The 227,421-nt window shown below is 64.4% G+C and carries 212 protein-coding genes, 3 tRNA genes and 5 pseudogenes (2 of these 220 only partly in view); 143 read left to right on the top strand and 77 right to left on the bottom strand.

Translation table 11 applies throughout. From position 1 onward, the window contains the following. The 4 genes from IVB24_RS19220 to IVB24_RS19235 form a co-directional block, all read left to right on the top strand. Positions 1–746, top strand: partial view of an AMP-binding protein gene (locus IVB24_RS19220; RefSeq protein WP_247768094.1) — the end only. Its footprint begins 970 nt before the window's first position; only the last 746 of its 1,716 coding nucleotides appear in the window; its start codon lies beyond the left edge, outside the window; the stop codon is at positions 744–746. Then, positions 747–1,223, top strand: coding sequence for a MaoC family dehydratase (locus IVB24_RS19225; RefSeq protein WP_166469638.1), 477 nt, complete (start codon positions 747–749; stop codon positions 1,221–1,223). It begins immediately after the preceding gene. 116 nt (positions 1,224–1,339) lie between these two features. Beyond that, positions 1,340–2,257, top strand: coding sequence for an SDR family NAD(P)-dependent oxidoreductase (locus IVB24_RS19230; RefSeq protein WP_094974608.1), 918 nt, complete (start codon positions 1,340–1,342; stop codon positions 2,255–2,257). A gap of 38 nt (positions 2,258–2,295) precedes the next feature. Beyond that, positions 2,296–3,474: a TIGR03862 family flavoprotein gene (locus tag IVB24_RS19235; protein WP_247768095.1), complete on the top strand. Its 1,179-nt coding sequence runs from the start codon at positions 2,296–2,298 to the stop codon at positions 3,472–3,474. A 96-nt stretch (positions 3,475–3,570) separates the two neighbouring features. On the opposite strand, the gene IVB24_RS19240 is transcribed toward IVB24_RS19235, so the two are convergent. From IVB24_RS19240 to IVB24_RS19250, 3 genes are read right to left on the bottom strand one after another with little or no spacing between them, the layout of a single operon-like run. After that, complete coding sequence (locus IVB24_RS19240) at positions 3,571–4,650, bottom strand: D-TA family PLP-dependent enzyme (protein WP_247768096.1); 1,080 nt, start codon at positions 4,648–4,650, stop codon at positions 3,571–3,573. 3 nt (positions 4,651–4,653) lie between these two features. After that, positions 4,654–6,465: an ATP-binding cassette domain-containing protein gene (locus tag IVB24_RS19245; RefSeq protein ID WP_247768097.1), complete on the bottom strand. Its 1,812-nt coding sequence runs from the start codon at positions 6,463–6,465 to the stop codon at positions 4,654–4,656. 2 nt (positions 6,466–6,467) lie between these two features. Beyond that, positions 6,468–6,959: a YaiI/YqxD family protein gene (locus tag IVB24_RS19250; RefSeq protein WP_247768098.1), complete on the bottom strand. Its 492-nt coding sequence runs from the start codon at positions 6,957–6,959 to the stop codon at positions 6,468–6,470. Positions 6,960–7,065: 106 nt separating this feature from the next. Here IVB24_RS19250 and IVB24_RS19255 point away from each other — a divergent pair, with 106 nt between their 5' ends. Next, on the top strand, positions 7,066–7,866 hold the full coding sequence (locus IVB24_RS19255; RefSeq protein ID WP_247768099.1) for a hypothetical protein: 801 nt from the start codon (positions 7,066–7,068) through the stop codon (positions 7,864–7,866). A 139-nt stretch (positions 7,867–8,005) separates the two neighbouring features. Here IVB24_RS19255 and IVB24_RS19260 read toward each other — a convergent pair whose 3' ends face one another. Then, positions 8,006–10,378 carry a xanthine dehydrogenase family protein molybdopterin-binding subunit gene (locus IVB24_RS19260; protein ID WP_247768100.1) on the bottom strand — a complete coding sequence of 791 codons (2,373 nt, stop codon included), beginning with the start codon at positions 10,376–10,378 and terminating at the stop codon, positions 8,006–8,008. A 209-nt stretch (positions 10,379–10,587) separates the two neighbouring features. On the opposite strand from IVB24_RS19260, the gene IVB24_RS19265 reads away from it, so the two are divergent. Then, the gene (locus IVB24_RS19265; protein WP_247768101.1) at positions 10,588–11,661 is read left to right on the top strand and encodes a Ppx/GppA phosphatase family protein; all 1,074 of its coding nucleotides are present in this window, start codon (positions 10,588–10,590) and stop codon (positions 11,659–11,661) included. A gap of 1 nt (position 11,662) precedes the next feature. Next, the gene (locus IVB24_RS19270) at positions 11,663–12,349 is read left to right on the top strand and encodes an RlmE family RNA methyltransferase (protein WP_247768102.1); all 687 of its coding nucleotides are present in this window, start codon (positions 11,663–11,665) and stop codon (positions 12,347–12,349) included. Between the two features lie 126 nt (positions 12,350–12,475). Here the strand turns inward: IVB24_RS19270 and IVB24_RS19275 are convergent, their stop codons facing one another. Then, on the bottom strand, positions 12,476–13,966 hold the full coding sequence (locus tag IVB24_RS19275; RefSeq protein ID WP_094974601.1) for an MFS transporter: 1,491 nt from the start codon (positions 13,964–13,966) through the stop codon (positions 12,476–12,478). Between the two features lie 434 nt (positions 13,967–14,400). Between IVB24_RS19275 and guaB the strand changes: the two genes are divergently transcribed. From guaB to IVB24_RS19290, 3 genes are all read left to right on the top strand, one after another. Next, positions 14,401–15,891: an IMP dehydrogenase gene (guaB, locus tag IVB24_RS19280; protein WP_247768103.1), complete on the top strand. Its 1,491-nt coding sequence runs from the start codon at positions 14,401–14,403 to the stop codon at positions 15,889–15,891. Between the two features lie 266 nt (positions 15,892–16,157). Further along, positions 16,158–17,180: an NADP-dependent oxidoreductase gene (locus IVB24_RS19285; protein WP_247768104.1), complete on the top strand. Its 1,023-nt coding sequence runs from the start codon at positions 16,158–16,160 to the stop codon at positions 17,178–17,180. A 170-nt stretch (positions 17,181–17,350) separates the two neighbouring features. Beyond that, positions 17,351–17,650, top strand: coding sequence for a hypothetical protein (locus IVB24_RS19290; RefSeq protein ID WP_094974598.1), 300 nt, complete (start codon positions 17,351–17,353; stop codon positions 17,648–17,650). A gap of 15 nt (positions 17,651–17,665) precedes the next feature. On the opposite strand, the gene IVB24_RS19295 is transcribed toward IVB24_RS19290, so the two are convergent. Both IVB24_RS19295 and IVB24_RS40225 read right to left on the bottom strand, forming a co-directional pair. Beyond that, positions 17,666–18,508, bottom strand: a complete 843-nt coding sequence (locus tag IVB24_RS19295; protein ID WP_247768105.1) for a metallophosphoesterase — start codon at positions 18,506–18,508, stop codon at positions 17,666–17,668. Positions 18,509–18,577: 69 nt separating this feature from the next. Then, positions 18,578–18,715 (bottom strand): annotated as a pseudogene (locus IVB24_RS40225) (acriflavin resistance protein); the annotation flags it as partial. Between the two features lie 145 nt (positions 18,716–18,860). Here IVB24_RS40225 and IVB24_RS19300 point away from each other — a divergent pair. Both IVB24_RS19300 and IVB24_RS19305 read left to right on the top strand, forming a co-directional pair. Continuing rightward, positions 18,861–19,283, top strand: coding sequence for an MAPEG family protein (locus IVB24_RS19300; RefSeq protein ID WP_166474866.1), 423 nt, complete (start codon positions 18,861–18,863; stop codon positions 19,281–19,283). A gap of 34 nt (positions 19,284–19,317) precedes the next feature. Next, a complete protein-coding gene (locus IVB24_RS19305) occupies positions 19,318–20,619 on the top strand; it encodes an RsmB/NOP family class I SAM-dependent RNA methyltransferase (protein ID WP_247768106.1) in 1,302 nt (433 codons plus the stop codon). A gap of 199 nt (positions 20,620–20,818) precedes the next feature. On the opposite strand, the gene IVB24_RS19310 is transcribed toward IVB24_RS19305, so the two are convergent. The 3 genes from IVB24_RS19310 to IVB24_RS19320 all read right to left on the bottom strand — a co-directional run bounded on the left by IVB24_RS19310 (position 20,819) and on the right by IVB24_RS19320 (position 22,955). Continuing rightward, positions 20,819–21,028, bottom strand: a complete 210-nt coding sequence (locus IVB24_RS19310) for a cold-shock protein (RefSeq protein ID WP_008141931.1) — start codon at positions 21,026–21,028, stop codon at positions 20,819–20,821. A gap of 265 nt (positions 21,029–21,293) precedes the next feature. Beyond that, positions 21,294–21,626, bottom strand: coding sequence for a DHCW motif cupin fold protein (locus IVB24_RS19315; protein ID WP_247768107.1), 333 nt, complete (start codon positions 21,624–21,626; stop codon positions 21,294–21,296). 60 nt (positions 21,627–21,686) lie between these two features. Next, entirely contained in the window at positions 21,687–22,955 is a 1,269-nt protein-coding gene (locus IVB24_RS19320; protein ID WP_247768108.1) for an MFS transporter, read from the bottom strand. Positions 22,956–23,052: 97 nt separating this feature from the next. On the opposite strand from IVB24_RS19320, the gene IVB24_RS19325 reads away from it, so the two are divergent. Continuing rightward, positions 23,053–23,505 carry a helix-turn-helix domain-containing protein gene (locus IVB24_RS19325; RefSeq protein WP_247768109.1) on the top strand — a complete coding sequence of 151 codons (453 nt, stop codon included), beginning with the start codon at positions 23,053–23,055 and terminating at the stop codon, positions 23,503–23,505. 34 nt (positions 23,506–23,539) lie between these two features. Here the strand turns inward: IVB24_RS19325 and IVB24_RS19330 are convergent, their stop codons facing one another. After that, on the bottom strand, positions 23,540–23,911 hold the full coding sequence (locus IVB24_RS19330) for a nuclear transport factor 2 family protein (protein ID WP_247768110.1): 372 nt from the start codon (positions 23,909–23,911) through the stop codon (positions 23,540–23,542). Positions 23,912–24,060: 149 nt separating this feature from the next. Between IVB24_RS19330 and guaA the strand changes: the two genes are divergently transcribed. Next, the gene (gene guaA / locus IVB24_RS19335; protein ID WP_247768111.1) at positions 24,061–25,659 is read left to right on the top strand and encodes a glutamine-hydrolyzing GMP synthase; all 1,599 of its coding nucleotides are present in this window, start codon (positions 24,061–24,063) and stop codon (positions 25,657–25,659) included. Positions 25,660–25,717: 58 nt separating this feature from the next. On the opposite strand, the gene IVB24_RS19340 is transcribed toward guaA, so the two are convergent. The 4 genes from IVB24_RS19340 to IVB24_RS19355 are packed head-to-tail and all read right to left on the bottom strand — an operon-like array spanning position 25,718 to position 28,570. Continuing rightward, complete coding sequence (locus tag IVB24_RS19340; RefSeq protein WP_247768112.1) at positions 25,718–26,773, bottom strand: DNA cytosine methyltransferase; 1,056 nt, start codon at positions 26,771–26,773, stop codon at positions 25,718–25,720. Beyond that, a complete protein-coding gene (locus IVB24_RS19345; RefSeq protein WP_247768113.1) occupies positions 26,770–27,486 on the bottom strand; it encodes an MAE_28990/MAE_18760 family HEPN-like nuclease in 717 nt (238 codons plus the stop codon). The genes IVB24_RS19340 and IVB24_RS19345 overlap by 4 nt, the downstream gene beginning before the upstream one ends. Further along, positions 27,483–27,962: a hypothetical protein gene (locus IVB24_RS19350; protein ID WP_247768114.1), complete on the bottom strand. Its 480-nt coding sequence runs from the start codon at positions 27,960–27,962 to the stop codon at positions 27,483–27,485. The genes IVB24_RS19345 and IVB24_RS19350 overlap by 4 nt, the downstream gene beginning before the upstream one ends. After that, positions 27,917–28,570, bottom strand: a complete 654-nt coding sequence (locus IVB24_RS19355; protein ID WP_247768115.1) for a DUF262 domain-containing protein — start codon at positions 28,568–28,570, stop codon at positions 27,917–27,919. The genes IVB24_RS19350 and IVB24_RS19355 overlap by 46 nt, the downstream gene beginning before the upstream one ends. A gap of 272 nt (positions 28,571–28,842) precedes the next feature. On the opposite strand from IVB24_RS19355, the gene vsr (IVB24_RS19360) reads away from it, so the two are divergent. The 3 genes from vsr (IVB24_RS19360) (at position 28,843) to IVB24_RS19370 (ending at position 31,118) form a co-directional block, all read left to right on the top strand. Continuing rightward, the gene (vsr, locus tag IVB24_RS19360; RefSeq protein WP_247768116.1) at positions 28,843–29,235 is read left to right on the top strand and encodes a DNA mismatch endonuclease Vsr; all 393 of its coding nucleotides are present in this window, start codon (positions 28,843–28,845) and stop codon (positions 29,233–29,235) included. Positions 29,236–29,343: 108 nt separating this feature from the next. After that, positions 29,344–30,600 (top strand): serine hydrolase, encoded by a 1,257-nt coding sequence (locus tag IVB24_RS19365; protein WP_247768117.1) that lies wholly within the window; start codon positions 29,344–29,346, stop codon positions 30,598–30,600. Between the two features lie 122 nt (positions 30,601–30,722). Next, the gene (locus IVB24_RS19370) at positions 30,723–31,118 is read left to right on the top strand and encodes a hypothetical protein (protein WP_247768118.1); all 396 of its coding nucleotides are present in this window, start codon (positions 30,723–30,725) and stop codon (positions 31,116–31,118) included. Positions 31,119–31,188: 70 nt separating this feature from the next. Here IVB24_RS19370 and istB (IVB24_RS19375) read toward each other — a convergent pair whose 3' ends face one another. Further along, positions 31,189–32,052, bottom strand: coding sequence for an IS21-like element helper ATPase IstB (istB, locus tag IVB24_RS19375; protein WP_346771335.1), 864 nt, complete (start codon positions 32,050–32,052; stop codon positions 31,189–31,191). A gap of 8 nt (positions 32,053–32,060) precedes the next feature. Then, a pseudogene (gene istA, locus IVB24_RS19380) lies at positions 32,061–33,551 on the bottom strand (IS21 family transposase); the annotation flags it as partial. 112 nt (positions 33,552–33,663) lie between these two features. Here istA (IVB24_RS19380) and IVB24_RS19385 point away from each other — a divergent pair. Beyond that, positions 33,664–34,158: pseudogene (locus tag IVB24_RS19385) on the top strand (IS630 family transposase); the annotation flags it as partial. A 12-nt stretch (positions 34,159–34,170) separates the two neighbouring features. Here IVB24_RS19385 and IVB24_RS19390 read toward each other — a convergent pair. Continuing rightward, positions 34,171–34,530, bottom strand: coding sequence for a cupin domain-containing protein (locus IVB24_RS19390; protein ID WP_247768119.1), 360 nt, complete (start codon positions 34,528–34,530; stop codon positions 34,171–34,173). Between the two features lie 175 nt (positions 34,531–34,705). On the opposite strand from IVB24_RS19390, the gene IVB24_RS19395 reads away from it, so the two are divergent. Both IVB24_RS19395 and IVB24_RS19400 read left to right on the top strand, forming a co-directional pair. Beyond that, entirely contained in the window at positions 34,706–35,368 is a 663-nt protein-coding gene (locus IVB24_RS19395; RefSeq protein WP_247768120.1) for an SRPBCC family protein, read from the top strand. Further along, positions 35,368–35,730: a metalloregulator ArsR/SmtB family transcription factor gene (locus IVB24_RS19400; protein ID WP_094974586.1), complete on the top strand. Its 363-nt coding sequence runs from the start codon at positions 35,368–35,370 to the stop codon at positions 35,728–35,730. The genes IVB24_RS19395 and IVB24_RS19400 overlap by 1 nt, the downstream gene beginning before the upstream one ends. Before the next feature lie 60 nt (positions 35,731–35,790). Here the strand turns inward: IVB24_RS19400 and IVB24_RS19405 are convergent, their stop codons facing one another. The 5 genes and pseudogenes from IVB24_RS19405 to IVB24_RS19425 form a co-directional block, all read right to left on the bottom strand. After that, positions 35,791–36,027, bottom strand: coding sequence for a thioredoxin family protein (locus tag IVB24_RS19405; RefSeq protein WP_247768121.1), 237 nt, complete (start codon positions 36,025–36,027; stop codon positions 35,791–35,793). A 12-nt stretch (positions 36,028–36,039) separates the two neighbouring features. Beyond that, positions 36,040–37,086 carry a permease gene (locus IVB24_RS19410; protein ID WP_247768122.1) on the bottom strand — a complete coding sequence of 349 codons (1,047 nt, stop codon included), beginning with the start codon at positions 37,084–37,086 and terminating at the stop codon, positions 36,040–36,042. 278 nt (positions 37,087–37,364) lie between these two features. Continuing rightward, entirely contained in the window at positions 37,365–37,865 is a 501-nt protein-coding gene (locus IVB24_RS19415; RefSeq protein WP_247768123.1) for a peptide deformylase, read from the bottom strand. Positions 37,866–37,884: 19 nt separating this feature from the next. Continuing rightward, positions 37,885–38,580, bottom strand: coding sequence for a substrate binding domain-containing protein (locus tag IVB24_RS19420; RefSeq protein ID WP_247774129.1), 696 nt, complete (start codon positions 38,578–38,580; stop codon positions 37,885–37,887). A gap of 84 nt (positions 38,581–38,664) precedes the next feature. After that, positions 38,665–38,802: pseudogene (locus tag IVB24_RS19425) on the bottom strand (LysR family transcriptional regulator); the annotation flags it as partial. 123 nt (positions 38,803–38,925) lie between these two features. On the opposite strand from IVB24_RS19425, the gene IVB24_RS19430 reads away from it, so the two are divergent. The 4 genes from IVB24_RS19430 (at position 38,926) to IVB24_RS19445 (ending at position 41,839) form a co-directional block, all read left to right on the top strand. Next, positions 38,926–39,465, top strand: coding sequence for a hypothetical protein (locus IVB24_RS19430; RefSeq protein ID WP_247774130.1), 540 nt, complete (start codon positions 38,926–38,928; stop codon positions 39,463–39,465). Next, complete coding sequence (locus IVB24_RS19435; RefSeq protein ID WP_247768124.1) at positions 39,462–40,445, top strand: NAD(P)H-quinone oxidoreductase; 984 nt, start codon at positions 39,462–39,464, stop codon at positions 40,443–40,445. Before IVB24_RS19430 ends, IVB24_RS19435 begins: the two co-directional genes overlap by 4 nt. 143 nt (positions 40,446–40,588) lie before the next feature. After that, positions 40,589–41,173 carry a TetR/AcrR family transcriptional regulator gene (locus IVB24_RS19440; protein ID WP_247768125.1) on the top strand — a complete coding sequence of 195 codons (585 nt, stop codon included), beginning with the start codon at positions 40,589–40,591 and terminating at the stop codon, positions 41,171–41,173. 87 nt (positions 41,174–41,260) lie between these two features. Continuing rightward, a complete protein-coding gene (locus IVB24_RS19445) occupies positions 41,261–41,839 on the top strand; it encodes a DUF308 domain-containing protein (RefSeq protein WP_247768126.1) in 579 nt (192 codons plus the stop codon). 97 nt (positions 41,840–41,936) lie between these two features. Here IVB24_RS19445 and IVB24_RS19450 read toward each other — a convergent pair whose 3' ends face one another. Further along, a complete protein-coding gene (locus IVB24_RS19450) occupies positions 41,937–43,541 on the bottom strand; it encodes an IS1182 family transposase (protein WP_247768127.1) in 1,605 nt (534 codons plus the stop codon). A 258-nt stretch (positions 43,542–43,799) separates the two neighbouring features. Between IVB24_RS19450 and IVB24_RS19455 the strand changes: the two genes are divergently transcribed. Beyond that, positions 43,800–45,020 carry an MFS transporter gene (locus IVB24_RS19455; protein ID WP_247768128.1) on the top strand — a complete coding sequence of 407 codons (1,221 nt, stop codon included), beginning with the start codon at positions 43,800–43,802 and terminating at the stop codon, positions 45,018–45,020. Between the two features lie 65 nt (positions 45,021–45,085). Here IVB24_RS19455 and IVB24_RS19460 read toward each other — a convergent pair whose 3' ends face one another. The 3 genes from IVB24_RS19460 to IVB24_RS19470 all read right to left on the bottom strand — a co-directional run bounded on the left by IVB24_RS19460 (position 45,086) and on the right by IVB24_RS19470 (position 46,576). Next, positions 45,086–45,427: an ester cyclase gene (locus IVB24_RS19460; protein ID WP_247768129.1), complete on the bottom strand. Its 342-nt coding sequence runs from the start codon at positions 45,425–45,427 to the stop codon at positions 45,086–45,088. A gap of 57 nt (positions 45,428–45,484) precedes the next feature. After that, on the bottom strand, positions 45,485–46,357 hold the full coding sequence (locus tag IVB24_RS19465) for a bifunctional helix-turn-helix transcriptional regulator/GNAT family N-acetyltransferase (RefSeq protein ID WP_094974575.1): 873 nt from the start codon (positions 46,355–46,357) through the stop codon (positions 45,485–45,487). 63 nt (positions 46,358–46,420) lie between these two features. Continuing rightward, positions 46,421–46,576, bottom strand: a complete 156-nt coding sequence (locus IVB24_RS19470; protein WP_094974574.1) for a hypothetical protein — start codon at positions 46,574–46,576, stop codon at positions 46,421–46,423. 1,114 nt (positions 46,577–47,690) lie between these two features. Here IVB24_RS19470 and IVB24_RS19475 point away from each other — a divergent pair. The 7 genes from IVB24_RS19475 (at position 47,691) to IVB24_RS19505 (ending at position 53,590) form a co-directional block, all read left to right on the top strand. Further along, positions 47,691–49,355 (top strand): acetolactate synthase large subunit, encoded by a 1,665-nt coding sequence (locus IVB24_RS19475; RefSeq protein WP_247768130.1) that lies wholly within the window; start codon positions 47,691–47,693, stop codon positions 49,353–49,355. A gap of 205 nt (positions 49,356–49,560) precedes the next feature. Beyond that, complete coding sequence (locus IVB24_RS19480; RefSeq protein ID WP_247768131.1) at positions 49,561–49,908, top strand: Lin0512 family protein; 348 nt, start codon at positions 49,561–49,563, stop codon at positions 49,906–49,908. After that, entirely contained in the window at positions 49,874–50,605 is a 732-nt protein-coding gene (locus IVB24_RS19485; RefSeq protein WP_247768132.1) for a GNAT family N-acetyltransferase, read from the top strand. The genes IVB24_RS19480 and IVB24_RS19485 overlap by 35 nt, the downstream gene beginning before the upstream one ends. A gap of 61 nt (positions 50,606–50,666) precedes the next feature. Continuing rightward, positions 50,667–51,851 carry a serine hydrolase domain-containing protein gene (locus tag IVB24_RS19490; protein ID WP_247768133.1) on the top strand — a complete coding sequence of 395 codons (1,185 nt, stop codon included), beginning with the start codon at positions 50,667–50,669 and terminating at the stop codon, positions 51,849–51,851. 21 nt (positions 51,852–51,872) lie between these two features. After that, a complete protein-coding gene (locus IVB24_RS19495; protein WP_247768134.1) occupies positions 51,873–52,538 on the top strand; it encodes a DUF429 domain-containing protein in 666 nt (221 codons plus the stop codon). A gap of 111 nt (positions 52,539–52,649) precedes the next feature. After that, positions 52,650–52,793, top strand: coding sequence for a hypothetical protein (locus tag IVB24_RS19500; RefSeq protein WP_162848643.1), 144 nt, complete (start codon positions 52,650–52,652; stop codon positions 52,791–52,793). A 92-nt stretch (positions 52,794–52,885) separates the two neighbouring features. After that, positions 52,886–53,590, top strand: coding sequence for a glutathione S-transferase N-terminal domain-containing protein (locus IVB24_RS19505; RefSeq protein WP_247768135.1), 705 nt, complete (start codon positions 52,886–52,888; stop codon positions 53,588–53,590). Between the two features lie 4 nt (positions 53,591–53,594). Here IVB24_RS19505 and IVB24_RS19510 read toward each other — a convergent pair whose 3' ends face one another. Then, positions 53,595–53,966 carry a tRNA-binding protein gene (locus IVB24_RS19510; protein WP_247768136.1) on the bottom strand — a complete coding sequence of 124 codons (372 nt, stop codon included), beginning with the start codon at positions 53,964–53,966 and terminating at the stop codon, positions 53,595–53,597. Between the two features lie 102 nt (positions 53,967–54,068). Here IVB24_RS19510 and IVB24_RS19515 point away from each other — a divergent pair, with 102 nt between their 5' ends. Next, positions 54,069–54,428, top strand: coding sequence for an ArsC family reductase (locus IVB24_RS19515; protein WP_247768137.1), 360 nt, complete (start codon positions 54,069–54,071; stop codon positions 54,426–54,428). A 2-nt stretch (positions 54,429–54,430) separates the two neighbouring features. Here the strand turns inward: IVB24_RS19515 and IVB24_RS19520 are convergent, their stop codons facing one another. Further along, a complete protein-coding gene (locus tag IVB24_RS19520) occupies positions 54,431–55,111 on the bottom strand; it encodes a hypothetical protein (RefSeq protein WP_247768139.1) in 681 nt (226 codons plus the stop codon). A 320-nt stretch (positions 55,112–55,431) separates the two neighbouring features. Between IVB24_RS19520 and IVB24_RS19525 the strand changes: the two genes are divergently transcribed. The 7 genes from IVB24_RS19525 to IVB24_RS19555 all read left to right on the top strand — a co-directional run bounded on the left by IVB24_RS19525 (position 55,432) and on the right by IVB24_RS19555 (position 61,912). Continuing rightward, positions 55,432–56,187 (top strand): ABC transporter ATP-binding protein, encoded by a 756-nt coding sequence (locus tag IVB24_RS19525; protein ID WP_094974563.1) that lies wholly within the window; start codon positions 55,432–55,434, stop codon positions 56,185–56,187. Further along, positions 56,180–56,926 (top strand): ABC transporter ATP-binding protein, encoded by a 747-nt coding sequence (locus IVB24_RS19530; protein WP_094974562.1) that lies wholly within the window; start codon positions 56,180–56,182, stop codon positions 56,924–56,926. Before IVB24_RS19525 ends, IVB24_RS19530 begins: the two co-directional genes overlap by 8 nt. Before the next feature lie 35 nt (positions 56,927–56,961). After that, positions 56,962–58,185: an ABC transporter substrate-binding protein gene (locus IVB24_RS19535; protein ID WP_094974561.1), complete on the top strand. Its 1,224-nt coding sequence runs from the start codon at positions 56,962–56,964 to the stop codon at positions 58,183–58,185. A gap of 73 nt (positions 58,186–58,258) precedes the next feature. Next, the gene (locus tag IVB24_RS19540) at positions 58,259–59,122 is read left to right on the top strand and encodes a branched-chain amino acid ABC transporter permease (RefSeq protein WP_094974560.1); all 864 of its coding nucleotides are present in this window, start codon (positions 58,259–58,261) and stop codon (positions 59,120–59,122) included. A 1-nt stretch (position 59,123) separates the two neighbouring features. Further along, complete coding sequence (locus IVB24_RS19545) at positions 59,124–60,092, top strand: branched-chain amino acid ABC transporter permease (protein WP_247768141.1); 969 nt, start codon at positions 59,124–59,126, stop codon at positions 60,090–60,092. A 155-nt stretch (positions 60,093–60,247) separates the two neighbouring features. Next, positions 60,248–60,892 (top strand): DUF47 domain-containing protein, encoded by a 645-nt coding sequence (locus IVB24_RS19550; protein WP_028136881.1) that lies wholly within the window; start codon positions 60,248–60,250, stop codon positions 60,890–60,892. A gap of 12 nt (positions 60,893–60,904) precedes the next feature. Beyond that, positions 60,905–61,912 (top strand): inorganic phosphate transporter, encoded by a 1,008-nt coding sequence (locus IVB24_RS19555; protein WP_247768143.1) that lies wholly within the window; start codon positions 60,905–60,907, stop codon positions 61,910–61,912. Here IVB24_RS19555 and sugE read toward each other — a convergent pair. Further along, positions 61,905–62,219, bottom strand: a complete 315-nt coding sequence (gene sugE / locus IVB24_RS19560; protein WP_166469599.1) for a quaternary ammonium compound efflux SMR transporter SugE — start codon at positions 62,217–62,219, stop codon at positions 61,905–61,907. The two genes, IVB24_RS19555 and sugE, sit on opposite strands and share 8 nt — an antisense overlap. A gap of 174 nt (positions 62,220–62,393) precedes the next feature. On the opposite strand from sugE, the gene IVB24_RS19565 reads away from it, so the two are divergent. The 8 genes from IVB24_RS19565 to IVB24_RS19600 all read left to right on the top strand — a co-directional run bounded on the left by IVB24_RS19565 (position 62,394) and on the right by IVB24_RS19600 (position 71,263). Further along, the gene (locus tag IVB24_RS19565; protein WP_094974556.1) at positions 62,394–64,016 is read left to right on the top strand and encodes a peptide chain release factor 3; all 1,623 of its coding nucleotides are present in this window, start codon (positions 62,394–62,396) and stop codon (positions 64,014–64,016) included. Positions 64,017–64,094: 78 nt separating this feature from the next. Next, on the top strand, positions 64,095–64,670 hold the full coding sequence (locus IVB24_RS19570) for a hypothetical protein (protein WP_247768145.1): 576 nt from the start codon (positions 64,095–64,097) through the stop codon (positions 64,668–64,670). A 154-nt stretch (positions 64,671–64,824) separates the two neighbouring features. Continuing rightward, on the top strand, positions 64,825–65,409 hold the full coding sequence (locus tag IVB24_RS19575; protein ID WP_247768147.1) for an NnrU family protein: 585 nt from the start codon (positions 64,825–64,827) through the stop codon (positions 65,407–65,409). Positions 65,410–65,482: 73 nt separating this feature from the next. Next, a complete protein-coding gene (locus tag IVB24_RS19580; RefSeq protein ID WP_247768149.1) occupies positions 65,483–67,075 on the top strand; it encodes a class I adenylate-forming enzyme family protein in 1,593 nt (530 codons plus the stop codon). A 167-nt stretch (positions 67,076–67,242) separates the two neighbouring features. Continuing rightward, the gene (locus tag IVB24_RS19585; RefSeq protein WP_247768151.1) at positions 67,243–67,896 is read left to right on the top strand and encodes a tetratricopeptide repeat protein; all 654 of its coding nucleotides are present in this window, start codon (positions 67,243–67,245) and stop codon (positions 67,894–67,896) included. 59 nt (positions 67,897–67,955) lie between these two features. Continuing rightward, positions 67,956–68,507 carry a hypothetical protein gene (locus tag IVB24_RS19590; protein WP_094974552.1) on the top strand — a complete coding sequence of 184 codons (552 nt, stop codon included), beginning with the start codon at positions 67,956–67,958 and terminating at the stop codon, positions 68,505–68,507. A 48-nt stretch (positions 68,508–68,555) separates the two neighbouring features. Continuing rightward, complete coding sequence (der, locus tag IVB24_RS19595) at positions 68,556–69,938, top strand: ribosome biogenesis GTPase Der (RefSeq protein WP_247768153.1); 1,383 nt, start codon at positions 68,556–68,558, stop codon at positions 69,936–69,938. Continuing rightward, complete coding sequence (locus tag IVB24_RS19600; RefSeq protein WP_247768155.1) at positions 69,935–71,263, top strand: TCR/Tet family MFS transporter; 1,329 nt, start codon at positions 69,935–69,937, stop codon at positions 71,261–71,263. The genes der and IVB24_RS19600 overlap by 4 nt, the downstream gene beginning before the upstream one ends. 13 nt (positions 71,264–71,276) lie before the next feature. Here IVB24_RS19600 and istB (IVB24_RS19605) read toward each other — a convergent pair whose 3' ends face one another. The 8 genes from istB (IVB24_RS19605) to radA all read right to left on the bottom strand — a co-directional run bounded on the left by istB (IVB24_RS19605) (position 71,277) and on the right by radA (position 81,365). After that, entirely contained in the window at positions 71,277–72,089 is an 813-nt protein-coding gene (istB, locus tag IVB24_RS19605) for an IS21-like element ISBj11 family helper ATPase IstB (RefSeq protein ID WP_247300139.1), read from the bottom strand. Continuing rightward, positions 72,086–73,570 (bottom strand): IS21 family transposase, encoded by a 1,485-nt coding sequence (istA, locus tag IVB24_RS19610; RefSeq protein WP_247768157.1) that lies wholly within the window; start codon positions 73,568–73,570, stop codon positions 72,086–72,088. The genes istB (IVB24_RS19605) and istA (IVB24_RS19610) overlap by 4 nt, the downstream gene beginning before the upstream one ends. Before the next feature lie 495 nt (positions 73,571–74,065). Then, positions 74,066–75,292 (bottom strand): ABC transporter substrate-binding protein, encoded by a 1,227-nt coding sequence (locus IVB24_RS19615; RefSeq protein WP_247768159.1) that lies wholly within the window; start codon positions 75,290–75,292, stop codon positions 74,066–74,068. Between the two features lie 168 nt (positions 75,293–75,460). Continuing rightward, the gene (locus IVB24_RS19620; RefSeq protein WP_247768161.1) at positions 75,461–76,603 is read right to left on the bottom strand and encodes a hypothetical protein; all 1,143 of its coding nucleotides are present in this window, start codon (positions 76,601–76,603) and stop codon (positions 75,461–75,463) included. A gap of 91 nt (positions 76,604–76,694) precedes the next feature. Next, positions 76,695–77,435: an SDR family NAD(P)-dependent oxidoreductase gene (locus IVB24_RS19625; RefSeq protein ID WP_094974547.1), complete on the bottom strand. Its 741-nt coding sequence runs from the start codon at positions 77,433–77,435 to the stop codon at positions 76,695–76,697. 134 nt (positions 77,436–77,569) lie between these two features. After that, positions 77,570–79,093 carry an amidophosphoribosyltransferase gene (purF, locus tag IVB24_RS19630; protein WP_247768163.1) on the bottom strand — a complete coding sequence of 508 codons (1,524 nt, stop codon included), beginning with the start codon at positions 79,091–79,093 and terminating at the stop codon, positions 77,570–77,572. A 28-nt stretch (positions 79,094–79,121) separates the two neighbouring features. Continuing rightward, positions 79,122–79,751, bottom strand: a complete 630-nt coding sequence (locus IVB24_RS19635; protein WP_247768165.1) for a CvpA family protein — start codon at positions 79,749–79,751, stop codon at positions 79,122–79,124. Positions 79,752–79,919: 168 nt separating this feature from the next. Beyond that, on the bottom strand, positions 79,920–81,365 hold the full coding sequence (gene radA, locus IVB24_RS19640; protein WP_247768167.1) for a DNA repair protein RadA: 1,446 nt from the start codon (positions 81,363–81,365) through the stop codon (positions 79,920–79,922). 202 nt (positions 81,366–81,567) lie between these two features. Here radA and IVB24_RS19645 point away from each other — a divergent pair, with 202 nt between their 5' ends. Together IVB24_RS19645 and IVB24_RS19650 are read left to right on the top strand one after the other, a co-directional pair. Continuing rightward, positions 81,568–82,725: an ABC transporter substrate-binding protein gene (locus IVB24_RS19645; protein ID WP_247768169.1), complete on the top strand. Its 1,158-nt coding sequence runs from the start codon at positions 81,568–81,570 to the stop codon at positions 82,723–82,725. Then, positions 82,725–84,791, top strand: coding sequence for a GGDEF domain-containing phosphodiesterase (locus IVB24_RS19650; protein ID WP_247768171.1), 2,067 nt, complete (start codon positions 82,725–82,727; stop codon positions 84,789–84,791). Before IVB24_RS19645 ends, IVB24_RS19650 begins: the two co-directional genes overlap by 1 nt. A gap of 10 nt (positions 84,792–84,801) precedes the next feature. Here the strand turns inward: IVB24_RS19650 and IVB24_RS19655 are convergent, their stop codons facing one another. From IVB24_RS19655 to glgA, 4 genes are all read right to left on the bottom strand, one after another. Next, positions 84,802–85,527, bottom strand: a complete 726-nt coding sequence (locus IVB24_RS19655; RefSeq protein WP_094974542.1) for a sulfite exporter TauE/SafE family protein — start codon at positions 85,525–85,527, stop codon at positions 84,802–84,804. Positions 85,528–85,622: 95 nt separating this feature from the next. Next, positions 85,623–87,860: a glycogen debranching protein GlgX gene (gene glgX, locus IVB24_RS19660; protein WP_247768173.1), complete on the bottom strand. Its 2,238-nt coding sequence runs from the start codon at positions 87,858–87,860 to the stop codon at positions 85,623–85,625. A gap of 38 nt (positions 87,861–87,898) precedes the next feature. Further along, positions 87,899–88,180 carry a DUF3606 domain-containing protein gene (locus IVB24_RS19665; RefSeq protein ID WP_094974540.1) on the bottom strand — a complete coding sequence of 94 codons (282 nt, stop codon included), beginning with the start codon at positions 88,178–88,180 and terminating at the stop codon, positions 87,899–87,901. 188 nt (positions 88,181–88,368) lie between these two features. Further along, positions 88,369–89,778 (bottom strand): glycogen synthase GlgA, encoded by a 1,410-nt coding sequence (gene glgA / locus IVB24_RS19670; RefSeq protein WP_247768175.1) that lies wholly within the window; start codon positions 89,776–89,778, stop codon positions 88,369–88,371. 483 nt (positions 89,779–90,261) lie between these two features. On the opposite strand from glgA, the gene treZ reads away from it, so the two are divergent. Together treZ and IVB24_RS19680 are read left to right on the top strand one after the other, a co-directional pair. Beyond that, positions 90,262–91,986 (top strand): malto-oligosyltrehalose trehalohydrolase, encoded by a 1,725-nt coding sequence (gene treZ / locus IVB24_RS19675; RefSeq protein WP_247774131.1) that lies wholly within the window; start codon positions 90,262–90,264, stop codon positions 91,984–91,986. Positions 91,987–92,085: 99 nt separating this feature from the next. Continuing rightward, positions 92,086–92,862, top strand: coding sequence for a potassium channel family protein (locus IVB24_RS19680; RefSeq protein ID WP_094974538.1), 777 nt, complete (start codon positions 92,086–92,088; stop codon positions 92,860–92,862). A 211-nt stretch (positions 92,863–93,073) separates the two neighbouring features. Here the strand turns inward: IVB24_RS19680 and IVB24_RS19685 are convergent, their stop codons facing one another. After that, positions 93,074–93,844 carry an exodeoxyribonuclease III gene (locus IVB24_RS19685; RefSeq protein ID WP_247768176.1) on the bottom strand — a complete coding sequence of 257 codons (771 nt, stop codon included), beginning with the start codon at positions 93,842–93,844 and terminating at the stop codon, positions 93,074–93,076. A 39-nt stretch (positions 93,845–93,883) separates the two neighbouring features. Between IVB24_RS19685 and IVB24_RS19690 the strand changes: the two genes are divergently transcribed. Next, on the top strand, positions 93,884–94,105 hold the full coding sequence (locus tag IVB24_RS19690) for a cysteine rich repeat-containing protein (RefSeq protein ID WP_094896666.1): 222 nt from the start codon (positions 93,884–93,886) through the stop codon (positions 94,103–94,105). 11 nt (positions 94,106–94,116) lie between these two features. On the opposite strand, the gene alr is transcribed toward IVB24_RS19690, so the two are convergent. From alr to IVB24_RS19705, 3 genes are all read right to left on the bottom strand, one after another. Further along, positions 94,117–95,394: an alanine racemase gene (gene alr / locus IVB24_RS19695; protein WP_162407093.1), complete on the bottom strand. Its 1,278-nt coding sequence runs from the start codon at positions 95,392–95,394 to the stop codon at positions 94,117–94,119. Between the two features lie 46 nt (positions 95,395–95,440). After that, complete coding sequence (locus tag IVB24_RS19700) at positions 95,441–96,949, bottom strand: replicative DNA helicase (protein WP_247768179.1); 1,509 nt, start codon at positions 96,947–96,949, stop codon at positions 95,441–95,443. Positions 96,950–97,736: 787 nt separating this feature from the next. After that, positions 97,737–98,987, bottom strand: a complete 1,251-nt coding sequence (locus tag IVB24_RS19705; protein ID WP_247768181.1) for a cyclopropane-fatty-acyl-phospholipid synthase family protein — start codon at positions 98,985–98,987, stop codon at positions 97,737–97,739. A gap of 279 nt (positions 98,988–99,266) precedes the next feature. Here IVB24_RS19705 and IVB24_RS19710 point away from each other — a divergent pair, with 279 nt between their 5' ends. The 3 genes from IVB24_RS19710 (at position 99,267) to IVB24_RS19720 (ending at position 101,419) form a co-directional block, all read left to right on the top strand. After that, complete coding sequence (locus IVB24_RS19710; RefSeq protein ID WP_247768183.1) at positions 99,267–100,238, top strand: hypothetical protein; 972 nt, start codon at positions 99,267–99,269, stop codon at positions 100,236–100,238. A 108-nt stretch (positions 100,239–100,346) separates the two neighbouring features. Then, complete coding sequence (locus IVB24_RS19715; protein WP_094974746.1) at positions 100,347–100,943, top strand: TetR/AcrR family transcriptional regulator; 597 nt, start codon at positions 100,347–100,349, stop codon at positions 100,941–100,943. An 11-nt stretch (positions 100,944–100,954) separates the two neighbouring features. Then, positions 100,955–101,419, top strand: coding sequence for a PaaI family thioesterase (locus tag IVB24_RS19720; RefSeq protein WP_094974532.1), 465 nt, complete (start codon positions 100,955–100,957; stop codon positions 101,417–101,419). 36 nt (positions 101,420–101,455) lie between these two features. On the opposite strand, the gene rplI is transcribed toward IVB24_RS19720, so the two are convergent. The 4 genes from rplI to rpsF form a co-directional block, all read right to left on the bottom strand. Then, positions 101,456–102,055 carry a 50S ribosomal protein L9 gene (rplI, locus tag IVB24_RS19725; protein WP_094974531.1) on the bottom strand — a complete coding sequence of 200 codons (600 nt, stop codon included), beginning with the start codon at positions 102,053–102,055 and terminating at the stop codon, positions 101,456–101,458. Between the two features lie 46 nt (positions 102,056–102,101). After that, a complete protein-coding gene (locus IVB24_RS19730; protein ID WP_094974530.1) occupies positions 102,102–103,103 on the bottom strand; it encodes a DUF2232 domain-containing protein in 1,002 nt (333 codons plus the stop codon). A gap of 127 nt (positions 103,104–103,230) precedes the next feature. Further along, positions 103,231–103,470, bottom strand: a complete 240-nt coding sequence (rpsR, locus tag IVB24_RS19735; protein WP_007592020.1) for a 30S ribosomal protein S18 — start codon at positions 103,468–103,470, stop codon at positions 103,231–103,233. Between the two features lie 5 nt (positions 103,471–103,475). Further along, positions 103,476–103,958 (bottom strand): 30S ribosomal protein S6, encoded by a 483-nt coding sequence (rpsF, locus tag IVB24_RS19740; RefSeq protein WP_247768185.1) that lies wholly within the window; start codon positions 103,956–103,958, stop codon positions 103,476–103,478. Between the two features lie 333 nt (positions 103,959–104,291). On the opposite strand from rpsF, the gene IVB24_RS19745 reads away from it, so the two are divergent. From IVB24_RS19745 to gmk, 9 genes are all read left to right on the top strand, one after another. After that, entirely contained in the window at positions 104,292–104,993 is a 702-nt protein-coding gene (locus IVB24_RS19745) for a TetR/AcrR family transcriptional regulator C-terminal domain-containing protein (protein ID WP_247768187.1), read from the top strand. A 3-nt stretch (positions 104,994–104,996) separates the two neighbouring features. Next, entirely contained in the window at positions 104,997–106,022 is a 1,026-nt protein-coding gene (locus IVB24_RS19750) for a fatty acid desaturase family protein (RefSeq protein ID WP_247768189.1), read from the top strand. Between the two features lie 186 nt (positions 106,023–106,208). Next, positions 106,209–107,168, top strand: a complete 960-nt coding sequence (gene fabD, locus IVB24_RS19755; RefSeq protein ID WP_247768191.1) for an ACP S-malonyltransferase — start codon at positions 106,209–106,211, stop codon at positions 107,166–107,168. Between the two features lie 11 nt (positions 107,169–107,179). Then, positions 107,180–107,917 (top strand): 3-oxoacyl-[acyl-carrier-protein] reductase, encoded by a 738-nt coding sequence (fabG, locus tag IVB24_RS19760; RefSeq protein ID WP_247768193.1) that lies wholly within the window; start codon positions 107,180–107,182, stop codon positions 107,915–107,917. Between the two features lie 314 nt (positions 107,918–108,231). Beyond that, positions 108,232–108,471, top strand: coding sequence for an acyl carrier protein (locus IVB24_RS19765; protein WP_008130699.1), 240 nt, complete (start codon positions 108,232–108,234; stop codon positions 108,469–108,471). 108 nt (positions 108,472–108,579) lie between these two features. Beyond that, on the top strand, positions 108,580–109,845 hold the full coding sequence (fabF, locus tag IVB24_RS19770; protein ID WP_166469579.1) for a beta-ketoacyl-ACP synthase II: 1,266 nt from the start codon (positions 108,580–108,582) through the stop codon (positions 109,843–109,845). A 125-nt stretch (positions 109,846–109,970) separates the two neighbouring features. Beyond that, positions 109,971–111,236, top strand: coding sequence for an endolytic transglycosylase MltG (gene mltG, locus IVB24_RS19775; RefSeq protein WP_247768195.1), 1,266 nt, complete (start codon positions 109,971–109,973; stop codon positions 111,234–111,236). A 114-nt stretch (positions 111,237–111,350) separates the two neighbouring features. Then, the gene (locus IVB24_RS19780) at positions 111,351–112,238 is read left to right on the top strand and encodes a YicC/YloC family endoribonuclease (protein ID WP_094974523.1); all 888 of its coding nucleotides are present in this window, start codon (positions 111,351–111,353) and stop codon (positions 112,236–112,238) included. Positions 112,239–112,241: 3 nt separating this feature from the next. Further along, a complete protein-coding gene (gmk, locus tag IVB24_RS19785; RefSeq protein WP_094974522.1) occupies positions 112,242–112,901 on the top strand; it encodes a guanylate kinase in 660 nt (219 codons plus the stop codon). Here the strand turns inward: gmk and IVB24_RS19790 are convergent. From IVB24_RS19790 to IVB24_RS19800, 3 genes are all read right to left on the bottom strand, one after another. After that, the gene (locus IVB24_RS19790; protein ID WP_247768197.1) at positions 112,834–114,045 is read right to left on the bottom strand and encodes a hypothetical protein; all 1,212 of its coding nucleotides are present in this window, start codon (positions 114,043–114,045) and stop codon (positions 112,834–112,836) included. The genes gmk and IVB24_RS19790 overlap by 68 nt on opposite strands. Positions 114,046–114,176: 131 nt before the next feature. Next, complete coding sequence (locus IVB24_RS19795; protein ID WP_094974520.1) at positions 114,177–114,674, bottom strand: hypothetical protein; 498 nt, start codon at positions 114,672–114,674, stop codon at positions 114,177–114,179. Positions 114,675–114,701: 27 nt separating this feature from the next. Then, positions 114,702–116,042 (bottom strand): caspase family protein, encoded by a 1,341-nt coding sequence (locus IVB24_RS19800; protein WP_094974519.1) that lies wholly within the window; start codon positions 116,040–116,042, stop codon positions 114,702–114,704. Between the two features lie 390 nt (positions 116,043–116,432). On the opposite strand from IVB24_RS19800, the gene IVB24_RS19805 reads away from it, so the two are divergent. From IVB24_RS19805 to IVB24_RS19815, 3 genes are all read left to right on the top strand, one after another. Further along, positions 116,433–117,586 (top strand): IS3 family transposase gene (locus tag IVB24_RS19805; RefSeq protein WP_247768201.1). Its coding sequence is split into 2 segments (ribosomal slippage): positions 116,433–116,682 and positions 116,682–117,586, totalling 1,155 coding nucleotides; the frame shifts between segments, so codons are not numbered across the junction. A gap of 666 nt (positions 117,587–118,252) precedes the next feature. Further along, positions 118,253–119,857, top strand: a complete 1,605-nt coding sequence (locus tag IVB24_RS19810) for an IS1182 family transposase (protein ID WP_247768203.1) — start codon at positions 118,253–118,255, stop codon at positions 119,855–119,857. Positions 119,858–120,018: 161 nt separating this feature from the next. After that, a complete protein-coding gene (locus IVB24_RS19815; protein ID WP_247768205.1) occupies positions 120,019–120,630 on the top strand; it encodes a hypothetical protein in 612 nt (203 codons plus the stop codon). A gap of 204 nt (positions 120,631–120,834) precedes the next feature. Here the strand turns inward: IVB24_RS19815 and IVB24_RS19820 are convergent, their stop codons facing one another. Then, positions 120,835–121,812 carry a helix-turn-helix domain-containing protein gene (locus IVB24_RS19820; protein ID WP_247768207.1) on the bottom strand — a complete coding sequence of 326 codons (978 nt, stop codon included), beginning with the start codon at positions 121,810–121,812 and terminating at the stop codon, positions 120,835–120,837. 153 nt (positions 121,813–121,965) lie between these two features. On the opposite strand from IVB24_RS19820, the gene IVB24_RS19825 reads away from it, so the two are divergent. Beyond that, complete coding sequence (locus IVB24_RS19825; RefSeq protein WP_094891782.1) at positions 121,966–122,229, top strand: 4-oxalocrotonate tautomerase family protein; 264 nt, start codon at positions 121,966–121,968, stop codon at positions 122,227–122,229. Between the two features lie 77 nt (positions 122,230–122,306). Here IVB24_RS19825 and glnA read toward each other — a convergent pair whose 3' ends face one another. Together glnA and IVB24_RS19835 are read right to left on the bottom strand one after the other, a co-directional pair. Beyond that, positions 122,307–123,716 carry a type I glutamate--ammonia ligase gene (gene glnA, locus IVB24_RS19830; RefSeq protein ID WP_094891781.1) on the bottom strand — a complete coding sequence of 470 codons (1,410 nt, stop codon included), beginning with the start codon at positions 123,714–123,716 and terminating at the stop codon, positions 122,307–122,309. Between the two features lie 151 nt (positions 123,717–123,867). Further along, positions 123,868–124,206, bottom strand: a complete 339-nt coding sequence (locus tag IVB24_RS19835) for a P-II family nitrogen regulator (RefSeq protein ID WP_007603495.1) — start codon at positions 124,204–124,206, stop codon at positions 123,868–123,870. 382 nt (positions 124,207–124,588) lie between these two features. Here IVB24_RS19835 and IVB24_RS19840 point away from each other — a divergent pair, with 382 nt between their 5' ends. Then, positions 124,589–126,088 carry an NAD(P)H-hydrate dehydratase gene (locus IVB24_RS19840; protein WP_247768209.1) on the top strand — a complete coding sequence of 500 codons (1,500 nt, stop codon included), beginning with the start codon at positions 124,589–124,591 and terminating at the stop codon, positions 126,086–126,088. 7 nt (positions 126,089–126,095) lie between these two features. Here IVB24_RS19840 and IVB24_RS19845 read toward each other — a convergent pair whose 3' ends face one another. After that, positions 126,096–127,412 (bottom strand): multicopper oxidase domain-containing protein, encoded by a 1,317-nt coding sequence (locus IVB24_RS19845; RefSeq protein WP_247768211.1) that lies wholly within the window; start codon positions 127,410–127,412, stop codon positions 126,096–126,098. A 154-nt stretch (positions 127,413–127,566) separates the two neighbouring features. Between IVB24_RS19845 and IVB24_RS19850 the strand changes: the two genes are divergently transcribed. The 3 genes from IVB24_RS19850 to IVB24_RS19860 all read left to right on the top strand — a co-directional run bounded on the left by IVB24_RS19850 (position 127,567) and on the right by IVB24_RS19860 (position 130,099). Then, positions 127,567–127,651 (top strand) — tRNA-Leu (locus IVB24_RS19850). Between the two features lie 173 nt (positions 127,652–127,824). Then, positions 127,825–129,186 carry a trigger factor gene (gene tig, locus IVB24_RS19855; protein WP_094977646.1) on the top strand — a complete coding sequence of 454 codons (1,362 nt, stop codon included), beginning with the start codon at positions 127,825–127,827 and terminating at the stop codon, positions 129,184–129,186. A 280-nt stretch (positions 129,187–129,466) separates the two neighbouring features. After that, positions 129,467–130,099, top strand: coding sequence for an ATP-dependent Clp protease proteolytic subunit (locus IVB24_RS19860; protein ID WP_094891777.1), 633 nt, complete (start codon positions 129,467–129,469; stop codon positions 130,097–130,099). Positions 130,100–130,154: 55 nt separating this feature from the next. On the opposite strand, the gene IVB24_RS19865 is transcribed toward IVB24_RS19860, so the two are convergent. Then, a complete protein-coding gene (locus IVB24_RS19865) occupies positions 130,155–130,376 on the bottom strand; it encodes a hypothetical protein (protein ID WP_247768213.1) in 222 nt (73 codons plus the stop codon). 178 nt (positions 130,377–130,554) lie between these two features. Here IVB24_RS19865 and clpX point away from each other — a divergent pair, with 178 nt between their 5' ends. From clpX to IVB24_RS19895, 6 genes are all read left to right on the top strand, one after another. Then, entirely contained in the window at positions 130,555–131,826 is a 1,272-nt protein-coding gene (gene clpX, locus IVB24_RS19870; protein ID WP_094977648.1) for an ATP-dependent Clp protease ATP-binding subunit ClpX, read from the top strand. A 327-nt stretch (positions 131,827–132,153) separates the two neighbouring features. Beyond that, entirely contained in the window at positions 132,154–134,577 is a 2,424-nt protein-coding gene (gene lon / locus IVB24_RS19875) for an endopeptidase La (protein ID WP_094977649.1), read from the top strand. A 70-nt stretch (positions 134,578–134,647) separates the two neighbouring features. Beyond that, positions 134,648–135,052: a GFA family protein gene (locus IVB24_RS19880; RefSeq protein ID WP_247774132.1), complete on the top strand. Its 405-nt coding sequence runs from the start codon at positions 134,648–134,650 to the stop codon at positions 135,050–135,052. A 47-nt stretch (positions 135,053–135,099) separates the two neighbouring features. Then, positions 135,100–135,176: transfer RNA gene (locus IVB24_RS19885), tRNA-Val, on the top strand. A gap of 201 nt (positions 135,177–135,377) precedes the next feature. Next, positions 135,378–136,238: a methyltransferase domain-containing protein gene (locus IVB24_RS19890; RefSeq protein ID WP_247774133.1), complete on the top strand. Its 861-nt coding sequence runs from the start codon at positions 135,378–135,380 to the stop codon at positions 136,236–136,238. A gap of 30 nt (positions 136,239–136,268) precedes the next feature. Further along, positions 136,269–137,915 carry a hypothetical protein gene (locus IVB24_RS19895; protein WP_247768215.1) on the top strand — a complete coding sequence of 549 codons (1,647 nt, stop codon included), beginning with the start codon at positions 136,269–136,271 and terminating at the stop codon, positions 137,913–137,915. Between the two features lie 6 nt (positions 137,916–137,921). On the opposite strand, the gene IVB24_RS19900 is transcribed toward IVB24_RS19895, so the two are convergent. From IVB24_RS19900 to IVB24_RS19920, 5 genes are read right to left on the bottom strand one after another with little or no spacing between them, the layout of a single operon-like run. Continuing rightward, a complete protein-coding gene (locus IVB24_RS19900) occupies positions 137,922–138,884 on the bottom strand; it encodes a cation diffusion facilitator family transporter (protein ID WP_162308583.1) in 963 nt (320 codons plus the stop codon). A gap of 2 nt (positions 138,885–138,886) precedes the next feature. Next, positions 138,887–142,117 carry a CusA/CzcA family heavy metal efflux RND transporter gene (locus IVB24_RS19905; protein ID WP_247768216.1) on the bottom strand — a complete coding sequence of 1,077 codons (3,231 nt, stop codon included), beginning with the start codon at positions 142,115–142,117 and terminating at the stop codon, positions 138,887–138,889. Beyond that, positions 142,110–143,084, bottom strand: a complete 975-nt coding sequence (gene ihpB / locus IVB24_RS19910; RefSeq protein WP_247768217.1) for a divalent metal ion exporter adaptor subunit IhpB — start codon at positions 143,082–143,084, stop codon at positions 142,110–142,112. Before ihpB ends, IVB24_RS19905 begins: the two co-directional genes overlap by 8 nt. After that, positions 143,081–144,355, bottom strand: coding sequence for a divalent metal ion exporter subunit IhpA (gene ihpA, locus IVB24_RS19915; protein WP_140479975.1), 1,275 nt, complete (start codon positions 144,353–144,355; stop codon positions 143,081–143,083). Before ihpA ends, ihpB begins: the two co-directional genes overlap by 4 nt. 55 nt (positions 144,356–144,410) lie before the next feature. Then, positions 144,411–144,773 carry a hypothetical protein gene (locus tag IVB24_RS19920; protein ID WP_247768218.1) on the bottom strand — a complete coding sequence of 121 codons (363 nt, stop codon included), beginning with the start codon at positions 144,771–144,773 and terminating at the stop codon, positions 144,411–144,413. 460 nt (positions 144,774–145,233) lie between these two features. Between IVB24_RS19920 and IVB24_RS19925 the strand changes: the two genes are divergently transcribed. Further along, on the top strand, positions 145,234–146,124 hold the full coding sequence (locus tag IVB24_RS19925) for a hypothetical protein (RefSeq protein WP_247768219.1): 891 nt from the start codon (positions 145,234–145,236) through the stop codon (positions 146,122–146,124). A 72-nt stretch (positions 146,125–146,196) separates the two neighbouring features. Here IVB24_RS19925 and pepT read toward each other — a convergent pair whose 3' ends face one another. The 4 genes from pepT to IVB24_RS19945 form a co-directional block, all read right to left on the bottom strand. Further along, the gene (gene pepT, locus IVB24_RS19930; protein ID WP_247768221.1) at positions 146,197–147,447 is read right to left on the bottom strand and encodes a peptidase T; all 1,251 of its coding nucleotides are present in this window, start codon (positions 147,445–147,447) and stop codon (positions 146,197–146,199) included. Positions 147,448–147,549: 102 nt separating this feature from the next. Next, entirely contained in the window at positions 147,550–147,879 is a 330-nt protein-coding gene (locus IVB24_RS19935) for an HU family DNA-binding protein (RefSeq protein WP_140479971.1), read from the bottom strand. 208 nt (positions 147,880–148,087) lie between these two features. Beyond that, positions 148,088–148,164: transfer RNA gene (locus IVB24_RS19940), tRNA-Asp, on the bottom strand. 160 nt (positions 148,165–148,324) lie between these two features. Further along, on the bottom strand, positions 148,325–148,528 hold the full coding sequence (locus tag IVB24_RS19945) for a hypothetical protein (RefSeq protein ID WP_094977659.1): 204 nt from the start codon (positions 148,526–148,528) through the stop codon (positions 148,325–148,327). Between the two features lie 345 nt (positions 148,529–148,873). On the opposite strand from IVB24_RS19945, the gene IVB24_RS19950 reads away from it, so the two are divergent. The 23 genes from IVB24_RS19950 to mtnK all read left to right on the top strand — a co-directional run bounded on the left by IVB24_RS19950 (position 148,874) and on the right by mtnK (position 172,140). Then, positions 148,874–151,129, top strand: coding sequence for a TonB-dependent siderophore receptor (locus tag IVB24_RS19950; protein WP_247774134.1), 2,256 nt, complete (start codon positions 148,874–148,876; stop codon positions 151,127–151,129). A 563-nt stretch (positions 151,130–151,692) separates the two neighbouring features. Then, positions 151,693–152,058 carry an NADH-quinone oxidoreductase subunit A gene (locus IVB24_RS19955; protein WP_094977661.1) on the top strand — a complete coding sequence of 122 codons (366 nt, stop codon included), beginning with the start codon at positions 151,693–151,695 and terminating at the stop codon, positions 152,056–152,058. After that, positions 152,049–152,636: an NADH-quinone oxidoreductase subunit B gene (locus IVB24_RS19960; protein WP_247768223.1), complete on the top strand. Its 588-nt coding sequence runs from the start codon at positions 152,049–152,051 to the stop codon at positions 152,634–152,636. Before IVB24_RS19955 ends, IVB24_RS19960 begins: the two co-directional genes overlap by 10 nt. Positions 152,637–152,647: 11 nt before the next feature. After that, positions 152,648–153,262 (top strand): NADH-quinone oxidoreductase subunit C, encoded by a 615-nt coding sequence (locus tag IVB24_RS19965; RefSeq protein ID WP_094977663.1) that lies wholly within the window; start codon positions 152,648–152,650, stop codon positions 153,260–153,262. Positions 153,263–153,264: 2 nt separating this feature from the next. Next, positions 153,265–154,461 (top strand): NADH-quinone oxidoreductase subunit D, encoded by a 1,197-nt coding sequence (locus IVB24_RS19970; RefSeq protein ID WP_094977664.1) that lies wholly within the window; start codon positions 153,265–153,267, stop codon positions 154,459–154,461. Next, a complete protein-coding gene (locus IVB24_RS19975; RefSeq protein ID WP_166477120.1) occupies positions 154,461–155,426 on the top strand; it encodes an FkbM family methyltransferase in 966 nt (321 codons plus the stop codon). The genes IVB24_RS19970 and IVB24_RS19975 overlap by 1 nt, the downstream gene beginning before the upstream one ends. A 12-nt stretch (positions 155,427–155,438) precedes the next feature. Then, positions 155,439–156,050 (top strand): NADH-quinone oxidoreductase subunit NuoE, encoded by a 612-nt coding sequence (gene nuoE / locus IVB24_RS19980; RefSeq protein ID WP_247768225.1) that lies wholly within the window; start codon positions 155,439–155,441, stop codon positions 156,048–156,050. Next, on the top strand, positions 156,050–156,250 hold the full coding sequence (locus tag IVB24_RS19985; RefSeq protein WP_094977667.1) for a hypothetical protein: 201 nt from the start codon (positions 156,050–156,052) through the stop codon (positions 156,248–156,250). The genes nuoE and IVB24_RS19985 overlap by 1 nt, the downstream gene beginning before the upstream one ends. Before the next feature lie 15 nt (positions 156,251–156,265). Beyond that, the gene (gene nuoF / locus IVB24_RS19990) at positions 156,266–157,591 is read left to right on the top strand and encodes an NADH-quinone oxidoreductase subunit NuoF (RefSeq protein ID WP_106952734.1); all 1,326 of its coding nucleotides are present in this window, start codon (positions 156,266–156,268) and stop codon (positions 157,589–157,591) included. 5 nt (positions 157,592–157,596) lie between these two features. After that, on the top strand, positions 157,597–159,672 hold the full coding sequence (nuoG, locus tag IVB24_RS19995; RefSeq protein ID WP_247768227.1) for an NADH-quinone oxidoreductase subunit NuoG: 2,076 nt from the start codon (positions 157,597–157,599) through the stop codon (positions 159,670–159,672). A 4-nt stretch (positions 159,673–159,676) separates the two neighbouring features. Beyond that, a complete protein-coding gene (nuoH, locus tag IVB24_RS20000) occupies positions 159,677–160,744 on the top strand; it encodes an NADH-quinone oxidoreductase subunit NuoH (RefSeq protein WP_094891751.1) in 1,068 nt (355 codons plus the stop codon). Between the two features lie 14 nt (positions 160,745–160,758). Further along, positions 160,759–161,247: an NADH-quinone oxidoreductase subunit NuoI gene (gene nuoI, locus IVB24_RS20005; protein WP_026202312.1), complete on the top strand. Its 489-nt coding sequence runs from the start codon at positions 160,759–160,761 to the stop codon at positions 161,245–161,247. Between the two features lie 9 nt (positions 161,248–161,256). Further along, positions 161,257–161,895 carry an NADH-quinone oxidoreductase subunit J gene (locus IVB24_RS20010; RefSeq protein WP_094977671.1) on the top strand — a complete coding sequence of 213 codons (639 nt, stop codon included), beginning with the start codon at positions 161,257–161,259 and terminating at the stop codon, positions 161,893–161,895. Then, positions 161,892–162,200 carry an NADH-quinone oxidoreductase subunit NuoK gene (nuoK, locus tag IVB24_RS20015; RefSeq protein ID WP_008547737.1) on the top strand — a complete coding sequence of 103 codons (309 nt, stop codon included), beginning with the start codon at positions 161,892–161,894 and terminating at the stop codon, positions 162,198–162,200. The genes IVB24_RS20010 and nuoK overlap by 4 nt, the downstream gene beginning before the upstream one ends. 8 nt (positions 162,201–162,208) lie before the next feature. Then, positions 162,209–164,296: an NADH-quinone oxidoreductase subunit L gene (nuoL, locus tag IVB24_RS20020; RefSeq protein WP_247768229.1), complete on the top strand. Its 2,088-nt coding sequence runs from the start codon at positions 162,209–162,211 to the stop codon at positions 164,294–164,296. Beyond that, positions 164,297–165,805 carry an NADH-quinone oxidoreductase subunit M gene (locus tag IVB24_RS20025; protein ID WP_094977673.1) on the top strand — a complete coding sequence of 503 codons (1,509 nt, stop codon included), beginning with the start codon at positions 164,297–164,299 and terminating at the stop codon, positions 165,803–165,805. A gap of 22 nt (positions 165,806–165,827) precedes the next feature. Beyond that, positions 165,828–167,264, top strand: a complete 1,437-nt coding sequence (gene nuoN, locus IVB24_RS20030; protein ID WP_094977674.1) for an NADH-quinone oxidoreductase subunit NuoN — start codon at positions 165,828–165,830, stop codon at positions 167,262–167,264. A 1-nt stretch (position 167,265) separates the two neighbouring features. Beyond that, positions 167,266–168,072 (top strand): biotin--[acetyl-CoA-carboxylase] ligase, encoded by an 807-nt coding sequence (locus IVB24_RS20035; RefSeq protein WP_094977675.1) that lies wholly within the window; start codon positions 167,266–167,268, stop codon positions 168,070–168,072. Beyond that, a complete protein-coding gene (locus IVB24_RS20040) occupies positions 168,072–169,742 on the top strand; it encodes a ribonuclease J (protein ID WP_166469199.1) in 1,671 nt (556 codons plus the stop codon). Before IVB24_RS20035 ends, IVB24_RS20040 begins: the two co-directional genes overlap by 1 nt. 12 nt (positions 169,743–169,754) lie before the next feature. Continuing rightward, the gene (gene mce, locus IVB24_RS20045; protein ID WP_247768231.1) at positions 169,755–170,159 is read left to right on the top strand and encodes a methylmalonyl-CoA epimerase; all 405 of its coding nucleotides are present in this window, start codon (positions 169,755–169,757) and stop codon (positions 170,157–170,159) included. Between the two features lie 8 nt (positions 170,160–170,167). Continuing rightward, positions 170,168–170,443 carry a DUF1467 family protein gene (locus IVB24_RS20050; RefSeq protein ID WP_094977678.1) on the top strand — a complete coding sequence of 92 codons (276 nt, stop codon included), beginning with the start codon at positions 170,168–170,170 and terminating at the stop codon, positions 170,441–170,443. 30 nt (positions 170,444–170,473) lie between these two features. After that, a complete protein-coding gene (locus IVB24_RS20055) occupies positions 170,474–170,821 on the top strand; it encodes a hypothetical protein (RefSeq protein WP_247768233.1) in 348 nt (115 codons plus the stop codon). Between the two features lie 32 nt (positions 170,822–170,853). Continuing rightward, positions 170,854–172,140 (top strand): S-methyl-5-thioribose kinase, encoded by a 1,287-nt coding sequence (gene mtnK / locus IVB24_RS20060; protein ID WP_247768235.1) that lies wholly within the window; start codon positions 170,854–170,856, stop codon positions 172,138–172,140. 112 nt (positions 172,141–172,252) lie between these two features. Here mtnK and IVB24_RS20065 read toward each other — a convergent pair whose 3' ends face one another. The 4 genes from IVB24_RS20065 to IVB24_RS20080 all read right to left on the bottom strand — a co-directional run bounded on the left by IVB24_RS20065 (position 172,253) and on the right by IVB24_RS20080 (position 176,382). Next, positions 172,253–173,278, bottom strand: coding sequence for an ABC transporter permease (locus IVB24_RS20065; RefSeq protein ID WP_166469202.1), 1,026 nt, complete (start codon positions 173,276–173,278; stop codon positions 172,253–172,255). An 11-nt stretch (positions 173,279–173,289) separates the two neighbouring features. Beyond that, entirely contained in the window at positions 173,290–174,792 is a 1,503-nt protein-coding gene (locus IVB24_RS20070) for a sugar ABC transporter ATP-binding protein (RefSeq protein WP_247768237.1), read from the bottom strand. Between the two features lie 21 nt (positions 174,793–174,813). Continuing rightward, a complete protein-coding gene (locus IVB24_RS20075) occupies positions 174,814–175,836 on the bottom strand; it encodes a sugar ABC transporter substrate-binding protein (protein WP_140479962.1) in 1,023 nt (340 codons plus the stop codon). 141 nt (positions 175,837–175,977) lie between these two features. Next, positions 175,978–176,382: a globin gene (locus IVB24_RS20080; RefSeq protein ID WP_247768239.1), complete on the bottom strand. Its 405-nt coding sequence runs from the start codon at positions 176,380–176,382 to the stop codon at positions 175,978–175,980. A gap of 479 nt (positions 176,383–176,861) precedes the next feature. On the opposite strand from IVB24_RS20080, the gene IVB24_RS20085 reads away from it, so the two are divergent. The 17 genes from IVB24_RS20085 (at position 176,862) to IVB24_RS20165 (ending at position 195,597) form a co-directional block, all read left to right on the top strand. Then, positions 176,862–177,236, top strand: coding sequence for a DUF2946 family protein (locus tag IVB24_RS20085; protein WP_247768240.1), 375 nt, complete (start codon positions 176,862–176,864; stop codon positions 177,234–177,236). 94 nt (positions 177,237–177,330) lie between these two features. Then, positions 177,331–179,718 carry a TonB-dependent receptor gene (locus tag IVB24_RS20090; protein ID WP_247768242.1) on the top strand — a complete coding sequence of 796 codons (2,388 nt, stop codon included), beginning with the start codon at positions 177,331–177,333 and terminating at the stop codon, positions 179,716–179,718. A gap of 26 nt (positions 179,719–179,744) precedes the next feature. Next, positions 179,745–180,956 (top strand): sialidase family protein, encoded by a 1,212-nt coding sequence (locus IVB24_RS20095; protein WP_247768244.1) that lies wholly within the window; start codon positions 179,745–179,747, stop codon positions 180,954–180,956. Next, entirely contained in the window at positions 180,953–181,450 is a 498-nt protein-coding gene (locus IVB24_RS20100; protein ID WP_247774135.1) for a TlpA disulfide reductase family protein, read from the top strand. Before IVB24_RS20095 ends, IVB24_RS20100 begins: the two co-directional genes overlap by 4 nt. Positions 181,451–181,478: 28 nt before the next feature. Beyond that, complete coding sequence (locus tag IVB24_RS20105) at positions 181,479–182,009, top strand: copper chaperone PCu(A)C (RefSeq protein WP_247768247.1); 531 nt, start codon at positions 181,479–181,481, stop codon at positions 182,007–182,009. Positions 182,010–182,038: 29 nt separating this feature from the next. Beyond that, the gene (locus IVB24_RS20110; RefSeq protein ID WP_247768249.1) at positions 182,039–182,569 is read left to right on the top strand and encodes a YcnI family protein; all 531 of its coding nucleotides are present in this window, start codon (positions 182,039–182,041) and stop codon (positions 182,567–182,569) included. After that, positions 182,569–184,131 (top strand): CopD family protein, encoded by a 1,563-nt coding sequence (locus IVB24_RS20115; RefSeq protein WP_247768250.1) that lies wholly within the window; start codon positions 182,569–182,571, stop codon positions 184,129–184,131. The genes IVB24_RS20110 and IVB24_RS20115 overlap by 1 nt, the downstream gene beginning before the upstream one ends. Positions 184,132–184,275: 144 nt before the next feature. Further along, the gene (proS, locus tag IVB24_RS20120) at positions 184,276–185,595 is read left to right on the top strand and encodes a proline--tRNA ligase (protein ID WP_247768252.1); all 1,320 of its coding nucleotides are present in this window, start codon (positions 184,276–184,278) and stop codon (positions 185,593–185,595) included. A gap of 72 nt (positions 185,596–185,667) precedes the next feature. Further along, complete coding sequence (locus tag IVB24_RS20125; RefSeq protein ID WP_094977690.1) at positions 185,668–186,948, top strand: lipoprotein-releasing ABC transporter permease subunit; 1,281 nt, start codon at positions 185,668–185,670, stop codon at positions 186,946–186,948. A gap of 7 nt (positions 186,949–186,955) precedes the next feature. Continuing rightward, on the top strand, positions 186,956–187,660 hold the full coding sequence (locus tag IVB24_RS20130; RefSeq protein ID WP_094977691.1) for an ABC transporter ATP-binding protein: 705 nt from the start codon (positions 186,956–186,958) through the stop codon (positions 187,658–187,660). 221 nt (positions 187,661–187,881) lie between these two features. After that, positions 187,882–189,156, top strand: a complete 1,275-nt coding sequence (gene dcm / locus IVB24_RS20135) for a DNA (cytosine-5-)-methyltransferase (protein ID WP_247768254.1) — start codon at positions 187,882–187,884, stop codon at positions 189,154–189,156. Next, entirely contained in the window at positions 189,149–189,601 is a 453-nt protein-coding gene (vsr, locus tag IVB24_RS20140; RefSeq protein WP_247768256.1) for a DNA mismatch endonuclease Vsr, read from the top strand. Before dcm ends, vsr (IVB24_RS20140) begins: the two co-directional genes overlap by 8 nt. Then, the gene (locus tag IVB24_RS20145; protein ID WP_247768258.1) at positions 189,601–190,824 is read left to right on the top strand and encodes a type II restriction endonuclease; all 1,224 of its coding nucleotides are present in this window, start codon (positions 189,601–189,603) and stop codon (positions 190,822–190,824) included. The genes vsr (IVB24_RS20140) and IVB24_RS20145 overlap by 1 nt, the downstream gene beginning before the upstream one ends. Before the next feature lie 12 nt (positions 190,825–190,836). Further along, complete coding sequence (locus IVB24_RS20150) at positions 190,837–192,720, top strand: DEAD/DEAH box helicase (protein WP_247768260.1); 1,884 nt, start codon at positions 190,837–190,839, stop codon at positions 192,718–192,720. Further along, positions 192,717–193,142 carry an EcoRII N-terminal effector-binding domain-containing protein gene (locus IVB24_RS20155; RefSeq protein ID WP_247768262.1) on the top strand — a complete coding sequence of 142 codons (426 nt, stop codon included), beginning with the start codon at positions 192,717–192,719 and terminating at the stop codon, positions 193,140–193,142. Before IVB24_RS20150 ends, IVB24_RS20155 begins: the two co-directional genes overlap by 4 nt. A 15-nt stretch (positions 193,143–193,157) precedes the next feature. Next, the gene (locus IVB24_RS20160; RefSeq protein ID WP_247768264.1) at positions 193,158–194,777 is read left to right on the top strand and encodes an ATP-binding protein; all 1,620 of its coding nucleotides are present in this window, start codon (positions 193,158–193,160) and stop codon (positions 194,775–194,777) included. Continuing rightward, positions 194,767–195,597 (top strand): hypothetical protein, encoded by an 831-nt coding sequence (locus IVB24_RS20165; protein WP_247768266.1) that lies wholly within the window; start codon positions 194,767–194,769, stop codon positions 195,595–195,597. The genes IVB24_RS20160 and IVB24_RS20165 overlap by 11 nt, the downstream gene beginning before the upstream one ends. Positions 195,598–195,636: 39 nt before the next feature. Here the strand turns inward: IVB24_RS20165 and IVB24_RS20170 are convergent, their stop codons facing one another. Next, positions 195,637–196,722: a zinc-binding alcohol dehydrogenase family protein gene (locus IVB24_RS20170; protein WP_247768267.1), complete on the bottom strand. Its 1,086-nt coding sequence runs from the start codon at positions 196,720–196,722 to the stop codon at positions 195,637–195,639. Between the two features lie 108 nt (positions 196,723–196,830). On the opposite strand from IVB24_RS20170, the gene IVB24_RS20175 reads away from it, so the two are divergent. Continuing rightward, positions 196,831–197,616 carry a helix-turn-helix transcriptional regulator gene (locus IVB24_RS20175; RefSeq protein WP_247768269.1) on the top strand — a complete coding sequence of 262 codons (786 nt, stop codon included), beginning with the start codon at positions 196,831–196,833 and terminating at the stop codon, positions 197,614–197,616. A 306-nt stretch (positions 197,617–197,922) separates the two neighbouring features. After that, a complete protein-coding gene (map, locus tag IVB24_RS20180) occupies positions 197,923–198,672 on the top strand; it encodes a type I methionyl aminopeptidase (protein ID WP_247768271.1) in 750 nt (249 codons plus the stop codon). Positions 198,673–198,694: 22 nt separating this feature from the next. Here the strand turns inward: map and IVB24_RS20185 are convergent. After that, positions 198,695–200,102 (bottom strand): annotated as a pseudogene (locus IVB24_RS20185) (PLP-dependent aminotransferase family protein). A gap of 116 nt (positions 200,103–200,218) precedes the next feature. Between IVB24_RS20185 and IVB24_RS20190 the strand changes: the two are divergent. Both IVB24_RS20190 and IVB24_RS20195 read left to right on the top strand, forming a co-directional pair. After that, positions 200,219–200,680 (top strand): carboxymuconolactone decarboxylase family protein, encoded by a 462-nt coding sequence (locus tag IVB24_RS20190; RefSeq protein WP_094977696.1) that lies wholly within the window; start codon positions 200,219–200,221, stop codon positions 200,678–200,680. 43 nt (positions 200,681–200,723) lie between these two features. Next, the gene (locus IVB24_RS20195; protein ID WP_094977697.1) at positions 200,724–201,362 is read left to right on the top strand and encodes an HD domain-containing protein; all 639 of its coding nucleotides are present in this window, start codon (positions 200,724–200,726) and stop codon (positions 201,360–201,362) included. A gap of 23 nt (positions 201,363–201,385) precedes the next feature. Here the strand turns inward: IVB24_RS20195 and IVB24_RS20200 are convergent, their stop codons facing one another. The 3 genes from IVB24_RS20200 to IVB24_RS20210 all read right to left on the bottom strand — a co-directional run bounded on the left by IVB24_RS20200 (position 201,386) and on the right by IVB24_RS20210 (position 203,413). Continuing rightward, positions 201,386–202,693, bottom strand: coding sequence for an MFS transporter (locus tag IVB24_RS20200; RefSeq protein WP_247768273.1), 1,308 nt, complete (start codon positions 202,691–202,693; stop codon positions 201,386–201,388). A 155-nt stretch (positions 202,694–202,848) separates the two neighbouring features. Next, the gene (locus tag IVB24_RS20205) at positions 202,849–203,091 is read right to left on the bottom strand and encodes a DUF3551 domain-containing protein (protein WP_140479949.1); all 243 of its coding nucleotides are present in this window, start codon (positions 203,089–203,091) and stop codon (positions 202,849–202,851) included. A 1-nt stretch (position 203,092) separates the two neighbouring features. Then, a complete protein-coding gene (locus tag IVB24_RS20210; protein WP_094977700.1) occupies positions 203,093–203,413 on the bottom strand; it encodes a DUF3551 domain-containing protein in 321 nt (106 codons plus the stop codon). A gap of 253 nt (positions 203,414–203,666) precedes the next feature. Here IVB24_RS20210 and IVB24_RS20215 point away from each other — a divergent pair, with 253 nt between their 5' ends. From IVB24_RS20215 to fabZ, 16 genes are all read left to right on the top strand, one after another. Continuing rightward, complete coding sequence (locus IVB24_RS20215; protein WP_094977701.1) at positions 203,667–204,389, top strand: outer membrane beta-barrel protein; 723 nt, start codon at positions 203,667–203,669, stop codon at positions 204,387–204,389. A gap of 500 nt (positions 204,390–204,889) precedes the next feature. Beyond that, a complete protein-coding gene (gene dnaE / locus IVB24_RS20220) occupies positions 204,890–208,393 on the top strand; it encodes a DNA polymerase III subunit alpha (protein ID WP_247768275.1) in 3,504 nt (1,167 codons plus the stop codon). A 130-nt stretch (positions 208,394–208,523) separates the two neighbouring features. After that, positions 208,524–209,267 carry a carbonic anhydrase gene (locus IVB24_RS20225; RefSeq protein WP_247768277.1) on the top strand — a complete coding sequence of 248 codons (744 nt, stop codon included), beginning with the start codon at positions 208,524–208,526 and terminating at the stop codon, positions 209,265–209,267. Between the two features lie 309 nt (positions 209,268–209,576). Continuing rightward, on the top strand, positions 209,577–209,939 hold the full coding sequence (locus IVB24_RS20230) for a DUF2846 domain-containing protein (protein ID WP_244607607.1): 363 nt from the start codon (positions 209,577–209,579) through the stop codon (positions 209,937–209,939). A gap of 229 nt (positions 209,940–210,168) precedes the next feature. Further along, a complete protein-coding gene (locus IVB24_RS20235) occupies positions 210,169–212,715 on the top strand; it encodes a caspase domain-containing protein (RefSeq protein WP_247768279.1) in 2,547 nt (848 codons plus the stop codon). Between the two features lie 222 nt (positions 212,716–212,937). Further along, a complete protein-coding gene (locus IVB24_RS20240; RefSeq protein ID WP_094977705.1) occupies positions 212,938–213,933 on the top strand; it encodes a 30S ribosomal protein S2 in 996 nt (331 codons plus the stop codon). Positions 213,934–214,069: 136 nt separating this feature from the next. Further along, the gene (gene tsf / locus IVB24_RS20245) at positions 214,070–214,993 is read left to right on the top strand and encodes a translation elongation factor Ts (protein ID WP_094977706.1); all 924 of its coding nucleotides are present in this window, start codon (positions 214,070–214,072) and stop codon (positions 214,991–214,993) included. Positions 214,994–215,053: 60 nt separating this feature from the next. Beyond that, complete coding sequence (gene pyrH, locus IVB24_RS20250; RefSeq protein WP_038949770.1) at positions 215,054–215,770, top strand: UMP kinase; 717 nt, start codon at positions 215,054–215,056, stop codon at positions 215,768–215,770. A 70-nt stretch (positions 215,771–215,840) separates the two neighbouring features. Then, positions 215,841–216,404, top strand: coding sequence for a ribosome recycling factor (gene frr / locus IVB24_RS20255; RefSeq protein ID WP_094977707.1), 564 nt, complete (start codon positions 215,841–215,843; stop codon positions 216,402–216,404). A gap of 122 nt (positions 216,405–216,526) precedes the next feature. Continuing rightward, positions 216,527–217,285, top strand: coding sequence for an isoprenyl transferase (locus IVB24_RS20260; RefSeq protein WP_140479946.1), 759 nt, complete (start codon positions 216,527–216,529; stop codon positions 217,283–217,285). Further along, complete coding sequence (locus IVB24_RS20265) at positions 217,282–218,124, top strand: phosphatidate cytidylyltransferase (protein WP_094977709.1); 843 nt, start codon at positions 217,282–217,284, stop codon at positions 218,122–218,124. The genes IVB24_RS20260 and IVB24_RS20265 overlap by 4 nt, the downstream gene beginning before the upstream one ends. A 4-nt stretch (positions 218,125–218,128) precedes the next feature. Further along, positions 218,129–219,352 (top strand): 1-deoxy-D-xylulose-5-phosphate reductoisomerase, encoded by a 1,224-nt coding sequence (dxr, locus tag IVB24_RS20270; RefSeq protein WP_140479945.1) that lies wholly within the window; start codon positions 218,129–218,131, stop codon positions 219,350–219,352. 44 nt (positions 219,353–219,396) lie between these two features. Continuing rightward, positions 219,397–220,548, top strand: a complete 1,152-nt coding sequence (gene rseP / locus IVB24_RS20275; protein WP_094890509.1) for an RIP metalloprotease RseP — start codon at positions 219,397–219,399, stop codon at positions 220,546–220,548. A gap of 177 nt (positions 220,549–220,725) precedes the next feature. Further along, positions 220,726–223,251, top strand: a complete 2,526-nt coding sequence (gene bamA, locus IVB24_RS20280) for an outer membrane protein assembly factor BamA (RefSeq protein ID WP_247768281.1) — start codon at positions 220,726–220,728, stop codon at positions 223,249–223,251. 128 nt (positions 223,252–223,379) lie between these two features. Then, positions 223,380–224,447 (top strand): UDP-3-O-(3-hydroxymyristoyl)glucosamine N-acyltransferase, encoded by a 1,068-nt coding sequence (gene lpxD, locus IVB24_RS20285; RefSeq protein WP_247768282.1) that lies wholly within the window; start codon positions 223,380–223,382, stop codon positions 224,445–224,447. Beyond that, entirely contained in the window at positions 224,444–224,905 is a 462-nt protein-coding gene (gene fabZ, locus IVB24_RS20290; RefSeq protein ID WP_140479942.1) for a 3-hydroxyacyl-ACP dehydratase FabZ, read from the top strand. Before lpxD ends, fabZ begins: the two co-directional genes overlap by 4 nt. 32 nt (positions 224,906–224,937) lie before the next feature. Here fabZ and IVB24_RS20295 read toward each other — a convergent pair whose 3' ends face one another. Beyond that, the gene (locus tag IVB24_RS20295) at positions 224,938–225,300 is read right to left on the bottom strand and encodes a KTSC domain-containing protein (protein ID WP_247774136.1); all 363 of its coding nucleotides are present in this window, start codon (positions 225,298–225,300) and stop codon (positions 224,938–224,940) included. A gap of 176 nt (positions 225,301–225,476) precedes the next feature. Between IVB24_RS20295 and lpxA the strand changes: the two genes are divergently transcribed. The 3 genes in view from lpxA to lpxB are tightly spaced (at most 19 nt apart) and all read left to right on the top strand, a layout consistent with a single transcriptional unit that may run on beyond the window. Further along, the gene (lpxA, locus tag IVB24_RS20300; protein ID WP_247768283.1) at positions 225,477–226,268 is read left to right on the top strand and encodes an acyl-ACP--UDP-N-acetylglucosamine O-acyltransferase; all 792 of its coding nucleotides are present in this window, start codon (positions 225,477–225,479) and stop codon (positions 226,266–226,268) included. A gap of 19 nt (positions 226,269–226,287) precedes the next feature. Beyond that, complete coding sequence (gene lpxI / locus IVB24_RS20305) at positions 226,288–227,145, top strand: UDP-2,3-diacylglucosamine diphosphatase LpxI (RefSeq protein WP_247774137.1); 858 nt, start codon at positions 226,288–226,290, stop codon at positions 227,143–227,145. Further along, positions 227,142–227,421, top strand: partial view of a lipid-A-disaccharide synthase gene (gene lpxB, locus IVB24_RS20310; RefSeq protein WP_247768284.1) — the 5' end (the start) only. It continues 896 nt past the right edge of the window; 280 of the gene's 1,176 nt are visible here — the first part of the coding sequence; the start codon lies at positions 227,142–227,144; its stop codon lies beyond the right edge, outside the window. Before lpxI ends, lpxB begins: the two co-directional genes overlap by 4 nt.

The raw sequence follows: 227,421 nt of genomic DNA on the forward strand, positions 1-227,421 counted from the left end.
CTGAGGTGATCGACCAGGTGCGGGCGGCCTGGGGGCTCACCATCCGCGACGGCTACGGCCAGACCGAAACCACGGCACTGGCCGGCAACTCGCCGGGCCAGAAGATCAAGGTCGGCTCGATGGGCCGGCCACTGCCGGGCTATCGCGTGCAGATCAGCGACGCCGACGGCAACAAGGCGAGGGAAGGTGAGGTCACGCTGATGCTCGGCACCGAGCGGCCCGCCGGCCTGATGCAGGGCTACCAAAGCGACGACGGCAAGCTCTCCGGCGCCGAAGGCGAGCTCTATCGCAGCGGCGATGTCGTGTTCGAAGATGACGAGGGCTATCTTACCTTCGTCGGCCGTTCCGACGACGTGTTCAAGTCGTCGGATTACCGCATCAGCCCGTTCGAGCTGGAGAGTGTGCTGCTGGAGCACGAACTGGTTGCGGAAGCCGCGGTGGTGCCGAGCCCGGATCCGATCCGGCTCGCGATCCCCAAGGCGTTCGTGCTGCTGACCTCGGGCGCGGAGCGGACGCCGGAGACCGCGCTGTCGATTTTCCAGCATCTGCATGCGCGCCTTGCGCCGTTCAAGCGCATCCGCCGCCTTGAGATCGTCACTGAGCTGCCGAAGACGATCTCAGGAAAGATCCGGCGCGTTCAGCTGCGGCGGCTCGAGCGCGACGGCGACCGCGAGGATCCCCTGCGCGGCCGCGAATTCCGGGAAGAGGATTTTCCCGAACTGCCGAAAACACGGAGTGAGACCTAAGTGAACGAAATCTGGAAGAAGCCGCCGATCACGCTTCAAGCCTATCAGGCGATGGTCGGCAAGGAGATCGGCGTGTCGTCGTGGCACCTGATCGATCAGCCCCGCATCGACACCTATGCCGACGTGACCGAGGATCACCAGTTCATCCACGTCGATCCCGAGAGGGCGAAGGAGACGGCGTTCGGCACCACCATCGCGCACGGTTTCCTGACGATGTCGATGCTGTCGGTGATGTCCTACGAAGTGATGCCGACGATTGCGGGTACCACGATGGGCGTCAATTACGGCTTCGACAAGCTGCGCTTCGTCTCGCCGGTCCGCTCGGGCAAGCGCGTCCGCGGCCGTTTCGTGCTGGCCGAAGCCAAGCTGCGCAAGCCGAACGAGTTGCAGTCCCGCACCAACGTCACGGTGGAGATCGAAGGCGAGGACAAGCCGGCGCTGGTCGCGGACTGGCTCGGGTTGATCTATTTCGCCTGATACCGCCTGTCGTTGCCGGGCTTGACCCGGCAACCCATCGCTGCTCAAAAGCAGTCGATTGATGGATGGCCGGGTCAAGCCCGGCCACGACGAAATAGCATCCAGGAAGCACACTCATGGCAATCAGGTTCGACGGACGCGTCGCCATCGTCACCGGCGCGGGCAATGGTCTGGGCAAGGCGCATGCGCTGGGATTGGCCAGCCGCGGCGCGAAGGTCGTCGTCAACGATTTCGGTGGCGCGCGCGACGGCACCGGCGGCTCGCTGTCGCCGGCGGAGACCGTGGTCGAGGAAATCCGCAAAGCCGGCGGCACCGCGATGGCCGACGGCGCCGACGTCTCGAATTTCGAGCAGGTCACTGCCATGGTCGAGCGCGCCACGAAGGAGTGGGGCAGCGTCGATTTGATGTGCGCCAATGCCGGCATCCTGCGCGACAAGTCGTTCGGCAAGATGGAAGCGGCCGATTTCCAGAAGGTGCTCGACGTGCATCTCGTCGGCACCTTCTATTGCTGCAAGGCGGCCTGGGCCGGCATGCGCGACCGCAATTACGGCCGCATCGTGCTGACGACGTCGTCCTCCGGCCTCTACGGCAATTTTGGCCAGGCCAATTACGGCGCGGCGAAATCCGGCATGGTCGGCCTGATGAACGTGCTCGCGGAAGAGGGCCGCAAGAACGATATCCGCGTCAACATCATCTCGCCGACGGCGGCGACCCGCATGACGGAAGAGCTGCTGCCGCCGCAGGCGCTGCAACTGATGAAGCCGAACGCGATCACGCCGGCGGTCGAGTACATGCTGAGCGAGGACGCGCCGACCCGCACCATCATGGGCGCCGGCGCCGGCTCCTTCGCCGTGATCAAGATCCTGGAGAGCGAAGGCATCAACCTGCCGGAATCCGAATGGACGCCGGATGCGGTCGCCGCGCATTTCGCCGAGATCAGCGACATGTCCAACGCCAAGGCATTGCAGGGCGCGTTCGAGCAGACGCAGAAATACGTGGCCCAGGCCGCGGCGAGGGCGGGGATCAAGCTCTGACTGACGTCGCCGTCATCGGTGCCGGTCCCGCCGGGCTGATGGCGGCGGAGGTGGTGGCGCAGGGCGGTGCTCGCGTTACCGTCTATGACGCGATGCCGTCGGCCGGCCGCAAATTCCTGATGGCGGGCCGGGGCGGGCTCAATCTCACCCACAGCGAGCAGCTCGCCCAATTCATGGCGCGCTATCGCGAGGGGGCGCCCAAGCTGCAGGCGGCGATCGAGGCGTTTTCGCCCGACGCGCTGCGCGCGTGGAGCGAAGCGTTGGGTGAGCCGACCTTCGTCGGCACCAGCGGGCGGGTGTTTCCAAAAGCGTTCAAGGCTTCGCCCCTGCTGCGCGCCTGGCTGCGGCGGCTCGATGCGAGCGGCGTGCGGTTTGCATTTCGCCATCGCTGGACCGGGTGGGACGGTGAGGGACGGCTGCTGTTTCGAACGCCTGAAGGCGTGGCGCCCGTTGTTGCCAATGCGACCGTGCTGGCGCTTGGCGGTGCAAGCTGGCCGCGGCTCGGATCGGATGGCGGCTGGGCCGACATCCTTGCCGCGAAGGGGGCGACCATCTCAAAGCTTCGGCCGGCCAATTCCGGCTTTACGGTCGCGTGGTCCGACGTGTTCCGCGACCGCTTCGAAGGCCAGCCGCTCAAGGGCGTTGCGCTGACGATCGGCGCGCACACGGTGCGGGGCGAAGTCATGATCACCCGCAGCGGCATCGAAGGCGGCGCGATCTACGCGCTGTCGGCGGAGCTGCGCGAGGCAGTGCTGGGTCTTGGGCAGGCGACGCTGATGATCGCATTGCGGCCCGATCTCGGCGCCGCCGCACTGACCACGCGACTATCAGGCACGCGCGGCAAGCAATCGCTCGCGAACTTTCTGCGCAAGGCTGCGCAATTGTCACCGGTTGGCATCGGCCTGATGCAGGAGGCCGCGCTTGCGTCCGGCCGGCCGCTGGCCGCGTTCTCGCCGGCGGAGCTTGCGCATCTGGTGAATGCAATCCCGGTCCAGCTCGCCGGCGTCGCGCCGATCGAGCGTGCGATCTCGACTGCGGGCGGAATTGCCTTCGACGAACTCGACGAGCACTTCATGTTGCGCAAGCTGCCCGGCGTTTTCGTCGCCGGCGAGATGCTGGACTGGGAAGCGCCGACCGGCGGCTATCTGCTGCAGGCGTCGTTCGCGACGGGCGTCGCTGCGGCGAGGGGCGCGCTGGTGTGGCTCGCCAAGTCGTAGGGTGGGTTAGCGAAGCGTAACCCACCACGTCTGTATCCGCATCGAGAGAAGTGGTGGGTTACGCCTTCGGCTAACCCACCCTACCAGAGCGTGCCTCTACCGCAACTTCCCCCGTGCCGCCACCGGCAGCGTGCCGATGATCTCCTCGCCGCGGACCATCAGCACCTCGTCCATCATGTTGACGACGACGCAGACGTGATTGGGCACGATGCGGACGACGTCGCCGACATTGGGTCGCGTGTTGCTGCGGGAGAGATCGAGGAAACCGTGCTCCTCGGCGAATTTCGCGATTTTGGCTTCGGGGTGCTCGAGGATCAGGCCGTGACCGTCGAGGCCACCGGTATCCGTCGTCAGCGTCTTCGAGCCGGCATCGAGAATGCCGCGCTCGGGTGCGGCGCGGCTCACGACGGTCGAATAGATGTGCAGCGCGCAGTCGTCCCAGGAGGCCGAGCCGGCCGCGACCTGCATGCGGTCGTTGTAGATGTAGGTGCCGAAGCGGTGCTCGGTACCGCCCTTGAGCTTGCCGATATTCTTGAGGTTCGGCGTGCCGCCGGTCGAGACGATTTGTGCGTCCAGCCCGTGCGCGCGCAGGCCGGCCAGCGCCTCGTCGTAGAATTTTTGGGCGTCGCCCCAGCCGGTCTCGGTCGGATACATCATGAAGCCGGCGAATTGCAGCCCCTTCGACGCGGCGATCTCGCGCGCCAGTGCGATGGCTTCTGCCGGCGTCTCGACGCCGGCGCGTTTGCGGCCGGTGTCGCATTCGACCACGACCGAGAGCGGACGGCCCGACGCCGCCGCAGCCTTGGGCAGGCCTGCGACGACGGTGGAATTGTCGGCGGCGACCGTCATGTTGGCTTTGGCATTCAGCGCGCCGAGCCGCGCCATCTTCTCTTCGCCAAGGAGGTTGTAGCTGATCAGGATGTCGTCGATGCCGGCATTGGCCATGATCTCGGCCTCGCCGATCTTCTGGCAGGTGATGCCCTTGGCGCCGGCCGCGACCTGCATCTTCGCGAGCGTCGGGTTCTTGTGTGTCTTGATGTGGGGACGGTTGGCGATGCCGGCGTCATCGCAGGCTTTCTGGATTCGCGCGATGTTGCGCTCGACCTTGTCCATGTCGATGACGGCGCAGGGCGTGCCGTATTCGCGGGCGATCTTTCCGGCGAGGGTGGTTGTCATGGGTTAGGCCTGTTCTATCTCTTCTCTCAGCATTTCCAATTCGAGCCAGCGCTCTTCGGCGGCGGACAATTCCTCATGCGCCTTGGCGATAGCGGCGGAGGTGTCGTCGAATTTCTTGCGATCCTTGGTATAAAGTTTGGGATCGTCGAGCACCCGCTGCAGCTTGGCAATATCGGCTTGCAGCGTTTCCATCCTCTTCGGCAGTGTCTCCAGCGCATGCTTCTCGTTGAAGCTCAGCTTGCGCTTCGAGGCGGGTGCGGGGGCTGCGGCGCGCTGGTCCTTCTTGTCGGCGGCCGCTTGCGCCTTCGGCGCCTCGCGCTTGAGGTCGGCGCCGCGCTGGGTCAGCATGTCGCTGTAGCCGCCGGCATATTCGACCCATTTGCCGTTGCCTTCGGGCGCGATCACGGAGGTGACGACGCGGTCGAGGAAATCGCGGTCATGGCTGATCAGGATGACGGTGCCTTCGTAATCGCCGAGCATGTCTTCGAGCACGTCGAGCGTTTCGAGGTCGAGGTCGTTGGTCGGCTCGTCCAGCACCAGCAGGTTCGACGGCTTGGCCAACGCCCGTGCCAGCATCAGACGGCCGCGCTCTCCGCCCGAGAGCACCTCGACCGGCGTGCCGCGCTGCTCCTGGGCGAACAGGAAGTCCTTCATGTAGCCGACCACATGCTTCGGCTTTCCGCCGACCATGATCTGGTCCCCGCGACCGCCGGTCAGCGCTTCCGCCAGCGTCGATTTCGGATCGAGGCTTTCGCGGTGCTGATCCAGCGTTGCGACCTCCAGATTGGCGCCGAGACGTATCGTGCCGGAATCCGGCTGCGCGCCGCCGGTGAGCAAATTGACCAGCGTGGTCTTGCCGGCGCCGTTCGGGCCGATGATGCCGAGCCGGTCGCCGCGCTGGATGCGGGTCGAGAAATTGTCGACGATCATGCGCTCGCCATAGGCCTTGGTGACGCCCTTCGCCTCGATCACCAGCTTGCCGGATTGCTCCGCTTCGGCCGCCGCGAGACTGGCGCTGCCGGCCGTACCGCGATAGTTGCGCCGCTGGTCGCGCAGCGCATGCAGATTGCCGAGACGCTTGACGTTGCGCTTGCGCCGGCCGGAGACGCCGTGGCGCAGCCAATGCTCCTCGTCTACGATCTTGCGGTCGAGCTTGTGCTGGTCGCGCTCTTCTTCCGCCAGCACCTCGTCGCGCCAGCTCTCGAACGAGGCGAAGCCACGGTCGATCTGCTTGATCCTGCCGCGGTCGAGCCAGGCGGTGGAGCGCGACAGATTGGTCAGGAAGCGGCGGTCATGGCTGATGATGACCAGCGCGCTGCGGCGGCTGTCCAGCTCCTGCTCCAGCCACTCGATAGTCGCGAGATCGAGGTGGTTGGTTGGCTCGTCCAGCAGCAAAATGTCGGGCGAGGGCGCCAGCACAAAGGCCAGTGCTGCGCGGCGCGCCTCGCCGCCGGAGAGATTGTGCGGGTTCTCCTCGCCGGTCAGTCCTAGTTGCTCCAGCAGATAGCGCGCCTGGTGCTGGTCGTCGCCGGGCGCGAGGCCGGACTCGACGTAGGCGAGCGTGGTCTTGTGCTCGCCGAAATCAGGCTCCTGTTGCAGGTAGCGCACGGTGGCGCCGGGCTGCACGAAACGCGTACCGCCGTCGGGTTCGACGAGGCCGGCCGCGATCTTCAGCAGCGTCGATTTGCCGGAGCCGTTGCGGCCGATCAGGCAGACGCGCTCGCTCGGCGCGACATTCAGCTCGACACCGCTCAAAAGCGGCGTGCCGCCAAAGGTCAGCCTGATGTCTTTCAGTTGGATCAGCGGGGGCGCCATGATCAGCCTTGATGTGTTGCGGCCTGATCGGTGCGGCGGCGCTGGATCCGGCGCAGCGTCTGGTCGAGCGCCGAGAGGAAGGTGGAGCGGTCGCGCGGCGCGAACGAGCGGGGGCCGCCGGTGACCTCGCCGGCCGAGCGCAAATCGGTCATCAGGTTGCGCACTGCCAACGTCATGCCGATCGACTCTTCCGTGAACGGCTTACCGTTCGGGGCCATCACGTCGGCGCCGGCCTTGACGCAGCGGCTCGCCAGCGGGATGTCCGAGGTGATGACCACATCGCCGGCCTTGGCGCGCTCGGCGATCCAGTCGTCGGCGGCGTCCATGCCGGCGCCGGCCGCGATGCGCTCGATCAGCGGATCCTGTGGCACGCGGATGAAATTGCCGGCGACCACGCTCACGGGTACGCCGTGCCGGAGCGCGACGCGGTAAATCTCGTCCTTCACGGGACAGGCGTCGGCGTCGACATAGATGCGGGTCGGGGTCTCGGTCATTCCGCCGCGTGGTACCCCATCCGGGCCGCAAAGGCGAGGGGATTGACCGCTGTTCCCCGGGGCCTACGATCGGCTCCGAAACAACAAGAACAGGGAAGATGACCCCATGCCGAACCGGCTCGAAACCTGGCGCGTCGAGGCCTACAACACCGCCAAGCAGTCCGAAAACAAGATGCATGACGATACGGTGGCACGCCGCTTCGGCTTTTCCGGCGGGCTGGTCCCGGGTGTCGACGTCTTCGCTTATATGATGCATGTGCCGATTGCGCGGTGGGGCCGGGATTTCCTTGAGCGCGGGCTGATCGAGGCGCGCTTCATCAAACCGGTCTATGACGGCGAAACCGCCGATGTTGATGCGACCGAGCATAATGGCCTGCTCACGATCGAGGTGTTCAGCCGCACCGAGCTCTGCGCGACCGGCACGGCCTCGCTGCCCGCCGCCGCGCCGGCGGTGTCGCTGAACGACTTTGTCGAGGTCGCGGCTGTAGCCGAGCGCAAGCCGGTCAGCGCGACAACGTTCGAGATGGGCAAATGGCTGGGTACGGCGGCGCGCCGCTGGGCCGGGCAGGATGCGTCGGACTATCTCGCCGACATCAGGGAGACCGACCCGATCTTCGCACGCGAGGGGCTCGGCCATCCCGGCCTGATCCAGCGCGTCATGAACCGCGTGCTGGTGGACAACACCATTCTGGGCCCGTGGATCCACGTCGGCAGCCGCATGCAGCTCTTGTCCGCCGCACGCGCCGGCGACGAGATCACCGCGCGCGCCAAAGTCACCGCCAACTACGAGAAGAAGGGCCACCGCTTCGTCGAGCTCGACGCACTCGTCGTCGCCAACGGCACGACGCCGATTGCACACTGCCAGCACATTGCGATCACCCAGCCGCGCGAGAAGGCCGTGGCGTAGGCGAGGATAAAGAGCGCTGTTGCCACATCGTCGTGCCCGGGCTCGTCCCGGGCATCCACGTCCTTCGCGCATAGAGGCGTGGATGGCCGGGTCAAGCCCGGCCATGACGGTGGAGAGAGCGTAGGCTCTTACGCTTCCGCTATGCCGCCTTTTTCTTCGCGTCCTGGATCGCCCGCCACACCCGCTCCGAGGTCAGCGGCATGTCGATGTGCTTGATACCGTACTCGGACAAGGCGTCGAGCACGGCGTTCACCACCGTCGACAGGCTGCCGGCGCAGCCGGCTTCGCCGCAGCCCTTGCTGCCGAGTGGATTGGTCGTTGCAGGCACCGGGTGATCGCCGACCGTCATGTTGGGAACGTCCTCGGCGCGGGGCAGGGCGTAGTCCATCAGCGAGCCCGTGATCGGCTGGCCGCTCTCGTCGTAGCGGATGTGCTCCATCAGCGCTTGCCCGATGCCCTGGACGACGCCGCCATGAAGCTGGCCTGCGACCAGCATCGGGTTGACCACCGTGCCGAAATCGTTGACCGCGCTGTAGCGCACGATCTGCACCACGCCGGTATCAGGATCGATCTCGACCTCGGCGACGTGGCAGCCGTTCGGGAACGCCGAGGCGACCGGTTCGCTGGTGTGATCGACGTCGAGGCTGTCGGGCACGCCCTCCGGCGTCTTGCCGTCATGCAAGCGCTTGGCGAGCTCCATGATGTCGATGCTGCGGTCGGTGCCGGCAATGGTGAAGCTGCCGCCTTCGAATTCGATGTCGGCTTCGGATGCTTCGAGCATATGCGCAGCTGCCCGCTTGCCCTTCTCGATGACGAGCTTGGCAGCCCCCACGATGGCCTGGCCGGTCGCCATGATCGAGCGCGAGCCGCCGGTGCCGTTGCCGGAGTGGACGATGTCGCTGTCGCCCTGCACGAGCTTGACGCTCTCGAAGGGGACGCCGAGCTGCGCACTCAGCACTTGCGCGAACGGCGTGGCATGGCCCTGGCCGTAATCGAGCGTGCCGGTGATGAGCTGCACGGTGCCGTCAGCATCGAACACGATCTTGCCGAGCTCCGGGCTCGGCGGTGCGGTGACCTCGAGATAGGAGCCGACAGCGATGCCGCGCAGCTTGCCGGCCTTCTTGCTCTCTTTCTTGCGCTTGGCGAAGTTCTCGTGGTCCGAGATTTCGAGCGCCTTGTTGAACACGGCCTGGAAGTCGCCGCTGTCATAGGTGACGCCGGAGGACGCCGCGAACGGGATCTGGCTCGGCTTGATGAAATTGCGCTTGCGCAAGGTCAGCCGGTTGATGCCCATCTCGTCGGCGGCGCGGTCGATCAGCCGCTCCATGTAATAGTTCGCCTCGGGCCGGCCGGCGCCGCGATAGGCGCCCATCAGCGTGGTGTTGGTCAAGACCACCTTGATGTCGACGGCCATGAGCGGCGTGCGGTAGACGCTGGAAAAGTTCTTGCCGGTGTTGAGCGAAAGCGGCCCCGGCGCGACGCCGGTGATGTAGGCGCCGAGATTGCCGAATCCTTCAAGCCTGGCCGCGAGGAAAAGCCCCTCGGCGTCGAGCGCGAGCTCGGCATGGATCTTCTGCGCACGGCCGTGGCTGTCGGAGAGGAAGGCGGTCGAGCGCTCGTCGAGCCACTTCACCGGGCGTCCCAATTCCTTCGCCGCGTACAGGATGCACATGTATTCGGGATAGTTGATGTTCTTCATGCCGAAGGAGCCGCCGACATTGGCGGTGAGGATGCGCACCTTCTCGTTCGGCACTTTCAGGTTCTTGGCGAGGTTGGCGCGGTTGCCGGCGACGCCCTGCGTCGGTACCTGAAGCGTGTAGCGCTCGGTCTTGTTGTCGAAGGAGGCCAGCCCGACGCGCGGTTCCATCGAGACCACGGCGACACGGGTGTTCTCGATGTCGACCTTGGTGACATGGGCGGCGCTGGCGAAGGCCGCGTTGACCTTGTCCATGTCGCCATAATGGTAGTCGAGCACGACGTTACCGGGGATGTGGTCGTAGAGCTGCGGCGCGCCGGGTTTTGCGGCTTCCTCGGGATCGGTCACCGCCGGCAGCGGCTCGATGTCGAGCTCGACCGCCTCTGCGGCATCGCGCGCTTGCGCCAGCGTCTCGGCGACCACGAAGGCGACGGGATCGCCGACGAAGCGGACCTTGTCGGTCGCGAGCGGCTGGCGGTTGGTCTGGAGCAGGGGCGAGCCGTCGCGGCTCTTGAGCGGCAGGCCGCAGGTGAAGGGGCCGTAGCCGGCGGCGTCGAGATCCCTGCCGGTCCACACGCCCAGCACGCCCGGCATGGCCTTGGCGGCGTCGATGCCGATGCCGCGGATGAGGCCATGGGCGTGGGTGGAACGAACGACCACGGCATAGGCCTGGCCGGGCAGGTTGAAATCGTCGGTATAGCGGCCCTTGCCGCGCACCAGGGTGTCGTCCTCCTTGCGGCGGACGGGCTGCCCGACGCCGTATTTTTGCAGTGCAATAGCGTTTTCGAGCGTGGACGATGAGGTGTGATCTTGCATGGAATTGACCTGAAAAGCCGGCATTTGCGCAATTTCGCGGCAGCGGGGCACCGGGCTCTCCTCAAATAACCCACCGCCCCGTTCACGACAACGCACGAATGGGCATGGTCCCATGTGATGCGTTGTTGCGCATACCCGCCGCGCTGCTAAGGTTTCAGGCGAAAAATCAATTCCAGACCGGCCCGACCGGCCGCGGAAAGACAGTTTGTATGAATGACCACACGCGGCTCCGCGACGGCCATGCGCCGCACGGTGAGCTGGAGGGGTCGATGGCGGCGGTGGCGTTGGCCACCGAACCGGCCGTCGGCGCGCAGGCGTCGGGAACCGGCGTCTATGCGGCGCTGGACCTCGGCACCAACAATTGCAGGCTGCTGATCGCCTGTCCGACCCAGGAGGGCTTTCGCGTCGTCGATTCCTTCTCGCGCATCATCCGGCTCGGGGAGGGCGTCTCGTCGACCGGCTGCATCAGCGAGGCCGCGATCGAGCGTGCCATCGCCGCACTCAGCATCTGCCGTGACAAGATCAATTTGCGCAAGGCGCGCCGGCTGCGGCTGATCGCGACCGAGGCCTGCCGCGCGGCCTCGAACGCGGAGGGGTTCCGCAGCCGCGTCGCGGCCGAGACCGGCATCGAGCTGGAGGTGATCGACCGCGAGACCGAGGCCGCGCTCGCCGTGCTTGGCTGCTCGCCGCTGGTCGACCCCAGGGGGCGCGGCGCGATCCTGTTCGACATCGGCGGCGGTTCGACCGAATTGGTGAGAATCGAGCGCGACGCAGACAATCCGCAGCCGCGCATAAAAGCCTGGATGTCGATCCCCTATGGCGTGGTTACGCTTGCCGAGCAGTTCGGCGGCCGCGACGTGACGCCGGAGATCTACGCCGCGATGGAGCAGGAGGTCGCCAACCACGTCGCGCCGTTCGCCGACGTGCACGGCGGCGATCTCGCCGACATGCACCTGCTCGGCACCTCGGGCACGGTAACGACGCTCGCCGGCATCCACCTCAATCTCGCGCGCTACGATCGGCGCCGCATCGACAGCATCTGGATGAACGATACCGACATCACCGCGACCATCAACAAGCTGCTCGGCATGAGCTACGAGGAACGCGCCAACAACAGCTGCATCAGCGTCGAGCGTGCCGATCTCGTGCTCGCCGGCTGCGCCATCCTCGATGCCATCAGGCGCTCCTTCCCGTTGCCGCGCCTGCGCGTCGCCGACCGCGGCCTGCGCGAGGGCATGCTGGTCGAGATGATGCGCGAGGACGGCGCCCTCAGGAGCTGGTGAGATGGCCAAGGACACCACCGGCCGCTTGCACGTCCAGGTCAAGACCGGCGGCAAGCGCAAATTGTCGTCGAAGCTGTGGCTTGAGCGGCAGCTCAACGACCCCTATGTGGTGAAGGCGAAGGCGCTGGGCTATCGCTCGCGCGCCGCCTTCAAGCTGCTCGAGATCGACGACAAATTTCGCTTGCTGAAGCACGGCATGTCAGTGGTCGATCTCGGCGCGGCGCCGGGCGGCTGGAGCCAGATCGCCGCCAAGCGCGTCGGCTCGGTCGACGGCAAGGGCAAGGTCGTCGCGATCGACCTGCTGGAGATGCCTGAGATTGCGGGCGTCGATTTCGCCCAGCTCGACTTCATGGACAACGATGCCCCGGAAAAGCTCAAGGCCATGCTCGGCGGCGGCGCCGACTTTGTGATGTCCGACATGGCCGCCAACACCACCGGTCACCGCAAGACCGACCAGCTCCGCATCGTCGGCCTGATCGAGACCGCGGCTGCCTTTGCCTGCGACGTGCTCAAGCCCGGCGGGACGTTCCTGGCCAAGGCATTCCAGAGCGGCGCCGACGCCGATCTGCTCGCCCAGCTCAAGCGCGACTTTGCGACGGTGCGCCATGTGAAGCCGGCGGCGAGCCGGCAGGATTCCTCGGAGCGATACGTGCTGGCGACGGGATTTCGAGGTGTCGGATCGGCATAGCCTCGTGCTCGGTCATTCCGGGGCGCCTCGAAGAGGCGGCCCGGAATCCATATCTCTACGGATTTTGCGGTGCGATGGATTCCGGGTTCGATGCTGCGCATCGCCCCGGAATGACCGAGGAGGTCTTCACCCCAACCTTTGATCGCGGACGTCCTGCGTATCCTCGGACGCTGCCTTGACCGCCGCCTTCTCCGCGCCTTTGCCGGCGCCTTTGCGGCTGGCGATCTCCACGGCCCTGCGGCCGGAGATCTCGTCGCCGGCGTCGACCGGCATCTGCCAGAAGAACCAGCTCGATGCCGCCGAGGTCAGCGCGACCACGAGGAAGGCGGGGGCGAACACGGTGGCGTCGATTTCGCTGACATGGTTGAACCACATCGTCGTTTCCACGCATGCCGCGCCGACGGCGACGCCAGCGGACACCGCGAGCTGCTGGTTGACGCTGACCAGCGTGGTGGCGCGGCTCATCTGCGCGGTCTCGACGTCGGCATAGGCGACCGTGTTGATCGCGGTGAACTCGAGCGAGCGGAAGAAGCCGCCGACCACCAGGATGACCATGATGATGAGCAGCGGCGTCGTCACCGTGAACAGCGCGCAGACTGCGAGGAAGAACGCGCTGACGATCGCGTTCACGGTCATCAGATTGCGGAAGCCGAAGGTGCGGATGATGCGCGCCGCCAGCGTCTTCATGCCCATCGCGCCGAGCGAGGAGGCGAAGGTGACGAGGCCCGAATGGAACGGCGAGAGCCCGAAGCCGATCTGCATCAGGAGCGGCAGCAGGAACGGCAGCGCGCCGATGCCGAGCCGGAACAGGAAGCCGCCGAACACGGCTGCACGCAGCGTCGGCAACTTCAGGAGCGAGAAATCGAGCACCGGCGAGCCCGTGCGCCTTGCGTGGATGACGTAGAGCGTCATCGAGATCGCGCCGCCCGCGATCAGTGCGGCGACGGTGCTCCATGGCAGCAGGTTGAGACCGGCAACCGACAGGCCGAAGGCGATGCCGGCGAGGCCGATGCCCGCCAGCACCATGCCATAGAGGTCGAACGGCTCGCGTTCCTCGCTCTTGATCGGGTCGATGAAGCGCAGCGCCATGAAGATGCCGAGCAGCCCGATCGGAATGTTGATCAGGAAGATCCAGTGCCAGGACGCATAGGTGGTGATGAAGCCGCCGAGCGGCGGGCCGATCACGGGACCGATCAGGGCAGGGACCGTCACCCAGGCCATGGCGTTGACCAGCGCGCTCTTGTCGACCGAGCGCAGCAGCACGAGACGCCCGACCGGCGTCATCATCGCCCCGCCCATGCCTTGCAGGATGCGCGCGAACACGAAATCGGTGACCGAACCCGAGAGCGCGCAGCCGATCGAACCCACCATGAACACTCCGACCGCGATCGCGAACACCATCCGCGCGCCGAACCGGTCCGCGGTCCAGCCGCTCGCCGGGATGAACACCGCGAGCGACAGCAGATAGGACGTGATCGCGAGCTTGAGCGTCAGCGGGCTGGTCCCGATGTCGGCCGCGATCGCCGGTAGCGAAGTGGCGATCACTGTCGAGTCCATGTTCTCCATGAAGAGAGCAGTGGCCACGATCAGCGGAATGACGCGTTGCTTGTCGACCATGACGGATTGGTAATGAAAATCGGAAGAGGGTGGAGTTGCGGCTTACCACCGCGGTCCAGCCGCGACCATTGCGGATCGACGCATAGCACCTAAATCCTGCGTGACGACGGCGTGCCTCTCTCCCTCCGTCATTCCGGGCGCCGCCCGGAATCCATTGGGCCACACGCTGCGCGGTGGATTCCGGGTTCGCGACTTCGTCGCGCCCCGGAATGACGGCGGATGGGCCAGAGCCCGGCTATCCCCGCTGAATTTACGTAAAAAGCCTGTGCATGGCTGGCCAGCCATCCGAATTGCTTTGATTCGTCACACGGCCGTGCTATCGACCCGCGTCAACCCCACCGATGGGCTCCGATTCTCAGGCGATGCCGCAAGGTACGCCGAGGGTGGCGCTCATCCATAAGCATTTGCGGCAGGGCCGCGGAAGGAGTTGGCACATGGCCACGGTGCAACAAGGCATTCGCGAAGCCCTTACGTTCGACGACGTGCTGTTGAAGCCAGGCCTGTCGGATGTCATGCCGGGCGAGGTCGACATCCGCTCCCGCGTCACCCGCGCCATTCCGCTAAACATTCCGATCATGGCCTCGGCCATGGACACCGTCACCGAGGCCCGCATGGCGATCGCCATGGCGCAGGCCGGCGGTCTCGGCGTCATCCACCGCAATTTCGATCCCGAAGGGCAGGCTGCCCAGGTGCGGCAGGTCAAGCGCTACGAGTCGGGCATGGTGGTGAATCCGCTCACCATCAGCCCCGAGGCCACGCTCGACGACGCGCTGAAGCTGATGAGCGATCACGGCATCTCCGGCATTCCCGTCGTCACCGGCGCCGGCAAGAACACGCCCGGCAAGCTGGTCGGCATCCTCACCAACCGCGACGTGCGCTTTGCCACCGACCCCAGGCAAAAAGTCTCCGAGCTGATGACGCATGAAGGCCTCGTCACGGTGCGCGAGAATGTGAGCCAGGACGAGGCGCGGCGGATGCTGCATCAGCATCGCATCGAGAAGCTGCTCGTGGTCGACGAGCAATATCGCTGCGTCGGCCTCGTCACCGTGAAGGACATGGAGAAGGCGGTCGCCCATCCGCTCGCCTGCAAGGACGCGCAGGGGCGCCTGCGCGTTGCCGCCGCCACCACCGTCGGCGATACCGGCTTCGAGCGCACCGAGCGGCTGATCGATGCCGGCGTCGATCTCATCGTCGTCGACACCGCGCACGGCCATTCCCGCCACGTGCTGCATGCCGTGAACCGGATCAAGCGCCTGTCCAACTCGGTTCAGGTCGTTGCCGGCAACGTCGCCACCACCGAAGGCACGCAGGCACTGATCGACGCGGGCGCTGACTGCATCAAGGTCGGCATCGGTCCGGGCTCGATCTGCACCACGCGCATCGTCGCCGGTGTCGGCGTGCCCCAGCTCACCGCGATCATGGATGCGGTCGAGGCGGCGAAGAAGGCCGACATTCCCGTCATCGCCGACGGCGGCATCAAGTTCTCCGGCGATCTCGCCAAGGCGCTCGCCGCCGGCGCCGATATCGCCATGGTCGGCTCGCTGCTGGCCGGCACCGACGAGACGCCCGGCGAAGTGTTCCTGTGGCAGGGCCGTTCCTACAAGGCCTATCGCGGCATGGGCTCGGTCGGCGCGATGGCGCGCGGCTCGGCCGACCGTTACTTCCAGCAGGACATCAAGGACACGCTCAAGCTCGTTCCTGAAGGCATTGAGGGCCAGGTGCCCTACAAGGGCGCGGTCGGCCATGTCATGCACCAGCTCGCCGGCGGACTGCGCGCCGCGATGGGCTATGTCGGCGCAAAGGACATGAAGGAGCTGCACGAGAAGGCCCAGTTCGTCCGCATCACCGGCGCGGGCCTGCGCGAGAGCCACGTCCACGACGTCACCATCACGCGCGAGAGCCCGAACTATCCGGGCGGGGGTTAGTCCTCGCTCCTCTGTGCCCCGGACGCGGCGCAGCATCCCCGGCGATGCGAAGCATCGTCCGGTGTGATGCGCTGCAGAGCCGGAGCCCATGTCTCCACATGTTGCCGTGTTGCCTTCTGGATCCCGACTCTGCGCAAGAGCGCTGCAGCGCGTCCGCGACACGAGGGGTGCGCCTGACGAAACGCCGTCACTCAGCGCCGCTTTTGTGTTGACGCAGCTACCTCCCTCCGCTTCCGTCGATGTCGAAAGACAATCAGGAGGAAGCCATGTCCCAAGGCAAACGCATCGTTCTCGCCGCGCGTCCCGTCGGCGAGCCAAAGCCGTCCGATTTCCGCATTGAGGAATTCGCGGTTCCGACACCTGCGGCGGGCGAAGTCCTGCTGCGCACGATCTGGCTGTCGCTCGATCCCTATATGCGCGGGCGCATGAGTGATGGTCCGTCCTATGCCGCGCCGGTGCCGGTCGGCGGCGTGATGGAAGGCGAGGCGGTCAGCGAGGTTGCCGCCTCCAGCAATCCGGACTTCGCCAAGGGCGACATCGTCCGTGCACGGACCGGTTGGCAGTCTCACGCGATCTCGAACGGCAAGGGCCTGATCAAGGTCGATCCCAGGCTCGGGCCGATCTCGACCTCGATCGGCGTGCTCGGCATGCCCGGCATGACGGCCTACACGGGCCTGCTCGACATCGGCAAGCCGCAGGCAGGCGAGACCGTCGTGGTTGCGGGCGCCTCCGGTGCGGTCGGCTCGGCCGTCGGCCAGATCGCGAAGATCAAGGGCGCACGCGCAGTCGGTATCGCCGGCGGCAAGGACAAGTGCGACTACGTCGTGAAAGAGCTCGGCTTCGATGCCTGCATCGATCACCGCGATCCCGATCTCGCCGCCAAGCTGAAAGAGGCTTGCCCTGGCGGTATCGACGTCTATTTCGAGAATGTCGGCGGCGCCGTGTTCGAGGCGGTGTTCCCGCTGCTCAACCCGTTCGCACGCGTGCCGGTCTGCGGCCTGATCGCGCATTACAACGACACCGAGGCCAAGCCTCCGAAATGGGCCGCGAGCATGATGCGCGCGACGCTGACCAAGCGGCTGACCTTCCGCGGCTTCATCGTCTCCGACTTCGCCTCCCGCCATGGCGACTTCCTGCGCGACATGTCCTCTTGGGTCCGCGACGGCAAGGTCAAATACAAGGAGTTCGTCACCGAGGGCCTGGAGAGCGCGCCCGGTGCCTTCATCGGCCTCTTGAAGGGCGCCAATTTCGGCAAGCAGCTGGTCCGGGTCGGGCCGGACAAGGCCTAGGGCGACAGGAAGTGGGACTTCCGCGGCTTAGCTGCCGCACGCCGCCCAGGGCATAGTTAAGAAACAGTCACCAAATGGTCACACCTGCCCGTAAAAGCCGCAGGTGTGACCGGCTGTTCATTGACGGGACCGCGAAGGCATTGAATCATTGGGCATATTTAGGTGCTGCGATGTTAGAGATCAGTGTTTTCTGCGTAATCCTGTTGGCCGCCGGCTATTGGACGGCCATGTTCATCATGGGCCGTCACGACGATGTCATCCATGGCAAGTTCGTCCGTGTCGACCAGGAGGGCGATATTGCGCGCCCCGCGATGCCGGCACCGCCCCCGCCATTCCCGAAGCGCCCGGTCAAGGCCGCGCAGTCTGTCGGGCAGCCGCCCGCCAACGATCTCGCGGCCAAGCCGGTGAGCAGCGAGGCGCTGCAATCCCTGCTCGTCGCGATCCAGCAGGACCTCAAGAGCGTCGCCTGAGCCGATCGGCGCGCCTCAATGCTCGCCGCCCATCTGGGCGAGCAGCTCCTCGATGTCGACATCGACCTGACCCGCGGCCCTGACGTGGCGGACCTCGAAACTGCCGGGCCGGAAGCGGTATTCGACCAGGCCGACCTGCTTGATCGCGATCCGGTCCTGCCGTGCGTCGTTGATAACGAAGCCGGCCGATGGCGCCCAGATATGGCGGGTGTGGCGATAGCTGAAATCGCGTCGCTGATGGACGTGGCCGCTGGCGATGAGGCGCAAATCGATCGTCCCGAACATCTCGATCAGCCGTGCCCGCGCCGGCTGCGGCACGTAGCGGATCGCGGTCTCCGGGGTTTCAGCATCGTCGGGCAGGTTGAGAAACAGCGGCTTGTGCAGGAACAGCGCGACCGGCCTGCCGTCCGTGCGCGCGATCTCGGAAGCCAGCCAGTCGAACTGCTCGGCCTCGAAGGCGAGCCCTGAATTCATCACCAGCGAGTTGAGGCCGATGAAGCACCAGCCGGCGGCCTCGAACGACCAATGGTCTTCGCCGATCAGGTCGCAGAACTGCCGGCGCTGCGCTTCCGTGACCGGCGGCTTCGGCGCCGGGCCGACCGCAGTCGGATTGTCGCCGATGTCGTGATTGCCGGGGAGGTAACGGCAGGCGACGGGCAGGGCGTCGTGCAGGTCTTTTGCGAAGACGACATCGTCGCGGCTGGTCGGCCCGTCGAAGGCGACGTCGCCGGTGTTGACGACGAGATCGGGCCGGTTGCCGTCGATATGCTCGCTGATCGCCTGGAAGTTGGCGATCAGGCCGGGAAAGCGCCGGCCGAGATGAGTGTCGGAAATCTGCGTCAGGCGAAATTCGGACATGCGATCATCGTACCCGTGCTCGCGCGTCGGAACGATGACGGCGCGGGCATGGATCGCAGCGAACAAAGTTTAAAGCACGCGGTAGCGGATCGTGTAGGCGTCTTGCGGCGCGACGGTGTCGGCGAGCGGCGAGGCGATGCGGTCGGCGAGGTGCCAGGGGCCGAACGCGACGGCGCGATGCGGCTCGGCGGGCAGGCGGAGGCGGAATGCCGTGCGGCCCGAAGGGGCAAAATCGCTTTAATGATCGGCAGTTGGTCGCGGAACGGGAACGCCGGTTCAACTCGTTGATTGTCAGGACCAGCAGACGCGGCTAATGACGGTCCGCGGCGAGCCGCCTTACGGGAAAGTTCCGATGTCCATCCAGATGGTTCTGCTGCCTGTGTTCGTGCAGGTGGGGCTCACCTTCGCGCTGCTGATCGGCATGGTGCTGGCGCGCCGCCGCACCCTGGTCGCGGGCGAGACCAAGATTCGCGACATCGCGCTCGGCGAGCCGAACTGGCCGAAGGGTGCCACGCAGATCGCCAATTGCTACCGCAACCAGTTCGAACTGCCGGTGCTGTTCTATGTCCTGATCGCGCTGGCGCTGCCCCTGCGCCATGCCGATCTCTTCATCGTGCTGATGTCCTGGGTGTTCGTGGTGACGCGGTTCGCCCATGCCGGGGTGTTCGTGTCCTCGAACGATCTCGGCCGGCGCTCCATGGTCTGGCTCGCCGGCGTGCTGGTGCTGCTCGCGATGTGGATCTACTTCGCACTAAAAATGCTCTTGTTGATCTGACTCTTGCGAGTCCGATTTCATCTGAAAGATTCAAATGACTCCCGCTGCCCGGCTGTCCGCAGCCATCGAACTGATCGACACCATCGAGAAGGACCGCGTGCCCGCGGCCAAGGCGCTGAAGGAGTGGGGCACCGCGCACCGCTTTGCCGGCTCGGGCGACCGCGCCGCCATCGCCGGCCTGGTCTGGGACGTGCTGCGCCGCTATGCCTCGAGCGCGTTCCTGATGGAGTCCGATACCGCGCGTGCCCGGCTGATCGGCATGCTCCGGCTCGAGCGCGACATGGACACGGCCACGATGGGCGCGTTGTTCGACGGCAGCCGCTTCGCGCCGGCGCCGCTGACCGAGGCCGAGGAGGCGGCGCTCAGCCATCGTTCCCTCAAGGACGCGCCGGCCGCGATTGCCGGCGACTATCCGGAATGGCTCGATTCGCACCTTGCAAAAGTGTTCGGCGAGGACCGCGCGGCGGAGGCGGCCGCGATGGCCAGCCGGGCGCCGCTCGACCTGCGCGTCAACACGCTAAAATCCAATCGCGACAAGGCGCTGCAGTCGCTTGCTCATCTTCATGCGAAACCGACGCCCTGGTCGGCAACGGGCTTGCGCATCGCGCTTTCGGCCGATGCGCGCAACCCCGGCATCCAGGCCGAGGAGGATTTCATCAAGGGCGCGATTGAAGTGCAGGACGAGGGATCGCAGCTGGCCGCCCAGTTCACCGCGGCAAAGCCCGGCGAGCAGGTGATCGACCTCTGCGCCGGTGCGGGCGGCAAGACGCTGGCGCTCGCTGCCCTGATGCAGGGCAAGGGCCGGCTGATCGCGACCGACAGCGACAAGCGCCAGCTCGCGCCGATCCACGAACGGCTGTCACGCGCCGGCGTCCACAATGCCGATGTCCGCACGCCCAAGGGCGACGCCGATCCCCTGGCCGACATCAGCAGCACCGCCGATCTCGTCGTGATCGATGCGCCCTGCACGGGAACCGGGACCTGGCGCCGCAACCCCGACGCCAAATGGCGCATGCGCCCCGGCGCGCTGGAGATTCGCCTGCGCGACCAGACCGAGGTGCTGGAGCGCGCGGTGCCGCTGGTGAAGGCCGGTGGCCGCATCGCCTACATCACCTGCTCGGTGCTGTCGGAAGAGAACGGCGAGCAGGTGAGGGCATTCGTCGCGCGCCATCCCGAGTTCGCGCCCGTCCCGCCCGTGCAGACCGCGAGCGTGCTCTGGGACAAGGCGGAGGCGTTCGGCGAGGCCGCGCTGCAGTCGCCGGAGGGTTGGCTGATGACGCCGCGGCGGACCGGGACCGACGGGTTTTTCGTGTCGGTGTTGAAGAAGGTCGGCTGACCAAACTCCGCCGTCATTCCGGGGCGCCCGCAGGGCGAGCCCGGAATCCATCGCGCGGCAGTATGTGCGGTTCGATGGATTCCGCGAGCCCCGGAATGACAGTTGCCCAAACAAAAACCCCGCAGACCGGATCCCGGTCGCGGGGTTTTCAAGCTTAGCGTTCTGCCGGTACGTCCGTGGTCAGAACGGTGCGTTGGCGTTAGCCGACGCGGAGATTGTCAGCCGAGGACTTGCCGCTGCGACGATCGGCGACGATGTCGAACGAGACCTTCTGACCCTCGTTGAGGGAGGAGAGGCCAGCGCGCTCGACGGCGCTGATGTGCACGAATACGTCCTTCTGGCCGTCGTCCGGCTGGATGAAACCATAACCCTTTTGGGTGTTGAACCACTTCACGGTGCCCATAGCCATGGGAATTTCCTCTAGTTAGTTAAAGAGCCTACGCACGTGGACCGGTACGCAGCATTGCGCCCATAGCCCTGTTCAGTCGATGTTTGGAGAAGTCATCTGAAGCGTGCGCGCCCGTCAGCAACGAAGCGAAGCGGCCCAGTCGTTCGGCCAAGTATCGATGATCACAATATAGCGAGAATTTGGGGCCAGTTCAAGGCACCACCCGCGACCCGGCACGTCGCACGAGTTTGCTATTTTGCGGTGCAAATTAACCGCCGGGCGGATCTCAGTCCACGATGAAGAGCGTCGCCCCCGTCGCGGTCGAGGACCGGTGCGCGGCGTCGCCGAAGTCCGAAACCTGGTAGCTCATCCCCGCCGTCAGCTTGAATTTGCGCCCGTCGCGCAGCTCGCTGTCCAGCTCGCCCTTCAGCACGTAGAGCACGTGGCCGCGATCGCACCAATGGTCGGCCAGATAGCCCGGCGAATATTCCACCATCCGGACCCGGAGATCGCCGATGTTGAGCGTGCGCCAAATGGCCTTACCGCGCTCGCCGGCATGTGTGGTCGGGCTGACCATGCTCCAGTCGGTGACGGTAAAGGGGGAGGTGGGGAGCTTCATGAGGAGGTCCTGTCTTGGTGCCGGCGGAGCCCTTGTTATCGGATGCGACCGCCGCAGTCCTCATCTTTGCTGGTGCGTCAGTGCGCACTCGGCCGGCACCTGCATCCTGCTCGCAATCATGACCCAGACCAGCAGCGCGGCGGCGCTGATCCCGGCGCCGAGCATGCAGACGCCGATCCAGCCGGCCATCGCATACACCATCGTCGACGCGATCGCGCCAACAGCGCTTCCGACCGAGTAGAACACCATGTAGCCGCCGATCAGTCGGCTGGCCGCATCCGGGCGCGCCGCGACGAGCAGGCTCTGGCTGGTCACATGCACGGCCTGAAGGCCGAAATCCAGCATGATGACACCTGCGACCACGAACCAGAGCGAGGTTTCCAGGCAGGCGATCGCAGCCCACGCCGCCAGCATCAGCATCAGCGAGAGCCCGGTGGTGCGCTGGCCCCATCCGAGATCGGCGAGGCGCCCGGCATTGCGCGCCGCGAGTGCTCCGGCGAATCCGGCGATGCCGAGCAACCCGATCGTGGTGTGCGACAGCGCAAAGGGAGGCGCCGAGAGCGGCAGCACGATCGACGTCCAGAACACGTTGAGATCGGCGAAGATCAGGAACGCAAAGAGCGCGCGCTCGCGCAGCAGCGGCTCCTCGGCAAACAGCGCGGCCGTCGAGCGCAGCAACGATTTGTAGGACGCTCCGGCCATCGCGCTCGGCCGGCCGGGCGGCAGCACGCGCAGAAGCAGGGCGGCCAGGCTAAGCATGAGGCCGGCCGAGACCAAATAGACCATGCGCCAGCCGCCGATATCGGCAAGGGCGCCGGAGGCGAACCGCGCCAGCAGGATGCCCGCGACCACGCCGCTGGTGACGGTGCCGATGGCGCGGCCGCGCCCGTCCGGCGTCGCCAGCGTCGCCGCAAAGGCAACGAGGACCTGGACGACGACGGCCAGCACGCCGACCAGCGCCATTCCGGCCAGCAGCACCGCGGCGTGCGTCGCAGTGCCGACCACGACGAGCCCGATGGCCGACAGCACGGTCTGGCCGACGATCAGGCGGCGGCGATCCCTGATATCGCCGAGCGGCACGATCAGGATCAGGCCGAGTGCGTAGCCGATCTGGGTGAATGTCACCACCATGCCGATCGCGGCGGGGGCGATGTCGAGATCGCGCGCCATGGCGTCGAGCAGGGGCTGCGCGAAGTAGATGTTGGCGACGCTGAGGCCGCAGGTCAGCGCGAACAGCAGCGCCATCGCGGGAGAGAGCCCGCGCCCGGTCAAGTTGCCGGCGATGTCACCGGCTTTCAGTCCCGCTGTCGCGGTGTCGTTCCCCGTCATCGTCGTCTCCGGCGTCTTCCAACTGGTCTTAAAATAAGACCAGTTGCATCAGATGCTGTCTAGTCCTATTTTAGGACCAGTCTGAAGGGGGCTGCGAATGAAGCGGACCGGTTTTGCCGAGGCGAGCTGCCCGGTGGCGCGCGCGCTCGATGCCATCGGGGACGTGTGGTCGCTGCTGATCGTGCGCGATGCCTTCGATGGCTTGCGCCGGTTCGGCGATTTCCAGAAGAATCTGGGCATTGCCAAGGGCATGCTGAGCGCGCGCCTGCACAGGCTGGTGGAGCTCGGCGTGCTCGAAGCGGTTCCGGCCTCCGACGGCAGCGCCTATCAGGAATATGCGCTGACGAAGAAGGGGCGCGACCTGTTTCCGGTCGTCGTCAGCCTGCGCCAGTGGGGCGAGGCCAATCTGTTCGCCCGAGGCGAAGTGCATTCCGATCTGGTGGACGAGGCGGGCCAGCCGGTCGGCAAGCTCGTGCTTCCCTCTCGGGCCGGCCGGCCGCTGACATGGTCCGACACCAGGGTGAGAAAGGCCGGCGCGCGCAAGCGCTGAATGCGCGGGGGCTCTTCAAGCCGGGATCGCGGCGTCAGTGCGGCAGATGGTTCGCCGAGCCCTGCACGATCAGTCCGGCCTCGTTCACCCGCAGATATTCGCAGATCTTCTTGCCGCGTTCGTTGGCGTAGAACACGACCACGCTGTCCGGGCTGACGAACAATTCGATCACCGTGAAATGCAGGTTCGGGATCAGCCCGAGCGCCTTGCTCCAATAGGACCGCAACGCCGCCTTGCCGCGCACGGTGCCGCTGGCATCGAACCCCATCATGGGGATGCGGTCCGAGGTCATCACGGCGGCCTCGTCGTAGAGAGCCAGCACGCGTTCGAGATCGCGCGAATTCCAGGCTTCGACCCAGGTCCGGCCGAGCTCGGCGAGCGTTGATGGCTGATGGTGCGGTGACATGAACGTTCTCCCTGATTGGGCTCCTGTGTGATCCGGAGCTCATTAGGTCAATAATACTGACCTATTTTCATTTGTCCATGCCCAAAGAAGAATGTGGGTGCGTGCCCCGCGCGGTTGCGGGCCGGTCGCACGTCGCGTATCTGCTGGCCATGACAGCAGCACAGAACGACCGCTCCGCGTCGACGCCCTCCGTGGCCTCGGCGCATGACAAGATTCTCATCGTCGACTTCGGCAGCCAGGTGACGCAGCTGATCGCGCGCCGCGTGCGCGAGGACGGCGTCTATTGCGAGATCGTCCCGTTCAACAAGGCCGAACAGGCCTTCAAGGAGATGAAGCCGAAAGCGGTGATCCTCTCCGGCGGGCCGGAGTCGGTGCATGAGGAAGGCTCCCCGCGCGCGCCGCAGTTGATCTTCGCCTCCGGCGTGCCCGTGCTCGGCATCTGCTACGGCCAGATGACCATGGCGGAGCAGCTCGGCGGCACCGTCGAGGGCGGCCATCACCGCGAATTCGGCCGCGCCGATGTCGAGGTGAAGGCGCCGAGCAAGCTGTTCGAGGACGTCTGGTCGCCGGGCGGCAAGAACCAGGTCTGGATGAGCCACGGCGACCGCATCACCAAGATGCCGCCGGGCTTCTCTGTGGCCGGCACCTCGCCGAACGCGCCGTTCGCGATCATCCAGGACGAGAAGCGCAAATATTACGGCCTGATGTTCCACCCCGAAGTGGTGCACACGCCCGACGGCGCAAAACTGATCCGCAATTTCGTCCGCAAGATCGCGGGCCTTAGCGGCGACTGGACCATGCGCGCCTTCCGCGAGGAGGAGATCGCAAAAATCCGCGCCCAGGTCGGCAAGGGCAAGGTGCTCTGCGGCCTCTCCGGCGGCGTCGATTCCGCGGTCGCGGCCGTCTTGATTCACGAAGCCATCGGCGACCAGCTCACCTGCGTGTTCGTCGACCACGGCATGCTCCGCCTCGACGAAGCCAAGACGGTCGTCGACCTGTTCCGCCACCACTACAACATCCCGCTCGTGCACGTGGATGCCTCGAAGCAGTTCCTCGGCGAGCTCGAAGGCGTCACCGACCCCGAAACCAAGCGCAAGACCATCGGCCGCCTCTTCATCGAGGTGTTCGAGGCGGAGGCCAAGAAGATCGGCGGCGCCGACTTCCTCGCGCAGGGCACGCTCTACCCCGACGTGATCGAGAGCGTCTCCTTCACCGGCGGACCGTCAGTCACCATCAAGTCGCACCACAATGTCGGCGGTCTGCCCGAGCGCATGAACATGAAGCTCGTCGAGCCCCTGCGCGAGCTGTTCAAGGACGAGGTGCGCAAGTTAGGGCGCGAGCTCGGCCTGCCCGAAATCTTCGTCGGCCGCCACCCGTTCCCGGGCCCCGGCCTCGCCATCCGCTGCCCCGGCGACATCACCCGCGACAAGCTCGACATCCTGCGCAAGGCCGACGCCGTCTACATCGACCAGATCCGCAAGCACGGCCTCTACGACGACATCTGGCAGGCTTTTGCGGTGCTGCTCCCGGTCAAGACCGTCGGCGTCATGGGCGACGGCCGCACCTACGACTTCGTCGTGGGCCTCCGCGCCGTCACCTCCACCGACGGCATGACCGCGGACTTCTACGCCTTCGACATGAAGTTTCTCGGCGAGACCGCGACGCGCATCATCAACGAGGTGAAGGGCGTGAACCGGGTGGTGTATGATGTGACGAGCAAGCCGCCTGGGACGATTGAGTGGGAGTAGGGGGAGTGATCAATCCGCTTTGGCAAGACATCGATCCTCTTTATCCGCGAAAGTTGCCTTACCGCGAGGCGACGTGCTCGACCAATATCTCCCCTATCGCTTTGCCCAAGGTGACCGGGACCGCGTTCCCAATCAGTCTCCCCAAGGTCGCAAAACTAACCGGCTCATTGTCAGGTAGGAAAGAATACTTGCGGGGAAAGCCCTGAAGCATTGCCGCTTCCCTGAGGCTGATCGCGCGATCCTGCTCGGGATGCCCAAAGCGGCCATTACCATACCCAAAACATTGTGTAGTGATCGTCGGAGACGGTTCGTCCCATTTCATGCGCCCGTATACCGATGGATAGGTAGCACCCGTCTCACGGAGGTGGCAGTCCGCCTTGAGCTTCTCCGGCCAGTCTCGCCAAGTTCCGCCGGGAACCGAGGCACGTATCCGCTTCAGGTTGACTTTGCTTAGAGCGCTTGCGCGATGAATCCGGTCGTTGGGGTCCATTTCGCCGGCTCCCAACGGTGGCAGTCCGCCGATGGTTGAACGCACCGATCTTTGCTTTCGATCGAATTGTGGTAGCGTAATCGGTCCAAGTCGAGAGGCTACAAGCACAAGACGCTTACGAGTTTGTGGGAGACCAATCGTTTGGCAATCGATCACCTGCGCGTCCACCCAATAGCCCTGAAGCCTGTCCAGTAATCGCTTGTACACTGGAGCTCTCAAGAGGGGCGGCACGTTCTCCATGGTAACAAGATCTGGCTGCACTTCTTCGATGAGTTGGCCGAAGCGCTCGACCAATCTCCAGTCGTCTTTGCGCCCGCGATCTTGGCGAGTTTTCCCGTTTCGCTTTGCCTTCTGAGAGTATGTTGAGAAAGGCTGGCAGGGCGCACATCCTGCGAGGAGGGTCGTCGTTCCAGGAACGAAACTCTGGGTAATTGTTTCGGCGTTCAGAACTGACACATCGGCTAAGAGAAATTTTGCGCTATTGTTCTTTTCAAACGGGTATTGGGAGGCCGGGTCGATGTCGACACCAAGACGCACGTCGATCTGGGCCTGCGACAGGCCGTGAGTTAGGCCGCCTACTCCGCAGAATAGATCAACAGCGGAAATCTGCGAATTCTGAGTCATGGGACGGGAACAAGGTGTGCGTCATTTGCAACATGCGCCTGGAACGCTTCGGTCGCGTAGCCCATATAGTCAAGCGTGATGTCAGCAAGCTTCCGAATATCTTCAAGTCGGAGATCACTGGCGCCATCTTCGAATGAACGCCTCCCGTGAGCGATAGCGTTTCGTCGTTTGGCGAGAAATTGAAGTGGGGTCTTGTCGCCATACTTGGGTGTCGCTTCAATACGTTGCCACATCTCGGGAGGCATGTTGAAGGTTACATTCATGCGCTTTGCAAAGAGTGCTATCACCTTGTCATCCCACGTGCCTGACGGTTTTTTTAGCGTCTGCGGCCCGAGCGCTGGTTGCGTTAGCAGTAAGGTCGATGTCTTATAAACTGTCGCAAGTCTGCCGTCCTCGTTCCCTTCGGCAATGCGACTAACGATGCTTTCGCGTAGCCACTCGCGCAAAGAGTGTTCCGTCCACCGTCGCGGATCAGCGGAGCCAAGGGCGTTCCCCAAATGTTGAAGAACTTGGTTCATGATCGCTTCTTCGATGTTGTAGAGGTGTACAACAAGGCCAGATTTCACCGTATTAATATGCCGGGCCGACAGGGTCACAGTTCCAAGCGATGCATCAACTTCGAGCATCATCCTATCTTCAAGCGCATGAGCTAGAGCGAAATGCGCATCAAATTCCTCGCGACGTATCTCTAAGGCTGTTTGGAGAGTGGTCATTCATTCACCAGAATCGCGCGGACTATCTCGATCCTCCCCTCTAACTTACTTCGAACGTTGGCCCCGTCGGACACGACAATCTTGTCGAATGCCTTCTCCTTCATTTGCGCAACCACTTGTTCCGAGGTTATGTCCAAATCCTGTTTCTGCCGAAGCGCCAGCGCCGTACCGGTCGCAATGGCTTCGAACCGGACCCGGGGAATCGTATTAGCGGTGGCGTTCTTGCGAAAGCCATTTGGGAACAGCTTCTGTACCACTCCCAGCATTCGCTCGAATTCTAGTCTCATGTTTCCGGTCAAGCCGGGATCGGTGGCCGCTGCATCGTTCGCTGACTTTAAGTAATCGTAGAGGTACTTCTTGGGGCGGTCTCGATAATTCGGGAAGCGGCCAGCCGGAGTATCCCACCCATTGAGATACGCGAAGAAACGAGTCACGAGTTCTTCGCGCTCTCGCTGATCGACAACCTTCTCCGACATGGGCGTCGCAGCCACAAATTGGGGCTTTCTGCCAGTTCTTGGATCAGTTTGGTCACGGGCCCCGGCAGCGAACCGCGCCGAATCTCGGCTTCGTTCGCAACCGTGCCAGACCTATTGATGCGCGCGAACATCTCGGCTCGTGTCGACGGATCTGTGCTGGTATCGAGCACGATTGTTCGAATGGTGACGTCTTCCAGCTTGTTACGTCGCTCCTGCGGCAAGTCATGAAATGAAAAGCCATTTAGTTCGGGCACGAGCACTAGATCGATAAGACGCAGGTCGCCCTTCAAGAAGGCACGCATAGCTCTCATTCTCTGAGATCCATCAACGATCTCCATGCGACCGTCGTGCATCTGATAGAAAAACATGAAGGGTATTGGGAGGCCCACAAGAAGCGACTCAATAAACTCGGACTGCTGGTGGATTCCCCAAGCCAATTTTCGCTGGTAAGTGGGGACGAAATATCGCCCCGTTTCGTCGTTCGGGAAGCGCTCGACGTAAACGGATATGGGATATTCCGCGATGGTGAACTTGACCTGACGCGAGACAGTCGAGAGGGCGGCCTCGGCTGCCGCAATATCGTCCTTGCTGGGGGCTTTCTTTGCCACTCAGATCCTCCGGTTACCTCAGAAATTACGTTATAGCCATATCTGGCCGACTATGGAGTAGTGGGTGCCAACTAAATGGAAGGTCTCTCACCCTCTCCACAGAAACAGGCCGGCTACCGACACCGATGTCCGAAGAATCGCCCATGGGCCTTCAGAATATAGCGCGATTGGAATTTCGGTGAACGAGCATTTCGATGCATACAAGGCGATTGATGACCCCACGTCGTCCCCCCACCTCCGATAGCCCCGTCGACAGTACGCGAAGCCGCATAATGCGCGCTGTCAGACAGGCCCATACCGGTCCAGAGCTAATTGTTCGCAGGCTCCTGCATGGATCGGGATTGCGATTCAGACTCCACCAACGCGGCTTGCCTGGTAGGCCCGATATTGTTCTGCCGAAGCACAGGACGGTTATCTTCGTCCATGGTTGCTTTTGGCATCGTCACGCGGGATGCCCCAAGGCCACTATGCCTAAGACGCGCATTGAGTTCTGGCGCGAGAAATTTAATCGCAATGTCTCTCGAGATCACGGGATCGAGCAGGCGCTGGTTGATGCGGGTTGGCGGGTGCTGACCATTTGGGAATGCGAGACCGGTCGGCCCGAGGCGCTGAAGGAGAAATTAAGAACCCAATTTGGACTCAAGAAGCAGAAAAGGGGCGGATGATCCGCGAATCTGTGATCGGTCCGATGATCATTCCCCAGATAAACGCGGGATGTGCGCCATGTCCGCCCGTGCTACGATCCATTCATCTCCCCGTCCGAGTTCGCCTTCATGTCCGCTCCCACTCGCATCCACCCGCCCGGCACCGCCATCTCAACCGACCCCGAAACCCTCGGCTGGATGCGCGGCTTCCCGCCGTCCGCCGATCGCCTCGTCACCTTCCAGGACGGCTCCTTCCGCAATTTCCCCGAACTCCGCTGGGCCTGGTCCAACATCCGCCAGCTCGTGCCGACGGTGAATGTCTGGCGCGGGCAGGGGCCTGCGTCGCCGCTGCCGCGGGCGGAGCAGGACATCGGCGCGATCGCCTCAACCACGATGGACGGCCGGCCCATGACCTTCGCGCAGATGCTGGAGGAGACCTACACCGACGGCATCGCCGTGCTGCATCGGGGCAAGCTGATCTATGAGCGTTACTTTGGCGCGCTGAAGCCGCACAAGCCGCATATCGGCATGTCCGTGACGAAGTCGTTCACCGGCGTGCTCGCGGGGCTTCTGGTCAGCGAGGGCAAGATTGATCCGCAGGCGCCGGTCACGGACTATGTGCCGGAGCTGAAGGCGAGCGCGTTCGGCGACGCGCGCGTGCACGAGGTCATGGATATGACCACGGGGCTCGCCTACACCGAGGTCTATACCGACAAGAATTCGGATGTGTGGGGCCTGCGGCGCGCCAACGGCATGGCGCCGATCCCGCCGGATTATGACGGCCCGACCAACATCTTCGATTTCCTGATCGCGCAGACAAAGCAGGGCGAGCACGGCAAGGCCTTTGCCTACAAGACCGTCAACACCGATGTGCTCGCGTGGATCTGCCGGCGCGTCAGCGGCCTGACGCTTGCGGAGCTCTTGTCGGAGCGGATCTGGCAGCCGATGGGGGCCGAGGAGGACGCGCATTATCACGTCGATCGCATCGGCACCGAAAGCGGCGGCGGCGGTCTCTCTACGACGTTGCGCGATCTCGCCCGCTTCGGCGAGACCATGCGCAATCACGGCCGCTTCAACGGCCGCCAGATCGTGCCGTCGCAAGTGGTCGAAGACATCGCGTGCGGCGGCGACCCCGAAAAGTTCAAGCCCGCCGGCTACACCACGCTGCCCGGCGCCTCCTATCGCAATCAATGGTGGGTCAGCCACAACGCGCACGGCGCCTATATGGCGCGCGGAGTCTATGGCCAGGGCATCTACATCGATCCCAAGGCCGAGATGGTGATCGCGCGCTACGCCTCGCACCCCGTCGCCGGCAACGCCGCCAACGATCCCGTGACGCTGCCGGCCTATATGGCGCTGGCGAAGGCGCTGATGGCGGGCGGGTAGGGCGCGGGCCTCTTCGTAGCCCGGCGACTAGAGCATTTTCCAACCTGTCGGAATCGGTAGGGGATTCCCTTGCGAGGCAAATCGTGATTCACCCTGAGGGCTGGTGATGGAGGCCAGCCCCCATGGCTAAACCGCTGTCGCCGGACCTTCGCATTCGTATTATTCGGGCTGTGGAAGATGAAGGCATGAGCCGTCGGGGCGCCGCTGTTCGGTTCGGCGTGGCGCCCTCGACAGCGATCGAACTGGTTGGCGAGTGGCGAAGGACCGGCGCCTGTGAGGCGGGAACGCAGGGCGGAGACCGGCGTTCAGCTCGGATCGAGGGTCACGCTGCGGAGATCCTCTCCCTGGTCAAGGTTACGCCTGACATGACGCTGGCCGAGATCGCTGACCATCTCTTCAAAGTCCACGGCGAGCGTTTCGTGCCGAGCGTGATCTGGCGATTCTTCGATCGTCGCAACATCACGTTCAAAAAAAACATCGCACGCCAGCGAGCAGGATCGGCCGGACGTGGCCGCTGAACGCGCAGCGTGGAAGGCGTCTCAGCCTGAGATCGGCATCCATCGGTTGGTGTTCATCGACGAGACGGTGTCAATCGGCGTTTGACTGGGACCCCCTATCGGCATCCAAAATGGACCCCTTTGATCGGCGTGCTCTGCTGGTAGCGCTCGGGTCGTCGGAGCTGGTCGGGGTTGCGGAGACGGCGCGAGCGCGGGTTGTTTGAACATCGTCGCGGCTTTTGAATCGCCAGCTGTCGTTGCCGGTCTCGACGATGTCGCAGTGATGGGTCAATCGGTCGAGTAGCGCGGCGGTCATTTTGGCATCGCCGAACACGCTCGGCCATTCGCCGAACGCAAGATTGGTGGTCACGATGACGGAGGCGCGCTCATAGAGCCGGCTGACGAGATGGAACAGAAGCTGGCCACCGGACTGGGCGAAGGGCAAATAGCCGAGTTCATCCAGCACGATGAAGTTCATCCGGGTCAGATGCTCGGCGAGCCGTCCTTGCCGTCCGTTGCGGGTCTCGGTCTCGAGGCGATTGACGAGGTCGACGACGTTGAAGAAGCGGCCGCGGGCACCGGATCGGATGCAGCTTCTTGCAATTGCAATGGCCAGGTGGGTTTTGCCGGTGCCAGTGCCGCCAACCAGCACGACGTTGCGTTGCTGGGCGATGAAGCCGCCGCCAGCGAGATCATTGACGAGAGTCTGATTGATCGGCGTGCCGTCGAACTGAAAGTCGGCGATGTCCTTGGCAAGCGGCAGCTTGGCAATGGTGAGCTGATATTTGATCGACCTGGCTTGCTTCTCGTTGATCTCGGCGTTGAGCAGATCGCCGACAATGCGCTGAGGTTCGTGCTGGCGCTTGACGGCAGTTGCCATGATCTCGTCGAAGGCAGCCTTCATGCCGTAGAGCTTGAGTTCGCCCATGAGGTCGAAGATTTGGGTTCGTTCCATCAGATGGTCCTCCGGAGGTTGTCGTAGCGGGCACAATCGGCGATCGGTGCATGACGGAGCGTCAGTGCGGCCGGTGTCATGATGTTGGCCGGTGGGGCGGGTTCACGTTGACGGGCCAGGATGTTGAGCACCACATCGGCGGAATGGACGCTGTGACTGAGCGCTTCGGCACAGGCCGCTTCCACCGCGGGCAGACCGTCAGTCAGCACCGCGTTGAGGATATCGACCATCTGCCGATTGCCATCGTCGGTGCTGGCAAGCTTGCGCCGGATCCGCTCGATCGCGGCCGGCAACACCCAGTCTTTGAAGGGAGCACCGTTGCGCAAGGCGCCGGGTTTGCGGGCGAGCACCGGCACATAATGCCAGGGGTCGTAAACGGTATCGCCGCGCCCAAAGGATCGCGGGTGCTCGGCAACGATGCGTCCATCCTGACGGATCACGATGCGATCGGCATAGGCTTGAACCTCGACCGGTCGTCCGACTGCGCTGGCTGCGACCGAGTATTTGTTGTTGTCGAAGCGCACCAGGCAGGTCTTCGAGACCGATGCCGTCACCGCATGGAAGCCGTCGAAGCGGCCGGCATAGGGAACGAGTTTGGGGCGTTCGGCTTCGAACACGTCCCAGATCGTCTGATCGACTAGCTCCGGATGGCGATGAGCCTTGGCGTAGGCGATGCATTTGTCGAGCAGCCAAGCGTTTAATTCCTCGAGGTTTTTGAACCGCAGCCGCGGCGTGAAGAAGCGTTCCCTGACCAGCCCGACCTGGTTCTCGACCTGCCCCTTCTCCCAGCCCGACGCTGGCGTGCAGGCGACCGGATCGACCAGATAGTGGCTGCACATCTGCAGGAAGCGACGATTGTAGAGACGCCCTTTGCCGACGAAGATCGTCTCTACGGCGGTCTTCATGTTGTCGTAGATGCCGCGGGTGCAGGTGCCTTTGAACAAGGCGAACGCCCGGTCGTGGGCGTCGAACACCATCTCCTGCGTCTCCCGCGGATAGGCCCGCACGAACAGCATGCGGCTGTGACAGAGCCGGACATGGGCGGCCTTCACCATTACCGTGGTGCCGCTCAACAGGACCACCTCGTGGCTCCAGTCGAACTGGTAGGCTTCGCCTGGGTCAAAGCTCAGCGGGACATAAGCGGCCGCGGTCGATTGCCCGCGTTCCTTGCTCCAGCGCCTGGCGTATCGACGAACCGCATCATAGCCGCCGGCATAACCCAGGCCGCGAAGCTCCTCGAATAGCCGGATCAGTGTCAGCCGTTCCCGCGCCGCCTTGCTCTCATTCCCTGCCAGCAACCGATCAAGCTCGGCACTCCAGGCACCCATCTTCGGGAGCGGCTGCGTCTCGCGCTCGTACCGGAACTCCGTCGCTTGAGAACGAATGACCTTGCGAACCACCTTCCGCGATACGCCAAGTTCTCGGCAGATCGCCTTGATCGGACGACCATCAACAAAGTAGGCGCGACGGATCTTACCAATCGTCTCCACCACCAGCATCCCAACCTCGGCTTCCATGACTCGATGGAAGCCACTGTGGACCCTTATCCCGGGGTCCCGATTGGATGCCGATCACCCCGAAAACGGGGTCCTTATTCCATGCCGAAACACAGAGACGGGGGCTTCGACCAAAATGGCGCGGCGCTACGGCCGTTCGCCGTACGGCCAGCGCTGTGTCGCCGCGATCCCGCATGGTCATTGGAAGACGACGACCTTCGTCGGCGCGCTTAGAGCGACCGGTATGACCGCGCCGATGGTCCTCGACGGCCCCATGGATGGTCCGGCGTTCGAGGCTTACGTGACGCAAGTCCTGGTACCGACACTCAAGCCCGGCGACATCGTGGTGATGGACAATCTCGCAGCACACAAGCGGACCGAGATCGCCATCGCAATCGACGCGGCGGGCGCTCAGCTCCTCTATCTCCCGCCTTATTCGCCCGACCTCAATCCGATCGAAATGGCCTTCGCAAAGCTCAAAGCCGCCCTGCGAAAGGCCGCCGCCAGATCAATCCAGGCTTTGGACAATGCTATCGCCCTCACCACAGCCGCCTTCACCGCCCAAGAGTGCCTGAACTTCTTCGCCGCGGCAGGTTATGATCGCGCCTGATCAGAATCTGCTCTAGCTGGCGCCGTCGCCCGCCTCCTGCCAATGCGGATAGGTGACATAGGCGGTGACGGCGCCCTGCTCGTGCGAGCGGATGGTGACCGTCTCGCCCTTCGGCATGTAGACGATCTCGCCGGCACCCGCGGTAACAGTGCTGCCGGCGGTGGTGACCGAGAGCTTTCCTTCCAGGACGAGCATGACGTCGTCGACGCCGAGCTTTTCGTCCAGCTGCTGGTTCGGTGCGTAACGGCCGAAGCCGATGGTGATCGGCCCGCCGTGGCGCTGGTCGATCACATTTGCCGCGAAAATCTCGCCGTCCTGTCCCGGTGAGCGTTCGAACGATGCGTCGGCGAGGGTGAATTTGCGAACTTTCATGACAGCCTTTCGTCTGCGAGCACTGGTGGGTGGGACCGAATAGACGCTTGAGCGGGTGTTTGGTTCATGCCGCCTGCGAGGTGGTTTGACGCAGCGCAGCGCGTAAATATAAGTCTTGACTTATATTCATGGAGATCGATATTCCTGCTCGAACGAAACGATCGGGAGAAACGCCATGCAGATCGACGTCGCCCGCGTCCTCGGCCTCGTTGCGCGCTCGGTGCGCAATTTCGAGAGGAACGGAAAACCCGCGAGCGCAGTGACACTGACGCGGCTCTACGACACCAGCGTCGACGATCTCTGGGACGCCGTGACCAGCAGGGAGCGCATTCCGCGCTGGTTTGCGGCGGTCGAGGGCGACCTCCAGCTCGGCGGACGTTACCAGGTGAAGGGCAATGCCGGCGGCACGATCACGGCCTGCACGCCGCCGACCCATTTCGCAGCGACGTGGGAATTCGGCGGCGCGATCAGCTGGATCGACGTCACGCTGGCGGCCGAACGACAGCAGGCGCGTTTGACGCTCGAGCACACCGCCATCATCGAGGATCATTGGAATCAGTTCGGCCCGGGTGCGGTGGGTGTCGGTTGGGACCTCGCGCTCGCGGGGCTGGATCGCTATGTTGCGACCGGGGCATCGGTCGACCATGAGACGGCCGAGGCGTGGATGGGCTCGCCGGAGGGCAAGGACTTCATGACGACCAGCGGCGAGTCCTGGCGCGCGGCGCACGTCGCCAGCGGGGTCGATCCCGACGAGGCGAAGCAGCGCTCCGACCGGACCATCGCGTTCTATCGCGGCGAGATGCCGCCCGACATCGCACATCCCGGCACAGGAAGCTGATGCAAATTTTCGAGGTCCTCGCCGATCCCGTGCGCCGCCGCATCCTCGAGTTGCTGGGCCAAAGCGAAATGGCGTCCGGTGAGGTCGTCGAAATGATCGGGGCCGAGTTCGGGATCACCCAGGCGGCGGTTTCGCAGCACCTCAAGGTGCTGCGCGAGAGCGGCTTTGCCAACGTCCGCGCGGAGGCGCAGCGGCGGCTCTATTCGGTCGACGTCGCCGGGCTTCGCGCGGTGGATGCGTGGATCGGTCAGTTCCGGAATTTCTGGGAGCCGAAGCTGGATGCGCTGGCAACCGAGATCGCGCGCGGCAAGCGCGAGCGTCGCAACGCGCCGATCACCAAGCGGGGCGGGAAGAGGGCGTGAGGGCGCGGCGAGATGCGTCGGTGGACTAGCCGACGGCTGCGCGCCGCGCGGTCGCCTATGTCACGCCTGGAGCCAGCGCTGAAGGTCATCCGTCTTGGGCAGGCCACCGGCATGGACGACCTTGCCGTCGATGACGATGCCCGGGGTCGAGATGACGCCGAATTTGGCGATCGCCTCGTAGTCGGTGATCTTCTCGACGGCCACCTCGATGCCGAGATTCGCCGCCTCGGCCTTGACCATCTCTTCGGTCGTCTTGCAGCGGGCGCAGCCCGGGCCGAGCACCTTGATGTCTTTCATGACGCGATCCTTTCAGGAAAACAGGACGTTGAAGAGAAATCCGACCGCAAGGATTCCGCAGGCGACGACGGCGACAAACACCGCGATCAGCTTCAGGCTCAGCACCTTGCGCAGGATGATCATTTCGGGAAGCGACAGCGCGATCACCGACATCATGAAGGCAAGGACGGTACCGAGCGCCATGCCTTTGCCCAGCAAGGCCTCGACCACCGGGATGATGCCGGCTGCATTGGAATACATGGGGATGCCGAGGGCGACCGCGGCCGGCACGGACCACCACGCGTCGGCACCCATGATCCTCGACAGCAACTCGGCAGGGACGTAGCCGTGGATGAAGGCGCCGGCTGCAATCCCGGCGATGATCCAGTACCAGACTTTGCCGACGATCTCCTTGACGGCATTCCAACCGGCCTCGAACCGATCGACCCAGCTCATCTGGTCGGGCTGGAGATCGATATCTCCCGCGCGCACGTTGCGGACCCATTCCTCCAGCCAGCCTTCGAGATGCAGGCGGCCTATGACCCAGCCTGAGACGATGGCAACGGCAAGTCCGAAGGCCAGATAGGTGAGGGCAACGCGCCACCCGACGAGTGCGAACAACAGTCCGAGTGCGACCTCGTTGATCATGGGAGCGGCAATGAGGAAGGAGAAGGTCACGCCCAACGGAACACCTGCCGAGACGAAACCGACGAACAGCGGCACCGCCGAGCAGGAACAGAACGGCGTGAAGACGCCGAGGCCGGCCGCGGCGATGTTACCCAGCCCTTCGCGCTTGCCCGCCAGCATCGCGCGCGTGTGCTCGGGCGAAAAGAAGGTTCGCACCCCCCCCATGGCAAAGACCACGAGGGCCAGCAGCATCAGCACCTTGGGCGTGTCGTAGAGGAAGAACTCGATCGAGGAGGCGAGCGCGCTGCCCTGGGGGATCGGCATTCGCGCAACCGCCGCTCGCGAAAAATCCTCGAGTTGTCGGTAAATCGCGAACCATGCGACGATCGCGACGGCGATGCCGCCGATCCATGCAACCGGAGAACGCCTGAACCCGAGTGCCTGGGTGGTCATGTCATGCGACTTTGCGGATGATCGAACGTGGCAGTCCGGATGAAGCCAAGCGCGTCGCGCCGCGTCTTGCAGCTCTGGCGACGAGACTCGCTTGTTGCTTGTGCGGGCAAACCATGGAAGGTGCTTAGGCGCCGACCGGCACGCGTGCATTGACCTTTGTCAATTCAGCATGCCCCGATCCGGCCGCGGCGCTCGCGAGGCCAGCGGCGCTGCTTCGACCGGGGAAGTGGGCCGGCGCCCTGGCGGTCGCAACGTCCGGTCCCCGTCGCAGGCAAAGCTTACGCGTTCCGCGCCATCTTCTCGAACTTCTTCACCAGCCGCTCGCGCTTCAGCCGCGACAGCCGCTGGATCCAGAACATGCCGTCGAGCTGGTCGATCTCGTGCTGGTGGCAGACGGCGCGCAAGCCGTCCGTTTCCTCGCTTCGCACGTTGCCGTCGAGATCCTGATAGCTGATCCGCACGCGCGCGTGGCGCTGCACCTCGTCGTTGACCCCCGGCATCGAGACGCTGCCTTCGCGGTGGAGGATCATCTCGGGTGAGGTCCATTCAATGATCGGATTGACGTAGGTGAGGGGGCCTTCCCTGGCGTCGAGCTCGAGCACGACGAGCCGCAAGGGCACACCGATATGCGGCGCGGTGATGCCGATGCCGGGCGCCGCGCGCATGGTGTCGAGCAGATCCGCCGCAAGCTCGCGCAGGCCGTCGTCGAATGCAGTGACCGGGCGGGCCGGCATCGCGAGCCGGCGGTCGGGATAGCGGATGATGGGGCGGATGGTCATGATGTCATTAGCGCCGGAACTACGCCCACACCGGCGGCGACCCGATTGAATCCCGCAACGCGGCAGTCAGGATCGTCAATTTGGCAGATGGCTGGGCAAGGGCACGCAACAGATAGACGCCGGCCTTCGCCTCATTCCACCTTTCGCCGTCGAGCGGGATTCGTGTCAATGAACCGGCGCGAACGTCCGTGCCGACAACCCAGTCGGCCAGCAATGCGATGCCGATGCCGGCGAGTGCCGCGAGCCGCATCGCTTCGAAGTCGTCGCATCGAAATACGGCTTGTGGCCCGGGCGCTGCGCCCGCGGGGTGACCAAGCACGTCGGTCCAGCCCAGCAGGTCGGCGCCGTGCAATTTGTCGATTAGCCGATGGCCGGAGAGGTCTTTCGCTTCAGTCGGCGTGCCCTGGTGATCGAGATAGGCGGGCGTGGCGACCAGTATCCTGTTCTGCGATGCCAGCTTGGTCGCGATGAGGGTGCTGTCGGCAAGTTCGCCGATCCGGATCACGGCATCGAGCCTTTCAAGCACGGTATCTGCGAGCCTTTCGGTGAGATCGAGCTCGACCGTGAGGCGGGGATGATCCCGCATGACCGTTTCCAGGGTGGGGATCACGTAGCGCTTGCCAAAAGTCGGAAAGCAGGCGAGGCGAAGAACGCCGGCGATGGCACCATCAAAAGCGGCGATCTCGGCGTGCGTGTCGGCGAGGTCGTCGAGCAACCGCTGCGCGCGTTCGAACAGTCGTTCTCCGGCATCGGTCATCGCGAGCGCGCGGGTCGAGCGCACCAGCAGGGGCACCCCGACACTGTGCTCGAGCGCGTCGATCTGCCTGACGATGGCCGACGGCGTCACGCCGCGATGACGCCCGGCGCTGGAGAAGCTCCCGCCGCGAACCACGTCGACATAGATGGCCAGATGTTCCGCAAAACGCGGGTCTTTCATCTTTGCGCCTTCCGCAAAAGGGTTTCGAGCTCAACGTTCATTATCACCAACCCTCAAAAGCCGTATCTCCTCCCTCGAAGGCGAGCCTTACCGGCCCAGGCCATTGAATCAAAGGAGATTATCATGAAGGTTCTCGATCGCATCCTGTCGCAATCGGCCTATACCGCGGTCATCGATGTGCCACTCGACCGAGTGGACATCGCCGAATGGCTGTTCACGCTCTCCGAAGCCGAATATCTGCGCTGCTGCCCGCCTGATCACATTGCGGCCGGCGTCAGCACCACAGACGACGGACGCCGCATGATGATCAACGTCGAGCAGATCGGCACGGGGCTGGTCATCCAACACTATGTCGCGGAAGAGGCCGGCAAGACCTATTGCCGCATGAATTCAATCTCGGACGTGTTTACGACGAATGGCCGGACCCAGGTCAACGTGATCTGGGAGCTGAAGGCCGAAGCCATCGACGAAGCGCACACACGCTATGCGAACAGCGTCACGGCACACCCGACCGATGTCTTCATGGCATTCCTGGACAAGCACGGCATTTCCTTCGAAGAGGCCGCCAATTCGCGCCAGGCGGCCGGAAGCGACCACAATCGCCGCGAGACGCCGTTGTTCGCCGCCAGCATCGCGCGTCGGGCGCAGGAGCAGGCGAAATGAAGGGCGTCGTCTTTGACAGCTTCGGTCCGGCGGAGGTTCTGCGCCTGGCCGAGGTGCCGAGGCCGGAGGTCCGCCCTCAGGACCTGCTGTTGCGTGTGAAGGCGGCAGGGGTCAACCGTGCGGATATTCTTCAACGAAACGGCGCTTACGGCAGCCAGAGCTTTGGTGAGAGCAATTTGCTCGGCCTCGAGCTGGCCGGTGAAGTCGTTGGCGTCGGCAGCGAAGTCGACGACGTCTCGATCGGGGAACGTATGATGGCGATCGTGGGCGGAGGAGCATATGCGGAGTTCGCCCGGGTCGACCGTCGCATGGCGGTCAGGCTTCCCGGCAATGTCTCTTTCGTCGAGGGCGCGGCGATCATGGAATCGTTCGTCACGGCGGTCGAAGCGGTCTCGCATCTCGCACGCGTCGGGCAAGGTCAAACCGTGCTCATTCGCGGCGCCGCGGGCGGCGTGGGCTCCGCCTGCGTCCAGGTCGCCCGCACGCTGGGCGCCGTCGTCTACGCAACGGCGAACGCTTCTCGGTTGGCGGATGTCGGCAAGATCGGCGCCGCTACTGTGATCGACTACCGGGCTGATGATTTCGAAAGCGCCGTCGCGAGGCTGACGGATCATCGTGGCGTTGACACCGTCATCGATTTCGTCGGCGGCGACTACCTGCCACGCAATCTTCGCGGCCTTCGGCCCGGCGGCACGCTGGTCCAGGTTGGCATTTTGAGCGGCCAGCAAGTCGCCTCGATTCCGCTCAACCTGCTGCTGCACAACCACTTGCGATTGGTCGGCACCGTCATGAAATCGCGCGGCCTGGATGAAAAGCGAGCGATGGTTCGTCGCTTCTCCGAAGATTTCCTGCCGCTGTTTATGTCGGGCGGGCTGAAACCGCTGGTCGACCGGGTATTTACGCTGGAACGTGCAGTCGATGCCCATCGCAGCGTAGAGCGCGGTGGAGGTTTCGGAAAGGTAGTCCTGGCGGTGGATTGATGGTGGCTTGACGTTCCCTGGCATGGAGGCCGGCACGCCCGCGCGCAAGAGCACTCCGGTATCGGCGTGGTCGCTCCTGCCGCTCACGGATGGTTGAAGCGCCGGGGCTTGATTGCCTACCAACTGGAAGGTAGTTACCTGGCATGTCCAATGTTTCCTCGACCGCCGACGACATCCTGTCCTGCGCACGCACGCTGATCGTCAACGGCGGCTACAACGGCTTCAGCTATGCCGACATCGCTGACGTCGTCGGCATCCGCAAACCGAGCATTCACCACCATTTCGCCAGCAAGGTCGACCTGGTCCGCACCCTCGTGTCGCGATATCGCGAGGAAGCCCAGGCGGGGCTGGCGACCATGGAGCGCAACGTCCCGGACCCCGGCGAGCAGCTCAAGAGCTACGTCGCGTATTGGGAAATGTGCATCAAGGACGCGACGGCTCCGTTTTGCGTTTGCGCGCTGCTCGCCAGCGAGCTTCCGATCCTGCCCGAGGAAGTCGCGCTCGAGGTCCGGGCCCACTTCCGCGCGCTGGCGTCGTGGCTAACATCGGTGATGGAGCGCGGTAAGCGGCAGGGACGGTTCCAGCTCTCCAGCACGGCTCGGGTTGAGGCTGAAGGATTCATGGCGACTGTTCACGGCGCGATGCTGTCGGCGCGGGCCTATGGCGATCCGAAGATGTTCGGGATCATCGCCCGGCCGCTGCTGGATCGGCTTTCCCCCAGGCGCTGACGCAATCGGCACCGCTGCAATCGAGCGGAATGGCGAAGCGATTTTTGCTTCGTAAGTGATCTACCAACTAGTAGGTAAGGAAAGACAATGAGAGATCTTGAGATGGCTTCGGATGTGTCCGACCGTGCGCAATGGCTGAAGCAATACTATTTCCTTCGCGCAGCGTTTTCCGTTGCCTGGGTCACTGCCGCCTTTGCCGTCGCGCCGTCGTCTGCGGCGATCGCGGCAACGTTGCTCGTCGCCTATCCGGCATGGGACGCCGCGGCCAATTATCTCGATGCGTTCTGCAGCGGCGGATTGAACCAGAACCGCACCCAGGCGCTGAACGTGCTGGTCAGCGTGGCGACCACCATCGCGGTCATCCTGGCCCTGCGGGTAAGCATGAACTGGGTGCTCGGAATCTTCGGCGCCTGGGCGATCCTTGCCGGATTGCTTCAACTCGGCACGGCGGTCCGGCGCTGGAGCAGCTTCGGCGCGCAATGGGCGATGGTGCTCAGCGGTGGCCAGTCGGCGCTGGCAGGCAGCTTCTTCGTCTTTCAGGCCACGATGCCTGCAATCCCGTCGATCGCGAACGTCGCGGGCTATGCTGCGGTCGGCGCGCTGTACTTCCTGGTCTCGGCAGTCTGGCTCACCGTTAGTACGTGGCGCCGTGGCGCGGCGATGTGAGCTTTGATCGCGGACGTCACGCAAGCGAAGGCGATTGGCGGATAGGGCCGTGATGTTTTGCCCGACGAGGCTGGGCAAGAATTGGTCGTTGGCCGTCCTAGGCGGTAGCGCACCGGGGAGTTGCGAGCGGAGGCCGAAATATTCGCCAGAACGTCGCTAGAGCGACCTTCATGCCCTGCAGGAGGGCTGCGAAGGGGCATCGGCGAGGAGCGAGCGTCTTTGCGAGCGCGGCCAAGAACGCGTCGAAGCTGAGGATGTTGAGCACGCGGGTGAAATTGTAGCAGAGCGCCATCAAGCTCCACTCGCCGCCAACCTTGTTGAATCCGCGGACCAGGAAATGACGATAGCCGGCACGGCATTTGAGCGTGCCGAAGGGATGCTCGACGATGCCGGAACGACGGCGCATCAGTTCGCCTGCGCCCTGCATCCGTGCGCGATGACGCTCAAGAACGTCTTCATGCTCCCAGCGACCGATCGCCCGGTAGGCCGCGTTCGAGCCGAGGCAACGGACCTTGAGGGGACAGGTCCTGCAGATCGCCCCACGCGCCGCGTAGCGGATCTCGATGCGGCCACTGGTGTTCTTCTGCCTGCTCTTCATCGGATGTAGCAGTTGGCCGGCGGGACAACGGTAGGTGTCGGATACGCCATCATAGTTGAAGTCCTTGAGGACAAAGCGGCCTTGCTTCTCAAGCCGGGAGTTGCCCTCCGGCACCGGCACATAGGCCACGATGCCATCATCCTCACAGGCCTTCAGTTCGCGACTGCTGTAATAGCCCTCATCTGCCAGCACCTGCAGGGCCTTGACCTCAAGGGCTTCTTTTGCGGCCATGGCCATCGCATGTAGCTGGCCGACGTCGCTGCTGTCGTTCACCACCTCGCTGGCGACAATGAGCTTGTGCTTGTCGTCGACGGCGGTCTGCACGTTATAGCCTGCGACCCCTTGGCCGCTCTTGACCAGAAGCCGGGCATCCGGATCGGTCAGGGACAATTGCGTCTCGCCGTTCTCTTCCAACCGAGCAAGATCGGCTTGTGCGCGCGAGCGCTTGGCCATCAGCGCCGCGACCTTCGCGCCAAGGTCACCTCCACCTGCGCTGCCACCATCGGGCCCATCCTTGCCGGGCTTCTTGGCTTCCGCGGCATCATTGTCCTCGAGGGACTTGCCGTAAGCCTCGATCTCCAGGTCAAGTTTTGCGATCTGATCGGCAAGCCTCTTGCGCGTAAAGATACTAGCCTTGCTGGCGTCGCCATGGAAAAACGAGCCGTCAATCGCAACAACGCTGCCGCCGACAAGACCAAGCTCGCGCATCAGCAGCACGAAGCTGCGGTTGGCCGCCTTCAGAGCCGCCCAGTTCTCCTTGCGGAAGTTGGCGATCGTCCGATAGCCTGGCTTCAATCCCTTCAGCAGCCAGATCAGTTCCAGATTGCGGCCAGCTTCCCGCTCCAACCGACGCGACGACCTGATTTGGTTGATGTAGCCGTAAAGGTACAGCTTCAGCAGATCGGCCGGATCGTAAGGCGGCTGGCCGACCCCTTCGGCCTTGCGGTCAGCATGGCGAAAGCCGAGCTTGGCAAGGTCGAGGACGCCAACGAAGCTCTCGATCGCCCGGACCGGGTTGTCCGCCCCGACATAGTCCTCAACTCGCGCAGGAAGCAGACTGGGTTGCTCTCGGCTCTCGCCGGTCTTGAATGTGCGATTCGTCATGAACGGAATCGTACATCAACTCCCCAAAATGCCGAGTTCTTGCCCAGCCTCGACGCGTCAAGCCAGGGCGAGCATCGCAAGCTGCGGGCGGCTCATTTCGCCGCCCGCTAAGTCCTTGATCCCGCAGGGCCGTCTACTGTGCATGGGGTTGTTTTCGCGATTTTTGTTTGGCGCGCCTGCAAAAACGTGAGCGACGCTGTCGGCCGGTGCAGTTCCCATTCGTCTTCCCATCAGACAAGATCATCACGGGAGACAAAGATGACCTCATCCACCTATCGCTGGGTGATCGTCGCCGCCGGCGGCCTGCTCGGCTGCGTCGCGATCGGCGGCATGTTTTCGCTGCCGGTGTTCCTGCAGCCGATCGCCAGGGACACCGGCTGGTCGGTGACCGGCATCTCCAGCGCGATGACGATCGGCTTTCTGGCAATGGCCTGCACCAGCATGGTCTGGGGCACGCTGTCCGACCGGTTCGGGCCGCTGCCGGTGGTGCTGACGGGATCGACGGTGCTGACGCTCAGCCTGTTCGCGGCGAGCCATGCGACCTCCCTGATCGTGTTCCAGTTCGTGTTCGGCCTTTTGACCGGCGCCTCATGCGCTGCGATCTTCGCGCCGATGATGGCGACCGTGACCGGCTGGTTCGATACCCATCGCAGCCTTGCCGTGTCGCTGGTGTCCGCCGGCATGGGCGTGGCGCCGATGACGATGGCGCCGCTCGCGGCCTGGCTCGTCTCGAACCATGACTGGCGCACCTCGATGCAGATCGTGGCTCTGGTGGTCGGCGCCATCATGATCCCGGTCTCGTTCCTGGTGCGCCGTCCGCCGGCGCTCGCGCAGGCCGTGGCCGCACCGATGGGAGAGGGGGCCGGGCAGGACGAGATGTCGAGAAGCGAGGCGCTGCGCTCGCCGCAATTCCTCATCCTGCTCGCGACCAACTTCTTCTGCTGCGCCACCCATTCCGGCCCGATCATCCACACCGTCAGCTATGCCGTGAGCTGCGGCATTCCGCTGGTCGCGGCGGTGACGATCTACAGCATCGAGGGTTTTGCCGGTCTCGGCGGGCGCATCGCCTTCGGCCTGATGGGCGACCGTTTCGGGGCCAAGCGCGTGCTGGTCTCGGGGCTGCTGCTCCAGGCGTTCGGCGCGCTCGCCTACGTCTTCGCCCATCAGCTTGCGACCTTCTACGCCGTCGGCGCCGTGTTCGGCTTCATCTATGCCGGCACCATGCCGCTCTACGCCGTGCTGATCCGCGAAAACTTTCCGCTCAAGATGATGGGCACAGTGATCGGCGGCACGGCGATGGCCGGCAGCCTCGGCATGGCGACGGGCCCGCTCGCCGGCGGCCTGATCTATGACGCCTTCTCCAGCTACGCCTGGCTCTACATCGCTTCCTGGGCGATGGGCCTCGGTGCCTTCCTGATGGCGATGAATTTCAGGCCGTTCGCGAAGCAGCAAGGCGAGGTGGCACCGGCGGCCGCGTGATGTTGCATCGAGGCGCGGCGTCAGAGCTGCGCCTCAATCGCGGTTTTGTCGATCACCGACCAGACCTACCGGATCTTTCCGTCTTGTAACGCGTAGAATACATTCTCGCAGAACGAGACGCGCCGGCCATTGACGGGAAGTCCAAGGTACGTCCCGACCGGCGCACAATCGAACTGCAGCCGCGCCGCGATATGGGGCGGATCCGAGAGCGGCAGCGCGATGACAAAGCGCAGGTCCGGAATCTCGCGAAAGTCCCGTTCCAGCATCGCGCGATAGCCGGAGAGACCCAGCGGCCGGCCGTTGTGAATGACATCATCATGCCTGAACCGGCCGAGCGACGGCCAGTCCTGCCGGTTCAGGCAGGCGATGTAGGCGCGGTAGAGGTCGGCGAGATCGTCCCTGGACATATCGAAGCTCCTTGCGGCTTCGATCCTAACGCGCTGACATCGCGAGCCGGTCCCCGCTCAGAGGCGTTTTTCGAAGAACAGATCCGGATACGGATCGTCATTGAAGCGCGGAATCTCGCGCCAGCCCGTGCTGCGGTAGAGCTGGCCGGCCTCGGGCAACGCGCTGTTGGTGTCGAGCCGCAGCAGCGTGATGCCGAGCTCGCGCGCGGCGCTTTCGGCAGCATCCATCAGGCGCCGGCCGAGCCGCAATCCGCGCGCGGCGGGCGCGACCCACAGACGCTTGATTTCGGCGTAGCCGTGATCGGTGCCCTTCAGGCCGACACAGCCGATTGGCAGCGTGTCCGAGATTGCGACGATGAACGTGCCGCGCGGCCGGCGCATATCCTTCGCGTCAGGGTCGCGCGACAGCGAGACGTCGAAGCCCTGCTTGAAGCGGCGGCCGAGCTCGGCATAGTACTCGCCGAGGCAGTAGCGGGCTTCCTCGCTCTGCGGGTCCGCTTCGTCCAACGTGACGCGCTCGCGCGTCAGCGCCGAGGCAATCAAGTCCATCGCCGCCAGCAGCGCCTCGCGCTGCGAATGCCCTGCAATGAAGCTCTCGGCCTGTTTGTTTGACAGCGCTTCATAGGCCGCGAACTCGCGCCTGCCCGTGCGCGTCAGCTTCGCCACCCGGCGCCTTGCATCGCCGTCGTGCGCGACAGTCTCGACCAACCCTTCGTCCTCGAGGCCGCGCAACAGCCGGCTCATCAGCCCGGAATCGAGGCCGAGATAGTCGCGGATCTCCGCCACGTCCGGGCGCCCGTGGCCGATCGCATTCAGCACGCGTGCGGCGCCCAGCGGCCGGCCGCGTCCCAGGAACGAGGTGTCGAGCGCGCCGACGGCGGAGGTCACGGCACGGTTGAAGCGGCGGACGCGAGAGACGGGATCCAGCATGATGCCTGACTTTAGTCAGGCATCATGCCCTGGTCAACGGCAGCGGGCTGAGTGATCGCCGATCTAGTTGCAGATCGCTCGCGGAATCATCCAGGTCGCAAAAGTCTGCCACAGTCCGTCCTCGCGACGGCGCTGGTACGCGACGAAGTCGGCGCCATCGCTATGGACGAGTTCGTAGCGATGTGCTTTGGCTGAAGCGGTGGTGTTGGACTTGCTCATGAAACACTCCATCTCGAATGGGCTTTGCGGCTGAATTAGGTGCGGTGCAGCAAAAGTCCAATGGGAGGATAGTGATCATCCCATCACGTTCCGGAGAGCGCTCGGTGCGCCCTGGTGTCGTCTGGTTAGCCCGAAGCTGCCGCTTGGATCGCGGGCTTTTTGCCGAGGCGAGGCTGCGAAGGAGGGGGGCAGTTCGTCGCGTCCTTGCAGGCTACAACCCCTTGCGTTGCGACGAGCAAAGCACACAATCAACGGGTCAATCCGTGGGAACAAAAAAGTTCCACTTTACCGAAATTCGGCTTTGGCGTATTCATGCGCCACCTCACCCCGGTCAGAGGGGCGTATCGCGATCGTCACGAAACGTGGGGTGAGCTGCGGTGGACGCAGGCAGCATCGGCGCGAGGGGCATCGCAGGGCGGGCAACCGTGAGCGACAGCCGGCGCGCGCACGACCGATGCGATTGCGTACGGCAAAACCGTGTGGTCCTGACGCCCGCAGGCTGGCGTTCAAGCATTGCGGTGATGTGTGACGCCCAACCGGGCGCGCGCATCGTCAGCCGCAAGGCGACGGGGGCAATAGTGCATCGCTCCCCGGGGAGAGCTCGGCATAAGCCGTCAAACCACTGCGCAGGGAAGGCCGGATGTTTTGGCTTCACCTGTATGCCGCTGTGCAGCCTCTTGTAGCGCAACCTTCGCACAGTGGACCGTGGGTGCCAGCCGGCACCCGGCCTTCCCTGCGCCCTCTGACATGAGGGTGTCGAGATGAAGCAAAACTCGGGCGAGACACGCCGCGAGGACGCGATTGCGTGTCTGCGGTTTTGAAATCGAAAATTGTCATAGCGCCAATCTGTCACCGTCACCCTGAGGTGCGCGATCAGCGGCGCAACTGCGCGGCTGATCAAGCCTCGAAGGGCGACGGCCCGGCTGCATCTCGGCCGTTCATCCTTCGAGGCTCGCACGGGTAGCGCGCTTGCGCTGCCGAGCTCGCGCCTCAGGATGACGGAACGAGCATTGCGCATCACAGACCACGCCGCATTGTGAGTTGTGCCCGCACGACAGACCGCTACCATATGCGTACTCCCATGGAACTCGGGAGAGTGCAAAGTGGAGGCGACATGAGCGGGCAGGAACGCAAGGCGAAGGGATCGGACCTGTTTGTCGCGGCGCTGGAGAATGAAGGTGTCGATCGCATCTTCGGCGTTCCCGGCGAGGAGAATCTCGATCTCGTGGAATCGCTGCGCACCTCCAAGATCGAGCTGGTCCTGACCCGTCACGAGCAGGCTGCTGCCTTCATGGCGGCCACGCATGGCCGGCTGACCGGCAAGCCCGGCGTTTGCCTGTCCACGCTCGGCCCCGGCGCGCTCAACCTGTCCACCGGCGCGGCTTATGCGCATCTCGGCGCGATGCCGATGATCCTGATTACCGGGCAGAAGCCGATCATGAGCAGCCGGCAGGCGCGCTTCCAGATCGTGGACGTGGTCGCGACCATGAAGCCGCTGACGAAGCTGTCGCGGCAGATCATCAGTGCCTGCAGCATTCCGACCGTGGTGCGCGACGCCTTTCGCGTGGCGATGGAGGAGCGGCCCGGACCGGTGCATCTCGAATTGCCCGAGGACATCGCTGGGGACGAGGTGCCTGATGTCCCCGTGATCCCGGTCCATCCGATCGAGATCCCGGTCGCCCATCGCACCGCGCTCGACCGCGCCGCAGAGATGATCCTGGCTGCGAAACACCCGCTGGTGATGATGGGGGCTGCGACCAGCCGGCCGCGTTCGACGCACGGCATCGCGAGCTTCGTGCGGCGGACCGGCATTCCGTTCTTCACCACGCAGATGGGCAAGGGCACCGTGCCCGGCGGCACTAATCTCTACATGGGCACCGCCGCACTGTCCGAGCGCGACTATGTCCACGACGCCATCGATGCCGCCGACCTGATCGTCGCGATCGGTCACGACCCGATCGAGAAGCCGCCCTTCATCATGGGGCCATCGGGGCCGAAGGTCATTCACGTCAGCTACACGTCGGCCAGTGTCGAGCAGGTCTATTTTCCGGACGCCGAGGTTGTCGGCGATGTCGGCCCGAGCCTGGAGCTGCTCGCCGACCGGCTCGAGGGCAAGCTGCCGCAGGCTGCGGCGCTGCTGCCGCTGCGCGAGGAAATCCTGGGGCACATCGCCGACCGCGCCACCGAGGCGCGCTGGCCGCCGACGCCGCAGCGCATCGTGCACGACATCCGCCAGATGATCCCCGAGAACGGCATCGTCGCGCTCGACAACGGCATGTACAAGATCTGGTTCGCGCGCAACTACCGCACCCGCGTCGCCAACACGCTGCTGCTCGACAATGCGCTGGCGACCATGGGCGCCGGCCTGCCGTCGGCGATGATGGCCGCGATGCTCTATCCCGACCGCCGCGTGCTCGCGGTCGCCGGCGACGGCGGCTTCATGATGAACAGCCAGGAGATGGAGACCGCCATCCGTCTCAAGCTCAACCTCGTCGTGCTGGTGCTGGAGGACAACGCCTACGGCATGATCCGCTGGAAGCAGGCCGTCGATCATTTCGCCGATTACGGCATGACCTTCGGCAATCCCGACTTCGTTCTGTATGCGAAGGCATACGGGGCGAAGGGGCATCGGATCGAGAACATCGACAGTTTTGGTCCGACGCTCGATGCCGCCTTCAAGCAGGGCGGCGTGCATCTGGTCGTGATCCCGATCGACTATTCGGAGAACGTGCGGGTGCTGGTCGACGAGCTGCGGGCGCATGAGAAGGCGAAGGCTTGAAAATTGCAGCCTCGTGCCCCGACGCTGCGCAGCGCCACTTCGGCGGTGCGCTGCAGAGCCGGGGCCCACGCTCGTGCCTTTCCAGGTCCCGGCTCTGCGCAGCAACGCCGAGAGCGTTGCAGCGCGTCCGGGACACGAGAGGAACACTTGTGTCGCGATCCCCGATCGCCGACATTCGCAATCACCAAGCCAAGAGGAATATCAAATGACCCGCATTCGCTGCGTTACCGAGATGGGCATGGGCGTCGACGTCCACGGCAGGGACGCCACCAAGGCGGCCAAGCGCGCGGTATCGAATGCCATCCGGCATTCGAGCCTCGGCTTCTTCCGGATGATCGGCAAGACTGCGAACGACATGTTCGTCGACGTCACGATCGCGGTGCCCAATCCGGAAGCCGTCGACAAGGAGGCGGTGGCCAAGGAGCTGCCTTACGGCACCGTCACCGTCACCGCGGTCAAGGGCGGATTGGAAATTCCCTCGGCCACGGAAGTGGCCAACGATCCCATCCTGATCGCGAATGCTGCCGTCATCGTCAGCTTCGACAAGGATTAGTCCGGTGTCTGGAAGCGATGAGGCGCTGCTGGATCGCCCGATCTGGAGCGCGCTGACGACAAGCCACAAGCATCTGGCCGAGGGCGGTCCGCTAGCCCGCCGCTATCCCGTCGACATGACGCCGTTCGCCGACATGGTCGACATGTCCGCGGCAAGTTTTGCAGCGCTCGGCGATCTCATGTCGGGCTCGCAGGTCGCCGCACTGTTCACGCCGGAGCCGGTCGAAATTCCCTCCGGATTCAAGGTCGTGCTGGCCGAGACCGGCGAGCAGATGATCGGCTCGCCCGCCGACAGTCCGTTGCGCGACGCCGAGATCGTCAGGTTGGGAGCTGCCGACGTGCCCGCGATGATGGCGCTGACGGAGCTGACGAAGCCGGGTCCATTCGCGCTGCGCACCCACGAGCTCGGCACGTTCCTTGGCATTCGCGCAGGCGGCGAATTGGTCGCGATGACGGGCGAGCGGATGAAGCCGGGACAGTTCGTCGAGATGACGGCGGTGTGCGTGCATCCCGACTATCGCGGGCGCGGCTATGCGCAAGCGCTGCTCGCGGCGGTGGCGCGACGGATCGAGGCGCGCGGCGAAATTCCGTTCCTGCACGTGTTTTCGAACAACAATTCGGCGATTGCGCTGTACCAGCGGCAGGGCATGCGGATTCGGCGTCGGCTGTACGTGACGGCGTTGATGAGGGAAGGATAGGCGCCCTTCATTTCCAGTAAAAATTCGCTATATCCGTCCCAACCAGACTTCGGGGGAACACATGGACGCCAGAACGACCGATTTTTCCGCCGTGCGGACGGCGATGCAACGTTACGTCGATCAGGAGATCATTCCGGGTGCATCCTGGGCCGTGCTGCGCGGGCGCGAATTGGTCGATCAGCAATGCGTCGGCTTTGCCGATCGCGAGGCGAACACTGCTCTGCGGCCCGACCATATCTTCCGCGCCTTCTCCAACACCAAGATATTCGTCACCTGTGCGATCATGCTGCTGGTCGAGGAGACCCGCATCGGGCTCGATGATTCGGTCGAGACATTCCTGCCGCAACTCGCTGGTCGCAAGGTGCTGAAGCCGGGCGCTTCCAGCCTTGCCGATGTCGAGCCGGCGAAGAGCCCGATCACGATCCGGCAGCTCCTGACCCACACCGCGGGCCTCAGCTACGGCATCTTCGATCCCGGCTCGGTGCTGTTCAAAGGCTATAACGAAGCGCGCGTGCTCAATCCGTTGACGCCGCTCTCCGACATGATCGACAAGCTGGCCGATCTGCCGCTGTCCTATCATCCCGGCACGGCCTGGGAATATTCGGTGGCTACCGACGTGCTCGGCCGTATCGTGGAGGTCGTCTCCGGCCAGCCGCTCGATGCCTTCCTCCAGGCGCGCATCTTCGATGTCCTGGGCATGACCGACACCGGCTTCCACGTTCCCGAGGCGCAGCAGGGCAGGCTGGTTGCGCTCTACACCGGCGCCGACGTGCTCGATCCCATGAAGCCGGGCCTCACGCGGGCCGACAATCTGCCGTTTCCGCAAGCCTATCGACAGCCGTTCCCGCGGCTCTCGGGCGGCGGCGGTCTGGTCTCGACCTTGCCCGACATGCTCGCGCTGGTCCGCGCGCTGCTGCCGGGTTCGGATGCGCTGCTGAAGCCGGAGACGCTCCGGCAGATGATGACGAACCAGCTCCCGGCGGGGCAGACCATCCGCTTCGCCAATCTCGGCCCGATTCCCGGCAAGGGTTTTGGCCTCGGCGGCGCCGTCACCTTCGCGCCGACGCCGTTTGATCCGCCGAACTCTACCGGTGAATTCCAGTGGGGCGGCCTTGCCGGCACCCATTGGTGGATCTGCCCGCAGGCCAATACCGCGGGCGTCCTGATGGCCCAGCGTTACATGGGCTTCTGGAATCCGTTCTTTTTCGAGTTCAAGCGTCTGGCCTATCAGGCCGTCGGGGGCTGACCGCGTGGGGTGAGGCGGGACGTGTCAGCCTATCTCGGCCTCGACGGATTTCGCTTCGGCTGGGTCGCTGTCTGGATCGATGGGCGCGGCGATCACGGCTTCGACTATTCACCGGGCCTGACGCGCCTGCTCGCGATGCCGCATGCGCGTGCGATGATCGACATGCCGATCGGATTGAATCCGGCCGGCTATCGCGCCTGCGACCGGCGTGCGCGCGAGTTGGTTGGCCCCGCCGTGTTTCTCGGTGCACGCCGGGATCTCTGGACGTTCACCGACATGGCTGAGGCCAACCGTTACTACTGGATGCATGAAGGCAAGGGCAGGGGTGTGTCGGCGCAGCTGTGGAATATCAGGGACAAGATCAGGGAAGTCGACGATGTCATGACGCCGGCGCGGCAGGCCACGATCCGCGAAGCGCATCCGGAATTGATTTTCTGGAATCTCGCAGGACGAGTGCGGCTTGAACCGAAGACGTCGCCGCAAGGCCGCGAGCAGCGCGTTGCCCTCCTGAAAGAGCGAGGCTTCACCAAGGTCGAAAGATGGCTAATGCTTCGCCACGGCACCGGCATCGGTCGCGACGATCTCATCGACGCCTGTGCCTGCGCGCTGGCGGCGCGCGACAGCACACAGCGTGTCGGCGGCGAGGAGATCGATCCGCGCGGGTTGCGGATGGAGATCAATTATTGAGAGCGAGCCGCCGCTCGTTCGGGAAAAAGCGGCAATTTATTTGAAGCATGCAGGAACTGGCGCCTGTCGATCCGCGTTCCCGTCCGAGCAGATGCCGGAGAAGCTCTTGCGATGAATGATGCCAGTCAGTTCGCCACCGCGATGCTCGCGCTCGTTTTCACCGGAGCACTGCTCGTCACCGGCCAGCTCTTCATCGAGCAACGCGCGCAGCGCGACGCCGCCTACGCCACCAGCCACGTGCTGCGGCCGTTGTGATCTCAGGCGTTGAACTGACAACTGCTCGGCCTTGCGCCGCCGGTCGGCCGGCCTAGATTGGGCGGCGTCTCACGAACGCAGCCGGAGTGCCGATGTCAGATCTCGCCGCCTTCCCCGTCACCAAGCGCTGGCCGGCCAAACATCCCGAGCTGCTACAGCTCTATTCGCTGCCGACGCCGAACGGCGTCAAGGTCTCGATCATGCTGGAAGAGATCGGGCTTCCCTACGAGGTCCATCTCGTCGATTTCGGCAAGGACGATCAGAAGACGGCGGAATTCCTCTCGCTCAATCCGAACGGCAAGATCCCGGCGATCCTCGACCCCAACGGGCCCGGCGGCAGGCCGCTGCCGCTGTTCGAGTCTGGGGCGATCCTGCAATACCTCGCGGAAAAGACCGGCAAGCTTCTACCCGAGGATGCTGCGCGCCGCTACCAGACCATCCAGTGGGTGCACTTTCAGATGGGCGGCATCGGGCCGATGTTCGGCCAGGTCGGCTTCTTTCATAAATTCGCCGGCAAGGATTTCGAGGACAAGCGTCCGCGCGACCGCTACGTCGCCGAAGCCAGGCGCCTGCTCGGCGTGATGGAGGCGCATTTTTCGGGACGGCAATGGTTCATGGATGACGACTACACCATCGCCGACATCTCGATGCTCGGCTGGGTGCGCAATCTCATCGGTTTCTACGGCGCCGGCGATCTGGTCGAATTCACCCAGTTCAAATCGGTTGGAGCCTGGCTCGAACGTGGGCTGGCGCGCCCGGCGGTGCAGCGTGGGTTGAACATTCCGCAGCGGCCCTGAGAGATCAAAACAGCCGTCCGCCGTTCGGCACCGGCTTGCTCGGCTGCACCAGCACGACCTTGCCGTCGGCATCGGGGAAGCCGAGCGTCAGCATCTCCGAGATGACGGGCCCGATCTGGCGCGGCGGGAAGTTGACCACGGCGGCGACCTGTTGTCCCACCAGCGTATCGAGCGGATGGTTCTCGGTGATCTGGGCCGAACTCTTGCGCACCCCGATCACCGGGCCGAAGTCGATCCACAGCCGAAAGGCCGGCTTGCGTGCCTCCGGAAACGGCTTTGCATCGACGATGGTGCCGACGCGGATATCGACCGCGAGGAAGCTGCTGAAGTCGATGGTCGGCGTGGCGGCGGCTGCGGGATCGTGGGTGACGTGCATGGGATGTCCGTTCGGCGAGTGGTGTCGTTCGCAATATTGTGGCGCGCGGCGGAGTTGCGTACAACGCTGCGAACATCACGTACGCCATGCGCGAGGAACATCTTGCCCACCACCATCTACGGCATCAAGAACTGCGACACCATGAAGAAGGCGCGCGCCTGGCTCGACACCCACGGCATCGCGTATGAATTCCACGACTACAAGGCGGCAGGCGTGGACAAGGACAAGCTCAAGCAGTGGAGCGACAAGGTCGGCTGGGAGACGCTGCTCAACCGCGCCGGCACGACGTTCAAGAAGCTGCCCGATTCCGACAAGGAAGGCGTCACCGAGAAGAAGGCGCTGGCGCTGATGCTAGCGCAACCATCGATGATCAAGCGGCCGGTGCTGGAGATCGGCGGCAAGCTGCTGGTCGGCTTCAAGCCGGACATCTATGCCAAGGAAGTCGGCGCCAAGGCGCGTTGAGACTAGTTCAGCTCGACGATCTCGGTGGTGATTCCGGGAGCCGCCTGGTCCGCGAATTCGACGATATCGGCCGTCGCGATGCGGCCAGGCGCGCGATGGAACAGATCGCGATCGATCACGGCACGCAGTTTCGGGCGCGGCAGCGCGTCATTTCCGCGCATCAGATTCTTGATCTCGAAGCCACCGTCCTCGCAGAAGGTCTTGACCGAGGCGATGATGTGGCAGACTTGGCCGCCGGTCTGGAAAGGCAGCAGCAGCCGTTCATACGCGACGATGCGCCCGTAGATGTCGTCGACGTCGGCAACGCTGTAGACGGGCAGTCCGCGTGCCACGCATTCCTGATAAACCGGCATCACGAAGGGAACGAGTCGCGGGCCGAGATAATCGTCGAGCAGAACGCCCTTGCCGGTATGTCCATAAGCGCGGGAGATGCGCGTGCCTTCGCTCTGGATGGTCAGGCGCGGCGCCGGCGTCGAAGCTTCAACCGTATAATAGATGAGGTCGGACAGCTCTTCCGCGAGCCGCGCGGGCTGATATTCCCAGACCGCCGGCGCGATCTGCTGGCGCGCATAAAGTCGCAGCCACGTGTTCAGGAGATCACGCTGCCTGATCGACTTGACGACGGAGGGAGCGGCGCTTGCGAAATTCAAAATAATATTCCCGGCAGTTCGAAACCCGCGCATGATCCTCCCCGCGGGAAAATTTTCTATGAAGGCTGGCGCGCGGGCCGAAAGACCGTTAACGACGGCTTGACGACCGGTGTCTTGCGAGCCGGCGAGCCGGGCAGGCGATATCGAAACGGGTCCGACTAAGGGAGCATAAGTCTCCCGGGCGGAGACCTGATCTGCTCAGCTTTCCGCCTTGCCTAACCCCCGTCACCTCCGGCATATTCCGCGCCCGGAGGCGACGTTTCGGGACAGGCTCCAAGGATACGCTCCAAGGCCCCCGGAAAGCCGAAGCAACTAGGGATAGCCACGCTTTTCGCGGGCAGGGGGAAATCTGTTTGGCCGATGAGTTTATTCTCGAAACGGAAGGCTTGAGCAAGGAATTCGCGGGCTTCTTCGCCGTCCGCGACGTTGCGCTCAAGGTTCGCCGTGGCAGCATTCATGCGTTGATCGGCCCGAACGGGGCCGGCAAGACGACGTGCTTCAATCTTCTGACCAAGTTCCTGAAACCGTCTGCCGGAAAAATCCTCTACAAAGGGCAGGACATCACCGCGATGGCCCCGGCCGACGTGGCACGCCTGGGGCTTGTTCGTTCGTTCCAGATTTCGGCGGTGTTTCCGCATCTCACCGCGCTGGAAAACGTCCGCGTCGCGCTTCAGCGCCAGCACGGCTCCTCGTTCGATTTCTGGCGCTCCAAGTCCGTGCTCAACCAATTCAATGATCGCGCGCGCGATCTGCTGAACGACGTCGGACTCAGCGAGTTTGCCAACACGCCCGCGGTCGAGATGCCTTATGGGCGCAAGCGTGCACTGGAGATCGCAACCACGCTTGCGCTCGACCCTGAGATGATGCTGCTGGACGAGCCGATGGCCGGCATGGGCCATGAAGACATCGACAAGATCGCGGCGCTGATCAAGCGCATCTCGGCGAAATACACCATCCTGATGGTCGAGCATAATTTAAGCGTCGTGGCCAACCTCTCCGACATCATCACCGTGCTGACGCGCGGGCAGGTGTTGGCGCAGGGCCATTACAGCGAGCTCACCAAGGACGAGCGCGTCAAGGAAGCCTATCTGGGAGCCGGTCATGCCTGATACTGCGATTGCCGAGGCTCCGGCCAAGGCTGCGACCGGCGGAAACATCCTCCAGGTCCGCAACCTCGAAGCCTGGTACGGCGAGTCCCACATCCTGCACGGGATCAATTTCGACGTGAACGCGGGCGAGGTCGTCACCCTGCTCGGGCGTAACGGCGCCGGCAAGACGACGACGCTGAAGTCGATCATGGGCATCATCGGCAAGCGTACCGGCTCGGTGAAGTTCAACAACCAGGAGATCATCCGCGCGACCTCCGACAAGATCGCGCGCATGGGCATCGCATTCTGCCCGGAAGAGCGGGGCATATTCGCCAGTCTCGACGTGCGGGAGAATTTGATGCTGCCGCCGGTGGTCCGCGAAGGCGGGCTGCCGCTCGATCAGATATTCGATCTGTTCCCGAACCTGAAGGAGCGGCTCAACAGCCAGGGCACCAAGCTGTCCGGCGGCGAGCAGCAGATGCTCGCGATCGCGCGCATCCTGCGCACCGGCGCGAGCTTCCTGATGCTGGACGAGCCGACCGAGGGCCTGGCGCCCGTCATCATCCAGCAGATCGGCCACACCATCGCGCGGCTCAAGAAGGAGGGTTTCACGATCCTCCTGGTCGAGCAGAATTTCCGCTTCGCATCCACCGTCGCCGACCGCTACTACGTCGTCGAGCACGGCAAGATCATTGACGGATTTTCCAATGCGGATCTTGCCGCCAACATGGACAAGCTCCACACCTATCTTGGTGTCTGATATTGCCAACGAGAAAATTCAAAAAGGATAGTTGCATGAAGACGACCTCGATTGCATCATTGCTGCTGACCACCGCGCTCACCTTCGCCGTGACAAACGTCGCGTCCGCGCAGGACAAGACCGTCAAGATCGGCGCGCTGTCCGATCAGTCCGGCCTCTACGCCGACCTCGGCGGTCCCGGCTCGACGCTTGCCGCACAGATGGCCGTTGAGGATTCCGGTCTGGCTGCGAAGGGCTGGAAGATCGACATCATCTCCGGCGATCACCAGAACAAGCCCGACATCGGCACCGCGATCGCGCGGCAGTGGTTCGACGTCGACAAGGTCGACATCATCGTCGACGTGCCGAATTCCGGCGTGGCACTTGCCGTCAACAACGTCGTCAAGGAAAAGAACGGCGTCTACATCAATTCGGGCGCGGCGACCTCCGACCTCACCAACGCGCAGTGCTCGCCCAACACCGTGCACTGGACCTACGACACCTACATGCTGGCCCACACCACCGGCCAGGCGCTGGTGAAGGCGGGCGGCGACAGTTGGTTCTTCCTGACTGCGGACTACGCCTTCGGTGCCGCGCTCGAGCGCGATACCAGCGCGGTCGTCACCGCCAACGGCGGCAAGGTGGTCGGCGGCGTCAAGCATCCGCTGAACACGCCGGACTTCTCTTCGTTCCTGCTCCAGGCGCAGTCGTCCAAGGCAAAGATCATCGGTCTTGCCAATGCCGGCGGCGACACCACCAACACGATCAAGCAGGCAGCCGAATTCGGCATCGGCAAGGGCGGCCAGAAGCTCGCGGCGCTGCTGCTCTTCCTGACCGACGTCAAGGCGATCGGTCTGGAGACGGCGCAAGGCCTCAACTTCACCGAGACGTTCTACTGGGACATGAACGACCAGACCCGGGCGTTCTCGAAGCGTTTCGGCGAGAAGATGAAGAACGGCGCGATGCCGACCATGGTGCAGGCCGGCGTCTATGCGGGCGTGCGTCACTATCTCAAGGCGCTCGATGCGCTCGGCGGCAATCCCCATGACGGCGTCAAGGTCGTCGAGAAGATGAAGTCGATGCCGACGGAGGACGAGCTGTTCGGCAAGGGCGAGATCCAGCCCAACGGCCGCACCATCCACAACGCCTATCTGTTCGAGGTGAAGAAGCCCTCCGAATCCAAGGGGCCGTGGGACTTCTACAAGCTGGTCGGCACGGTGCCGGGCGACCAGGCTTTCACGCCGCTGTCCGAGAGCAAGTGCGCGCTCTTGAAGAAGTAAGATAACAACCCGCGGGGCCTTAAGGCCCGCGGGCGACTTTCAGGGAACGCCGAAGGGACCGGGTGCGGGATCGATGCAGGCTCTATACGCTCAGCTACTTGTGGGACTGATCAACGGCTCGTTCTACGCGCTGCTCAGTCTCGGGCTTGCCGTGATTTTCGGCATGCTCAACATCATCAATTTCGCCCATGGCGCGCTCTACATGATGGGCGCCTTCGTTGCCTATTTCCTGTTGAGCCTCGGCGGCATCAACTACTGGTGGGCGCTGCTGATCGCGCCGGTGATCGTCGGCATCTTCGGCATGATCCTGGAGCGGACCATGCTGCAATGGCTGACCGGGCTCGACCATCTCTACGGCCTGCTCCTGACCTTCGGCATCGCGCTGATCGTGCAGGGCGTGTTCCAGAACTATTTCGGCTCCTCCGGCCTGCCTTACGCCATTCCGGATCAGCTCAAGGGCGGCATGAATCTCGGCTTCATGTTCCTGCCGATCTACCGCGGCTGGGTGGTCGTCTTCTCGCTGGTGGTGTGCATCGCGACCTGGTTCCTGATCGAGAAGACGCGGCTCGGCGCCTACTTGCGCGCCGCTACCGAAAATCCGACGCTGGTGCGCGCTTTCGGCGTCAACGTGCCGCGCATGATCACGCTCACTTACGGCCTCGGCGTCGGCCTTGCCGCGCTCGCGGGCGTGCTCTCGGCGCCGATCAACCAGGTGCGCCCCCTGATGGGCGCCGACCTCATCATCGTGGTATTCGCGGTGGTCGTGATCGGCGGCATGGGATCGATCATGGGCTCCATCATCACCGGCTTCGCGCTGGGGGTGATCGAGGGACTGACCAAGTACTTCTACCCCGAGGCCTCCAACACCGTCGTGTTCGTGCTGATGGTGCTGGTGCTCTTGGTGAAGCCAACGGGATTGACGGGAAGGGCAGCTTGATATGACAACCCTGACGGACGACAGGCTGCCGGTGACCCCTCGCGCGATGCGCGACGAGATGATCGCTTTCGTACTGATGGCGCTGCTGCTGGCGTCGGTGCCATTCACGGGCGTCTACCCGTTCTTCGTGATGCAGGCGCTGTGCTTTGCGCTGCTCGCTTGCGCCTTCAATCTGCTGATCGGCTATGGCGGCCTGTTGTCATTCGGACACGCCATGTTTCTGGGGACCGCGGGCTATTGCTGCGCGCATGCGCTGAAAGTGTGGGCGTTGCCGCCCGAACTCGGCATCCTCGTCGGCATCGCCGCGGCTTTCTTGCTCTCGCTGATCACCGGCTACATCTCGATCCGCCGTCAGGGCATCTATTTCTCGATGATCACGCTGGCGCTGTCGCAGCTGCTGTACTTCATCTACCTGCAGGCTCCGTTCACCCACGGTGAGGACGGCATCCAGGGCATCCCGCAGGGACACATGTTCGGCGTCTTCGATCTGTCCAAGCCGACGGTGCTCTACTACGTCGTGCTGGTCGGGTTTCTCGCCGGCTTCCTGCTGATCTTCCGCATCATCAATTCGCCGTTCGGTGAGGTGCTGAAGGCGATCCGCGAGAACGAGCCGCGCGCGATTTCGCTCGGCTACCGCACCGACCAGTACAAGTTCCTGGCCTTCGTGCTGTCGGGAACGCTGGCCGGATTTGCCGGTGCGCTGAAGGTGTTCGTGGCGCAGAACGCCTCGCTCACCGACGTCCACTGGTCGATGTCGGGCGAGGTCGTGCTGATGACGCTGGTCGGCGGCCTCGGGACCATCTTCGGCCCCGTGGTCGGTGCCTTCGCGATCATCGCCATGCAGCAATATCTCGCCGGCTTCGGCCAGTGGGTGACGGTGATCCAGGGCTCGATCTTCGTGGTCTGCGTGCTCACCTTCCGCCGCGGCGTCATCGGCGAAATCGCGCATTACTTCCGGCGATCGCTCTAACTATCTGATTCAAAATCAGTTTACCGGCCGCTTGAAAGCGGTGGATGACCCGGCTCCGCGGGCGTGAGATGACACGCGCGCGGATCGAAAATGGTCTATGACAGTTTCATGACGGTCCCTCGGGCCGGGCCATTTCCAACCGGTAACCTACCCCCATGATGCGATGGTTTCGTGCTTTCCTGCCCAAGGAAGAACGGTTCTTCGACCTGTTCGACCGGCATGCCCAAACGGTGATCCAGGGTTCCATCGCGCTCCAGGGCATGCTGAACGGGGGCGAGGAGACGCCGGTCTATTGCCAGCGCGTCAACCAGTTCGAGAACGACGCCGATAACATCACTCGAGAGGTGCTGACGGCGGTGCGCCGCACCTTCATCACCCCGTTCGACCGCGGCGACATCAAGAACCTGATCACGTCGTTGGACGACGCCATCGACCAGATGCAGCAGACGGCCAAGGCGGTGATGCTGTTCGAGGTCCGCACCTTCGAGCCGCCGATGCGCGAGATCGGCGGGCTTCTGATCGAATGCGCCAATCTGGTCGGCCGCGCGCTGCCGCTGATGCAATCGATCGGCCCGAACGTCGCCATGCTGACCGCGATCACGGAGGAGCTCGGCAAGCTCGAGGGCCGCGTCGACGATCTCCACGACATCGGCCTGAAGGAGCTGTTTCTCAAGCATCGCGACGGCAATGCGATGGACTTCATCGTCGGCGTCGAGATCTACGACCACCTCGAAAAGGTGGCGGATCGCTTCGATGACGTTGCGAACGAGATCAACAGCATCGTCATCGAGCAAGTATAGGGCAGGGCCGCTGTGGATGCCGCGTTGGGTCTTCCTGTCCTGGTCGGCTTGATCGCCGTCGCGCTGCTGTTCGATTTCCTGAACGGCCTGCATGACGCCGCCAATTCGATCGCGACCATCGTCTCGACCCGCGTGCTGCGGCCGCAATTCGCGGTATTCTGGGCCGCGTTCTTCAATTTCGTCGCGTTCATGGTGTTCGGGCTGCACGTCGCCGAGACCATCGGCACCGGCATCATCGATCCCGCGATCGTCGATGCCCAGGTGATCTTCGCAGCCCTGGTCGGCGCCATCGTCTGGAACCTCGTAACCTGGGCGCTCGGCATCCCGTCCTCCTCATCTCACGCCTTGATCGGCGGCTTGTTTGGTGCCGGCGTGGCCAAAGCCGGTCTTTCGGCGGCGGTCTGGAGCGGATTGTCCAAGACGGTGATCGCAATCGTGCTGTCTCCGCTCGTCGGCTTCCTGCTCGCGATGGTGCTGGTTGCGATCGTCTCCTGGGCTTCGGTGCGCTCCACGCCCTTCGCGGTCGATCGCGCCTTCCGCATCCTGCAATTCGCCTCTGCCTCGCTCTATTCGCTCGGTCACGGCGGCAACGACGCGCAGAAGACCATGGGTATCATCGCCGTGCTGCTTTATTCGCAGGGCCATCTGGGTGGCGAATTCTTCGTTCCCTTCTGGGTGGTGCTGTCGTGCCAGGCCGCAATGGCGATGGGTACGCTGATGGGCGGCTGGCGCATCGTCCGCACCATGGGCCTGCGCATCACCAAATTGACCCCAATGCAGGGCTTTTGCGCCGAGACCGGCGGCGCGGCGACCCTGTTCATGGCGACCTATCTCGGGGTTCCCGTCTCGACCACCCACACCATCACCGGCGCCATCGTCGGCGTTGGCGCTGCCCGGCGCCTCTCGGCGGTGCGCTGGAACGTCGCCAGCTCCATCGTCTATGCCTGGGTCATCACGATGCCGGCCTCGGCCATCGTCGCGGCGCTGACCTGGTGGGCGGTCAAGCTCTTCGTCAAGTAACCAGCTTCAGCCCGACGATCCCAGCGACGATCAGCCCGATGCTGGCGAGACGGAGGGCGGTGGCCGGCTCGCCGAACAGGACGATGCCAAGCGTCGCGGTGCCGACTGCGCCGATGCCGGTCCACACCGCATAGGCGGTTCCAACGGGCAGGGATTTGAGCGCAAATCCGAGCAGGATGACGCTGCCGGCCATGGCTGCGAGCGTGACGACCGACGGAACGAGCCTGGTAAAGCCCTCGGTGTATTTCAGCCCGATCGCCCAGATGATCTCGAGAAGGCCCGCGACGAACAGGATGCTCCAGGCCATGACGACCCTCCATTCAAGGCAGGGTCGTCCCCGCGGCTGACATGCTGATGGGCGGGGAGGCCGTCCTCCCCCCAAGGCCAGTATGGCCAAGGCCGATATGGGGCTGGCTGGAAGGCTCCGCAATCACCAAATGAGGCTTGATCAGGCCCGCTTTCCCTGCCACACGCTGCCGCCATGTCCGACATCGCCACCACCACAGCCGAATCGCCGGCCCGTTCCCCGCTTGCCGCGGAAGTGGCGCGGCGGCGCACGTTTGCGATCATCTCCCATCCCGACGCCGGCAAGACCACGCTGACCGAAAAGCTGCTGCTGTTCGGCGGCGCCATCAACCTCGCCGGTCAGGTCAAGGCCAAGGGCGAGCGGCGCAACACGCGTTCGGACTGGATGAAGATCGAGCGCGAGCGCGGCATCTCGGTCGTGACCTCGGTGATGACCTTCGAGTTCGAAGGCCTCGTGTTCAACCTCCTGGACACGCCGGGCCACGAGGACTTCTCGGAGGACACCTATCGCACGCTCACGGCGGTCGATTCCGCCGTCATGGTGATCGACGCCGCCAAGGGCATCGAGGCGCGCACCCGAAAGCTGTTCGAGGTGTGTCGTCTTCGGGATATTCCGATCATCACCTTCATCAACAAGATGGACCGCGAGAGCCGCGACGTGTTCGAGCTGCTCGACGAGATCGAGAAGACGCTGGCGCTCGACACCACGCCGATGACATGGCCGGTCGGTCGCGGCCGCGACTTCCTCGGCACCTACGACGTCGTCAATGGCGGCGTGCGCCTGCTCGAAGGCGGCGGCGCCAAGACCGGCGCAGCGCAGCAGATCGAGATCGCCGAACTCGCCAAGCTCAACGCCAATCTCGACGTCTCCGCGGTCAAGGACGAGCTCGAGCTCGTCACCGAAGCGTCAAAACCGTTCGAGCTCGATGCGTTCCGCGAGGGCCATCTGACGCCGGTCTATTTCGGCAGCGCGTTGCGCAATTTCGGCGTCGGCGACCTCCTGGAAGGCCTCGGCAAGTTCGCGCCGGAGCCGCGCGCGCAGGACAGCGACCAGCGCAGGGTCGAGGCCACCGATCCGCGCATGAGCGCCTTCGTGTTCAAGATCCAGGCCAACATGGATCCGAACCACCGCGACCGCATCGCTTTCGCGCGCCTGTGCTCCGGCAAGCTCAGCCGCGGCATGAAGGCCAAGCTGGTGCGCACCGGCAAGAGCATGCCGCTGTCGAGCCCGCAATTCTTCTTCGCACAGGACCGTTCGGTCGCGGACGAAGCTTTCGCCGGCGACGTGGTCGGCATTCCCAATCACGGCACGCTGCGCATCGGCGACACGCTGACCGAGGGCGAGGATTTCAACTTCGTCGGCGTGCCGAGCTTCGCACCGGAAATCGTCCGCCGCGTGCGTCTCACCGACGCGATGAAGGCGAAGAAGCTGAAGGAAGCGCTGCAGCAGATGTCGGAAGAGGGCGTGGTGCAGGTGTTCCGCCCGCGCGACGGTGCGCCTGCGCTGGTCGGCGTCGTCGGCGCGCTGCAGCTCGACGTGCTGAAGGCGCGGCTGGAGGCGGAGTATTCTCTGCCGGTCGAGTTCGAGGTCAGCGAATTCCAGCTGGCGCGCTGGGTTTCCTCGGAGGACCGCAAGAAGCTCGACACCTTCATCGCCGCCAACACCTCCAGCATCGCCGACGACGTCGACGGCGATCCCGTCTATCTCGCGCGGAACGAGTTCTATCTCGGCTACACCAAGGAGCGCGCCGAGGGCATCGAGTTCACCAACGTCAAGGACGTCAAGAAGAAGGGGTAGAGGGCCCCAGCCAATTGCGCGCGAGCATGTGAACGCGTCTGGGCTTGACCGGTTCATTCGCGATGCCAATTTCACGCCATGTGGCGCGGCATCTTCATCCTTCTGCTGTTCGTGGTCTCGGCTGCCGCCGAGGCGCGTCCTCGCCAGATCAATCCGATCCCGTTCGCGCACGAGCCGTGCAGTGTGCTCGACGGCCGGCCCTGCACGCCGTCCTATTGCAGCCCGCTCGAACCCGGTCCCTGCATCCCGGAGATCGATTATCCCTACGGCCAGAACCTTCAGCTGACGATCCAAAGCGTGCCGTCCGAGGCCGATCGCGCAAAGTATCAAAAGCCCGATCACGATCTCGACACGATCGGCGACCTCTTCGCCGAGCTGCGCAGCTGCTGGTCGCCGCCATCGGACAATATGCGCGCGGGCATGCAGATGTCGGTGCGTTTCAGCTTCAACAGGGCCGGTGGCCTGATCGGGCCGCCGCGCCTCACATTCGCGACGTCAGGCGTTCCGGCCGAAACCCGCACGACCTATCTGAATGCGATCAACGCATCGCTGAACGCCTGCCTGCCGCTGAAATTCACCGGTGGACTCGCCGGCGCCCTGGCCGGGCGGCCGATCGCGATCCGCTATGTCGACAATCGCGAGTTGGTAAAATAGCTCTATCCCCTCATCCTGAGGAGCGCGTTCTTCACGCGCGTCTCGAAGGATGAAAGGCTCAGGTGTCGCAACAGCCGGCCTGCATGGTGAGAGTTGCGACCGCGGGCCAATCGATGATACGCCATTGGCGGGGGCTGCTTGAGGGGAGGATGTCGTGGGTCTGCTGGTCATGATCCTGGGGCTTGCGCTGTTTTTTGCGGCCCATGTGTTCACCACCAAACGTGAGGCGCGCGCGCACGCGATCGCAAGGCTGGGTGAGGGGACCTACAAGATCCTCTATGCCGTGGTCTCGCTCGCGGGTCTCGCGCTGATCATCTGGGGCTTTGCGCATTACCGTGCGACGGGATGGATCGACGTCTGGTATCCGCCGAAGGCGATGAAGCACATCACGCTCGCCCTGATGCTGCCCGCGGTGATCCTGGTGGTCGCCTCTTATTTGCGCGGCCGCATCTACGCGACGCTGAAGCACCCGATGCTGGCCGGCGTCAAGCTGTGGGCGGCGGCGCATCTTTTGGCCAACGGCGACCTTGGCTCCATCATCCTGTTCGGCTCGTTCCTGGGCTGGGCGGTCTATGACCGCATTTCGCTGAAACATCGCACCGACGGCGGCGGCCCGCCGATCCCGGTGGGCGGCGTCAGCAACGATCTGATCGCGGTCGCCGTCGGTGTCGTCGCCTATCTTGCGCTGGCCTTTGCGTTCCACCCGGTCGTGATCGGCGTTCCCGTGATCGGGGTCTAGCCGGTCGGCACAAGACGAAACCATGATGTCCATGCGTGGAAGCCGATAAGAGCAACGAGCCGAGGGCCCTTCGATGGATTGGTCGCAATCTCAGATCCCGCCGATGCGGTTCGAGGCGCGTTTTGGCGATCGGGTGGTGCCGGCGTTCGCGGAGCGCCCTAAAAACATATGGGAGATGGTCACGAGCGCTGCGGCGCGAAATCCTGACGGTGATGCACTCATCTGCGGTGAGCGGCGTCTTCGCTGGCGTGATGTTGTGCCCCAGGCGGCGCAAATTTCTGCGGGTTTCCGCGAGAAGGGCCTGCGGCGTGGCGACCGTATCGCGCTCTTGCTCGGCAATCGCATTGAATTCGTGTTGTCAATGCTCGCTGCGGCTCAGCTTGGGCTAGTGACTGTGCTGCTATCGACGAGACAACAGAAACCGGAAATCGCCTATGTACTGGCCGATTGTGGCGCGAAGCTCTTGCTTTTCGAAGCGGCGCTTGCCTATCGGCTGCCCGATGCCGGCGAGGTGCCAGATCTGAAACATCGGATCGCTGTGGACGACGATATTACGCTTTCGGACCTTGCCATTCTTGCGGATTTGCCGCCTCTGGAAGAGGCATGCGACGTGGATGAAGAGGACATCGCGATGATCCTCTACACCTCGGGCACCACAGGCAAGCCGAAGGGCGCGATGCTCGCCCATTGCAACATCGTCCATTCCTCGATGGTGTTCGTGTCCTGCCTGCAATTGACGGACGCGGATCGATCGATTGCGGCGGTGCCGCTCGGCCATGTCACCGGTGTCGTCGCCAACATCACCACCATGATCCGCTGCGGTGGCGCGCTGATCATCATGCCGGAGTTCAAGGCCGCCGATTATCTCAAGCTCGCCGCGCGCGAGCGCGTCACCTACACGGTGATGGTGCCGGCGATGTACAATCTCTGTCTGCTGCAGCCGGATTTCGACAGCTACGACCTGTCGAGCTGGCGCATCGGCGGCTTCGGCGGCGCGCCGATGCCGGTCGCCACCATCGAGAAGCTCAAGGCGACCATTCCCGGCCTGATGCTGATGAATTGCTACGGCGCGACCGAGACGACATCGCCCTCGACGATCATGCCGGGCGAACTGACCGAAAGCCATATCGACAGCGTCGGCCTGCCGTGTCCCGGCGCGCGCATCGTCGCGATGGATCCGGACGGGCGCGAGCTGCCCGATGGCGAGATCGGCGAGCTCTGGATTCAGAGTGCCTCCGTCATCAAGGGCTACTGGAACAACCCGAAGGCCACCGCCGAGAGCTTCACCAGCGGGTTCTGGCATTCGGGCGATCTCGGCTCGGTCGATGCGGAAGGCTTCGTGCGCGTGTTCGACCGGCAGAAGGACATGATCAATCGCGGTGGTCTGAAGATCTATTCGGCCGAGGTGGAATCCGTGCTGGCCGGCCATCCCGCCGTGATCGAGAGCGCGATCATCGCCAAGGCCTGCCCGGTGCTGGGCGAGCGCGTCCACGCCGTGGTGGTGACGCGGGAGCCGGTCGCCGGCGAGGCCTTGCGGGCTTGGTGCGCCGAGCGCCTGTCCGACTACAAGGTTCCCGAGACCATGGCGATCACACCGGAGCCGCTGCCGCGCAACGCCAACGGCAAGGTGCTGAAGCGGCAGCTCCGGGAGCTTCTGGGCACTTGAGCCGGGCAGACGAACCCTGGGCTGTCCCGGGTGGTTAACGCCTTGATCGGGCTCGCTTTGCCTTGCCAGCGCCATATCGTTAGGGTACCTCGCCGCCACGTGGGGGACGGGATTCCTGACGCGAACGCCTTGGCGCGCGCACCCGGACGGGTATGGGATTAGCATAAGTGTCTGAATTATTTAACGAAGTCGACGAGGAAGTACGTCGCGAACAGTTCAAGAAGCTGTGGGACAAGTATTCGATTGTCTTCATCGCCCTGATGGTGTTGGTCGTGGCTGCCGCCGCTGGCTGGCAGGGCTACAAGTACTTTCAGGCCCAGAAGGCCGCCGCAGCCGGCGCCGCCTTCGAGAAGGCTGCCGAGCTGTCCGAGCAGGACAAGCACGCCGAGGCCGAGGCGGCCTTCACCGAGCTCGCCGGCAAGGCGCCGTCGGGCTATCGCACCCTGGCGCGCCTGCGTGCCGCGGCCGAGGCGGCGCCCCGCGACGCCAAGGCTGCTGCCAAGATGTATGACGACATCGCTGCAGACCGCAGCGTCGGTGGTGAGTGGCAGGATCTGGCCAGGGTCCGCGCCGCCGGTCTGCTGCTCGACAGTGCGTCCTATGCCGACATGCAGCAGCGGCTGGAGTCTTCCGCGGCGCCCAAATCGACCTTCCGTCATAGCGCCCGCGAGATGCTGGCGCTGTCGGCCTGGCGCAACAACGACATGACCGCGGCCCGCAAATGGCTCGACGCGATCGGTGAAGACGGCGAAACGCCGCCCGGCCTGCGCTCCCGCGCCGAGGCGCTCCAGGCCCTGCTTCCGCCCGTCGCCAAGAGCTGAGCAAAAGAGCTGAGCAAGAACAGCCGACGACGGTCCTTAAGACGTAAACGAGACACAAGATGCGCCGCACGCCACGCTTGATCGCAGCCGCCGTCCTGATCGCCTTCACGGGCGTCCTGGGCGGCTGCTCCAGCTTCGATCCAAGTGACATGCTCGACTTCCTCGACACCAAGAAGAAGCTGCCGGGCGACCGCAAGCCGGTCTTCCCGGATGGCGTGCCGGGTCTGGAGCAGGGCGTGCCGAGAGAATTGTACAAAGGCGCGCAGCAGCAGCCGGATCCGAACGCGCCTGCCGTCGCGGCTTTGCCCGCGGAGCCGCCGCCCGAGCCGGCCAAGCCGGCGAAGGGAGCCAAGGCGAAGCACACCAGGCAGCCCGCCGCCGCAGCCGTCGCGCCCGCGGAGGCGCCCGCTGGCGAAGTCGACGGCGAGGCCCAGCCGGAGGCGGCGCCGGCCACGGCCGCTCCGCCGCCCAAGCACAAGATCGTCCGCAAGCGCACCACTGCGCCGCCGCCGGACCAGCCGGTCCAGCAGGCGCAACCGACCCAGACCACGCAGCAGCAGACGCAGGGCAGCTTCCCAGCGCCGCTGCCGAGCGGCAGCTTCTCGCGCTAATTTTTCATTGCATTGACAGACGCGGCTCCGGCAGCGCACGAATGACTGATGCCCTTCACAATTGCCATCATCGGCCGCCCCAATGTCGGCAAATCGACGCTGTTCAACCGTCTGGTCGGACAGAAGCTCGCGCTCGTCGACGACCTGCCGGGCGTCACGCGCGACCGCCGCGAGGGTGAGGCCAGGCTCGGCGATCTCGAATTCACCATCATCGATACCGCCGGCCTCGACGAGGGCGCCAAGGGCTCGCTGACCGCGCGGATGCAGGAGCAGACCGAGACCGCGATCGCGCAAGCCGATGCGCTGTTCTTCGTCGTCGATGCCCGCATCGGTCTCACGCCCACCGACCGCGCCTTCGCCGATTTCGCCCGCAAGGCCAACAAGCCGGTGCTGCTGGTCGCCAACAAGAGCGAGGGCAAGCACGGCGATGCCGGCGCGATGGAAGCCTTCGCGCTCGGCCTTGGCGATCCCATTCAGATCTCGGCCGAGCACGGCGAGGGCATGGGCGAGCTTTACGACGCGCTCGCCAAGCTGATGCCGGAGCCCGTCGACGACGATGAGACCGAGGACGACGCGCCCCTCACCGAGGAAGAGGCCGCGACGCGCCCGATCCGGGTCGCTATCGTCGGCCGGCCCAACGCTGGCAAGTCGACGCTGATCAACCATCTGCTCGGCGAAGAACGCCTGCTGACGAGCCCGGAGGCCGGCACCACGCGCGATTCCATCGCGGTCGAGATCAACTGGAAGGGCCGCGAGTTTCGCGTGTTCGATACCGCAGGTCTCCGCCGGCGCTCCCGCATCGAGGAGAAGCTGGAAAAGCTTTCGGTCGCCGACGCCCTGCGCGCCGTCCGTTTTGCCGAAGTGGTCGTGATGATGATGGATTCGCAGAACCGCTTCGAGGAGCAGGATTTGCGCATCGCCGATCTGATCGAGCGCGAGGGCCGCGCGGTGGTGCTCGCCGTCAACAAATGGGATTTGATGGAGAGCAAGGGGGGCGGCGCGATCTCGGGCCTGCGCCGCGATGCCGACCATTTGCTGCCGCAGATCAAGGGCGTGCCGATTGTCGCGGTCTCGGGCCTGATGGGCGAGGGCATCGATCGGCTGATGCAGGCGATCCAGGACGCCTACGCGCTTTGGAACCGGCGCGTGTCGACTTCGGCATTGAACCGCTGGTTCGAGCAGGCAGTTCAGGCCAATCCGCCGCCGGCCGTGTCCGGCCGAAGGCTCAAGCTCAATTACATCACCCAGACCAAGGCGCGCCCGCCGAGCTTCGTGTTGTTCTGCTCGCGCGCCGACGCGGTGCCGCAGTCCTATCTGCGCTACCTCATCAATTCCATGCGCGAGACTTTCGAGCTGCCGGGCACGCCGGTGCGCATCACCTTGCGTGAGAAGGCCAACCCCTTCGCCCACAAGCGCAAGCGGCCGTCATGAGTGACGGCGCCGGCGAGGCGACGGCGCAGGGCGCTGCGCCGGTCCGGCGCGGTGCCGTCGCCTTCATCTTCGTCACCATCCTCCTGGACATGCTCGCGCTCGGCGTGATCATGCCGATCCTGCCGAAGCTGATCGAGAGCTTCGTCGACAACGACACCGCGCACGCGGCGCGCATCTTCGGCCTGTTCGGCACCGCCTGGGCGCTGATGCAATTCGTGTTCTCGCCGCTGTTAGGGGCGCTGTCGGATCGCTTCGGGCGGCGGCCGGTGGTGCTGCTGTCGAATTTCGGCCTCGCCGCCGATTACGTGCTGATGGCGCTGGCGCCATCCCTGCTGTGGTTGTTCGTCGGCCGCGTGATCTCCGGCATCACCTCGGCCAGCATTTCGACGGCGTTTGCCTACATCGCCGATATCACGCCGCCGGAGCGGCGCGCGGCGGTGTTCGGCCGGATTGGCGCGGCCTTCGGCGCGGGCTTCATCCTGGGACCAGCGCTTGGGGGCCTGCTCGGCGATATCGATCCGCGGCTGCCGTTCTGGGCGTCGGCCGCGCTCAGCTTCGCCAATGCGCTCTACGGGCTGTTCGTGCTGCCGGAATCGCTCGCGCCCGACAAGCGCCAGCCGTTCCGCTGGAGGAGCGCCAGTCCGGTCGGTGCGCTCCGCCTGCTGCGCTCCAATGCGATGCTTGCCGCGTTGTCCGTCGTCAATTTCATCGCGCAGGTTGCGCATGTCGTGCTGCCCTCGACCTTCGTGCTCTATGCGACCTATCGCTACGGCTGGGATTCCAAGACGGTAGGATTGACGCTGGCTATGGTCGGCATCTGCGCCATGGTGGTGCAGGGGCTCGCAATCGGCGCCATCGTGCGGGTGCTCGGCGAGCGGAATGCGCTCCTGCTCGGCCTGTGTTGTGGGGCGCTCGGCTTTTTGGTCCTCGGCAGTGCGCCGACCGGGCCGCTGTCCTGGATCGGGATTCCCATTCTGGCGCTGTGGGGCATCTCGGGTGCAGCCTCGCAAGCGCTGATGACGCGGCTGGTCGCGCCTGATCAGCAGGGCCAGCTCCAGGGCGCGACCGCGAGCGTGCAGAGCGTGTCGCAGCTCGTCGGCCCCTTCCTGTTCACGCTCACATTTTCATATTTCATCGGCGCCAGCGCGCCGCTGCATCTGCCCGGCGCGCCGTTCCTGCTCGCGGCGGTGCTGATGGTGATCTGCGTGGCTATAGCGCGACAATCTGGATGGGAAGCGCGCGACAATCAGGATGGCGAGTGGGTGTCGCGGCGAGGTGATGATTGCCGCGATGATTGTCGCGCGCAAGAGTTTTGTTCGCTCTGATTGTCGCGGAGCGTCAATCAGCGAGTGTTTTTGGTGTCGCGTGCGAGGATGGTCGCCCTGGACCACGCTTCCGCTCGAGCGCGGTGCGCCTGCGATAGCTTTCGACGTTCATCTCGACGATGGTGGCGTGGTGAACGAGGCGATCGATGGCGGCGAGCGTCATAGCAGGATCCGGGAAGACCCTGTTCCACTCTCCAAAGGGCTGATTGGCGGTGATCAGCATGGAACGCCGCTCGTAGCGAGCGCTGATGAGCTCGAACAGCACGCTGGTCTCGGCCTGGTCCTTGGTGACGTAGGCAAGATCATCGCAGATCAGGAGGTCGAAGCGATCGAGGCGGTTAATGGCGGCCTCGAGATTGAGCTCGCGCCGCGCCACCTGGAGCTTCTGGACGAGATCGGTGGTGCGGGTGAAGAGGACGCGCCATCCGTTCTCGATAAGGGCCAGGCCGATGGCTGCCGCCAAGTGACTCTTGCCGCCGCCGGGCGGGCCGAACAGCAGCAGATTGGCGCCCTTGCCGAGCCAACCATCGCCGGCGGCGAGCGCGGTCACCTGTGCCTTGGAGATCATCGGCACAGCCTCGAAGTCGAAGTTGTCGAAGGTCTTTCCAGCGGGCAGCCGCGCCTCGACGAGATGGCGCTCGACGCGGCGGCGGCCGCGTTCGGCGATCTCGTGCTCGGCAATGGTGGCGAGGAAGCGGGCCGCCGGCCAGCCTTCCTTGTCGGACTGCTCGGCAAATTGCGGCCACAGCACCTTGATGGCTGGCAGCCGCAACTCGTTGAGCAATAGATTGAGGCGCGCGGTGTCAATGGTGTTGGCCGTGCTCATGCGGCACCTCCGATCTCGCCGGCACCGATGAGGCACTCATAGGTGGCGAGCGGTGCGAGCTGCACCACGACGTGCGGCACGCAGGCCGGATCGGGAGAGAAGTAAGCGCGCAGCCGGTTGAGGTCGGGCAGTCGGCCGGCATCAAGCTCGGTCGCGAGCTGATCGGCGAGTTCGGCCTCGCAGCCGCGCTCATGGGCCAGTACGAGCAGATCGACCATGATCCGGCAGGCTTTCCTGTCCGGCAGCCGTTCGCGCAAGCAATCGAAGGTTCGGCGATAGGCATCGCGCGGGAACAGCCGATCACGGTAGACGAGATTGAGCAGCGCCATTGGCTTGCGCCGCAAGGAATGGATCACGTGCCGATAATCGACGACCTGGTCGTGCTTGCCGTTGGGATGCGGCCGCCCACGCGGCAGGGTGACGAGATGGGTGCCGCCGACGAACACGTCGAGACGATCGTCGTAAAGGCGCACCCGCAGTTGGTGCCCGATCAAACGCGACGGCACGGTGTAAAACACCTTGCGCAAGGTGAAGCCGCCGCTTGACGTCACGCGGACAATCACCTCCTCGTAGTCCGAGGTGCGGCGATCTGGCAACGCCTGCAGGGTGGCGCGCTCGTGGTCGATCCGCTTGGCGTTGCGGGCATTGCGGCGGCTGACGATCTCGTCGATGAAGCCGCGATAGGCGGCGAGATCATCGAAGTCGGCAGTGCCGCGCAACAGCAGCGCATCGGCGATCGTCCGCTTGAGATGGCCATGCGAGCTTTCGATCGCCCCGTTCTCGTGGGCGATGCCGCGATTGTTGCGGGAAGGCCGCATGCCGTAGTGGGCGCAGAGGTCCTCGTACCGCCTGGTCAGATCGTCCCTCGCATTGCGATCGAGATTGCAGAAGGCGGCCGACAGGCTGTCGGTCCGATGCTCCCGCGGTGCCCCACCGAGCGACCATAGGGCATTCTGCAGCCCTTCGGCCAATGCGACGAAGCTCTCGCCACCGAGCACGACATGGGCGTGTTCAAACCCGCAATAGGCCAACCGGAAGTGATACAGGCGATGATCGAGCGGCACGCCAGCGATGGCGACCCCAAGCTCGCCCATATCGGTGAAGTCGGACAGGCCGACCTGGCCCACTTCGTGGGTCTGGCGGAAGATGACCTCCTGCTCCTCGCCGTGGATCGCCCGCCAGGCGCGGATCCGGCGCTCGAGCGTGCGGCGGATTCCAGCCCCCAGCTCAGGATGGCGTCGGAGCATCTCCTCGAAGATGGCCACGGGCCGCACGCCGGGAGCCGCCTTCAGCATCGGCACGACCTCCAGGCCGAAGACGTTGGCCAAGGGATCCGGCCGGCGCCTTTGCCGCGGTGACTTCTTTTGCGACGGAAGGCGCAGATCCTTCTCGAGCCGATAAGCGGTCGACGAACTGAACGACGCCTTCGCGGCCGCCTCTGGCGGCGAATTGGTTTGACGGAACTTCATGTAGAGCCTCATCTGGTGATCGGTGACATGGCAGCCTGGCAACGGGTGATTCCTCTTTGGCGAGAAGAACCATCCATCACCGGCCAGCCGCGATCACCAGACGGCGCGGTCCGGTCGGATCGCGCCGTCGCCGGGCTCGTAACTCCGGTCGGGCTACGCCCTCCCTGCGTCACGAGCCCGGCGAAGCTCTCTCATCCTGATTGACGCTGCACTTCCATCCTGATTGCCGCGCCGCAGCGTGGCGATCGCGGTGCGGACGGTGGGGGCGGCGAAGTCGGTCTAGTAGGGTGGGCAAAGGCGCACAAGCGCCATGCCCACCATCCGTTCATGGAAGCAAGAAGTCGTGGGCACGCTTTGGTTTGCCCACCCTCCGGCAGCCTGTAATCGCCAAATCGAGCCGTATGGCGGATTAGCGAAGCGTAATCCGCCATCTCCCTCTGCGTAAGAAAAGAGGCGGGTTACGCCTTGCGGCTAACCCGCCCTACGATGTGTGCTACGCTCTGGCGGTTACTTCTTCACCAGCGGACACTCGCTGTCCTTGAGCGGCTTGGCCGCGTCTTCCGGTGCGATGGTGGCGATCTGCTTGTAATAGTCCCACGGCCCCTTCGATTCCGCAGGCTTTTTCACCTCGAACAGATAGGCCGGGATGAGGCGGCGGCCATCGGCGCGCAGCGGGCCTTTGCCGAACAGCGGATCGTCGGTCGGCAGCTCCTTCATCTTGGCGACCACCTTGGCGCCGTCATGCGGGTTGCCACCGAGCGCGTCCATCGCCTTGAGATAATGCAGCACCATCGCATAGTTGCCGGCCTGGGTCATTGACGGCATCGCGTTCTTGCTCGCCTTCTCCGAGAAGCGCTTCGACCAGGAGCGGGTCTGGTCGTTCATGTCCCAATAGAAGGACTCGGTGAAGGTCAGGCCCTGTGCGGTCTTCAGACCGAGCGAGTGCACGTCGTTGATGAAGAGTAGGAGGGCGGCGAGCTTCTGGCCGCCCTGAACGATACCGAATTCGGCAGCCTGCTTGATCGCGTTGGTGGTGTCGCCGCCGGCATTGGCGAGGCCCACCACCTTGGCCTTGGACGATTGCGCCTGCAGCAGGAAGGACGAGAAGTCCGAGCTGTTGATCGGATGCTTGACGCTGCCGAGCACCTTGCCGCCGTTCGCGGTCACGACCGCCGTGGTGTCGCGTTCGAGCGCATGACCGAAGGCATAGTCCGAGGTCAGGAAAAACCAGGTGTCGCCGCCTGCCTTGGTCAGCGCCTTGCCGGTGCCGTTCGCCAGCATATAAGTGTCATAGGTAAAGGAGACCGTGTTCGGCGTACAGGCCTTGCCGGTCAGGTCGGCGGAGGCGGCGCCGGAGTTCAGCAGCACCGCATTCTTTTCCTTGACGAGGTTGCTGACCGCCAGCGCGACGCCCGAGTTCGGCGTGTCTGCGATCGCGTCGACCTTCTCGTTGTCGATCCACTGCCGGGCGATGTTGACGCCGACGTCGGGCTTGTTCTGGTGATCTCCGCTGAGCACGTCGATCTTCCAGCCCTTCTTGAGCAGGCCGGAATCCTCGACCGCCATCTTGATCGCAACCACGGAATTGGGGCCGCCGATGTCGGCATAGAGGCTCGACATGTCGTTGAGCACGCCGATCTTGACGGTCTTGTCCTGCGCGTAGGCGGATGTTGCAAAGCCGAAGGCGGCACAGGCCAGAAGGGCCGCGGAGCGGCGCACGAGCGTCGTCGTCATAAAAGGTTTCCTCCATTGTCAAATATGCGGACGGCTCTCTTTGCGGAGCCTTGTTCCGGCTGATGGCTCTAGCCTGTCCCAGGGCCGGCGGCAATGCGCCTAAAGCCGGATGACGCTGCGTCGTAGCGTCATCTATCGGTTAACTTTTGGGCAAAATGCGTTGAGACGCTATTTGAGCGCGTCCGATGTCAGCTTGAATTTCTGGATACGCTTTCCGGTGTCGACCTCGGCGGTATAGACATTACCCTTGGCGTCGACCGCCATGGCATGCACCCAGTGGAATTGACCGGCGTTGCGGCCGTTGTGCCCGAAGCTGCCGACTACGCTGCCGTCGTCGCGCTTGATCACCCTGATCTCGTTGTTCTCGCCGTCGGCGCTGAGCAGCCAGGTCTGCTTCGGATCGGGCCAGATCGCGATGTCCCACACCGCGCCGTTGCCGAGCGTGTTCTTCTCGAAGAAGAACTCCTTCACGAAGCTGCCGTCCTTCTTGAACACCTGGATGCGGTTATTGATGCGGTCGCAAACATAGACGAGGCCGTCATTGGCGAGCTTCACGCAGTGCACGGGATTGCCGAATTGCTGCGCGGCCTGCGCCTTGGGATCGTACGGCCCTTGCTTGGCGTCGTCGGGCTTGTTGCCATAGGCGCCCCAATGCCGCTTGTAGGCGAGCGTCGTCGCATCGAACACGATGACGCGGCGGTTGCCGTAGCCGTCGGCGACGTAGATCTCGTTGGCCTCCTTGTCGATCGCGGTCTCGGCGGGCTTGCCGAGCTGCGTCGTGTCGTTGCTGCCGAGGCTCGGCGCGATCTTGCCGATCTGGGCGACGAACTTGCCGTCGAGCGTGAACTTCAGAATCGCGTTGTCGTTGTCGGCGTTGCCGCCGATCCAGACGAAGCCGCGCTCGTCGACCTCGATGCCATGCTCTCGGCCGACCCATTCGTAGCCCTGGCCGGGACCACCCCATGAGCGCAGCAGATTGCCCTCGGCATCGAACTCGAGCACGGGCGGTGCTGAGATGCAGCATTTCGAGCGCGGCGGGTTGAGGCTCGCGCCCTTCTCGTCATCGGTGAGCGAGCGCGGGCGATGGATCACCCAGATATGGCCCTGCCCATCGACGGTGATGCCGCCGACCTGGCCGAGGATCCAGTTATTCGGCAGCTGCTTCGGCCAGGAGGCATCGACCGCGAAGGTCGGAACGTCGCCGGCGATCGCCGCACATGGAAGCGCGAAGACGACGGCTGCGATCAGAATGGAGAGAGCGTGACCAACGAGCGCAGACGCAGAGCCTGCGCGATCATGCCATGGCGCCATGGCAACCTCCCTTTTTGGGCGTGCGGCTTGCTGCCGCTTGAGCGCGGGCAGTCAATCGCGGGGAGGCAGTCGAGTCAATCAGGCTAGGGACTTACGCGGGCGAGCGGAAGCTCATCAGGCTGCGGGTCTTGTAGTCGTAGAATTTGCCGGTCTCGGTCCAGTCGGGCGCGCACATCGGCACGATGAATTCGGCGACCTGCTCGGCCGTGTCGAGCGTCGCCGGGTCTTCGCCCGGCATCAGCGTGGCGCGCATGCGGGTGCGGACCGGGCCGGGGTTGAACAGATTGACGCGTAGCTTGGTGTTCGCGGTCTCCTGCGCCCAGGCGCGGGCCAGCGTCTCCAGCGCGGCCTTGGACGCCGCGTAGGGGCTGACATAGGCCGTCGCCTTGTTGGCGGCACCCGAAGTGACGAACACGGCGCGGCCGGCGTCGGACTGCTTCAACAGCGGCTCCATGCAGCGGATCAGCTGGAAGTTGGCGGAGACGTTGACGGCCATCACGTCGGTGAAGGTCTTCAGCTCAATATGGCCGATCGGCGAGGACGGGCCGAGCACGCCGGCATTGCCGACGAGGATGTCGAGCTTGCCGTAACGTTCGTGCAGGCCGGCGCCGAGCCGCGCGATGCCGTCGGAATCGGTGAGGTTCAGCGGTACCAGCGTGGCGCTGCCGCCCAGTTTCCGGATCTCGTCGTCGAGCTCCTCAAGCCCGCCTTGCGTGCGCGCGGTGGCAACGATATGCGCGCCGGCCTTGGCGAGCGCGATGGCCGTGGCATAGCCGATGCCGCGCGAGGCGCCGGTGACGAGAGCGATGCGGTCGGCGAGGGGATTTGTCATCGTCGAATACTTCCGTCATGCCCGGGCTTGTCCCGGGCATCCACGTTCTTTGCGGCGGGTATTACAGACGTGGATGGCCGGGACAAGCCCGGCCATGACGAAAAGGGACCCCTGAGCCCCAGGACGATCCGTCCTCAGCTCGCTTCCGCCAGCAGCGACAGCTGCCGCGGCTGCTGCTCGGTCTGGGTCTGGTCGGTGAGGTGGGTCGGGTATGCGCCGGTGAAGCAGTGATCCGAAAACTTCGGATTGGCGGGGTCGCGGCCGGGCTCGCCCATGGCGCGGTACATGCCGTCGATCGACAGGAAGGCGAGCGAGTCGGCGCCGATGATCTCGCGCATCTCTTCCAGCGAATGCGTCGCCGCCAGAAGCCCGCCGCGATCCGGTAGGTCGATGCCGTAATAGTCGGGATAGAGGATCGGGGGCGAAGCGAGGCGGAAGTGCACTTCCTTGGCGCCGGCATCGCGCATCATGCGAACGATCTTCTTCGAAGTGGTGCCGCGCACCAGCGAATCGTCGATCAGGATGATGCGCTTGCCTTCGATCGCGGCGCGGTTGGCGGAATGCTTCATGCGCACGCCGGATTCGCGGATCGCCTGCGTCGGCTGGATGAAGGTGCGGCCGACATAGTGGTTGCGGATGATGCCGAGCTCGAACGGCACGCCCGAATGCTGGCTGTAGCCAACCGCGGCGGGCACGCCGGAATCCGGCACCGGCACCACGACGTCGATCGGCACGTGGCTCTCGCGCGCGAGCTGTGCGCCGAAGGCCTTGCGCACTTCGTAGACGGAGCGGCCGTGGACGATGGAATCCGGACGGGAGAAGTAGATGTATTCGAAGATGCAGGGGCGCGGCGCCATCGGCGGGAACGGCTTGTGAATGTCCTGGCCGCTCTCGTCGAACACGATGACTTCGCCGGGCTCGATGTCGCGGACGAAGCGGGCGCCGATGATGTCGAGCGCGCAGGTCTCCGACGTCAGGATCGGGCAGCCGTCGAGCTCGCCGAGCACCAGGGGACGGATGCCGCGCGGATCGCGCGCGCCGACCAGCTTCTTGTTGGTCAGCGAGACCAGCGCATAGGCGCCCTCGATCTCGCGCAGCGCGTCGATATAGCGCTCGATGAAGCGGCTGCGCCGGGAGCGTGCGACCAGGTGCAGGATCACCTCGGTGTCGGTGGTCGACTGCATCATCGCGCCGCTCTTCACGAGCTCGCGGCGCAGCGTCAGGCCGTTGGTGAGGTTGCCGTTGTGGGCGACCGCGAGGCCGCCGGCATTGAGCTCGGCGAACAGCGGCTGCACGTTGCGCAGGATGGTGGCGCCGGTGGTGGAGTAGCGGACATGGCCCACGGCCATATTGCCGGGCAGGCGGTCGATCACCTCGCGGCGGGAGAAGGTGTCGCCGACGAGGCCGAGCCGGCGTTCACTGTGGAAGCGGCTGCCGTCGTAGGAGACGATGCCGGCCGCTTCCTGACCGCGGTGCTGAAGGGCGTGAAGACCGAGCGCGGTGATGGCGGCGGCGTCGGGGTGGCCGTAGATGCCGAAGACGCCGCATTCCTCGCGCAGCGTATCTCCTTCCAGGTCGTCCTGCAGCTCGATCGCGGCTGGGCCAGAGGGCCGGTTCAGGTCGAGATCAAGCTGGGCGTCCTGGTCAGGGTATCGCATCTCGTCCGAGCCTCTCTCTAGGGCTAAATCAACGCGCCGCGGGTTTCTCGATCAGCTTTTTCAGGCCGTCACGAGCAGGTTTACTGTATCCGTCGCCACTGCCCGAAGGCTGCTGCTCGGATTCAGCTTGATCATCATCTGGTTTGTTTTTCTTGAATCTCTTCAAGATGGTGTTCTCGGGGTCGTCAGGCAAGAGCGCCATCAGCCAATCCCCGGTTCCCTGCAGCACAACGCGGGATTTGGCCCCCGCGACCCAGTCCGGGCGCTGTTTGTCCGGAACCAGCCAGGTGAAGAACAGGAAGGCGACCACGACGATCAAAAGCCCGCGAGCCAGCCCGAACAGGAAGCCGAGGGTGCGGTCCAGCGCGCCGATGCGCGAATCCAGGATCATGTCGGAGATCCGGACCGTGATCACGGAAACCACGACCAGGGTACCGACGAACACACCGGCGACGACGACGACGCTCGCCACGGTATCGTTGTTGAAATAGCTCTTGGCGGTCGGCAGCAGCTTCGAGAAGGAGTAAAGCGTCACGATCGCCGCCGCGCCCCAGGCCGCGATCGACAGGATTTCGCGCATGAAGCCGCGGACCATGGCCAGCAGGCCCGAGATCAGCATCACACCGAGCAGGATCAGGTCGAGGAGTGTTACTGGCATCGGCTGGTCTGGTCCGCTCGTACGTCGAAGGTGCTCTAGCCGAATCGGTGTTTGGCCGCTGCCCTAAAAGAGGGGCAGACGGCGTTCCCGGCAAGGCCGCAACCACGCAATCCCATGCTGCTTTTGTGACGGCTGTATAGCGGCGGGGGCCTCCGGCGTCACCTCCACCTAACCCTCTCCGCGGCGGAATCTTGCCGGTGTGGCATTTTTCTCCGCCGGCGCGTTCGATTCGCCCCGGCGGGAGCCGCGGGCGGCGATCTCGGCCACCAATGTCGTCAGGCTGTTGACCGCGTTCAGCGTCAATCCGGCATCGCCGCCGCTCTCGCCCCGGGCCGATTCGGGCAGCACAGCGCGCTGGAAGCCGAGTTTCGCAGCTTCCTTCAGCCGGGCTGGGGTCTGCGCCACCGGGCGCACCACGCCGGACAGCGAGATCTCGCCGAAATAGACCGCATCCGTCGGCAATTGCGCATTAACCAAGGATGACACCAATGCCGCGGCGGCGGCGAGGTCGGCCGCCGGCTCGTGGATGCGCAGTCCGCCGGCGACGTTCAGATAGACGTCGTGGCCGGACAGCTTGACGCCGCAATGGGCTTCCAGCACCGCCAGCACCATCGACAGACGACTCGGGTCCCAGCCGACCACGGCGCGCCGCGGTGTCCCGAGCGAGGTCGGCGCCACCAGCGCCTGCAATTCGACCAGAACGGGCCTCGTGCCCTCGATGCCCGCGAACACTGCGGTGCCCGGCGTGCCGAGGTCGCGCTCCGACAGGAACAGCTCGGAGGGGTTGGTGACTTCGCGCAAGCCCAGGCCCGTCATCTCGAACACGCCGATCTCGTCGGTCGGACCGAAACGGTTCTTCACGGCGCGCAGGATGCGGAATTGCTGCGAGCCTTCGCCCTCGAACGACAGCACGGCGTCGACCATGTGCTCGACCACGCGGGGGCCGGCGATCTGGCCGTCCTTGGTGACATGGCCGACCAGGATGATGGCAGCGCCCGTCTTCTTGGCGAAACGAATCAGCGCCTGCGCCGAGGCGCGGACCTGCGTCACGGTGCCCGGCGCCGATTCCACCGTGTCGGTCCACATCGTCTGGATCGAATCGATCACGATCAGCCGGGGCACCGCGCCCTCGGACAGCGTCGAGACGATGTCCTCGACCGAGGTTTCGGCGGCGAGCTGCACCGGTGCATCCGACAGCCCAAGCCGTTCTGCGCGCAGCCGCACCTGCGCGACCGCCTCTTCGCCCGATATGTAGACGATGCGGTGGCCGGCACGCGCCATCATGCTGGTGGCCTGCGTCAGCAGCGTCGATTTGCCGATGCCGGGATCGCCGCCGACCAGCAGCACCGAGCCACGGACGAAGCCGCCGCCGGTGACGCGGTCGAGTTCGGTCATGCCTGAGGACAGGCGAGGCGCATCCTGGGTTTTCCCCGACAGGCTCTCCAGCGCAAACGTCCGTCCCTTGCGCTTGGAGCGGATAGAGACGGGGACGCTGCCGGTGGCATCCTCCTCGGTGAGCGTATTCCACTCGCCGCAGGATTCGCACTTGCCCTGCCAGCGGTTATAGGCCGCGCCGCAGTTCTGGCAGACGAAGGAGAGCGTGTTCTTGGCCATGGGGACAGCGAGTCGCGGGTTTCGGGTTTGCTGATAGCACGGAATGACAGGTCGGGGAGCGAACTGGGCGGCACCTCGGATACCGCAATTCCATGCGTCCGATACACCCTTTGTTAGCTCTACCGGCCGCGCCTTGCGGAACTTTGCCAAATGTTAGCGGACGCGGGTCCAGCATTGGAACCAAGCGGGGATGGCGATACGAATGACGGGATTTTTGCGGATATTGCTCGCTGCGGGCATGGCCTGGGGCGTTCTCATGCCGCCAGGAGGCGCCGTTGCAGCTGCTGCGAAGCGTCTCGACATCGTCTTCGTCAATCCCGGCAAGACCGGCGAGGTCTATTGGGACATGGTCGCGCAGACCATGCAGGCCGCTGGCCGCAAGCTCGACGCGCATGTCGAGGTGCTGACCAGCGAGCGCAATTATCGCACCATGCAGGAGCTCGGCTTCGGCGTGCTGGCGCGTCGCGACAAGCCCGATTTCCTCATCCTGTCGAACGAGGAATCCGCCGCCGTCCCGATCGTGGAAGCGGCCGAGGCTGCCGGCGTCAAGACGTTGCTGCTCTCGAACACGCTGATCGGCGAGGATGCGGTGCGTCTCGGACCGCCCAGGCAGAAGCTCAAGACCTGGCTCGGCGACATCACGACCGATCTCCAGACGGCGGGTGCGCGGATGGCCAACGCCCTGATCACCGCCGCGCGTGACGAGAAATGGCAGAGCCCGGACGGCAAGATCCACCTTCTCGGCATCGGCGGTGACGAGATCACGCCAGCCTCGATCGCGCGCAACGCCGGTCTCAAGCTCGCGGTGGATGCCGCGCCTGACGTTGTGGTGGACCGGTTGCTGTTCGCCAACTGGACGCAGTCGGAGGCCGAGACTGTCACCGCGAATTATCTAAGCTGGGCATCGCGCAAGGAGATCCGCCCGGCCGGTATCTGGGCCGGCAACGATCCCATGGCGCTCGGTGCGATACGCGCGGTGATTGCCGCCGGCCTCGTGCCTGGCCGCGACATCCAGCTCGTTGGCCTCAACTGGTCCGAGGAGGCGCTGCGCGAGATCAGGGCAGGCCGCCTGCTGCTGACCGACGGCGGGCATTTTCTGCTCGGCGGCTGGTCGATCGTCCTGTTGCGCGACTATGCCGACGGCTGCGATTTCGCGGCTGTGTCGCCTCGGGTCGAGGTCAAGACGTCCGCGATCACGCGCCAAAATCTCGGTTCGGTCGGCGACCTCATCAAGACGCGAGCGTTCGACCGGATCGACTTTGCCCGCTTCAGGGCGAAGGCGGGTCGCTGCGGCCATTATGACTTTTCCCTCGACGCGCTCATTTCGTCCCTGCCGGTTCCCGAAGGCGTTGCCGACTGATGAGCAAGGATGAGGCGATGGCTGATCCCGAACGCCACGAGCCGGCCGCGCCGCGCTTGCGCCCGGTCGTTCGCGCCATGATCTGGGCTACGGTACCCGTGCTGCTGCTGGTGCAATTGCTCGCCTCAACCGGCATGGAAGCTTCGAGCTTCTGGTCCCAGATCAGTCAGCTCGACGCCCACATGGCCCGCGTCGCCGAGAGCCGGGCCGAGCTGATCGCCGAGCCGCTCTGGAAGATGCGCTACGACCAGGTGACGGGCGTGCTCAACGAGATCATGAACGACGAGACCATCGCGGGAGCGACCGTCTATGACGATACGGGCGCAGCGATCGCCCGCGTGGTGGCGCGCTCCGAAGACCATTCGATCGCAGAGATCTCGCGCCCGGTCCATTACAGCAACGGCAACATGGCGGTTCAGGCCGGCCGTATCGTGATCGCCTATTCCCATGCGGGGCTCTACGCGGACGCGGGCAGCCGGATGGTGCGCCTGCTGGTCGTCGGCCTGCTCGCGACGTTGGCGACCCTGATCGCGATGCGTATCTCCGCCAACATCTTCATCGGCAGGCCGCTGGCGGCCATGATGTCGGCGATCCAGCGCAGCAAGCAGGACGGCCGGGCCTATCCGGCGGACGTCAAATCCTCCAACGAATTCGGCCAGCTCGCGCGCGCCTTCAACGCCATGCAGCACACGACATCGGGCGCGCTCGACCGGCTCGGGCACATGGCCGGGCACGATCCGCTCACGGGACTGCCCAACCGGCGCTCCCTGACCGAGCGGCTGGCCGTGGCGAGCCGCGATGGAGGCAGGCCGGACGCGCTGGTCGCGTTCTGCTTCATCGATCTCGACGACTTCAAGGGTATCAACGACACTTTCGGCCACGAGGCCGGCGACAATTTCCTGGTTCATATCGCCGAGCGCCTTCGCGGCGCGGTCGAAGCGGAGGACTGGGTCGCACGGCTCGGCGGCGACGAATTCGTCGTCATCCGTCCCGAGGTCGGTCACGAAAAGGCGGCGCACGCATTCGCCCAGCAGGTGCTGGACACCATTTCCGAACCGATTCGGCTCCACGACAAGCAGGTCGTGCCGCGCGCCAGCATCGGCCTCGCCGTGCGCCGCGCCGACGATCCGGAGTTGTCGCATCTGCCGACGCTGGCCGACATCGCGCTCTATCACGCCAAGAGCAAGGCGCCCGGCACGGTCGCCGTGCTGGACGAAGCGCTCCAGCGCGATTACCGCCGCGACAGGGATCTCGAGCTCGCCATTCCCGCCGGCTTTGCCGAGCGACAGTTCGAGGTCTGGTACCAGAGCCAGGTCGACCTCGAAAGCCACGACGTCGTCGGCCTGGAGGCGCTGATCCGCTGGCGGCATCCCGAACATGGCGTGATCGGTCCCGGCGAATTCCTGCCGCTGATCGAACGCAGCGGCAACAATGCGCAGCTGACCCGCTACGTGCTGACCGATGCCTGCCGCGCCTTGCAACGCCTGGCCGCCGCCGGCAGGCCGCAGATCCGGATCGCGATCAATCTGCCGCCGTCCGAGCTTGCCGACCACTCGCTCGCCGCCGAGCTGCGCGCGACCTGCGCGCGCTTCGACGTTGCGGCCAGTTCGCTCGAGCTCGAGATCACCGAGGGATCGCTGATCAACAACATCGCCAGCGCGACCGAGACGCTGCATCGCTTGCGCCGCCTGGGTGCCACCATCGCGCTCGACGATTTCGGCACCGGCTACAGCTCGCTCGCTCATCTCAGGCGCTTCCCGCTCGACAAGGTCAAGATCGACAAGGCCTTCATCAGCGAGATTCCCGATAGCGCGGAAGACAAGGCGATCGTCGGCGTGATCGCATCGCTCGCCGGCACGCTGGGGCTCACTTTGGTCGCCGAAGGCATCGAGCGGCCCGGGCAGGCGGCGGCCATGCGCGAGATGGGCGTGAGGTTCGGGCAGGGCTATCTCTACCAGCGGCCGCAGCCGCTCGACGCCGTGCTGGAATGGCTCGAGAAACGGCCGAGGGCCGGGAGCCGCATCGTCACCGACAGCCCGTCGGTCGCGCCCGAATTCGCCGCCTGAGCGCAGGCGATTACGGCTGCGTCGCGTTCCACAGCATCGAGAGCCCGGCCGCGATCATGATCGCGTCCATCACCAGGCGGAACAAGTCCGGCTTCAGGTGCAGCACGAAGCGTTTTGCGATGAAGGCGCCCGACATCAGCGAGGAGCCCGCGATCAGGCCCTTCATGAAGACGTCGCCGGTCAGCGCGCCGAAGCGCTCGAAGGTCACGGATTTCGCGAAGTAGAGGCCGAGTGAGCTCGCTGCCTCGGTCGCAAGGAAAGCACCCCTGGAGAGGCCGTAGAACAGAAACAGCGGCACGCTGAGCGGGCCGGTCGAGACCACGATGCCGGTGAGATAGCCGATCACCGCGCCGCCGATCGCCAGATGCCAGAGATTGGCCTTGAGGTCGTGCCGCGCCAGCCAGTGCCGCACCGGCACCATCGCAATCAGGAAGACGCCGATGGCGAGGTCGACGGCGTGCGAAGGCAGCGCCAGCAGCGTCCGTGCGCCGAGCACGGCGGCCGGAATGCCCGTCACCGAATAGGCCGCGCAGGCCCGCCAGTCGACCTCCCGCCACCAGGCCAGAATGCGCGAAAAGTTCGCCATCACGGACGCGACCGCCATGATCGGCACCGCTTCCTTCGGCCCGTAGGCATAGACCAGCACCGGCATCAGCATGATCGACGAGCCGGTGCCGACGATGCCTGAGATGGTGCCGGCGACGAGGCCGACGATGAGGACGAAGAGAAAGGCCACGGGCGAGGCTCCGGGAATCGCAAGGAGTGTAGCGAGCGGAGCCGGGCAGGGCGAGGCGGTCGCGCCCTGCCGGATTTGTGGCGATGGCTGGACGTCTAGTCGGGCAGCGGCGCCTCCGCGACATCGAGCAGCGCGCCGAGACCTTGGCGCAGGCGGCGCGTCGCCACATTCTCGGTGGCAAGGCCAAAGACGACGAGCGATCGTCCTGTCACCTCGTAGGCGTGCCCGAACTCGAAGGCAGGCATCTGGACATCCGGCTGATTGGTGTCGATCAGCCCAAGCCAGCGGCTTCCGTCGGTGACGGGCGGCAGGGCGAAATTCACGACGTCGTAATGGGCGTTGTAGATCAGAAGCATCGTCGCGTCCGAGCCGCGGCGCTTGATGCCGGTCTCCTGGGCGCGTCCGTCGAGCAGCATGCCGAAGCACTTGGCGTTGCCGTCCTCCCATTGTTCGGTGCTCATCTCGTCGCCGGAAGGTGACAGCCACGTCACGTCCTTGACGTCGAGCTCTTCATTGTGGGAGCCGACCAGGAAACGGCTTCGGTAGAGGATGGGAAATGCCTTGCGCGTCACGATCAGCTTGCGCGTGAACTCACGGAGGCTACGGCCGTTTGCCGTGATCCCCATCCAGTCGAGCCAGGCGGTCTCGTTGTCCTGGGCATAGGCATTGTTGTTGCCATTCTGGGTGTGCCCGAACTCGTCACCCGCAAGCAGCATCGGCGTGCCGTGCGACAGCAGCATGGTTGCAAGCAGGTTCCGCTTCTGGCGTTCGCGTAGCGCGACGATCTCGGGATCGTCCGTCGGGCCTTCCGCCCCGCAATTCCAGGAGTGGTTGTTGCTGTGACCGTCGCGATTGTCCTCCCCGTTCGCCTCATTGTGCTTCTCGTTGTACGAGACGAGATCGTTGAGGTTGAAGCCGTCATGCGCCGTGACGAAGTTGACGCTGGCCCATGGCCGCCGTCCGCGCTTGTTGAAGAGGTCCCCAGATCCGGACACCCGCTTGGCCAAGTCTGCGAGCGTGCCTTCGTCACCCTTCCAGAACGCACGCACGGTGTCCCTGAACTTGTCGTTCCATTCGGCCCATCCGGGCGGATACTGGCCGACCTGGTAACCGCCGGGGCCGATGTCCCAGGGTTCTGCGATCAGCTTGACGCTGGACAGTACGGGATCCTGGCGGCACGCGTCGAGGAAGCCGCCGCCTTCGTCGAAGCCATAGGGCTCGCGCGCCAGGATGGTGGCGAGGTCGAAACGGAAGCCGTCGACCCGCATCTCCGTTGCCCAGTAGCGCAAGGAATCCGCAACCAGCTGGAGCACCCGCGGATGCGACAGGTTCACCGTATTTCCGGTGCCGGTATCGTTGATGTAGTAGCGCTTCTGGTCCGGCAGCAAGCGATAATAGCTGGCGTTGTCGATGCCCTTGAACGACAGGGTCGGGCCGAGCTCGTTGCCTTCGGCGGTGTGATTGTAGACGACATCGAGAATAACCTCGATGCCATGGGCATGGAACTGGTTGACCATTTCCTTGAATTCGTTCGCGGACGGCGTATTCAGGTAACGCGGCTCCGGCGCGAAGAAGGCCAGCGAGTTGTAACCCCAGTAGTTGCGCAGGCCTTTGTCGACCAGATAGCTGTCGTCGACGAAGGCGTGGATCGGCAGCAGCTCCGCGCTGGTGATCCCGAGTGAGCGCAGATAGGCGGGGATCTCCGCATGCGCCAGACCCGAGAATGTGCCGCGGTCGGCTTCGGGCACCAGCGGATGTAGCTGCGTAAAGCCTTTGACGTGCATCTCGTAGACGATCGTCCGTTCCCACGGTACTTCGGGCTTGCGCGATGCGCCCCAGGTGAACGCGGGGTCGATGACGCGGCACTTCTGCATGAGCCGTGCGCTGTCGCGCTCGTCGAAGGAGAGGTCCTTGTCGGCGTGATCGAGCTGGTAGCCGAACAGCTCGGGTCCCCAGCGCAGCCGTCCAACCAGCTGCTTGGCGTAGGGGTCGAGCAGGAGCTTGTTGGGATTGAAGCGGTGTCCCGCGTCAGGCTCATAGGGTCCATGGACGCGATAGCCGTAGACTGTGCCGGGGCGCGCGGCGGGCAGATAGCCGTGCCAGACTTCATCGGTATATTCCGGAAGCTCGATCCGCTCGACTTCGGTTTCACCGTCGTCGTCGAACAGGCAGAGTTCGACCTTGGTGGCATGGGCCGAGAACAACGCGAAATTGACGCCGAGACCGTCCCAGGTGGCGCCGAGCGGGAACGGTTTGCCCTCGGTGATCCGGGATCGGCGCAGGCTCGACGCCGCCCGCGTCAGGGCGTCGTCCGGATGCGTCTTTTGGTCCATGTCTGCCCCAATGATGTCTGCCCCCAATGACAATCCGGTCAGGATGTCGGCGCTGTTACAGGTACTTCAGTGGCGGCCTGCTCGGTGGCCGTGACCGAGGCGATCACTGCCGCGGGCGGCACATCGGTCGGCTTGGGCAGCGCGTTGGCGCGTTGCTTGGCGACTTCCTTGCTGATCGCAGCGATCGAATTGCCGATCCGTCCGACGATCGCTGCCAGCTCGGCGTCAGACAGGCTCAAACGTTTTCTCACGAGACGCGTCTGAGCACGGTCGGTCAGGTCGAGCTTGTTGCGGATTGGTTTTGGTATCGAGCGGCGCATGGCGGCAACTCCTGTGTGGGATGGTAACCGTCGCCCGCTGATTCCGTTCCTGCGGGTGGCAGCCAGCGTCGGCGCGTGCCGATCGCGTCTTGAACCGCGGTCATCGCGCATGCGTCCAGCCGCGGAGCGCCGGCAAGAGCCGGTGCAGCGATCCGCGCGATCTCCATGGTTCGTCCCCCGGATGCCCGCTAGATCGATGATCGGTAGAGCGCGGCGTAGGATTTGGCGGACCGGCTCCAGCTGAAGGCCTGGGCCATGGCGGCCCTGCGCATGTGGTCGAGGCGATCCTTCATGCCGAAAGTCGAGAAGGCCCGGCAGAGGCTCCCAAGGAACCCCGGCGCCGATACATGGTCGAACAGGAAGCCGGTCTCGCCGTCGACGATGGTCTCGGCGAGGCCGCCGGTGCGGTGGCCGATCGGCAACGAACCGAAGCGCTGGGCGTACATCTGGCTCAGCCCACACGGCTCGAAGCGCGAAGGCATCAACGTGAAGTCGCTGCCGGCGAATATCTTCCGCGCCTCGGCGTCGTCGAAGCCGATCTTGACGGCAATGGATCGCGGCGCGCGAGCCTGCGCCTGGAGCAGGGCCTCTTCGAACCGCAGCTCGCCCTTGCCGGTGACGACGATCTGGCCGCCGGCATCGACGATGGCTTGCGCGCTTTCGATCACGAGGTCGACGCCCTTCTGATGAACGAGACGCGCGACGAGGGCGAACAGGGGGCCACGGGAGACCGCCAGCCCGAACTGGTCCCTGACATCGTCGGCATTCAGGGAGCGTTCGGTCCAGTCGCCGGCCCCGAACGGCTGCAGCAGCGACGAGCAGGTTCGCGGGTCCCAGCTCTCGTCGATGCCGTTCAGGATGCCGGACAATTGGTTGCGGTCCGCCCTCTGCCTCAGGAGCCCTTCGAGACCGCAGCCGAATTCGGCGGTCGTGATCTCCCGCGCATACGTCTGGCTGACCGTCGTCAGGTGCGAGGCATAGACCAGGCCCGCCTTGATGAAGGACAGGCGATTGTAGAATTCGACGCCGTCGATGTTGAAGCTGGCCTCGGGAATCCCGAGCGGAGCGAGAGAGCTGCGGTCGAAGACGCCCTGATAGGCCAGATTATGGATCGTGAAGACGGTCGGAATGTGCGCGTAGTGCCATTCCAGATAGCCGGGGATCAGCGCGCATTGCCAATCGTTTGCGTGAACCAGATCGGCCGACCAATCCTTGTCGACCAGCCCCCTGGCGAGCTGAGCGGCGGCGTAGGAGAAGGTCGCGAACCTCACATTGTTGTCGCACCAATCCGCCCCGCTGCCATCGGCGTAGGGCGTGCCGTCGCGCTCGAATAGCTCCGGACAGCGCACAACGTAGTACGCCAGACCGTCCGCGGTATGCCCGAGATCGACATCGAACGCCGGCAGGGCAGCAAACTGCAGGCATCGACCCACGGGCTTGAGATCGTTCAAGCCGCGCAGGACCGCCGGATAGCCCGGGATGATGACGCGTACGTCAGCAAGATCTCGCAAGGCGCGCGGCAGGGCCGCAGAAACGGCGGCAAGGCCGCCAACTTGAATGAAGTCTGATACTTCAGGCGTCGCGAACAGGATCCGCATTCGCTACGTCCCTGCATCGGGACAATAGTGGCCTTTGCCAACCATCTCTAAATTCCAAGGGCGCTTCCTCAGCGAAGCGCTGTCCGTCAAATTCTGCGGCGCAGCAAAAGTTCCTAAGCTCCACGTGCGGCTAAGCTTTTTTCGTAGGTCGGTCCAAAAGTGTACAGAGCGTTTGGGGTGTGCGAGATCGTCGATGGCAGTGCGTCTCCCGCGCACGCTCGTGTAAGGAACGAATGTCCGCACGGCAGCTTTCTCGTCCGCAGACATCCCTCAAGCGATCGTACCGGCTCACCGATCGCGCTACGCTGAGGCATGTCCAGCTCCGAACATGCGGTGCGAAAGGCGGACGGATTGATTCAGAGGCTTGGTTTAGAGAGATTTGGAATAGAGAAGCTTGGAATAGCCGGGCAGGCCCGGCGCCACGGTGCCCATATCGTCGATCATGGCGTCAGCTTCAATCTCTGGGCCCCGACGGCCGGCTCGGTGGAGTTGCTGCAGGGCGGTCGACCGCCGCAGCGGATGTCGCGCGACGACGACGGCTGGTATCAGCTGCTCAGCCCGACCGCGCGTGCCGGCACGCGCTATCAGTTCAGGATCAACGAGGACCTGATCGTCCCCGATCCGGCCTCGTTCTTCCAGCCTGATGATGTCGGTGCGCCGAGCGAGGTGATCGACACGGCGGCGCTACGCGATGCCACGCTCTATCCGGGGCGCCCGTGGGCGGAGGCCGTGATCTACGAGCTGCACGTCGGTGCCTTCAGCGAAGAGGGGACTTATGAGGGCGTCGAGAAGCGGTTGCCCTATCTGCGCGATCTCGGCATCACCGCGATCGAGTTGATGCCGATCAACGATGTCCCCGGCCGGCACAATTGGGGGTATGACGGCGTGCTGCTGAATGCGCCCAATGCACGCTATGGCGGGCCGCAGGATCTGAAGCGGCTGTTGCGGGCAGCTCACGCGCTGGACATCATGGTCTATCTCGACGTGGTCTATAACCACTTCGGGCCGCAGTTGAATTATCTGCACAGCTACGCGGAGAATTTCTTCAACGCGCGCCACTCCACGGGCTGGGGACCCGCCGTCAACCTGGAGGGACGAGACGGCGCCTTCGTGCGTGAATTCCTGATCGAGAACGCGCTGATGTGGCTGCGCGACTACGGCTTCGACGGGCTGCGCCTCGATGCAGTTCACGCGCTGAAGGACGATTCCGAGCGGCACTTTCTCGCCGAGCTTGCCGAGACCATCCGCCACGAATTGCCGGGCCGGCGTGTGCATCTGATGCTGGAGAACGAGGCCAATCAGGCGCATCTGCTGGATCGCGCGGAAGGACGTCCGAGACATTACGAAGCCCAGTGGGGTGATGATTTCCACAATGCGCTTCATGTCCTGCTGACGGGAGAAGACGAAGGATATTACCGCGCGTTTGCGGACAAGCCGCTCGAACATCTTGCGCGATCGCTCACCGAAGGCTTTGCCTACCAAGGCGAGGTCTTCGCCCTTCAAAACGAGCCTCGCGGCGAGCCGAGCGCCCATCTGCCGCCGGACGCCACCATCTTCTTCGCTCAAAACCACGACCAGATCGGTAACCGGGCTTTAGGTGAGCGGCTGTCGAAACTTCTCGGTCCTGGAAAGCTCGGTCAGGCGATGGCACTGGTCCTGCTCAATCCGCACATTCCGATGCTGTTCATGGGTGAGGAGGCGGCTGTCGAAACGCCGTTTCTGTTCTTTGCGGATTGGGCGGGGGAAGCTGCCGAGTTGACGCGGGAAGGACGGCGCAAGGAGTTTTCCCATTTTAAGTCATTTTCGACGCCGGAAATGCGCAGCAGAATTCCGGATCCGTGCGACGAGCGGACCTTTCAAGCCTCGAAGCTTGACTGGAACGAAATCGACCGTTCTCCCAGCTGTGCACAGTTTCGAGATTTGACGTCGCGGTTGCTGACGATCCGACACGAGAAGATCGTGCCGCTGATCAAACAGGGCTTTGTTTCGGCGCGCCGCGAACTGCTCGGTGATCATCCGAGTCAGGGCGGAATTGACGTGCGCTGGCAGACGGAGGAGGGAGAAATCCTGCAGATTGTCGCTAACTTTGCCGATCACCCGCTGCCGATGCCTGAGCTCGTGGCCGGCGAATGCCTGTGGCGGGGAGGGCCGGCGCAGGAGCAAACGCTCATGCCGGGCGACATCATCGTCCGGATTGGCCAGCCATGACCTCTGCAATACCCTCGATCGCGTCCGTCTTGACCGAGTTTGGCGCGTGAATGCGCGCTTCCGGTTGCAATCGTCGGGGCAAACCGCGATCATGAGGCCGTGACCCTGTTGTCTCTCAGAAGCAACGTCCGCCGGCTGTACGAGGGTGCTACGCCGAATGGCGTGCGCTTCCGCTATGCGCTGCTCGTCTTCGATATCGTGACGGTGCTCTTCATCATCGCCACGTCGTTTCTGCACCCCAGCGAGGTCATCGAAACGCTCGACGTCCTATTCGGCCTGCTGCTGCTTGCCGACTTTTCCGCACGGCTGCTCGCCGGCCGGCACCCGTTCCGGAAATTCCGCCAACTGGCGACTTGGGCCGACATGGTTGCGATCGTATCCTTTCTGGCCCCGCTTGCCGGCGAGGCCGGCGGCTTCCTCCGGATCCTGCGGACGTTGGGGCTGCTGCGCGACTACCAGATGCTGGCGAGGCTCCGCATCGATTCTTCGTTTTTTCGCCGGAACGAAGAGGTCATCTTCGCCGTCACGAACCTTGCCGTGTTCATCTTCGTCATGACCGGTCTCGTTTACGAGACCCAGAAGTTTCGTAACGAACAGATCCACAACTATGCCGATGCGCTCTATTTCACGGTTACGGCGCTGACGACGACCGGCTTCGGCGACATCACGCTGCCGGGAACGCTTGGCCGTCTCATCACCGTCGTGATCATGATTTTCGGCGTCACCCTGTTCTTCAATCTCGCCCGCGCGCTTCTCAGCCCCAACAAGGTGCGATTTCCATGTCCGGATTGCGGGCTGCAGAGGCACGACGCCGACGCCGTGCATTGCAAGGCCTGTGGTGTCCTCCTCAATATTCCCGATGAAGGCGCGACCTGAAGCGCCCCGACCGCCGGATGTGGTGCATGGACGCAAGATTCAGGATGCTCTAAGCCATTGAAACGACTGGCGTCGGCTACTGTGCATGGGGTTGTTTTCGCGATTTTTGCCCCCGAAGCCTGCGGTGACGGTGTTGAACGTCGCAGGCCGAGCCGCTGCAAGAGGCGGCAGATCGTCTGTATTGCGGATCAGTGGTGGGGCTTCTCCCCCGTCATCTCAAGACCACCCATGCCGGCGCGTGATCGCTCGCCCCATCCTCGCCGCGCACCTTCTTGTCCACCCCCGCCTTCGTCAGCCGTGAGACCAGCGCAGGGCTCAGCAGGAGATGATCGAGCCGCAGCCCCGCGTCGCGCGGCCAGCAGTTCCGCTTGTAGTCCCAGAACGTGTAGACGCGCTTTTCCGGATGCAGCTCGCGGATCGCATCGCACCAGCCTTGCTCGACGAGCGAGGCATAGGCCGCGCGGCTCTTCGGCTGGACCAGCGCGTCCTTGTCCCATGAGCGCGTCGGATAGATGTCGATCTCGGTTGGCGCGACGTTGTAGTCGCCGGCGAGCACCACGGGCAGATCCTGCTTGATGAAGCTCCTGGCGTGGCGCTTCAGCCGTGCGAACCAGTCCAGCTTGTAGTCGAATTTCGGTCCCGGCTGCGGATTGCCGTTCGGCAGATAGATGCTGGTGACGATGATTCCGCGCACGGCGGCCTCGATGTAGCGGGCCTCGAGATCGCCGGGCCTTCCAGGCAAGCGGTCGCGGGTGAGAATGGGCTCTGCATTGCGGGCGAGGATGGCGACACCGTTCCATGTCTTCTGTCCGCGCCACACTGCGCCATAGCCGGCCTTTTCGATCGCGGCCGCCGGAAATTCGCCATCACTTGCCTTCAATTCCTGAAGCGCGACGACATCGGGCTTTGCCGCGCGCAGCCATGCCAACAGATTGGGCAGGCGGCGGTTGACGTTGTTGATGTTGAATGTCGCGATCTTCATGTAGAGCTAGCGCTTCTGCCTTCCGACACCGGAGATACAATGTCCAAGTTGAACTTTGCTGCTTTCGTCGTCGTTGCCGCGATCTCCGGAGCGGCTTCGGCACAATCCTCCGATCCGCGCGGTGCGTGCAAGGCGGACTATGACAAATTCTGCGCCGGCATCGCGCCGGGCGGCGGCAAGGTCATCGCCTGCCTCGACGCCAAGCGCGACCAGCTCAGCGTGTCCTGCAAGACGGCGCTCGACGGCCGAAAGAAGAAGTAAGGGGCTGAGGACTAGGTGGGCAGCGGCGGCGGCGCCGCGGGCTGCTCGATCGGCGGCGGCGAGGGCGGTTGCTCCGCCGTGCTCGCCGGAACCGGCTTCGTCAGCGGCTCCTCCACATTGCCGCCCTTGTAGAGGCGGGCGTAGCGGTGGCCGAGGCTCGTCAGCACCTCATAGCCGATGGTGCCGAAATGATGCGCGAGCTCGTCGACGGTGATGCCCTCGCCGAGGAGCGTCACCATATGGCCGCGCCGCGCCGCGTTCGGCGGCAAATCGGTGATGTCGATCGCGATCAGATCCATCGAGATGCGGCCGGCGACCGGGCAGCGCTTGCCTGCGACGATGACTTCGGCACCGCGGGTGCCGTCATTGGAGCTGGCGGCGCGGAAATAGCCGTCGGCATAACCGACCGCGATGATCGCGAGCTTGGTCGGCCGCCGCGCGGTCCAGGTGCCGCCATAGCCGACGCTCTCGCCGCGCTCGATGGTGCGGATCTGCACGATGCGCGCCTTGAGGTCGACCACCGGCTGCATCGGATTGTCGGCCTCCGGCGTCGGGTTGACGCCGTAGAGAGCGGCGCCCGGCCGCACCAGGTCGAACTGGAAGGGCGCGCCGAGAAAGATGCCGGAGGAATTGGCGAGCGCCGCCGGCACGCCGGAGAACTCGCTGGCGATGCCGCGGAAGGCAGCGAGCTGCCTGGCGTTCACCGGGCTGTTGAGCTGCTCGGCCGAGACCAGATGGCTCATCACCAGCGTGATGCCGTGATCGCCGGCATTGATGCGGGGGATGATGGCCTGCGCTTCCGATAATGTCAGGCCGAGCCGGTTCATGCCGGTGTCGATATGGATCGCCGCGCCCCCGGTCCAGCCGGTGCGGCGGCAGAACACGTCCCATTCGGCGAGCTCGTTGAGGTCGCCGATGACCGGACGGCAATTGATCTTGGCGTAGTGCTCGCCGGTGTTCTGGAAATAGCCGCCGAGCACGTAGATCGTGGGCTCCGGGACGGCGGCGCGCACCTTGCGCGCTTCCTCGATGGTGGCGACGAAAAAGGTCTTGCAGCCGGCCTTGCTCAGCGCACGCGCGACCTCCGCGGCGCCGCAGCCATAGGCGTCGGCCTTGATCACCGCCGAGCATTCGGCCGGCACCGCGGTCTTTTCGAGCTTGCGCCAATTGGCGATGATGGCGTCGAGATCGACGGTCAGCACGCCGCCATAGGCAGCGAGGGCGGCAGCCTGACTGGCCTCCGCGGAAAGAAGGCCGGATTGCGAGATGGTTTTCGGGTCGGACGCCATTGTCATGGCGTCGTTTTACGCAAGAGGCAGGTCCTGTTCAAGGAACTCAATAGTCGTTGCCGCTGCGAACCGGGAGCTGACTGTCAGGGGCGAGGTCGCCGAACCGTGTGATCGAGGCTTCGAAGGCCAGGTCGACGGTGCCGGTCGGGCCGTGACGCTGCTTGCCGATGATGACCTCGGCCTTACCGTGCGCAAGACTCATGTCGAGCTGCCACTTCTCGTGCTCAGGCGTGCCCGGGCGCGGTTCCTTCATGGCGAGGTAATATTCCTCGCGATACACGAACAGCACGACGTCGGCGTCCTGCTCGATCGAGCCGGATTCACGGAGGTCGGAGAGCTGCGGCCGCTTGTCGTCGCGGGATTCGACCTGTCGTGACAGCTGCGACAGCGCGATCACGGGAACGTTGAGTTCCTTCGCCAGCGCCTTCAGGCTGGTCGTGATCTCCGTGATTTCCTGCACGCGATTATCGCTCCGCTTGCCCGAGCCCGACAGCAGCTGGATGTAGTCGATCACCAGCAGGTCGAGGCCTTTCTGTCGCTTCAGCCGGCGCGCGCGCGCCATCAGCTGCGCGATCGAGAGGCCGCCGGTCGCGTCGACATAGAACGGCAGCGATTGCAGCTCGATCGAGACCTCCCGGATCTTTTCGAAATCGGCTTCCGAGATGCCGCCGCGGCGGATGTGGGAGGAGGGAACGCCGGTGCGCTCGGCCACGATGCGCGTGGCGAGCTGGTCGGCCGACATTTCGCAGGAGAAGAAGCCGATCACGCCGCCATTGGCGGCCTTCATGGTGCCGTCGGCCTGGAGTTCCGGAACATAGGCTTGCGCGACATTGTAGGCGATGTTGGTCGCCAGCGACGTTTTGCCCATGCCGGGACGGCCCGCGACGATGATGAGATCGGAGTGCTGCAGGCCGCCCATCTTGGTGTCGAGGTCGCGCATGCCCGTCGAGATGCCCGACAGCTTGCCGTCGCGCTGGAACGCCTTTGCGGCGAGATCGACCGCGACCGCCAGTGCCTGGGAGAATTTCTGGAAGCCGCCGTCATAGCGGCCGGATTCGGCGAGTTCGTAGAGGCGGCGCTCGGCATCCTCGATCTGCGCGCGCGGCGCGAAATCGACCGGGGCGTCATAGGCGACATTGACCATGTCCTCGCCGATGCCGATCAGGTCGCGGCGCAGCGCCAGGTCGTAGATGGTGCGGCCATAGTCCTGGGCGTTGATGATGGTGGTCGCTTCGGCCGCGAGACGCGCAAGATATTGCCCGATGGTCATGCCGCCGACGTCGGTATCGGCGGGCAGGAACGTCTTCAGCGTCACGGGCGTGGCGATCTTGCCCATCCGGATCAGGCTGGCGGCGGTCTCGTAGATGGTCTGGTGCAGCGGCTCGAAATAATGCTTCGGCTCGAGGAAGTCGGAGACACGGTAGAACGCATCATTGTTGACCAGGATCGCGCCCAGAAGGCTCTGTTCCGCCTCGATATTATGCGGAGCGCTCCGATAGGCGGGAGTGCCGGGCTCGGGCGCGAGTTTAAGGACGTTCGAATCAGTCAGGGCCATGGTCGGACGTGCTTAGCAATTTTGTTGGGCGGATGCGGGGCCGGGATAAAGCGCCACCGCACGCGAAAGCGGAAGCGAAAGCTGACCGCTATCAACCGCTCAGTTAAAATGGTGGATGATTAACGCTCGCAGCACGCACCGTGCTTGACGGATTTTTGCGGAACTCGCGCCCCTCCAGGAAGCGGCCGCGCCCACGCCATGGAAAAATCCTGAAACCATGAGCCTTATGGCCTGAGCCTTAATGAACCTTATGGATCGGCGCGCAGACGAATCCAGAAGCGCGCGAAATGACGCACGCTGCCGGCTTTGGGCTCGCCTTCAGACCAGCAGGAGGTAGACCAGCGCAACCAGAGCCGCCCCGACGCCGGTGGCGATCAGGGCGTAATCGGTGCGGAGGTCGTCCTGCACGTCGAATGAGGTTTGGGTCTCTTTGCTCATGGCGACGGTCTAAGCCAGGCCCGACCAGACTTATGTGAATTGGATCACATCTCCCCGGATTCTTTCGGGGTACGACCGGAACAGGCAGCGGAGAAGGGAATTATCTCCCGCGATCCGCCAACAGCGAACGAGGCAGGCGATGCGGCCAGAACGGCGGCACCAGATTTGGCGGAGCGAGGCCGGCAGCCGGCTTTGGCTCTCGGGGCTGATTGCGGCCATGGAGCACGCGGAACGGCCCGAAATCCGTCGCCAGCCTGTCGACCCCAAGGTCCTCGTCGAGCTGCGTGCGCAACTGGCGTTAACAGCCCTTTTCCGCTCCTGCCAGATTTCGACCCTGCGTCACTAGACTCTATTCACCAGCCAATTTGAGCCTCGGCCTGGCCGCGCCTTCGCGCGCCCGCAGCCGGGCTTCTTCACGCGGCATGTAGTCGCGCGTCATCGGCACCACGCCCTGGCGCCGGGTGAGCTGGATCTGGAAGTTCATCATGGCCTGCTTGCGGAACGTCATCTCGCAGGCCGCCAGATAGAATTCCCACATTAGGGCGAAGCGCTCGTCGTAGAGCTGAACGGCTTCCTCGCGCCGCGCCATGAAACGTTCCCGCCAGGCCTTCAGCGTTTCCGCGTAATGCAGGCGCAGGATCTCGATATCGCAGACCAGCAGGCCGGCGCGCTCGATCGCCGGCAGCACCTCCGACAGGGCCGGTATGTAGCCGCCGGGGAAGATGTATTTGGCGATCCAGGGGTTGGTCGAGTCCGGGCCCTGCGAGCGGCCGATCGAATGCAGCAGCATGACGCCGTCCTCGCGGAGCAGCTCGGCGCAGCGTTGGAAATAGGTGCCGTAGAAGCGGGCGCCGACATGCTCGAGCATGCCGACCGAGACGATGCGGTCGAACGGGCCTTCGACGTCGCGGTAGTCCTGGAGCAGGAATCTGGCGGAAGCCGCCAGGCGCTTTTCGGCCGCGCGCGCATTGGCGATCTGCAGCTGCTCGCTCGACAGCGTCACGCCGGTGACGTCGGCGCCCGCGATCTCCGCGAGATAGAGGCCGAGCCCGCCCCAGCCGGAGCCGATGTCGAGCACGCGCTGGCCGGGCTTGACGAGCAGCTTGGCGGCGATGTGCCGCTTCTTGGCGAGCTGCGCGTCGTCGAGCGTCGCGTCCTGCGTCTCGAAATAGGCGCAGCTATATTGCTTGTCGGCATCCAGGAAGAGCGAATAGAGTCGGGCATCGAGATCATAATGATGCGCGACGTTGTGGCGGGCGCGCGATCGCGGATTGAATTGCTTCAGATGCCGCGTCAGGTAACGCAGGTGCCACCAGGGTTTTGCCCATTGCGGCAACAGGTCGGGTTGATCGAGCAGGATCGCGAGGGCATCAGCTATGGTGCCGTGCTCGACGACGAACTCGCCGTCCATATAGGCCTCGCCGAGCCCGAGCTCAGGATTGAGGAGGATCTTCCGCTCCGCCTCCGCGGTGACGAAGCGTACCGCGACCGGCTCGCCAGAGCCGTCGCCGACGGTGAATTTCGATCCACTGGAGCCGGTCACCGTCATCGACCCGCGGCGGATGAATTGAGAGAGAAATCGACGCAACAAGCGGTCCATCGACACCTTCCTCTCGGGCGAACCCGAAACGATGCGACTGATCCGGCATTGTCATTTCCGACGCCGGGTGACGCGGCAGTTCCTATGCGTTTGCATCCAAATCTGGGGAGGGCGGATCGGTTACGCTAATGCGCTGAGTTCACAGCCGATATTCGCAAACCGCTTAATCACATTCTTGCGCGTGGTGCCTGCTTCCATTCGTGGCCCAATCGGATAAAAGGTGACCCCGCCGCGCCCGATGCCGGCCGCACCTCTCGGAATTCAATGGAGATGATGGGAATGTCGAGCCGAGCGCTCAGCCTCGCGACGGTATTGCTTCTGATCGGCTTCGGCGCGGCCGATTCCGTTTTCGCGCAGGCGACCAATCTCGAGGCCGGCAAAACCCCGTCCCAGATTTTCTCGCAGACCTGCAATGCCTGTCACAAGAGCCCGCGTGGACTTCTGAAGTCCGTTGCGCCGGGCTCGCTGCCGGGCTTCCTGCGCCAGCACTACACCACGAGCTCGGACATGGCGGGCGTGCTCGCCTCCTATCTCGTCTCCAACGGTGCCGCCGATACGCGCTATCAGGCCAAGGACGGCAAGGACAGCAAGGACAGGAAGGACGGCGCCAGGGAAAAGGATGCCAGCTCCAATCCCGAGCATCAGGGCCGCCGCCCGCGCGCCCAGGACGCCGCCAAGCCGGACGGCGAGGCTGCTCCCACAGCGGAAGGTGCGCGCCAGAAGCGTGCCGCACGTCCGGCCGAGGAGGGCACGAAGCCCGAGGGCCAGGCCGCGCCCGAGGGACGCAAGGGCAAGCGGCGCGCCAAGCCCGCCACTGAGGAAGCCCCAAAGGTCGATGCTGCCGCGCCGGCCACTGAAGAGAAGAAGAGCGAGCCCAAGCCGGAGCCTAAGCCGGAGTCCAAGCCCGAGCCGAAGCCCGACGAGGCCAAGCCCGATAGCAACAAGGCGTCGGAGAAGCCCGTCGAGACCAAGCCCGAGAGCGCCAAGGTCGAGCCCCGCGGCAGCGAAGCTCCGGCGCTGCGGCCCGATCCGGTCCCGGCGGTGACGCCGGCTGCACCGGCCGCCGCGAAGCCTGCCGAGCCGGCGGCACCCAAACCGGCGGAAGAGGCTGCTCCCAAGCCGGCCGCGCCTGCGGCCAGCTCCGAACCGGCGGCCAAGCCGCAGCAGCCGGCACCGCCCGCGACTGCTGCAGCCCCGCCTGTCGCGCCGGCCGAGTCCTCCGGCCCGCCGGCGCCGCCGATCTCGCGCTAAGCCAGCTGGTCTTCTGATCGATATGCGGAGGCCGCGTTCATCGCGGCCTCCGCATCGTCTTGACCACCGCTGGAGCATTACTCTAGAGTAACGCTCCAGGAGGCCATGATGACGGCGAGCGTACGGGACGACCTGTTGGCAGCCGGGCTGATCGTGTTTGACCGCGTCGGCTTCGAAGCTGCGACGGTGGCCGCAATCCGCACCCGGGCGCGCGCCTCCAATGGCAGCTTCTTCCACGCCTTCGGCTCGAAGAAGGAGCTTGCCGGTGCGCTGTTCCTGGAGGTCCTGCGGCACTATCACGCCGCGGTGCTGGCCGCGCTCGATCCCGTGCCCGATGCGGAGCAGGGCATCGATCGGCTGATCCGGGCCCATCTCGACTGGGTGGTGACCAGCCGGCGCGAGGCGCGCTATTTGTTCGAGATTTCGCGGAGCGAGTGGGGCGAGGAAGTTCGCGACGCCCAGCGCGCGCAGAATGCGCGGCTCGCCGACGGTATCGAGCGCTGGCGCGCGCCGCTGGTTGCAAACGGCGAGCTCTTGCCGATGACGCCGGTGATGTTCGTGAGCCAGCTCATCGGTCCCGCGCAGATCTTCTGCCGCGCTTTCCTGTCGGGACGCGACCGCGCCGATCCGCGCGTCGAGGCCGACACGCTGATCGCCTGCGCCGGCCGTGCGCTCCGACCGCCCGAACGCATCAACAGGACATAAGGAGAGGCCTCATGCGCGCCACAGATCCCGAATTCGCAGCCGTCGCCGAACGCATCCACGCCAATGTCGGCCGGCAGGGCTTCATGAACCTGGTTGGTGCCGAGCTTTCGGAATTGTCGCGCGGCACCTGCACGATTGCCGTGGATCGCCGGCCGGAGCTGCTGCAGCAGCACGGCTTCTTCCATGGCGGCGTCACCGCCTTCCTGGTCGACAACGCCACGACGATCGCAGCCGCCACCTCGCGCGGCCAGCCGGCGCTGACGGCGGAGTACAAGCTCAATCTGTTGTCACCCGCGGTCGGCGAGAAGCTGATCTGCCGTGCCCGGGTGATCAAGCCTGGCCGCCAGGTCTCGGTGGTTGCGGCCGACGTATTCTGCGTCAGCGACGGTGTCGAGAAGCACACGGCAACGGCGCTGGCCTCGATCGCGATGTTGAGCGAGGACGTCGCCGCAAAAACGAAAAACCCGGCCGCCTGAGGCGACCGGGTTTCGCTTCGCATAGGAATGCGAGACTTACTTCTCTTCCGCAGCGGGCGCCGGCTCGGCTTCGTCCTGCTCGGCTTCCGGATCGAAGAACTCGCCGGCGGCGGCGATCGCCTCGGCGGCTGCGTCGCGGTCCTCGTTGCGGGTCGAGATGTCCTCGCCGCGGTTGATGCGCTCGGCCTCGTCCTGGCTGCGCGCAACCGTGACAGAGATCTCGACCTCAACCTCGGGGTGGATGGCAACGGTGATCGAGCGCTTGCCGATGACCTTGATCGGCGCATCGAGCTGAACCTGCGGGCGGGCCAGCGAGATGCCGTCGGCTTCGAACGCCACGACGATGTCACGCACGTTGACCGAGCCGAACAGCTGGCCGGATTCCGAGGCCTGACGGATCACGATGATGTTCTTGCCCGCGATCTTCTCGGCGACCTTAGACGCCTCGCCCTTGCTCTGCAGGTTGCGAGCTTCGAGGTCGGCCTTCATGCCGTCGTATTTGGCCTTGTTGTCGGCGGTGGCGCGCAGCGCCTTGCCACGCTTGAGCAGGAAATTTCGGGCATAGCCGTCGCGAACCTTCACGACTTCGCCCATCTGGCCAAGCTTGCTCACGCGTTCCAGCAAAATGACTTCCATATTCGTTCTCCTTTGAAGTGTTGAGTTTGGATTTTCGAACTTGAACTTAAGCGGTTGGCAGTGGCGGCGGCTGCCGGCTGCGCAGGAAGCGCTCGCGGAAGCCGAACATTGCGTCCGCCATGCCGAGGATCACCATCGCGATCACCGGCCATCCGAACACGACCACGACGGCGTAGGTCGAGCCGAGCCAGAACGTGCGGCTCTTCAGCGCCAGCGTGAGCGTATGCAGCACGGCAAAGCCGGTCAGCGCATAGCCCATCATCAGCGCGGTCGCGGTGATCTGTGCGGCAATCCCGAGCAGCCCGCCGGTGAAGCAGAAGGCGAGCGCGATGCACAGCGCCACCAGCGTCATCGGCGGCAGCTCCGCCGTCTTCATGTCCGGCCAAGGGCGCCGTAGCCGGCCCGAGGTCGCCGTGATCTTGGCGCTGAGCCAGAGGTTGAGGGTCAGCGTCATCATCGCGATGATGGTGGCCCCGGCCGGTGCGATCCGCACCAGCGCGTCGACGAACTGACCGGCCTCGCCGGAGCTTTGCGGGTCGGTGGCCCGGAGCATGCGCATCAGACCGCGCCGCAGCGTGCCGATGATGGCCTCGGCGTCGGTCCCGAGCGTGAGCAGGGCGGCGATCGTGGTCAGCGTGGCGAAGCCCGCGAGCCACAGCAGGATGCGGCCGACCGGATACCATTCGAGCTCAGGCTCGGCGGGCGCGGCGGCTTTGGGCGCGGGCTGTCCCACGGCAACCTCTCCCATGGCGACGTTTCCCACGGGACGGCTGAGCAGGACGAGATGGCCGAGCCACCACGCCGGCAGCGCGACGGTGACGGCGAAGGCGATGCAATAGGGCAGGCCGAACAGGGCACCGAGGCCGATCGCAGCGGCGATGCCGCCGAGGCTCGCGCAAAGCGGTCCCCAGCCGATCGAGGCGACCATCAGCGGCAGCGGTGCGAGATAGAACAGGACGAGCGAGATCAGCGCGCCCGAAATGATCGAGGCGAACATCAGGGCCGACGCAGCGCCGGCGATCAGGGCTATGAGCACAAAGGCCATCATCAGCTGTCCCGCTCCCTTCGAGCGGTTAGAGGCGTTTCGCCCCAACCATCGGCGACCGGACGACCCGGAAGCCTTATGAGATTAAAGAGTGCAGCCGGCGGCGATGTCGCCGCCGGCTGAATTCGTCTTAGCGAATGACGTAGGGCAGCAGGCCCAGGAACCGCGCGCGCTTGATGGCGCGGGCGAGCTCACGCTGCTTCTTCGCGGACACCGCGGTGATGCGGCTCGGCACGATCTTGCCGCGCTCGGAGACGTAACGCATCAAGAGCTTGGAGTCCTTGTAGTCGATCTTGGGAGCATTGGCGCCCGTGAACGGGCAGCTCTTGCGACGACGGAAAAACGGGCGGCGTGCACCAGCTTCAGCCATTGTTCTTACTCCCCTTCCGTCGTGGTCGTGGTTTCAGCTTCTTCGCGCGGACGGCGCGGACCGCGGTCACCGCGGAAGCCGCCACCCTCACGATCGCCGCCACGGAAACCACCCTCGCGGTCGCCACGGAAGCCACCGCCACGGTCGTCACGCTCGCGGTCACGGTCGGCCTTGCGCATCATCGCGGAGGGGCCTTCCTCAAGCTCCTCGACGCGGACGCTGAGATAGCGGATCACGTCTTCGCTGATGCGCTCCTGGCGCTCGATCTCGGCGATCGCCGCGGACGGCGCGTCGATGTTGAGCAGCACGAAGTGCGCCTTGCGGTTCTTGTTCATGCGGTAGGTGAGGGAGCGTACGCCCCAATTCTCGGTCTTGGTGACCTTGCCGCCGAGACCCTCGACGATACCGGTCATCTGCGCAGTCAGTTCTTCGACCTGCTGCGTGCTCGCGTCCTGACGCGCGAGAAAGACATGCTCATAAAGAGCCATGGTGGTCCTTTCCTCATGTTGGCGCATCGCCCGGCGTCAAGCCCTTAAGAGGCCTTCGGAAAGGACTCTGGGATTAAGCTCAGAAGGCGGAAACACGGGACGACGGGCCGACTGGCCCTGCCACACCAAAATCACGAATGATTTGCTGAGACCGTCCGTTCAGCTCCCGGCCGGGGTCTGCGGATGCGCGCCTTATACGGATTTTGGCCGGCTTGGCAAGGTTTGAACGCCTCGTTTTGGGCCAGACGATACCGGAGAGGCGGCCAGACCCACCCCATACCGGCTTGATCTATTTGTTTGTATGGCATACAAATAATGGATCGGGAGGTTCTGATGACGGGTGAGTCGGTCCACGCTTCGTTCGAGGCTTCGGCGGGCGATCCCAAGCACGCCGCGCGGGCCACACGGTCGGCCGGCCGCAAGATGCGCTCGCTGCTGCTGGATGCGGCAAGCCCGCTGTTCCGGGAGCGGGGACTGTCGGGTACGGCGATCGCCGACATCGCGGCGACCGCGGACGCATTTCCGAGCCAGATCACCTACTATTTCCGCACCAAGGAGGCGCTGTTCGTCGAATGCGCCTGCCGCGAACTGCTGTATCTGGCGCGTGCGACGGAGCAGGCGGCGCTGAATGCGCGCACGCCGCGGGACTACACGCATGCGCTGGCGCAGACCGTGACGGCGAGCGATTCTGTGGCGTTCTTCGCCGAAGCGCTGACATTGACGCGGCGCCGCCAGGATCTCGCGCCGCTGGTCGAGCGCACGATCGAACGCCTGCACGGCGAAGGCGCGCGCGCCTATGCGAGCCAGATGGTGCGGCACGGCTGGCGCTCGCTGCGCGCGCCCGACGAAAGCTCGCGGCGGTTCTGGGCCGTTGCGATCGGAATCATGCTCGAAGGCTATGCGATGGGGCGTTCGCCCGAGGCGCTCTGCGCCGAGATGCTGCGCGTGCTCGGCGAGCAGGCGAAATCCACCGGCGACACGACACGTCTGCGCCTCGTCGAAGACGCAGCAAGCAATTCGAACGAGGAAGGCTAGGCCATGACCGCGCTTCGCATGCGTGCCCGCGATTTCCTGACCGACGACCAGCTTGCCGACGTGCGCCAGCGTGTGACCTGGAAAGGCGTCGCACTGATCGCGCACGCCTGGGCACTCATCATCGGTGCCATCGCGTTGGTCGCGTGGTGGCCCAATCCGGTCACTTATGTCCTCGCCGTCGCGATCATCGGTTCGCGCCAGCTGGGCCTTGCGATCCTGATGCATGATGGCGCGCATGGCTGTCTGTCCGCCGACGAGAAAACCAATCTGGCCCTGAGCCAGTGGTTCTGCGCCTATCCGCTGTTTGCTGAGACGCGCAGCTACCGGCGTTACCACCTTCAGCACCATGCGCGCACCCAGCAGGAAGATGATCCGGATCTCGTGCTGTCGGCGCCGTTTCCAATTACGAAGCTGAGCTATCGCCGCAAGTTCATTCGCGACATCACCGGACAGACCGGCTACCAGCAGCGCAAGGCACAGCTGCTCAACGCGCTCGGTCCGAAGGACTGGCCGTGGCGCCAGTGCGCGGCGCATTTTTGGGAGAAGCTCGGCCCGCAATGCCTGCTCAACGCTGTGATGTTCGCAGCACTCGCGGCGGCCGGCGTGTGGTGGGCCTATCCGCTGCTGTGGCTGGTGCCGCTTCTGACCTGGATGATGGTCATCACCCGCATCCGTAACATTGCAGAGCATGCCGTCGTCCCCGACAGCAGCGATCCCTTGCGCAACACCCGCACGACGCATGCCAATGTTTTCGAGCGCCTGTTCATCGCTCCATACTATGTGAACTATCACCTCGAGCATCATCTGCTGTTCTACGTGCCCTGCTACAATCTGCCGAAGGTCCATCGCCTGCTGAGCGAGAGCCGGCACGCCGGCCGCATGGAGGTGCAGCCGAACTACGCAGCGGTGCTGCGGCTGGCGACGGCAAGGCCTGACAGGGAGGATCGGCCGGGGCAGTTGGCGAGCAGCGCGCGCCGTGCGCAGGCTGGAGCGGAGGTCGATGCCAACCAGACCGCCGGTGGATTTTGACGGGACGTATCCCCAGTTGAATGCCAGCCAGGATTTCCATCGCGGCTTGACAGTCCGGCCCCTGACAGTGTCTACGGCCCCCTTTGGAGCATGATCCGGAACCATGGCCCAGGGCCGTGCGTAAAGGCCGCGTGTAATCGGCTGCCGGTCCTCGAACGGATCGTGCCCGACAAGCAGGGAGCGCCGATGACGGCTGCATTCACATTTCCTGGGCAGGGTTCCCAGGCGGTCGGCATGGGCAAGGCCTTGGCCGACGCTTTTCCGGTCGCGCGTGCCGTGTTCGACGAGGTCGATGCCGCGCTCGGAGAGAAGCTGACGGCGATCATCTGGGATGGTCCGGCCGAAACCCTTCAACTCACCCAGAATGCCCAGCCGGCGCTGATGGCGGTTTCGATCGCCACCCTACGTGTGTTGGAAGCTGAAGCAGATTTTTCCGTGGGGCGGGATGCCGCCTTCGTAGCCGGCCACTCGCTCGGTGAATATTCGGCGCTGGCAGCAGCCGGCAGCGTGACGGTTTCGGATACCGCCCGTCTGCTTCGCACTCGCGGTCTCGCAATGCAAAAGGCCGTCCCGGTCGGCGCCGGCGCGATGGCCGCTCTGCTCGGGCTCGACTACGAGGCCGCCATGGCGGTCGCCGGCGAGGCGGCGCAGGGGCAGGTCTGCCAGGCCGCCAACGACAATGGCGGCGGGCAGGTGGTTGTCTCCGGCGACAAGGCTGCGGTCGATCGCGCCGTCGAGATCGCCAAGACCAAGGGCGCCAAGCGCGCGATGTTGCTGCCGGTCTCCGCCCCGTTCCACTGCAAGCTGATGCAACCCGCCGCCGACGCCATGGCGGAAGCGCTCTCGAAGGTCACGATCAAGGCGCCGGCTGCGCCGCTGGTATCGAACGTGCTGGCGAGCGCCATCATCGATCCCGACGAGATCCGCCGCCGGCTGGTCGAGCAGGTTACCGGCACGGTGCGCTGGCGCGAGTCGGTTGCCTATATGGCAGGGCAGGGCGTCACCCGTTTCTTCGAGATCGGCGCCGGCAAGGTGCTGACGGGACTCGTCAAACGTATTGCCGACGGCGCCGTCGGCGTTGCCGTGGGCGGACCGAACGATATTGCTGCCGCCAAGGATGCATTGGCCGCCGCGAAGCAGGGCTAGGGGAGTTGTCGATGTTCGATCTGACTGGCAAAAAAGCGCTCGTCACCGGCGCGACCGGCGGCATCGGTAGCGCGATCGCGCAGGCGCTGCATGCGCAGGGCGCGACCGTCGCGATCTCAGGAACGCGCAAGGAAGTGCTGGATGAGCTTGCCGGCAAGCTCGGCGAGCGTACCTTTGTACTGCCTTGCAATCTCTCCAAGGCCGACGAGGTCGAGGCGCTGGTGCCTGCTGCGGAAGCGGCAATGGGACAGGTCGACATCCTCATCGCCAATGCCGGCATCACCCGCGACAATCTCTTCGTGCAGCTTCGTGACGAGGATTGGGAGGAGGTCATCAACATCAATCTGACCTCGACTTTCCGCCTGGCGCGCGCCGCCACCAAGCTGATGATGCGCAAGCGCTTCGGCCGCATCATCGCCATCACCTCGGTGGTCGGCGTTACCGGCAATCCCGGGCAAGGCAACTATACTGCGTCGAAGGCGGGCCTGATCGGCATGATCAAGACGTTGGGGGCCGAATACGCCAAGCGCGGCGTCACCGCCAACTGCATCGCGCCGGGCTTCATCAAGACGCCGATGACCGATGCGCTCAACGACAAGCAGCGCGAAACGATTCTGACCAGGGTTCCGGCCGCCCGGCTGGGGACGCCCGAGGACATCGCCGCGGCCGCCGTCTACCTGAGTTCAAACGAAGCCGCCTACGTCACCGGGCAGACCATCCACGTCAACGGCGGTATGGCCATGATCTGACGTCTCGTTCGGCACTGCCCCACAGGGGCGGCGCCCAATGCGGCAAACGGCCGTTTCCGGAGCGAAATGAGGCTTGTAGTCAAGGTAATTGAAGTATGCTAACCGGACCTTCAACGGATGGGCAAAGAACGCCATTGCAGGTTTTTGAAACCCTGTATATTGGCGATGCGGAGCCTTGGCCGACGTTCGCCGGGTCCTGTATCGGTTAGCATGGGGCCAAATCAAAGTTCGTAAGCGAAGGCAAGTAACGCGACCACGACGGCTCGTATCGTCCCGGGGGGTCGGGTCTACAGGGAACAACACGAGGTTATGCAATGAGTGACATTGGCGAACGGGTTAAGAAGATCGTGGTCGAACACCTTGGTGTTGAACCCGAGAAGGTTGTCGACGCAGCGAGCTTCATCGACGACCTCGGCGCCGACAGTCTGGACACCGTCGAACTGGTGATGGCGTTCGAAGAAGAATTCGGTTGCGAGATTCCGGACGATGCCGCGGAAACGATTCTCACCGTCGGCGACGCCACGAAATTTCTCGAGAAGAACGCGAAGAGCTAAGGCTCTTCTTTTTCGCGGGGACAACATTGAAACCGGACGGGCCGCTTCCCAGCGGTCAGCCGGTTTCTTGTTATTGGCCGTGAATCTTTCGATGCGGAGTTTTCGGATATGAGGCGGGTTGTCGTCACGGGTCTTGGCATGGTCTCGCCACTCGGCTGTGGCGTCGAGCCGACCTGGAAACGCATCCTCAACGGCGAAAGCGGTGCGCGCAGGATCGAGAGCTTCGACGTCTCCGATCTGCAGACCAAATACGCCTGCACCGTCGTGCGCGGCGACGGCACCAACGACAGCTTCAATCCCGATATCTGGATGGAGCCGAAGGACCAGCGCAAGGTCGACGACTTCATCATCTTCGGCATGGCGGCTGCGGGCCAGGCGCTCGACGATGCCAATTGGCATCCCGAGTCCGAAGAGGACAAATGCGCGACCGGAACCATGATCGGGTCCGGCATCGGTGGCCTCAGCGGTATCGCCGAGACCGCGATCCTCCTGAAGGAACGCGGGCCGCGCCGGGTGTCGCCGTTCTTCATTCCGGGCCGCCTGATCAATCTCGCCTCCGGCTACGTCTCGATCAAGCACGGGCTGAAGGGACCGAACCATTCGGTGGTCACTGCCTGCTCGACCGGTGCACATGCCGTCGGCGATGCCGCGCGCCTGATCGCGCTGGGCGATGCCGACGTGATGGTCGCAGGCGGCGCCGAATCGCCGATCAGCCGCATCGGCATTGCCGGCTTCAACGCCGCGCGTGCGCTCTCGACCGGATTCAACGACACACCCGAGAAGGCCTCGCGACCCTACGACAAGGACCGCGACGGTTTCGTGATGGGCGAGGGCGCCGGCGTCCTGGTGCTGGAAGAGCTCGAGCACGCCCAGCGCCGCGGCGCCAGGATCTATGCCGAGGTGATCGGCTATGGCCTGTCGGGTGATGCCTATCACATCACGTCGCCGGCGCCCGATGGCGATGGCGGCTTCCGCAGCATGTCGGCCGCGCTCAAGCGCGCCGGCCTGACCGCCTCCGATCTCGACTACATCAACGCGCACGGCACCTCGACGCCGCTCGGCGACGAGATCGAGCTCGGTGCCGTCGAGCGTCTGCTCGGCAATGCCGCCTCCAAGGTTGCGATGTCCTCGACCAAATCGTCGACGGGACATCTGCTCGGCGCGGCCGGTGCGATCGAAGCGATCTTCGCCATTCTCGCGATTCGCGATAATGTCGTGCCGCCGACCATCAACCTCGACAATCCGTCGGTGGAGACCGCGATCGATCTCGTGCCGCACACGGCGAGGAAGCGAGAGGTCAACGTCGCCTTGTCGAACTCGTTTGGTTTTGGCGGTACCAATGCGTCGGTGATCCTCCGGCGTTTGGTCAGTTAGTTTGAGTTTGAGACGAATCCACCGTTTTGCCGTATTCGGCGATAGTCATGGAAGTGGGCGCGTGCATTTGGCAGGGCAAGCGATTGTCGGGCCGCGATTGAACCGGCAGGATTCAGGTTGTTTTGATGAGTGAAAGGCCGCCCATTTCGCCCCGGAGTCCGCGGGCAGCGCTCGAGCCCGAGCAGCTCCCGCCGCCGCCGAAGCGGTCGGAGCGTGCGCGCAATCCTTTCGTGGTCGTCGGTAACGCCATCATCACCCTTCTGCTGGTCGCCATGCTCGGCGCCGGCGGCGTCTATTATTACGGCCGGCAGGTGCTGGAAGCGCCCGGGCCGTTGAAGGACGACAAGATCGTCAATATCCCGCAGCGCGCGGGCAAGCGCGACATCGCCGAGACGCTGAACCGGGAAGGCGTCACCGACGTCAATCCCTGGGTGTTCATCGCCAGCGTCGCCGCGTTGAAGGCGAGTTCGGACCTCAAGCCGGGTGAATATTCGTTCCAGAAGAACGCCTCGCTCCGCGACGTCATCGCCACCATCGTCGAGGGCAAGGTGGTGCAGCATGCCGTCACGATTCCGGAAGGGCTCACCTCCGAGCAGATCGTGGCACGCCTGTCCGACAACGACATCTTCACCGGCAGCGTGCGCGAGTTGCCGCGCGAGGGCACGCTGTTGCCCGAGACCTACAAATTCCCGCGCGGCACTCCGCGCGAGCAGGTGATCCAGCGCATGCAGCAGGCGCACAAGCGTGTGCTCGGCGAGATCTGGGAACGTCGCAATCAGGACATTCCGGTCAAGACGCCGGAGCAGCTGGTGACGCTCGCCTCGATCGTCGAGAAGGAAACCGGCAAGCCGGACGAGCGCAGCCGTGTCGCCGCGGTGTTCACCAACCGGCTGAAGCAGCGGATCAAGCTGCAGTCCGACCCGACCATCATCTACGGCCTCGTCGGCGGCAAGGGCACGCTGGGCCGGCCGATCAAGCGCAGCGAGATCACGCAGCCATCGCCCTACAACACCTATGTGATCGAGGGCCTGCCGCCGGGTCCGATCGCCAATCCCGGCCGCGCCTCGCTGGAGGCCGCCGCCAATCCGGCGCGCACCCGCGACCTCTTCTTCGTCGCCGACGGTACCGGCGGGCACGCCTTCACCGAGACTTATGACGCGCACCAGAAGAACGTCGCCAAGCTCCGCGCGATGGAGAAGCAGATCCAGAACGACACGGTGGAGCCGGCCGAGGATGCGCCGCCGCCCGCCGCCGCCCCCGGAACTGCCGATACGCCGACGGCGACGACGCCGGCGCGCCCCAATCAGCAGAAGAAGCCGCCGGCGGCGCGCCCCGCGGCGCCAGCGCGGCAGGGCGCGGTGCAACCCTCGCCACCGGTGGTCCAGCGCTAGGCGCGCTGCAGACCTGCCCGCGGACTTTGCGGATTCCACTTTCCTGCAAAATAGTCTTAAGTTTCGCGTGGCTTGATGCCTCGCGAATCCCGTGTTTCTGGAGAATTTGACCTGATGGCGCTGTCGTCCATGACCGGCTTTGCCCGAAGCCACGGCGCAAGCGGGCCGTACACGTTCGAGTGGGAATTGAAATCGGTCAACGCCAAGGGCTTTGACCTCAGGGTGCGGTTGCCGCAGGGGTTCGACGAGCTCGAGGCCCACGCCAAGAAGCGCGCCGGCGAGCTCTTGTCGCGCGGCACCGTCTACGCCAATCTCACCGTCAAGCGCGCCAACGCCGCTGCCACCGTTCGCGTCAACGAGGACGTGCTCAATGCCGTCCTGAAGGCCGCCGCCGTCATCGCCGGCAAGGTCGACGCGGTGGCGCCGAGCGTCGACGGCCTGCTTGCCATCAAGGGCGTGATCGAGGTCGCCGAGCCCGAGGGCGACGAGGAGGAGGACACGGCCGCGCGTGTTGCCGCAGCCGAGGCCTTCGACAAGGCGCTCGCCGAACTCGTCGAGATGCGCAAGCGCGAGGGCACCTCGCTCGGGCAGATCCTGACCCAGCGGGTCGACGAGGTCGAGCAACTGGCGAAGAAGGCGGAAGGCTCGCCCGGTCGCAAGCCGGAGGCGATCAAGGCGAGGCTTGCCGAGCAGATCGCGAGCCTGCTCGACACCTCAGACCGTTTCGATTCCGACCGCCTGATGCAGGAGGCGATCCTGATCGCCACCAGGGCCGACATCCGCGAGGAGCTCGACCGCATCGCGTCCCACATCGCGCAGGCGCGCGAGCTGATCGGCAAGGGCGGCCCGATCGGCCGCAAGCTCGACTTCCTGGCGCAGGAGTTCCACCGCGAGGTCAACACCTGCTGCTCGAAGTCGAACGACATCGAGCTGACCAACACGGGGCTCGCCATGAAGAACGTGGTCGAGCAGTTCCGCGAGCAGGTCCAGAATCTGGAGTGATCGATGACGAGCGGCGGTCACGGAACTGACGGTGTCGAGCGGCGCGGCTTGATGTTCGTGCTGTCCTCGCCCTCGGGCGCGGGCAAGACGACGCTGTCGCGTCTTCTGATGGACCGGATGTCCGGCCTGAAAATGTCGGTCTCGGCGACCACGCGGCCGAAGCGGCCGGGCGAGGTCGACGGCAAGGACTATCTGTTCGTCGACAAGCCGCGCTTCGAGGCGATGGTGAAGGGCGACGAACTGCTGGAATGGGCCACCGTGTTCGACAACAGCTACGGCACGCCGCGTGGCCCCGTCGAGGCCGCGCTGTCCGCCGGGCAGGACGTGCTGTTCGACATCGACTGGCAGGGCACGCAGCAGCTGCGCGAAAAGGCGCGCGCCGACGTCGTCAGCGTCTTCATCCTGCCGCCCTCGGCGGCCGATCTGGAGAAGCGCCTGCATTCACGCGCGCAGGATTCCGACGAGGTCATCCGCAAGCGCATGAGCCGCGCCAGTCACGAGATGAGCCACTGGGCCGAGTACGACTACATCGTCATCAACCACAACGTTGACGAGGCCTTCGCCGAGGTGCAGTCGATCCTGAAGGCCGAGCGCCTCAAGCGCGAGCGGCGGACTGGCCTCGTTGGTTTCGTGCGAGGTTTGCAAGGGCAGCTTCAGGGCTAGGCTGCGGCAGCCGCGGGCCTTGCGTCGCCAGGCGTTCCAGCATCGCGGTGATCACGTCCACGTCGACGGCATCCTCTATCTGCACATTTTCATCGCGATGGTCTTCGTCGCGAGCGACCGGCTTTTCGGCGCCGGTCTTCCGGGTCGCTAGCCGAGGCGCGGCTTCGATCTCGAAGGCGCCGTCGAAGATGTCGGCCTCGTCGAGTTCAGCGGCCTCGCTGCGAACGGCGGCGGATTGCGCCGCGATCCTGCTGATCTCCCTGGTGAAGGCCGCGAGCTGCGCGGTCTGCTGCGGCCGCGCTTCATCGAAGTCGACCGGGCGCGGTCGCGCGTCCGGCGTCGCACCGAGCCAGGGCGCGCGGCTTTCGTCCTGGTCCTGCATGCCCCAATCGTCCCAACGCCCGCGGCGCTCGGCGACCTGGACGCGCACGCGCCTGCGGGCGAGACGGTAGATGACGCTGGCGAGCAGGCCGGCGAGCGCCAGCGCGCCGCCGATCACGAGCAGCAGCATCTGCAACGAGCCGACCGGTCTGTCGGCAGTGCTGTCTGCCGCGGCCAGGGCCATCGGCGCGGGAGGCTTTGCCGGCTTGGCGCTCGGCGCCGCGGCGGCTGTGATGGGAGCAGGCTGCGGCGTCGGCGGTGCGACGGCGGTCGAGACATCGGGCCAGGGCGTGGCGACGGCAGGTTGCTGCGGGCTGCTGTCGGTGGCTTGGTCCGGCGTCTGTTGCGCCGGCGTCGATGTTGTGGCCTGCGCGACGGCATTCGACGTCCTGGAGGCGACACCACTCCGTGGCGTCAGATATTCGGCTCGCGCGTCTTGCACCGTCTGCTGCTGCGACGGCGCTGGATCCGTTGTTGGTGCGTCGGTCGTCGCTTGCTCGGCCTGGGTGACCTTGCCGCCTTCGGCGCGCAGATACCAGCATTGCCGCTTCGTCGTGCGCTCGAGACGATAGTACCAGTGTTGCCCCTGCGGCGCGGCGCCCTTCGGCGAGGCAAGGCAGTCGGCGTCTGCACTAGCCGTGGCGGGTGCGTTCGGCGCGGTCTGCGACACCGCAGCCAGTGGTACGCCGGCAATGATGCCGCCGATCAGCGCGGATACGAATTTTGCGGTGCGGTTGCCCATCCTGGTCTCCCGGTTACGCATGACGCAACTCTTAACCAGCCCTTTGTCATCAAAGACTTGGGTGGCAATGAGCCGCAAATCCGGAGAGGATGTGGCCTGAATTGGGCCTGCGGGGCGCCCGTTCCACAGCCAAATCGGACGTCTTTCCGGCGTTACTGCTTCGCCGAGCTCCAGGTTCCGCCGCAGCCATCGGAGCGGCGCCAGGTTCCGGAACCGCTGCGGGTACCGAGGCGTCCGGAGCCGGTGAAGGTCACGCCGTCGCCTTGACCGACCGTGCTGACCGAACCGCTTGGGCTGACGGTGCCAGTGACACCTTGGCCGATCACCTTGCCCGACGAGACCACGACCGCGCCGGACGTGGTGCCGCCGCAGCCGACGCTGGTAACCACCCAGGCGCCGTCAAAGCCGCCGCCACCGCCACTTCCGCCGCTTCGCCGCGACGACGCGCGTGGCTCCTCAGCCGCCGGCTTACTCCGGCGGGCAGGCGCGGCCGGCTCGGCCGAGCGATCCTGGCGCGAGCCGGACATCGACTTTTCGTCATTGCCGATCGAGCCGCCGGCGCTGCCGGACTGCGCAAAGACGGGTGATGAGGCGATGGCGGCGGTGAGGAGGACGGCGAGGGCAATCGTGCGGATGACGACAACAGGCATGAGCAAATATCCAAATTCAAAATGGTATCAGCGGCCGGAGCCGTCGGCGCAGACGGATCCGATAATGCGGCAAGCTTTGCCAGCCTTGCCGCATTCGTCAAGCGCGGCATCCCTGGCGCGCTGCACGCCCTCGCGCTGGACCAGCGACCAGGATTTGTCGGAGATCGCAAACGCGCCGCAGCTTCGCCCGTAGAAGGACAGCTCAATCGGGCATTTGGCGCCGGCACAATTGCCGCGCGCATCGGCGACCGCCGCGCGCCGCGAGGCGTGGTTCCACGAGATGCCCCATTTGCTGTTGTCCGGCCCGTAGACGATCGAGCCCCAGGGCTTGAGATCCTCCATCTTGCGCATGCGCAGCAGCAGGCCTTCGGTGGCTTCACCCGTCGGCGTCATCGAGATCCGCTGCTGGAGCTTGGTGACGGCGCGCGTCAGGCCGTCGGGCGTATCAGGGTCGAAATTGAGCTCGTAGAGCCGCTCGCTGAGCTCACTGAGCAGGGCGGCATCGCGCAAGGGCACGCGGTCGGGATCCGCGCGCAGGCGCTCCGCCGGCAGGGGATCGGGCTGCATCGCCGCGATTTTCGGCGGGGCAGTTTCGGTCGGAGCGACGAAATAGAAGGTGCCGTCGATCGGCGAGGACGACACCCAGGGCTGCTGCGCGCCCGCGGTGGCGCGCTTCACGGCGAGGCCGACCTGGTTGAAGGTCTGGAACACGTCGAGGCCCGCGGTCCGGACCGTCGTCGCCAGCGCCTTCGTATAGGGGCTGTGACCATCGCTGCCGTCCTGTGCGACATTGCCGGGCTGCGTCGCGTAGGAGATCAGCGTGCCCTCGGGCGCGCGCATCTGCGCAAGGCCGCCGTCCGAGGCGCGCAAGCCGCGCGAGCCGAACGGATTGTTGCGGCAGGCGTCCAGGATCACGAGATTGAGCCGCGTGCCCGAGCCCTGCATCTGGCGCAGCACGAGGTTGACGTCGGTCATCTGGAAATCGACGTCGGCCTCGCGCGTCGGATTGGCGCCGACGGGCACGAGATAGTTGGAGCCGGCGACCTGCACGCCGTGGCCGGCGTAGTAGAACAGCGCGACGTCGGCGCCCTGGACCTGGCGGCCGAAGTTCTGCACCGCGATGTCCATCGCGCCCTTGTCGAGATCGAGCTGGGCGCGTCCGCCCACCAGCGTGAAGCCGAGCAGGCCCAGCGTCTCCGCCATCAGGCTCGCATCCTTGGAGGGATTGTCCAGCGGCGTGATGTTCTTGTAAGCGGAGTTGCCGACCACCAGCGCGATGCGCTTCTCGGCCGATGCCGGGTGTGCGGTGACGACCAGCAAGGCCAGCGCCGCCAGCCCCAAAACGCGATCGAAAATCCTCGCGCGCATCCAAATTCCCCAAAATAATGGCGTCAGTGTATCAGCCCGCCGAGCCGCCGAAAAGTGGGCCAGGCTCGTGTCCCGGACAAGCCGCAACACGCATGCGTTGCGTCCGGGGCACGAGAGCGGGGCGTGACGCTCGCTCTCCAAGTCGTCATTGCGAGGAGCTCTTGCGACGAAGCAATCCAGATTGTTTCCGCGGAGGCAGTCTGGATTGCTTCGCTGCGCTCGCAATGACGGAGCAAGGTGCACAGTCGGTGCTGTCCAACTTTCAATTCAACTTGCAGACGCGCGCTCGCATTCCCGCGGCGCGTTTCGCCCGAGCTCTGCGGGTCGTTTTGAGCTGCTGCCGGTTTGATGGACACCGAGATTGGGTGTTTCATGAAGCCGGAGGTGGTCATGCAGAGACGGAAGTTCAGTCGAGAGTTCAAGGTCGAGGCGGTCAAGCTTGTCAGGGAACGAGGGGTGTCGGTGGCGCAAGCCGGCCGCGACCTGGGGGTTCATGAGAACGTGCTGCGCAAATGGGTGAAGGAGTTCGGCTCCGATCCCGTTCAGGCCTTCCCCGGCCACGGGCAAATGAAGCCTGAGCAATTGGAGATCGAGCGGCTGCGGCGCGAGGTCACCAAGCTGAAGGCGGAGCGGGACATCCTAAAAAAGGCCGCTGCCTACTTCGCGAAGGAAGCGACATGAAGTTCGGCTTCATCGCGAAGCACCGGACCATCTGGCCGGTGGCATGGCTATGCGAAGCAATGGGCGTATCGCGGTCGGGCTTCCATGCCTGGCTGAACCGATCGCCCAGCGCCAGATCCCGAAGCGACGAGACGGTAGGCCAGAGGGTCAAGGCGAGCTTCGTTGCCAGCGACCGGACCTATGGCGCACGGCGCGTCTGGAGAGACCTTCTGGCAGACGGCGTCGACTGCGGCCTGCATCGAATCGAGCGGCTGATGCGCCTGCAGGCCTTGCGGGCGAGACCAAGGCGCCGGCGCCTGCCGAAGGACGAAGGCGACCGGCAGATAGCGAACGTGCCGGCGAACCTTCTGGATCGTCAGTTTGTGGCTGAGCGGCCGAACCAGAAGTGGATCGCCGACTTCACCTACATCTGGACCGCCGAGGGCTGGCTCTACGTGTCGGCCGTGATCGACCTGTTCTCGCGCCGTGTGGTCGGCTGGTCGATGAGCTCTAGTATGACAGCGCAATTGGTTGCCGATGCCCTGTTGATGGCAGTCTGGCGCCGCGGCAACCCGGATGCTTTGATGCATCATTCCGATCGCGGCAGCCAATACGTCAGCGAACAGTTCCAGCGCCTGATGGCCGACAGCGGGATCGTTTGCAGCATGAGCCGATCCGGCAATGTGTGGGACAACGCGGCGATGGAGAGCTTCTTCTCGTCGTTGAAGACCGAGCGCACCGAGCGCAAGACCTATCGCACCAGGAACGAGGCAAGAGCAGATGTGTTCGACTACATCGAGCGGTTCTATAACGCCGTCCGGCGTCATTCGACCATCGGCTATCTCAGCCCCGTTGAGTTCGAGCGTAAGGTGGGATTAGCTTAACCTGGTGTCCATCAAACCGGCAGCAGCTCATTTCGCGCTCTTTGAAGACCAAAGGGCGCAGGGAAGGCCGGGCGCCGGCGGCACCCGCAGGTCCGTGGGCGATAAGAGCGCACACGGGGTGGACCACAGGTGTGCCGGTCGCCCGGCCTTCCCTGCGCGGATGGTTTTAACGGTGTCCTTCGTGCTCTCCTCGGGGAGCGTTGCACTATTGCCCCCGTCGCCTTGCGGATGGCTGATGCACGTGCCCGGTCGGGCCGCCGCATCACCGCAAGCCTTGACGCCAGAACCCCGGGCGTCAGGACCACACGACTTCTCCGTCCGCGGACGGTCCCGCCGAAATCCCGATGGCTTGCGTGTGCTCGCCCTCAGGTCCCGATGAGACCGCTGTGACCACGCCGTGTCGTATGCGCATCGCGCCGGGACTCACGGTTGCCCGCCCTGTCCCCCCGCAATCGCGCCGGCGCTACCGCGTCCACCGCACCCCAACCCGCATCTCGTGACGATCGCGAAGCGCCCCTCTGGTAGGGCCGGGATGGCGCCTCTGTGCCACAAATCCGAAATTCGGGAAAGTGGAATATTTTTGACGCGAGGGCTTGACCGAGTGTTTTGCCCGACGAGGCTGGGCAAGAACTCGGCATTTTGGGGAGTTGATGTACGATTCCGTTCATGACGAATCGCACATTCAAGACCGGCGAGAGCCGAGAGCAACCCAGTCTGCTTCCTGCGCGAGTTGAGGACTATGTCGGGGCGGACAACCCGGTCCGGGCGATCGAGAGCTTCGTTGGCGTCCTCGACCTTGCCAAGCTCGGCTTTCGCCATGCTGATCGCAAGGCCGAAGGGGTCGGCCAGCCGCCTTACGATCCGGCCGATCTGCTGAAGCTGTACCTTTACGGCTACATCAACCAAATCAGGTCGTCGCGTCGGTTGGAGCGGGAAGCTGGCCGCAATCTGGAACTGATCTGGCTGCTGAAGGGATTGAAGCCAGGCTATCGGACGATCGCCAACTTCCGCAAGGAGAACTGGGCGGCTCTGAAGGCGGCCAACCGCAGCTTCGTGCTGCTGATGCGCGAGCTTGGTCTTGTCGGCGGCAGCGTTGCTGCGATTGACGGCTCGTTTTTCCATGGCGACGCCAGCAAGGCTAGTATCTTTACGCGCAAGAGGCTTGCCGATCAGATCGCAAAACTTGACCAGGAGATCGAGGCTTACGGCAAGTCCCTCGAGGACAATGATGCCGCGGAAGCCAAGAAGCCCGGCAAGGATGGGCCCGATGGTGGCAGCGCAGGTGGAGGTGACCTTGGCGCGAAGGTCGCGGCGCTGATGGCCAAGCGCTCGCGCGCACAAGCCGATCTTGCTCGGTTGGAAGAGAACGGCGAGACGCAATTGTCCCTGACCGATCCGGATGCCCGGCTTCTGGTCAAGAGCGGCCAAGGGGTCGCAGGCTATAACGTGCAGACCGCCGTCGACGACAAGCACAAGCTCATTGTCGCCAGCGAGGTGGTGAACGACAGCAGCGACGTCGGCCAGCTACATGCGATGGCCATGGCCGCAAAAGAAGCCCTTGAGGTCAAGGCCCTGCAGGTGCTGGCAGATGAGGGCTATTACAGCAGTCGCGAACTGAAGGCCTGTGAGGATGATGGCATCATGGCCTATGTGCCGGTGCCGGAGGGCAACTCCCGGCTTGAGAAGCAAGGCCGCTTTGTCCTCAAGGACTTCAACTATGATGGCGTATCCGACACCTACCGTTGTCCCGCCGGCCAACTGCTACATCCGATGAAGAGCAGGCAGAAGAACACCAGTGGCCGCATCGAGATCCGCTACGCGGCGCGTGGGGCGATCTGCAGGACCTGTCCCCTCAAGGTCCGTTGCCTCGGCTCGAACGCGGCCTACCGGGCGATCGGTCGCTGGGAGCATGAAGACGTTCTTGAGCGTCATCGCGCACGGATGCAGGGCGCAGGCGAGCTGATGCGCCGTCGTTCTGGCATCGTCGAGCATCCCTTCGGCACGCTCAAATGCCGTGCCGGCTATCGTCATTTCCTGGTCCGCGGCTTCAACAAGGTTGGCGGCGAGTGGAGCTTGATGGCACTCTGCTACAATTTCACCCGCGTGCTCAACATCCTCAGCTTCGACGCGTTCTTGGCCGCGCTCGCAAAGACGCTCGCTCCTCGCCGATGCCCCTTCGCAGCCCTCCTGCAGGGCATGAAGGTCGCTCTAGCGACGTTCTGGCGAATATTTCGGCCTCCGCTCGCAACTCCCCGGTGCGCTACCGCCTAGGACGGCCAACGACCAATTCTTGCCCAGCCTCGACGGGTCACCGCTGCCACCAACGCGGCTATGCCGCGGGTGCATGTTAGATTTTCTTCAATCCTTTTAATTGTGCCGGATCATCCCCAGGGGCTACCATCGTTCGTACTTGAAATTGGCATTGCTTCCCGATGACCCGCATGATCGCTGCCGCCGCTCTTCTCCTGTTCGCGTCCTGCGCATTCGCCCAAAGCGCGCCGCCGCGGGAGGGCCCGATCAGCTGCGCTGCGCCGGTTGCCCCTGACGATACCGAGCGGAGCCTGAAGCAGCGCTACGGCAAGGACGCCGTGGTGCAGGATCTGCCTGGCGCCGAAGGCGAACGATACAAGGGCGTCGTGCTGTTCCCGAAGGCGAGGGACCGTCGCATCGAGATCGCCTTCACCGACGACAAGGCCGGACGCGCCTCCGGCCTGACCTTGCGCGACGCGGGAAAGGTGAACGTCTGGAATGTCGCCGGCGTCACGATCGGATCCAGCCTTGCCGACGTGCAGAAGGCCAACGGCAAGCCGTTCCTCGTCAGCGGCTTCGAATGGGACTATGGCGGCTTCGTCACCGATTGGAAGGGCGGCGCGCTCAGCCGGCCGCTGCAAGGCGGTTGCACGGTCACGATCCGCTTCGGCGGCAAGACAGGCGCGCCGAGGTCGCTCTCCGGCGACGGCGTGAAGGCGGCGTCGGATGGCGCGGCGCTGGTGAAATGGGCGCCAGTAGTGACGGAGATCGGTGTGAATTTTCCGGACAGGTGACGATCGGTGCGATTGCGTATGCCGGATCAGCCGGAGGCATGATCCGCCATACTTGGAGTGGCGCCATGCACTCGAGCATTCCATTCTGGACGCGATAAACCAATCAGTAGGAATTGCTCCGCCCTGATTTTTCCGGCCCTGATTTGTTCTTTGAGAACGAAGTGGAGTCGGATGCGGAACGAAAGCGGATGTCCCGGGGGCGGCTCACGCCGTGCGCTCTGTCCGCCGCGCGCGATAGGCCTGTGGTGACATCAGGGCCAATTTCCGGAAGGCCTTGCGAAAGCTGCTCTCGTCCTCATAGCCGGCCGTCCGTGCGATCGCCTTGATCGGCTGCGTCGTCGTCTCCAGCAGCGTGCGCGCATGCTCGACGCGGCGGCGCATGATGAAGGCCTGCGGCGGCTCGTGCGTGAGATCCTGAAACTTCCGGTTCAGCGTGCGCTCGCTGAGGCCGAGCGCGCCGGCGAGCCGCTTGACCGTCATGGGAGCCTTGCCGGGGCGGCGAACCAAGAGGTCGGCCCTGGTCAGCAGCGGGTCCTGCGAGAGCAGATAGCCGACCGGCATGAATATCGATTGGGTGCGCTGCGCGGTGTCGATGACGACGTAGTCCGCGCATAATTTTGCGATCTGCTTGCCTTCGACCATCTCGATCAATCTGAGCAGCAGGTCGACCCACGACATCGGGCCGGCTGCGCAGACGATGCGGTCCGCAGCCGTGATGACGGCGTCGGCGGCGAGGTCGATCGTGGGATGACGCTGCCGCAGCTCGCCTTGCAGCCACCAGGTGATGGTGGCGCGGCGGTTGTCGAGCAGGCCGGCTCCGGCCAACAGGAACACCCCGCTGCAGAACGCACCGATCAGCCGGCCGTTCGCGTGTTGCTGCCGGAGCCAGGCGCCGGCCCGGGCATATTGCGGTTGCAGGCGCTCGGCCGTGACGTGATCGACGAGGTTACCGGGGACGAGGATCGCGTCGAAGCGCGCACGTGCTCCGACCGCGCCGTCGGCCGCGACTATCTGCCCGCCGCCGGCGCGCACGGGCTTGCCGTCGAGCGAGAGTGTCTGCCAGCTGAAGCGGGGCTTTGCACCGCTCTGCTGCATGACGTGATTGGCGAGCGAGAGGATGTCGGCGACGCCGGCAATCGCAGAGTGCATGCAGCCTTCCACGGCCAGAATTGCAAGCTTCATGGGGAGCTCCAGGCGGGACGCGGCGACCCTATCCGATCGGTGCGCGGACCGCGTGGCGGAAATTGCCCGATCTCTGTCTTATCCGCCACTGCCTCGCCGGTCACGTTCGGGTCAATTTGCCCCCGTCGTCACACGACATGATTGGAGAGAGACATGCCTTACGTCACCATTTCCACCGTCCGCGGCATCCTGGATGCCGCGCAGAAGAAGGCGCTGCTCGATCGCGTCACTGATCTCCTGGTCGAGATCGAAGGACAGGGCAATGCGGACTTCCGCCGTAACGTCTGGGTCAGGATCGAGGAGCAGGATCCCTCGCACTGGTCGCTCGGCGGCATGCAGCCGACAGCTGAGATCATCGCCGGCACGTTCGGTACGATCGGGGCGGACGGGCTGCGGATCGCGCGGCAGAAGGCTTAGGTTCGCCTCGAGCCGAAAAACGAAAAGGCGCCTCCTTTCGGAAGCGCCTTTTGCTTGTCGCAGACGGTTCAGGCCGCTTAGCCCGAATAATACATCTCGAACTCGACCGGGTGCGGGGTCATTTCGAAGCGGGCGACTTCGGTCATCTTCAGCTCGATATAGGCGTCGATGAAGTCGTCGTCGAACACGCCGCCGGCCTTGAGGAAGCCGCGGTCCTTGTCGAGGTTTTCCAGCGCCTCGCGCAAGCTGCCGCACACCGTCGGAATCTGCTTCAGCTCTTCCTTCGGCAGATCGTAGAGGTCCTTGTCCATCGCCGGACCCGGATCGATCTTGTTCTTGATGCCGTCGAGGCCGGCCATCAGCATCGCGGCGAAGCCGAGATACGGGTTGGCCATCGGATCGGGGAAACGCACCTCGACGCGCTTGGCCTTCGGCGAAGCGGTGTAGGGGATGCGGCAGGAGGCCGAGCGGTTGCGCGCGGAATAGGCGAGCAGCACGGGGGCTTCATAGCCCGGGACCAGACGCTTGTAGGAGTTGGTCGACGGGTTGGTGAAGGCGTTGATCGCCTTGGCATGCTTGATGATGCCGCCGATGTAGTGCAGGCAGGTCTCCGAGAGATCGGCGTATTTGTTGCCGGCGAACACCGGCTTGCCGTCCTTCCAGATCGACTGGTGCACGTGCATGCCCGAGCCGTTGTCGCCGAAGATCGGCTTCGGCATGAAGGTAGCGGTCTTGCCGTAGATGTGCGCGACCTGGTGGATGCAGTATTTGTAGATCTGCATGTGGTCGGCCATCAGCGTCAGCGTGTCGAACTTCATGCCGAGCTCGTGCTGGGCGGAAGCCACTTCGTGATGGTGCTTCTCGACCTTGACGCCCATCTTGGCCATGGCGCCGAGCATTTCCGAGCGCATGTCCTGCACCGAGTCCTGCGGCGGCACGGGGAAATAGCCGCCCTTGGTGCGGATGCGGTGGCCGAGATTGCCGCCTTCATATTCGGTGTCGGAATTGGTCGGCAGCTCCGAGGAGTCGAGCCGGAAACCGGTCTTGTAGGGCTCTGCCGAAAAGCGCACGTCGTCGAACACGAAGAATTCGGCTTCGGGACCGACGAACACGGTGTCACCCACGCCCATCGACTTCACCATGGCTTCCGCCTTCTTGGCGATGCCGCGGGGGTCGCGGTTGTAGGGCTCGCCGGTGGTCGGCTCGAGCACGTCGCAGGTGATGACCATGGTGGTCTCGGCGAAGAACGGGTCGATCGTCGCAGTGACCGGGTCGGGCATCAGGCACATGTCGGACTCGTTGATCGCCTTCCAGCCGGCGATCGAGGAGCCGTCGAACATCGTTCCTTCGGCGAAGATGTCGTCATCGATCATGCTGACGTCGAACGTCACATGCTGCCACTTGCCGCGCGGATCGGTGAAGCGCAGGTCGACGTACTTGACGTCGTTGTCCTTGATCGATTTCAGGACGTCTTTGGCGGTCTTCATGCATACCCCTTTTGGCTCTGCGGGTCGGTTTCCAGATGAGCAAAATTATTCTCGCTCAGGCGAGTTTTGCGCGACCGCACAAACGAAATCAGGCCGCCGAAGCAGCCTTATTTCCGGTCGGAGTGTCGCAAAATTCGGGATAGCACCCGGCTCAGATAGCGTCCAGCCCGGATTCGCCGGTTCGGATGCGGATCGCCTCTTCGATGTTGGAGACGAAAATCTTACCGTCGCCGATGCGGCCGGTTTGCGCGGCGCGGCGGATCGCATCGATGGCGCGCTCGACCAGATCGTCGCCGATCACGATCTCGATCTTCACCTTGGGCAGGAAGTCGACGATGTATTCTGCGCCGCGGTAGAGCTCGGCATGGCCTTTCTGCCGGCCAAAGCCCTTGGCTTCGGTGACGGTGATGCCCTGAAGGCCGACTTCCTGAAGCGCTTCCTTCACCTCGTCGAGCTTGAATGGCTTGATGATGGCTTCGATTTTCTTCACTGCGCGCCTCCCGGCCTTTCGAACAAATAGCAACGTCTTCGTCAGGATGCGCTTTCTTAACGCACGATCTTGTCTTCGCTATGCCTGAAACCCCTGACCAGTCCGGCAACAACGGCCGGCCACACTCTGATAAATGCCAGTGAGCACGACGAACCGAAGCGGCTTCCTCGAAAGCAGGGTCTATGCCAAGTTGCAAATGCCCTGATTGTTGGAGCGTTATCAGCCTTTTAACGTGCATCCCTGTGCAGTGGCGCCGACCTGCACAAGATACCGAAGGCTACGAAATAGGCAAACGGTTCAATATGTGTGCAGATCGATGTTCCCAGGGGTGGGGCGGCACCTGACGTGCCTGTTGAAAAGGCGTTTGGACCAGGGAAGTGGCATGGAAGTTCTGACCACCGCTGAAATGCAGCGCGCCGACCAGCTCACCATCGCGGCCGGCACGCCCGGTTTCAAGCTGATGCTGAGCGCGGGGCAGGCGGTCGCCGATGCCGCCCAAGCGCTGGTGGAGGAGGGGCCGATCCTGATCGTGGCCGGCCCCGGCAACAATGGCGGTGACGGTTTTGTCGCAGCCGCCGAGCTCGCCGCGCAGGGGCGCGAGGTTTCGGTCATCCTGATGTGCGAGCGCGACCAGCTCCAGGGCGACGCGGCCTCGGCCGCGCGCGGCTGGAAGCACCCGGTGCTCCCGTTCAATCCTCAGGCGGTCGGGCGGCCCGCGCTGATCATCGACGCATTGTTCGGCGCAGGCCTCAGCCGTCCCGTCGACGGCGAGGCGCGTGCGATGATCGAGGCGATCAATGCCAACGGCGCCCCGGTGCTCGCGGTCGACCTGCCGAGCGGCATCAACGGCACCAGCGCAGCCGTGATGGGCGTGGCGGTGAACGCCGCCGAGACCGTCACCTTCTTCCGCAAGAAGCCGGCGCATCTGTTGCTGCCGGGCCGGATGCATTGCGGCCACGTGCGTGTCGCCGACATCGGCATCGACGCGCAGGTGCTCGACGAGATCGCGCCGCGGACCTTCGAGAATGATCCTGATGTCTGGGGCGCCGCCTTTCCGGTGCCGCGCATCGACGGCCATAAATACGCGCGGGGGCATGTGTTGACGGTCTCCGGCGATGCGGCGGCGACCGGCGCTGCGCGGCTGGCCGCGCGCGGGGCGCTGCGCGCCGGGGCAGGGCTGGTGACGCTGGCGAGCCCGCGCGACGCGCTCGCGATCAACGCGGCCGCGCTCACGGCCGTCATGGTTCGCCCCGTCGACACCGCCATCGAGTTCGGCGAGCTGCTCGGCGACAAGCGCTACAACACCTGCATCATCGGCCCCGGCGCCGGCATCGGTGAACGCACCTGCGATCTCGTTCACACCGCGCTCACGGCGCAGCGTCATCTGGTGCTCGATGCCGATGCGCTGACGAGCTTTGCCGCAAACCCTGCGCGGCTGTTCGAATCGATCAGGTCGTCGCGCGACAATGCGGTGGTGCTGACGCCGCACGAGGGCGAGTTTCCGCGCCTGTTCTCCGATCTCAGCAACAAATTTCCGGGCCGTTCCAAGCTGGAGCGCGTGCGCGATGCCGCCGAACGCTCCGGCGCGGTGGTGCTGCTGAAGGGCCCGGACACCAGCATCGCGGCCCCCGACGGCCGCGCCGTCATCGCCGCCAACGCGCCGCCCTGGCTCGCCACCGCCGGCGCCGGCGACGTGCTCGCCGGCATCATCGCCGGGCTGCTGGCGCAGGGCGTGCCGGCGTTCGAGGCCGCGAGCATCGGCGTCTGGATGCATGGCGAGGCGGGACGCGAAGCCGGGCCAGGCCTGATCGCGGAGGACCTCACCGAGACCCTGCCGGCCGTGCACCGGCGGATCTATGATGCGCTGGGCATTGACTATTGAGTCCGCCTCACTCCACCCCGTACCACCGCACCAGGCGCGGCGCGGCCCAGTCGGTCGCGACGGATTCGATCAGCCATTGTCCAGGTGCGGTCGCCGCGAAGGCGATGCGCTGGGTCTGGCCGGGCTCGATGGCAAGCGTGTCGAGCCAGTAGGGCTTCCAGCCGTCGTCGAGCTTGTCGAGCAGGCGGAAGGGATGGCCGTGCAAGTGGAAGACTGTCGCGATGGGGGCAGGGTTCTTGAGGGCCAGCACCACGGTGCGGCCGGTCCTGGCGCGGAAGATGGGGGCGGAGGCCGTCGAGAAGTTTGCCGGTCGCGCCCAGTCGATGTCTGCGGCGCCGAGCGCGACATCGAACCGCAGGGCGCCTTTCAGATCGAGCTTCTCGGGCAGGTCGTTCGGAGGGAGGGGCTGCGCTGGCATCAGCGGCACCCGGCGCTCCAACTGGCCGGATATCTTCAGGCGGCCGACCTGGCGGGCCTCCTTGCCGTCATGCAGCAGCAACGCGGCCGATGTGGCCGCATCCACGAAAGCGTCGGCGCGAGCGCCGGGGGCCAGCACCACGGCACCGTTGCGCGCAGAAAAGGGCTCGGCCGGTTGCCCGTCCAGGGCCATCACTCGGACGTCATGACCTTCTAGTTTGATTGCCAGAACAGTACGTTGCGAGCCGTTGATCAAGCGCAGCCGCAGCCGCTGATTGCCCATCGCTGAGAGTTCGAATGAAGTTTGCCCGTTGATCGTGTAGAGGGGCCTCGCGTCCTTCGGGGCCTGGCCGGGCGGGACCGCGGTGCCATCCTGGCGCAGGCGCCATTCCTCGATCAGCAGGACGACGTCGCTATCGACGGTGACCGGGCTGGATTCGGCGACGATGACCGGAAGCGGACGGACAGGCTGCTTCTGATCGTCCTCGAAGAGGCGAAAGTCAGCCAGCAAGGTCCCCGCGTTCAGCATTGAAATAATTGATGTTTCGACCGCATTTGGCGGGGCAGGCGCGCGCCCTCGCAACGGGTCGGTCGGGGCCCCGCTGTTCAGGCCGTACCAGACTGGTGCAAGCGGCACAGGCAGGTCGTTCCGAAACACCAGCTCGCAACGGTCGCCCCGCTTGAGACGGACGTCCCTGAGATGACTGGCCGCGGCCAGCTCCCAGATCGGTGTCGGTGGCCGATCCGGCTTGAGAGCCAGGCTTGCGGCCCGTGCCTGGAGGGCGATCTGGGCGGTCACGGCCGGGGTCGCTCCCCCCGCCATCAGCCCGGCCGTGGACGCGCCGAGCGCCGCGCCAAGGCCGGCCAAAAGCTCGCGTCTGTTCGGCTCGAATATCCCAGGTGTCATGGGCCGATCCCGACCACGCCGCGCTGGATAAGTCCAGCCGTCGTGCCTACGTAAAGCCTGCCTCCATCGGGCCATTTTTTTGCTGCGAACAGTCAGGCGCATGCTATAAGCCCGGCCGCCCGCGGCATCGCGGCCGGTCTTGATGCAAATTCACGCGGGCGTGGCGGAACTGGTAGACGCGCTGGATTTAGGTTCCAGTGACGAAAGTTGTGGGGGTTCGAGTCCCTCCGCCCGCACCAAGCGCTTATCGCGTTTGCACGGATTACGAGACCTGCTCTTGCGCGGATGTTCGTCCGCCGGGAGCCGGTTCGATGAAGCACCGGCGTTGAGGCGTTCGCCTCGCGCCGGATCGATTAATGACAGCGTCCCGACGCATGCGCGCCGGGACCGAACGGGAAGAAGATTGGACGCCATGCAGGTCACAGAAACCCTCTCGGAAGGTTTGAAGCACGAGTTCAAGATCAGCGTTCCCGCGTCTGATCTTGACGCCAAGGCCGGCGCCAAGCTCGTCGACCTCAAGGACAAGGTCCGCATCAACGGCTTCCGCCCCGGCAAGGTCCCGGTCACTCACCTGAAGAAGGTCTACGGCCGCTCGGTGATGGCGGAGACCATCGACCAGACCATCCGCGACACCAACACGCAGCTGTTCTCCGAGCGTGGCTTCCGCCTTGCGACCGAGCCGAAGATCACCATGCCGAGCGAGCAGGCCGAGGTCGAGGAGCTCTTGAGCGGCAAGACCGATCTGACCTACACGGTCGCGATCGAGGTGGTGCCGGCGATCGCACTCGCCGACTTCAAGGCCTTCCAGGTCGAGAAGCCCGTGGCCGAGGTCACCGATTCCGACGTCGACGAGGCGATCAAGCGGATCGCCGATACCAACCGCGGCTATGCCGCGAAGGCCGAGGGCGCGAAGGCCGAGTCGGGTGACCGCGTCACCATCAACTTCAAGGGCAGCATCAACGGCGAAGTCTTCGAGGGCGGCACCGGCGAAGGCATCCAGGTCGTGATCGGCTCGAACACCTTCATCCCCGGCTTCGAGGAACAGCTCACTGGCATCGGCGCGGGCGAGACCCGCACGCTGAAAGTGTCGTTCCCCAAGAACTACATGAACGACAAGCTCGCCGGCCAGCCGGCCGAGTTCGAGACCACCGCGACCTCGATCGAATCGCCGCAGGACGTCGCGATCGACGACGAGTTCGCCAAGACGCTCGGCCTCGAATCGCTCGACAAGCTGAAGGAAGCCGCGCGCGAGCGCCTGGTGGCGGAGTTCGCCGGCGCGACGCGCCAGCGCGTCAAGCGCGCGCTGCTCGACCGCCTCGACGAAGCCCATCGCTTCGAGGCGCCGCCCTCGCTGGTCGACGAGGAGTTCAATCTGATGTGGAACTCGGTCAAGGCCGAGATGGACTCCGCCGGCAAGACCTTCGCCGACGAGGACACCACCGAAGACGCCGCCAAGGAAGAGTACCGCAAGATCGCCGACCGCCGCGTGCGGCTCGGTCTCGTGCTCTCCGAGATCGGCGAGAAGAACAAGATCACCGTGACCGACGACGAAGTCGGCCGCGCCGTGATCGAGCGCGCTCGCTCGATGCCCGGCCGCGAGAAGGAAGTCTGGGACTATTACCGCAGCAATGCCCAGGCTCTGGCCCAGCTTCGTGCACCGATCTATGAGGACAAGGTCGTCGACTTCATCCTCGAACTCGCCAACGTGACCGAGAAGAAGGTCTCGCGCGAGGATCTCTACAAGGATGACGAGGCGGAAAAGACCGCGGCCTGAAGGGGTTGAGGCAGGCCTCTATTAAGGATGATCAGCGAAGAGGCCCAGCTAGCCAGATGGCCGGCTGGGCCTCTTCGTGCGAATCAGCTTCAACTGCCTCGAAGGATTAAGCCTTAATTCGCTCCGCACTTGTCAGAAGCGAATTGGGCTATATCTGTCGATACGCCTTTCACGTCTATCAAGTTCCTGCATCACAGGACGTTCATCAGCTTTCCGGCAAATCCAGCCAAACTGGCAGTCATGCCTGGCGATGTCCGTCTCCGAAAACCCTAGGTGACTCATGCGCGATCCGGTTGAAACCTACATGAACCTCGTGCCCATGGTGGTCGAGCAGACCAACCGTGGCGAGCGCGCCTACGACATCTTCTCGCGCCTGCTGAAGGAGCGCATCATCTTCCTGACCGGCCCGGTCGAGGACGGCATGTCGACGCTGGTCGTCGCCCAGCTCCTGTTCCTTGAGGCGGAAAATCCGAAGAAGGAAATCTCGATGTACATCAACTCGCCGGGCGGCGTGGTGACGTCGGGCCTTGCGATCTACGACACCATGCAATTCATCCGCCCGCCGGTATCGACGTTGTGCACGGGGCAGGCCGCCTCGATGGGCTCGCTGCTGCTCTGCGCCGGCGAGAAGGACATGCGCTTCTCGCTGCCGAACGCGCGCATCATGGTGCACCAGCCCTCCGGCGGCTTCCAGGGCCAGGCGACCGACATCATGCTGCACGCCCAGGAAATCCTGAACCTGAAGAAGCGGCTCAACGAGATCTACGTGAAGCACACCGGGCAGACCTACAAGGCGATCGAGGATGCGCTGGAACGCGACAAGTTCCTCACCGCGGCCGACGCCAAGGAGTTCGGCCTGGTCGACAAGGTCATCGACAAGCGCGCCGAGGAGCCGGCGGCGAAAGCCCCGTAGCACTACTGGAGTGTGACGGCGATCCCTCGGTATCCCCTGGGATTGCTTGTTACCATCAGGTAGCCTTCACGCTATGGACCGTGGGCGCGTCGCAAAACACCGTTTTGCGCCCTGCGACAGGCAGAAAGTTCCGCTTTCGTGCTTGTTTTTCGTGGCTATCCAGCAACGCCGGGGTGATTTCGATCACTTCGCCCGTGCCAAGACCGGAAATCACGGTATTGTCACGGGTAGCCGGCGGCGCCCGATTAGCGAATTCTTGATAGTCGGGTGACAGCATGGTTGGCTACGAACGATCGGCTATGATCGCGGAGAATCGAGTGACCGTGATTCGCACGGGATGTAATGCGTAGGGTCTTTTTTGGTACGGAATTTGCTCTACTTAAGCTTCATGCCGACCATCGTGTCGGAATGGAGCGATCGAGCGGAACGGAATCGAACCGCGGACGGAGACAGGAATGAGTAAGGTCGGCACGAGCGACTCCAAGAACACGCTATATTGCTCGTTCTGCGGCAAGAGCCAGCACGAAGTCCGCAAACTGATCGCGGGTCCCACGGTCTTCATCTGCGACGAGTGCGTCGAGCTCTGCATGGACATCATCCGCGAGGAGAACAAATCCTCGCTGGTCAAGTCGCGCGACGGCATTCCGACGCCGAAGGAAATCTGCAAGGTCCTGGACGACTACGTGATCGGCCAGAGCCACGCGAAGAAGGTCCTGTCGGTCGCGGTGCACAACCACTACAAGCGCCTCAACCACCAGACCAAGCACAACGACGTCGAGCTCGCGAAGTCGAACATCCTGCTGATCGGTCCGACCGGTTCGGGCAAGACGCTGCTCGCGCAGACGCTCGCCCGCATCCTGGACGTGCCGTTCACGATGGCGGACGCGACGACGCTGACCGAGGCCGGCTATGTCGGTGAGGACGTCGAGAACATCATCCTGAAGCTGCTCCAGTCCGCCGACTACAATGTCGAGCGCGCCCAGCGCGGCATCGTCTACATCGACGAAATCGACAAGATCAGCCGCAAGTCCGACAACCCCTCGATCACACGCGACGTGTCGGGTGAAGGCGTGCAGCAGGCGCTGCTGAAGATCATGGAAGGCACGGTGGCTTCGGTCCCGCCGCAGGGCGGCCGCAAGCATCCGCAGCAGGAATTCCTGCAGGTGGACACCACCAACATCCTCTTCATCTGCGGCGGCGCGTTCGCCGGCCTCGACAAGATCATCTCGGCGCGCGGACGGTCGACCTCGATCGGTTTCGCGGCCCAGGTGATGGCGCCGGAAGACCGCCGCACCGGCGAGATCTTCCGTCACGTCGAGCCTGAGGACCTCCTGAAGTACGGCCTCATCCCCGAGTTCGTCGGCCGTCTGCCGGTCGTGGCGACCCTCGAGGACCTCGATGAGGTCTCGCTGAAGAAGATCCTGACCGAGCCGAAGAACGCGCTGGTGAAACAGTACCAGCGGCTGTTCGAGATGGAGAACATCGAGCTGACCTTCGCCGACGAGGCGCTTGGCGCGGTCGCCCGCAAGGCGATCGAGCGCAAGACCGGTGCGCGCGGGTTGCGTTCGATCCTCGAGGCGATCCTGCTCGAGACCATGTTCGACCTGCCGGGCCTGGAAGGTGTGGAAGAGGTCGTGATTTCGCGCGAAGTCGTGGAAGGAACGGCGCGTCCGCTCTACATCTACGCCGATCGGTCCGATCGCGCCGTCGAGAACGCCAGCGCCTGATCTTTCGGCGCTGGAACGCTCTTAACTGTACCCTCGAGGTGGAGCTGCGGAAGTTTATCTCCGCAGCCGGTGTTGCGTCGCTTACCGCGTTGCGTAAGCGCCTGATGGCGCGCGTCTTTCAATGACTTGACACCCCCCGGGTCGATAGCCACCTAATGTCGGCGGCGAGCAATAATTCTCTTCCAGATTCGCCTCAGTTCCGATCCGGCGAGCCGGTCCAACGCGCAAACGGACCGATCGGTTTTGCGGATCACCTCGGCACCTTGTGGCGGTTGCGCATGAGCATGGCGGGCTGCGTGCAAGGGGGCAAAGCAAAAGGAAAAGGCCATGACTAATCCAAAACCCCGGCCGACCATCGTTCATGGCGAAACGCACGCCTATCCCGTGCTGCCGCTGCGCGACATCGTCGTCTTCCCGCACATGATCGTTCCGCTCTTCGTCGGTCGCGAGAAGTCGATCCGCGCGCTCGAAGAGGTGATGAAGAACGACGCGCTGATCATGCTCGCGACGCAGAAGAACGCGTCCGACGACGATCCGGCGCCCGACTCGATTTACGAGACCGGTACGCTTGCCAGCGTGCTGCAGCTCTTGAAGCTTCCCGACGGCACCGTGAAGGTGCTGGTCGAAGGGCTCGAGCGTGCGCGCGTGCAGAAATACACCGATCGCGCCGACTATTACGAAGCGACCGCCATTGCGCTTGCCGACACCGATGCGAAGTCGGTCGAGGCGGAAGCGCTGTCGCGCTCGGTCGTGTCCGACTTCGAGAGCTATGTGAAGCTCAACAAGAAAATCTCGGCCGAGGTCGTCGGCGTCGTGCAGGCGATCACCGATTTCGCCAAGCTCGCCGACACCGTTGCCTCGCATCTCGCCGTCAAGATCGCGGATCGCCAGGGTATCCTGGAGACGCTGTCCGTCACCACGCGCCTCGAGAAGGTGCTGGGCCTGATGGAGAGCGAGATCTCGGTGCTGCAGGTCGAGAAGCGGATTCGTTCTCGGGTCAAACGACAAATGGAGAAGACCCAGCGCGAGTATTATCTCAACGAGCAGATGAAGGCGATCCAGAAGGAACTCGGCGACGACGAAGGTCGGGACGAGCTCGCCGACCTCGAAGAGAAGATCTCCAAGACCAAGCTCTCCAAGGAAGCGCGCGACAAGGCGCAGCATGAATTGAAGAAGCTGCGCCAGATGTCGCCGATGTCCGCGGAAGCGACCGTCGTGCGCAACTATCTGGATTGGCTGCTGTCGATCCCGTGGAACAAGAAGTCCAAGGTGAAGAAGGATCTGGAGGCCGCGCAAGCCGTGCTGGATTCCGATCACTACGGGCTGGAGAAGGTCAAGGAGCGGATCGTCGAGTATCTCGCGGTGCAGTCGCGCGCCAACAAGCTGACCGGACCGATCCTGTGCCTTGTCGGACCTCCGGGCGTCGGCAAGACCTCGCTCGGCAAGTCGATCGCGAAGGCGACGGGGCGCGAGTTCGTGCGCGTCTCGCTCGGCGGTGTGCGCGACGAGGCCGAGATCCGCGGTCACCGCCGCACCTATATCGGCTCGATGCCCGGCAAGATCATCCAGTCGATGCGGAAGGCTAAGTCGTCAAATCCGCTGTTCCTGCTGGACGAGATCGACAAGATGGGCGCCGATTTCCGCGGCGATCCGTCGTCGGCCTTGCTCGAGGTTCTCGACCCCGAGCAGAACGCGACCTTCAACGATCACTATCTCGAGGTCGACTACGATCTCTCCAACGTGATGTTCATCACGACCGCGAATACGCTCAATATTCCGGGCCCGCTGATGGACCGCATGGAGATCATCCGGATCGCGGGCTACACCGAGAACGAGAAGGTCGAGATCGCGCGCAAGCATCTGATCCCGAACGCGGTGTCCAAGCACGGCCTGGACTCCAAGGAGTTCTCGATCGACGACGACGCGTTGCTGCTTCTGATCCGCCGCTACACCCGCGAAGCGGGCGTGCGTAACCTGGAGCGTGAGCTCTCCACACTCGCCCGCAAGGCGGTGAAGGAGCTGATGATCTCCAAGAAGAAGTCGGTCAAGGTCACCGAGAAGACTCTCGAGGAGCTTCTGGGCGTGCCGAAGTACCGCTACGGCGAGATCGAGAGCGAACCGCAGGTCGGCATCGTCACCGGCCTTGCCTGGACCGATGTCGGCGGCGAGCTGCTGACGATCGAAGGCGTCATGATGCCCGGCAAGGGCAAGATGACGGTCACGGGCAATCTGCGTGACGTCATGAAGGAGTCGATCTCCGCGGCGGCGTCCTACGTCCGCTCGCGCGCGATCAACTATGGCATCGAGCCGCCGCTGTTCGACCGGCGCGACATCCACGTGCACGTGCCGGAAGGCGCGACGCCGAAGGACGGTCCGTCGGCGGGCGTCGCCATGGCCACCGCGATCATCTCGGTCATGACCGGCATTCCGGTCCGGCACGATGTCGCGATGACCGGCGAGATCACGCTGCGCGGCCGCGTGCTGCCGATCGGCGGTCTGAAGGAGAAGCTGCTGGCTGCGGCCCGCGGCGGCATCAAGACGGTGCTGATCCCCGAGGACAACGCCAAGGATCTCACGGAGATTTCCGATGCGATCAAGGGCGGCATGGAGATCATCCCGGTCTCGCGCCTCGACGACGTCGTCGCCAAGGCGCTGGTCAAGAAGCCTGTGCCGATCGTCTGGGAAGAGGACACCAAGGTGACGGTGAAGCCGGACGGCGACGAAGCCGCCGGCGGCTTGACCGCTCACTAAGCCAGAGAGAAAGATGATAAAACGGCGCCTTCGGGCGCCGTTTTTGTTTTGGGGGGTAGGGGTCGAGGTGATGCAGATCGACGGGCAATGCCATTGCGGGAGGATCACCTATGAGGCCGAGGTCGATCCGGAGGATGTCTCGGTCTGTCACTGCACCGATTGCCAGGCGCTGACCGGCTCGCCGTTCCGGGTGACGGCGATCTGCAGCAAGGCCGATCTCCACCTGACCGGCGGCACGCCCAAGGTCTACGGCAAGCGCGGCGACAACGGCCGGATGCGCTTCCAGCATTTTTGCGCCGATTGCGGTTCCCCGCTGTTCACCAGCGGGGAGGCCGACCAGGCCGACGATTGGGGCATCCGCTGGGGCTCGATCCGCCAGCGCGACAAACTGCGCCCCGTCAGGCAGATCTGGTGCCAGTCAGCGGCGGTCTGGATCGACGCGGTGCCGTTGCTGCCGGGCAGGCCGCAGGATTGAGGTCGGGCTTGCCGACCAAGGGCGGGTAGGGATAAAGAGGCGGCGAGGGGCGGTTAGCTCAGCTGGTTAGAGCATCTCGTTTACACCGAGAGGGTCCGCGGTTCGAATCCGTGACCGCCCACCAGCCTTTGCTCGCTTCGCGAGCTATGGCTCGGCAAGCCCGCGCAGCCCAACATTTGCTTCAGAGCCGCGGGTTCGGAGAAGCGCGCGCGCAAGCCGCTTTGGCTCCCGAAAAGGTGCGCTGGACATCCGGACGTGGTATCGCCGCGGTGTGGTTGCAGAGCCGCGACGAGCGGCATCGCGAATGGGAATGACCGGGGACATCATGCAACAGCCGAGCGGACACGAACAGAACGCCGACCAGATCGCCTATTGGAACGGCCCGAGCGGCCAGCGCTGGGCCGATCGCCATGCGGCGCAGGAGAGCCTGCTTGGACCGATTGCCGAGGCGCTGATCGACCGCGCCAGGCCGATGCCCGGTGAGCGCGTCCTCGATGTCGGCTGCGGCTCCGGCGCGACGACGTTCGCGTTCGCCAAGGCGGTGGCGCCCGACGGGTTCGCGCTCGGCCTCGACGTCTCCGAACCGATGCTGTCGCAGGCGCGCGCGTTTGCGCCAAAAGGCCTGCCGCTCGATTTCGTGCTGGCGGATGCGACGGTGCATCCGTTCGAGCCGGCGAGCTTTGATCTGCTCGCCTCGCGCTTCGGCGTGATGTTCTTTGCCGATCCCATTGCGTCCTTCACAAATCTTCGCCGCGCGCTGAAGCCGACCGGGCGGCTCGCCTTCGCCTGCTGGCGCGAGCCCACGGAAAACCCGTGGATGATGGCGCCGCTGATGGCGGTCTACAAGCACGTGCCGAAGATGCCGCCGGTCGGGCCGGAGGAGCCGGGCCCGTTCGCCTTCGCCTCGGAAGAACGTGTGATGCGCATCCTGAAGGGGGCCGGCTTCGTCGACATGGCGATGGAGCCGCATGACCTTCCGATGGACGTCGCGATCGGTGGCGGCCTCGATGCCGCAGTGGATGGCGCCTTGCAGATCGGCCCCGCCAGCCGTGCGCTGCAGGGACACCCGCCGGAGACGTATGCGGCCGCAAAAGCCTCGATCCGCGAGATGCTCGCGCCGTTCCAGAAGGGGCAGAGCGTCGCGTTGCAAGGCGCGATCTGGATCGTGACCGCGAAGGCGACCTAGTCGCCCGAACTTCCGGTTGCGAGCATTGAGATGAATCCAGCTCTGATCCAGCGCACTGGTCTTTGGTCGGCCTTGCCCCGGTGGGCAGGCTCCATCGCGTGGTTCTGGGTCTGGGTCTGTGCGATCGGCCTGGCCTTGATGGTTCACCTTGCTTTCCTGGTGGCCTGGCCGGATCACTTCATCCATGAGGACAGTGCGGCCTATATCATCCAGACCGAATCCATCCTGAGAGGACAATATCTCGAGGATGTGATGAAGCGGCCGTATGGCGTGGCCGCCTTCCTCGCGCTGTTGTCGAAACTGTTCGGCCCGCACATCCTTGTGTTCGTCATCGCGCAGCACCTGATGAGCGTCGGAACTGCGCTTTTCGTTGCGGGGATCGTGCGTTTTGCCGGCGCGCCGCGCTTCTTCGCGCTGCTCGCCTTTTGTCTTGCGGCGCTGCATGGCCGCATCGTCCATTACGACAATACGATCGGTGCGGAGACGATCTCCAACTTCCTGGTCAGTCTTGCGGCCTTCATCGCCGCGGGCGCCGCATTGAGAAAATGGCCGGCGTTGCCGTCCGCGGCGGCCGTGGGCTTGACGCTCGGCGCCGTGATGACCTGCCGGTCGGCAGCGGTAGGACAGGCCGCCGTCATTCTGTTGTGGCTGGTGGTGGTGCTGGACGCAGGGCTCCTGCGCCGGCTCGGCGTGCTTGCCCTGGCAGGCCTTCTCGCGTCAGTCGTCTATCTGACGCCGGCGGCGATCAATCTGGCGATCGGCAAGCGCCCCGTCGGCAACGAGACCCTGGCCGTGATGGCCTTCGTGGTGGGCTATTCCGGCGATTTCGAGCACGGCGTTCATCTCGACCGGAAGGCGCAGGCGCGGGGGTACGTCGAGCAGATGCGTGCCGAGGACACGCCTCGGGGATGGCCCGACATCGAGGTCTATCAGTGGCCGTTCGGGGCGATGCACCGGCTGGCGAAGGCCGGCGACAGCGATACGGATCTCGAGAGGGTGGTGCGTGACATCTTCGTGGAAACGCTGACGACGCCGTCGACGCTCTATCGACACCTCACGAAACACTTTCTCCGGGAGATGTTCTTCCTGCTCTTCGACGCAAATTCGGTCGCGCGGCGGACGCCCAGTCCGCAGGGCTATGAGTTCTTCACGGAACGCGACAGGTTCCCGTTCTTTGGCAGCCCGACCGGGTTGAAGCCCGGACAGCTGATTCAGGACGACTACAAACCCTGGTGGCCATTGTCGCGGCTACTGCCGACCGCGGATCAGCTTCAGCTCAACTTGAACCGCCTCTTTGCGCGTGGCTACGCGCCGAGCTCGGACCTCGTCGCGCTGTGCTGCGGGGTGAAAGTCTCGACCGAATACGACGATCGCCCGGGAGTAATGCTGTGGCTGTCCTCGGCGACACTCGTCCTCGCCCTCGTGCTTCTGATCGGCGTCCCCGCGAGCCATGCGGGTTGGGTGCGGCGGTCTTCCGGCCGCCTCGTCGCCGGCGGCACACTGATGATCCTGCTGGCGATGGTCAGCGCCGCGTTTCCGACCTTTCTCATCTATGGGCTCAATCGCTACGCGTATTACGTCATTCCCTTCCTCGCCGGCTCGAGCGCGATCCTGGGAAGCGTAGTGTTCGATTGGCTCAGGGCCAGAGCAGGCCGCGCCGATCGCGGCGAAGCCTAAGCGCGGTCACACCGCATCATCCGGCGCCAGCGCGCAGCCATTGTCCGGGTGGGTCTCGACCTGAAGCGTGGTATGGCCGATGCGATGGGTCGTCTTTAGCAGTTGCGCCGTTTCCATCAGGAAGCCATCGCCGGTGCCGGCGGGCATGACCAGGTGGCAGGTCAGCGCCGTCTCGGTGGTCGAGATCGGCCAGACGTGAAGATCGTGGATCGCCGACACGCCGGGACGCGCGAGCAGGAGGGCTCTGATCGCGGCGAGGTCGGTGCCCTTGGGGGCGGCCGCCATCGCCATGTCGATGGAGCCGCGCAATAGGCTGGTCGTGCTCCAGAGGATGGTGGCGCAGATGACGAGGCTGGTGACGGGATCGAGCCAGAGCCAGCCGGTCCAGATGATCAATGCCGCGGAGACCACGACGCCGAGCGAGACCGCGGCGTCGGCGGCCATGTGCAGATACGCGCCCTCGATGTTGATGTCGTCCTTGCGCCCGCTCGCGAACAGCATGGCGGTAAAGCCGTTGATGAGGATACCGATGCCGGCGACCACCATGACGGTGACGCCAGCGACCGGCTCCGGCTCGCGCAGCCGCAGGATCGCCTCCAAGCCGATCGCGCCGGTCGCGACCAGCAGGAACACGGCATTGGCGAGCGCGGCCAGAATGGTGGAGGCGCGAAAACCGTAGGTGAAGCGGCCGCTCGGCGCCCGCCGCGCCGCGATCGAGGCGCCCCAGGCCATGACCAGGCCGAGCACGTCGGACAAATTATGGCCGGCGTCCGCGAGAAGCGCAGTGGAGTTGCCGAGATAGCCGTAGATCGCTTCGGCCACGACCAGCGCGGTGTTGAGCGCAATGCCGATCGCGAACGCCTTGCCGAAATTCGCGGGCGCATGGACATGGCCGTGACTGTGGTCGTGACCATGACCGTGGTCGCCATGATCGTGGTGGTGATGACCGTGATGGTCGTGGCTGCCCACTTCTAGCGCTCCCCGGACGCCGCCAAATCAGCCGCCATTGTAGGCGTTTCGCTCGCCGCGTCACGGCGGAACAGCACGTAGAGCGCCGGCAGCACCAGCAAGGTCAGGATGGTCGAGGAGATGATGCCGCCGATCACCACGGTCGCCAGCGGCCGCTGCACCTCGGCGCCGGCACCGGTCGCGAGCGCCATCGGCACGAAGCCGAGCGAGGCGACCAGCGCGGTCATCAGCACCGGCCGCAGCCGCGTCAACGCGCCCTCGCGTACGGCCTCCGCGACCGGCCGCCCCTCGCTGCGCAGCCGCTCGATGAAGGCGATGATGACGAGGCCGTTGAGCACGGCGACGCCCGACAGCGCGATGAAGCCGACACCGGCGCTGATCGAGAGCGGAATACCGCGCAGCAGCAGCGCCGCCACGCCGCCGGTCAGCGCCAGCGGAACGCCGGAGAATACCAGCGCCGCATCGGCCGCCGATCCCATGCTCATGAACAGCAGCAGGAACACCAGCAGAAGCGCCACCGGCACCACGATCGTCAGCCGCTTGGTCGCGGAGACCAATTGCTCGAACTGGCCGCCCCAGCCGATCCAGTAGCCGGGCGGGAGCTTGACCTTCTCGGCCACCGCCGCCTCGGCGTCAGTGACGAAGGAGCCGAGATCGCGCGCGCGGACATTGGCGGTGACGACGATGCGCCGCTTGCCGTTCTCGCGGCTGATCTGGTTCGGCCCGGGCGTCGCGTCGACGGTGGCAACCGACGACAGCGGCACATAGCGCATCTGGGCGAGGGGAGAGGCGGCCAGCGCGGTGCGAATGGCCGTGCCGGTTGCGGCGTCCTCGCCGGGCGGCAGCGGAATCGGGATCGCCCGGATCGCCTCGAGATTGCCGCGCAGGTATTCGGGCAGGCGCACGACGATGTCGAAACGGCGATCGCCCTCGAACAGCTTGCCGGCCGACTTGCCGCCGACGGCGATCTCGACGATGCCCTGCACCTCGCTGACACTGAGGCCGTAGCGGGCGAGCGCCTGGCGATCGAGGCGGACGGTGAGGATCGGCAGCCCTGCGACCTGCTCGATCTTGACGTCGCTGGCGCCGCGGATACCGCGGATCGCGGCCTCGACCTGCTTGGCTGCGCCTTGCAGGATATCGAGGTCATCGCCGAAGATCTTGACGCCAACGTCGGTGCGCACGCCCGAGATCAGCTCGTTGACCCGGAACTGGATCGGCTGGGAGATTTCGTAGGCGCTGCCGGGAATATCGTCGGCGGCCTTGTCGATGGCCTCGATCACATCCGATTTCGATTTGCCGGGGTCGGGCCATTCGGCGCGCGGCTTCAACATGACGTAGCCGTCGGTCTGTGCCGGCGACATCGGGTCGGTGGCGATCTCGGCGGTGCCGATGCGGGTGAAGAATTCCTTCACCTCCGGAACCTGCATGACGCGTTTTTCCAGCGCCTTCTGCAGGTCTACCGATTGCGTCAGACTGGTGCCGGGAATCCGGATCGAGGCCAGCGCGACGTCGCCTTCGTCCAGGCTCGGAATGAACTCGCCGCCCATCCGCGACGCGGCGATGCCGCTTGCGACCACGATGAGTGCGGCCATGACGGCGACGGCGGCCCGGTTGTCGATGGCAAAGCGGAGCAGGGGGAGATAGGCCCGCTTGGCCATCCGCATGAACAGGTTTTCGTGCTCGGACACCTTGCCGGTGACGAAGATGGCGACCGCCGCCGGCACGAAGGTGATCGAGAAAAGAACGGCTGCGCCGAGCGCCATCAGCACGGTCAGCGCCATCGGCGTGAACATCTTGCCCTCGACGCCGGTCAGCGTCAGCACGGGCAGATAGACCACCGCGATGATCAGCGTTCCGAACAGGCTCGGCTTGATGACTTCGCTGGACCCGCGCAGGATCGCGCGCATTCGCTCCGAGACCGTCAGCAGCCCGCCTTTGTCGCGCTGCGCCTGGGCCAGCATGCGCAGGCAATTCTCGACGATGATCACCGCGCCGTCGACGATGATGCCGAAGTCGATGGCGCCGAGGCTCATCAGGTTCGCGCTGACTTTCGTCTCGACCATGCCTGATATCGTCATCGCCATGGACAGCGGAATGACGCAGGCCACCACGAGCGCGGCGCGGATGTTGCCGAGGATCAGGAACAGTACGGCCACCACCAGGGCCGCGCCTTCCAGCAAGTTGTTCTTGACCGTGCGGACGGTGGCTTCCACCAGGTCGGTGCGGTCGTAGACGGTCCGCGTCACTACGCCGTCGGGCAGCGATTTGGCGATCTCGTCCAGGCGAGCGGCGACGCGGCTTGCCACCGTGCGGCTGTTCTCGCCGATCAGCAGCATGGCGGTGCCGAGCACGGTCTCCTCGCCATTGCGCGTCGCAGCGCCCGTGCGCAGGTCTCGGCCTTCCGTGACAACAGCGACGTCCCTGATCCTGACGGGATTGCCGCCGCGCGAGCCGATCACGACATCCTGGATTTCACTGAGGTTGCCGACCTGGCCCGGTGAGCGAACCAGATATTGCTCGCCGTTGCGCTCGATATAGCCGGCGCCGACATTGGCGTTGTTGGCGGCGAGCGCCGTCATGACGTCGCGGAAGCCGAGCCGGTAGGCCATCAGCTTGCCTGGGTCCGGCAGCACATGGAACTGCCGCTCGAAGCCGCCGATGGTGTTGACCTCGATCACTCCGGGCACGTTGCGAAGCTGCGGCTTGATGATCCAGTCCTGCACGGTGCGCAGATCGGTCAGCGAATAGTCGTGACCGCCTTGCGTCTTCGCGCCCGCCTTGTCGTCTCTCTTGGCTTCGACGGTGTACATGAAGATTTCGCCGAGCCCGGTCGAGACCGGACCCATCGCGACCTCGACGCCGGCCGGAAGCTGGTCCTTGACCTGCTGGATGCGTTCGCCGACGAGCTGGCGGGCGAAGAAGATGTCGGTGCCGTCCTTGAAGACGACCGTCACCTGGCTGAGACCGTAGCGCGACAGCGAGCGGGTGTAGTCGAGCCTGGGCAGGCCGCCCATCGCAGTCTCGACGGGGAAGGTGATGCGCTGCTCGGTTTCGAGTGGGGAATAGCCGGGGGCGCGCGTGTTGATCTGGACCTGGATGTTGGTGATATCAGGCACCGCGTCGATCGGCAGGCGCTGGAAATTTAGGGCACCGAAAGCGACGGCGCCGAGCGCGAGCAGGAGGACCAGCCAGCGCTGTTGAAGCGAGACGGCGATCAGGCGCTCAATCATGTTCGGCCTCGCCCTTGCCCATCTCCGCCTTCACGACGAAGCTGTTCTCGGCGACGTAATGCTCGCCGGCCGACAGGCCGGCCCTGATCTCGATATGGCGCGGGTCGGAATCGCCAAGTTCAACCGGTCGCGCCTCGATCTTGTCGCCGTCTTCGCGGACGAACACGATGGTCCGGTTCTCCAGCGTCTGGATCGCGCTGCGGCGCACGGCGACCGCGACGTTGCGGGCGGCGAGGATCAGTTTGGCCGTGACGAACAGCCCGGGCCGCAGGCGCCCGTCAGGATTTTGCAGCACCACGCGTGCAAGCGCGGTCTGCGTCTCGCTGGAGCCGATCGGCGCCATGTAGGAGATCGTGCCCTTGATCTCGCCGCGGCCATCGTCGGGATCGATCAGCACCTCGTCGTTGAGGTGGACTCGCCGGAGATCCTGCCGGTAGATCGACAGGTCGACCCAGATGGTGGAGAGGTCGGCGACGACGAAGGCCGGTTTCTGCTCGGAGGCGTATTCTCCGAGCGAGATCTGCCGCTCGATGATGGTGCCGGCAATGGGCGCCTTCAGCTCGTAGACGGTGAGGCTCTGGTTGCTCTCGATGGCGGCGAGCAGATCGTCCTTGCCGACCTTGTCGCCGATGCGCTTCTGGATCGATTTGGCGAGGCCCGGGAAGCGCGGCGTCACCTGCACCACGGCTTCCTGGTTGGCGCGCAGGATGCCGTTGAAGGCGAGCGTGTCGGTCAGCGTGACGCTCGCGGCTTCGGCGAGCGTCACGCCCGCGGCTGCGAGCTTGACGTCGGAGATGCGGATGCGGTCGGCGCCATGCTCGTCCTGCTCAACATGGTCGTTCGGCTTCTTTTCGGAATGCTCGCTGTGCTCGGTATGCGCGGGCGTGGCTGGCTCGAGCAGGGAGTAGCCGTAGGCGCCGAGCGCGGCGGCAACGATGGCCACGACGATAGTAGAGGACGTCTTCATCGTGCGGTCTCCCGCGCCAGCGTGAAGGGATTGCCGACGAGGCCTTCGATGGTCGCAACGCCGGCGTGGAAGTTCTGCAGCGCCTCCTGCTCGCGCAGGCGCGCCTGGCTGACGCTGGCCTGGGCGTCGAGCACCTCGAGCAGGGTGAAGCGGCCCTGGCCGTAGCCTTGCGAGATCGCCTCGGACGCCTCCATGGCCTTGGGGATGGCGGTCTCGCGCAGCACCGCGAGCTCGCGCAGCGAGCCCTGCAGCGAGTCGTAGGCGCGGCCGGCGATCACGATCAGCGTGTTGCGGTTGACCTCGCGCTCGGCCCGGGTCTTGGCGAGGCTTTCCTGCGCCGAGAGGATGTTTCCCTGGTTCCGGTCGAACACGGGGATCGGCACGGAGAGGGAGAGCCTGACAGCATCGTCATTGGTCTCGCTGAAGTGGCGCCAGCCGGCTGCGATCCGCACGTCCGGATAGGGCTTGAGCCGTGCCAGTAGAAGTTCCGCGTTACGCTGGGCATAGACCGCCGTCCAGCGCACCAGTTGCGGATTGGCGTCGATGGCGGCGACCACCGACTGGAACGTCGGCGTTTTACCCAGGATGTCCAGCCGGCCGGAGACCTCGCCGAATTTGGCGTTGGGATCGCCCATCAGCACCGCAAGCTCGCGTCGGGCGCTGGCCAGAATTGCCTTGAAGCGTTCGCGGTCGGCCTTCACCAGGGCGGAGGCGACTTCGGCGCGGCCGGTTTCGGCCGGCGAGGAGGCGCCGGCCTCGACGCGGCGGCGGAGCAGCGGCGTCAGGCGGTCGATTGCCGCAATCTGCTCGTCGAGGATATGGATGCGCCGCTGCGCCCCGAGCACGCCGAGGAAGGCGATCGCGGTTTCCGACAGCACCTCGAGCCTGATCGCCTTGCGCTGGATCGCGGCGACCTCGATGCCGGCAGCGCCAGCCGCGATCCGCGCGTCGCGCTTGCCGAACAGCTCGAAGGCCTGGCTGATCTGCAGCGTCGTCTCCGCCGATCGCGTCCCGCGATATTTGCCGGAACCGAAGGAATCGTCCTGCTCGTAGGAGAGTTCCGGATTGAGCAGGGCGCCCGCCTGGATGCGCTGGCCGGTGGCGATGCCGACGTCACGCTCCGCCGCCGTCAGCCGCGGGCTCGCGGCCAGCGCGCGCGACAACGCGCTCCGCATCGTCAAAGTCTGGGCGTGAGACGGCGCAATCGCCAATCCCGCAATCAGACACGCTGCCGCGCACGCCAGGCGCGCGGCCATTCCCCTGCAAAACATGAAACCGACCTGTGAAGGATGAACCCAATGGGCGCTGGACGCCCGACCAATCCGTTCAGGCAACAGGTTTGGGAGGGGGAGAGTCGGTATCGGGGACAATTCCGGCGAGCCGGACGGCGTGTTGCGGGCGCGATGGCGACAGAAGCGCGATCGATACGGCCGATAGCACCGGCTGCGCCACGGCGACAGAGAAGCAGCCATGGCAATGATGTCCACCGATGGCCTTGTGGTCACTGTGGCCCGCGGGACCATCAAGGACCGCGGCGATCTCCGAGCCGCCGCCGGGCGTGGTGACATCGATGTCGTGCGAGCCATGCAGCACGCCCGCGAGCAGGTAGACGACGGCGATCAGCACGGACAGCAGCCCGCGCCAGTTGCGCCGGCGGCAAGTTCCTGAGGGCTGGCGGTTCGCGGGCACGACGTCACTCTGGTTGCGGTCTATGCCCGGCCTAGCATGGGGGCGGGAATAGTGTCGACCCGCAACATTGTTACGTCCCTTGAAGGATTGCCGCAGTGCTGGCCGAACACCCGCGCGCCGGGCACGTGATCAGGCCCCGTCGAGCGTCGGCTGCGGCTTCGGATGCCACCTCTGGAACATCGCCGGTTGCGGCTTCCGCAAAAGGAAGGCCCCAGCCGGGGTTAACCGGCTGAGGCCTTCGTGCTCACAATCTTCATCCTTGGGACTCGAACAGGCAACGCCCTGTCGGCCCATCCGTTCCAGCAGGTTCGTCCAATTTGGAACGTTCCTCATTCTTCGTGATTAGCCGACGAGGAAAATTGAGGAGGACGGACTATGGATGGACTGATTTATCTGATCGGCTTGATCGTCGTGATCATGGCGATCCTGTCGTTCTTCGGCCTGCGTTGAGAGAGCCGCGATGACGATTGAAACTGTCATGCGGGAAGAGATCATGGAAAGCGGCCTGGAGGCCGACGCGGGCCGGACCATTCAATGGGGTTCGGTGTTCGCAGGCGCTCTTGCGGCCGGCGCCATGTCGTTCATCCTGATCGGCTTTGGCGTCGCGGTCGGCCTCGGGGTCAGCTCGGCCTCGCCGACCTGGCGGGATTCCTCCGCCGCGCTGGCTCTGCTGTCAGGGCTGTATCTGATCATCCAGGCGATCATCAGCTTCGGCGTCGGCGGGTACATCGCCGGCCGGACGACGCGCCCGGCACCTGCGCTGACGACGATCGAGGACGACGCCGAGAGGCGGGACGGCCTTCACGGGCTGACGTCCTGGGCGCTGGCAGTGCTGTTCGGCGCAGCTCTCCTCGCCATGCTTGGCGCATCTGCGATCGAGCGTTCACCGTTGCGAAGCTCGGCCAGCAATACGTCCGCCGCCGAGCCGCTCTTGAGCTACGAGTTGGACAAGCTGTTCCGCGCGCCGCGCCGACCGCCTAACACCGACCTCCGGGAGGCTCGCGCCGAAGCAGGACGCATCCTGATGACGTCATCGAGCCATAGCGGGGTCAGTACCGACGATCGGGTTTACCTGATCCAGCAGGTGGCAGCCGTCACAGGGCTGGCAGCGCCCGACTCCGAACGTCGCGTGGATGCGCTGATCGCGGACGCGAAAACGGCCATTAATCGCGCGCGGCGCAACTCGATCATCGTTGCGTTCTCGATCGCGGCGGCGACCCTGATTGGAGCCGTGGTGGCATGGGCGGCAGCGGTCGCCGGTGGGCGGCACCGCGACGGTGCGGCGTTGCCGAACTGGATGGCGAGTTCAAATCGCTTCCACCGCAGTCCGCGCGCAATGCCGGTGCCGTAGACCTTCAAGTAACTGGACCTTCAAACAAATGGCCGGGCGCTAGCCCGGCCATTCGACGATTGCGGGGAGCCTTTAGGCCTTCTCCGCCCAGATCATCGCGAGATACACGATGGTCTGCACGGCCTTTTCCATGTCCTGTCGGCTGACCCATTCGAGCCGCGAGTGAAACGCGTGCTCGCCGGCAAAGATGTTGGGGCAGGGCAGGCCCATGAAAGACAGGCGCGAGCCGTCGGTGCCGCCGCGGATCGCGGTGCGCATCGGGCGCAGGCCGGCGCGGCGGATCGCTTCGATGGCGTATTCGAGCACGTGCGGATGACGGTCGATCACCTGCTTCATGTTGCGGTACTGCTCCTTCACCTCGAACGTGTAGGTCGAGCGCGGATAGTCCTTCATCACGTCCTTGACGATGGTCTCGAGCAGGACTTCCTTCTCCTTCAGCCCTTCCTCGGTGAAGTCGCGCACGATAAAGGAGAGCCTTGCCTGCTCCAGCGCGCCCTCGATGCCGATCGGATGTAGAAAGCCCTGCTTGCCCGAGGTCGTCTCCGGCGAGCAGCCTTCCTTCGGCAGCCGCTCGACGATGGCCGCGGCGATCTTGATCGCGTGCTCCATCTTGCCCTTGGCATAGCCGGGATGGGCGCTGACGCCGTTGATGGTGATGGTGGCGCCGTCGGCCGAGAAGGTCTCGTCCTCGACGCAGCCGGCGCTCTCGCCGTCCATGGTGTAGCCGAAATCGGCACCGAGCTTCTTGATGTCGACATTGTCGACGCCGCGGCCGATCTCCTCATCCGGCGTGAACAGGATCTTGATGGTGCCGTGCTTCACATCGGGATTGTTGATGAAGAAATGCGCGGCGTCCATGATCTCGGCGACGCCCGCCTTGTTGTCGGCCCCCAAGAGCGTGGTGCCGTCTGTGGTGATGATGTCGTTGCCGATCTGGTTCTTCAGCGCCGGGTGTTCGGCGAAGCGGATCACCTGGCTGGTGTCGCCCGGCAGCGTGATGTCACCGCCGCGGTAGTTCGTCCAGACCTGCGGCTTGACGTCCTTGCCGATGACGTCGGGCGAAGTGTCCATGTGCGAGCAGAAGCAGATCACCGGCACCTTCTTGGTCGTGTTGGCCGGGATCGTTCCGTAGACGTAGCCATATTCGTCGAGATGCGCATCGGTGACGCCGATGGCCTTCAGCTCGGCGGCGAGCACGCGGCCGAGATCCTTCTGCTTCTCGGTCGAGGGCGAGCGAGGGGATTCCGGATCGGACTGGGTGTCGATGGTGACGTAGCGCAGGAAGCGCTCGGTCACGGTGTGCGAAAAGGTGAGGGAGGACATTTCTGGTCAAACCGCCGGGGTCAGGGGAGCAGCCGGTATACCAGAAAAGCGGGCCGCGTTGCGGCAGCAAGGGGGTGGGATCAGGCTTAACGAAAGGTAGCCTCAGATCGCCTCTTTCAGTTCCTTGACCGGACGAAAGGTGACCTTCTTGCTGGCCTTGATGTGGATCGGCTCCCCGGTGGCGGGATTGCGACCGGTGCGGGCGGCGCGCTTGCGGACCTGGAGGATGCCTAAGCCGACGATGCGGACCCGGTCGCCCTTCTTCAGGTGCTTGGTGATCAGCTCGACCATGTCGGTCAGGACGGCCTCGGCGCGCTTCTTCGAGAGCTCCTGGCTGTCCGCAATGTCGGCGGCGAGGTGCTTGAGGGTGATGGTGGCGGGAGCGGCTGCCTTCTTCGCCGAATCCTTCTTGGCCGAATCCTTCTTAGACATGGCTGGCCTCCTCGTTGTCCAATGACAGGGATTCCCTGAAAAAGCCGAGAATGCGTGGGAATCCCTTTAAGTCCTTTGAGACCTAGACGATTCGGGTGCGGGCTGACACCGCCGCAGGTCCCCAGCCGGAGGAACGTCGCTCACGGCTCGCCGCAGCTGCGGCAGACCTCAAGGAGTTCAAGCTAAGACTATGAAGGGATTGCCAAAATGGCGCGAGAGACGGGGCTCGAACCCGCGACCTCCGGCGTGACAGGCCGGCGCTCTAACCAACTGAGCTACTCCCGCGTGGTTCGCTCGATGCGCGCGGAACGAGGGGGGAATTAAAGGCGGGGCTGGGTGAAGTCAAGGACGTTGCGCTGGCACGGTGCTTCTCGGCTAAGTATTGCTCTGGAAAATGAAAAAGGCCGCCCGGAGGCGGCCATGGGTCAGCCCGGAACAGGACGTCTCAGCGAATCTCGGACGTCCCCGCGCTCGTCACCACCACCGGTTTGCCGGCTTTGATCACGTGGCTGGACTGGGCGGTCTGGCTGTAATCGGCGTTGCTGCGGGCGGCGATCCCGAAGGCCGCCACTGTGATGCCGGCCACCAGCGCCACCACCACGATCTTCAGGTGGGTCGCACGATCAGCAGAGTGGATTGAGTGGTTCATTTGAGCCTCCCGACGGGCTTTGCCGCCGTCTATGGCCCTGTCTTAAGGACCATCTGTTTCCGGATCGTTTCGCGGGTTCCGCAAAATGGTTTCATCTCGCCGCCCGGCTGGTTTCGCCGGGGGCCGCCGGAACGTCCCTCAGCCCCGGCTGTGTCGCGTCGCGGGGGCGCAGTTCCCGCAGCAATTTCCGGACATGTTGGAGTGCTTCTAAGAGCGCCTCTAAGAGGCTTTCAATTAGGGAAATCGTGCGCCTCTGCATAAGCCTCTCCCCCAATGCACGCCGTCACGGGGCTGACGGCATGACACATGCAGTTTCGTTTGGGGTGGCGCGTGAACAGTCTTGGAATGCTGCGGTCGGCCGTATTGGCGACCGCGTCCGCTTGGATTTTGATGCCGCAGGCATCGCTTGCACAATCCTCCGCGCAGAGTGGCGCAACGAGTCTGCCGCCGGTGACCGTCACCGCACCGGAAGCGCGCCGGCGCGCCGCCACGACTCCTCAGCGCCGCGCACCGCGCTCGTCGGAGCAGGGCGCCAACAGGAACAGGCCGCAACCGCAGCGCAATGTCGGCTTCGTCGAGACGCCGCGCGGCCCGGTGAATGGCTACGTTGCGGGCCTCAGCTCGTCCGGCACCAAGACCAACACGCCGATCATGCAGACGCCGCAATCGGTGTCGGTCATCGGCGCCGAGCAGATCCGCGACCAGAAGCCGAACAAGCTCGACGAGGTGCTGCGCTACACCGCCGGTGTCCGGGCAGGGACTTTCGGCACGGACACCCGCAATGACTGGTGGCTGATCCGCGGCTTCAAGTCCGAGGATATCGGTCTGTTCCTCGACGGCATGCAGCTGTTCTACACCTCCTATGCGAGCTGGAAGCTGCAGACGTCGAACATGGAGCGGGTCGAGGTGCTGCGCGGTCCGTCCGCGGTGCTCTATGGCGGATCGAGCCCGAGCGGCATCGTCAACGTCATCAGCAAGCTGCCGCCGGCCGAGCCGATCCGCTACGTCGAGACCGGCGTCAACAATTTCGGCAACGCCTATGTCAGCTTCGATTTCGGCGGGCCGGTCGCGACGAGCCCCGAGAACGGCAAGCTGTTTGCCCGCGTGGTCGGCCAGGTCCAGAACGGCGGCACACAGGTCAACTTCACGCCTGACAACAACTACTTCATCGCACCGTCGTTCACCTGGAAGCCGGATGCCGACACGAGCTTCACGGTGCTGGCCTCGGCCTCAAAGCAGGATACCCGCGGCATCAACTTCCTGCCCTATCAGGGCACGGTGACGAATGCGCCGTTCGGCAAGATTCCGACCAGCTTCTTCGTCGGCGATCCCAGCGTCGACAAGTTCACGCGCGAGCAGGAGATGCTCGGCTATCAGTTCGCGCGCAATCTCACCGAGGACCTGACGTTCCGTCAGAATGCCCGCTTTGCGCATGTCGACATCACCTACCGCGGCTATGTCGGCAACGATTGGGCCAACGTCAACACGGCCACCCTCAATCGGTACAATTGGTATGCGAAGAACACCGCCAATCAAGCCAATCTCGACAACCAGCTGGAGTATCGCTTCGACACCGGCCCGGTGAAGCACACCATGCTGTTCGGGGTCGATCTGAAGGGCTACCAGATCGACGACTATCAGGCCTTCGGCTTCGGCGTGTCCTCGATCAACGTCTTCAATCCCTCCTATGGCGCGGCCGAGGTTGCGCTTCCGAGCGCCCCGTTCCGGAATTTCCAGATCACGCAGAAGCAGGCGGGGACCTATCTTCAGGACCAGATGAAGCTCGGCAATTTCACGCTGGTGCTGAGCGGCCGCAACGACTGGGTCGAGACGACGCAGGAAGCGCGTGACACCGGCGCCACCGTCGGAAGCCGCGAGGACAGCAAGTTCAGCGGCCGCGCCGGGCTGATCTATAATTTCGACAACGGCATTGCGCCCTACGTCTCCTATTCGACGAGCTACAATCCGATCATCGGCCTCAACGCCCAGAACCAGCTGTTTCTGCCGGAGACCGGCAAGCAGGCCGAAATCGGCGTGAAGGTCGCGCCGAAAGGCTTCGACGGTTATTTCACAGTCTCGGCTTTCGACCTGGTCCGTCAGAATGTCGCGACGACGTTGCCGGGCAGCGTTCCGGTCCTGCAGAACCAGACCGGCGAGGTGACGTCGCGCGGTATCGAGCTCGAAGCGGTGGCCAATGCCACCAAGGAGCTGAAGTTCATCGGCTCCTTCACGGCCTATCATCTCTTCAACAGCCGGGATCTCGATCCGTCGCTGGTCGGCAAGACGCCGACCAACACGCCTGAGCTGCTGGTCTCGGGCTGGGCCGACTACACCTTCAAGGACGGGCCGCTGGAAGGCTTTGGTTTCGGCGGTGGCGTTCGCTACATCGGCGCGTCCTGGGCCGACACTGCCAATACCCTCGAGGTTCCCGCGGTGGTGCTCGGCGATCTCGCCGTCCACTACGAGTGGCAGAACTGGCGGACGGCGCTCAACGTGATCAACCTGACCGACAAGGTCTATGTCGCGAGTTGCGCCTCGGCCGCGTCCTGCTTCTACGGTGACCGCCGGCGCATCACCGCCAGCGTTTCCTACAAATGGTGAGGACGGGTGAGGGCCGCGACGTCACGGGCGGCCGATCCTCCGCCACGAGATAGATGAGCATCCGGGCTATGCCCCCCAGCCCGAAGCTCATCCGGGCGCGGCGCGCGCGACGGCCCTCCACGTCGCCGCCGCCGCGCTCGCGACCGGTCGGGCTGCAAAGATATCGCAGGAGGCGGGGGCTCGGCCTCGTTTGATGCATGGCTCATGCTCACTCTGCCTGTGGATAGGCTGCTCGGAGCGGCTCGGGGCTTGTTCGGCCGGAATGCCGCCGACCGGCGCCTATCCTCCGTGTAATGTGGATTTTGCTGCGCCGCGGCCTACATAAGGTGGGCTTTCCCAAGCAACGGACGCCACTGCCGCGAGCGCGGACCGCCCTTGCTGGGTTTGGCGATCTGCTCCATACCAGCGCGGGGTGATTCCGGGATTTTCACCGTTCTGGGGGCGGCAAATGGCCTAAAAAGAGCGTGTCTTGCGCCCATTGGTGCACTGCGCTAAGGCTCAGAATAATTCCAAATCGGACGAATCCGTGGCTGTCCCGAGGCTGCGGGAAAAAGGGCTCGCCAATGAGCGGCATTCTGCAGAACTATCTTCCACTCGTCGTCTTTATAGGGGTAGCTGCTATCATCGGCCTCGTGCTGCTGATCGCGCCCTTCATCGTGGCGTTCCAACAGCCTGATCCGGAAAAGCTGTCGGCGTATGAGTGCGGTTTCAACGCCTTCGACGACGCGCGCATGAAGTTCGACGTCCGCTTCTATCTGGTCGCCATCCTCTTCATCATCTTCGACCTTGAGGTGGCGTTCCTGTTTCCCTGGGCGGTGGCGTTCGGCAAGCTCGGCGCGACCGGCTTCTGGTCCATGGTGGTGTTCCTCGGCGTGCTGACGGTCGGGTTCGCCTATGAATGGAAGAAGGGAGCTCTGGAATGGGATTGAACCCTGCGCTGTCCACAGGTCCGGCGATCGCGCCGGCCCCCAAGGGCATCCTGGATCCGTCGACCGGCAGGCCGGTCGGAGCCAATGATCCGTTCTTCCTCGAGGTCAACTCCGAGCTGTCCGACAAGGGCTTCTTCGTCGCCGCGACCGACGATCTCATCACCTGGGCTCGTACCGGCTCGCTGATGTGGATGACCTTCGGTCTCGCCTGCTGTGCGGTCGAGATGATGCAGGTGTCGATGCCGCGCTACGACGTCGAGCGCTTCGGCTTCGCGCCCCGTGCCTCGCCGCGCCAGTCCGACGTGATGATCGTCGCGGGCACCCTGACCAACAAGATGGCGCCTGCGCTGCGCAAGGTCTACGACCAGATGCCCGAGCCGCGCTACGTCATCTCGATGGGCTCCTGCGCCAATGGCGGCGGCTATTATCACTATTCCTATTCGGTCGTGCGCGGCTGCGACCGCATCGTGCCGATCGACATCTATGTGCCGGGCTGCCCGCCCACGGCGGAAGCGCTGCTCTACGGCGTGCTGCTGCTGCAGAAGAAGATCCGCCGCACCGGCACCATCGAACGCTAAGGTTTTACGTCATGGACGACGCCAAGCTCGACGCCCTGGGGCAGACGATCGTGAGCGCGCTTCCGGGCGCCGCTCTCGGTCATTCGGTGGCCTTCAACCAGCTCTCGGTCGATGTCGAGGCCAGCAAGATCGTCGAGGTGGTCAAGTACCTCCGCGACGACCCGAGCTGTCGTTTCATCAACTTCACCGACATCACGGCGGCGGATTATCCTTCGCGCGAGAAGCGCTTCGACGTGATCTATCACTTCCTGTCACCGACCCTGAACGCGCGGATCCGGCTCAAGGCGCAGGCCGACGAGACCACCCAGGTGCCGTCGCTGATCGAGGTGTTTCCCGGCGCCGACTGGTTCGAGCGCGAGGCCTACGACCTCTACGGCGTGTTCTTCGTCGGCCATCCTGACATGCGGCGCCTGCTGACCGATTACGGTTTCGAGGGCCATCCGCTGCGGAAGGATTTCCCGACCACTGGTTTCGTCGAGGTCCGCTACGACGACCAGGAGAAGCGGGTGGTGTACGAGCCCGTCCGGCTCAACCAGGAATTCCGCAAGTTCGACTTTTTGTCTCCGTGGGAGGGGGCGGACTATCCGGTCCTTCCAGGGGATGAAAAGGCGGGACCGAAGGTCTGATCATGAACGAGCAACCCGAACAGCTTCGCAACTTCACCATCAACTTCGGGCCGCAGCATCCGGCGGCCCACGGAGTGTTGCGTCTCGTGCTCGAATTGGATGGCGAAGTCGTCGCGCGTGTCGACCCCCATATCGGCCTGCTGCATCGCGGCACCGAGAAGCTGATCGAGCAGAAGACCTATCTGCAGGCGATCCCGTATTTCGACCGGCTCGACTACGTCGCGCCGATGAACCAGGAGCACGCCTTCTGCATGGCGGCCGAGAAGCTGCTCGGCATCGAGGTGCCGCGTCGCGGCCAGCTCATCCGCGTGCTCTATTGCGAGATCGGCCGCATCCTGTCGCATCTGCTCAACGTCACCACGCAGGCGATGGACGTCGGCGCGCTGACCCCGCCGCTGTGGGGCTTCGAAGAGCGCGAAAAGCTGATGGTGTTCTACGAGCGCGCCTCGGGCAGCCGTATGCACGCGGCCTTCTTCCGCGTCGGCGGCGTGCATCAGGATTTGCCGCAGAAGCTGGTCGACGACATCGAGGCCTGGTGCGATCCGTTCCTCAAGGTGGTGGACGATCTCGACCGTCTTCTCACCGCCAACCGCATCTTCAAGCAGCGCAACGTCGACATCGGCGTGGTGCCGCTGAAGGAAGCCTGGGAGTGGGGCTTCTCGGGCGTGATGGTGCGCGGCTCGGGCGCGGCCTGGGATTTGCGCAAGTCGCAGCCCTATGAATGCTACGCCGAGATGGATTTCGACATCCCGATCGGCAAAAACGGCGACTGCTACGACCGCTATCTGATCCGCATGGAAGAGATGCGCCAGTCCGTGCGCATCATGAGGCAGTGCATCCAGAAGCTGAACGCGCCTGAGGGGAAGGGGCCGGTCGTCGTCGAAGACAACAAGGTCGCACCGCCGCGCCGTGGCGAGATGAAGCGCTCGATGGAAGCGCTGATCCATCACTTCAAGCTCTACACCGAAGGCGTCCACGTGCCCGCCGGTGAAGTCTACGCCGCGGTCGAGGCGCCCAAGGGCGAGTTCGGCGTCTATCTGATCTCCGACGGCACCAACAAGCCCTACAAGTGCAAGATCCGCGCGCCCGGCTTTGCGCATCTGCAGGCCATGGACCACATCTGCCGCGGCCATCTGCTCGCCGACGTCTCGGCCATCCTCGGCTCGCTCGACATCGTGTTCGGAGAGGTCGATCGGTGATGGGGCAGCAGGCGCCAATCCAGTTCGACCGCGCCTCGGGGGCCCTTGAAGGGGCCAACCTTTGGGAGCGGACGGCTGCCTTGGCGCTGGTGACGGGATCGAAGATCTCCTCGCACTTCTCGCACATGGGCTACATCGCCTGCGCGAATCTGCTGCGGAAGACGCTGCCGGAGCGCAACATCGCGATCCGGCTCAATCCCGACGCCGTGTTCGAATTCCCTTACGGCGACGGCTATTGGAGCAAGCTGCTCAACCGATCCTACAATTACGAGGACGAGCTCGAGCTGCTGTTCTCCGATAGCGTCGACGTCGACTACACGCTGCTCGATTGCGGTGCCAATTACGGCTATTGGTCGGTGCTGGTGTCGAGCAAGCCGTTCGGCTCGCACAAGGCGATCGCGATCGAGCCGTCGGGGCAGAACTACCCGAAGCTCGCCAACAACGCCCGCGTCAACGGCAATCGCTTCGAGACCATGAAATGCGCGATCGGCGCCAGCCGCGGCACCGCGCGTCTGTCGGGCACCAAGCACGAGGCCTTCAGCATCGCCGGCGCTCCGTCCGCGGGCGGTGAGGAGGTGCCGGTCGTCGCACTCGACAATCTGATCGAGGACGGCAGGGTGGCAAGCGCCGGCAAGTACCTGATCAAGCTCGACGTCGAGGGCGTCGAGATCGAGGCGATCAAGGGCGGCGCGCGTCTGCTCCAGGCCGACAGCGTCATCATGTGCGAGGAGCACGGCAGCGACCGCTCTCATGCGGTGTCGCGCTTCATCCTCGAACAGACCCCGCTGAAGCTGATCGTGTTCGATCCGCGCAGCAACCGGATGGAGACCGTGACCGAGCTGTCGATCCTCGACCGCATCAAGGTCTCGACCCACGTCGGCTACAACGTTTTCGGCACCGCAAGCGCATTTTGGCAGGACAGGATCGAAGCCCTGAATGCGAAAACTGCGCGCCGCATGCAGTGAGAGATTGAAGAGATGTCCGTTCGCCGATTAGCACCGAAGGAAGTTCAGCCCGCGAGCTTTGCGTTCACGGAGGAGAACCTCGCATTCGCCAAGCAGCAGATCGCGAAATATCCGGCCGGACGCCAGGCCTCCGCCGTCATCGCCATTCTCTGGCGCGCGCAGGAGCAGCACGACGGCTGGGTCTCGGAAGCCGCGATCCGCGTCATCGCCGACATGCTCGACATGCCCTATATCCGCGTGCTGGAAGTCGCGACCTTCTACACGATGTTCCAGCTCGCCCCCGTCGGCAAGAAGGCCCACGTCCAGGTCTGCGGCACCACGCCGTGCCGGCTGCGGGGCGCCGAGGATCTGATCCACGTCTGCGAGCACCGCATCCATCACGAGCCCTTCCATCTGTCCAAGGACGGCAATTTCAGCTGGGAGGAGGTCGAGTGCCTCGGTGCCTGCGTGAACGCGCCGGTGGTCATGATCGGCAAGGATACCTATGAGGACCTGACCAAGGAAAGCTTCGGCAAGGTGCTCGACGGTTTCGCTTCGGGCAATCCGCCCAAGCCCGGTCCGCAGAACGGCCGCCAGTTCTCGGCGCCGATGGGCGGACCGACCACGCTGAAGGAGAGCACCTGATGGGTGATCTCCCCGCAATTGGAGGGAACGGGGCCGTGAAGAAATGGGGCTTCGTCGCCATGCACGCCGCGGTCGCGGCCGCTTTCATGTTCCTGCTGCAGCGTTTCATCATGAACGCGACGCAGGAGACCAGTCTGCTCTGGGCGCTGATCTTCGCCGTCTGCGCCGCCGGACTTGCCTACAAGCAGTCCATTCGTTGATCGGAAAGCACTGATATGCTCGAGGACAAGGATCGCATCTTCAAGAACCTCTACGGCCTCCACGATTGGGGGCTCGAGGGCGCGCGGCGCCGCGGTGCCTGGGATGGCACCAAGAACATCATCGACAAGGGCCGCGACTGGATCATCAACGAGATGAAGGCCTCTGGACTGCGCGGCCGCGGCGGCGCCGGTTTCCCGACCGGTCTGAAATGGTCCTTCATGCCGAAGGAGTCCACCGACGGTCGTCCCAGCTATCTCGTCGTCAACGCCGACGAATCCGAGCCCGGCACCTGCAAGGATCGCGAGATCATGCGGCACGATCCGCATCTCCTGATCGAGGGCTGCCTGATCGCGAGCTGCGCGATGAACGCGCATGCCTGCTACATCTATGTTCGCGGCGAATTCATCCGCGAGCGCGAGCATCTCCAGGCCGCGATCGACCAGGCCTATGAGGCCAAGCTCGTTGGCAAGGACAACGTCAACGGCTGGCCGTTCGACATCTACGTCGCCCACGGCGCCGGCGCCTACATCTGCGGCGAGGAAACCGCGCTGCTCGAAAGCCTCGAGGGCAAGAAGGGCCAACCGCGGCTGAAGCCGCCGTTCCCGGCCAATGTCGGCCTGTTCGGCTGCCCGACGACCGTCAACAACGTCGAGTCCATCGCGGTCGCGCCGGACATCCTGCGCCGCGGCGCGGGCTGGTTCGCCGGCATCGGCCGTCCGAACAATGTCGGCACCAAGCTCTTCTGCATCTCCGGTCATGTCGAGCGGCCCTGCAACGTCGAAGAGGCCATGGGCATTCCGTTCCGTGAGCTGATCGACAAGCATTGCGGCGGCATCCGCGGCGGCTGGGACAACCTCAAGGCCGTGATCCCCGGCGGCTCGTCGGTGCGCATGGTGCCGGCCGAGCAGATCATCGACACGCCGATGGACTTCGACAGCCTCAGCAAGCTGCGCTCGGGCCTTGGCACCGCGGCCGTGATCGTGATGGACAAGTCGACCGATCTGATCCGCGCGATTGCCCGCATCTCGTATTTCTACAAGCACGAGAGCTGCGGCCAGTGCACGCCGTGCCGCGAGGGCACGGGCTGGATGTGGCGCGTGCTCACCCGCATGGCCGAAGGCCGCGCCCACAAGCGCGAGATCGACATGCTGCTCGAAGTCACCAAGCAGGTCGAAGGCCACACCATCTGCGCGCTCGGCGACGCGGCGGCATGGCCGATCCAGGGCCTGATCGCGCATTTCCGTCACGAGATCGAAGCGCGTATCGACGAGTATTCGCACAAGTCCGACATCGACGATATCGGCGTCCGCGATCCCGTGAACATGGTCGCGGCGGAGTAAGAGACATGACCAAGCTCATCATCGACGGCAAAGAGATCGATGTTCCCGCCGAATACACGCTGCTTCAGGCGTGCGAGGCGGCCGGTGCCGAGATTCCGCGCTTCTGCTACCACGAGCGGCTGTCGATCGCCGGCAATTGCCGGATGTGCCTCGTCGAGGTGAAGGGCGGCCCGAAGCCGGTCGCGAGCTGCGCGTGGGGCGTGCGCGACTGCCGTCCGGGCCCCAAGGGCGAGCCGCCGGAGATCTCGACGCGTTCGCCGATGGTGAAGAAGGCACGCGAAGGCGTGATGGAATTCCTTCTGATCAACCATCCGCTGGACTGCCCGATCTGCGACCAGGGCGGCGAGTGCGATCTGCAGGACCAGGCGATGGGCTATGGTGTCGACACCAGCCGCTTCGCCGAGAACAAGCGCGCGGTCGAGGACAAATATCTCGGCGCGCTGGTCAAGACCTCGATGAACCGCTGCATCCAGTGCACGCGCTGCGTCCGCTTCTCGGCGGAAGTCGCAGGTGCCCCCGAGATGGGCGCCACGGGCCGCGGCGAGGACATGGAGATCACGACCTATCTCCAGCACGCGCTGACCTCGGAATTGCAGGGCAATCTCGTCGACATCTGCCCGGTCGGCGCGCTGACCTCGAAGCCTTACGCGTTTGCCGCGCGCCCGTGGGAGCTCGGCAAGACCCAGTCGATCGACGTCATGGACGGCGTTGGGTCTGCGATCCGCGTCGACACCCGCGGCCGTGAAGTCATGCGCGTGCTGCCGCGCATCAACGAGGCCGTGAACGAGGAGTGGATCTCCGACAAGACCCGCCACGTCGTCGACGGCCTGCGCACCCAGCGGCTCGACCGGCCCTATATCCGCGAAGCCGGCAATCTGCGCGCGGCGAGCTGGACGGAAGCCTTTGCCGCGATCGCTGCGAAAGCGGCGCGCACCGACGGCAAGCGCATCGGCGCGATCGCAGGCGATCTCGCCGGCGTCGAGGAGATGTTCGCGCTGAAGGATCTGCTCGCCAAGTTCGGCTCGAACAATCTGGCGGTGCAGGGCGGCGATGCCTTTGATCCCGCGCTCGGCCGCGGCTCCTACATCTTCAACCCGACGCTGGCCGGCGTGGAGCAGGCGGATGCGCTGCTCATCATCGGCGCGAACCCGCGGAAAGAGGCGGCCGTATTCAACGCCCGCATCCGCAAGCGCTGGCGCAGCGGCGGCTTCAAGGTCGGCGTGATCGGCGCCAAGGCCGATCTGACCTACGATTACGACCACCTCGGCGCAGGCACCGAGACCCTCGGTGAGCTCGCGGCAGGCAAGCACTCCTTCATGGACGTGCTGAAGAACGCCAAGAATCCGATCATCCTGGTCGGCGCGGGCGCGGCCTCGCGCCACGACGGCGCCGCCATTCTCGCCAGCGCCGCCAAGCTCGCGCTCGATGTCGGCGCGCTCAAGGACGGCTGGAACGGCTTTGGCGTGCTGCACGAGAGCGCTTCGCGCGTCGGTGCGCTCGACATCGGCTTCTCCGCAACCGGCGGGGGCTTGAACGCCGCGCAGATGACGACGTTCGGCACGCTGGACCTGCTGTTCCTGCTCGGTGCCGACGAGATCAGCGCGCCTGACGGCACCTTCGTCGTCTATATCGGCACCCATGGAGACCGCGGCGCGCATCGCGCCGACGTCATCCTGCCGGCCGCCGCCTACACCGAGAAGTCCGCGATCTACGTCAACACCGAAGGCCGGGTGCAGATGACGGGACGCGCCGCGTTCCCGCCGGGCGAAGCCCGCGAGGACTGGGCGATCATCCGCGCGCTGTCGGAGGCGCTCGGCAAGAAGCTCGGCTACGACTCGCTTGCGGCGCTGCGCCAGGCGATCTTCAAGGCCGTGCCGCATTTGATCCGTCTCGACCAGATCGAGGCCGGCTCGGCCGACCAGATCAAGAAGCTGGCGGGGAAGGGCGGTTCGCCCGAGAAGGCGCCGTTCAAGCCGCGGATCGAGGACTTCTATTTGACCAACCCAATCGCGCGTGCGTCCGCCGTAATGGCGGAATGTTCGCGGCTTGCCTCCGGGCAGATGCTGACCGCAGCGGAGTGAGCCGATGGAATTCTTCGAAAGCGCATTCTGGACCGGTTTTCTCTGGCCGCTGATCATCATGATCGCGGAGAGCGTCCTGGTGCTCGTCGTCCTGCTGATCGCGATCGCCTACATCCTGCTCGCCGACCGCAAGATCTGGGCGGCGGTGCAAATCCGGCGAGGTCCGAACGTGGTCGGCCCCTGGGGCCTGCTGCAATCCTTCGCGGACCTTTTGAAGTTCGTGCTGAAGGAGCCGATCATTCCGGCCGGCGCCAACAAGGGCGTGTTCCTGCTGGCGCCGCTGGTTTCGTGCGTGCTTGCGCTTGCCGCCTGGGCGGTGATCCCGACCAATCTCGGCTGGGTCATCGCCGACATCAATGTCGGCATCCTCTTCATCTTCGCGATCTCGTCGCTGTCGATCTACGGCATCATCATGGCCGGCTGGTCGTCGAACTCGAAGTATCCGTTCCTCGCCGCGCTGCGCTCGGCGGCGCAGATGGTGTCCTACGAAGTCTCGATCGGCTTCGTCATCATCACGGTGCTGCTCTGCGCCGGCACGCTGAACCTCTCGGCCGTGGTCGAGGCTCAGCACGTCCGCGGGCTCGCCAGCCTGATCGGACTGCCGCAGCTGACCATCCTGAACTGGTACGTGTGGCCGCTGTTCCCGATGTTCGTGGTGTTCTACGTCTCGGCGCTGGCTGAAACCAACCGCCCGCCGTTCGACCTCGTGGAAGCTGAATCCGAGCTTGTTGCCGGCTTCATGGTCGAGTACGGCTCGACCCCGTATCTCTTGTTCATGCTCGGCGAGTATGTCGCGATCGTCACGATGTGCGCGATGGCGACGATCCTGTTCCTCGGAGGCTGGTTGCCGCCGGTCGACCTGCCCCCCTTCAACTGGGTGCCGGGGATCATCTGGTTCTCGCTCAAAGTCTTCTTCATGTTCTTCCTGTTCGCGATGGCCAAGGCGATCGTGCCGCGCTACCGCTACGATCAACTGATGCGCCTCGGCTGGAAGGTGTTCCTGCCGCTGTCGCTGGCGATGGTGATCGTGGTGGCCGGCGTGCTCCAGTTCGCCGGCATCGCGCCGAAGTGAGGGCCGTCATGGGTATCAACGTCAACGCCACTGCACGCTCGCTTCTGCTGTCGGAATTCGTCTCGGCGTTCTTCCTCGCCATGCGCTATTTCTTCCAGCCGAAGCCGACGCTGAACTATCCGTTCGAGAAGGGCCCGATCTCGCCGCGCTTCCGCGGCGAGCATGCGCTGCGCCGCTATCCGAACGGCGAAGAGCGCTGCATCGCCTGCAAGCTCTGCGAAGCGGTCTGCCCGGCGCAGGCTATCACCATCGAAGCCGGTCCGCGCCGCAACGACGGCACCCGCCGCACCGTGCGCTACGACATCGACATGGTGAAGTGCATCTATTGCGGCCTCTGCCAGGAGGCCTGCCCGGTCGATGCCATCGTCGAAGGTCCGAACTTCGAGTTCGCGACCGAGACCCGCGAGGAACTGTTCTATGACAAGGCCAAGCTGCTCGCCAACGGCGACCGCTGGGAACGCGAGATCGCGAAGGCGATCGAGCTCGACGCGCCTTACCGGTGAGATGAGAGCATGATCCTTCCCGCGCTGTTCTTCTATCTCTTCGCCGGCGTCTGCGTCGCCTCGGCGGTGATGGTGATTGTCTCGCGCAATCCCGTGCACTCCGTGCTGTACCTGATCCTGGCCTTCGTCAACGCCTCCGGCCTGTTCGTGCTGATGGGCGCCGAATTCCTCGGCATGATGCTGATCGTCGTCTATGTCGGCGCGGTCGCGGTGCTGTTCCTGTTCGTCATCATGATGCTCGACGTGGATTTCGTCGAGCTGCGCGAGGGCTTCATCCAGTACCTGCCGGTGGGCCTGGTGATCGGCGGCATCTTCCTGTTCGAATTGCTGCTCACCGTCGGCGCCTGGATCATCAACCCGACCGTGAGCAAGACCATCACGGCGCCGATCCCGACCAACGTCTCGAATACCGAGGCGCTCGGCCTCGTGCTGTATACGAAGTACATCTACTACTTCCAGCTCTCGGGCATGGTGCTTCTGGTCGCCATGATCGGCGCCATCGTGCTGACGCTGCGCCACAAGGCGAGCGTGAAGCGGCAGGACATCAACGTTCAGAACGCGCGCACGCCCGACATGGCGATGGCGATGCGCAAGGTGGCGCCGGGGCAGGGGCTCCAGGACTCTGACGCTGCGGAGTGGGTGAAATGACGATCGGGCTCGGACATTATCTGGCGGTCGGCGCGATCCTGTTCACGCTCGGCATCCTCGGCATCTTCCTGAACCGCAAGAACATCATCGTCATCCTGATGTCGATCGAGCTGATCCTGCTCTCGGTCAACATCAACCTCGTGGCGTTCTCGACCTTCCTCGGCGACATCGTCGGCCAGGTCTTCGCGCTTCTGGTGCTCACTGTCGCGGCTGCTGAAGCTGCGATCGGTCTCGCCATCCTGGTGGTCTATTTCCGCAACCGCGGCTCGATCGCGGTTGAGGACGTCAATCTGATGAAGGGCTGAGCTCTCAAATGGTTCAGGCAATCGTTTTTCTGCCTCTGCTCGGCGCCGTCCTCGCCGGCCTGATCGCGCTGTTCGGCGCGCATGCCCGCAACCCCTCGGGTGACGAGCTCGATCATCACGGCGACCACGGTCATGGCGACGCGCACGCGTCGGCAGCCCATGGCTCGCATGGCCATGACGACCCTGGCCACGACGATCACGGTCACGACGACCATCACGTCTCCGAGCCGCCGGCGGCGGGTTCGCGCGGCGCCGAGCTGATCACGACCGCGCTGCTGTTCGTGTCGGCCGCGCTGTCCTGGATGACGCTGGTCGATGTCGGCTTCATGCACCACGACATCAGGATTCCGCTGCTGCCGTGGATCGTGTCCGGCGACCTCCAGGTCTTCTGGACGCTGCGGGTCGATACGCTCACCGCCGTGATGCTTGTGGTGGTGACGACCGTGTCCTCGCTCGTGCACCTCTATTCCATCGGCTACATGGACGAGGATCCGAACCGGCCCCGCTTCTTCGGCTACCTCTCATTGTTCACCTTCGCGATGCTGATGCTGGTGACCGCGGACAACCTCGTGCAGCTGTTCTTCGGCTGGGAGGGCGTGGGTCTGGCCAGCTATCTGCTGATCGGCTTCTGGTACCAGAAGCCGTCGGCGAACGCGGCGGCGATCAAGGCCTTCGTGGTAAATCGCGTCGGCGACTTCGGTTTTGCGCTCGGCATCTTCGCGATCTTCCTGCTGGCCGGCTCGACCGATTTCGAGACGATCTTCCACGCTGCGCCCGGCCTGACCGGCAAGACCATCGACTTCCTCGGCTGGCACGCCGACGCGCTGACCCTGACCTGCCTCCTCCTGTTCATGGGCGCGATGGGCAAATCGGCGCAGTTCCTGCTGCACACCTGGTTGCCGGACGCGATGGAAGGCCCGACGCCCGTGTCGGCGCTGATCCACGCTGCGACCATGGTCACCGCCGGCGTCTTCATGGTGGCGCGCCTGTCGCCGCTGTTCGAGCTCGCCCCGAATGCCCAGGCCGTCGTGATGTTCTTCGGCGCCACCACCGCGTTCTTCGCGGCGACCATCGGTCTGGTGCAGAACGACATCAAGCGCATCGTCGCCTATTCGACCTGTTCGCAGCTTGGCTACATGTTCGTGGCGATGGGAGCAGGGGCCTATTCGGTCGGCATGTTCCATTTGTTCACGCACGCCTTCTTCAAGGCGCTGCTGTTCTTAGGCAGCGGCTCGGTGATCTACGCGATGCACCACGAGCAGGACATCCGCAACATGGGCGGGCTCTGGAAGAAGATCCCCTACACCTATGCGGTGATGGTGGTCGGCACCCTGGCGCTCACAGGCTTCCCGCTCACCGCCGGCTATTTCTCCAAGGACGCGATCATCGAGTCCGCCTATGCCTCGCACAACCCGTTCGCGATGTACGGCTTCCTGATGACGGTCGTCGCCGCCGGCCTGACCTCGTTCTATTCCTGGCGCCTGATCTTCAAGACCTTCCACGGCGAGCCGCATGACGAGCATCACTACGAGGCCGCGCACGAGGCTCCGATCTGGATGCTGATCCCGATCGGCGTGCTCGCGGTCGGCTCCATCGTTGCCGGCTTCCCGTTCAAGGAGCTGTTCGCCGGTCACGGCATCGAGGAGTTCTTCCGCGAATCCGTGAAGATGAACCCGCACATCATCGAGGACATGCACCACATCCCCGAGACCATCGCCCTCCTGCCGACGGTGATGATGGTGCTGGGCTTCCTGGTGTCGTATCTGTTCTACATCCGACGGCCCTATCTGCCGGTCGAGCTCGCGAACACGCAGCCGATGCTGTACAAGTTCCTGCTCAACAAATGGTACTTCGACGAGCTCTACGACATCATCTTCGTCCGTCCGGCGAAGTGGATCGGCTATCAGCTCTGGAAGAAGGGCGACGGCTTCATCATCGACGGACTCGGTCCCGACGGCGTCTCGGCCCGCGTCCTGGACGTCACCCGCAACGTCGTGAAGATCCAGACCGGCTATCTCTATCACTACGCGTTCGCCATGCTGATCGGTGCCGCCGGTCTGATCACCTGGTTCATGTTCGGCTTTGGAGGCCAGTAAATGACGACCTGGCCCATCCTATCGGTCACGACGTTCCTGCCGCTGGTCGGCGCGCTGATCGTCTATCTCAGCCGCGGCGATGACGAGGCCGCCCGGCGCAATTCGCGCTGGATCGCACTCTGGACCACGCTGATCACCTTCGCGGTGTCGGTGATCCTGGTCATGCGCTTCGACGCCGGCAACCCCGACTTCCAGTTCGTCGAGAAGGCGAACTGGCTCGCCACCGGCATCACCTACCACATGGGCGTCGACGGCATCTCGCTGCCGCTGGTGATCCTCACGACCGCCGTGATGCCGTTCTGCATCATCGCGAGCTGGAAGGCGATCACCAGACGCGTCCGCGAATACATGATGGCGTTCCTGATCCTGGAAACGCTGATGATCGGTACCTTCTCGGCGCTCGATCTCGTGCTGTTCTATTTGTTCTTCGAGGGCGGCCTGATCCCGATGTTCCTGATCATCGGCGTCTGGGGCGGTCCGCGCCGGGTCTACGCGTCGTTCAAGTTCTTCCTCTACACGCTGCTCGGCTCGGTCCTGATGCTGCTCGCCATCATGGCGCTGTACTGGAACGGCGGCACCACCGACATCCCGACGCTGATGCACACCGCCGTGCCGCGCAGCCTGCAGACCTGGGCGTGGCTGGCCTTCTTCGCATCGTTCGCGGTGAAGATGCCGATGTGGCCGGTGCACACGTGGCTGCCCGACGCGCATGTCGAAGCGCCGACGGCGGGCTCGGTGGTCCTCGCCGCGATCATGCTGAAGATGGGCGGCTACGGCTTCCTGCGCTTCTCGCTGCCGATGTTCCCGCTGGCCTCGCACGACTTCGCGCCGCTGATGTTCACGCTCTCGGCCATCGCCATCGTCTACACCTCGCTGGTGGCGCTGATGCAGGAGGACATGAAGAAGCTGATCGCGTACTCGTCGGTAGCGCATATGGGCTTCGTCACCATGGGCATCTTCGCCGGCACCATGCAGGGCGTCGCCGGCGGCGTGTTCCAGATGATCTCGCACGGCATCGTCTCCGGCGCGCTGTTCCTCTGCGTCGGCGTCGTCTACGACCGCCTGCACACCCGCGAGATCGCTGCCTATGGCGGCCTCGTCAACCGGATGCCGCTCTACGCGCTGACCTTCATGGTCTTCACCATGGCCAATGTCGGTCTGCCCGGCACCTCAGGCTTCGTCGGCGAGTTCATGACGCTGCTCGGCACCTTCAAGGTCTCGATCCCGACCGCGTTCTTCGCCACCTTCGGCGTGATCCTCTCGGCGTGCTACGCACTGTGGCTCTACCGCAAGGTCGTGTTCGGGGCGCTGGTCAAGCCGTCGCTGGCGAGCATGAAGGATCTCACCTTCCGGGAGTGCCTGACGCTGTTCCCGATGATCGCGCTGACGATCCTGTTCGGCGTCTATCCGAAGCCGGTGCTCGACATGTCGGCCGCCTCGGTCCAGCAACTCGTCAACAACTACAACACCGCTGTGACGGCCGTGAAGGCCGCCGCACTGCTCCAGTGATCGGGCAGGTCAGGATATCGCCATGAACTTTGTGACTGCAGGTTACCAACTGGCGCCGGTGCTGCCCGAGATCGTGCTCGCGATCGGCGCCATGGCTCTGCTGATGCTGGGCGCCTATCGCGGGCAGGGGACGACCGGTACCGTCACCTCGCTGGCGGTCGTGCTGCTGGTCGTGGTCGGCGTGCTCGAATACATGCTGCCCGCGGGCAAGCAGGTGACCTTCGGCGGCAGCTTCATCGTCGACGACTTCGCCCGCTTCATGAAGATCCTGGCCCTGATCGGCTCGGCGGTGACGCTGATCCTGTCGACCGAGTTCCTGTCCGACCCGTCGCGCCGCATCTTCGAATACGCCATCCTGGTGCTGCTCTCGACACTCGGCATGATGGTGCTGATTTCGGCCGGCGACCTGATCTCGCTCTATCTCGGCCTCGAACTGATGTCGCTCGCGCTCTACGTCGTGGCGGCCTCGAACCGCGACAACGCCAAGTCGACCGAAGCCGGCCTGAAGTACTTCGTGCTCGGTGCACTGTCCTCGGGCATGCTGCTGTACGGCGCCTCGCTGATCTACGGCTTCACCGGCACGGTCAGCTTCACCGGTATCGCGGCGACAGCGACGGTCTCGAATGTCGGCCTCATGTTCGGTCTGGTCTTCCTGCTCGTCGGCCTCTGCTTCAAGGTCTCGGCAGTGCCGTTCCACATGTGGACGCCTGACGTCTACGAGGGCGCGCCGACCCCGGTCACCGCCTTCTTCGCGTCGGCGCCGAAGGTCGCGGCGCTCGCCGTGTTCACCCGCGTCACGCTGACCGCTTTCCCGGGCATCGTCTCGCAGTGGCAGCAGATCCTGGTGTTCGTGTCGATCGCCTCGATGGCGCTGGGTTCGTTCGCCGCGATCGGCCAGAGCAACATCAAGCGCCTGATGGCATATTCGTCGATCGGCCACATGGGCTTCGCGCTGGTCGGCCTTGCCTCCGGCACGGTCGAGGGCGCCCAGGGCGTGCTGATGTACATCGTGATCTATGTCGCGATGACGCTGGGCTCGTTCTCGATCATCCTCGCGATGCGCCGCAACGGCCAGGCGGTCGAGCAGATCAGCGATTTCGCCGGCCTGTCGCGCACCAATCCGCTGCTCGCCTTCATGTTCGCGATGCTGCTGTTCTCGCTCGCGGGCATTCCGCCGCTCGCGGGCTTCTTCGCCAAATGGTACGTCTTCGTTGCCGCCATCAAGGCGAATTTGTTCACGCTCGCCGTCGTCGGCGTGCTCACCAGCGTGGTCGGCGCCTACTACTATCTCGCCATCGTCAAGACGATGTATTTCGAAGAGCCGGCCGGTCAGGTCGATCCTGTCAGGGTCGAGGTGAAGACGGTGCTGGCGGTGTTCGGCCTGTTCAACATCCTGTTCGCGCTGTTCGCGGGTCCCGTGGTGAGCGTCGCTTCCGCCGCCGCGAAGTCGCTGTTCTAGGATGGCTTTCGCGCTCGGTCCTCGCGCATCATCCGCGGGCTACAGGCTCGCGGCGTTCGAGCGGACCGGCTCGACCAATACCGAGGCGATCGAGCACGCGAGGCGCGGCGAGCGCGGCCCGATGTGGTTCGTCACGTCGGAGCAGACTGCCGGCCGCGGCCGCCGTCAACGCGCCTGGATCGCGCCGAAGGGCAATCTCGCCGCCAGCATCCTGGAGGTCCTGGACGTGGCGCCGGCCGTCGCCGCGACCATCGGCTTTGCCGCCGGGCTCGCTGAAGAAGCCGCGCTCGAGAAGGTGAGCCTCGAGGCCGCCCTGCGCCTCGGTGAGGGCCGTCCCCGCTACGCGCTGAAATGGCCCAACGACGTGCTGGCGAACGGCAAGAAGCTCGTCGGTATCGGCCTGGAGGCTGAGGCCGTCGGCGACCGTCTCGCCATCGTCGTCGGCATCGGCACCAATGTCGTGGGCGCGCCCGAGGGAACGCCCACACCTGCCATCTCACTGGCCGCGCTCGGCGTCCAGATCAGTGCCGAGGAGCTGTTCTCGGCGCTATCGGACGCCTGGGTCGAGTTCCGGGGCATCTGGGACAATGGACGCGGCTTTGCCGATATCCGAAAACTCTGGCTGGAGCGCGCCGCCGGTCTCGGTGAACGGGTCGCGATCAACACGGGAGCGACGACGCTGGACGGCATTTTTGACACGATCGACGACACCGGCTGCCTGATCGTCCGCACCGCGGAGGGCCGCCGGGTGCCGGTCGCCGCGGGCGAAGTGTTCTTTGGCCCTGTCGCCTCCGTGGGAGCTGCGTGATGGCGAAACCTGAGGAACTGGTATTTGCGCCGCTCGGCGGCGTCGGCGAGATCGGCATGAACCTGTCGATCTACGGCCTCGGCAGCCGCCAGCAGCGCGCCTGGATGGCGGTCGATCTCGGCGTCTCCTTCGGCGACGAGGAGCATCTGCCCGGCATCGACCTGATCATGCCGGACATCAGCTTCCTGGAGAAGGAGCGTAAGAACCTGATGGGCCTCGTGCTGACGCACGCCCATGAGGATCATTTCGGCGCCATCATCGACCTCTGGCCGAAGCTGAAATGCCCGATCTACGCGACGCAGTTCAGCGCGGCGCTGTTCGAGGCCAAACTTGCGGCCGAGCGCAACGCGCCGAAGATCCCGGTGACGGTGGTGCCATCCGGCGGGCGCGTCGATATCGGCCCGTTCAACGTCGAGTTCATTCCGGTTGCGCATTCGATTCCCGAGTCGCACGCGCTGGCGATCCACACCACCGCCGGCATCGTGCTGCACACCGGCGACTGGAAGATCGACCCGACCCCGATCATTGGCCGCCCGACCGACGAGAAAAGGCTGCGCGAGCTGGGCGATGAGGGCGTGCTCGCCCTGATCGGCGATTCCACCAACGCCGTGCGCGACGGCCGCTCGCCTTCCGAAGCCGAGGTTGCCAGGACCATCACCGAGCTGGTGAAGGCAGCAAAGGGCCGTGTCGCGGTCACGACCTTTGCCTCCAACGTCGCGCGCCTCAAGGCCGTCGCCGATGCGGCGCGGGCTGCGGATCGCGAGGTCGTCGTGGTCGGCCGCGCCATGGAGCGCGTGTCGCAAGTCGCGCGTGAGACCGGCTATTTCGACGGCGTGCAAAACTTCCGCTCGACCGACGTCTACGGCCATCTGCCGCAGGACAAGGTGCTGGCGCTCTGCACCGGCAGCCAGGGCGAGGCGCGTGCCGCGCTGGCGCGTATTGCCAATGACGACCATCCCGAGATCACATTGAACCGCGGCGACTGCGTCATCTTCTCGTCTCGCACCATCCCTGGTAACGAGAAGGCCGTCGGGTCGATCATCAACAATTTGGTCCTCCAGGGCGTCGAGGTCATCACCGACCGCGATCATCTCGTTCACGTCTCCGGCCATCCGCGCCGCGACGAATTGCGCGACATGATCTCCTGGGTCAGGCCGCAGCTCCTGATCCCCGTCCACGGCGAGGCTCTGCATCTGCACGAGCACGCCAAGCTGGCGCGCGCCGCCGGCGTGCCGCGCGTCCTGGTCATTCGCAACGGCGACCTCGTCAAGCTCGGCCCCGGCGATCCCGGCATCATCGGCGAAGTGCCCTCGGGCCGTCTCTACAAGGACGGCACGATCCTGGAGGATTCCAAGTCCCGGGCCGTGGTCGAGCGCCGCCGTATGGCGTTTTCCGGCTGCGCCTTCGTCGCCATCGCCATGACCGAGCAGGGCGAGCTGGCCGACGATCCCGAAGTCGATCTCGTCGGCATTCCCGAGAAGACCAGGGAAGGCGAGCCCTTTGACGACCTCGTCTTCGATGCCGTGGTCTCCACCATCGAGGGCCTGCCGAAGGCGCGCCGCCGCGATGCCGACGCCTTGGGCGAGTCGGTGCGTCGCGCCGTCCGGGCCGTGATCAACGAACATTGGGGCAAAAAGCCTCCCTGTCTGGTACACGTACTGACAGTTTAACGGGAGAGAACCATGCTGGGCCGGCTCAACCATGTCGCGATCGCGACCAAGGATGCCGTCAAGTCTGCGAAGATCTACGGCACGGCGTTCGGCGCCCAGATCTCGGAAGCCGTGCCGCTGCCCGAGCACGGCGTCATCACCGTGTTCGCGACGCTGCCCAACACCAAGATCGAGTTCATCGAGCCGCTCGGCGAGACCTCGCCGATCGCAAAATTCGTCGAGCGCAACCCCGACGGCGGCATCCACCACATCTGTTACGAGGTCGTCGACATCATCGCCTCGCGCGACACGCTGGTGAAGGAGGGCGCGCGGGTACTCGGCGACGGCGTGCCGAAGATCGGCGCCCACGGCAAGCCGGTGCTGTTCCTGCATCCGAAGGATTTTTCCGGCGCGCTGGTCGAAATCGAGCAGGCATAGGCCGCGCCATGGCCATCCAGATATCGACCGCGATCGCAATCTACTTCGTCATCTGGTGGGTCGCACTGTTCCTGACGCTGCCGTTCGGCGTGCGCAGCCAGCACGAGGATAACGTCGGCGCGCCCGGCACCGACCCCGGCGCGCCGATCCTGACCCGGATGAGGAGCAAGCTGATCTGGACCACCATCATCTCGGCAATCATCTACGGGATCGCCATGGTCGCCTATCACGCCGGCTATCTCTCGATCGAGCGCCTGTCGAAATTGATGGGCATGCCGTTCTAGATTTTTTTGATATTGCTTTGGGGGGAACGAATGACTTTTCTGAGGATCGTCATCGCGCTTCTGGTGCTGATCGTCGCCGGCCTCGGTGCCATCGGCTATTTCGAATGGAGGATGGCCGCCCAGGTGCGCACCCTGAAGGCGTTCGTCGAGGGCTACGTCTTCAACGAAGCGGTGATGGCCTGCGAGCAGGCCAAGAGCTCAACTCCGTTCAAATGGAACGGGGGCAAGAGCACCTCGGTGATCGGGTTGAACTCCGTCAAGCTGGACAAATACAACGTCAGCGCCAGCTACACGCTGGTGGCGGATCTCGTTTATTGCGATTACGATCCGATCAAAAGAAAGGCCGAGATCGGCTCGAGCTTCCTGGAGCGGGAGTAACGATCCGGCCCAGCAGATGGGACGGGATCGTCATGGCGCAGGAGCAGGCCGGGGATTATCGTATTCTGCATGAGGCGGCCTTGCGGGATTATCTCGCAGGCCTGCCGGACCTGAAAGCGCTCCTCGGCGATCCCGCCGGCTGGGAGATCACCGAGGTCGGCGACGGCAATCTCAACCTCGTCTTCATCGTCAAGGGCGCGAGTGGCGGCGTCGCCGTGAAGCAGGCGCTGCCGTACGTGCGCCTCGTCGGCGAGAGCTGGCCGTTGCCGCTGTCGCGGGCGCATTACGAATATCTCGCTCTGTCCCGGCAGGCCCAGCTCGCGCCCGGCCTCGTGCCGGCCTTGCTGCATCACAACGACAATCTGGCGCTGACGGTGATGGAGCTGCTCGAGCCCCACATCATCATGCGCAAGGGGCTGGTTGCGGGAACGCAATACCCCGGCTTCGTGGACGACATCACCACCTTCATGGCGCGAACGCTGTTCTTCACCTCCGACCTCGCGCTGTCTGCGGCCGAGAAGAAGGAGGGCATCGCCGCGTTCGCCGGCAATCATGCGCTCTGCAAGATCACCGAGGATTTGATCTTCACCGATCCCTACCGTATCGCCGAACAAAATCGCTGGACCGCGCCATATCTCGATGCGCTTGCTGCCAGCCTGCGAGACGACATGGAGCTGCACGTTGCCGTCTCCCGGCTCAAGCTGAAGTTCATGGCAAGCCCCGAGGCGCTGCTGCATGGTGATCTCCACACCGGATCGATCATGGTCACCGATAGCCAGACGCGGGTGATCGATCCCGAATTCGCGTTCTATGGCCCGATGGGGTTCGACGTCGGCGCCGTGATCGCCAACCTCCTGATGGCCTATTTTGCCTCGGCCGGTCATGAGCGCGCGCCGGGCGAGCGGGCCGCATTCGAGTCCTGGGTGCTGGCGACGGTCGAGAACGTCTGGAACGAATTTTCGCGCAAGTTCCTCGACCTCTGGCGCGCAGGCGCCGCGGGCGATGCCTATCCCGCCTCGCTCTTCGCCGGCGAGCGGGGCGCCGCGCGGCTGGAAGCCGAGCGCCAAGCCTACATGCAGCGGCTGTTCACTGATACTGTCGGTTTCGCCGCGGCGAAAACCATCCGCCGTATCTTCGGCCTTGCCCACAACATCGACTTCGAGCTGATCGAGGCCCCGAACAAGCGGGCCGTCAGCGAGGCGCGCGCCGTCCGGCTCGCACGGGCGATGATGGTGGAGGCGGCGGCATTTCGGACGATCGCCGAGGTCGCCGGCGCCGCGCGGAAGCTGCGGGATTGGCAGCCGGAATTGTCGGGCTGAGGACGTCGCGAAAGGCGGCGGCCACGGAATTCCGGCTTCGATAAGCGGCTGAGATCCCACACAGTTTCTACTGTGCATGGGGTTGTTTTCGCAGTTTTTACTTTGAAGCCGTCTACTCCGCCGCCCTTTCCCTCAGCCGCTGCGCATAGACGTTGATGACCAGCGCCGCCAGCAGGATCAGGCCGCGGATCAGGATCTTCAGGAAGCTGTCGATGTTGACGTGGTCGAGGCCGTTATTGAGAACGCCGAGCACGAATAGCCCGACGATGGTGTTGCCGATGCCGCCGCGGCCGCCGAACAGGCTGGTGCCGCCGACGACGACGGCAGCGATGGAGTCGAGCAGGTATGTGTCGAACTCGTTCTGCTGCGCGCTGCCGAAATGGGCGACGCCGAGCATGCCGCCGATGCCCGAGCACACCGCCGAGATCACCATGACGGCACCCAGGATGAGCTTGACGTTGAGGCCGGAATATTCGGCCGCCTCGCGATTGCCCCCGACCATGTAGACGTAGCGGCCGAAGCGGGTGTAGGTCAGAACCAGATGGCCGCCGAGCAGCATGATGGCTGCAACGATGACGAGCCAGGGGATGCCGCCGATCGAGCCTGAGCCGAGCGTGGTGATCAGGCTCGGCACCTTGTAGGCGATCTGGCCGCGCACCAGCAGCGCTGAGATGCCGGCGGCGATCTGCATCATCGCCAGCGTCATGATGAAGGAGGGGATGCCGATCACGGTCAGCCCCAGCGCGTTGACGAGACCGAGCAGGGCGCAGAGCAGGATCGACAGCAGGATCGCGACCGCACCGGGCAGGGGGATGTTGGCGATGTTGACGTAGGATTCCTGCAGCGTGAAATAGGCGACCGCGATGCCGGTGACGTTGGCGATGCTGGCGATCGAGAGATCGATCTCCGCGCAGAGGATCACGAAGGTGAGGCCGACGGCGATGATGCCGGTGACCGATACTTGCGTCAGGATGTTGCCGAGATTGTCGAGCGTCGCGAAGGAGGGGCTGGCAAGGGCGAAGAAGCCGGACAGGAAGATCAGGGTGAGGAACGGGGCGATGTTGCGCATCTGCGAGCGCAGGAAGGGCGCAAGCCCTCGCGCCCGTTGCCCCGCCGCCAAAGCCGTCTCGCTGCTCATGTGCTTCTCCGTCACGCCGCTTCCAGCAGGCGGTCCTTGCTGACCGGCTCGTTCCTGAATTCCCGCACCAGTGCGCCACGCTTGAGCACGAGGATGCGGTCGGCCAGCGACAACACCGTTTCCGGCTCGGTCGACAGCACGATGATGGCGAGCCCCTTGGCGCGGAGGTCGCGGACGATGTTGATGACGTCGTTCTTGGCGCCGACATCCATGCCGCGGGTCGGCTCGCACAGCACCAGGAGTTTTGGCGGATAGGTCAGCCATTTTGCCAGCGCCACCTTCTGCTGGTTGCCGCCGGAGAGCATGCCGAGGTCGAGGCCGACCACCGGCGGCCTGATCTGCAGTTGCTCGACTTGGCGCTTCGCGATATCGCGCTCCTGCGCCGGCTTGAGCAGCAGGGACGAGATGCGGTCGAGAATGCTGATCGAGATGTTCTTGTAGACCGGCTCCTGGTGGAACAGCATGTCGCGCCGGCTCTCCGGCACCAGCGCCACGCCGGCGCGCCGCGCCGCCGCCGTGCTGGCAAAGGTTTTCGGCGTACCCTCGACGGCAAGCGTGCCGGCGTCCGGCTTCAGCTTGCCGAACAGGATGCGCGACAATTCCTGCTGGCCACAGCCCATGAAGCCGTAGATGCCGAGCACCTCGCCGGCGCGGGCCTCGAAGGAAATGTCCTTCAGGCTGCGCGCCAGCGACAGCTGGTCGACTTTCAGCACCACCGGGCTGTCGCTCGGCGTTGGCAGCATCAGATCGTCGCTGTAGCTGTGCTCGAGCGCTTCGCCGCCGCGACCGATCATGGCCTCGATCAGCGCGCCCTTGCTGGTGGCGGCGCTCGCGGTCTCCGCGACCTTCCGCCCGTTGCGGAACACGGTCACCGTGTCCGACACGCGCAGGATGTCCTCGATGAAATGCGAGATGAAGACGATTGCAGTGCCCTCTTCGCGCAGCCGCTGCAGCGTCGCGAACAGACGCTCGACCTCGGGCGGGGAGAGGGCGGAGGTCGGCTCGTCCAGGATGACGATGCGGGCGCCGGAGAACAGCACGCGCGCGATCTCGATCAGCTGCTGCAGGCCGATCGAGAGGTCGCCGAGCCGGCTCATCGGATCGACGTCGAGACCCAGTCGTGCCAGCTGCTCACCGGCCTCGCGCGCCATGCGCCGCCATTGTACGAGGCCGAGGGCGTTGGTCGGCTGGTTGCCGAGGAAGACATTCTCCGCGACGGTGAGGTCGGGTGCGACGGAGAGTTCCTGATGCACCATGGCGATGCCGGCCGCGTGCGCATCGCGCGCCGAGCGGAAATGCGTCGCCTGGCCGTCGATCAGGAAGCGGCCGGAGAATTCGGTGTGCACGCCGGCGATGATCTTCATCAGCGTGCTTTTTCCCGCGCCGTTCTCGCCGACGAGACCGTGGATCTCGCTTGCGTGGAGCGCGAAGTCGACACCACGAAGCGCTTCGACGCCGCCGAAGCTCTTCGTGATGCCCTGCAGTTCAAGGATGGGCGAACGATCCTCTCGCATGAAAGCTCAGATCTTGGAGGCTCAGATCAGGAAGTGATCCTGCATCCACTGCATCCCGGCGGCGTTGGCCTTGGTTACGACCGGGCCGTCGGTGACGACGTTCTTGGGAATGCCCTTTCCGCTCTTTTCGCCGCCGACAACGGCCGAGACGCCGGCGATGATGGCGCCGCCATGGATACGGCAGGACGGATTGCGCACGGTCGCGAACATACGGCCTTCGCTTACCGCCTGGATCGCCGGCGGCATGGCATCGACGCCGCCGATCAGGATGTTGGTGCGGCCCCGCGCCTTCATGATGTTGGCGGCGGCAAGCGCCATGTCGTCATTGTGGAAGAACGCCGCGTCGATCTGCGGGTACTTGGTCAGATAGGTTTCCCAGAGCCGCGCCGTCTTGGAGACGTCCCAATCGGCCGGCTGGGTGTCGAGCACCTCGATGCCGGGGAATTGCTTCACCGTGTTGGTGAAGCCTTTTGCCCGCCCTTGCGCGCCGGTATGGCCGAGCGCGCCCTGCGTCATGATGATCTTGCCCTTGCCGCCCATCGCATTGCACAGCGCCTGCGTCACAGAGGCGCCCATGAACTCGTTGTCAGGGGCGAGGAAGGAGTGGACGTTGATCTGGTCGAGCGGTGCGATCAGCGTGTCCATATCGATCACGGGCGTGCCGGCGTCGATCATCTTCTGCACGGGCTGGGTGAGGGTGCCGATGCCGAAGGCCTGGATCGCGACGAAGTCCCACTTCTGCGAGGCCATGTTGTCGATCGCGGCGCGCTGTTTCACCGCGTCGAGCTGGCCGTCGAACCAGGTGACCTCGACATTGAACAGCTTGCCCCAGAATTCGGCGGCTTGCTTGCCTTGCGCGCACCAGGTGGCCTGAAGGCCCGCATTGGAGAACGCCGCCTTCAGCGGCTTCTCGCTTCGCCCGACCTCGGCGGCCAATGCAGGGTTTATGCCCATGCTGCCGAGCAGGGCAGCTCCGGCGCCGGCGGTCGCAGCCGCCTGAAGAAGATCGCGCCTCGTCGTCGAGAAATCTTTCGTCCCGGACATCGCTCGCTCCCATAAATTTTATCGTCGGCGCGTCATTGATTGCGCAACCGATGTCCGAAAGTGTCTCACAAGAGTTGACGCCACTCAATCTGCAATCACTCGCTGCGCTCGCAGCAAGCCGCGTTGGTGCAGCGCAAAGCGTCAGGCTGTCGTGCCGGTGAGTGCGTCGATGTCGGTGAGCAATGTGTCCCAGGCCTGCGCGATCTCGATGGACCATTCATCGCCGAGCAGATCGCGCAGCGTGTCCCTGATGACCGCGAAGAAGGCGATGAACAGCTGGCGCGACGTGCCATAGGCGTCGTGCGAGGCAAGCTCGCAGGCAATCAGCCGGAATTGCCCGCGACGCTCAGCGGCCAGATCGAGAATCGCCCCGATCGTCAGCGCGAGCATCGATCCCTTCACGAAGTCGCCGCCCTGCGAGCGGAACATCGCCTGCGTTTCGGGACGCTCGTCGAACAGGCGTTGATAGACCAGCGGCGTGAGATCGGTGCAGCGCAAGGACGCGAGCTCAAAGCTGAGTTCGACCGGATTGGGGGACTTATTCATCGGCAGAAGTGCCATGCGGACAAAAAAAGAGCGGGGCCCTAGCCCCGCTCGAAAATTGTGTCGACCCTATTATCCCCGATTCTAAGATTTGCTCTTGATTGACGGGGCGACGCTGCGTTTTGCGCGCCAGGGGCTCCTCCCGAGACTTGGACCACCAGACTTCGACCTCGCGGCCAGCCTGAGCAAGGGGATGCTAGATCAACTTTTCTCACTTGTCATCATTTTCAGCAACGAATGTTCAAAATTCGAGCAATAGACGAAATGATCGGGCTTTTGGCCCCGCAAGTGTATGACAAATATAAGAAATCTGTGGATGCTCAACCCTTTGAGTTGCCTCAAATGCCGGACGCCGTGGCCATAGCGGGGTCGTCGGACCTCGGTTTTCGACAAATTTGCGCTGGGCCAAGAAGGCGGCGGAACTGATCTCGACTTGAGCCCGGCGCGGTGTTTAGTTAGCCGGCGAACGAATGGTTCGGCGGATGCACGCGCGGCTACAGAAATTCCTTCCCCTGGTCCTGCTCGCCCTGGTGATGCAGGTGCTGGCGCCGATTGCCGCGTGTTGGGCGACCGGCCGGGCCGTCGCCGATCCGCTGTCTGCCGCCGTCATCTGCCACAGTGCGAACGAACAGGGCGGCCTCGACGATCGGACCGGCTCCCCGACCGCGCATGCGGGCGCGTGCGCCCTGTGTTGCCTGGCCCAGGCGGGCGCCACGCTCGATTCGCCAGCGCACGCGGGACTCTCGATTCCGTTCCGCCATGCCGAGCGCGTGGTGTGGCAGCCGGCGGATGCGTCGGTTATCGCCGCTCCCAAGGGTTCGAGTGCCCAGGCGCGCGCCCCACCTCAGTTTTCCTGACGTCACGACAACCGAATCGTTGGTGCGCGCAATTGTCGTGCCGACGGCGTGCTCAATGGACCGGCCGCAGTGCCGGATGTCAGGAATTCAAGAGATGTTACGCATTCGTGCGATAGGGCGCGCCGGCTTGCCCGTGTTTTTCGGGCTGGTGTCCCCGTTCGGTTCAGACGCGCTCGCTCAGGCTGCCTCGGAAGCGATTCCCGCAGTGACGGTCGAGGCACCCAAGACGTCCCGTCCCAAGCCAGTCACCCGGCCATCGCGGCAACGCTCCGCTTCGGCGGCGCGGGCAGCGAGGCCGGTCGCGCCGAACGCGACCGATGGCGCCCAGGGGCAGAACGATACGATGTCCGCCGGCGCAGCGCGGGCCGGTCTCAATCAAGCGCCGGCCGGCCAGACCGCGACGACCATCGATCGCAGCCAGTTCGACAACCGCCCGTCGTTTTCGGTCGGCGACGTCTTGCGGGACAGCCCGGGCATCTCGATCAAGCAGGGTAATGGCCCGCGCGACTTCGGCATCTCGATTCGCGGATCCAACGCCCGGAACGGTTTCGCGATCCGCAATCTCGTGATCTTCGACGACGGCTTCCCGGTGACGCAGCCGGACGGCCTGTCGCGCAGCGACTTGATCGATCCACACGCCTACAGTGCGATCGACGTGATCCGTGGCCCCTCGTCGGCGCTCTACGGCAATTATGCGACCGGCGGCGCGCTCAATTTTCGCACACGGCCGGGTGGCACGATCGACGGTGTCGAATACGGCGTCGATGGCGGCAGCTACGGTTACCTCAACAACTACCTGGCGGCCGGCAAGAAGGTCGGGAACTTCGAGGGCTCCCTGTTCGCGAGCGACACACGGGGCGACGGCTATATCGGCAACAGCTGGTTCAATACGCAGACCGTCAACTTCCTCGGCACGCTCAAGGCAACGCCGGACGACCGCTTCACGGTCAAGATCATCAACAACGATCTCAGCGCGCGGCTGCCGATCCGGCAGTCGCTGAACCAGTTCTACACCAATCCCTTCCAGCAGGGTTGCACGATCGGCACGGGGACGGCCGGATGTCCCACCGTGTCTCTTTTCAACAACGGCTTCAACGGCGGCAAGGACACCGAGACTGCCACGCAAGCCGGGCTCGGGCGAAACGATCGCCGAACCATCGTCGGCGGCCGGTGGGAGCACGACTTCGACAACACGATGACCTGGCGCAACCAGTTCGTGTTTGACGACCGAAACATCAGTCAGCCCACCGGCTCGACCAGTGCGATCGGCGATTTTCCGTCGTATAATTACATGAGCGATCTCACCAAGCGCGGAGAGATATTAGGCCTGGAGTCCACTGCGTTCTTTGGCGCCTTCTACAATACTCTGACGGCATCGAGCGACACGCGAAACGTGATGCCCGGAGGCAACGCGACGCTCGGCAGGCTGTCGAGCAACCTCTACAGTGAAACGACAAATTTTGGCGTACGCGCCAGGGAAGAGCTCAAGCTCACATCTGCGTTGACGGCGGTTGCCGGTATCGGCTGGGAGACGACCCTACTGAAAGGCGTCAATACGGCGTATGCTTATGCCGGCCCCAGCGGCATCACTACCACGACGCTGACGACGGCAGACCGGCAGTTTCAAAATGCAGCGCCAGAACTGGCGCTGCTCTACAATCTCAACAACGAATGGCTCTTCCGCGGACGGGTCGCCACTGGATATGGCACTCCGCAGGGTTCGAATCTCTTTGTCCTTCCGACTGGCTTGTCGGGCAACAATACCCAGCTCCAGGTCCAGAAAAATTTGGGCTACGATCTCGGTTTCGACTGGACTCCCAACAACACGCTCAAGCTCAGCGCGACCGGCTTTTACGAATTCTTCCGCAACGAGATCGTCAGTCAGGCGACCCCGATTGCCGGTGTTTCCTATACGTTCAACGCGCCGCGCTCGGAACATCGCGGCATCGAGCTTGCCGCCGACTGGAAGTTCTATCCGGGCTGGCGGTTCATGGCGGCGTACACCTATCTCGACGAGGTCTATACCGAATATGTCGAGAACATCACCAACGGCGCGGTGTTCAGCTTCAACCGGACCGGCAACAAGATCCCCGGAATATCGCCCAACGAGCTGACGGCTCGAATTGGCTACGACGAATTCGCCGGCCCCCTGACCGGTCTCGGTGGCTTCGTCGAGATCCAGTGGAAGGATTCCTTCTACATGGACAATGCAAATCTGTTGAAGGCGCCGGGCTATGAGCTCGTCAATGCGAACGTCCACTACAAGACGGATCTGCTGTCCGACACGTTCAGATCCCTGAACCTGTTTCTCGAAGTCAGGAACGTGTTCGACCGTACTTACGTCGCCTCGGCCAACAACATCGCCAATACGGTGACGGGAGGTCTTCCGAGTTCTGCGAGCGCGCTTGCGAACACGGCTGGGTCGATCTATGCGGGCTCGCCGCGCACATTCGTTGCGGGTATGAAGGTGGCATTCAAATGATCCGGGCTTCTCGAAGGGAGTGGGGCATGACCCGAACTGGCCTGCTCGGGATCGTCGCCTGCGTGTTCCTGCAAAGTGCGGCGCTTGCACAGATGCGTGCCCCGCATGTGTCCGAAGCTGCGTGCGAGGAGCCGACGCTGCGCTGTGCGACCAAGGTGACGCCTGCCTTCAGTCCGGACGGCACGCTGTGGCTGGTCTGGATGGCGGGGGGGCAGGTCTCGGTCGCTAGTTCGCAGGATGCGGGCCGCAGCTTTTCACCGCCCACCCAGGTCACGTCGAAACGACTCACCCTCGATTGGGGACCGGACGCGCGGCCGAAGATCGTGGTCGACCGCAAGGGCGGCATTGCGCTCGCGTTCTCGACCTTCAGGGACGAGGCCTTCAACGGTCAGGTGCTTTACACGCGCTCGGCCGATGGCGGGAAGAGCTTTGCCGAACTGAAGCCCATCACCGCAAATAATGAGAGCCAGCGGTTCGAGGCGCTGGCGCTCGATCAGGATGGAACGGTCTTCGCGGCCTGGCTGGACAAGCGCAATCGCACTCTTGCGAAGGAGGCGGGACAGAAATACGAGGGAGCCGGGCTGTTCTTCACCTCGTCCAGCGACGGCGGTACCACCTACGCGGAAGCAAAGCTGGCGCGTGAGGGCACCTGCGAGTGCTGCCGGTTGGGGCTGGCATTCGCCGCGCCCGGACGGCCTGTCGTGATCTTCAGGAACATTTTCGAGGGTGGCGTGCGCGACCACGCGGTCATGACCTTCTCGGACGTTGCGACACCAGGTGAAGTCCGCAGGGTCAGCGTTGACGACTGGCAGATCAATGCCTGTCCACATCACGGGCCGAGCCTCACCGTTGCGCCGAACGGGACCTATCAGGTCGCCTGGTACACCAACGGCAAGGCGCGCAAGGGATTGTTCTACGCGCACTCCCGCGATGAAGGCCGCACCTTCTCCGCGCCCATGGCGCTGGGCCAGCCGGGCCGCAACCCGACGCGGCCCTTCGTGCTTGCAGGTCGTGCTGGGACGGTGATGGTCTGGAAGGAGTTCGACGGTGAAAAGACCTCGGTCCAGATGACGGTCTCCCACGACGATGGTGAGACGTGGTCGCCGCCGAGGACGATAGCGAGCACGAGCGACACGTCCGATCACCCCTTGCTCGTCTCCAACGGCAAGCAGACCTATTTATCGTGGATGACGAAGGCGGATGGTTATCGCCTCACAGCCATCGAGGACCAGCCATGAGATTTCGATTTGCTGGCATTGTGAGTCTGGGCGTTCTGATCGTATCTGCGGCTGCGTTCGGCACGTCTCCCGCCCTGAAGCCGTTCGAGCGCGGCACCTGGCAAAGCGTCCTCAGGGGACACGCCGGCCGGCCCGTGCTCGTGCATTTCTGGGGCGTGACCTGCGGCCCCTGCAAGGTCGAACTGCCGCTGCTCGGGCAGTTTGCAAAAGAACATCCGGAGATCGACGTTGTCACTGTGAGCGCCGATCTCGTGCCAAACCTGCCGGCGGCGACGCAATCGATGCTCGACAAGGCGGGTCTGTCGTCCACCGAAAATTTCATCTTCAACGACGGCTTCGTCGAGCGCTTGCGGTTCGAGATCGATCCGGCCTGGCAGGGCGACATCCCCCGCACCATGCTCATCTCGCGGGAAGGGACCATCACGACGATCGAAGGCTCTGCCGAAATCGCTGACCTTGAAAAATGGTCGGCGCAACAACTCTCCAAACACTGAAGTTCAGGTCTGCAAAGGGAATACGGAAATGAAGACAATCTCGAAAAACGTGCTGCTCGCCGCGTTCGCTCTCGCGATCTCCGCAGGACCCGCTCTCGCCGAGGACGTCAAGGCCGGCGATCTCGTCATCTCGCAGCCGTGGAGCCGCGCGACACCGGGCGGCGCAAAGGTCGCCGGCGGCTATCTCGTCATCGAGAACAAGGGAACGGCGCCGGACCGGTTGATCGGCGGTTCCGCCGACATTGCCGGCAAGTTCGAGATCCACGAGATGGCCGTCGAGAATGGCGTGATGAAGATGCGCGCGCTCGACAAGGGGCTCACCATCGAGCCCGGCAAGACGGTCAAGTTCGCACCCGGCGGCTATCATTTGATGCTCCAGGAGCTCAAGGGCCCGTTCAAGCAGGGCGACAAGGTGCCGGTGATACTGCAATTCGAGAAGGCCGGCAAAGTCGCCGTCTCCCTCGACGTCCAGGGCGTCGGCGCCCAGGCCCCCGGCGACGCCGGGCATTCCGGTCACATGGATATGAAGCCGGATCATTCGGGAATGAAAATGAAATGAGACTGATCTGAGCTCTCGGGAGACCGAACATGTCGAAGCAATCCTGCCTGATCCTGGTTGCCGCGCTCGCCGCCTCGCCAGCGGCGGCGCACGTGTCGCTCGAGACCAAGCAAGCGAGGGTCGGTGCGTCCTACAAGGCGGTCTTCACCGTGCCGCACGGCTGCGCGGGCTCGCCGACCGTGAAGATCCGGGTGCAGATTCCGGAAGGGGTGATCGCGGTGAAGCCGATGCCGAAGGCGGGCTGGAATGTCGATGTCGTCGAGGGCAAATATGCCGGAGAATACGACTATCATGGCAACAAGCTCTCCTCCGGCGTCAAGGAGGTGGCATGGTCCGGCGGCAAGCTGCCGGAGAAGAACTATGACGAGTTCGTCCTCAGCACATTCCTCACCGACGGCCTCAAGCCGAACACGACCCTGTACTTCCCCGTCGTCCAGGAATGCGAGACCGGCGTCAGCCGCTGGATCGAGATCCCAGCCGAGGGGGCAGGGCATTCACACGAGGGCAAATCCGAGGGCAAGTCGCCGGCGCCTGGCGTGAAGCTGTTGCCAAAACCCTGATGCGCCTGCTCGCCGCGCTCGCGACGCTGCTCTTCGTTGCCGGCTTTGCAAGCGGTGCGTCGGCGCACGCGGCCCTGGTCTCGGTCGAGCCGGCGAGCGGCAGCATGCTCGCGACCGCGCCCAAGGTGGTGGAGCTGCGCTTCAACGAGACGGTGACGCCGGGCGCGATCCGGCTGATCGATGGGAAGGGCATAGCGCGGGACGATGCGCGCGTCAGCGCATCGGACGAAACCATTTCGGTCGCGATACCGGCGGACCTGCCTGAGGGGACCGCGGTCGTCAGCTATCGCGTGATCTCGCAGGACGGCCATCCCGTCACGGGATCGGTGATCTTCTCGGTCGGCATGCCGACGGCGACGAAGCCGCCCGCCGCCGCGGACGCCGGGTTGAACGCGCTGATCTGGCTGACGCGGGTCGGTCTCTATATCGGGTTGTTCGTCGGCGTCGGCGGCGTGTTCTTCGCGCGCTGGGTGGCGTGGTCGATGACCGGCATGGCCGTCCCGCGCATGGCGCTCGCCCTCGGTCTTGTGAGCGCGGCGGCGTCCGTCGGCGCGTTGGGGCTCGATCTTCTCGGGCTGCCACCATCTGCTCTCGCGACCTCTGGTCCCTGGAAGGTCGCCTTTGCGACCAGCGCCGGTCCTGCCCTGCTGGTTGCTTTCGCAGCGATGCTGCTTGCGTATTTGGCGCTGTGCAGCGCGTGGTTCGCGCGCGCTCTTGCGATGATCGCGTTCATCGGTGTCGGTCTGTCGCTCGCGATGACCGGACACGCCGCAACGGCGCCGCCCGAGGCATTGACGCGGCCGGCAATCTTTCTCCATGGCCTCGGCGTTGCCTTCTGGGTCGGCGCGCTGGCCCCGCTCGGAGTGCTGGTGTCGAAGCCGACGATGGCGACGCTCCCGATTGTGAACCGCTTTTCCCGCATTGCTGCGCTCGCGGTGGGCGTGCTGGCCTTGACCGGCCTCGCACTCGCAATCGTTCAGCTCGAAAAGCCGGCAGCGCTGGTCGGCACTCGCTACGGGCTGATCCTTTCGACCAAGCTCGTCCTGGTCACTGGATTGGTCGCGCTGGCCGCGCTCAATCGGTTCCGGCTGACTCCAGCTCTGGCCCGGAACGAGACAGGGACGCCCGCGCTCAGGCGCTCGATCCTGCTGGAAGGTGCGATTGCTCTCGCCATCCTGGCCGTGGTCGCCGGCTGGCGCCTCACGCCGCCGCCGCGAACCATCGTTCCGGAGACGCCGTTGGCGATCCACATCCATAGCGACAAGGCGATGTTCCAGGTGCTGGTCTCGCCCGGCAAGGCGGGGGCTAACGATGTGGTGCTCCAGCTGATGACCGGCGAGGCGACGCCGCTGGCGGCCAAGGAGGCGACGTTGACGCTAAGCCTGCCCGAGCGTGGCATCGAGCCGATGGAGCGGAAGGCCTCGCTGGGGCCCGACGGCTACTGGCACGTGCGCAAGGCGGAGCTTCCGCTCGCCGGCCGCTGGCATATGCGGATCGACGCGCTGGTGACCGACTTCGAGCAGATCACGCTCGAAGATGAACTCGATGTCACGCAGCGGTGAGGCACAGCTCACGCTGAACCTGAAGTCCAACGGAAAAATGACAGGAATCCCGTTGCGTTAGCGGCTTTTCCTCATTCCCGGTCTTGTGTTTTCGCTCCCAATCCGGTTTCACTGCAACCCACCACTGATTCCCAGAGTATTACCATGCGGTTGTCGCGGTTCTTTCTGCCCATCCTGAAGGAAAATCCGAAAGAGGCGGAGATCGTCTCGCATCGGCTGATGCTGCGCGCCGGCATGATCCGGCAGGAGGCGGCTGGTATCTACGCCTGGCTGCCGCTCGGCTTCCGCGTGCTGAAGAAGATCGAGCAGATCGTGCGCGAGGAGCAGGACCGCGCCGGTGCGCTGGAACTGCTGATGCCGACGCTGCAGCTCGCCGACCTCTGGCGCGAGAGCGGCCGCTACGACGCCTATGGCCCGGAGATGCTGCGCATCGCCGACCGCCACAAGCGCGAGCTCCTGTACGGGCCGACCAACGAGGAAATGATCACCGAGATCTTCCGCGCCTATGTGAAGTCCTACAAGAACCTGCCGCTGAATCTCTATCATATCCAATGGAAATTCCGCGACGAGCAGCGTCCGCGTTTCGGCGTGATGCGTGGCCGCGAGTTTCTGATGAAGGACGCCTATTCCTTCGACCTCAACGAGGCCGCGGCGCGCGTTGCCTACAACAAGATGTTCGTGGCGTATTTGCGCACCTTCGCGCGGATGGGGCTGAAGGCGATCCCGATGCGCGCCGAGACCGGCCCGATCGGCGGCGATCTCAGCCACGAGTTCATCGTGCTGGCCGAGACCGGCGAATCCGGCGTGTTCATCAATCGCGACGTGCTGGACCTGCCGGTGCCGGGCGCGGATGTCGACTACGAGAGCGACCTGACGCCGATCATCAAGCAGTGGACCTCGGTCTACGCGGCGACGGAGGACGTTCACGACGCGGCGCGGTTCGAGCAGGAAGTGCCCGCGGACAAGCGGGTGAACACCCGCGGCATCGAGGTCGGGCAGATCTTCTATTTCGGCACCAAATATTCCGACGCGATGAAAGCCCTGGTGGCAGGCCCCGACGGCGTCGATGTGCCGGTTCATGGCGGCTCCTACGGCGTCGGCGTCTCGCGGCTACTCGGTGCCATCATCGAGGCCTGCCATGACGATGCCGGAATCAAATGGCCGGAGGCGGTGGCGCCGTTCCGCGTGTCGATCCTCAACCTCAAGCAGGGCGATGCGGCCGTCGATGCGGCCTGCGAGAAGCTTTACGCCGAGCTCACGGCCAAGGGCGTCGACGTGCTTTATGACGACACTGACCAGCGCGCCGGCGCAAAGTTTGCCGCCGCCGACCTGATCGGCATCCCCTGGCAGATCATGATCGGGCCGAAGGGCCTCGCCGACGGCAAGGTCGAGATCAAGCGGCGCAGTGACGGCTCCCGCGAGACGATGTCGCCTGCGGACGCGGTTGCCCGCCTCGTCGGCTGAATAGTGTTCATCGCGCGATGATGGGCCGGCAATCCGGCCACAATTGACCCCGAATCATGGGATTATCAAGCGATGGATGAAACCATGACCGAGACCAAGCCAACCGCGCCTTTCGCGCCCTTCGAGTGGATGCTGTCGGCGCGCTATCTGCGCGCGCGCCGCAAGGAGGGATTCATCTCGGTCATTGCCGGGTTCTCCTTCCTCGGCATCATGCTGGGCGTGGCGACGCTGATCATCGTCATGGCCGTGATGAACGGCTTCCGCAAAGAACTGCTCGACAAGATCCTGGGGCTCAACGGCCACATCCTGGTCCAGCCGCTGGAATCGCCGCTGACGGACTGGAAGGACGTCGCCGACCGCCTCAGCCAGGTCAAAGGCATCCGGCTCGCCGCGCCCGTCGTGGACGGCCAGGCACTGGCGTCCTCGCCGTGGAACGCCTCGGGCGTGCTGGTGCGCGGCATCCGCTCCGACGACCTCAACAACCTCACCTCGATCGCCAAGAATATCAAGCAGGGCTCGCTCGAGGGCTTCGACGAGGGGCAGGGCGTCGCGATCGGCCGGCGCCTCGCCGACCAGCTGTCGCTACATGCCGGCGACAGCATCACGCTGGTGGCCCCGAAAGGCGCGGTCACGCCCATGGGCACGACGCCGCGCATAAAACCGTACAAGATCGTCGCCGTGTTCGAGATCGGCATGTCCGAATACGACCTCGGCTTCGTGTTCATGCCGCTCGCGGAAGCGCAGGCCTATTTCAACCGCAGCAACGACGTCACCTCGATCGAGGTGTTCACCACCAATCCCGACCAGATCGTCGCCTTCCGACAGGCCGTGACGGAGGCCGCGGGCCGGCCGGTGTTCCTGGTCGATTGGCGGCAGCGCAACTCGACCTTCTTCAACGCGCTCCAGGTCGAGCGCAACGTGATGTTCCTGATCCTGACCATGATCGTGCTGGTCGCGGCGCTGAACATCGTCTCCGGCCTGATCATGCTGGTGAAGGACAAGGGCAGCGACATCGCGATCCTGCGCACGATGGGCGCCTCGCAGGGCTCGATCATGCGGATATTCCTGATCACGGGCGCCTCGATCGGCGTGGTCGGCACGCTGGTCGGCTTCATCGTCGGCCTCGTGATCTGTCTCAACATCGAATCTATCCGGCAATTCCTGTCCTGGCTGACTTCGACCGAGCTGTTCTCGCCGGAGCTCTATTTCCTGTCGAAACTGCCCGCCGATATCGACGTCGGCGAGACCACGGCCGTCGTCATCATGGCGCTGACGCTGTCGTTCCTGGCGACGCTGTATCCGTCGTGGCGCGCCGCGCGCCTCGATCCCGTCGAAGCGCTGCGGTACGAGTGAGGGGTTGATGGAGCAGCAGCAGGGGGCGGAAGACGTACCGGTCATTTATCTCCACGAGATAAAGCGGCAGTACTTGCAGGGCGAGGTGCCGCTGACGATCCTGGACGGCGCCAATCTCGCGCTGTGGGCCGGGCAGTCGGTCGCGCTGGTGGCGCCGTCGGGCTCGGGCAAGTCGACGCTGCTGCACATCGCGGGGCTGTTGGAAGCGCCCGATTCCGGCGAGGTCTATGTCTCGGGCGCGCCGACCTCGCAGCTGCCCGATATCGAGCGCACCCAGCTCCGCCGCACCGATATCGGCTTCGTCTACCAGTCGCACCGGCTGTTGCCGGAGTTCTCGGCGCTGGAGAACGTGATGATGCCGCAGATGATCCGCGGCCTGAAGAAATCCGAGAGCGTCAAGCGGGCCAAGGAGATCCTGGGTTATCTCGGCCTCGGCGACCGCATCACCCATCGCCCGGCCGAGCTGTCCGGCGGCGAGCAGCAGCGCGTCGCGATCGCGCGCGCGGTTGCCAACGCGCCGCGGGTGCTGTTTGCGGACGAGCCGACCGGAAACCTCGATCCGCACACGGCGGATCACGTGTTCCAGGCGCTGATGCAGCTGGTCAAGGCGACGTCGGTCTCGATGTTGATCGCGACCCACAACATGGAGCTGGCCGGTCGCATGGACCGGCGGGTCTCGCTCTCGAACGGCCAGGTGGTCGAGCTCGAATAGTCAATTTTGCGAAAACAACCCCATGCACAGTAGCCAAGTGCTTGGGCCGACTGACGAAAAAAATCGGCGACGGCGCTTCGCCGCCGCCAGGGCCTCGCACACCAGCGCGATCAGATAGCACCCTCGTTCTCATCCTTTTTTATTTTGCAGGCATCCTCATTGCTGGTTGGGAGGAATAATGTCAGTTTGTCAAAAAATGACACAGAGCGAGTCGCGTACACATGAGCTTGAGACCGACGAAGCGGACAGAATTCAAGGAATTGCGCGAGCGGGCCGGCCTGACCCTGCTTGAAACAGCAGATTTGCTGAAGGTGGAGCCGCGGACGGTCTATCGCTATGAGCGCGGAGAGACCCGGCCGACAAAGCTGGCCTTCGACCAGATGCGCCAGGCTGTGGAGAATCGGTTTGCGAAGGAGAGCCCTGCGGCTCCTGGTATCCGGTTCATTGACCTCTTCGCCGGCATTGGCGGCCTCCGTCTTGGCTTCCAGTCCATCGGTGGCCGCTGTGTTTTCACCTCGGAATGGGACGCGAAGTGCCAGGAAACCTACAAGCACAATTTCGCTGACAACCATGAAATCGGCGGCGATATTCGCGAGTACTCCAGCGAACCCGGCAAGATTCCAGAACACGATTTGTTGCTGGCGGGCTTTCCATGCCAGCCGTTCTCCATCGCTGGTGTGTCAAAGAAGAATGCCTTGGGCCGGCCCCACGGGTTTCTCTGCGATACACAGGGTACGCTGTTCTTCGATACGGCCCAGATCATCGCCCATCACCGGCCCGCGGCATTCGTCCTCGAGAACGTCAAGAATCTGCAACGCCACGACGGCGGTCGCACGTTTGCGACCATCATCAATGTACTGAAGAATGAACTCGGCTATCACGTCCAGCATCGCGTTATCAGTTCGGAGCCTTGGGTCCCCCAACGCCGCGAGCGAATTTTCATCGTTGGATTCCGCGAGCCAACCACATTTGACCTGGACAAGCTGAAGCTTCCGCCGAAAAGCCAGTGGCCAAAGCTCGGCAGCATCCTGCAACCACCGGACCAAGTTGACCCGAAGTACACACTGACGCCGCATCTATGGAAGTATTTGCAAGCCTACAAGGAGAAGCATACGGCGGCTGGAAACGGGTTCGGCTTTGGCCTGTTCGGACCCGACGATGTCACTCGGACCCTTTCGGCCCGCTATTACAAAGATGGCTCGGAGGTTTTGGTCAAACAGCCGGGAACTCGGCCACGGCGGCTTACACCGACCGAGTGCGCCCGCCTGATGGGATTCGAGAACTCGAAGCGAAAATTCAAAATCGTGGTGTCCGACACACAGGCTTACAAGCAGTTCGGCAATGCCGTCGTAGTACCAGTGGTCGAATTCCTCGCGAAGGCAATAAAACCTCACCTTGAAGCAGCATTGGCGAAACAGGGTTCCTCCCCCGCAAACTCAGTAGTCGTCCGTCACATCACACGTCCCGACCGCCAGCCTGTGGCCGTAAATGGCTGACGTCGTCTCCCCCGACGTGCGCAGCCGGATGATGGCTGGCATCCGGGGCGCCCACACGAATCCGGAAATGCTGCTGCGGCGCGGCCTTTTTGCCAAAGGCTTCCGCTACCGGCTCCATGCCAAAGGACTGCCTGGCAAGCCAGACCTGGTATTTCCTCGCTATGACGCGGTTCTGTTCGCGCATGGGTGCTTCTGGCACGGTCACGACTGCCATTTGTTCAAGATGCCATCCACACGGCGGGAGTTCTGGGAAGCGAAGATCGCTCGCAATCGCGAGGTTGATGCACGGCATGAGGTTGCGCTGCATGCCGCCGGCTGGCGCCGAGGTGTCGTCTGGGAATGCGCACTAAAAGGCAGAACGCGGTTGCCTTACCCGGAGGTCATTACCCGATGCGCGACGTGGCTGAGCTCCCGAAAAGACTCCCTTGCAATCCGGGGAAGCTGATGACCTACCGCCGCGGCATGCTGTCAGACTTCTTCGAAGGCGTTGCGGTCAAGAAGCTGACGCTGGTCGAGACCGTCAGCCCTAAATCCAACCAGCATGAGATCCAGGGCACCAAAGCGCTACGGGCGATGTTCGGCGATGCCGACCGCAAATCCATTCCCACCCGCTTCATCTGGCTCAACGACGAAAACGAAGGCCTGAGCGAGGATGGATTCATCAGCTGGTCGAACGTCCGTAAGGGCAGACCTCGCGCTGCCGAATATCACCTCTATTATTCCGGCAACATCGTCACTGAGGCGATGAAGCCGGGCGACGCGTTGTTCCTCGCGCTACGACGCGACGGTACGGCAATGGTCGTTGTGGTGCCGCTCGACAGCACAATCCAGAGCCAGCTGCTCTGGCTCTTCGGCATCGACGAGCAGCCGGAACTTGCCTTCGCGTTCAGGCAAATCACCGGTGACGACTCGGCGCGGCTGGATTTTGCCGCACGCTACGTCCTCGACGAACTCGGCATCGATCTGGAAGAACCGGAAGTCGACGCGATTGATCCGTTAATCGCGAGGTTCGGAACGACGTTCCCGCCCACCCGGGAGTTCTCCGCGTTTGCGCGACAAACGTTGCGTGACGTGTCGCCGCTCGACGATCCCGACGCCGCCCTGTTTGCATGGATGGAACGCGAAGAGCTACTGTTCCGGCGGCTTGAACGCCACATCATTGCCGAGCAGCTGTCGGTTGTCGCCGACAACCGAAACGCGCTGGTCGAGGGCGTTCTGTCACTTTCGATGCAGCTCCATCAGCGACGCCGCTCCCGTGCCGGCCGCGCGCTCGAAAATCATTTCGAGACCATTGTGGAGGCCCACGACCTACAGTACGCGCGGGGGGCGGAGACCGAGAACCGCAACAAGCCCGACTTCCTGTTTCCAGGTACCGCGGAATATGCTGATCTTGCGTTTCCGGCCGACCGGCTCACCATGCTGGGCGTAAAATTCACGCTCAAGGACAGATGGCGCCAGGTGCTGGCCGAGGCAAACAGGATTCCGGAAAAGCATCTCCTCACGTTTGAGCCCGGCATCTCCGCTCACCAGACCGAGCAGATTGCGGCAAGCCGGCTGCAATTGGTTATTCCCCGCGCGATCCATTCGACCTTTACGCCCGCGCAGCAGGCCGGTCTGATAGACGTCCGGGATTTTCTCCGTCTTGTGCGGGAGCGACAGGCCGGATAAGCGGGGCGCAGCATGTACAGCTGGTTTTTGCGCGATGGCATACTTGGCATTCGTTCGCCTGACGGTGAGCGGATTCCGTCTGCCGAGGATATCTTCCGGTATTTCGGGGAAGGCGACCGCGGTCTAATCCCGGAGCCGGTCGACGGGAGCAACGTCGAAAATCTACGGTTCTCAAAATATCCGCTGCAGCTCGGGCTTTCTCTGAAAGAGGAGAACGGCAATGAGCTACTTGTTCTGACCGGCACGCACCGCGCGAAAGTGATTCCTATTTCCGGCGTCGCCGCGCTCGATGCCGGCCATTACGTGAGCGATGACCGCTGGTATCCGCTCGATAGCCAGTCGGCAGCGGAAATTCGCCAGCTCCTTTTGAAGAACAAGGCTCAACCCGGCGAGCGGGTTTCGCTGCAGATCTACCTCGCCATGCGTCAGGCTGGGGTCGTTCCGGAGGGAGATGCTCGTCCGCTGGTGGCGCTTTCGTTCCTGACACCGTCGGATGCGAAGCCGCAAAACGTCAATGCGACGCTGTATCCTTATCAGCTCGACGGCTGGCGCTGGTGCCGGTTCATTGCCGCCGAAGGTCTGGGCGGTATCCTTGCCGACGAAATGGGCTTGGGCAAAACGCTCCAGGTCATTGGGGCCATTGCCGACCCGCTGAAACCGCGTGAGGAGCCGGTGCTCATCGTGGCGCCAGGCTCCCTGCTTGAAAACTGGAGCCGCGAGTTCAAAAAGTTTGCGCCGCACATCCGGACCCTCAAGCATCACGGGCCAGACCGGACGGGCCGCCCTGCTGACCTAAGCCAGTTTGATGTCGTGATCACCTCCTACGACACCGTCGTCCGCGACAACTCCATGTTCATGATGATCAACTGGTCGATCCTAGTCTGCGACGAGGCGCAGTACATCAAGAACAGCGATTCGCTCCGCGCGCGATCGGTGAAGAAGCTGCGCCGCAGTTCAGCCATCGCTGTGACCGGCACGCCGGTGGAGAACAAGCTGACCGACCTGTGGTCCATCACGAATCTTGTTCTGCCTGGCTACCTCGGCACAGTGGGCGAATTCCAGAAGCAGTTCGAGGACGACCTCGACGGTGCCGCCAGTCTTGAACGGCTGGCATCACCAATCATGCTGCGGCGCCGGGTGTCTGAAGTTGCGAAGGACCTGCCTGAACGCATCGACATCCCGCAGGTGATCGAGCTGGAGGACGACGAGGCAAAGGCCTACGAGGCTATGCGCGAGGAGATTGCAGCGCAATTTGGTGCCTCGGCAACGCTGGTGGCCCTGACCCGTCTGCGGATGTTCTGCAGCCATCCATGGCTGGTTGCCGGGACGGCGCGCGCGGGCGACCCTGCCGCCTTTTCGAAGTACGCCCGGCTGGCCGATATCCTGGAGGAAATCTTCCAGGGCGGCGAGAAGGCCATCCTGTTCACGGCCTACACCGAGATGACCGATATCCTGGTCGCGGATATTGCAGGACGATTTGCGGTGTTTACCGGCTATATCGACGGCCGCGTGCCGATCGACGACCGGCAGCCGGTCATTGACCGCTTTTCAGCGGAATCCGGCCCGGCCCTCCTGGTCCTTAATCCTAGAGCCGGGGGCGCCGGGCTGAATATCACCGCCGCGAACCATGTGATACACTACACGCTGGAGTGGAATCCTGCGCTTGAGGATCAGGCTTCCGCCCGGGCTTACCGGCGCGGTCAGACCCGGCCGGTGACGGTTCACAGGCTCTTTTGCGGGGGGACAGTGGAAGAAGTGGTTGACGACCGGCTGGCGAGGAAGCGGACATTGTCGGAGGCCGCCGTTGTCGGCGTCCGCGGCGAGGCCGCCGATTACGCCGACATCGTCGCTGCGCTGCAGCGCTCGCCCCTGGCCGAGAAATCAGCGAAGAAATGAAGCTTCCCTCGTTAATTTCCAAGATTCTGAGCGCTAACGATGCTGGTGAAACCGGCGCGCATCAAGCCGGTATTCTGATTCCAAAGAGTTCTGGTGTCATCTCGTTTTTTCCCCATCTCAATGCCGAAGAATACAATCCGCGGGTCCATCTGTTCTTTACCGACGCAGCCGGCGAGCGATGGGAATTCGCCTTCATTTATTACAACAACAGGCTCCACGGGCGCGGAACACGCAACGAGTACCGCCTGACCCGGATGACACCTTACTTCCATCGGCATAATCTCAAGCCCGGTGACGAAATCATATTGAAGCGCTCCGAGCGCGACCATTTTTCGATAGAGCATCACCGCAAATGCCAGGCCGAACGGACTGCGGGAGGCGTGCTGCGGCTCTCCGCCGGGTGGAAAATTATTGATATCTAGGAAGGGGTAGGAAACGTGACAGGGAACAAAAAGGAAGAAGGCATCATTCTTCCGCCGGATCCGAAGCGGATGATCATGGGTCTCCGCGATACGGGGTATGAATTCAATACCGCCGTTGCGGACGTTCTTGATAATTCGATCGCCGCAGAAGCGAAGAACGTCGATCTTCGCATCGACATGGACCTTCGCGGCAATATCACCCTGTCACTCGCAGACGACGGCTGTGGCATGAACCGGGACGATCTCCTCAATGCCATGACCTATGGCGCGAGACTCCGTCCCAACCCGGCGTCCCTTGGCAAGTACGGCCTCGGCCTGAAGACGGCATCGACCGCGTTCTGCCGCAGACTGACGGTCGCCTCCCGCGCAACCGCGAAAGACCCCGTCCTTGCCGCAACCTGGGACCTTGACCATGTGGCCAACAGTGGCAAGTGGGAAGTTTTGCTGAACGAGAACATCAACGACGAGATCACCGACCACCTCGATGAAGTCGCCCAAGATTCGTCAGGCACCGTTGTTGTCTGGCAGAAGGTCGACCGCCTGTTGAAGGACTATGTCGATCCCGGCAGCAAGCCGGCCCAGAAAGCGCTGAAACAGAAGGAAGAGCAACTGCGCCGGCATCTGGCCATGGTGTTCCAGCGCTTTCTTGATCCAAAGGACAAACGCGCCCGGACCGTAAGCGTGAAGCTCAACGGCGCCGTCATCAAGCCATGGAATCCCTTCATGCCGGAGCTTTCCGAACTGGCAGCCGAGCAGGAAGTTCCCGTCGAGTTGCCGAGCGGCAAGGGTGCCTCGTTTGTGGTGAAGGCTTACATTCTTCCCCGCCGCGAGGATTTTCCGACGCCGGAGCTTGCAAAGGAAGCTGAACTGTCGTCCGACAACCAAGGCATTTACATCTATCGCGAGAACCGGCTGATCAAGGACGCTGACTGGCTTGGCATCTACCAAAAGGAGCCGCACAGCACGTTGTTGCGCGTCGAGTTCTCGTTTGACCATCACCTTGACGAGGTTTTCCACCTCGACATCAAGAAAAGCCAGATCGGCCTTAACGAACAACTCTGGGACTGGCTGAGCGAGCAATTTCTGACCGCACCGCGGCGCATGGCCAACCAGCGTTACCGCGAAGGACAGAAGAAGGATATCGCCAAGGCCACGCAGGGCGCACACGATGCGTCGAACAAGACCATCAAGGAACGCGAGGCTGCGGCTGGCGGCGCGAAGGTCAATATCGTCGACCCGAACACTGGCGAATGTCTCGTGCAGAATCCGCACGGCACATTCAAGATCAAGCTGCCGATGGGGCCCGCCGCGAAGCCAGGTGAGGTGTATGTCAAGACAGTCGATAGCATCGAGAGCGGTCTGCTTTTCGAACCTGGTCTCATACAGGGACACCGCGCCGTTCACATCAATAGCTCGCACCCCTATTACGCCAAGGTCTACGTTCCCAACCTGAACAAGAGCGTGCTTGTCCAGGGCATGGACTCGCTCATGTGGGCCCTCGCAGTCGCCGAGCTGACGGCCTACCACGACGAGGTCGCGGACCATTTCAAGGACATGCGGTTCGAGCTGTCGAAAATTCTATCGAAGCTCGTTGAAGGTTTGCCCGATCCGGAGCTGAACGAGAATGTCGCTTGAACCCGGCGCGCTTGCGACGCTGATTTCGGACAGTTGCGGGTTACCCTTCGATGGGAGACGCATCGCGGGCGCCAATACCATCCAGATTGTTCCGTCGGGTCTGCCAGTCCAAAACACCTTCACGATCCAGACCGCAGTGGGGTGGCGCAATGTGGAGGTGACATTCGTTCCCGGCTCATTCGCCGGTGAATTGGTTCGACATATGGGACTGGCGGATGCAGGCGCGCGTGGCAGCTGCGCGGCCGTGCTTGCCAAGTGTCTCCGCGATGGTGCGACTGTCAACCTGAGGATCAACAACCATCCGGCGAAGCCGGATGACCCAACCGGCTGGGGCGCGCAGTGGGCGCGACTTGAATTATCGGTCCGCCGCGGTCAGCTGGACCTTGGCAACGGTGACCAAGACAATGAGAAGATCTTCGCATGGACCCAGCAGGTCACCGCCGCGATTGTCACGTTGCTGCCTCTTGAGCAGGACGACCTTCCTTCGGAGAACCTCCAAGGGGGGTTCTCCGAAGGAGCACAAGTGCAATTCGAAGGAAATCGCTACGAGCGCGACCGGCGCAATCGGGCGGCTGCACTCGCCATTCACGGCTATGCCTGTCTTGCATGCTCCTCCGAGCTAGGCGATCGGTACGGATCAGCTGCGGTGGGACTGATCGAAATTCATCACCTGACGCCCGTGTCGAAGCTCGGTTCGGACTATTGCATCAATCCCGCGACTGACCTTGCGCCACTCTGCCCGAACTGCCACCGGGTCGCGCACAGGCGCGAGCCGCCATTCACGATCGAGGAGCTCAAGAGCATGCTCGCCGCCGAGTGATCGAGCGTGCTCTTCCGGTACCCGAAAGGCCGCGTGACCTCACTCCTCTGGCCTGATCACCGTCATCTTGAACGGGCCTGCATTGGCCGCGGCGTGCGCCACGGCGTCGTTGGCATGGTCGAGGTCGAACGCTGTCGTCTGATACTCCTCCAGCCTGAGCAGCCCCGCACGCACCAGCGCGATCAGCCGGCTCGCGGCATCCGGCGGGTACATCCAGACGCCGTGGATGCTGATGCAGTTGCGCATGATCCAGGGGTAGGGGAGTTCGAGGCCTGCGCCGCCGGCCATGCCGACACCGCCCATCAGCACGACGCGTCCGTTGGGGCGCACTGTCATGATCGCCGCACGCACGACGGTCGGGCTGACCGAGGGCGGCATGATATCGAGCACGCAGTCGATTGGGCCTGATGCCGCGCGCTTCATCGCCTCGCGGTCGTGATCTTCATTGCCTGTCAGCTTGACCGGCTGCACGCGGCTGCCGAAGCGGCGGACGAGGTCAGCCAGGATCGTCTCGTTGCGGCCGGGCGTGACCACGCTGGCCGCGCCCATCGCGAGCGCGACCGAGACGGCAGCGCTGCCGAAATTGCCGGTGGCCCCGCTCACCAGCACGGTCTCGCCGGGGCGAAGGTTGGCGGAAAGAAAGCCGCCATAGGGCACCAGCAGCGTGCCCAGCGCGCACCATCGCGTCGCGTCCTCCGGCGTGATCGCGCCGATGCGTTTGACGTTCTCGGTCGGCACCATCATCTGCTCGGCGAAGGAGCCGTGGCGAAAGTGCTTCTGCAGAAGCATGCCGCCGGGCCCGGCAGCGGTGAGCCCTTGCAGGGCGATGTCGGGCGCTACGATATCGTCGCGCGAGCGCACCGTCGGATCGCAGAACACCCAGTCGCCGACCGCAAGCCTGGTTGCATCCGGACCGATCGCGCGCACCCGACCGATGCCGCCGGGCCCCGGGATGATCGGGAGATCGAGCGCATAATTGCGCGTCCCGTCAAAGACCTCGTTCATATAGGACAGCACGCGGGTCGCGACGATGTCGACGATGACCTCGCCGGTGCCGAGCACGGGAACGGGGACGGTCTCGATCGCCAGCGGCGAACCGAAGGATTTGAGCAGGGCAGCTTTCATGATGGTCACCTCAAGATCGGGTGAAGCCCATATGCGCCGCCTTGGAGAGGGCAGGAAGGCCTGGTATTATCCTAGTATTGCAGGGGCCCTCCATGTGGGAGCGACATCATGGCCGATCCGCGCCGCGTCGAATTCGGCGACTTCCTGAGGTCCCGCCGCGAAAAGCTGTCGCCGAAGACCGTCGGCCTTCCGATCGGCGGGCGCCGGCGTACCGCCGGTCTGCGCCGCGAGGAGGTTGCGCAGCTCGCCGGCATCGGCGTCGACTGGTACATCCGCCTCGAGCAGGGCCGCACGGTGAGCCCCTCGGTGACCACCGTCGATGCGGTGGCCCGCGCGCTGCGCCTCAGCAAGACCGAGCACGCGCACCTGAAGGCGCTGGCGCGCGACGGCGACAGGCGCGTCTTCACCCGCGAGACCGTGCCGCCGCCGATCCAGCGGCTGGTCGAGAGCTTGCCGCATCCGGCCTATGTCACCGGGCGGCGCTGGGACGTGCTGGCCTGGAACGCGGCCGCCGAGCAGGTCTTCGCGTTCGGGCGCCTGCCGGAGGCGGATCGCAACACGATGCTGCTGATGATGACCAACAAGCAGACGCGCAAGGCTTACGGAGCGGGCTGGGCGGAAGTAGCCAAGCGCATGGTCGCGATGTTTCGCGCCACTCACGACGTCTGGGCCGGCGATCCCGCCTTTGCGGAATTGCTGACGCGGCTGCGGCAGGGCAGCCCGGAATTCGTCAAATGGTGGGAAGCCCACGAGGTCCGCGGCACGTCTTCGGGCCTCAAGACGATGTCGCATCCAACCCTCGGCGTGCTGCATTTCGAGCACACCAGCTTTCAGGCCAACGACGATCCCGCGCTGAAGCTGGTGGTTTACACGCCGGTCGAGGGCGGAGGCTGACGCACCGGGCAGGCTTCAGATTCCGAGCGATGATTGGCAAACCTGCCCATCGACCGTCGTGCGCTTACGGCACGGGCGTGGTCAAAGGCGTTGCGCCAACGTTCGGCGAGAAGCCTGCTGTCCAGGGACTGTCCGTCCAGCGCGTCGGTTGCGGTGGCGTGACGGTTCACGTTTATTTCGCCGCCGTCCGGGCCGCGAGCCTGCGCCAATCGCCGGCGCCGCCGCGGCAGGATTCTCCGGGCCTGTCCGGTTTGCAAGCCGACCTCGCAGGCGCTATGTCCGGGCCTCCCGCACAAGGGCCCCGACATGACAATCTCCGATGACAACGACCTGACGCGCCTGAAGGAGATCGGGCGCATCGTCGCCGCCACGCTGGAAGCGATGGGGAAGGCGCTCGAGCCGGGCATGACCACCTCCGAACTCGACCGGATCGGACGACAGCTGCTGGAGACCGCCGGCGCGCGTTCGGCGCCGGAGCTGGCCTATGATTTTCCGGGGGCGACCTGCATCAGCGTGAACGAGGAGATCGCTCACGGCATCCCGGGCGAGCGGCGGATCGAGCGCGGCGACCTCGTGAACATCGACGTGTCAGCCGAGAAGAACGGCTTCTTTGCTGATACCGGAGCCTCGTTCGCCGTTCCGCCCGTAAGCCGCGGGATCGAACGACTTTGCCGGGACGGCCGGCGGGCGATGTGGACCGGCCTGCAGCAGGTCGGTGCCGGCAAACCGATCGCGGGGATCGGTCAGGCGATCGGGACCTTTGCGCGAAAGAAGGGCTACAGCCTGGTCAGGAATCTCGCCAGTCACGGCGTCGGCCTGTCGCTCCATGAGGAGCCGACGGAGATCGCAACCTGGCCCGATCGCTCCGAACGCCGCATCATGAACGATGGCCTGGTGTTCACCGTCGAGCCGTTCCTCTCCATGGGCGCCGAATGGGCGGAGAATGGCGACGACCCGTGGACGCTCTACAGCAGCCCCGAGGCGCCGACCGTGCAGTACGAGCACACCGTGATCGCCACCCGCAACGGGCCTTTGATCGTGACGTTGGCCGGTTGAGGCGGCCGAGGCCGGGTACGGATCACGTTAAGCGGTCGATGATCCGAAGGAGCCGGTCGCAGGACGCCTCGATCTTCTTGAGCGGAGACGTGGCGATGCCCAGCAACAGTCCGGGGCACGCCGAAGCGGTTTGAGCGGACCAAAGCGATAGCGGCGTCGGTGCCAGTCCAAACGACGCTGCGTCCCGGGCGATAGCGAGATCGGGTGCTCCGTCTGGCAATCGCAGCACCGCGGCCAGACCGGCAATCGCAACCGTCGCAGAGCGCGTGCGGAGCTGGTTCAGCAATGCATCGCCCTGCGCGGTGTAGGCGCGTTTCGTGCGCCGCAGATGCCGCAGATAGTGGCCGTCGCGCATGAAGTCGGCAGTAGCTAGCTGCACCGCGGGTCCCGGTGCCGGCGCGAGGCAAGCCGCAGTCTCTGCAAATCGCGATGCGAGAGCCGCCGGTGCAACTACAAAGCCGAGCCGCAAGGCCGGGCTTATGGTCTTGCTGAAGGAGCCGATGTGGATGACGCGGCCGGCGCGGTCGAGCGAGGCGAGCGCTGGCGTGGCGCGGCCCTTGAGCTGGAGTTCGCTGAGATAGTCATCCTCGATCACCCATGCCTTGTTTTGGGTCGCATTCCAGCAGTCGTGAGCGGCGTGCCAGTGACAGCGTGGATCCGAGCGGCGCCTGTTGCCCCGGCGTCACGACAACCAGCGCGGCGTCGGGTGCATGTTTCACGCCGAAATCGACGTCGATGCCGTCGGCATCGACCGCGATCGGTACGATGGATAATCCCGCGAGTTCGAGACCGTGCCGGGTGAAAGGAAAGCCGGGGTCCTCCATCCAGACTTTCTTCTTCGGCCCGAGGCAGAGGACACGGAGCGCGAGACCGAGGCCGCCGGTGAAACCGCTGGTGACGATGATTTGGGACGGCGCGCATTCTATTCCTCGGGCCAGCGCAAGGTAGGCCGCGATCTCACGTCGCAAGTCCAACTCGCCGCGCGGATCCGGGTAGATCGCGGGTGCGCTCGTTTCGGCGCGAACCGCTCGTACCCGCATTCGCGCCAGCAACTTCGCAGGAAACGTTTCCTGCGACGGCACGCCCATCTGGAAGATCGCCGGTCCAGCCGTGAGTTCCTGGTACATCTCCATGAACGAGCCGGGGTCGGGGGCCTTGTCAGGCCGCACTGGGAAGGACTGCCGGTCGGCGACATGCGTGCCGGTCGCGCGGGCCGCGACGATCATTTGGTCGGATGAGAGCTTCTCATAGGCTGAGCGCACGGTGCCGCGCGCGACGCCGAGTTGAGCCGCCAGATCCTGCCATGAGGGCAGGCGTGCGCCGGGGGCGAGCACGCCGCTCTCGATGGCGGTCCTGATCCCTCTATGGATCTGCTCCGCAAGTGGGGTCTTCGCGGACCGATCGAGCTCCAGGCGCAGCGGCCTCGTCATTCCCCATGGTACACAATTTTTGTGCGTTCTTGGTGCTTTTTTATGAACCAGGCGAGGAGCATCTGAGGGAATGAGGAGGGAGCTTTGATCTCCCCCGATCATCAGGGAGTCATCAGATGAGTGAACGTCTCAACTACAACCACATCGCACCGGCCGGCGCGAAGGCGCTGGGCGGCGTCTACGGCTATGTCACGCAGAGTGGGTTGCCTGGAACGCTTGTCACGCTCGTTTACCTGCGCATTTCACAGATCAACAACTGTGCCTATTGCCTCGACATGCATACGCGCGATCTGTTGAAGAGCGGCGTGAAGGTCGAAAAGCTCGCGCTGCTGCAGGCATGGGCCGAGGCGGGCAATCTCTTCGACGAACGCGAGCGCGCGGCCCTGGCATGGGCCGAGACCGTCACCCGCGTTGCCGAGACCAACGTTCCGGATGAAGCCTATCAAGCCGCACGCAACGTCTTCAGCGAGCGCGAACTCGTCGATCTCACAATCGCAATCAGTCTGATGAATGCGTACAATCGCATGTCGATCAGCTTCCGAAATACGCCGCAGGCCGCGCTCGAGAAGGCCGCCTGATGGCTCACGCGGCATTAACCCAACGCAAAGCAGGAGATCGAAGATGATGAACGTGATTTCCGGCGTCCAGATCCCGGACAGTCAGTTGGCGCGCGAAGCCGCCGAGCTGGTACGCAGCTACGAAGACGACATGCTGTTTAACCATTCGGTCCGCGTCTACGTGTTCGGCGCGATGAAGGGGCTGCGTCAGAAGCTGAAGTTCGATTCGGAACTGCTCTATGTCGCGGCGCTGTTTCACGATCTCGGCCTTGTCGATCACTACCACACGCAGACAAAGCGATTTGAGGTCGACGGAGCCGACGCTGCGCGTGAGTTTCTCCGGGCGCGCGGTATCGCCGAGCCGCAAGCCGATCTGGTATGGGAAGCCGTCGCGCTGCACACCACGCCGGGCATTCCGCAATATATGAGGCCGGAGATCGCTCTCACCAACGCAGGCGTTCTGGTGGACGTCGTCGGTATTGGATATGACGATTACTCGCCGGAGCAGCGTGACCAGGTGATATCAGCGTTTCCGCGCGGAGACTTCAAGAACGACTTCCTCAAGGTTCAGACGTGTTCAGCCCTGAAGAAGCCGCAGACCACATTCGGGACGGTCAATTTCGACTACATCGAGGATCACGATCCCAGCTTCCGCAAGCCGAACGCGTGCACGCGCATCCGCAACACGCCTTGGCAAAGCTGAGCGGACGGCGTCCGCTTCAGGCTCTAGCCCACCGGATTTCTGGCAGGATCTGAGCGGCTATGGTCCGGCGCCAGCGGCGGCGCGTTCGCCAGCGATGCGGTATCGCTGCGCGAAGCGATCTCAATCGGCGCGGATCGGCTGTCGCGCCAGGCCACGATCCAGATCAGGAAACCGAGCAGCGCGAGCGCGGCGCCGACGGGACCGGTGGAGGTCCAGCCAAACCCCTCGCGTATGGCCAGGCCGCCGAGGAACGGGCCGAGCGCATTGGCGGTGTTGAACGCCGAATGGTTCAGCGCGGCGGCGAGCGCCTGCGCGTCTCCGGCGACGTCCATCAGCCGCGTCTGCAGGATGGCGCCGAGCGAGACGCTGGCGCCGATGGCGAAGATGTCGATCGCGAGCAGCCAGACATTGCCGGCGACAAGCGGGAACACCAGCAGCGCCACGGCTGCAAGCAGCAGGACGCAGCCCGCGGTCGGCATCAAGGCGCGGTCGGCAAAGCGCGGTACGAACAGATTGCCGAGCGTGGCGCCGATGCCGAACACCGCGAGGAACAACGGAATGACGGCTGGGCTGACCTTGGTGACTTCGATCAGCGTCGTCGCCAGATACGTGTAGACGGCGAACATGCCGCCGAAGCCGATGGCGCCGATCGCCAGCGTGATCCAGACGCGGCCGCTTCTGAGTGCGCCGAGCTCGCGCAGCGGATCCGACCTGCCGGCCTGATCACGCGGCGCGAACAGGGCGCACAACAACATCGTGAGCAGCGCCAGCACCGACACCAGGCTGAAGCTCGCGCGCCAACCGACCGCCTGGCCGATCAGATTGGCCAAGGGCACACCGATGATGGTGGCAGAGGTCAGGCCGAGCATCACCTGGCCGATCGCCTGCGAGCGACGATGTTGCGGAACCAGCGAGGCGGCGACGAGGGCGGCCATGCCGAAATAGGCGCCGTGCGGCAGCCCTGCGAGGAAGCGGGCCGCGATCATGGAGCCAAAGCCGGGTGCCAGTGCGGTGAGCACATTGCCGAGCGCGAACACGGCCATCAGCACCAGCAGCTGCGTGCGCCGCGCGAACCGCGCGCCAAGCACGGCGATCAGCGGCGCGCCCAGCACCACGCCGAGCGCATAGGCGCTGATCGCGTGTCCCGCCGTCGGCTCGTCCACACCGAGATCGGCGGCGAAGAACGGCAGCAGGCTCATCGATGCGAATTCGGTGGTTCCGATCGCAAAGCCGCCCATCGCGAGCGAGAACAGGACGATGGCAAGGTGAGGGGGCGCTGAAGCCGAAGTCGGTTTTGCGCGGCGCGAGGTCGCTTGAGGCGAAGTCGTCATGTGTCCTGCATTGGTGGCGTCAACGGGAACCAGCCCAGCGAACGTCGCCACCCCCTGCAAGATTTGTCCGTCTTACCTAAACCCGCATCAGCCCGCGTCAACGCCGCAGTACCGGCGAAGCGCCACTGCATATCAGCGTCCCGGATGTGCCAACGCTAATTGGCTGGTCGGCGAGTGGGCTTCTTCGTCGGAAAATGTGGGTTCACCACGCATGTCGCCGAACGTCCGACGGCGAGATATCGGCACTGCTCGAGCGTGTCGTAGCGGCAGTCGAAATAGCCGACGGGGCCGTAGATCTGCATGCACACGGGAAAGCTCGGATCGTAGGTCTGCGCGCGTGCAGTTCCGCCCGCCAGGAGCAGGGCGGTTACGGCCAGTGCGAGGCGCGCGCTGCCCATCTCAGCGCGGCAGGTAGTAGCGGGGCGAATAACCCGGCGTCTGCGCGCGCGGACGATTCTGGTAGGCGTAGGGGTCGTCGCTTTGACCTGCGAAATACGGATTGGCGATGCAGGTCAGCGCGCGTCCCGAAGCGCTCGCCTGACACTGCGCGTAGGTGTCGAACCTGCAATTGCTCAGGCCCGGCCACTCATCGCCAGTGAGGCAGAAGGGATGGTGCGTTCCGAACGCGTGCGCAGGTGTGGGAACGCTCGACACGAGCGCAAATGTGGCGAAGGCGAGCCAAAGTGTGGCGACAATGGGGAGGGCAACTCGTTTGCGCATTCTTAATTCTCCATCACGCGAACGTGCGCGCGGCGTCGGTGTCGCGCGCATGATGCTTGTGTTCCGTAGTCGACAATGGAACTCATGAAAACACTTGTTTCAAAGGGGTTCGTCGCACCTGCCGATAACATACGTTAACGGCAAGGTCCTTTCGAACCAACTGTTGCGGCGTGGCTACAGCAATTCCATCGATCGCTGTTATGACCAGTCTGCGGCCTGGGGGCCTCACGACGAAAACTGGAACGGGACTCAAATGAATAAGAACTTGTTGCTTGCGGCTGTGAGCCTCGTCGCGCTCGGCGCGACCGCGCCGGCGCTTGCTGCTGATCTCGCAGCACGGCCTTACACCAAGGCGCCTGCGATGGTCGCCGCGATTTATGACTGGAGCGGCTTCTACATCGGTATCAACGGCGGCGGCGGTTCTTCGCACGCGAAGTGGGACATCGTCGGCTTCGGCCGTGATGGTTCGCATGATGCAACCGGCGGCACGGTCGGTGGCCAGATCGGCTATCGCTGGCAGTCCGGCCAGTTCGTGTTCGGCCTGGAAGGCCAGGGCAACTGGGCCGACTTCTCGGGCAGCCATGTCGGCGCGCTCTCTGGCAACACCAACAGCACCAAGATCGATTCGTTCGGTCTGATCACCGGCCAGGTCGGTTACGCCTGGAACAACGTGCTGCTCTACGTCAAGGGCGGTGCTGCTGTGGTCGGCACCAAGTACGATACCTCGTTCGGCGGCGTGTCGCTGGCATCGGCCAACGACACCCGTTGGGGTGGCACTGTCGGCGCGGGCCTCGAGTTCGGTTTCGCCCCGAACTGGTCGATTGGCGCCGAGTACAACCACATCTTCCTCGGTGGCAACGACCGCAACCTGACCGGCCCGGCCGGTGTTCTGGCGGTCAACGTCAAGCAGGACGTCGACATGGGCCTCGTCCGCCTGAACTACAAGTTCGGCGGCCCGATGCTCGGCCGTTACTGAGACTGATCGCTCGGATTCGAGCGCTCGACGAAAAGCCCCGGCCTTGGCCGGGGCTTTTCTATTATGTGACTTCAGCGAGTTAACCATTGCCATTGGAGGTCGCCCGCCACGCTTGACTCTCAAGAACAAAATGAGAACAATGTTCTTCATACGTTCCAACAAGGGAGCAAGCCATGTTCAGGGTTTTCGTGGAAGAGGCCGCCGCACTTGCGTCGATCACGCTGTTCGTCGGAATGATCGCGATCTGGGCCCAGGTCATACCGCAGCTCTGATTCCGCGGCCCCCGGCGGTGGACCTCCCGCTACCCCTTGGGGAAAAGCGGGACGACGCGGCGAAGCGGACGCTCCGGCGTGGACTCTGGCGCGGTGACGCCCCACCATTACGGGGCGAGTCGGCAAAGGCGGGTGGAAGGCGGAGCGGGGTCCTCGGATCGATCTCCCGGACATCCCCCTGGTGCCGGCGACCGCTCCATTTCATCTGTCAGAGGCCGTCACGCGACCATGCCGAGCGCCGGATTTGTTCACCTTCACGTTCACTCGGCCTATTCGCTGCTCAAGGGCTCGATCAAGATCGCCAAGCTCGCCGAGCTTGCCAAGAAGGACCATCAGCCGGCACTGGCGCTGACCGACACCGATAATCTGTTCGGTGCGCTGGAGTTCTCCGACAAGATGGCGGGCTCCGGCATCCAGCCGATCGTCGGCTGCGAGTTGGCGATCGATTTCGGCGACCAGGACCCGAATGCGCGCAACGCGATCGGGCCGTCGCGCGTGGTGCTGCTGGCCGCGCAGGAGCGCGGCTATCGCAGCCTGATGCGGCTGAACTCGCGCGCGTTCCTGGAGACGCCCGACAGCCATGCGCCGTTCATCAAGTTCGACTGGTTCGAGGGTGAGACCGAGGGTCTGATCGCGCTGACGGGCGGGCCGGACGGGCCGATCTCGCTGGCGCTTGCCGGCGGTTATGCTGAGCTGGCCGCGCTGCGTTGCGAACGCCTGGCCGGCCTGTTCGGCGACCGCCTCTACATCGAATTGCAGCGCCACAACACCGAGAAGGAGCGGCGCGTCGAAAGCGGCCTGATCGACCTCGCCTACGCCAAGGGACTGCCGCTGGTCGCGACCAACGAGCCGTATTTCGCCGCGACCGACGATTACGAAGCGCATGACGCGCTGCTCTGCATCGCCGGCGGGCGGCTGATCGCCGAGACCGAGCGCGAGCAGCTCACGCCCGATCACCGCTTCAAGACCCGCGCCGAGATGGCCGTGCTGTTCGCCGACATTCCGGAGGCGCTGGCCTCGACGGTGGAGATCGCCGAGCGCTGCTCGTTCCGCCCGATGACGCGCAAGCCGATCCTGCCGTTCTTCACCGTCGGTGCCGCGCAGAGTTCGGACGCCGGCGCAGTCGAGGCGGCGGAACTGAAGCGCCAGGCGGAGGAGGGGCTCGCCAATCGCCTGCGCGTCCACGGCCTGTCGCAGGGCATGACGGACGAGGATTACAGCAAGCGCCTGGCGTTCGAGCTCGACGTCATCCTGCGGATGAAATACGCGGGCTACTTCCTGATCGTGTCCGACTTCATCAAATGGGCGAAGGGCCAGGGCATTCCGGTCGGACCGGGCCGCGGCTCCGGCGCAGGCTCGCTGGTCGCCTGGGCGCTGACCATCACCGACCTCGACCCGATCAAGTTCGGCCTGCTGTTCGAGCGCTTCCTCAATCCCGAACGCGTCTCGATGCCGGACTTCGACATCGACTTCTGCCAGGACCGCCGCGGCGAGGTGATCCAGTATGTGCAGCAGCGCTACGGCCGCGACCAGGTCGCGCAGATCATCACTTTCGGAACGCTGCAGGCGCGCGGCGTGCTGCGCGACGTCGGCCGCGTGCTGCAGATGCCCTATGGCCAGGTCGACAAGCTGACAAAGCTGGTGCCGCAGAATCCGGCGGCGCCCGTGACGCTCGCCGCCGCGATCGAGAGCGAGCCCAAACTGCAGGCGTTCCGCGACGAGGATCCGGTGGTGGCGCGCGCCTTCGACATCGCCCAGCGCCTCGAGGGTCTGACCCGCCACGCCTCGACGCATGCCGCCGGCATCGTGATCGGCGATCGGCCCTTGAGCGAGCTCGTGCCGCTCTACCGCGATCCCAAATCCGACATGCCGGTGACCCAGTTCAACATGAAATGGGTCGAGCCCGCGGGCCTCGTCAAGTTCGACTTCCTCGGCCTGAAGACGCTGACCGTGCTCGACGTCGCCTGCAAGCTGCTCAAGCCGCGCAACATCGACGTCGATCTCGCCACGCTGCCGATCGACGATGCCGAGAGCTACCAGATGCTGGCGCGCGGCGAGGTGGTCGGCGTGTTCCAGGTTGAAAGCCAGGGCATGCGGCGCGCGCTGGTCGACATGCGGCCGGACCGTTTCGAGGACATCATCGCGCTGGTGGCGCTGTATCGCCCGGGTCCGATGGCGAACATCCCGACCTATTGCGCGCGCAAGCACGGCGACGAGGAGCCGGAATATCTGCATCCCGTGCTGGAGCCGATCCTCAAGGAAACCTTCGGCGTCATCATCTACCAGGAACAGGTGATGCAGATCGCCCAGGTGATGTCGGGCTATTCGCTCGGCGACGCCGACCTGCTGCGCCGCGCCATGGGCAAGAAGATCCGCGCCGAGATGGACAAGCAGCGCGACATCTTCGTCGCCGGCGCGGTGAAGAACGGCGTGCCGAAGGGGCAGGCCGAGACCATCTTCGAACTGCTCGCCAAGTTCGCCGACTACGGCTTCAACAAGAGCCACGCGGCGGCCTATGCGCTGGTGTCCTACCACACCGCCTACATGAAGGCGCATTATCCGGTGGAGTTCATCGCGGCGTCGATGACGCTCGACCTGAACAACACCGACAAGCTCTCCGAATTCCGCGCCGAGGCGCAGCGCCTCGGCATCAAGGTCGAGCCGCCGAACATCAACCGTTCCGGCGCGACCTTCGAGGTCGGCGACAAGGTCATCTACTACGCGCTCGCGGCGCTCAAGGGCGTCGGCATCCAGGCGATCGAGCAGATCATCGAGGAGCGCGCCAAGCGGGGATTGTTCACCTCGCTCGCCGACTTCGCGGCACGGGTCAATCCGCGCGCGATCAACAAGCGTATCATCGAGAGTCTCGCCGCCGCCGGCGCCTTCGACACGCTGGAGCCGAACCGGGCGCGGGTGTTCGCGGGGGCGGATTCGATCCTGGCCGCCTGCCAGCGCGCGCACCAGGCCGAGACCATCGGCCAGAACGACATGTTCGGCATGTCGGCGGATGCGCCGACCATCATGCTGCCGCAGATCGAGCCGTGGCTGCCGGCCGAAAAGCTCCGCCGTGAATACGACGCCGTCGGCTTCTTCCTGTCGGGCCATCCGCTCGATGATTACGCCACCGTGCTGAAGCGGCTGCGGGTGCAGTCATGGGCCGAGTTCTCGCGCGCGGTGAAGACCGGTGCCACCGCCGGCAAGGTCGCGGCCACCGTGGTCTCGCGCATGGAGCGGCGCACCAAGACCGGCAACAAGATGGGCATCATGGGGCTCTCGGATCCCACCGGCCATTTCGAGGCGGTGCTGTTCTCCGAAGGCCTCGCGCAATATCGCGACGTGCTGGAGCCGGGCGCCGCCGTACTGCTGCAGCTCGGTGCGGAGCTGCAGGGCGAGGACGTCCGCGCCCGCGTGCTGCATGCCGAGCCACTGGATGACGCTGCCGCCAAGACGCAGAAGGGGCTGCGCATCTTCGTGCGCGACACCAAGCCGCTGGACTCGATCGCCAAGCGTCTGGCCGGCCCCGACATGGCCGCCTCGAACGGCGCCGCGCCAAAAGTCGGCAGTCCCGGCATCGCGCCGCGCTCCAATGGCGACGGCGAGGTCTCGCTGGTGATGATGCTCGACCTCGAGACCGAGGTCGAGATGAAGCTGCCCGGCCGCTTCAAGGTCTCGCCGCAGATCGCCGGCGCGATCAAGGCGGTCGCGGGCGTGGTCGACGTGCAGCAGCTCTGACGTTGCCCGAGCCGCCGCAAACCAAAGCTTAACTATTCGGCCCGCGGGTGGTTTCGAAGTCTATTGGGCGCAGCTATGAGTTGTCTTCTTGAGAATCTCGTTGGGCGGGAAGCCAGGAAGAACAACAATCATGTGCGACAAATGCTCTGAAAATCCGCATCAATCGATCGCTCCTTCGCGGCGCTCCATGATGCTCTTTGCCGCTTCGGCGCTCGGAGTGGCCGCGTTCGGCGGGGCCGCGTTGGCCAAGGAGGTCAAGGCGCCGCCTAAACCCCAGAACGTGCTGTCGCCCGATGCCGCGCTCAAGCGGCTGATGGAGGGCAATTCGCGCTACGTGTCGGGCGTGTCGCGCCGTCACGACTTCACGCATGAGCGGGAAGCATTGGTCGGCGGTCAGAATCCCTACGCGGCCGTCCTGAGCTGCGCCGATTCCCGCATCGCGCCCGAATATGCCTTCGACAGCGGACGCGGCGATCTGTTCGTGTGCCGCGTCGCCGGAAATTTTGCCGGCGACGAGACCGTTGCGAGCATGGAATACACCGTCGCCGTGCTCGGCACGCCCCTGATCCTGGTGCTCGGCCATGACAATTGCGGCGCCGTCGATGCGACCATCAAGTCGCTGAAGGACGACAAGCCGTTGCCCGGACACATCCCCACGCTGGTCGCCGCGATCGCACCTTCGGTGAAGACGGCGGCCCAGCAGAGCGGCAACGCGCTCGACAACGCCATTCGCCAGAACGTCATCGACAACGTCGCCAAGCTGAAATCGGCCGCGCCGCTTCTCAACGCGGCGGTCGAGCAGGGCAAGCTCAAGGTGGTCGGCGGTATTTATCGCTTGCGCACGGGGACCGTCGAGTTGCTGGCCCAGAGCTAGAGCCCGGCGTTGGAGTATCGGGCGTCGTGTGCAGCAGCTCCGACGCCCGGCCTGCGCCATCTCCGCGGTGGTCGTCGGATGCTGTTGCAACCTGTCGCCGATTCCAGCTAGCATTCATCCCGGGGAATGGACTGGGGATATGCGATGCTGCGACGGGGCGCGTTGTTGTTGGCCGTTGGTGCGATGCTGGTGGGCTGTGTCAGCGATCGGGTCGGAACCGACTTTGCCTCTGTCTCAAACAAGGTCGGGCCTCCGCGCGCCGGGCACTCGCGCGTCGTCCTGCTCCAGGATAAGAGGAATGGCCTTAGCATGGCGATCTGCGCCTGCGAGGTGAAGCTCGACGGTGCGCCGCTCGGCAAGGTCGTGGCTGGGAAATATGCCTATGCCGATCGGCCGGCGGGGCGCCACGAATTGCTGGTAACGGAGCTGATGTTTCCGGGCGACACCAAGCGCGAGATCGTGATGGAAGCCGGCCGGACGCACTTCTATCTCATCAAGAGCAGCCCGAGGCACGATGCCGCGACGGGCGGCGCGATCCTCGGTGGCCTGGCCGGGCTTGCCGTCGTTTCCGTCGCGACGGCGGGAGAAGCCAATCCCGGGCCGGCCGAACTGGTTGCGCTGGACGAGGCGACCGCGCGAACGAAGCTCGCCGAGCTGCAGGCCGTGGAGTGAGGTGCGTTGCTCGATCTGATCGCACGAGGCAGGGACCTGAAGGACACTTGCGCCGTTTCGACATTGGCTTGAGACTGGCAGAGACTCGCAGAGACTGGCTTGGAGCTGACGCCGGCAGCGGCGTGGCCACGCCACCGCCTCAATCCGAGCCTTTCGTTCAACCGCCGTTCAGCTGGCTGCGCGCCTCATGCGTGGTGGCACCTCAACGACGATAGCGGGCAAGCAAGCCATGCGTGGGACGTTCAGAGTCTTCATTTGCCTCCTCCTGCCGATGGTGGCCCTTGCCGCCGGCTTGCCGGGCGAGGTGCGCGCGCAGCAGCAGGAGAAGCGCATCGCGCTCGTGGTCGGCAACGGCGCTTATGCCAAGTCCCCACTGGCGACGACCGCGAACGATGCCGGCCTGATCGCGCAGACGCTGCAGGCGGCCGGCTTCGACGTCGTCGGTGCGCGCGATCTCGACGGCGACACGTTGCGCAAGAGTTTTCGCGACTTCATCCAGAAGGCCCAGGCCTCGGGGCCGGGTACCGTCGCGATGGTCTATCTTGCCGGCTACGGCGTGCAACTGGCCGGCGAGAACTATTTCATCCCGGTCGATTCCAACATCACCCGCGACACCGACGTTCCGACCGAGGCCCTGCGGATCAGCGACTATGTGCGCCAGCTCGCTTCGATCCCGCTCAAGGCCAACATCGTCGTGCTCGACGCCGCCCGCGCGCAGCCCTTCATCGAGGGCGGCCAGCAGATCGCGAGCGGTCTGTCGCTGGTCGAGCCCGAGCCGAACATGCTGATCGCGTTCAACGCCGCGCCCGGCACGGTCGCGCCGGAGGAGCCGGGGCCCTACGGCATCTACGCCCAGTCGCTGGCGGAGATGATCCGGACCGGCGGCCTGCCGCTGCCCGAAGTGTTCGACCGCGTTCGCCTGCGCGTCAACGAAGCCTCCAAGGGCGCGCAGGTGCCCTGGAACGAGCAGAAGATCTCGGCGCCATTCTCGTTCTTCGAGCGCGGGCCCGACGCACCGCCGCCGGAGACCGCCCCTGACCAGGTTGCCGCACTCCGCAACAAGCCGATCCGCGATCTCGGCGCGCAGGATGCTTATGCCGCCGCGATCGAGCGCGACACGCTGCCGGCCTATGAGGAGTTTCTAGCCGCCTATCCCGGCGATCCCCTGGCGAAGCGCGTGATGGCGATCGCCGCGGCGCGCCGCGAAGCGATCACATGGCGGCGCACCTACCGGAACGACACGCCGGAAGCTTATTGGTCGTATCTGCGCCGCTACCCGCGCGGGCCGCATGCGGCGGACGCACGCCGGCGCCTTGCGATTCTCACCGCGCCCGCCGAGGCGCCGCCGACCTTCGCGATGATCGACTATGATGTGCTGCCACCGCCGCCGGAGGAGGTGATCTATGTCGACCGCCCGGTGCTGTATTTCGGCGATCCCGTGTTCGCCTTCGCGCCGCCACCGCCGCCGCCGCTCTATTATCTGCCGCCGCCGCCGCCGGATTTCGTCGTGCTGCCGCCGCCGATGCCCGTGATCGGCCTGTTCGTGCTGCCGCAGCCGGTGTTCGTGCCGATCCCGGTGTTCGTCAGGCCGCCGGTCTATGTCGCGCCGCCGCCGAACAACATCATTTACCAGAACATCCACAATACGACCGTCATCAACACGGTGATCAACCGCCCGCCGGCCCCAGCGCCGGCTGTGGGGGCAGGGGCCGGACCAGGCAATCTGGCGCCGGCGATCGCCGGCCGTGCCAACCCGGCCGGGGCTGCCGTGCCGCAGGCGGTCGTGCAGCGCGCCGCGCTGATCCAGCAGGGCAAGGCGCCGATGCCGCCGAGCGCGACGATCCAGCCGATGGCGAGGCCCGGGGCGCCTCCGGCGACGCCGACGGCCGTCGCGCCGACGGCGGCGCCACCCATTGCGCCGCAATCGGGGCCAGCACCTGCTCCGCAGACCAGGCTGCCCCAGGCCAACACGCTGCCGGTTCCTGGCGCCCATGGCGGCCCGCCGGCTCCGCCAGCGGGGGCGGGGCCCTTGCCGGGCGGAAGGCCCGTGCCGCCGACGGCGACCGCACCTGGTGCGACACCGCCGGCTCGTCCGGGGGCGCCGACCACCGCTGCTCCCGGCACAACGGCTGCTCCCGGCACAACGCTGCCTGCTCATTCCAATGCGCCAACGGCTGCCGCGCCGGCAAATGCCGGGTCCCCTGTGACCAACCCGACTGCCGGACCCGGCCAGCCACCCAGGCCGCCGGTGGCACAGACGCCGCCCGGCACCGGGCCTGCGGATCGCGCCAAGTCCTCGACCCGTGAGCCTGCCGGCTCGCCGCCCGCCGCAGCGGGCGCGCCGGGAAGGACTCCGGCCGCGGCCGGAAGGCCGATCGTGCCTCCGCCTTCAGCGGCACGTGAGCCGATCAGGCCGCAGCATCTGCCATCGACGGCCCCGCCACAGGCGGCCAGACCGGCTGCACCGCCGCCGCGGCCCCAGGCCGTGGCGCGGCCTACGCCACCACCTCCGCCGCGGGTGTCGGCCCCGCCGCCGAGAATGGCCGCACCCCCACCGCCTCGCCCGGCTCCTCCGGTTGCCGTCGCGCGGCCGGCGCCTCCGCCCATGGCGCGGCCCGCACCGCCGCCGCCGGTGGCGCGACCGGCACCCCCGCCGCCGCCGCGCATGGTCGTTGCGCCGCCACCCCCGCCGCGACCGGCGGCGCCTCCGCCGCGTCCCGCACCGCCGCCGCCGCCGGCGGCCAAGAAGTGCCCGCCGAACCAGCCCAGATGCTAATCGGGCTCTAGGGGGGCGGCCCGGTCTTCCGGGAAAGGGCCTCTCGCGGGCGAAAGCCGCCCCCGAAAGGCCCTTATTTCCTTGCTTCTGGCCGAAATGGCGCTATACAGCGCCGCATCTCACACGGAAGCATGGCTCACAAGGCCGTCCGGTGGCAGCCGGGGCGACAACGCTCCGTCTTGCTCACACGCTTCCGGAGGAACCAACCGGAGAACTAGAACGATGGCACTACCCGATTTCACTATGCGTCAGCTGCTCGAAGCCGGCGTGCACTTTGGTCACCAGTCTCACCGCTGGAATCCGAAAATGGCGCCGTTCATTTTCGGCGCCCGCAACAACATCCACATCGTCGATCTCGCGCAGACTGTGCCGTTGCTGCACACCGCCTTGCAGGCGGTCAGCGACACCGTCGCCAAGGGCGGCCGCATCCTGTTCGTCGGCACCAAGCGCCAGGCGCAGGACGGCGTCGCGGACGCTGCCAAGCGCTGCGCGCAGTATTTCGTCAATTCGCGCTGGCTCGGCGGCACGCTGACCAACTGGAAGACGATCTCGGCCTCGATCAAGCGCCTGCGCCATCTCGACGACGTGCTGGCGGGCGGCGATGCCTCCTCCTACACCAAGAAGGAGCGCCTGACGCTTCAGCGCGAGCGCGACAAGCTCGACCGCTCGCTCGGCGGCATCAAGGACATGGGCGGTCTGCCCGACCTGATCTTCGTGATCGACACCAACAAGGAAGACATCGCGATCCAGGAGGCCCAGCGCCTCAATATCCCGGTCGCCGCGATCGTCGACACCAATTCGGACCCGAAGGGCATCACCTATGTGGTCCCCGGCAATGACGACGCCGGCCGCGCGATCGCGCTGTATTGCGACCTGATCGCGCGTGCGGCGATCGACGGCATCGGGCGCGCCCAGGGCGATTCCGGCATCGACATCGGCGCCTCGACCCGTCCGCTTGCTGAAGAGCTGCCGGCGGCTTCGTCGAGCGGTTTCCAGGGCCTTGCCGGCCCGCGCGGCACCGCCGACGACCTCAAGAAGCTTCCGGGCGTGTCGGGTGCGATCGAGAAGAAGTTCAACGACCTCGGCATTTTCCATTTCTGGCAGCTCGCCGAACTCGACCACGACACCGCGCACAAGATCGGCGAAGAAGTCGGTCTGCCGAGCCGCGCGGACGCCTGGGTGGCCAAGGCCAAGGCGCTGACCGCGGAAGCGGAATAGTCAAGAGAGCGATGGGTTGGCCGGAGTGGACCCGGCCACCATTTCATTCAGTTGACGCGAATCCCTGAGATGGGCCGCGGCGGGGCGCTTCGATGCCACGCCGCGGCGAACCAGCAGGCACAAAGGATTTTCAACGATGGCAACGATCACAGCTGCGATGGTCAAGGACCTGCGCGAGTCGACCGGCGCGGGCATGATGGACTGCAAGGCCGCGCTGACCGAAAACGACGGTAACATGGAAGCCGCGCAGGATTGGCTGCGCAAGAAGGGCCTGTCCAAGGCCGCCAAGAAGTCGGGCCGCGTCGCGGCCGAGGGTCTGATCGGCGCCCTCACCAAGGGCACCAAGGGTGTCGTGGTCGAGGTCAACTCCGAGACCGACTTCGTCGCGCGCAACGGCCAGTTCCAGGGCCTGGTCAAGATGATCGCCCAGGTCGCATTCGATGTCGGCGCCGATGTCGAGAAGATCAAGGCCGCCAAGGTCGGTGACGTCACGGTCGAAGCCGCCATCAATGATGCGATCGCCACCATCGGCGAGAACATGACGCTGCGCCGCGCAGCTTCGCTCGAAGTGAGCCAGGGCGTGGTGTCGAACTACGTCCACGGCGCGGTGGTCGAGGGCGCCGGCAAGATGGGCGTGATCGTGGCGCTGGAATCGCCCGGCAAGGCCGACGAGCTCGCAACGCTCGGCCGGCAGATCGCGATGCACATCGCCGCCGCCAACCCGCTCGCGCTCGATCCGTCCGGTCTCGATCCGGCGGTCGTCAAGCGCGAGAAGGACGTGCTCGCCGACAAATATCGCCAGCAGGGCAAGCCGGAGAACGTGATCGAGAAGATCGTCGAGTCCGGCCTCAAGACCTACTACAAGGAAGTCTGCCTGCTCGAGCAGGCCTTCATCCACGACACCGGCAAGTCGGTGGCGCAGGCGTTGAAGGAAGCCGAAGGCAAGGTCGGTGGTGCCCTGAAGATCGCGGGCTTTATACGCTATGCTCTCGGTGAGGGAATCGAGAAGCAGGAAAGCGATTTCGCGGCCGAGGTTGCCGCGGCAAGCGGCAAGAAGTAAGCGCCGGAACGTTCCTTCCGGCGTGCCGCCGGAAGCGGGGCCCGGACGAGGAAAGTGCTCATGTCTGATCCGGTCTATCGTCGCGTCGTGATCAAGCTGTCCGGCGAATATCTCGCGGGACAGCAAGGCTTTGGCATCGATCAGCCGACCGTCGACCGGGTTGCGGACGATCTGATTGCGGCCCGCAAGCTCGGCACCGAGGTCGCGGTCGTGATCGGCGGCGGCAACATCGTGCGCGGCGTCGAGGTCTCCGCCCGCGGTGTGTCACGGCCGACCGGCGACACCATGGGCATGCTCGCCACCATGATGAACTGCCTCGCGCTGGAATCGGCGATCGAGCGCAAGGGCACGCCGGCGCGTACGCTGTCGGCGTTCGTCATGCCCGAGATTTCCGAGCTGTTCACCCGCACTGCGGCGCACAAATACCTCGCCGAGGGACGCATCGTGCTGCTTGGCGGTGGAACCGGTAATCCGTTCTTCACCACCGATACGACCGCAGTGCTGCGTGCCGCCGAGATCGGCGCCCAGGCGGTGCTGAAGGCCACCAATGTCGACGGCGTCTACTCGGCCGACCCGAAGAAGGATCCGGCCGCGACGCGATTCGACCGGCTGACTCATTCACAGGCGATCGAGGGCGGCTACAAGGTGATGGATGCGACCGCCTTCGCGCTTGCCCGCGAGACGTCGCTGCCTATCATCGTATTCTCGATCGCGGAGCCGGGCTCGATCGGCGCGATTCTGCGTGGCGTCGGCCACGGAACCATTGTCGCCGGCTGACCGCTCATCTGTCGCGCGCCTTTAGGGAAGGTCGCGGGAGCGGTTGCCGGGATCTTGAAGGAGAAACGTGATGCCCACGGGTACTTTCGACCTCAACGAAGTGAAGCGCCGCATGCAGGGCGCCATCCAGTCGCTGAAGCACGAGCTTGGCGGCTTGCGCACGGGGCGCGCCTCCGCATCGATGCTCGATCCGGTGCAGGTCGACGCTTATGGCGGCCACATGCCGCTCAATCAGCTCGCCACCGTCAGCGTGCCGGAGCCGCGCCTGATCTCGGTGCAGGTCTGGGACAAGTCGATGGTCAAGGCGGTGGAGAAGGCAATCGTCGATTCCAACCTCGGCCTGTCGCCCGCGACCGAGGGCCAGGTGCTGCGGTTGCGCATCCCCGAGCTGAACGAGGAACGGCGCAAGGAACTGGTGAAGGTCGCGCATAAATATGCGGAAGCCGCCAAGGTCGCCGCGCGCCACGTCCGCCGCGACGGCCTCGACGTCCTCAAGAAACTCGAGAAGAACCACGAGATGTCCGAGGACGACCAGAAGCGCCACGCCGACGAGGTGCAGAAGGCGACCGATGGTACGATCACGGAAATCGACCAGTTGCTGGCCGCCAAGGAAAAGGAAATCCTCACCGTCTAAATTGCGATGATCGATCATCGCGCTTTAGGTTATCGTTTGCGCATGATCTTTTCGGAAAACCGCTTCGCACCTTGCGCTTACGCGGCCCTTCGGGTCCGGATCATGCTTTGAGGCCCTCGCAAATGTCCAACGCCGCCGCGCCCGCAACGGAAGGACCCGACCGGTCCGAGGTGCCCGCGCATGTCGCCATCATCATGGATGGCAACGGGCGCTGGGCGGCCGCGCGCGGCCTGCCGCGTGCGGAGGGGCATCGCCGCGGCGTCGAAGCTCTGCGCCGCGTCGTGCGCGCCTCGCACGAGCTTGGCATCCGCTACCTCACCATCTTCTCCTTCTCGTCGGAGAACTGGTCGCGTCCGGCAAGCGAGATCGGCGATCTCTTCGGTCTGCTCCGCCGCTTCATCCGCAACGATCTGGCAAGCCTGCATCGCGACGGCGTCAAGGTCCGCATCATCGGCGAGCGCGACGGGCTCGAGGGCGACATCTGCGCACTGCTCAACGAGGCCGAGGAGCTGACGCGCGACAACACGCGCCTGACACTCGTCGTCGCCTTCAACTACGGCTCGCGGCAGGAGATCGCGAAGGCGGCGCAGAAGCTGGCGCGCGAAGTCGCGGAAGGTCAGCGCGATCCAGGCACGATCGACGCCGAGACGCTCGGCGCGCATCTCGATGCGCCCGATATTCCCGATCCCGATCTCATCATCCGCACCAGCGGCGAGCAGCGCCTGTCCAATTTTCTGATGTGGCAGGCCGCCTATAGCGAGCTCGTCTTCGTGCCGATCCACTGGCCCGATTTCGACAAGGCGGCGCTGGAAGGCGCGATCGCCGAATTCGCCAGGCGCGAGCGCCGTTTCGGCGGCCTGGTCGCGAAAACCGCCTCGTGAGCGAACAAGATTCCGCACCGGCGGGCGCCAAGCCTGCCCCAAGCAATCTGGTGATGCGGGTCCTCGCAGCGCTGGTGCTGGCGCCGCTGACCATCGCGATCGCTTATGTCGGCGGCTGGCTGTGGGTGCTGCTCGTCACGCTGGTCTCGATCGGGCTGTTCGCGGAATGGCTGACGGTGGTCGGCGCGGGCTCGGCGGCGCTGACCGGGGCAGGGACGATCGTCATCGCGATGATGGGGGCCGCCGTCGCTTTTGGCGGGCTGAAGACGTCCGTCATCATCGGCCTCGTCGGCGGCGCGATCGTGACGCTGATCGCGCGCGGCAAGTTCGTTTGGGCGGCGACGGGCTTTGCCTATGCAACGGCGGCGCTGCTGGCCTCGATCCTGGTGCGGAAGGATCTCGTCAACGGCTTCACCGCGCTGATGTTCGTGCTGCTGGTGGTGTGGGCGACCGATATCGGCGGCTATTTTGCCGGTCGCAGCATCGGCGGGCCGAAGCTCTGGCCGCGCGTGAGCCCGAAAAAGACCTGGTCCGGGGCGCTGGGCGGCTTCGTCGCAAGCCTCCTGGTTGCAGTGGGCTTTGCGGCCTGCGGGTTCGGAAAGATGGCACCACTGCTGCTCGTCAGCGCCATCCTTTCGGTGGTCTCGGCGTTGGGCGATCTGTTCGAATCCGCGGTGAAGCGGCGCTTCGATGTCAAGGATTCCAGTCACTTAATTCCCGGCCATGGCGGGCTTATGGATCGCCTGGACGGTTTTGTCGCCGCCATCCTGATGGCATGGATTATCGGCTTTCTCCGCCATGGTGTGCATAGCGCCGGAAGCGGTCTTATGGTTTGGTGAGGATATGAGCGCGGTCCCATTGCGTAACAACAGGCTTGCGGCGTCCGACGTCCGCAGCGTCACGGTTCTCGGCGCCACCGGCTCGATCGGCGACAGCACGATGGATCTGCTGCGCGCCTCGCCCGAGCGCTACCGCGTCGAGGCGTTGACGGCGAACAGCAATGTCGAAGCGCTGGCAAAGCTCGCGAAGGAGTTTTCCGCGCGTTTCGTCGCCATTGCCGACACCTCCAAGTTCGCCGAGCTCAAGGCTGCATTGGCCGGGACCGGCACCGAATGCGGCGCGGGCGAAAGCGCGGTGATCGAAGCCGGCGCGCGTCCGGCCGATTGGGTGATGGCCGCCGTCAGCGGCGCCGCCGGACTGAAGCCCGCACTGGCCGCCGTCGACCGGGGCGCGCATGTCGCGCTCGCCAACAAGGAATGTCTCGTCTGCGCCGGTGATTTCTTCATGCAGCGTGCGGCCAAGGCGGGCGCATGCATCCTGCCGGCGGATTCCGAGCACAATGCGCTGTTCCAGGCGCTGGCGTCGGGCAATCGCGACGAACTCGTCCGGGTCATCATCACGGCGTCGGGCGGCCCGTTCCGGACCTGGAAGCCGGCCGACATCGAGCAGGCGACCCTCGCGCAGGCCCTCAAGCATCCGAACTGGAGCATGGGCCAGAAGATCACGATCGATTCGGCGTCGATGATGAACAAGGGGCTCGAGGTGATCGAGGCGTCCTATCTGTTCGCGCTGAGCCCGGACGAGATCGACGTTCTCGTTCATCCGCAGTCGATCATCCATGGCATGGTCGAGTTTTCCGATTGCTCGGTGGTGGCCCAGCTCGGCGCGCCCGACATGCGCACCCCGATCGCGCACTGCCTCGGCTGGCCCGATCGCATCAAGGGGCCGGCGGCCAAGCTGGACCTCGCCAAGATCGGCCAGCTGACCTTCGAGGCGCCTGACTTCGAGCGCTTCCCCGGACTCCGGCTGGCGTTCGATTCGCTCCGGACCGGGAAGGGGGCGACCACCGTCTACAACGCTGCCAACGAGGTCGCGGTCGCGGCCTTCATCGCCGGCAAGATCCGGTTCGGTGCGATCGCCCGGCTGGTGGAGGCGACATTGGACGACTGGATCCGCAGCGGTAACCAGGCGCCTCTGACGTCCGCCGATGATGCAATCTCTGTTGACCATGTTGCTCGAAATAGAGCTGCCGCCCTATTGCCTCAAATTGCCTTAAAGGCATCCTAGATGGTTCGGGGCCAGGGCCTTGCGGCGCTGGATGAGGGAATTCGATGATCGACTTTTTTGTCCATAGTTTCAATACGTTGAGCCATGGGCTCCTCGGCTACGCGGTTCCCTTCCTGTTCGTCCTGACGATCGTCGTGTTCTTCCATGAGCTCGGCCATTTCCTGGTCGCGCGTTGGGCGGGCGTGCGCGTGTTGACCTTCTCGCTCGGTTTCGGACCCGAGCTGGTCGGATTCAATGACCGCCACGGCACCCGCTGGAAGATCTCGGCCATCCCGCTTGGCGGCTACGTCAAGTTCTTCGGCGACGAGAGCGAGGCCTCGACCCCTTCGTCCCAGACGCTCGCGGCCATGACGGCCGAGGAGCGCGCCGGCAGCTTCCACCACAAGAAGGTCGGCCCGCGCGCCGCCATCGTCGCGGCCGGACCGATTGCCAATTTCATCCTGGGCGCGCTGATTTTCGCGGGAATGGCTCTGTATTACGGCAAGCCGAGCACGATCGCGCGCGTCGACGGCGTCGTCGCCGATGGTGCTGCGGCTGCGGCCGGCTTCAAGATCGGGGACGTCGTCGTCCAGATCGATGGCAAGCCGATCGAGAGCTTTGCCGACATGCAGCGAATCGTTGCGATGAATGCGGGTTCAGCGCTTGCCTTTCAGGTCAAGCGGGACGGCACCATCGTCTCGCTGACCGCAACCCCGGCGCTGCTCGAGCGTAAGGATCCGTTCGGCAACAGCCACCGTCTCGGCGTGCTCGGCATCGAGCACAAGGCACAGGCCGGCGAGGCGTCGAGCACCCCGGTGGGCGTTGGCGAGGCGCTGAAGATCGGGGTCGAGCAGGTCTGGTTCATCATCACCAGCACCTTCAAGTTCCTGGGCTCGCTGTTCGCCGGAAACGGCAATCCCAACGAGGTCAGCGGCGTCCTGGGCATCGCGAAGATGTCGGGGCAGGCGGCCAGCGCCGGGTTCCAGTTCGTGATCAATTTGTGCGCAGTGCTGTCGGTGTCGATCGGCCTGCTGAACCTGTTCCCGATCCCGCTGCTCGATGGCGGCCATCTGATGTTCTATGCGGCGGAGGTCGTCCGCGGCCGGCCCCTGTCGGAGCGGACTCAGGAGATGGGCTTCCGAATCGGGCTCGGTTTGGTGCTGATGCTGATGGTGTTCGCGACCTACAACGACATCCTGCGGATGGCCGCATCCTGATGGAGGCTTTTTTGTGGCGTTGCTGTTGAGCAACGTCTTGGAATGAAATTGAAATTACGACGCTTTCGGCCGTTTGCGGCGTCGGTGAAATTGGCTACAAGCGGCCCTGAACTTGGGGAATCTCCGGACCGGCGTTGGGGTTGGGTCTGGCTCGGAATGATAAGGGCGCGTTGCGCGATGAAGTTTGGACTGCGACTCCGGGGGGGCTTGCTCGCAACCCTGATCATGTTCGGCGCGCCGGTGGTTGCCCCGGTCGGGGCTGTTTTTGTGCCTTCGTCTGCGCTCGCTCAGACCGTGCAGTCGATTTCCGTCGAGGGAAATCGCCGGGTCGAGGTCGAGACGATCCGCTCCTATTTCAAGCCCGGTCCGGGCGGCCGCCTGGATCAAGGCGCCATCGACGACGGCCTCAAGGCCTTGATCGAGACCGGCCTGTTCCAGGACGTGAGAATCAACCGTGGCGCCGGCGGCCAGATCGTCGTCTCGGTGGTGGAAAATCCGGTGATCGGCCGGGTTGCCTTCGAGGGCAACAAGAAGATCAAGGACGAGCAGCTCACCACTGAAGTCCAGTCCAAGGCGCGCGGCACTTTCTCCCGCGCCATGGTGCAGTCCGACACGCTGCGAATCGCAGAAATCTATCGCCGGTCCGGCCGCTACGACGTGCGCGTCACGCCCGAGATCATCGAGCAGCCGAACAACCGCGTCGATCTCATCTTCACGGTCGAGGAGGGCGCCAAGACCGGTGTCAAGTCGATCGAGTTCGTCGGCAATGTCGCGTTCTCGTCCTACCGTCTCAGGGACGTCATCAAGACGCGCGAATCGAACCTGCTGAGCTTTCTCGGCAGCGGCGACATCTATGATCCCGATCGCGTCGAAGCCGACCGCGACCTGATCCGCCGCTTCTATCTCAAGAACGGTTACGCCGACGTTCAGGTGGTGGCTGCGCTTACCGAATACGATCCGGAGAAGAAGGGCTTCAACGTCACCTTCAAGATCGAGGAAGGCGCTCAGTACCGCGTCGGCGCCGTCGATTTCCGCTCCAGCATTCCGAACTTCGATCCCACCTCGCTGCGCGGCTATTCGCGCGTCCAGGCCGGCTCGCTCTACAACGTCGAATCGGTCGAGAAGTCGGTCGAGGAGATGCAGATCGAGGCCTCGCGCCGCGGCTATGCCTTTGCCGTGGTCCGGCCCGGCGGCGACCGCAATTTCGAGGCGCACACCGTCTCGGTCGTGTTCAACATCGACGAAGGCCCGCGCACCTATATCGAGCGCATCAACCTGCGCGGCAACACGCGCACGCGCGACTACGTGATCCGCCGCGAGTTCGACATCTCCGAGGGCGATGCCTACAACCGCGCCCTGGTCGACCGTGCTGAGCGGCGCCTGAAGAACCTCGACTACTTCAAGAGCGTGAAGATCACGACCGAGCCCGGCTCGTCGAGCGATCGCGTGGTCCTGAACGTCGACATGGAAGAGAAATCGACCGGCGACTTCTCGATCTCGGGCGGTTACTCCACCACCGACGGCGCGCTGGCCGAAGTTTCGGTATCCGAGCGCAACCTGCTCGGCCGTGGCCTGTTCGCCAAGGCAGCGGTGACCTACGGACAGTATGCACGCGGCTACTCGCTGTCGTTTGTCGAGCCGTATCTGCTCGACTACCGCGTCGCGCTCGGCCTGGACCTCTATCAGCGCCAGCAACTGTCCAACAGCTACATCTCCTACGGCACCAAGACGCTCGGCTTCTCGCCGCGCCTCGGTTTCTCCTTGCGTGAAGATCTGTCGCTGCAGCTGCGCTACTCGATCTATCAGCAGGAAATCACGCTGCCGAGCTACCTGGCGAACTGTAATAACAACATTGGCGCGGCGGATTACAATCCGAGTCCTGCCTTCATTGCGAATGGCAATCCCATAAGCGCTTTCAACAGCTCGCCTCTTGGGTGCTATTCTGACGGCGAAGCCTCGCTGCCCGTGCGCAAGGAGCTTGCCAACGGCAAGACCCTGACCTCGGCGCTCGGCTACACGCTCACCTACAACACGCTCGACAACAACAAGAACCCCACCGACGGTCTGCTCGTTGATTTCCGTCAGGATTTCGCCGGCGTCGGCGGCGACGTGTCCTATCTGAAGTCGGTGATCGATGCGAAGTATTACGCTCCGCTGGTATCGGACATCGTCGGCCTGGTCCGCCTGCAGAGCGGCATGCTGAACAAGATCGGCACCGACCTGCGCATGCTCGACCACTTCCAGATGGGCCCGAACCTCGTCCGCGGCTTTGCCCCGAACGGCATCGGCCCGCGCGACCTGAATCCCTTTGGCACGCAGGACGCGCTCGGCGGCACCAAGTACTGGGGCGCTTCGCTCGAATTGCAGATGCCGTTCTGGTTCCTGCCGAAGGAAGTGGGTCTGAAGGGTGCTGTCTATGCCGACGCCGGTGGCCTGTACGATTATAAAGGGCCGACGAGTTGGACCACGACCAACGAAGTCAATGCGCCCGGCTGTATCCCCTCGACGATCAATCCATCGAGCACCGGAACCTGTACCGGCCTGGTCTATGACGACAGCAAGGTCATCCGCTCGTCGGTCGGTGTCGGCCTGATCTGGCAGTCTCCGTTCGGTCCGCTGCGCTTCGACTACGCCGTGCCGCTCAGCAAGGGTAAGTACGACCGTACGCAGGAATTCCGGTTCGGCGGCGGCACCACGTTCTAATTCGATCAGCACGGCATGAGCCGGCCCCCGGTTGGGGCCGGTCCGCAAAAAGATCGTGCTCAATCCGTGAGACAAGGCATGATGCGGCCTGACCGCTTCATGCCGAAGCCGGACCGCGACGGGGTGGAATGGCGCAGCCGACCTTCTTCACAAAGCCGCCTGCCTCGACGCTGGCTGACATTGCCACGCTGACCAAGGCGCAACTGGTCGATCCCGCCAGGGGCGGCCACATCATCACGGGCCTGGCTTCGCTGGACGAAGCGGGCCCGATGCATCTGGCGTTCTTCGACAACCTCAAATACGCCGATGAGCTCGAGGCGACCCAGGCTGGCGCTTGCCTGGTGAGCCCGCGCTTCGAGGCCCAGGTGCCGGCGCATGTGGCCGTGCTGCGGGTGGCGCAGCCGTTCCGGGCGTTCGTCAGGATCGCGCGGGAATGGCACGGCGAAGCGCTGAGGCCGCAATCCTGGGTCGGCAATGACGGCATCGCGCCTTCGGCGATCATCGATCCCTCGGCCCGGCTCGAGGACGGCGTGATCGTCGATCCCCTGGCCGTGATCGGTCCGGATGTGGAGATCGGCAGCGGCACGGTGGTCGGCGTCGGGGCGGTGATCGGGCCCGGCGTCAAGATCGGCCGGGACTGCAATGTCGGCGCGCGCACCGCGATCCAGTGCGCCCTGATCGGCAACAACGTGCTGATCCATCCCGGCTGTTCGATCGGCCAGGACGGCTATGGCTTCATCTTCTTCGGCCCCGAGGGCCATCTGAAGGTGCCGCAGACCGGGCGGGTGCTGATCCAGAACGATGTCGAGATCGGCGCCGGGACCACGATCGACCGTGGCAGCTTGCGCGATACCGTGATCGGCGAGGGCACGAAAATCGACAATCAGGTCCAGATCGGCCACAATGTTACGATCGGCCGGCACTGCCTGCTGGCGGCCCAGATCGGGCTCGCCGGCAGCCTGACCATTGGCGACAACGTGGCACTTGGAGCGAAGGTTGGCATCAACAACCACCTCAAAATCGGGGATGGTGCCCAGGTGACCGCGATGAGCGGCGTCAAGGACGACATCCCGCCGGGCGGCCGCTGGGGTGGTTTTTTCGCCAAGCCGACCAAACAATGGTTCAAGGAGATCATCGCGGTGGAGCGCTTGGTACGCGACAGCAGGGCTGATCCGAAGAATGAGGAACGGGAATGACGGAGGAATCACCTGTCAAGTTCGAGCTGGTGGACATCAATGCCATCCTCCAGACCCTGCCGCACCGCTTTCCCATGCTGCTGATCGACCGCGTGATCAACATCCGCGCCGACTATAGCGGCATCGGCATCAAGAACGTCACCTTCAACGAGCCGGCCTTCCAGGGGCATTTCCCGGAGCGGCCGGTCTATCCCGGCGTCATGATGATCGAGGCGATGGCGCAGACGGCGGGCGTGATCGGCATCAAGTCGGTCGAAGGCACCGACAAGCCGCGGGCGGTCTATTTCCTCACCATCGACAAGTGCAAATTCCGCAAGCCGGTGCTGCCCGGCGACACCATCGAATATCACATGCGTTCGATCGGCCGCCGCAAGGCCATGTGGTGGTTTCACGGCGACGCCAAGGTCAACGGGCAGGTGGTTGCGGAAGCCGACGTCGGCGCCATGCTGACGGACTAAAGCGCCTTCGAGCGAAGGGGCCCGGAGCGAGATCAGCTGCGCAGGACGCGCTCTCGCGCGCGGTACGCGTGGCGACCGGGGCAGGCGTAGCGGCCGGTCGTGACATCCCGCTTGATAGTCTGGTTGAAGAACTGGCCCATCGACGGGGCGCCCAGGAGGCGCTCGACAGTGTCCGCCGTCACGCCGCAATAGCGGTCATAGGCGCCGTTCGCCGCGACGATAAGGTGTTGCTGCGCGGGGTCGTAACAGACCCGCTGCAGCACCGTGCTGCGGGTGATATCGCGGCACTCGAAGGTCTTGAGATCGACGACGCGATGTTCGGCGGTCTCGACCTTCTCGGACACGATCGGCGCGGTCGCCAGCTGTGCGAGCAGGATTGCCAGGGCCCTGACCACGATGACTTCAAGCTCCACATGAACGCGTTGAGGTGCTGCGACGGCCGGCTCATCCGGTGCCTGAAACACGCCGAGATGATACGTCACTGGACAGATTGGGCATAGTCGCGCTAACCACCGGAAAGTTGAGCGACTTCAACACCTAATCAGACCTTCTTGATGAGTCAGATTGCTTGATGAGTAAGATTGATCCTACCGCGCGGGTCGAAGACGGCGCCGTGATGGGCGAGGGCACCGAGATCGGACCCTTTTGCATCATCGGCCCCCACGTCGTGATCGGCAAGAACTGCAAGCTGATCGGTCACGTGCACATCACGGCGCAGACCACCATCGGCGACGATTGCACCATCTACCCCTTCGTCTCGCTCGGCACGCCGCCGCAGTCGCTCTCCTATCGGGGCGAGCTGACCAGGCTCACCATCGGCTCGGGCTGCACCATCCGTGAGTCCGTGACCATGAATGCCGGCACGGTCGCCGGCGGCGGCATCACCACGGTCGGCGACCGCGGTTATTTCATGAACTGCAGCCATGTCGGCCATGACTGCCATGTCGGCAACGACGTGATCTTCGCGACCTCGGCGACGCTCGGCGGTCACGCCGAGATCGGTGACTTCGTCTTCATCGGCGGGCTGTCAGCGGTGCACCAATTTACCCGCATCGGGCCGCAGGTCATGGTCGGCGGCGTCTGCGGCGTGCGCGACGACATCATTCCGTTCGGGCTGGTCAACGGCCAGTATGCGGTGCTGGAAGGCCTCAACATCATCGGCATGAAGCGGCGCAAGTTCACCAAGCAGCGACTGGCGACGGTGCGCGGGTTCTATCAGAAGCTCTTCCATGGCCCCGGTACCTTCGCCGAGCGGCTGGAGGCATCGAGGCCGCTTGCGGGCGAAGATCCTGCGATCGCCGAAATTCTCGACTTCATCGGCAAGGGCAAGCGCCCGCTATGTCTTCCCGCCATCGGAAAGTGATCCGGGGATGGCCGCGGACATGACATCGGCGGCGCCGGAGATTGCATCTCCGGTCGGCATCGTCGCCGGCGGCGGCGCGATGCCGTTCGCGGTCGCCGACTCGCTTGCCGCCCGCGGCATCACGCCGGTGCTGTTTCCGCTGCGCGGAGCCTGCGATCCGGCGCAGGTGGAGAAGTTCCGCCATCGCTGGATCTCGGTCGGCCAGCTCGGCCGCGCGATGCGGCTATTCCGCGAGGAGGGCTGCCGCGACCTGATCTTCATCGGCACGCTGGTGCGGCCCTCGCTGACCGAAATAAGGTTCGACGTCACGACGCTGCGCCTGCTCGGCAACGTCATCCGCGCCTTCCGGGGCGGCGACGATCACCTGCTGTCCGGCGTCGGCCGCATCCTCGAGCAGGGTGGCTTTCGCATGGTCGGCATCAAGGACGTCGCGCCCGATCTGCTGATGCCCGAGGGCTGCATCAGTCGCGCCTGGCCGAACGACAACAGCAAGACCGACATCGCGCGCGGTCGCGCGGTGCTGACGGCGCTCGGCCCGTTCGATATCGGCCAGGCTGCGGTGGTGATCGACGGCCACGTGGTGGCGGTCGAGGACATCGAGGGCACCGACGCGCTGCTCGCGCGCGTCGCTCGCCTGCGCGAGGAGGGGCGCATTCGTGCGGCCGCCGGCCGCGGCGTGCTGGTCAAGGCGCCGAAGAGCAACCAGGATCTGCGCTTCGACCTGCCCACGATCGGCCCGCGCACTCTCGAAGGTGTCGCGGCGGCCGGCCTTGCGGGCCTCGCCGTCATCGCCGGCAACACCATCGCCGCCGAGCCGCAGGCGATGATCGCGCTGGCCGACGCGAAATACCTCTTCGTTATCGGTCTGCCGGCGTGATGCAGTCGCGCGATCCCAAGCGCAAGATCTTCCTGATCGCCACGGAGGAATCCGGCGACCGGCTCGGCAGCGCCTTGATGAAGGTGCTGCGCCAGCGCCTCGGCGATGGCGTGCAATTCGTCGGCGTCGGCGGCCGGACCATGGCGCGCGAGGGGCTCGAATCGCTGTTTCCGATCGAGGAGCTGTCGATCGTCGGCTTCGCCGCGGTGGTGCAGCAATTGCCGAAAATTCTGCGGCTGATCCGCGAGACGGCCGACGCCGTGACCGAGGCCGCGC

The sequence above is a fragment of the Bradyrhizobium sp. 192 genome, from assembly GCF_023100965.1.
GTDB classification, from domain to species: domain Bacteria; phylum Pseudomonadota; class Alphaproteobacteria; order Rhizobiales; family Xanthobacteraceae; genus Bradyrhizobium; species Bradyrhizobium symbiodeficiens.

Coding starts and splice junctions, on each gene's coding strand:
- IVB24_RS19230 (WP_094974608.1), top strand. CDS start 1,340: ATGGCAATCAGGTTCGACGGACGCGTCGCCATCGTCACCGGCGCGGGC.
- IVB24_RS19235 (WP_247768095.1), top strand. CDS start 2,296: ATGGCGGCGGAGGTGGTGGCGCAGGGCGGTGCTCGCGTTACCGTCTAT.
- IVB24_RS19240 (WP_247768096.1), bottom strand. CDS start 4,650: ATGACAACCACCCTCGCCGGAAAGATCGCCCGCGAATACGGCACGCCC.
- IVB24_RS19245 (WP_247768097.1), bottom strand. CDS start 6,465: ATGGCGCCCCCGCTGATCCAACTGAAAGACATCAGGCTGACCTTTGGC.
- IVB24_RS19250 (WP_247768098.1), bottom strand. CDS start 6,959: ATGACCGAGACCCCGACCCGCATCTATGTCGACGCCGACGCCTGTCCC.
- IVB24_RS19255 (WP_247768099.1), top strand. CDS start 7,066: ATGCCGAACCGGCTCGAAACCTGGCGCGTCGAGGCCTACAACACCGCC.
- IVB24_RS19260 (WP_247768100.1), bottom strand. CDS start 10,378: ATGCAAGATCACACCTCATCGTCCACGCTCGAAAACGCTATTGCACTG.
- IVB24_RS19265 (WP_247768101.1), top strand. CDS start 10,588: ATGAATGACCACACGCGGCTCCGCGACGGCCATGCGCCGCACGGTGAG.
- IVB24_RS19270 (WP_247768102.1), top strand. CDS start 11,663: ATGGCCAAGGACACCACCGGCCGCTTGCACGTCCAGGTCAAGACCGGC.
- IVB24_RS19275 (WP_094974601.1), bottom strand. CDS start 13,966: ATGGTCGACAAGCAACGCGTCATTCCGCTGATCGTGGCCACTGCTCTC.
- guaB (WP_247768103.1), top strand. CDS start 14,401: ATGGCCACGGTGCAACAAGGCATTCGCGAAGCCCTTACGTTCGACGAC.
- IVB24_RS19285 (WP_247768104.1), top strand. CDS start 16,158: ATGTCCCAAGGCAAACGCATCGTTCTCGCCGCGCGTCCCGTCGGCGAG.
- IVB24_RS19290 (WP_094974598.1), top strand. CDS start 17,351: ATGTTAGAGATCAGTGTTTTCTGCGTAATCCTGTTGGCCGCCGGCTAT.
- IVB24_RS19295 (WP_247768105.1), bottom strand. CDS start 18,508: ATGTCCGAATTTCGCCTGACGCAGATTTCCGACACTCATCTCGGCCGG.
- IVB24_RS19300 (WP_166474866.1), top strand. CDS start 18,861: ATGTCCATCCAGATGGTTCTGCTGCCTGTGTTCGTGCAGGTGGGGCTC.
- IVB24_RS19305 (WP_247768106.1), top strand. CDS start 19,318: ATGACTCCCGCTGCCCGGCTGTCCGCAGCCATCGAACTGATCGACACC.
- IVB24_RS19310 (WP_008141931.1), bottom strand. CDS start 21,028: ATGGCTATGGGCACCGTGAAGTGGTTCAACACCCAAAAGGGTTATGGT.
- IVB24_RS19315 (WP_247768107.1), bottom strand. CDS start 21,626: ATGAAGCTCCCCACCTCCCCCTTTACCGTCACCGACTGGAGCATGGTC.
- IVB24_RS19320 (WP_247768108.1), bottom strand. CDS start 22,955: ATGACGGGGAACGACACCGCGACAGCGGGACTGAAAGCCGGTGACATC.
- IVB24_RS19325 (WP_247768109.1), top strand. CDS start 23,053: ATGAAGCGGACCGGTTTTGCCGAGGCGAGCTGCCCGGTGGCGCGCGCG.
- IVB24_RS19330 (WP_247768110.1), bottom strand. CDS start 23,911: ATGTCACCGCACCATCAGCCATCAACGCTCGCCGAGCTCGGCCGGACC.
- guaA (WP_247768111.1), top strand. CDS start 24,061: ATGACAGCAGCACAGAACGACCGCTCCGCGTCGACGCCCTCCGTGGCC.
- IVB24_RS19340 (WP_247768112.1), bottom strand. CDS start 26,773: ATGACTCAGAATTCGCAGATTTCCGCTGTTGATCTATTCTGCGGAGTA.
- IVB24_RS19345 (WP_247768113.1), bottom strand. CDS start 27,486: ATGACCACTCTCCAAACAGCCTTAGAGATACGTCGCGAGGAATTTGAT.
- IVB24_RS19350 (WP_247768114.1), bottom strand. CDS start 27,962: ATGTCGGAGAAGGTTGTCGATCAGCGAGAGCGCGAAGAACTCGTGACT.
- vsr (WP_247768116.1), top strand. CDS start 28,843: ATGCGCGCTGTCAGACAGGCCCATACCGGTCCAGAGCTAATTGTTCGC.
- IVB24_RS19365 (WP_247768117.1), top strand. CDS start 29,344: ATGTCCGCTCCCACTCGCATCCACCCGCCCGGCACCGCCATCTCAACC.
- IVB24_RS19370 (WP_247768118.1), top strand. CDS start 30,723: ATGGCTAAACCGCTGTCGCCGGACCTTCGCATTCGTATTATTCGGGCT.
- istB (WP_346771335.1), bottom strand. CDS start 32,052: ATGGAACGAACCCAAATCTTCGACCTCATGGGCGAACTCAAGCTCTAC.
- IVB24_RS19390 (WP_247768119.1), bottom strand. CDS start 34,530: ATGAAAGTTCGCAAATTCACCCTCGCCGACGCATCGTTCGAACGCTCA.
- IVB24_RS19395 (WP_247768120.1), top strand. CDS start 34,706: ATGCAGATCGACGTCGCCCGCGTCCTCGGCCTCGTTGCGCGCTCGGTG.
- IVB24_RS19400 (WP_094974586.1), top strand. CDS start 35,368: ATGCAAATTTTCGAGGTCCTCGCCGATCCCGTGCGCCGCCGCATCCTC.
- IVB24_RS19405 (WP_247768121.1), bottom strand. CDS start 36,027: ATGAAAGACATCAAGGTGCTCGGCCCGGGCTGCGCCCGCTGCAAGACG.
- IVB24_RS19410 (WP_247768122.1), bottom strand. CDS start 37,086: ATGACCACCCAGGCACTCGGGTTCAGGCGTTCTCCGGTTGCATGGATC.
- IVB24_RS19415 (WP_247768123.1), bottom strand. CDS start 37,865: ATGACCATCCGCCCCATCATCCGCTATCCCGACCGCCGGCTCGCGATG.
- IVB24_RS19430 (WP_247774130.1), top strand. CDS start 38,926: ATGAAGGTTCTCGATCGCATCCTGTCGCAATCGGCCTATACCGCGGTC.
- IVB24_RS19435 (WP_247768124.1), top strand. CDS start 39,462: ATGAAGGGCGTCGTCTTTGACAGCTTCGGTCCGGCGGAGGTTCTGCGC.
- IVB24_RS19440 (WP_247768125.1), top strand. CDS start 40,589: ATGTCCAATGTTTCCTCGACCGCCGACGACATCCTGTCCTGCGCACGC.
- IVB24_RS19445 (WP_247768126.1), top strand. CDS start 41,261: ATGAGAGATCTTGAGATGGCTTCGGATGTGTCCGACCGTGCGCAATGG.
- IVB24_RS19450 (WP_247768127.1), bottom strand. CDS start 43,541: ATGACGAATCGCACATTCAAGACCGGCGAGAGCCGAGAGCAACCCAGT.
- IVB24_RS19455 (WP_247768128.1), top strand. CDS start 43,800: ATGACCTCATCCACCTATCGCTGGGTGATCGTCGCCGCCGGCGGCCTG.
- IVB24_RS19460 (WP_247768129.1), bottom strand. CDS start 45,427: ATGTCCAGGGACGATCTCGCCGACCTCTACCGCGCCTACATCGCCTGC.
- IVB24_RS19465 (WP_094974575.1), bottom strand. CDS start 46,357: ATGCTGGATCCCGTCTCTCGCGTCCGCCGCTTCAACCGTGCCGTGACC.
- IVB24_RS19470 (WP_094974574.1), bottom strand. CDS start 46,576: ATGAGCAAGTCCAACACCACCGCTTCAGCCAAAGCACATCGCTACGAA.
- IVB24_RS19475 (WP_247768130.1), top strand. CDS start 47,691: ATGAGCGGGCAGGAACGCAAGGCGAAGGGATCGGACCTGTTTGTCGCG.
- IVB24_RS19480 (WP_247768131.1), top strand. CDS start 49,561: ATGACCCGCATTCGCTGCGTTACCGAGATGGGCATGGGCGTCGACGTC.
- IVB24_RS19485 (WP_247768132.1), top strand. CDS start 49,874: ATGCTGCCGTCATCGTCAGCTTCGACAAGGATTAGTCCGGTGTCTGGA.
- IVB24_RS19490 (WP_247768133.1), top strand. CDS start 50,667: ATGGACGCCAGAACGACCGATTTTTCCGCCGTGCGGACGGCGATGCAA.
- IVB24_RS19500 (WP_162848643.1), top strand. CDS start 52,650: ATGAATGATGCCAGTCAGTTCGCCACCGCGATGCTCGCGCTCGTTTTC.
- IVB24_RS19505 (WP_247768135.1), top strand. CDS start 52,886: ATGTCAGATCTCGCCGCCTTCCCCGTCACCAAGCGCTGGCCGGCCAAA.
- IVB24_RS19510 (WP_247768136.1), bottom strand. CDS start 53,966: ATGCACGTCACCCACGATCCCGCAGCCGCCGCCACGCCGACCATCGAC.
- IVB24_RS19520 (WP_247768139.1), bottom strand. CDS start 55,111: ATGCGCGGGTTTCGAACTGCCGGGAATATTATTTTGAATTTCGCAAGC.
- IVB24_RS19530 (WP_094974562.1), top strand. CDS start 56,180: ATGCCTGATACTGCGATTGCCGAGGCTCCGGCCAAGGCTGCGACCGGC.
- IVB24_RS19535 (WP_094974561.1), top strand. CDS start 56,962: ATGAAGACGACCTCGATTGCATCATTGCTGCTGACCACCGCGCTCACC.
- IVB24_RS19540 (WP_094974560.1), top strand. CDS start 58,259: ATGCAGGCTCTATACGCTCAGCTACTTGTGGGACTGATCAACGGCTCG.
- IVB24_RS19545 (WP_247768141.1), top strand. CDS start 59,124: ATGACAACCCTGACGGACGACAGGCTGCCGGTGACCCCTCGCGCGATG.
- IVB24_RS19550 (WP_028136881.1), top strand. CDS start 60,248: ATGATGCGATGGTTTCGTGCTTTCCTGCCCAAGGAAGAACGGTTCTTC.
- sugE (WP_166469599.1), bottom strand. CDS start 62,219: ATGGCCTGGAGCATCCTGTTCGTCGCGGGCCTTCTCGAGATCATCTGG.
- IVB24_RS19565 (WP_094974556.1), top strand. CDS start 62,394: ATGTCCGACATCGCCACCACCACAGCCGAATCGCCGGCCCGTTCCCCG.
- IVB24_RS19570 (WP_247768145.1), top strand. CDS start 64,095: ATGTGGCGCGGCATCTTCATCCTTCTGCTGTTCGTGGTCTCGGCTGCC.
- IVB24_RS19580 (WP_247768149.1), top strand. CDS start 65,483: ATGGATTGGTCGCAATCTCAGATCCCGCCGATGCGGTTCGAGGCGCGT.
- IVB24_RS19590 (WP_094974552.1), top strand. CDS start 67,956: ATGCGCCGCACGCCACGCTTGATCGCAGCCGCCGTCCTGATCGCCTTC.
- der (WP_247768153.1), top strand. CDS start 68,556: ATGCCCTTCACAATTGCCATCATCGGCCGCCCCAATGTCGGCAAATCG.
- IVB24_RS19600 (WP_247768155.1), top strand. CDS start 69,935: ATGAGTGACGGCGCCGGCGAGGCGACGGCGCAGGGCGCTGCGCCGGTC.
- istB (WP_247300139.1), bottom strand. CDS start 72,089: ATGAGCACGGCCAACACCATTGACACCGCGCGCCTCAATCTATTGCTC.
- istA (WP_247768157.1), bottom strand. CDS start 73,570: ATGAGGCTCTACATGAAGTTCCGTCAAACCAATTCGCCGCCAGAGGCG.
- IVB24_RS19615 (WP_247768159.1), bottom strand. CDS start 75,292: ATGACGACGACGCTCGTGCGCCGCTCCGCGGCCCTTCTGGCCTGTGCC.
- IVB24_RS19620 (WP_247768161.1), bottom strand. CDS start 76,603: ATGGCGCCATGGCATGATCGCGCAGGCTCTGCGTCTGCGCTCGTTGGT.
- IVB24_RS19625 (WP_094974547.1), bottom strand. CDS start 77,435: ATGACAAATCCCCTCGCCGACCGCATCGCTCTCGTCACCGGCGCCTCG.
- purF (WP_247768163.1), bottom strand. CDS start 79,093: ATGCGATACCCTGACCAGGACGCCCAGCTTGATCTCGACCTGAACCGG.
- IVB24_RS19635 (WP_247768165.1), bottom strand. CDS start 79,751: ATGCCAGTAACACTCCTCGACCTGATCCTGCTCGGTGTGATGCTGATC.
- radA (WP_247768167.1), bottom strand. CDS start 81,365: ATGGCCAAGAACACGCTCTCCTTCGTCTGCCAGAACTGCGGCGCGGCC.
- IVB24_RS19645 (WP_247768169.1), top strand. CDS start 81,568: ATGACGGGATTTTTGCGGATATTGCTCGCTGCGGGCATGGCCTGGGGC.
- IVB24_RS19650 (WP_247768171.1), top strand. CDS start 82,725: ATGAGCAAGGATGAGGCGATGGCTGATCCCGAACGCCACGAGCCGGCC.
- glgX (WP_247768173.1), bottom strand. CDS start 87,860: ATGGACCAAAAGACGCATCCGGACGACGCCCTGACGCGGGCGGCGTCG.
- IVB24_RS19665 (WP_094974540.1), bottom strand. CDS start 88,180: ATGCGCCGCTCGATACCAAAACCAATCCGCAACAAGCTCGACCTGACC.
- glgA (WP_247768175.1), bottom strand. CDS start 89,778: ATGCGGATCCTGTTCGCGACGCCTGAAGTATCAGACTTCATTCAAGTT.
- IVB24_RS19685 (WP_247768176.1), bottom strand. CDS start 93,844: ATGAAGATCGCGACATTCAACATCAACAACGTCAACCGCCGCCTGCCC.
- IVB24_RS19690 (WP_094896666.1), top strand. CDS start 93,884: ATGTCCAAGTTGAACTTTGCTGCTTTCGTCGTCGTTGCCGCGATCTCC.
- alr (WP_162407093.1), bottom strand. CDS start 95,394: ATGGCGTCCGACCCGAAAACCATCTCGCAATCCGGCCTTCTTTCCGCG.
- IVB24_RS19700 (WP_247768179.1), bottom strand. CDS start 96,949: ATGGCCCTGACTGATTCGAACGTCCTTAAACTCGCGCCCGAGCCCGGC.
- IVB24_RS19705 (WP_247768181.1), bottom strand. CDS start 98,987: ATGGACCGCTTGTTGCGTCGATTTCTCTCTCAATTCATCCGCCGCGGG.
- IVB24_RS19710 (WP_247768183.1), top strand. CDS start 99,267: ATGTCGAGCCGAGCGCTCAGCCTCGCGACGGTATTGCTTCTGATCGGC.
- IVB24_RS19715 (WP_094974746.1), top strand. CDS start 100,347: ATGACGGCGAGCGTACGGGACGACCTGTTGGCAGCCGGGCTGATCGTG.
- IVB24_RS19720 (WP_094974532.1), top strand. CDS start 100,955: ATGCGCGCCACAGATCCCGAATTCGCAGCCGTCGCCGAACGCATCCAC.
- rplI (WP_094974531.1), bottom strand. CDS start 102,055: ATGGAAGTCATTTTGCTGGAACGCGTGAGCAAGCTTGGCCAGATGGGC.
- IVB24_RS19730 (WP_094974530.1), bottom strand. CDS start 103,103: ATGATGGCCTTTGTGCTCATAGCCCTGATCGCCGGCGCTGCGTCGGCC.
- rpsR (WP_007592020.1), bottom strand. CDS start 103,470: ATGGCTGAAGCTGGTGCACGCCGCCCGTTTTTCCGTCGTCGCAAGAGC.
- rpsF (WP_247768185.1), bottom strand. CDS start 103,958: ATGGCTCTTTATGAGCATGTCTTTCTCGCGCGTCAGGACGCGAGCACG.
- IVB24_RS19745 (WP_247768187.1), top strand. CDS start 104,292: ATGACGGGTGAGTCGGTCCACGCTTCGTTCGAGGCTTCGGCGGGCGAT.
- IVB24_RS19750 (WP_247768189.1), top strand. CDS start 104,997: ATGACCGCGCTTCGCATGCGTGCCCGCGATTTCCTGACCGACGACCAG.
- fabD (WP_247768191.1), top strand. CDS start 106,209: ATGACGGCTGCATTCACATTTCCTGGGCAGGGTTCCCAGGCGGTCGGC.
- fabG (WP_247768193.1), top strand. CDS start 107,180: ATGTTCGATCTGACTGGCAAAAAAGCGCTCGTCACCGGCGCGACCGGC.
- IVB24_RS19765 (WP_008130699.1), top strand. CDS start 108,232: ATGAGTGACATTGGCGAACGGGTTAAGAAGATCGTGGTCGAACACCTT.
- fabF (WP_166469579.1), top strand. CDS start 108,580: ATGAGGCGGGTTGTCGTCACGGGTCTTGGCATGGTCTCGCCACTCGGC.
- mltG (WP_247768195.1), top strand. CDS start 109,971: ATGAGTGAAAGGCCGCCCATTTCGCCCCGGAGTCCGCGGGCAGCGCTC.
- IVB24_RS19780 (WP_094974523.1), top strand. CDS start 111,351: ATGGCGCTGTCGTCCATGACCGGCTTTGCCCGAAGCCACGGCGCAAGC.
- gmk (WP_094974522.1), top strand. CDS start 112,242: ATGACGAGCGGCGGTCACGGAACTGACGGTGTCGAGCGGCGCGGCTTG.
- IVB24_RS19790 (WP_247768197.1), bottom strand. CDS start 114,045: ATGCGTAACCGGGAGACCAGGATGGGCAACCGCACCGCAAAATTCGTA.
- IVB24_RS19795 (WP_094974520.1), bottom strand. CDS start 114,674: ATGCCTGTTGTCGTCATCCGCACGATTGCCCTCGCCGTCCTCCTCACC.
- IVB24_RS19800 (WP_094974519.1), bottom strand. CDS start 116,042: ATGCGCGCGAGGATTTTCGATCGCGTTTTGGGGCTGGCGGCGCTGGCC.
- IVB24_RS19810 (WP_247768203.1), top strand. CDS start 118,253: ATGACGAATCGCACATTCAAGACCGGCGAGAGCCGAGAGCAACCCAGT.
- IVB24_RS19815 (WP_247768205.1), top strand. CDS start 120,019: ATGACCCGCATGATCGCTGCCGCCGCTCTTCTCCTGTTCGCGTCCTGC.
- IVB24_RS19820 (WP_247768207.1), bottom strand. CDS start 121,812: ATGAAGCTTGCAATTCTGGCCGTGGAAGGCTGCATGCACTCTGCGATT.
- IVB24_RS19825 (WP_094891782.1), top strand. CDS start 121,966: ATGCCTTACGTCACCATTTCCACCGTCCGCGGCATCCTGGATGCCGCG.
- glnA (WP_094891781.1), bottom strand. CDS start 123,716: ATGAAGACCGCCAAAGACGTCCTGAAATCGATCAAGGACAACGACGTC.
- IVB24_RS19840 (WP_247768209.1), top strand. CDS start 124,589: ATGGAAGTTCTGACCACCGCTGAAATGCAGCGCGCCGACCAGCTCACC.
- IVB24_RS19845 (WP_247768211.1), bottom strand. CDS start 127,412: ATGACACCTGGGATATTCGAGCCGAACAGACGCGAGCTTTTGGCCGGC.
- tig (WP_094977646.1), top strand. CDS start 127,825: ATGCAGGTCACAGAAACCCTCTCGGAAGGTTTGAAGCACGAGTTCAAG.
- IVB24_RS19860 (WP_094891777.1), top strand. CDS start 129,467: ATGCGCGATCCGGTTGAAACCTACATGAACCTCGTGCCCATGGTGGTC.
- IVB24_RS19865 (WP_247768213.1), bottom strand. CDS start 130,376: ATGCTGTCACCCGACTATCAAGAATTCGCTAATCGGGCGCCGCCGGCT.
- clpX (WP_094977648.1), top strand. CDS start 130,555: ATGAGTAAGGTCGGCACGAGCGACTCCAAGAACACGCTATATTGCTCG.
- lon (WP_094977649.1), top strand. CDS start 132,154: ATGACTAATCCAAAACCCCGGCCGACCATCGTTCATGGCGAAACGCAC.
- IVB24_RS19880 (WP_247774132.1), top strand. CDS start 134,648: ATGCAGATCGACGGGCAATGCCATTGCGGGAGGATCACCTATGAGGCC.
- IVB24_RS19890 (WP_247774133.1), top strand. CDS start 135,378: ATGCAACAGCCGAGCGGACACGAACAGAACGCCGACCAGATCGCCTAT.
- IVB24_RS19895 (WP_247768215.1), top strand. CDS start 136,269: ATGAATCCAGCTCTGATCCAGCGCACTGGTCTTTGGTCGGCCTTGCCC.
- IVB24_RS19905 (WP_247768216.1), bottom strand. CDS start 142,117: ATGATTGAGCGCCTGATCGCCGTCTCGCTTCAACAGCGCTGGCTGGTC.
- ihpB (WP_247768217.1), bottom strand. CDS start 143,084: ATGAAGACGTCCTCTACTATCGTCGTGGCCATCGTTGCCGCCGCGCTC.
- ihpA (WP_140479975.1), bottom strand. CDS start 144,355: ATGTTTTGCAGGGGAATGGCCGCGCGCCTGGCGTGCGCGGCAGCGTGT.
- IVB24_RS19925 (WP_247768219.1), top strand. CDS start 145,234: ATGACGATTGAAACTGTCATGCGGGAAGAGATCATGGAAAGCGGCCTG.
- pepT (WP_247768221.1), bottom strand. CDS start 147,447: ATGTCCTCCCTCACCTTTTCGCACACCGTGACCGAGCGCTTCCTGCGC.
- IVB24_RS19935 (WP_140479971.1), bottom strand. CDS start 147,879: ATGTCTAAGAAGGATTCGGCCAAGAAGGATTCGGCGAAGAAGGCAGCC.
- IVB24_RS19945 (WP_094977659.1), bottom strand. CDS start 148,528: ATGAACCACTCAATCCACTCTGCTGATCGTGCGACCCACCTGAAGATC.
- IVB24_RS19950 (WP_247774134.1), top strand. CDS start 148,874: ATGCTGCGGTCGGCCGTATTGGCGACCGCGTCCGCTTGGATTTTGATG.
- IVB24_RS19955 (WP_094977661.1), top strand. CDS start 151,693: ATGAGCGGCATTCTGCAGAACTATCTTCCACTCGTCGTCTTTATAGGG.
- IVB24_RS19960 (WP_247768223.1), top strand. CDS start 152,049: ATGGGATTGAACCCTGCGCTGTCCACAGGTCCGGCGATCGCGCCGGCC.
- IVB24_RS19965 (WP_094977663.1), top strand. CDS start 152,648: ATGGACGACGCCAAGCTCGACGCCCTGGGGCAGACGATCGTGAGCGCG.
- IVB24_RS19970 (WP_094977664.1), top strand. CDS start 153,265: ATGAACGAGCAACCCGAACAGCTTCGCAACTTCACCATCAACTTCGGG.
- IVB24_RS19975 (WP_166477120.1), top strand. CDS start 154,461: ATGGGGCAGCAGGCGCCAATCCAGTTCGACCGCGCCTCGGGGGCCCTT.
- nuoE (WP_247768225.1), top strand. CDS start 155,439: ATGTCCGTTCGCCGATTAGCACCGAAGGAAGTTCAGCCCGCGAGCTTT.
- IVB24_RS19985 (WP_094977667.1), top strand. CDS start 156,050: ATGGGTGATCTCCCCGCAATTGGAGGGAACGGGGCCGTGAAGAAATGG.
- nuoF (WP_106952734.1), top strand. CDS start 156,266: ATGCTCGAGGACAAGGATCGCATCTTCAAGAACCTCTACGGCCTCCAC.
- nuoG (WP_247768227.1), top strand. CDS start 157,597: ATGACCAAGCTCATCATCGACGGCAAAGAGATCGATGTTCCCGCCGAA.
- nuoH (WP_094891751.1), top strand. CDS start 159,677: ATGGAATTCTTCGAAAGCGCATTCTGGACCGGTTTTCTCTGGCCGCTG.
- IVB24_RS20010 (WP_094977671.1), top strand. CDS start 161,257: ATGATCCTTCCCGCGCTGTTCTTCTATCTCTTCGCCGGCGTCTGCGTC.
- nuoK (WP_008547737.1), top strand. CDS start 161,892: ATGACGATCGGGCTCGGACATTATCTGGCGGTCGGCGCGATCCTGTTC.
- nuoL (WP_247768229.1), top strand. CDS start 162,209: ATGGTTCAGGCAATCGTTTTTCTGCCTCTGCTCGGCGCCGTCCTCGCC.
- IVB24_RS20025 (WP_094977673.1), top strand. CDS start 164,297: ATGACGACCTGGCCCATCCTATCGGTCACGACGTTCCTGCCGCTGGTC.
- nuoN (WP_094977674.1), top strand. CDS start 165,828: ATGAACTTTGTGACTGCAGGTTACCAACTGGCGCCGGTGCTGCCCGAG.
- IVB24_RS20035 (WP_094977675.1), top strand. CDS start 167,266: ATGGCTTTCGCGCTCGGTCCTCGCGCATCATCCGCGGGCTACAGGCTC.
- IVB24_RS20040 (WP_166469199.1), top strand. CDS start 168,072: ATGGCGAAACCTGAGGAACTGGTATTTGCGCCGCTCGGCGGCGTCGGC.
- mce (WP_247768231.1), top strand. CDS start 169,755: ATGCTGGGCCGGCTCAACCATGTCGCGATCGCGACCAAGGATGCCGTC.
- IVB24_RS20050 (WP_094977678.1), top strand. CDS start 170,168: ATGGCCATCCAGATATCGACCGCGATCGCAATCTACTTCGTCATCTGG.
- IVB24_RS20055 (WP_247768233.1), top strand. CDS start 170,474: ATGACTTTTCTGAGGATCGTCATCGCGCTTCTGGTGCTGATCGTCGCC.
- mtnK (WP_247768235.1), top strand. CDS start 170,854: ATGGCGCAGGAGCAGGCCGGGGATTATCGTATTCTGCATGAGGCGGCC.
- IVB24_RS20065 (WP_166469202.1), bottom strand. CDS start 173,278: ATGAGCAGCGAGACGGCTTTGGCGGCGGGGCAACGGGCGCGAGGGCTT.
- IVB24_RS20070 (WP_247768237.1), bottom strand. CDS start 174,792: ATGCGAGAGGATCGTTCGCCCATCCTTGAACTGCAGGGCATCACGAAG.
- IVB24_RS20075 (WP_140479962.1), bottom strand. CDS start 175,836: ATGTCCGGGACGAAAGATTTCTCGACGACGAGGCGCGATCTTCTTCAG.
- IVB24_RS20080 (WP_247768239.1), bottom strand. CDS start 176,382: ATGAATAAGTCCCCCAATCCGGTCGAACTCAGCTTTGAGCTCGCGTCC.
- IVB24_RS20085 (WP_247768240.1), top strand. CDS start 176,862: ATGCACGCGCGGCTACAGAAATTCCTTCCCCTGGTCCTGCTCGCCCTG.
- IVB24_RS20090 (WP_247768242.1), top strand. CDS start 177,331: ATGTTACGCATTCGTGCGATAGGGCGCGCCGGCTTGCCCGTGTTTTTC.
- IVB24_RS20095 (WP_247768244.1), top strand. CDS start 179,745: ATGACCCGAACTGGCCTGCTCGGGATCGTCGCCTGCGTGTTCCTGCAA.
- IVB24_RS20100 (WP_247774135.1), top strand. CDS start 180,953: ATGAGATTTCGATTTGCTGGCATTGTGAGTCTGGGCGTTCTGATCGTA.
- IVB24_RS20105 (WP_247768247.1), top strand. CDS start 181,479: ATGAAGACAATCTCGAAAAACGTGCTGCTCGCCGCGTTCGCTCTCGCG.
- IVB24_RS20110 (WP_247768249.1), top strand. CDS start 182,039: ATGTCGAAGCAATCCTGCCTGATCCTGGTTGCCGCGCTCGCCGCCTCG.
- IVB24_RS20115 (WP_247768250.1), top strand. CDS start 182,569: ATGCGCCTGCTCGCCGCGCTCGCGACGCTGCTCTTCGTTGCCGGCTTT.
- proS (WP_247768252.1), top strand. CDS start 184,276: ATGCGGTTGTCGCGGTTCTTTCTGCCCATCCTGAAGGAAAATCCGAAA.
- IVB24_RS20125 (WP_094977690.1), top strand. CDS start 185,668: ATGGATGAAACCATGACCGAGACCAAGCCAACCGCGCCTTTCGCGCCC.
- IVB24_RS20130 (WP_094977691.1), top strand. CDS start 186,956: ATGGAGCAGCAGCAGGGGGCGGAAGACGTACCGGTCATTTATCTCCAC.
- dcm (WP_247768254.1), top strand. CDS start 187,882: ATGAGCTTGAGACCGACGAAGCGGACAGAATTCAAGGAATTGCGCGAG.
- vsr (WP_247768256.1), top strand. CDS start 189,149: ATGGCTGACGTCGTCTCCCCCGACGTGCGCAGCCGGATGATGGCTGGC.
- IVB24_RS20145 (WP_247768258.1), top strand. CDS start 189,601: ATGACCTACCGCCGCGGCATGCTGTCAGACTTCTTCGAAGGCGTTGCG.
- IVB24_RS20150 (WP_247768260.1), top strand. CDS start 190,837: ATGTACAGCTGGTTTTTGCGCGATGGCATACTTGGCATTCGTTCGCCT.
- IVB24_RS20155 (WP_247768262.1), top strand. CDS start 192,717: ATGAAGCTTCCCTCGTTAATTTCCAAGATTCTGAGCGCTAACGATGCT.
- IVB24_RS20165 (WP_247768266.1), top strand. CDS start 194,767: ATGTCGCTTGAACCCGGCGCGCTTGCGACGCTGATTTCGGACAGTTGC.
- IVB24_RS20170 (WP_247768267.1), bottom strand. CDS start 196,722: ATGAAAGCTGCCCTGCTCAAATCCTTCGGTTCGCCGCTGGCGATCGAG.
- IVB24_RS20175 (WP_247768269.1), top strand. CDS start 196,831: ATGGCCGATCCGCGCCGCGTCGAATTCGGCGACTTCCTGAGGTCCCGC.
- map (WP_247768271.1), top strand. CDS start 197,923: ATGACAATCTCCGATGACAACGACCTGACGCGCCTGAAGGAGATCGGG.
- IVB24_RS20190 (WP_094977696.1), top strand. CDS start 200,219: ATGAGTGAACGTCTCAACTACAACCACATCGCACCGGCCGGCGCGAAG.
- IVB24_RS20195 (WP_094977697.1), top strand. CDS start 200,724: ATGATGAACGTGATTTCCGGCGTCCAGATCCCGGACAGTCAGTTGGCG.
- IVB24_RS20200 (WP_247768273.1), bottom strand. CDS start 202,693: ATGACGACTTCGCCTCAAGCGACCTCGCGCCGCGCAAAACCGACTTCG.
- IVB24_RS20205 (WP_140479949.1), bottom strand. CDS start 203,091: ATGGGCAGCGCGCGCCTCGCACTGGCCGTAACCGCCCTGCTCCTGGCG.
- IVB24_RS20210 (WP_094977700.1), bottom strand. CDS start 203,413: ATGCGCAAACGAGTTGCCCTCCCCATTGTCGCCACACTTTGGCTCGCC.
- IVB24_RS20215 (WP_094977701.1), top strand. CDS start 203,667: ATGAATAAGAACTTGTTGCTTGCGGCTGTGAGCCTCGTCGCGCTCGGC.
- dnaE (WP_247768275.1), top strand. CDS start 204,890: ATGCCGAGCGCCGGATTTGTTCACCTTCACGTTCACTCGGCCTATTCG.
- IVB24_RS20225 (WP_247768277.1), top strand. CDS start 208,524: ATGTGCGACAAATGCTCTGAAAATCCGCATCAATCGATCGCTCCTTCG.
- IVB24_RS20230 (WP_244607607.1), top strand. CDS start 209,577: ATGGCGATCTGCGCCTGCGAGGTGAAGCTCGACGGTGCGCCGCTCGGC.
- IVB24_RS20235 (WP_247768279.1), top strand. CDS start 210,169: ATGCGTGGGACGTTCAGAGTCTTCATTTGCCTCCTCCTGCCGATGGTG.
- IVB24_RS20240 (WP_094977705.1), top strand. CDS start 212,938: ATGGCACTACCCGATTTCACTATGCGTCAGCTGCTCGAAGCCGGCGTG.
- tsf (WP_094977706.1), top strand. CDS start 214,070: ATGGCAACGATCACAGCTGCGATGGTCAAGGACCTGCGCGAGTCGACC.
- pyrH (WP_038949770.1), top strand. CDS start 215,054: ATGTCTGATCCGGTCTATCGTCGCGTCGTGATCAAGCTGTCCGGCGAA.
- frr (WP_094977707.1), top strand. CDS start 215,841: ATGCCCACGGGTACTTTCGACCTCAACGAAGTGAAGCGCCGCATGCAG.
- IVB24_RS20260 (WP_140479946.1), top strand. CDS start 216,527: ATGTCCAACGCCGCCGCGCCCGCAACGGAAGGACCCGACCGGTCCGAG.
- dxr (WP_140479945.1), top strand. CDS start 218,129: ATGAGCGCGGTCCCATTGCGTAACAACAGGCTTGCGGCGTCCGACGTC.
- rseP (WP_094890509.1), top strand. CDS start 219,397: ATGATCGACTTTTTTGTCCATAGTTTCAATACGTTGAGCCATGGGCTC.
- bamA (WP_247768281.1), top strand. CDS start 220,726: ATGAAGTTTGGACTGCGACTCCGGGGGGGCTTGCTCGCAACCCTGATC.
- lpxD (WP_247768282.1), top strand. CDS start 223,380: ATGGCGCAGCCGACCTTCTTCACAAAGCCGCCTGCCTCGACGCTGGCT.
- fabZ (WP_140479942.1), top strand. CDS start 224,444: ATGACGGAGGAATCACCTGTCAAGTTCGAGCTGGTGGACATCAATGCC.
- lpxA (WP_247768283.1), top strand. CDS start 225,477: ATGAGTAAGATTGATCCTACCGCGCGGGTCGAAGACGGCGCCGTGATG.
- lpxI (WP_247774137.1), top strand. CDS start 226,288: ATGACATCGGCGGCGCCGGAGATTGCATCTCCGGTCGGCATCGTCGCC.